The organism is Nocardioides jiangsuensis (genome assembly GCF_019679455.1).
Lineage (GTDB): Bacteria > Actinomycetota > Actinomycetes > Propionibacteriales > Nocardioidaceae > Nocardioides_C > Nocardioides_C jiangsuensis.
Genome location: NZ_JAIEZQ010000002.1, coordinates 1,355,367 through 1,557,987, shown reverse-complemented (window position 1 = coordinate 1,557,987; position 202,621 = coordinate 1,355,367). Strand labels below are relative to the sequence as shown.

196 protein-coding genes, 4 tRNA genes, 1 pseudogene and 1 riboswitch (1 of these 202 running past the window's edge) are annotated in these 202,621 nt (G+C 72.4%); of the genes and pseudogenes, 51 read left to right on the top strand and 150 right to left on the bottom strand.

The features are described 5' to 3' along the window. Positions 1-418: 418 nt before the first annotated feature. The 3 genes from tyrS to K1X13_RS15840 all read right to left on the bottom strand — a co-directional run bounded on the left by tyrS (position 419) and on the right by K1X13_RS15840 (position 3,823). Complete coding sequence (gene tyrS / locus K1X13_RS15850; protein WP_221025964.1) at positions 419-1,693, bottom strand: tyrosine--tRNA ligase; 1,275 nt, start codon at positions 1,691-1,693, stop codon at positions 419-421. A 144-nt stretch (positions 1,694-1,837) separates the two neighbouring features. Beyond that, a complete protein-coding gene (locus tag K1X13_RS15845) occupies positions 1,838-3,181 on the bottom strand; it encodes a serine hydrolase domain-containing protein (protein ID WP_221025963.1) in 1,344 nt (447 codons plus the stop codon). A gap of 9 nt (positions 3,182-3,190) precedes the next feature. Beyond that, positions 3,191-3,823: an FMN-binding negative transcriptional regulator gene (locus K1X13_RS15840; RefSeq protein WP_221025962.1), complete on the bottom strand. Its 633-nt coding sequence runs from the start codon at positions 3,821-3,823 to the stop codon at positions 3,191-3,193. Positions 3,824-3,890: 67 nt separating this feature from the next. Here K1X13_RS15840 and K1X13_RS15835 point away from each other — a divergent pair, with 67 nt between their 5' ends. Beyond that, complete coding sequence (locus K1X13_RS15835; RefSeq protein WP_221025961.1) at positions 3,891-5,228, top strand: acyltransferase family protein; 1,338 nt, start codon at positions 3,891-3,893, stop codon at positions 5,226-5,228. Here K1X13_RS15835 and K1X13_RS15830 read toward each other — a convergent pair. From K1X13_RS15830 to infC, 20 genes are all read right to left on the bottom strand, one after another. Further along, positions 5,209-5,994: a ribosome hibernation promotion factor gene (locus tag K1X13_RS15830; RefSeq protein ID WP_221025960.1), complete on the bottom strand. Its 786-nt coding sequence runs from the start codon at positions 5,992-5,994 to the stop codon at positions 5,209-5,211. The two genes, K1X13_RS15835 and K1X13_RS15830, sit on opposite strands and share 20 nt — an antisense overlap. Further along, positions 5,981-6,460, bottom strand: coding sequence for a DUF2267 domain-containing protein (locus K1X13_RS15825; RefSeq protein ID WP_221025959.1), 480 nt, complete (start codon positions 6,458-6,460; stop codon positions 5,981-5,983). The genes K1X13_RS15830 and K1X13_RS15825 overlap by 14 nt, the downstream gene beginning before the upstream one ends. A gap of 97 nt (positions 6,461-6,557) precedes the next feature. Beyond that, positions 6,558-7,664, bottom strand: coding sequence for a CapA family protein (locus K1X13_RS15820; RefSeq protein ID WP_221025958.1), 1,107 nt, complete (start codon positions 7,662-7,664; stop codon positions 6,558-6,560). 119 nt (positions 7,665-7,783) lie between these two features. Beyond that, positions 7,784-8,386, bottom strand: a complete 603-nt coding sequence (locus K1X13_RS15815; protein ID WP_308249586.1) for a DNA-3-methyladenine glycosylase — start codon at positions 8,384-8,386, stop codon at positions 7,784-7,786. Beyond that, the gene (argH, locus tag K1X13_RS15810) at positions 8,370-9,824 is read right to left on the bottom strand and encodes an argininosuccinate lyase (protein WP_308249585.1); all 1,455 of its coding nucleotides are present in this window, start codon (positions 9,822-9,824) and stop codon (positions 8,370-8,372) included. Before argH ends, K1X13_RS15815 begins: the two co-directional genes overlap by 17 nt. Positions 9,825-10,084: 260 nt before the next feature. Then, complete coding sequence (locus K1X13_RS15805; protein ID WP_221025957.1) at positions 10,085-11,290, bottom strand: argininosuccinate synthase; 1,206 nt, start codon at positions 11,288-11,290, stop codon at positions 10,085-10,087. Next, complete coding sequence (locus tag K1X13_RS15800; protein ID WP_221025956.1) at positions 11,287-11,853, bottom strand: arginine repressor; 567 nt, start codon at positions 11,851-11,853, stop codon at positions 11,287-11,289. Before K1X13_RS15800 ends, K1X13_RS15805 begins: the two co-directional genes overlap by 4 nt. Next, positions 11,850-12,785, bottom strand: coding sequence for an ornithine carbamoyltransferase (argF, locus tag K1X13_RS15795; protein ID WP_221025955.1), 936 nt, complete (start codon positions 12,783-12,785; stop codon positions 11,850-11,852). The genes K1X13_RS15800 and argF overlap by 4 nt, the downstream gene beginning before the upstream one ends. Next, a complete protein-coding gene (locus K1X13_RS15790; protein WP_221025954.1) occupies positions 12,782-13,996 on the bottom strand; it encodes an acetylornithine transaminase in 1,215 nt (404 codons plus the stop codon). Before K1X13_RS15790 ends, argF begins: the two co-directional genes overlap by 4 nt. Position 13,997: 1 nt before the next feature. After that, entirely contained in the window at positions 13,998-14,963 is a 966-nt protein-coding gene (gene argB / locus K1X13_RS15785) for an acetylglutamate kinase (RefSeq protein WP_221025953.1), read from the bottom strand. Positions 14,964-14,971: 8 nt separating this feature from the next. Next, positions 14,972-16,123 carry a bifunctional glutamate N-acetyltransferase/amino-acid acetyltransferase ArgJ gene (argJ, locus tag K1X13_RS15780; protein ID WP_221025952.1) on the bottom strand — a complete coding sequence of 384 codons (1,152 nt, stop codon included), beginning with the start codon at positions 16,121-16,123 and terminating at the stop codon, positions 14,972-14,974. Then, positions 16,120-16,542, bottom strand: coding sequence for an ACT domain-containing protein (locus tag K1X13_RS15775; RefSeq protein WP_221025951.1), 423 nt, complete (start codon positions 16,540-16,542; stop codon positions 16,120-16,122). The genes argJ and K1X13_RS15775 overlap by 4 nt, the downstream gene beginning before the upstream one ends. Continuing rightward, positions 16,539-17,582, bottom strand: coding sequence for an N-acetyl-gamma-glutamyl-phosphate reductase (argC, locus tag K1X13_RS15770; protein ID WP_372450702.1), 1,044 nt, complete (start codon positions 17,580-17,582; stop codon positions 16,539-16,541). Before argC ends, K1X13_RS15775 begins: the two co-directional genes overlap by 4 nt. A gap of 43 nt (positions 17,583-17,625) precedes the next feature. After that, the gene (gene pheT, locus K1X13_RS15765; protein ID WP_221025949.1) at positions 17,626-20,124 is read right to left on the bottom strand and encodes a phenylalanine--tRNA ligase subunit beta; all 2,499 of its coding nucleotides are present in this window, start codon (positions 20,122-20,124) and stop codon (positions 17,626-17,628) included. Then, on the bottom strand, positions 20,124-21,227 hold the full coding sequence (gene pheS, locus K1X13_RS15760) for a phenylalanine--tRNA ligase subunit alpha (protein ID WP_221025948.1): 1,104 nt from the start codon (positions 21,225-21,227) through the stop codon (positions 20,124-20,126). Before pheS ends, pheT begins: the two co-directional genes overlap by 1 nt. A 125-nt stretch (positions 21,228-21,352) precedes the next feature. Then, positions 21,353-22,411, bottom strand: a complete 1,059-nt coding sequence (locus K1X13_RS15755) for a sensor histidine kinase (RefSeq protein WP_308249584.1) — start codon at positions 22,409-22,411, stop codon at positions 21,353-21,355. Between the two features lie 122 nt (positions 22,412-22,533). After that, positions 22,534-23,304, bottom strand: coding sequence for a TrmH family RNA methyltransferase (locus K1X13_RS15750; RefSeq protein WP_308249583.1), 771 nt, complete (start codon positions 23,302-23,304; stop codon positions 22,534-22,536). An 80-nt stretch (positions 23,305-23,384) separates the two neighbouring features. After that, a complete protein-coding gene (gene rplT, locus K1X13_RS15745) occupies positions 23,385-23,783 on the bottom strand; it encodes a 50S ribosomal protein L20 (protein ID WP_221025946.1) in 399 nt (132 codons plus the stop codon). 52 nt (positions 23,784-23,835) lie between these two features. Further along, positions 23,836-24,030: a 50S ribosomal protein L35 gene (gene rpmI / locus K1X13_RS15740; RefSeq protein WP_221025945.1), complete on the bottom strand. Its 195-nt coding sequence runs from the start codon at positions 24,028-24,030 to the stop codon at positions 23,836-23,838. Between the two features lie 54 nt (positions 24,031-24,084). Continuing rightward, positions 24,085-24,759 carry a translation initiation factor IF-3 gene (infC, locus tag K1X13_RS15735; protein ID WP_221026116.1) on the bottom strand — a complete coding sequence of 225 codons (675 nt, stop codon included), beginning with the start codon at positions 24,757-24,759 and terminating at the stop codon, positions 24,085-24,087. A gap of 396 nt (positions 24,760-25,155) precedes the next feature. Between infC and K1X13_RS15730 the strand changes: the two genes are divergently transcribed. Beyond that, the gene (locus K1X13_RS15730; RefSeq protein ID WP_221025944.1) at positions 25,156-25,521 is read left to right on the top strand and encodes a DUF1844 domain-containing protein; all 366 of its coding nucleotides are present in this window, start codon (positions 25,156-25,158) and stop codon (positions 25,519-25,521) included. A 3-nt stretch (positions 25,522-25,524) separates the two neighbouring features. On the opposite strand, the gene K1X13_RS15725 is transcribed toward K1X13_RS15730, so the two are convergent. Then, positions 25,525-26,022: an SseB family protein gene (locus K1X13_RS15725; RefSeq protein ID WP_221025943.1), complete on the bottom strand. Its 498-nt coding sequence runs from the start codon at positions 26,020-26,022 to the stop codon at positions 25,525-25,527. A 99-nt stretch (positions 26,023-26,121) separates the two neighbouring features. On the opposite strand from K1X13_RS15725, the gene K1X13_RS15720 reads away from it, so the two are divergent. From K1X13_RS15720 to K1X13_RS15710, 3 genes are read left to right on the top strand one after another with little or no spacing between them, the layout of a single operon-like run. Continuing rightward, positions 26,122-26,589, top strand: a complete 468-nt coding sequence (locus K1X13_RS15720) for a hypothetical protein (RefSeq protein ID WP_221025942.1) — start codon at positions 26,122-26,124, stop codon at positions 26,587-26,589. Further along, positions 26,586-27,809, top strand: coding sequence for an amino acid deaminase/aldolase (locus K1X13_RS15715; RefSeq protein ID WP_221025941.1), 1,224 nt, complete (start codon positions 26,586-26,588; stop codon positions 27,807-27,809). Before K1X13_RS15720 ends, K1X13_RS15715 begins: the two co-directional genes overlap by 4 nt. Then, positions 27,806-28,426 (top strand): nucleoside/nucleotide kinase family protein, encoded by a 621-nt coding sequence (locus K1X13_RS15710; RefSeq protein WP_221025940.1) that lies wholly within the window; start codon positions 27,806-27,808, stop codon positions 28,424-28,426. Before K1X13_RS15715 ends, K1X13_RS15710 begins: the two co-directional genes overlap by 4 nt. Here K1X13_RS15710 and K1X13_RS15705 read toward each other — a convergent pair. The 5 genes from K1X13_RS15705 to K1X13_RS15685 all read right to left on the bottom strand — a co-directional run bounded on the left by K1X13_RS15705 (position 28,423) and on the right by K1X13_RS15685 (position 33,228). Then, positions 28,423-29,157, bottom strand: coding sequence for a class I SAM-dependent methyltransferase (locus K1X13_RS15705; RefSeq protein WP_221025939.1), 735 nt, complete (start codon positions 29,155-29,157; stop codon positions 28,423-28,425). The two genes, K1X13_RS15710 and K1X13_RS15705, sit on opposite strands and share 4 nt — an antisense overlap. A gap of 91 nt (positions 29,158-29,248) precedes the next feature. Further along, positions 29,249-30,406, bottom strand: a complete 1,158-nt coding sequence (rffA, locus tag K1X13_RS15700) for a dTDP-4-amino-4,6-dideoxygalactose transaminase (RefSeq protein ID WP_221025938.1) — start codon at positions 30,404-30,406, stop codon at positions 29,249-29,251. A 42-nt stretch (positions 30,407-30,448) separates the two neighbouring features. Further along, the gene (locus K1X13_RS15695) at positions 30,449-31,207 is read right to left on the bottom strand and encodes a sulfotransferase family protein (RefSeq protein WP_221025937.1); all 759 of its coding nucleotides are present in this window, start codon (positions 31,205-31,207) and stop codon (positions 30,449-30,451) included. Continuing rightward, entirely contained in the window at positions 31,204-32,139 is a 936-nt protein-coding gene (locus K1X13_RS15690) for a glycosyltransferase family 2 protein (protein ID WP_221025936.1), read from the bottom strand. Before K1X13_RS15690 ends, K1X13_RS15695 begins: the two co-directional genes overlap by 4 nt. 105 nt (positions 32,140-32,244) lie before the next feature. Beyond that, the gene (locus K1X13_RS15685; RefSeq protein WP_221025935.1) at positions 32,245-33,228 is read right to left on the bottom strand and encodes a GNAT family N-acetyltransferase; all 984 of its coding nucleotides are present in this window, start codon (positions 33,226-33,228) and stop codon (positions 32,245-32,247) included. A gap of 82 nt (positions 33,229-33,310) precedes the next feature. Here K1X13_RS15685 and K1X13_RS15680 point away from each other — a divergent pair, with 82 nt between their 5' ends. After that, positions 33,311-34,255 (top strand): aldose 1-epimerase family protein, encoded by a 945-nt coding sequence (locus K1X13_RS15680; RefSeq protein WP_221025934.1) that lies wholly within the window; start codon positions 33,311-33,313, stop codon positions 34,253-34,255. A gap of 36 nt (positions 34,256-34,291) precedes the next feature. On the opposite strand, the gene bar is transcribed toward K1X13_RS15680, so the two are convergent. The 12 genes from bar to K1X13_RS15620 form a co-directional block, all read right to left on the bottom strand. Then, complete coding sequence (gene bar, locus K1X13_RS15675; RefSeq protein ID WP_221025933.1) at positions 34,292-35,434, bottom strand: barbiturase; 1,143 nt, start codon at positions 35,432-35,434, stop codon at positions 34,292-34,294. 80 nt (positions 35,435-35,514) lie between these two features. Continuing rightward, the gene (locus K1X13_RS15670) at positions 35,515-36,450 is read right to left on the bottom strand and encodes a carbamate kinase (protein ID WP_221025932.1); all 936 of its coding nucleotides are present in this window, start codon (positions 36,448-36,450) and stop codon (positions 35,515-35,517) included. Next, entirely contained in the window at positions 36,447-37,169 is a 723-nt protein-coding gene (locus K1X13_RS15665; RefSeq protein WP_221025931.1) for an SDR family NAD(P)-dependent oxidoreductase, read from the bottom strand. The genes K1X13_RS15670 and K1X13_RS15665 overlap by 4 nt, the downstream gene beginning before the upstream one ends. Further along, positions 37,166-39,064 (bottom strand): hydantoinase B/oxoprolinase family protein, encoded by a 1,899-nt coding sequence (locus K1X13_RS15660; protein ID WP_221025930.1) that lies wholly within the window; start codon positions 39,062-39,064, stop codon positions 37,166-37,168. The genes K1X13_RS15665 and K1X13_RS15660 overlap by 4 nt, the downstream gene beginning before the upstream one ends. Then, positions 39,061-41,169, bottom strand: coding sequence for a hydantoinase/oxoprolinase family protein (locus K1X13_RS15655; protein WP_221025929.1), 2,109 nt, complete (start codon positions 41,167-41,169; stop codon positions 39,061-39,063). Before K1X13_RS15655 ends, K1X13_RS15660 begins: the two co-directional genes overlap by 4 nt. Then, positions 41,166-42,590 (bottom strand): amidase, encoded by a 1,425-nt coding sequence (locus tag K1X13_RS15650; RefSeq protein WP_221025928.1) that lies wholly within the window; start codon positions 42,588-42,590, stop codon positions 41,166-41,168. The genes K1X13_RS15655 and K1X13_RS15650 overlap by 4 nt, the downstream gene beginning before the upstream one ends. Next, positions 42,587-43,420 (bottom strand): SRPBCC family protein, encoded by an 834-nt coding sequence (locus K1X13_RS15645; protein ID WP_221025927.1) that lies wholly within the window; start codon positions 43,418-43,420, stop codon positions 42,587-42,589. Before K1X13_RS15645 ends, K1X13_RS15650 begins: the two co-directional genes overlap by 4 nt. Positions 43,421-43,553: 133 nt before the next feature. After that, a complete protein-coding gene (cutA, locus tag K1X13_RS15640; protein ID WP_221025926.1) occupies positions 43,554-45,929 on the bottom strand; it encodes an aerobic carbon-monoxide dehydrogenase large subunit in 2,376 nt (791 codons plus the stop codon). Continuing rightward, entirely contained in the window at positions 45,926-46,420 is a 495-nt protein-coding gene (locus K1X13_RS15635) for a (2Fe-2S)-binding protein (protein ID WP_221025925.1), read from the bottom strand. The genes cutA and K1X13_RS15635 overlap by 4 nt, the downstream gene beginning before the upstream one ends. Beyond that, positions 46,420-47,304 carry an FAD binding domain-containing protein gene (locus tag K1X13_RS19755; RefSeq protein ID WP_221025924.1) on the bottom strand — a complete coding sequence of 295 codons (885 nt, stop codon included), beginning with the start codon at positions 47,302-47,304 and terminating at the stop codon, positions 46,420-46,422. Before K1X13_RS19755 ends, K1X13_RS15635 begins: the two co-directional genes overlap by 1 nt. 22 nt (positions 47,305-47,326) lie before the next feature. Next, positions 47,327-48,790 carry a uracil-xanthine permease family protein gene (locus tag K1X13_RS15625; protein WP_221025923.1) on the bottom strand — a complete coding sequence of 488 codons (1,464 nt, stop codon included), beginning with the start codon at positions 48,788-48,790 and terminating at the stop codon, positions 47,327-47,329. A gap of 174 nt (positions 48,791-48,964) precedes the next feature. Further along, positions 48,965-50,650, bottom strand: a complete 1,686-nt coding sequence (locus K1X13_RS15620; RefSeq protein ID WP_221025922.1) for a PucR family transcriptional regulator — start codon at positions 50,648-50,650, stop codon at positions 48,965-48,967. A gap of 62 nt (positions 50,651-50,712) precedes the next feature. Here K1X13_RS15620 and K1X13_RS19750 point away from each other — a divergent pair, with 62 nt between their 5' ends. Genes K1X13_RS19750 through K1X13_RS15605 form a run of 3 tightly spaced genes read left to right on the top strand, consistent with a single transcriptional unit; the run spans position 50,713 to position 54,355 of the window. Then, positions 50,713-51,471: an oxamate carbamoyltransferase subunit AllH family protein gene (locus K1X13_RS19750; protein WP_221025921.1), complete on the top strand. Its 759-nt coding sequence runs from the start codon at positions 50,713-50,715 to the stop codon at positions 51,469-51,471. Continuing rightward, on the top strand, positions 51,468-52,949 hold the full coding sequence (locus K1X13_RS15610) for an AllF/FdrA family protein (protein WP_308249582.1): 1,482 nt from the start codon (positions 51,468-51,470) through the stop codon (positions 52,947-52,949). The genes K1X13_RS19750 and K1X13_RS15610 overlap by 4 nt, the downstream gene beginning before the upstream one ends. Continuing rightward, positions 52,946-54,355 carry a YlbE family protein gene (locus K1X13_RS15605; RefSeq protein ID WP_225914996.1) on the top strand — a complete coding sequence of 470 codons (1,410 nt, stop codon included), beginning with the start codon at positions 52,946-52,948 and terminating at the stop codon, positions 54,353-54,355. Before K1X13_RS15610 ends, K1X13_RS15605 begins: the two co-directional genes overlap by 4 nt. 26 nt (positions 54,356-54,381) lie before the next feature. Here the strand turns inward: K1X13_RS15605 and K1X13_RS15600 are convergent, their stop codons facing one another. From K1X13_RS15600 to K1X13_RS19740, 32 genes and pseudogenes are all read right to left on the bottom strand, one after another. Continuing rightward, the gene (locus K1X13_RS15600; RefSeq protein WP_221025920.1) at positions 54,382-54,849 is read right to left on the bottom strand and encodes a PH domain-containing protein; all 468 of its coding nucleotides are present in this window, start codon (positions 54,847-54,849) and stop codon (positions 54,382-54,384) included. After that, positions 54,833-55,690 carry an ATP phosphoribosyltransferase gene (gene hisG / locus K1X13_RS15595; RefSeq protein WP_221025919.1) on the bottom strand — a complete coding sequence of 286 codons (858 nt, stop codon included), beginning with the start codon at positions 55,688-55,690 and terminating at the stop codon, positions 54,833-54,835. Before hisG ends, K1X13_RS15600 begins: the two co-directional genes overlap by 17 nt. Before the next feature lie 20 nt (positions 55,691-55,710). Beyond that, the gene (locus K1X13_RS15590; RefSeq protein ID WP_221025918.1) at positions 55,711-55,974 is read right to left on the bottom strand and encodes a phosphoribosyl-ATP diphosphatase; all 264 of its coding nucleotides are present in this window, start codon (positions 55,972-55,974) and stop codon (positions 55,711-55,713) included. A gap of 143 nt (positions 55,975-56,117) precedes the next feature. Continuing rightward, positions 56,118-57,095: a hypothetical protein gene (locus K1X13_RS15585; RefSeq protein ID WP_221025917.1), complete on the bottom strand. Its 978-nt coding sequence runs from the start codon at positions 57,093-57,095 to the stop codon at positions 56,118-56,120. Between the two features lie 175 nt (positions 57,096-57,270). Beyond that, positions 57,271-57,759: a 6,7-dimethyl-8-ribityllumazine synthase gene (gene ribH, locus K1X13_RS15580; protein ID WP_221025916.1), complete on the bottom strand. Its 489-nt coding sequence runs from the start codon at positions 57,757-57,759 to the stop codon at positions 57,271-57,273. Continuing rightward, positions 57,756-59,024 carry a bifunctional 3,4-dihydroxy-2-butanone-4-phosphate synthase/GTP cyclohydrolase II gene (locus K1X13_RS15575; protein ID WP_221025915.1) on the bottom strand — a complete coding sequence of 423 codons (1,269 nt, stop codon included), beginning with the start codon at positions 59,022-59,024 and terminating at the stop codon, positions 57,756-57,758. The genes ribH and K1X13_RS15575 overlap by 4 nt, the downstream gene beginning before the upstream one ends. Beyond that, entirely contained in the window at positions 59,021-59,710 is a 690-nt protein-coding gene (gene pnuC / locus K1X13_RS15570; RefSeq protein WP_221025914.1) for a nicotinamide riboside transporter PnuC, read from the bottom strand. The genes K1X13_RS15575 and pnuC overlap by 4 nt, the downstream gene beginning before the upstream one ends. Then, positions 59,707-60,339, bottom strand: coding sequence for a riboflavin synthase (locus K1X13_RS15565; RefSeq protein WP_221025913.1), 633 nt, complete (start codon positions 60,337-60,339; stop codon positions 59,707-59,709). The genes pnuC and K1X13_RS15565 overlap by 4 nt, the downstream gene beginning before the upstream one ends. Further along, on the bottom strand, positions 60,340-61,404 hold the full coding sequence (gene ribD / locus K1X13_RS15560; RefSeq protein WP_225914995.1) for a bifunctional diaminohydroxyphosphoribosylaminopyrimidine deaminase/5-amino-6-(5-phosphoribosylamino)uracil reductase RibD: 1,065 nt from the start codon (positions 61,402-61,404) through the stop codon (positions 60,340-60,342). It abuts the gene before it with no gap. Between the two features lie 101 nt (positions 61,405-61,505). Further along, positions 61,506-61,635: riboswitch (FMN riboswitch) on the bottom strand. A 91-nt stretch (positions 61,636-61,726) separates the two neighbouring features. Then, positions 61,727-62,392, bottom strand: coding sequence for a ribulose-phosphate 3-epimerase (gene rpe / locus K1X13_RS15555; RefSeq protein ID WP_221025912.1), 666 nt, complete (start codon positions 62,390-62,392; stop codon positions 61,727-61,729). 26 nt (positions 62,393-62,418) lie between these two features. After that, complete coding sequence (locus K1X13_RS15550; RefSeq protein ID WP_308249592.1) at positions 62,419-63,819, bottom strand: RsmB/NOP family class I SAM-dependent RNA methyltransferase; 1,401 nt, start codon at positions 63,817-63,819, stop codon at positions 62,419-62,421. Between the two features lie 79 nt (positions 63,820-63,898). Beyond that, positions 63,899-64,828: a methionyl-tRNA formyltransferase gene (gene fmt, locus K1X13_RS15545; RefSeq protein WP_221025910.1), complete on the bottom strand. Its 930-nt coding sequence runs from the start codon at positions 64,826-64,828 to the stop codon at positions 63,899-63,901. Between the two features lie 122 nt (positions 64,829-64,950). After that, positions 64,951-65,337: pseudogene (locus tag K1X13_RS15540) on the bottom strand (peptide deformylase); the annotation flags it as partial. A gap of 123 nt (positions 65,338-65,460) precedes the next feature. After that, the gene (locus tag K1X13_RS15535) at positions 65,461-67,575 is read right to left on the bottom strand and encodes a primosomal protein N' (RefSeq protein ID WP_308249581.1); all 2,115 of its coding nucleotides are present in this window, start codon (positions 67,573-67,575) and stop codon (positions 65,461-65,463) included. Between the two features lie 93 nt (positions 67,576-67,668). Further along, a complete protein-coding gene (gene metK / locus K1X13_RS15530; protein ID WP_221025908.1) occupies positions 67,669-68,865 on the bottom strand; it encodes a methionine adenosyltransferase in 1,197 nt (398 codons plus the stop codon). A gap of 102 nt (positions 68,866-68,967) precedes the next feature. After that, positions 68,968-70,167 carry a bifunctional phosphopantothenoylcysteine decarboxylase/phosphopantothenate--cysteine ligase CoaBC gene (gene coaBC, locus K1X13_RS15525; protein WP_443678921.1) on the bottom strand — a complete coding sequence of 400 codons (1,200 nt, stop codon included), beginning with the start codon at positions 70,165-70,167 and terminating at the stop codon, positions 68,968-68,970. Positions 70,168-70,205: 38 nt separating this feature from the next. Then, positions 70,206-70,490 carry a DNA-directed RNA polymerase subunit omega gene (gene rpoZ, locus K1X13_RS15520; RefSeq protein ID WP_221025906.1) on the bottom strand — a complete coding sequence of 95 codons (285 nt, stop codon included), beginning with the start codon at positions 70,488-70,490 and terminating at the stop codon, positions 70,206-70,208. Positions 70,491-70,527: 37 nt separating this feature from the next. Further along, a complete protein-coding gene (gmk, locus tag K1X13_RS15515) occupies positions 70,528-71,130 on the bottom strand; it encodes a guanylate kinase (protein ID WP_221025905.1) in 603 nt (200 codons plus the stop codon). Further along, a complete protein-coding gene (gene mihF / locus K1X13_RS15510; protein ID WP_221025904.1) occupies positions 71,123-71,443 on the bottom strand; it encodes an integration host factor, actinobacterial type in 321 nt (106 codons plus the stop codon). The genes gmk and mihF overlap by 8 nt, the downstream gene beginning before the upstream one ends. Positions 71,444-71,571: 128 nt before the next feature. Then, the gene (locus K1X13_RS15505) at positions 71,572-72,027 is read right to left on the bottom strand and encodes a hypothetical protein (RefSeq protein ID WP_221025903.1); all 456 of its coding nucleotides are present in this window, start codon (positions 72,025-72,027) and stop codon (positions 71,572-71,574) included. Between the two features lie 4 nt (positions 72,028-72,031). Next, positions 72,032-72,589, bottom strand: coding sequence for a hypothetical protein (locus K1X13_RS15500; RefSeq protein WP_221025902.1), 558 nt, complete (start codon positions 72,587-72,589; stop codon positions 72,032-72,034). Between the two features lie 10 nt (positions 72,590-72,599). Further along, positions 72,600-73,427, bottom strand: coding sequence for an orotidine-5'-phosphate decarboxylase (gene pyrF, locus K1X13_RS15495; protein ID WP_221025901.1), 828 nt, complete (start codon positions 73,425-73,427; stop codon positions 72,600-72,602). Beyond that, on the bottom strand, positions 73,424-74,356 hold the full coding sequence (locus K1X13_RS15490; protein ID WP_221025900.1) for a dihydroorotate dehydrogenase: 933 nt from the start codon (positions 74,354-74,356) through the stop codon (positions 73,424-73,426). The genes pyrF and K1X13_RS15490 overlap by 4 nt, the downstream gene beginning before the upstream one ends. Beyond that, positions 74,353-75,240 carry an iron-sulfur cluster-binding protein gene (locus K1X13_RS19745; RefSeq protein ID WP_221025899.1) on the bottom strand — a complete coding sequence of 296 codons (888 nt, stop codon included), beginning with the start codon at positions 75,238-75,240 and terminating at the stop codon, positions 74,353-74,355. The genes K1X13_RS15490 and K1X13_RS19745 overlap by 4 nt, the downstream gene beginning before the upstream one ends. Then, the gene (locus K1X13_RS15480; protein ID WP_308249580.1) at positions 75,237-76,304 is read right to left on the bottom strand and encodes a quinone-dependent dihydroorotate dehydrogenase; all 1,068 of its coding nucleotides are present in this window, start codon (positions 76,302-76,304) and stop codon (positions 75,237-75,239) included. Before K1X13_RS15480 ends, K1X13_RS19745 begins: the two co-directional genes overlap by 4 nt. Further along, positions 76,301-79,591, bottom strand: a complete 3,291-nt coding sequence (carB, locus tag K1X13_RS15475) for a carbamoyl-phosphate synthase large subunit (protein ID WP_221025898.1) — start codon at positions 79,589-79,591, stop codon at positions 76,301-76,303. The genes K1X13_RS15480 and carB overlap by 4 nt, the downstream gene beginning before the upstream one ends. A 1-nt stretch (position 79,592) precedes the next feature. Continuing rightward, complete coding sequence (gene carA / locus K1X13_RS15470; RefSeq protein WP_221026110.1) at positions 79,593-80,741, bottom strand: glutamine-hydrolyzing carbamoyl-phosphate synthase small subunit; 1,149 nt, start codon at positions 80,739-80,741, stop codon at positions 79,593-79,595. A gap of 50 nt (positions 80,742-80,791) precedes the next feature. Then, the gene (locus K1X13_RS15465) at positions 80,792-81,346 is read right to left on the bottom strand and encodes a PH-like domain-containing protein (RefSeq protein ID WP_221025897.1); all 555 of its coding nucleotides are present in this window, start codon (positions 81,344-81,346) and stop codon (positions 80,792-80,794) included. A 40-nt stretch (positions 81,347-81,386) separates the two neighbouring features. Continuing rightward, positions 81,387-82,673 (bottom strand): dihydroorotase, encoded by a 1,287-nt coding sequence (locus K1X13_RS15460; protein WP_221025896.1) that lies wholly within the window; start codon positions 82,671-82,673, stop codon positions 81,387-81,389. Beyond that, positions 82,670-83,665, bottom strand: a complete 996-nt coding sequence (locus K1X13_RS15455; protein WP_221025895.1) for an aspartate carbamoyltransferase catalytic subunit — start codon at positions 83,663-83,665, stop codon at positions 82,670-82,672. The genes K1X13_RS15460 and K1X13_RS15455 overlap by 4 nt, the downstream gene beginning before the upstream one ends. Continuing rightward, positions 83,662-84,312 carry a bifunctional pyr operon transcriptional regulator/uracil phosphoribosyltransferase PyrR gene (gene pyrR / locus K1X13_RS15450; protein ID WP_221025894.1) on the bottom strand — a complete coding sequence of 217 codons (651 nt, stop codon included), beginning with the start codon at positions 84,310-84,312 and terminating at the stop codon, positions 83,662-83,664. Before pyrR ends, K1X13_RS15455 begins: the two co-directional genes overlap by 4 nt. 86 nt (positions 84,313-84,398) lie before the next feature. Beyond that, positions 84,399-85,748 carry a dihydrolipoyl dehydrogenase family protein gene (locus K1X13_RS19740; protein ID WP_308249579.1) on the bottom strand — a complete coding sequence of 450 codons (1,350 nt, stop codon included), beginning with the start codon at positions 85,746-85,748 and terminating at the stop codon, positions 84,399-84,401. Positions 85,749-85,802: 54 nt separating this feature from the next. Between K1X13_RS19740 and K1X13_RS15440 the strand changes: the two genes are divergently transcribed. The 3 genes from K1X13_RS15440 (at position 85,803) to K1X13_RS15430 (ending at position 89,610) form a co-directional block, all read left to right on the top strand. Then, positions 85,803-88,172: an ATP-binding protein gene (locus K1X13_RS15440; RefSeq protein WP_221025893.1), complete on the top strand. Its 2,370-nt coding sequence runs from the start codon at positions 85,803-85,805 to the stop codon at positions 88,170-88,172. Between the two features lie 138 nt (positions 88,173-88,310). Beyond that, complete coding sequence (locus K1X13_RS15435) at positions 88,311-88,994, top strand: hypothetical protein (RefSeq protein ID WP_221025892.1); 684 nt, start codon at positions 88,311-88,313, stop codon at positions 88,992-88,994. 76 nt (positions 88,995-89,070) lie between these two features. Then, a complete protein-coding gene (locus tag K1X13_RS15430; protein WP_225914994.1) occupies positions 89,071-89,610 on the top strand; it encodes a SigE family RNA polymerase sigma factor in 540 nt (179 codons plus the stop codon). A gap of 52 nt (positions 89,611-89,662) precedes the next feature. Here the strand turns inward: K1X13_RS15430 and nusB are convergent, their stop codons facing one another. The 22 genes from nusB to K1X13_RS15320 all read right to left on the bottom strand — a co-directional run bounded on the left by nusB (position 89,663) and on the right by K1X13_RS15320 (position 112,828). Beyond that, positions 89,663-90,073, bottom strand: coding sequence for a transcription antitermination factor NusB (nusB, locus tag K1X13_RS15425; protein ID WP_221025891.1), 411 nt, complete (start codon positions 90,071-90,073; stop codon positions 89,663-89,665). Further along, positions 90,073-90,636, bottom strand: a complete 564-nt coding sequence (gene efp / locus K1X13_RS15420) for an elongation factor P (protein WP_221025890.1) — start codon at positions 90,634-90,636, stop codon at positions 90,073-90,075. Before efp ends, nusB begins: the two co-directional genes overlap by 1 nt. A gap of 89 nt (positions 90,637-90,725) precedes the next feature. Next, positions 90,726-91,163 carry a type II 3-dehydroquinate dehydratase gene (aroQ, locus tag K1X13_RS15415; RefSeq protein ID WP_221025889.1) on the bottom strand — a complete coding sequence of 146 codons (438 nt, stop codon included), beginning with the start codon at positions 91,161-91,163 and terminating at the stop codon, positions 90,726-90,728. An 18-nt stretch (positions 91,164-91,181) separates the two neighbouring features. After that, entirely contained in the window at positions 91,182-92,279 is a 1,098-nt protein-coding gene (gene aroB, locus K1X13_RS15410; RefSeq protein ID WP_221025888.1) for a 3-dehydroquinate synthase, read from the bottom strand. Continuing rightward, positions 92,276-92,842 (bottom strand): shikimate kinase, encoded by a 567-nt coding sequence (locus tag K1X13_RS15405; RefSeq protein ID WP_308249578.1) that lies wholly within the window; start codon positions 92,840-92,842, stop codon positions 92,276-92,278. The genes aroB and K1X13_RS15405 overlap by 4 nt, the downstream gene beginning before the upstream one ends. Next, positions 92,839-94,017: a chorismate synthase gene (gene aroC / locus K1X13_RS15400; RefSeq protein ID WP_221025887.1), complete on the bottom strand. Its 1,179-nt coding sequence runs from the start codon at positions 94,015-94,017 to the stop codon at positions 92,839-92,841. The genes K1X13_RS15405 and aroC overlap by 4 nt, the downstream gene beginning before the upstream one ends. 35 nt (positions 94,018-94,052) lie before the next feature. After that, positions 94,053-94,865 carry a prepilin peptidase gene (locus K1X13_RS15395; RefSeq protein WP_221025886.1) on the bottom strand — a complete coding sequence of 271 codons (813 nt, stop codon included), beginning with the start codon at positions 94,863-94,865 and terminating at the stop codon, positions 94,053-94,055. Positions 94,866-94,962: 97 nt separating this feature from the next. Beyond that, positions 94,963-95,805 (bottom strand): shikimate dehydrogenase, encoded by an 843-nt coding sequence (locus K1X13_RS15390; protein ID WP_221025885.1) that lies wholly within the window; start codon positions 95,803-95,805, stop codon positions 94,963-94,965. A gap of 1 nt (position 95,806) precedes the next feature. Next, a complete protein-coding gene (gene mltG, locus K1X13_RS15385) occupies positions 95,807-96,940 on the bottom strand; it encodes an endolytic transglycosylase MltG (RefSeq protein WP_221025884.1) in 1,134 nt (377 codons plus the stop codon). Further along, positions 96,937-97,398 carry a Holliday junction resolvase RuvX gene (ruvX, locus tag K1X13_RS15380; RefSeq protein ID WP_221025883.1) on the bottom strand — a complete coding sequence of 154 codons (462 nt, stop codon included), beginning with the start codon at positions 97,396-97,398 and terminating at the stop codon, positions 96,937-96,939. Before ruvX ends, mltG begins: the two co-directional genes overlap by 4 nt. A 2-nt stretch (positions 97,399-97,400) precedes the next feature. Continuing rightward, a complete protein-coding gene (gene alaS / locus K1X13_RS15375; RefSeq protein WP_221025882.1) occupies positions 97,401-100,082 on the bottom strand; it encodes an alanine--tRNA ligase in 2,682 nt (893 codons plus the stop codon). Beyond that, positions 100,082-100,360: a DUF6167 family protein gene (locus K1X13_RS15370; protein ID WP_221025881.1), complete on the bottom strand. Its 279-nt coding sequence runs from the start codon at positions 100,358-100,360 to the stop codon at positions 100,082-100,084. The genes alaS and K1X13_RS15370 overlap by 1 nt, the downstream gene beginning before the upstream one ends. Continuing rightward, positions 100,357-100,869, bottom strand: a complete 513-nt coding sequence (locus K1X13_RS15365; RefSeq protein ID WP_221025880.1) for a hypothetical protein — start codon at positions 100,867-100,869, stop codon at positions 100,357-100,359. The genes K1X13_RS15370 and K1X13_RS15365 overlap by 4 nt, the downstream gene beginning before the upstream one ends. A gap of 11 nt (positions 100,870-100,880) precedes the next feature. Further along, positions 100,881-102,266: a replication-associated recombination protein A gene (locus tag K1X13_RS15360; RefSeq protein WP_308249577.1), complete on the bottom strand. Its 1,386-nt coding sequence runs from the start codon at positions 102,264-102,266 to the stop codon at positions 100,881-100,883. A gap of 10 nt (positions 102,267-102,276) precedes the next feature. Continuing rightward, on the bottom strand, positions 102,277-103,542 hold the full coding sequence (locus K1X13_RS15355) for an ABC transporter ATP-binding protein (RefSeq protein WP_221025879.1): 1,266 nt from the start codon (positions 103,540-103,542) through the stop codon (positions 102,277-102,279). A gap of 29 nt (positions 103,543-103,571) precedes the next feature. Further along, positions 103,572-104,726, bottom strand: a complete 1,155-nt coding sequence (locus K1X13_RS15350; protein WP_221025878.1) for an ABC transporter ATP-binding protein — start codon at positions 104,724-104,726, stop codon at positions 103,572-103,574. Continuing rightward, on the bottom strand, positions 104,723-105,718 hold the full coding sequence (locus K1X13_RS15345) for an ABC transporter permease (RefSeq protein ID WP_221025877.1): 996 nt from the start codon (positions 105,716-105,718) through the stop codon (positions 104,723-104,725). Before K1X13_RS15345 ends, K1X13_RS15350 begins: the two co-directional genes overlap by 4 nt. A 113-nt stretch (positions 105,719-105,831) precedes the next feature. Next, positions 105,832-107,448 carry an ABC transporter substrate-binding protein gene (locus K1X13_RS15340; protein ID WP_221025876.1) on the bottom strand — a complete coding sequence of 539 codons (1,617 nt, stop codon included), beginning with the start codon at positions 107,446-107,448 and terminating at the stop codon, positions 105,832-105,834. 196 nt (positions 107,449-107,644) lie between these two features. Continuing rightward, positions 107,645-108,655, bottom strand: coding sequence for an ABC transporter permease (locus K1X13_RS15335; RefSeq protein WP_221025875.1), 1,011 nt, complete (start codon positions 108,653-108,655; stop codon positions 107,645-107,647). Positions 108,656-108,915: 260 nt separating this feature from the next. Further along, positions 108,916-110,730, bottom strand: a complete 1,815-nt coding sequence (aspS, locus tag K1X13_RS15330) for an aspartate--tRNA ligase (RefSeq protein ID WP_221025874.1) — start codon at positions 110,728-110,730, stop codon at positions 108,916-108,918. Next, positions 110,727-112,106 (bottom strand): histidine--tRNA ligase, encoded by a 1,380-nt coding sequence (gene hisS, locus K1X13_RS15325; protein WP_221025873.1) that lies wholly within the window; start codon positions 112,104-112,106, stop codon positions 110,727-110,729. The genes aspS and hisS overlap by 4 nt, the downstream gene beginning before the upstream one ends. Positions 112,107-112,111: 5 nt before the next feature. Beyond that, positions 112,112-112,828 (bottom strand): MBL fold metallo-hydrolase, encoded by a 717-nt coding sequence (locus K1X13_RS15320; RefSeq protein ID WP_221025872.1) that lies wholly within the window; start codon positions 112,826-112,828, stop codon positions 112,112-112,114. Between the two features lie 293 nt (positions 112,829-113,121). Here K1X13_RS15320 and K1X13_RS15315 point away from each other — a divergent pair, with 293 nt between their 5' ends. Continuing rightward, positions 113,122-114,372, top strand: a complete 1,251-nt coding sequence (locus tag K1X13_RS15315; RefSeq protein WP_308249576.1) for a DUF349 domain-containing protein — start codon at positions 113,122-113,124, stop codon at positions 114,370-114,372. Between the two features lie 750 nt (positions 114,373-115,122). Here the strand turns inward: K1X13_RS15315 and K1X13_RS15310 are convergent. The 20 genes from K1X13_RS15310 to K1X13_RS15215 all read right to left on the bottom strand — a co-directional run bounded on the left by K1X13_RS15310 (position 115,123) and on the right by K1X13_RS15215 (position 133,847). Continuing rightward, positions 115,123-117,369: a RelA/SpoT family protein gene (locus K1X13_RS15310; RefSeq protein ID WP_221026104.1), complete on the bottom strand. Its 2,247-nt coding sequence runs from the start codon at positions 117,367-117,369 to the stop codon at positions 115,123-115,125. A 212-nt stretch (positions 117,370-117,581) separates the two neighbouring features. Next, entirely contained in the window at positions 117,582-118,148 is a 567-nt protein-coding gene (locus tag K1X13_RS15305) for an adenine phosphoribosyltransferase (protein ID WP_221025871.1), read from the bottom strand. Between the two features lie 8 nt (positions 118,149-118,156). Beyond that, positions 118,157-119,389: a protein translocase subunit SecF gene (gene secF, locus K1X13_RS15300; protein ID WP_221025870.1), complete on the bottom strand. Its 1,233-nt coding sequence runs from the start codon at positions 119,387-119,389 to the stop codon at positions 118,157-118,159. Beyond that, complete coding sequence (gene secD / locus K1X13_RS15295; RefSeq protein ID WP_221025869.1) at positions 119,389-121,104, bottom strand: protein translocase subunit SecD; 1,716 nt, start codon at positions 121,102-121,104, stop codon at positions 119,389-119,391. Before secD ends, secF begins: the two co-directional genes overlap by 1 nt. A gap of 93 nt (positions 121,105-121,197) precedes the next feature. Then, the gene (yajC, locus tag K1X13_RS15290) at positions 121,198-121,527 is read right to left on the bottom strand and encodes a preprotein translocase subunit YajC (RefSeq protein WP_308249575.1); all 330 of its coding nucleotides are present in this window, start codon (positions 121,525-121,527) and stop codon (positions 121,198-121,200) included. Positions 121,528-121,667: 140 nt separating this feature from the next. Next, entirely contained in the window at positions 121,668-122,717 is a 1,050-nt protein-coding gene (ruvB, locus tag K1X13_RS15285; RefSeq protein ID WP_225915284.1) for a Holliday junction branch migration DNA helicase RuvB, read from the bottom strand. A gap of 79 nt (positions 122,718-122,796) precedes the next feature. After that, complete coding sequence (ruvA, locus tag K1X13_RS15280) at positions 122,797-123,405, bottom strand: Holliday junction branch migration protein RuvA (protein ID WP_221025867.1); 609 nt, start codon at positions 123,403-123,405, stop codon at positions 122,797-122,799. Beyond that, on the bottom strand, positions 123,402-123,926 hold the full coding sequence (gene ruvC / locus K1X13_RS15275; RefSeq protein WP_221025866.1) for a crossover junction endodeoxyribonuclease RuvC: 525 nt from the start codon (positions 123,924-123,926) through the stop codon (positions 123,402-123,404). The genes ruvA and ruvC overlap by 4 nt, the downstream gene beginning before the upstream one ends. Before the next feature lie 129 nt (positions 123,927-124,055). Continuing rightward, a complete protein-coding gene (locus K1X13_RS15270; protein ID WP_221025865.1) occupies positions 124,056-124,820 on the bottom strand; it encodes a YebC/PmpR family DNA-binding transcriptional regulator in 765 nt (254 codons plus the stop codon). Between the two features lie 12 nt (positions 124,821-124,832). Then, the gene (gene pdxT, locus K1X13_RS15265; protein ID WP_221025864.1) at positions 124,833-125,480 is read right to left on the bottom strand and encodes a pyridoxal 5'-phosphate synthase glutaminase subunit PdxT; all 648 of its coding nucleotides are present in this window, start codon (positions 125,478-125,480) and stop codon (positions 124,833-124,835) included. Positions 125,481-125,638: 158 nt separating this feature from the next. Then, complete coding sequence (locus K1X13_RS15260) at positions 125,639-126,208, bottom strand: DUF6891 domain-containing protein (protein WP_221025863.1); 570 nt, start codon at positions 126,206-126,208, stop codon at positions 125,639-125,641. A 14-nt stretch (positions 126,209-126,222) separates the two neighbouring features. Then, positions 126,223-127,146, bottom strand: a complete 924-nt coding sequence (pdxS, locus tag K1X13_RS15255; protein WP_221026102.1) for a pyridoxal 5'-phosphate synthase lyase subunit PdxS — start codon at positions 127,144-127,146, stop codon at positions 126,223-126,225. 116 nt (positions 127,147-127,262) lie between these two features. Next, complete coding sequence (locus K1X13_RS15250) at positions 127,263-127,826, bottom strand: hypothetical protein (protein ID WP_308249573.1); 564 nt, start codon at positions 127,824-127,826, stop codon at positions 127,263-127,265. Further along, on the bottom strand, positions 127,802-128,923 hold the full coding sequence (locus tag K1X13_RS15245; protein WP_221025862.1) for a glycosyltransferase family 4 protein: 1,122 nt from the start codon (positions 128,921-128,923) through the stop codon (positions 127,802-127,804). Before K1X13_RS15245 ends, K1X13_RS15250 begins: the two co-directional genes overlap by 25 nt. A 4-nt stretch (positions 128,924-128,927) precedes the next feature. Next, the gene (locus K1X13_RS15240) at positions 128,928-129,863 is read right to left on the bottom strand and encodes a phosphatidylinositol mannoside acyltransferase (protein WP_221026100.1); all 936 of its coding nucleotides are present in this window, start codon (positions 129,861-129,863) and stop codon (positions 128,928-128,930) included. Continuing rightward, positions 129,863-130,471: a phosphatidylinositol phosphate synthase gene (gene pgsA / locus K1X13_RS15235; RefSeq protein WP_221025861.1), complete on the bottom strand. Its 609-nt coding sequence runs from the start codon at positions 130,469-130,471 to the stop codon at positions 129,863-129,865. The genes K1X13_RS15240 and pgsA overlap by 1 nt, the downstream gene beginning before the upstream one ends. An 86-nt stretch (positions 130,472-130,557) precedes the next feature. Further along, positions 130,558-131,130: an HIT family protein gene (locus K1X13_RS15230; RefSeq protein ID WP_221025860.1), complete on the bottom strand. Its 573-nt coding sequence runs from the start codon at positions 131,128-131,130 to the stop codon at positions 130,558-130,560. Beyond that, on the bottom strand, positions 131,127-133,106 hold the full coding sequence (thrS, locus tag K1X13_RS15225; protein WP_221025859.1) for a threonine--tRNA ligase: 1,980 nt from the start codon (positions 133,104-133,106) through the stop codon (positions 131,127-131,129). Before thrS ends, K1X13_RS15230 begins: the two co-directional genes overlap by 4 nt. Positions 133,107-133,245: 139 nt before the next feature. Then, positions 133,246-133,317: transfer RNA gene (locus K1X13_RS15220), tRNA-Val, on the bottom strand. Positions 133,318-133,355: 38 nt separating this feature from the next. Then, complete coding sequence (locus K1X13_RS15215) at positions 133,356-133,847, bottom strand: PGPGW domain-containing protein (protein WP_221025858.1); 492 nt, start codon at positions 133,845-133,847, stop codon at positions 133,356-133,358. A gap of 237 nt (positions 133,848-134,084) precedes the next feature. Between K1X13_RS15215 and K1X13_RS15210 the strand changes: the two genes are divergently transcribed. Both K1X13_RS15210 and K1X13_RS15205 read left to right on the top strand, forming a co-directional pair. Next, on the top strand, positions 134,085-134,498 hold the full coding sequence (locus tag K1X13_RS15210; protein ID WP_221025857.1) for an SsgA family sporulation/cell division regulator: 414 nt from the start codon (positions 134,085-134,087) through the stop codon (positions 134,496-134,498). A gap of 67 nt (positions 134,499-134,565) precedes the next feature. Beyond that, positions 134,566-135,126 carry a CGNR zinc finger domain-containing protein gene (locus K1X13_RS15205; protein WP_221025856.1) on the top strand — a complete coding sequence of 187 codons (561 nt, stop codon included), beginning with the start codon at positions 134,566-134,568 and terminating at the stop codon, positions 135,124-135,126. Between the two features lie 40 nt (positions 135,127-135,166). Here K1X13_RS15205 and K1X13_RS15200 read toward each other — a convergent pair whose 3' ends face one another. Continuing rightward, entirely contained in the window at positions 135,167-135,988 is an 822-nt protein-coding gene (locus K1X13_RS15200; protein WP_221025855.1) for an aminotransferase class IV, read from the bottom strand. A gap of 131 nt (positions 135,989-136,119) precedes the next feature. Between K1X13_RS15200 and K1X13_RS15195 the strand changes: the two genes are divergently transcribed. The 9 genes from K1X13_RS15195 (at position 136,120) to K1X13_RS15155 (ending at position 142,866) form a co-directional block, all read left to right on the top strand. Continuing rightward, positions 136,120-136,192: transfer RNA gene (locus K1X13_RS15195), tRNA-Gly, on the top strand. 31 nt (positions 136,193-136,223) lie between these two features. Beyond that, a tRNA-Cys gene (locus K1X13_RS15190) sits at positions 136,224-136,294 on the top strand. A gap of 42 nt (positions 136,295-136,336) precedes the next feature. After that, positions 136,337-136,411: transfer RNA gene (locus tag K1X13_RS15185), tRNA-Val, on the top strand. 214 nt (positions 136,412-136,625) lie between these two features. Next, the gene (locus K1X13_RS15180; protein ID WP_225914992.1) at positions 136,626-136,823 is read left to right on the top strand and encodes a DUF4177 domain-containing protein; all 198 of its coding nucleotides are present in this window, start codon (positions 136,626-136,628) and stop codon (positions 136,821-136,823) included. Between the two features lie 129 nt (positions 136,824-136,952). Beyond that, the gene (locus K1X13_RS15175; RefSeq protein ID WP_225914991.1) at positions 136,953-138,089 is read left to right on the top strand and encodes an aminopeptidase P family protein; all 1,137 of its coding nucleotides are present in this window, start codon (positions 136,953-136,955) and stop codon (positions 138,087-138,089) included. Positions 138,090-138,155: 66 nt separating this feature from the next. Further along, a complete protein-coding gene (locus K1X13_RS15170; RefSeq protein WP_221025853.1) occupies positions 138,156-139,421 on the top strand; it encodes an APC family permease in 1,266 nt (421 codons plus the stop codon). 192 nt (positions 139,422-139,613) lie between these two features. Beyond that, entirely contained in the window at positions 139,614-141,074 is a 1,461-nt protein-coding gene (gadC, locus tag K1X13_RS15165) for a glutamate/gamma-aminobutyrate antiporter GadC (RefSeq protein ID WP_225914990.1), read from the top strand. Next, a complete protein-coding gene (locus K1X13_RS15160; RefSeq protein WP_221025852.1) occupies positions 141,071-141,517 on the top strand; it encodes a hypothetical protein in 447 nt (148 codons plus the stop codon). The genes gadC and K1X13_RS15160 overlap by 4 nt, the downstream gene beginning before the upstream one ends. A gap of 2 nt (positions 141,518-141,519) precedes the next feature. Beyond that, positions 141,520-142,866 (top strand): dipeptidase, encoded by a 1,347-nt coding sequence (locus tag K1X13_RS15155; RefSeq protein WP_221025851.1) that lies wholly within the window; start codon positions 141,520-141,522, stop codon positions 142,864-142,866. A gap of 35 nt (positions 142,867-142,901) precedes the next feature. Here K1X13_RS15155 and K1X13_RS15150 read toward each other — a convergent pair whose 3' ends face one another. From K1X13_RS15150 to K1X13_RS15140, 3 genes are all read right to left on the bottom strand, one after another. Further along, entirely contained in the window at positions 142,902-143,219 is a 318-nt protein-coding gene (locus tag K1X13_RS15150; RefSeq protein ID WP_221025850.1) for a hypothetical protein, read from the bottom strand. Between the two features lie 186 nt (positions 143,220-143,405). After that, a complete protein-coding gene (locus tag K1X13_RS15145; protein WP_221025849.1) occupies positions 143,406-143,654 on the bottom strand; it encodes a hypothetical protein in 249 nt (82 codons plus the stop codon). A 269-nt stretch (positions 143,655-143,923) separates the two neighbouring features. Further along, complete coding sequence (locus K1X13_RS15140; protein ID WP_221025848.1) at positions 143,924-144,571, bottom strand: hypothetical protein; 648 nt, start codon at positions 144,569-144,571, stop codon at positions 143,924-143,926. A 577-nt stretch (positions 144,572-145,148) separates the two neighbouring features. Here K1X13_RS15140 and K1X13_RS15135 point away from each other — a divergent pair. Further along, positions 145,149-147,302: a SpoIIE family protein phosphatase gene (locus K1X13_RS15135; protein ID WP_221025847.1), complete on the top strand. Its 2,154-nt coding sequence runs from the start codon at positions 145,149-145,151 to the stop codon at positions 147,300-147,302. 33 nt (positions 147,303-147,335) lie between these two features. Here the strand turns inward: K1X13_RS15135 and K1X13_RS15130 are convergent, their stop codons facing one another. The 8 genes from K1X13_RS15130 to K1X13_RS15095 all read right to left on the bottom strand — a co-directional run bounded on the left by K1X13_RS15130 (position 147,336) and on the right by K1X13_RS15095 (position 154,766). Then, positions 147,336-147,983, bottom strand: coding sequence for a potassium channel family protein (locus K1X13_RS15130; RefSeq protein ID WP_308249572.1), 648 nt, complete (start codon positions 147,981-147,983; stop codon positions 147,336-147,338). A gap of 7 nt (positions 147,984-147,990) precedes the next feature. Next, positions 147,991-149,313 (bottom strand): TrkH family potassium uptake protein, encoded by a 1,323-nt coding sequence (locus K1X13_RS15125; RefSeq protein WP_225914989.1) that lies wholly within the window; start codon positions 149,311-149,313, stop codon positions 147,991-147,993. A 70-nt stretch (positions 149,314-149,383) separates the two neighbouring features. After that, entirely contained in the window at positions 149,384-150,379 is a 996-nt protein-coding gene (locus K1X13_RS15120) for a potassium channel family protein (RefSeq protein ID WP_372450705.1), read from the bottom strand. A 135-nt stretch (positions 150,380-150,514) separates the two neighbouring features. Further along, complete coding sequence (locus K1X13_RS15115; RefSeq protein WP_221025846.1) at positions 150,515-150,874, bottom strand: hypothetical protein; 360 nt, start codon at positions 150,872-150,874, stop codon at positions 150,515-150,517. Positions 150,875-150,959: 85 nt separating this feature from the next. Beyond that, positions 150,960-152,144 carry a monooxygenase gene (locus tag K1X13_RS15110; protein WP_221025845.1) on the bottom strand — a complete coding sequence of 395 codons (1,185 nt, stop codon included), beginning with the start codon at positions 152,142-152,144 and terminating at the stop codon, positions 150,960-150,962. Positions 152,145-152,183: 39 nt separating this feature from the next. Further along, complete coding sequence (locus K1X13_RS15105; protein ID WP_221025844.1) at positions 152,184-152,489, bottom strand: GNAT family N-acetyltransferase; 306 nt, start codon at positions 152,487-152,489, stop codon at positions 152,184-152,186. A 105-nt stretch (positions 152,490-152,594) separates the two neighbouring features. Further along, complete coding sequence (gene rsgA, locus K1X13_RS15100) at positions 152,595-153,632, bottom strand: ribosome small subunit-dependent GTPase A (RefSeq protein WP_308249570.1); 1,038 nt, start codon at positions 153,630-153,632, stop codon at positions 152,595-152,597. Between the two features lie 39 nt (positions 153,633-153,671). Continuing rightward, positions 153,672-154,766, bottom strand: a complete 1,095-nt coding sequence (locus K1X13_RS15095) for a YihY/virulence factor BrkB family protein (protein WP_221025843.1) — start codon at positions 154,764-154,766, stop codon at positions 153,672-153,674. Positions 154,767-154,783: 17 nt separating this feature from the next. Between K1X13_RS15095 and K1X13_RS15090 the strand changes: the two genes are divergently transcribed. Further along, the gene (locus K1X13_RS15090) at positions 154,784-156,421 is read left to right on the top strand and encodes an acyl-CoA dehydrogenase family protein (RefSeq protein WP_221025842.1); all 1,638 of its coding nucleotides are present in this window, start codon (positions 154,784-154,786) and stop codon (positions 156,419-156,421) included. A gap of 143 nt (positions 156,422-156,564) precedes the next feature. Here K1X13_RS15090 and K1X13_RS15085 read toward each other — a convergent pair whose 3' ends face one another. Then, on the bottom strand, positions 156,565-158,046 hold the full coding sequence (locus tag K1X13_RS15085) for a glycine hydroxymethyltransferase (protein WP_221025841.1): 1,482 nt from the start codon (positions 158,044-158,046) through the stop codon (positions 156,565-156,567). A gap of 352 nt (positions 158,047-158,398) precedes the next feature. Here K1X13_RS15085 and K1X13_RS15080 point away from each other — a divergent pair, with 352 nt between their 5' ends. The 5 genes from K1X13_RS15080 (at position 158,399) to lpdA (ending at position 163,343) form a co-directional block, all read left to right on the top strand. After that, on the top strand, positions 158,399-160,168 hold the full coding sequence (locus K1X13_RS15080; protein WP_221025840.1) for a nitrite/sulfite reductase: 1,770 nt from the start codon (positions 158,399-158,401) through the stop codon (positions 160,166-160,168). Next, positions 160,165-160,335, top strand: a complete 171-nt coding sequence (locus K1X13_RS15075) for a hypothetical protein (RefSeq protein WP_221025839.1) — start codon at positions 160,165-160,167, stop codon at positions 160,333-160,335. The genes K1X13_RS15080 and K1X13_RS15075 overlap by 4 nt, the downstream gene beginning before the upstream one ends. Then, complete coding sequence (locus K1X13_RS15070) at positions 160,332-161,078, top strand: phosphoadenylyl-sulfate reductase (protein ID WP_221025838.1); 747 nt, start codon at positions 160,332-160,334, stop codon at positions 161,076-161,078. The genes K1X13_RS15075 and K1X13_RS15070 overlap by 4 nt, the downstream gene beginning before the upstream one ends. Before the next feature lie 94 nt (positions 161,079-161,172). Beyond that, the gene (locus K1X13_RS15065; RefSeq protein WP_221025837.1) at positions 161,173-161,916 is read left to right on the top strand and encodes a sirohydrochlorin chelatase; all 744 of its coding nucleotides are present in this window, start codon (positions 161,173-161,175) and stop codon (positions 161,914-161,916) included. Positions 161,917-161,948: 32 nt separating this feature from the next. Beyond that, positions 161,949-163,343 (top strand): dihydrolipoyl dehydrogenase, encoded by a 1,395-nt coding sequence (gene lpdA / locus K1X13_RS15060; RefSeq protein ID WP_221025836.1) that lies wholly within the window; start codon positions 161,949-161,951, stop codon positions 163,341-163,343. A gap of 24 nt (positions 163,344-163,367) precedes the next feature. Here the strand turns inward: lpdA and K1X13_RS15055 are convergent, their stop codons facing one another. After that, the gene (locus K1X13_RS15055) at positions 163,368-164,126 is read right to left on the bottom strand and encodes a class I SAM-dependent methyltransferase (protein ID WP_221025835.1); all 759 of its coding nucleotides are present in this window, start codon (positions 164,124-164,126) and stop codon (positions 163,368-163,370) included. A 48-nt stretch (positions 164,127-164,174) separates the two neighbouring features. On the opposite strand from K1X13_RS15055, the gene K1X13_RS15050 reads away from it, so the two are divergent. Beyond that, a complete protein-coding gene (locus tag K1X13_RS15050; protein ID WP_221025834.1) occupies positions 164,175-164,399 on the top strand; it encodes a hypothetical protein in 225 nt (74 codons plus the stop codon). Between the two features lie 16 nt (positions 164,400-164,415). On the opposite strand, the gene K1X13_RS15045 is transcribed toward K1X13_RS15050, so the two are convergent. From K1X13_RS15045 to zapE, 4 genes are read right to left on the bottom strand one after another with little or no spacing between them, the layout of a single operon-like run. Continuing rightward, on the bottom strand, positions 164,416-164,799 hold the full coding sequence (locus K1X13_RS15045; protein WP_221025833.1) for a DUF3037 domain-containing protein: 384 nt from the start codon (positions 164,797-164,799) through the stop codon (positions 164,416-164,418). Next, entirely contained in the window at positions 164,796-165,566 is a 771-nt protein-coding gene (locus tag K1X13_RS15040; RefSeq protein ID WP_221025832.1) for a HipA family kinase, read from the bottom strand. The genes K1X13_RS15045 and K1X13_RS15040 overlap by 4 nt, the downstream gene beginning before the upstream one ends. Before the next feature lie 19 nt (positions 165,567-165,585). Continuing rightward, positions 165,586-166,461, bottom strand: a complete 876-nt coding sequence (locus K1X13_RS15035) for a PPK2 family polyphosphate kinase (RefSeq protein WP_221025831.1) — start codon at positions 166,459-166,461, stop codon at positions 165,586-165,588. Between the two features lie 20 nt (positions 166,462-166,481). Beyond that, positions 166,482-167,495, bottom strand: a complete 1,014-nt coding sequence (gene zapE, locus K1X13_RS15030; protein ID WP_221025830.1) for a cell division protein ZapE — start codon at positions 167,493-167,495, stop codon at positions 166,482-166,484. 36 nt (positions 167,496-167,531) lie between these two features. Here zapE and K1X13_RS15025 point away from each other — a divergent pair, with 36 nt between their 5' ends. Beyond that, complete coding sequence (locus K1X13_RS15025) at positions 167,532-168,644, top strand: ATP-dependent DNA ligase (RefSeq protein WP_221025829.1); 1,113 nt, start codon at positions 167,532-167,534, stop codon at positions 168,642-168,644. A 17-nt stretch (positions 168,645-168,661) separates the two neighbouring features. Next, positions 168,662-169,204: a hypothetical protein gene (locus K1X13_RS15020; RefSeq protein ID WP_221025828.1), complete on the top strand. Its 543-nt coding sequence runs from the start codon at positions 168,662-168,664 to the stop codon at positions 169,202-169,204. 9 nt (positions 169,205-169,213) lie between these two features. Here the strand turns inward: K1X13_RS15020 and K1X13_RS15015 are convergent, their stop codons facing one another. Next, positions 169,214-170,065 carry a glycoside hydrolase family 16 protein gene (locus K1X13_RS15015; RefSeq protein ID WP_221025827.1) on the bottom strand — a complete coding sequence of 284 codons (852 nt, stop codon included), beginning with the start codon at positions 170,063-170,065 and terminating at the stop codon, positions 169,214-169,216. A 161-nt stretch (positions 170,066-170,226) separates the two neighbouring features. After that, entirely contained in the window at positions 170,227-171,375 is a 1,149-nt protein-coding gene (locus tag K1X13_RS15010; protein ID WP_221025826.1) for a N(5)-(carboxyethyl)ornithine synthase, read from the bottom strand. Positions 171,376-171,561: 186 nt separating this feature from the next. On the opposite strand from K1X13_RS15010, the gene K1X13_RS15005 reads away from it, so the two are divergent. Next, positions 171,562-172,239: an SRPBCC family protein gene (locus tag K1X13_RS15005; protein ID WP_221025825.1), complete on the top strand. Its 678-nt coding sequence runs from the start codon at positions 171,562-171,564 to the stop codon at positions 172,237-172,239. A gap of 25 nt (positions 172,240-172,264) precedes the next feature. Continuing rightward, complete coding sequence (locus K1X13_RS15000; RefSeq protein ID WP_221025824.1) at positions 172,265-172,633, top strand: VOC family protein; 369 nt, start codon at positions 172,265-172,267, stop codon at positions 172,631-172,633. A 62-nt stretch (positions 172,634-172,695) separates the two neighbouring features. Here the strand turns inward: K1X13_RS15000 and K1X13_RS14995 are convergent, their stop codons facing one another. Next, a complete protein-coding gene (locus K1X13_RS14995; protein ID WP_308249569.1) occupies positions 172,696-172,908 on the bottom strand; it encodes an AIM24 family protein in 213 nt (70 codons plus the stop codon). Positions 172,909-173,151: 243 nt separating this feature from the next. Here K1X13_RS14995 and K1X13_RS14990 point away from each other — a divergent pair, with 243 nt between their 5' ends. Continuing rightward, the gene (locus K1X13_RS14990; RefSeq protein ID WP_221025822.1) at positions 173,152-173,637 is read left to right on the top strand and encodes a SixA phosphatase family protein; all 486 of its coding nucleotides are present in this window, start codon (positions 173,152-173,154) and stop codon (positions 173,635-173,637) included. Between the two features lie 27 nt (positions 173,638-173,664). Here K1X13_RS14990 and K1X13_RS14985 read toward each other — a convergent pair whose 3' ends face one another. From K1X13_RS14985 to K1X13_RS14975, 3 genes are all read right to left on the bottom strand, one after another. Further along, positions 173,665-174,051, bottom strand: coding sequence for a cupin domain-containing protein (locus tag K1X13_RS14985; protein ID WP_221025821.1), 387 nt, complete (start codon positions 174,049-174,051; stop codon positions 173,665-173,667). 127 nt (positions 174,052-174,178) lie between these two features. Further along, the gene (locus tag K1X13_RS19210) at positions 174,179-175,852 is read right to left on the bottom strand and encodes a LuxR family transcriptional regulator (RefSeq protein ID WP_225914988.1); all 1,674 of its coding nucleotides are present in this window, start codon (positions 175,850-175,852) and stop codon (positions 174,179-174,181) included. A 60-nt stretch (positions 175,853-175,912) separates the two neighbouring features. After that, a complete protein-coding gene (locus K1X13_RS14975; protein WP_221025820.1) occupies positions 175,913-177,232 on the bottom strand; it encodes a PP2C family protein-serine/threonine phosphatase in 1,320 nt (439 codons plus the stop codon). Between the two features lie 153 nt (positions 177,233-177,385). On the opposite strand from K1X13_RS14975, the gene K1X13_RS14970 reads away from it, so the two are divergent. Beyond that, entirely contained in the window at positions 177,386-177,793 is a 408-nt protein-coding gene (locus K1X13_RS14970) for a VOC family protein (RefSeq protein ID WP_221025819.1), read from the top strand. A gap of 83 nt (positions 177,794-177,876) precedes the next feature. On the opposite strand, the gene K1X13_RS14965 is transcribed toward K1X13_RS14970, so the two are convergent. Further along, positions 177,877-178,953 (bottom strand): DNA polymerase domain-containing protein, encoded by a 1,077-nt coding sequence (locus tag K1X13_RS14965; RefSeq protein WP_221025818.1) that lies wholly within the window; start codon positions 178,951-178,953, stop codon positions 177,877-177,879. Between the two features lie 157 nt (positions 178,954-179,110). Here K1X13_RS14965 and K1X13_RS14960 point away from each other — a divergent pair, with 157 nt between their 5' ends. Next, the gene (locus K1X13_RS14960; protein WP_221025817.1) at positions 179,111-181,501 is read left to right on the top strand and encodes a DUF8508 domain-containing protein; all 2,391 of its coding nucleotides are present in this window, start codon (positions 179,111-179,113) and stop codon (positions 181,499-181,501) included. Positions 181,502-181,591: 90 nt separating this feature from the next. Further along, positions 181,592-181,999, top strand: coding sequence for a peptide-methionine (R)-S-oxide reductase MsrB (gene msrB / locus K1X13_RS14955; protein WP_221025816.1), 408 nt, complete (start codon positions 181,592-181,594; stop codon positions 181,997-181,999). 132 nt (positions 182,000-182,131) lie between these two features. Here the strand turns inward: msrB and hemQ are convergent, their stop codons facing one another. Together hemQ and hemG are read right to left on the bottom strand one after the other, a co-directional pair. Then, positions 182,132-182,848 carry a hydrogen peroxide-dependent heme synthase gene (hemQ, locus tag K1X13_RS14950; RefSeq protein ID WP_221025815.1) on the bottom strand — a complete coding sequence of 239 codons (717 nt, stop codon included), beginning with the start codon at positions 182,846-182,848 and terminating at the stop codon, positions 182,132-182,134. Further along, positions 182,841-184,289: a protoporphyrinogen oxidase gene (gene hemG, locus K1X13_RS14945; RefSeq protein WP_221025814.1), complete on the bottom strand. Its 1,449-nt coding sequence runs from the start codon at positions 184,287-184,289 to the stop codon at positions 182,841-182,843. Before hemG ends, hemQ begins: the two co-directional genes overlap by 8 nt. A 117-nt stretch (positions 184,290-184,406) precedes the next feature. On the opposite strand from hemG, the gene K1X13_RS14940 reads away from it, so the two are divergent. Then, positions 184,407-185,360: a DUF4349 domain-containing protein gene (locus K1X13_RS14940; RefSeq protein WP_221025813.1), complete on the top strand. Its 954-nt coding sequence runs from the start codon at positions 184,407-184,409 to the stop codon at positions 185,358-185,360. Between the two features lie 19 nt (positions 185,361-185,379). Here the strand turns inward: K1X13_RS14940 and hemE are convergent, their stop codons facing one another. After that, entirely contained in the window at positions 185,380-186,432 is a 1,053-nt protein-coding gene (gene hemE / locus K1X13_RS14935) for a uroporphyrinogen decarboxylase (protein ID WP_308249568.1), read from the bottom strand. Between the two features lie 69 nt (positions 186,433-186,501). Between hemE and K1X13_RS14930 the strand changes: the two genes are divergently transcribed. Further along, positions 186,502-187,101, top strand: coding sequence for a DUF3000 domain-containing protein (locus K1X13_RS14930; RefSeq protein ID WP_221025811.1), 600 nt, complete (start codon positions 186,502-186,504; stop codon positions 187,099-187,101). Then, positions 187,101-188,468 carry an HRDC domain-containing protein gene (locus K1X13_RS14925; RefSeq protein WP_221025810.1) on the top strand — a complete coding sequence of 456 codons (1,368 nt, stop codon included), beginning with the start codon at positions 187,101-187,103 and terminating at the stop codon, positions 188,466-188,468. Before K1X13_RS14930 ends, K1X13_RS14925 begins: the two co-directional genes overlap by 1 nt. Positions 188,469-188,508: 40 nt before the next feature. On the opposite strand, the gene K1X13_RS14920 is transcribed toward K1X13_RS14925, so the two are convergent. Continuing rightward, positions 188,509-189,837: an ABC transporter substrate-binding protein gene (locus K1X13_RS14920; protein WP_221025809.1), complete on the bottom strand. Its 1,329-nt coding sequence runs from the start codon at positions 189,835-189,837 to the stop codon at positions 188,509-188,511. 203 nt (positions 189,838-190,040) lie between these two features. Here K1X13_RS14920 and K1X13_RS14915 point away from each other — a divergent pair, with 203 nt between their 5' ends. Continuing rightward, the gene (locus tag K1X13_RS14915; protein WP_221025808.1) at positions 190,041-190,925 is read left to right on the top strand and encodes a hypothetical protein; all 885 of its coding nucleotides are present in this window, start codon (positions 190,041-190,043) and stop codon (positions 190,923-190,925) included. Positions 190,926-190,976: 51 nt separating this feature from the next. On the opposite strand, the gene K1X13_RS14910 is transcribed toward K1X13_RS14915, so the two are convergent. Further along, positions 190,977-191,837 (bottom strand): aldo/keto reductase, encoded by an 861-nt coding sequence (locus K1X13_RS14910; RefSeq protein WP_221025807.1) that lies wholly within the window; start codon positions 191,835-191,837, stop codon positions 190,977-190,979. A gap of 38 nt (positions 191,838-191,875) precedes the next feature. On the opposite strand from K1X13_RS14910, the gene K1X13_RS14905 reads away from it, so the two are divergent. Together K1X13_RS14905 and K1X13_RS14900 are read left to right on the top strand one after the other, a co-directional pair. After that, a complete protein-coding gene (locus K1X13_RS14905; RefSeq protein WP_308249567.1) occupies positions 191,876-192,982 on the top strand; it encodes an FUSC family protein in 1,107 nt (368 codons plus the stop codon). A gap of 10 nt (positions 192,983-192,992) precedes the next feature. After that, positions 192,993-193,613 carry a hypothetical protein gene (locus tag K1X13_RS14900; RefSeq protein WP_221025806.1) on the top strand — a complete coding sequence of 207 codons (621 nt, stop codon included), beginning with the start codon at positions 192,993-192,995 and terminating at the stop codon, positions 193,611-193,613. 12 nt (positions 193,614-193,625) lie between these two features. Here K1X13_RS14900 and K1X13_RS14895 read toward each other — a convergent pair whose 3' ends face one another. Continuing rightward, a complete protein-coding gene (locus tag K1X13_RS14895; protein ID WP_221025805.1) occupies positions 193,626-194,012 on the bottom strand; it encodes a hypothetical protein in 387 nt (128 codons plus the stop codon). A 331-nt stretch (positions 194,013-194,343) separates the two neighbouring features. Next, the gene (locus K1X13_RS14890) at positions 194,344-195,252 is read right to left on the bottom strand and encodes a pseudouridine-5'-phosphate glycosidase (protein ID WP_221025804.1); all 909 of its coding nucleotides are present in this window, start codon (positions 195,250-195,252) and stop codon (positions 194,344-194,346) included. 36 nt (positions 195,253-195,288) lie between these two features. Here K1X13_RS14890 and K1X13_RS14885 point away from each other — a divergent pair, with 36 nt between their 5' ends. The 4 genes from K1X13_RS14885 to K1X13_RS14870 all read left to right on the top strand — a co-directional run bounded on the left by K1X13_RS14885 (position 195,289) and on the right by K1X13_RS14870 (position 199,034). Beyond that, positions 195,289-196,341, top strand: a complete 1,053-nt coding sequence (locus K1X13_RS14885; RefSeq protein ID WP_221025803.1) for a carbohydrate kinase family protein — start codon at positions 195,289-195,291, stop codon at positions 196,339-196,341. Positions 196,342-196,377: 36 nt separating this feature from the next. After that, entirely contained in the window at positions 196,378-196,800 is a 423-nt protein-coding gene (gene arfB, locus K1X13_RS14880) for an alternative ribosome rescue aminoacyl-tRNA hydrolase ArfB (protein WP_221025802.1), read from the top strand. Positions 196,801-197,208: 408 nt separating this feature from the next. Further along, a complete protein-coding gene (locus K1X13_RS19450; RefSeq protein ID WP_221025801.1) occupies positions 197,209-198,456 on the top strand; it encodes a hypothetical protein in 1,248 nt (415 codons plus the stop codon). Further along, positions 198,426-199,034, top strand: coding sequence for a hypothetical protein (locus K1X13_RS14870; protein WP_221025800.1), 609 nt, complete (start codon positions 198,426-198,428; stop codon positions 199,032-199,034). Before K1X13_RS19450 ends, K1X13_RS14870 begins: the two co-directional genes overlap by 31 nt. A gap of 242 nt (positions 199,035-199,276) precedes the next feature. Here K1X13_RS14870 and K1X13_RS14865 read toward each other — a convergent pair whose 3' ends face one another. Both K1X13_RS14865 and K1X13_RS14860 read right to left on the bottom strand, forming a co-directional pair. After that, positions 199,277-200,338, bottom strand: coding sequence for an endonuclease/exonuclease/phosphatase family protein (locus K1X13_RS14865; RefSeq protein ID WP_221025799.1), 1,062 nt, complete (start codon positions 200,336-200,338; stop codon positions 199,277-199,279). After that, complete coding sequence (locus tag K1X13_RS14860) at positions 200,335-201,972, bottom strand: nuclease-related domain-containing DEAD/DEAH box helicase (protein WP_221025798.1); 1,638 nt, start codon at positions 201,970-201,972, stop codon at positions 200,335-200,337. The genes K1X13_RS14865 and K1X13_RS14860 overlap by 4 nt, the downstream gene beginning before the upstream one ends. A 37-nt stretch (positions 201,973-202,009) precedes the next feature. On the opposite strand from K1X13_RS14860, the gene K1X13_RS14855 reads away from it, so the two are divergent. Further along, on the top strand, positions 202,010-202,480 hold the full coding sequence (locus K1X13_RS14855; RefSeq protein WP_221025797.1) for a type II toxin-antitoxin system PemK/MazF family toxin: 471 nt from the start codon (positions 202,010-202,012) through the stop codon (positions 202,478-202,480). A gap of 39 nt (positions 202,481-202,519) precedes the next feature. On the opposite strand, the gene hrpA is transcribed toward K1X13_RS14855, so the two are convergent. Beyond that, positions 202,520-202,621, bottom strand: the 3' end of a protein-coding gene (gene hrpA / locus K1X13_RS14850) for an ATP-dependent RNA helicase HrpA (protein ID WP_221025796.1). It continues 3,816 nt past the right edge of the window; the window shows 102 of its 3,918 coding nt (coding positions 3,817-3,918); its start codon lies beyond the right edge, outside the window — the gene reads right to left on this strand; its stop codon occupies positions 202,520-202,522.

The following is a 202,621-nucleotide window of genomic DNA, read 5'->3' as shown; positions in this document are numbered from 1 at the left end:
AGCCTGCCGACTGGCGTTACAAATTAATTCGTCGACTTTTAGCACACTGTTGAGTTCTCAAGGATCAAGCGCGCACCACCCTCAGCCTCCCGGCCTCGGTCTGGGGCAACCTGACAAAACTTACCGGATCGAGCTCGGCCGAGCAAGTCGGCCTCGGTTCTCACCGGCCCCGCCCATACAGACCGGACCGAACTGTTCCGACCGCCTGTTCAAGGGCGCTCGAACCATCCCGGTGCGAGATGTTTGAGTGGGTTTCGCTGGGGCCGGCCGCCCGGCCTCTCGGCCTTGCGTCCCGCCGCACCCGGCGACAAAGAGAACATTACGTAGACGTTTGGGGATGTGCAAATCGGGGGACGGTAACGGGCCTCACAGTGTCTAGAGCAGCGCTCCACAGGGGCCCGAAACCCCCACGAAACCCCTAGTCGACGACCTCGACGCCGGCCAGGTTCTTCTTCCCGCGGCGCAGGACCAGCCAGCTCCCGCCGATGAGGTCGCCCTCCGACGGAACGTGGTCGGGGCTCTCCACCCGGCGGTTGTTCAGGTAGGCGCCGCCCTCCCCCACCGTGCGGCGCGCGGCGCCCTTGCTCGCGGACAGGCCGGTCTCCACCAGCAGGTCCACCACGGTGGGCAGGCCGTCGGCCCGCTTCACCTGGACCGAGCCGGCCTCCCGCAACGCGGCGCCCAGCGTCTCCGAGCTCAGGTCGGTGAGGTCTCCCCCGCCGAACAGTGCCGCGGCGGCCGCCTTGATCCGCTCGGTCTCCTCGTGCCCGTGCACCAGCGTGGTGACGTCGTCGGCGAGGGCCCGCTGCGCCGCGCGCCGGAACGGCTCCTCCTCCGTCTGCCGCGCGAGCTCCTCGATCTCCTCGCGGGAGCGGAACGTGTAGTACTTCAGCAGGTCGACCACGTCGCGGTCGTCGCTGTTGAGCCAGAACTGGTAGAAGGCGTACGGCGAGGTCATCTCGGCGTCGAGCCAGACCGTGCCGGACTCGGTCTTGCCGAACTTCGTGCCGTCGGCCTTGGTCACGAGCGGGGTGGCGAGCGCGTTCACCCGTGCTCCGTCGACCCGGCGGATCAGCTCCGCGCCGGCGGTGATGTTGCCCCACTGGTCGCTGCCCCCGGTCTGCAGCGTGACGCCGAAGTCGCGGAACAGGTTCAGGTAGTCCATGGACTGCAGCAGCACGTAGCTGAACTCGGTGTAGCTGATCCCGCTCTCGAGACGTGACCTCACCACCTCCCGCGCCAGCATCCGGTTGATCGGGAAGTGCTTGCCGATGTCCCGCAGGAACTCGATCGTGGACAGCCCCGCGGTCCAGTCGTAGTTGTTCACGACCGTCGCGGCGTTGGAGCCCTCGAAGGACAGGAAGCGCTCCAGCTGGCTCTGCACGTTGGCGCTCCACTGCTTGACCGTGTCGAGGCTGTTCATCTGCCGCTCACCGGTCTCCTTGGGGTCACCGATCATGCCGGTGGCGCCGCCGACGAGGCCGTAGGGCTTGTGGCCTGCGTCCTGGAGCCGCTTGAGGGTCAGGATCTGGAGCAGGTTGCCCATGTGCAGGCTGGGCGCGGTCGGGTCGAAGCCGCAGTAGACCTTGACCATGCCCTCCGACAGCTCGGCGCGCAGGGCGTCGAGATCCGTCGAGTGCGCGATGAGCCCGCGCCACTCGAGCTCGTCGAGGACGTGCTGGTCAGTGGTCACCTCGGTACCTCTCCTCAGGTCTGCTCCGGCCGGAGCGGTACGGCGGGCGGGGTGCCCGTCGTACGTCGTTCTCGAGACCAAGCCTGCCTCATCACGCCGCGGCCGCCGCAACCGGATTGTGCGGCGGACACCCGCGCGGACGGGTCAGGGCTGCTCGCCGAAGGCCAGCGGCGCGCGGCTGACCAGGTAGGTGGCCCAGTTCATCTTCACGACCTGCCCCTGGTCGTCGCGGGTGACCCGGAGCAGCTCGCCGGCCTCGCGGCCGGAGACCGTGCGGTACCGGTCCTCGTCGAGCCTCTCGAACACCGCCGGCGGCTTGTGCGCCGGGGCGCCCACCGCGCGGGCCTCCAGCCGGCCCTGCCGGACGGTGAACTCGAACGGCGTGCCCTCGGAGAACCAGAGACCGACCAGGTCGGCGAGGTCGTCCGGCACGGCCGCGCCGGGCGTCCACGGCTCGGGCTCGACGGGGTCGTGCTCGATCACGTGGCAGGCGAGCTCGGCCGCGAACGCGGCCGGGTCGGGCGCCGTGGTCGAGTTCATCAGCGCCAGACCGCCGGTGGCGCTCTCCCGGTGCGTGAACAGGCCGGTGATGTGCCCGGGCATACCGCCGGTGTGCCCGACCAGCACCCGGTCGCCGGACCGCAGCAGCATGAACCCGAGTCCGAACGCCAGCGTCCAGCGCGACAGGTCGGCCATGATCTGCGGCTGGCACATCTCCTCGAGGGTGTCGGGGTGCAGCACCTCCGCGACCGGGTCGGCCACGAACGAGGACCAGGCGGCCAGGTCGGCGGCGGTGCTCGCCAGTCCGGCGCAGGCGGCCATCGCCTTGGAGTCCAGCGTCGGCTCCACGCGCGGCACGTCGGTGTACGGCGGCACGAAGTACCCGACGGTGGCGGGACCGGAGAGGCCGACCGTCGTACGGCGCATCTCGAGCGGGTCGAGGATCCGCGCCTTCACGCTGTCGTACCAGTCGCGACCGTCGACGCGGGCGACCACCTCGCCGAGGAGGGCGTACATCAGGTTCGAGTAGTGCCAGCGGTGGTGCGGCCGGAGCACCTTCTCGGCGTCGTCGAACCCGGTGACCAGCTCCTCCCGCGTGGGCTGCTCGAGGGTCTCCCACACGTCGCCGACGGGCTCGCGCTGCATGCCGGAGACGTGCGCGAGCATCTGCCGGACGGTGATCCCCCGGTGGCTGCTCTCCGGGATGAACTTCTCGAGCATGTCGTCGAGGTCGAGCCTGCCCTCGTCGCGCAGCGCCATCACCGCGACCGCGGTGAACGTCTTGGAGTTGCTGGCCACCAGGAACTGGGTGTCCGCGGTCGGCGGCTGGTCCGGCACGGCGACGTCGGCTGCCCCCACGCCCTCGCCCCAGAGCAGCCCGCCGCCGCGGACGACGCCGGCGAAGACGCCGGGCACGCGGTGCCGGCCCTGCCGCTCGAGGACGATGCGCCGCAGCGCCTGCCGGGTGCGGGGGCTGATCTCGCTCACGCGGCGACTCTAGCCAGCGGTCCCTCCGCGCCGGAGCAGGTGCTCCCGGGCCTGCGTGTCCAGGCCGCGGTCCCGCTCGGCGAGCCGCTCGGCGATCGCCGCCCGCTGCTCGGGCGTCTTGTTGCCGCCGTACTTCATCTTCGCGAGGACCTCGTCGATGGTCAGCCGCAGCCCGCGGATGCCGGGCAGCATCCGGCGGTCGCTCTCGATGTCGGTGGACGGCGGCTCGCGCCGTGAGCCGCCGGGCTCGAGCCGGCCGAGCTGCCGGCGCAGGATGGCGAGCTTGCCCTCCTCGTCGTCGACGACCTCCGCGGTGCACCGGAACTGGACGGCGGTGTAGTACGACGTCGGCACGCCGTGCTCGGGCGGCAGGCCGCCGTCGGCGTTCCAGGCGGCCTCGACGTAGGTGTAGTCCAGCACCAGCGCGAACAGGACCCGCGGGTTCGCCTCGACCGCGCGCCACACCGGGTTCGGCCGCGCCAGGTGCATCCAGATCTGGTCGCCGCCGTCGTGCACGAAGTGGCTCGGCACCACGAACGGGTAGCCGGCGTCGTCGGAGACGACGAGCTGCCCGAAGTCGACGCGGCGCAGGACGTCGAGCCACTCGTCCTTGCTCGCCCGGTCCCAGGGATGGATCAGCATGCCCCCATCGAACCAGGCCCGTGTCCGATACCCATACCCGCGGCGCCGCCCCGCGGGACAATCGGGCATGGGGTTCGTGGCGACCGTGCGGGAGGAGGCCGCGAACACGCCCGCGCGGCGCAACCGCGTGGTCGACCTGTGGCGCGCGGTCTCCATCCTCGTGGTGGTCCTCGGCCACTGGACGATGGCCGCGGTCACCGTCCGGGACGGTGGGCTGGTCCCCGGGCACCTGCTCGTCCTGGCCGGCTGGACGCACCCGCTGACCTGGGCCTTCCAGGTGATGCCGGTGTTCTTCCTCGTCGGCGGCTACGCGAACGGGCGGTCGTGGCGTTCCGCCCGGGAACGGGCGACGCCGTACGGCGCGTGGCTGCGCGGCCGCGCGCGACGGCTCACCCTGCCCGTCGTCCCGGTGCTGCTGTTCTGGCCGGCGGCCGGGTGGCTCGCGCTGCAGGCCGGAGTGGACTGGCGCACCCTGCGCCTGGCCACCTCGGTGGCGCTGGTGCCGACCTGGTTCCTCGCCGCCTACGTCCTCGTCGTCGCCCTCGCCCCGGCGACGGTGTGGCTGTGGGAGCGCTGGGGCTGGTGGTCGGTCGTCGCGGGCGGCCTGGCGGCGGGGACGGTCGACGTGGTCTCGCTGGGCTCGGGGAGCGTCGCCGTCGGCTTCGTGAACTACCTCCTGGTGTGGGGCACTCTGCACCAGCTGGGCTACGCCTGGCTGGACGGGAGGCTCGCATCAGTGGCGCGCCGGCTGTTGCTGGCCGGCACCGGGCTCGCCGCCGCGGTGCTGCTCGTGCAGGCCGGTCCCTATCCCGTGAGCATGGTCGGGCTGGACACCTCGGCGGTCGACAACACCTACCCGACGCGGGTGACGCTGCTGTTCCTCGGCATGGCGCAGGCGGGGCTGCTCCTGCTGCTCGACCCGCTCGCCGGGCGGCTGGTGCAGGGGCGCCGGGCGTGGACCCTCGTGGTCGCGGTGAACGCGCGGATCATGACGGTCTACCTGTGGCACGTCACCGCGATGGTGCTGGTGATCGCGGCCTCCCTGGTCGTCGGCGGCGTCGGTCTTCGCGCCCGGCCGCTGGGCGCGTCCTGGTGGTGGTCGCGACCGCTCTGGTTCCTGGTGCTCGCGGTGGTGACGACCGCCTTCGTCGCGGGGCTGGGCCGTCTGGAGACCGTCGGGCCGGACCCGCGTCCCGCGCCGCCGGCGTGGCGTCCGCTGCTGGCGGTGGCCGGTGTGTGCGCAGGGCTGGCCGCGCTGGCGGTGGTGGGCGCCGTGGACTCCGACGGGCTCAGCTGGGTGCTGTTCCTGGTGCCGGTCCTGGCGGTGGTCGCGGGCGGGCTCGTACGGCGCCCCGGGCTCACCCACGACGCACGGCGCGCCGGGATCACTCGCCCGCGGCGGTGATCAGCCCGTAGTGCCCGTCGTACCGGAGGTAGAGCACCTGGCCGCGTCCGGTGTCCGGGTCGAGGTAGAACACGAACGGCTCACCGCTCAGCTCCAGCCGGGCGCGTGCCTCCGCCTCGGTGAGCTGCGCGGGGGTCTCCCGCACCTCGACCATCCCCGCGCCCGCGGTGGTCTCGCCACCGGCCGCGAACCCGCCGTCGCCGTCGCGGCAGACCACGGCGTCCTTGCCGGTCGCCGCGTCGGTGAACAGGTAGAAGTCGTGGCCGAGCAGGTCCATCTCGAAGGCCGCCTCGTCGAGGGTCATCGGCGCCAGCGCGAACGTCTTGCGGCGCACCACCTCGCGGGTCTCCGGTGGGCGCGGGAAGAACGGCCCGCGTTCGGTCGGCAGGTCCCCGTGCCGCCACTCGCCCTCGGTGGCGACGCCGGTCCACCGGTGCCGGGTCCGCTCGCGGTCCTGGTGCTGGAGGAGGGTACGGCGGAGCCGGTCCTCGAGGGCGTCCACGGCGCGGGTCACGTCGGCGGCGCCGGCGTGCGCGCGCACGAGCGTGCCGCCGACGTCCACCGTGGCCTCCGCCCGCGCCGGCCAGGCCACCGCGGGGTCGGCGGACACGGTGAGCACGACGTGGGAGGCCAGGACGGGCTGGGCGGCGTAGCGGTCGAGGTGGGCGACCTTGGCCTCCGCGTAGCGCACCGCGTCGTCCGGTACGTCTCCGCGCACCGTCACCTGGACGGCTGCGTCGGGGGTGGTGGGCCTACTGCGGGACATGGCGCTCCTCGGGTTCGGTGGCGTTCTCGGTCTCGGTGTCGGAGAGCAGTGCGGCGATGCCGCGCGGCAGGACGGCGCGGACCTTGTGCAGCTCGCCGAGGTCGAGGTGCCGGCGCAGCACCCGGGCGACCGCCTCGGCGGCGTAGGCCGCCTCGGTGTCCCCGGCGAGCAGGGCGGTCCTCGCCAGCCGCTCGAGGAACGCGTCGAGGTCGTGGTACCGCTGCGGCGCGCTGGTCGGCCGCCAGCCCTCGTAGAACACGCCGCGCAGGAACTCCGGCAGCTGCGCGGACAGGTGCGCGGTCTCCGGGACGGGAAGCCGGTCGCGCAGGGTGTGCAGGAACCCGCGCAGGACCCGCAGCGCGTACTTCTGGTCGCCGGGCCGCCCGAGCTCCTGGGCGAGCTCGTCGAGCCAGAGCCGTGTCTTCTGGCTGCTCTGCTCGATCAGCGTGACTTCGGTTGTCGACACGACGGTCACCTCCTGGAGACGCCCCCGCACCTTCACGCTAGGCGTGGGCGTACGGCGAGGCACGGGCCGATGGTCCCGGGTCCGGGGCCCGAGCGGCTCAGCCGGCCCGGAGCACGAGCGCACCGTCCTCGGTGACGGCGACGCCGGTGCCGAGAGGTCTGCCGGCGCGTGTCAGCACACCCGCGAGCCAGGCGGCGTCCTCCCGTGCCGCGCGCCTGAGGCTGAGCCGGTGCGCCTGGAACGGCACCATGGTCAGGTCCACGAGCTCCCCAGAGCCGAGGTCGAGGCGTACGAGGTAGACCAGGCGGAGCTCGCCGCGGTACTCCTCGAAGCCGTCGATGCCCTCGTAGTCGTTGACCAGGTCTCCGCAGCCGTAGAGCACCGCCTTCCCGTCGTGGACCTCCACCGGCCGCGGGTGGTGGGACGAGTGGCCGTGGACCAGGTGGACGCCGCCGTCAAGCAGCCGGTGGGCGAAGCGCCGCTGGTCGCGCGGGACGTCGTACCCCCAGTTCCCGCCCCAGTGCACCGAGACCACGCGGAGGTCGCCGGGCCCGCCCGCCTGCCGGAGGCGCGCGGCGAGGGCGTCGGCGGTGGCCGTCGAGAGGTCGGGCAGGACCGCGACGCCGGGGCGGCCCGGGCCGGCCGCCCAACGCGACGGGACACCGCTCGAGGCGTGCCCGACGGAGCAGACCATCACCCGGTGCCCGGGAGGGCCCACCGCCGCCGGTTCCCACGCCCCGGGCCCGTCGAGCCCGGCACCGGCGTACCGCAGCCCCGCCGACCGCAGGGCCTCCAGGGTCTCCCGCAGGCCGGCGACGCCGTGGTCCAGGAGGTGGTTGTTCGCCAGCGTCCACACGTCCGCGCCGGCCACGGTCAGGCACGCCACGTTGTCCGGGCTCATCCGGTAGTGCACCGCCTTGCCCTCGGCGACCTCGTCGCACGTGGTCACGCTCGTCTCCAGGTTCATCACCCGCACCGCCGGACCGAAGGCGTCCATCACGGCCAGCGTCTCGCCCCACGGCCACCGCGGGTCGACCGGGCGGGGCACCGCGCCGTTGCGCTTCTCGGCGAGGTGGACGTACGTGCGGGCGTCGGCGACCCAGCGCTCGTGGAGCGTGGGGTCACCCGGGTGGGGCAGGACCTGGTCCACTCCCCTGCCCGTCATCACGTCCCCGGCCAGCACCAGCCGGGTCTCGCCGGCCACGCGCCCACCTCACCCCCGCGCGTCGAGCAGGGCCAGAGGCGAACGGCCCGTGTGGGACCGCCTGCTCGACGTGGACCGCCGACCTGCCGCCGGGCGGGCGGCTCCTTCGTGCGGCCGGCCTACTGCGCCCGCGGGCTTCGCTTGTACGCGCTCACGGTCGGGTCGCCCTCGACCCAGAACCTCCAGGGCACGTCGTGCGCGACGCTGACCCCGACCCGGTGCCCGGACGCGATCCGCGACGGGTCGACCCGGTCACCCGGCCGGAGCCGCAGGGTCCCGCCGGCGACCAGGTCCGCGCCGTTGTGCTCACGGTGCAGGCCGAGCGCCTGCCCGAGGCATCCCGGTCCGCGGGCGAGCGAGCGGTCCGTGGTCCGCTCTCCCCGGCGCTGCCGCGCGAGGTCGGCGCCCTCGACCACCCGCCCCGCCCGGAGGAGTACGGCGGACGCGTGCCCGTCCTCGCCGGTGACGACGTTGCAGCACCAGTGCATCCCGTACGACAGGTAGGTGTAGAGGTGCCCGGCCCGGCCGAACATCACGAGGTTCCGCGGGGTCGGTCCCCGGGAGGCGTGGCTCGCCGGGTCGTCCTCCCCCATGTACGCCTCGACCTCGGTGAGCACGACGCTCACCGTGCCCTCGTCGGTGGTGTGGCTCAGGGTCCAGCCGAGGAGGTCCGGCGCGACCTCGCGGGCGGGCCTCCGGAGCAGGTCAGCCCAGCCAGGCACGGTGCTCGGCGATGGCCTGGCGGACCTCGGCCAGCTGCTCGGTGACCCGGTCCGGAGCGGTTCCGCCGCGGCCGGACCGCGAGGCGATCGAGCCCTCCACGGTCAGCACCGAGCGGACCCCGGGGGTCAGGTGCGATGAGACCTCCGCGAACTGCGCGTCGGTCAGCTCGTCGAGCTCGACACCGAGCTGCTCGCAACGGCGTACGCACGCGCCGGCGACCTCGTGCGCCTCGCGGAAGGGCACGCCCTCACGCACCAGCCACTCGGCGATGTCGGTGGCCAGCGAGAACCCCTGCGGCGCCAGGCTCGCCATCCGCTCGGTCTGGAAGCGCAGCGTGGCGACCATCCCGGTGAACGCCGGCAGCAGCACCTCGAGGGTGTCGACGGAGTCGAAGACCGGCTCCTTGTCCTCCTGGAGGTCCCGGTTGTAGGCCAGCGGCAGCGCCTTGAGCGTGGCGAGCAGCCCGGCGAGGTTGCCGATGACCCGGCCGGCCTTCCCGCGGGCCAGCTCGGCGATGTCGGGGTTCTTCTTCTGCGGCATGATGCTCGACCCGGTCGAGTACGCGTCGTCGAGCTCGACGAAGCCGAACTCCTTCGTGGCCCAGAGGATGACCTCCTCGGCCTGCCGGGACACGTCCACGCCGACCATCGCCAGCACGAACGCGAGCTCCGCGACGAAGTCACGTGCCGCGGTTCCGTCGATGGAGTTGGGGCTCGAGCCGTCGAAGCCGAGCTCGCGTGCCACCTGCTCGGGGTCGAGCCCGAGCGAGGACCCGGCCAGGGCTCCGGCGCCGTACGGCGAGTCCACGGCGACGCGCGCGTCCCAGTCCCGGAGGCGGGACACGTCGCGGAGCAGCGGCCAGGCGTGCGCGAGCAGGTGGTGGGACAGGAGGACCGGCTGCGCGTGCTGGAGGTGGGTGCGCCCGGGCATCGGGTCGCCCAGGTGCTTCCGGGCCTGGTCGGCGAGCGCGTCGACGAGGTCGAGGACCTGGCCCGCGACCACCCGCGCGTGGTCGCGCAGGAACACCTTGAACAGCGTGGCGATCTGGTCGTTGCGGGAGCGACCGGCGCGCAGCCTGCCACCGACCTCCGGGCCGACCTCCTCGATCAGCAGCCGTTCGAGCGCCCCGTGGACGTCCTCGTCGGACTCCGCGGCCACAACCTCGCCGGAGGCGACCTTCGCCGCGAGCGACTCGATCCCGGCCAGTAGCCGGTCCAGGTCGCCGTCGGTGAGCAGCCCCGCCCCGTGCAGCACGCGCGCGTGCGCCGTCGACCCGGCCAGGTCGTACGGCGCCAGCCGCCAGTCGAAGTGCGTCGACTTCGACAGCGCCGCCAGCGCCGGGCTCGGCCCGCCCGCGAAACGGCCGCCCCACAGGGCACCCGTGTTGGTCCCGTGGGACGCAGCACCAGCAGTCGAGTCGTTCACAGATCCGGTCACGTCGTCCTTCGTATCAGGTCGTTGATGGATGAGCCGCCTCGAGGCACAGCAGCGCCTGCGAGAACGGGCCCGACGGAGAGCGGCGACGGAGACGGCGCCCGGCGGAGAGCATCAAGGGCAATCGCAGCGCGAGCCTGCGAGCGCGAGAATCTGCCCAGCTCCCGCCGGGTGCCGGCGCAGCCGCCGCCCCAGCCGACCCCGGGTGCCGGCGCAGCCGCCGCCCCGGCCACCCGGGTGCCGGCGCAGCCGCCGCCCCCGGGTCAGGAGCCCGAGGCCTGGTCCCGCTTTGCCGCGATCTTCGACGGCAGGCCCCACAGCTCGACGAAGCCCTTGGCCAGGGACTGGTCGAAGACGTCGCCCTCGTCGTAGGTGGCGAGGTTGAAGTCGTAGAGGCTCTTGTCGCTGCGACGACCGGTCACGGTGGCCTTGCCTCCGTGCAGGGTCATCCGCACCTCGCCCGTCACGTGCTCCTGCGCCTCGGCGATGAAGGCGTCGAGCGAGCGCTTCAGCGGGGAGAACCAGAGGCCGTCGTACGCCAGCTCGCCCCAGCGCTGGTCGACCGACCGCTTGAAGCGGGCCAGGTCGCGCTCGACGGTGACGTTCTCGAGCTCCATGTGCGCGGTGATCAGCGCGATCGCGCCGGGCGCCTCGTAGACCTCGCGGCTCTTGATGCCGACCAGGCGGTCCTCGACCATGTCGAGCCGGCCGATGCCCTGCGCGCCGGCGCGCACGTTGAGCTGCTGGATCGCCTCGAGCACGCTGACGGGTTTGCCGTCGATGCTCACCGGCACGCCCTTGTCGAAGCCGATCACGATCTCGTCGGCCTCGCGCGGGGTGGCGGGGTCGTCGGTGTAGGAGTAGAGGTCCTCGATCGGGCCGTTCCAGATGTCCTCGAGGAAGCCGGTCTCGACCGCGCGGCCCCAGACGTTCTGGTCGATGGAGTACGGCGACTTCTTGGTCACGTCGATCGGGAGGCTGTGCTCCTCGGCGTACACGATCGCCTTCTCGCGGGTCCAGGCGTAGTCACGCACCGGGGCGATGACGCGCAGGTCCGCGGCCAGGGCCCCGATCCCCACCTCGAAGCGCACCTGGTCGTTGCCCTTGCCGGTGCAGCCGTGGCTGACGACGTTGGCGCCGTGCTCCTTGGCGGCCTTCACCAGGTGCTTGACGATCAGCGGGCGGGACAGGGCGGAGACCAGCGGGTAGCGGTCCATGTACAGGGCGTTGGCCTGGACGGCGGGGAGGCAGTACTCCTCCGCGAACTCGTCCTTGCCGTCGATGACGATGGACTCCACGGCCCCGCAGGCGAGGGCACGCTCGCGGACCACCTCCATGTCCTCACCGCCCTGGCCCAGGTCCAGGGCGACGGCGACGATCTCGGCGCCCGTCTGGTCGGCGAGCCAGCCGATGGCCACGGAGGTGTCGAGTCCTCCGGAGTAGGCGAGTACGACGCGGTCGGTGCTCATGATGGTTCCTCGTGCTTCTTCTCAGGTTCTGCGTGGTCAGGGACAGTGGTCTTCTGGTGGTTGGCGAGGGCGACGAGCCGCTCCGCGAGGGCCGCTCCCCCGTCCGGTTCGCGGCTGATCACCAGCACGGTGTCGTCGCCGGCGATGGTGCCGAGGATGCTGCCGATCTCGGCCCGGTCGAACGCGGAGGCGAGGAACTGCGCGGCCCCCGGCGGGGTGCGCAGCAGCGCCATGTTGGCCGAGGCGTCCGCGGAGACCATCAGCTCGCCGAGCAGGCGGGCCAGGCGGGCCTCCGCGGCGACGCTCTCGCCCCCGGGTCGTGGGGTGCGGTCCCCGCCCTCGGCGGGCACGGCGTACACCAGCGCCCCGGACGGGATGCGCACCTTCACCGCGTCGAGCTCGACGAGGTCGCGGGAGAGGGTCGCCTGGGTGACGGAGACCCCCGACTGCGCGAGCAGCTCGGCCAGCTCGGTCTGCGAGCGGACCGGGTACCGGCCGAGCAGGTCGACGATCCGCTGCTGGCGCGCGCCCTTGGTCATCGGGATCTGGTTGCCCTGGGTCATCGCGGGACCTCCTGGTGGCCCAGCAGCCAGACCAGCAGCGCCTTCTGCGCGTGCAGCCGGTTCTCGGCCTCGTCCCACACCACGCTCTGCGGCCCGTCGATGACCTCGGCCGCGATCTCCTTGCCGCGGTAGGCCGGGAGGCAGTGCAGCACGACGGCGTCGTCCTCGGCCTGCGCGAGCAGCTCGGCGGTGAGCGCGTAGGGGCGGAACGGCTCGGTCCGCTGCTCGGCCTCGCCCTCCTTGCCCATGGACACCCAGGTGTCGGTGGCGACCACGCCGGCCCCGCGGACCGCCTCGACCGGGTCGGCGACGTACGACGCCGAGCCGCCCGTGGTCGCGGCGATCTTGCTCGCGGCCGCGAGGACGTCCGCGTCGGGCTCGTAGCCCGCGGGCCCGCAGACCCGGACGTGCATGCCTGCGGTGGTGCAGGCGAGCAGGTAGGAGTGGCCCATGTTGGAGGCCGCGTCGCCGAGGAAGGTCAGGGTCTGCCCCGCGAGCGCGCCGCGGCGCTCCTCGACGGTCTGCAGGTCGGCGAGCAGCTGGCAGGGGTGGAACTGGTCGGTGAGCGCGTTGACCACGGGCACACCGGCGTACGCCGCCATCTCCTCGATCCGTGACTGGTCGTAGGTGCGCCAGACGATCGCGGCGCTCTGCCGGCCGAGCACGCGGGCGGTGTCCGCGACCGACTCGCGCCGGCCGACCTGGGCGAGCTTGGCGTCGACGACCATCGGGAAGCCGCCGAGCTCGGCGATGCCCGAGGTGAACGACGCCTGCGTGCGCAGGGTCGGCTTGTCGAACAGGATCGTCACGGTCCTCGGGCCCTCGAGGGGACGCTCGGCGAACCGGTTGTGCTTCAGCCGTTTGGCCAGGGCGAGGATCTCGGCCTGCTCGGCGGGGCTGAGGTCGTCGTCACGCAGGAAATGCCGGGTCATGGCGCCGTCCCCGGGTCCGCCGCGTAGGCGTCGTCGAGGATCGCCGGCCAGGCGGCGAGGAACTCCCCGGCCTGCTCGGCGGTCAGCACCAGCGGCGGCGCGAGCCGGATCCGGTCCGGGGCGCAGTCGTTGATGATGAAGCCCTTGGCCAGGGCCGCGGCGGTGGCCTTGCCGGCCACGGGCTCGGTGAGGTCGAGCCCGATCAGCAGCCCCTCCCCGCGGATCTCGGTCACCCGGGGGTCGGCCAGGCCGTCCTGGAGCACCGCGCCGACCTCGGTGGCGTTGGCGAGCAGGCCCTCCTTCTCGATGGTGTCGATCACCGCGAGCGCGGCGGCCGCGGCCACCGGGTTCCCGCCGAAGGTGGTGCCGTGGTTGCCCGGCTGGAGCATCGCGCCGTGCTCCCCCACCGCGACGCAGGCGCCGATGGGGATGCCGCCGGCGAGTCCCTTGGCGAGGGTGACCAGGTCGGGGGTGACCCCGCTGCTGCTGTGCGCGAACCAGGCGCCGGTGCGGCCCATGCCGGTCTGCACCTCGTCGAACCAGAGCAGTGCGCCGTGCGCGGTGGTGATCTCCCGGGCCGCCTGCAGGTAGCCCTCGGGCGGGAGAACCACGCCGGCCTCCCCCTGGATCGGCTCCAGGACGACGGCGGCGGTCTCGTCGGTGACGGCGGCGGCGAGGGCGTCCGCGTCGCCGTACGGCACGAAGGTGACGCCGCCGGGCAGCGGCTCGAAGGGCTCGCGGTACTGCGCCTTGGAGGTCAGCGCCAGGGAGCCCATCGTGCGGCCGTGGAAGCTGCCCTCGGTGGAGACCACGTGGGTGCGGCCGGTGCGCCGGGTCAGCTTGAACGCCGCCTCGTTGGCCTCGGCGCCGGAGTTGGCGAAGAACACCCGGCCCTCGACGCCGAGCAGCGCGAGCAGCCGCTCGGCGAGGCCGACCTGCGGCTCGGTGGCGAAGAAGTTCGACACGTGGCCGAGCGTGGACAGCTGCTCACTGACCGCCGAGACCAGGGCCGGGTGGCCGTGGCCGAGCGCGTTGACCGCGATCCCGCCGAGCAGGTCGAGGTAGCGGTTGCCGTCGGCGTCCCAGACGTAGGGGCCCTCGCCCTTGGTGAGGACGAGCTTCGGCGGGCCGAAGGTGTTCATCAAGGCGTGCCCGTAGCGCTCCTTGACGGAGTCGCTCGAGCCGGTGGACCGCGTGGTGTGGTCGTTCATGTCACTCCCCCTTCCGGAGCGCGGAGCGCACCTTGGTCTCGACGCCGGGCAGCACCTGGGTGCCGACGCCCTCGTCGGTGAAGATCTCCAGCAGCACCGCGTGCGGCTCCCGCCCGTCCACCACGGTGGCCCGCGGCACCCCGCCGTCGACCGCGGTCAGGCAGGCCTGCATCTTCGGCACCATCCCGCTGGCCAGCGTCGGCATCAGCTCGGCGAGCGACTCCGGGCTGATCTGGCCGATCACGTCGTCGCTGTCGGGCCAGTCGCGGTAGAGCCCCTCGACGTCGGTGAGCACCAGCAGCTTCTCGGCGCCGAGGGCGACCGCGAGGGCCGCCGCAGCGGTGTCGGCGTTGACGTTGTGCACCACCCCGTTCTCGTCCGGGGCGACCGAGGAGATCACCGGGATCCGGCCGGCGTCGACGAGGTCGCGCACCGCCTCGGGGCGCACCTTGTCCACCTCGCCGACGAGGCCGAGGTCGATCTCCTCGCCGTCGACGACGGTGTTGGTCGGGCGCGCGGTGAACAGCCCGGCGTCCTCACCCGAGAGGCCGACCGCGAGCGGGCCGTGCTGGTTGAGGAGGCCGACGAGCTCGCGGCTCACCTGGCCGACGAGCACCATCCGTACGACGTCCATCGCCTCCGGCGTGGTCACCCGCAGCCCCCCGCGGAACTCCGACTCGATGTTGAGCCGGTCCAGCATCTTGGAGATCTGCGGGCCGCCGCCGTGCACGACGACCGGGCGGAACCCGGCGTAGCGCAGGAAGACGATGTCCTCGGCGAAGGCGCGCTTGAGGTTGTCGTCGGTCATCGCGTTGCCGCCGTATTTCACCACGATCGTCTTGCCGTGGTACTCCTTCAGCCACGGCAGCGCCTCGGCCAGGGTGGCGGCCTTCTGGGTCGCCTCCTTCCACTCATCGGGGCTCTTGCCCGCGGCGAGCGCGGCGGCGGTGGACTCGTTGATGGTCATCGGGTGCCTCAGCTCGAGTAGGCGGAGTTCTCGTGGACGTACGCGTGGGTCAGGTCGTTGGTCCACACCGTGGCGCGTTCCTGGCCGGCCTTGAGGTCGATGGTCACCGACACCTCGCGCGGGGACAGGTCGACCAGCTCCGGGGACTCGGCGGGCTCGGAGGCGCGGCAGACCCACACCCCGTTCATCGCCACGTCCAGGTCGGCCGGGTCGAACGCCGCCGATGTGGTGCCGATCGAGGCGAGGACGCGGCCCCAGTTCGGGTCCTTGCCGAAGACCGCGGCCTTGAACAGGTTGCTCCGGGCCACCGAGCGCCCGACCTCGACGGCCTCGTCCTCGGACGCGGCGTTGAGCACGGTGATCGCGATCTCGTGGTCGGCGCCCTCGGCGTCGGCGAGGAGCTGCATGGCGAGGTCGGTGCAGGCCCGGGTCAGCGCCTCGGTGAAGTCCGCCTCCGAAGGGGTGATCCCGGAGGCGCCGCTGGCCAGCAGCGTGACCGTGTCGTTGGTGGACATGCAGCCGTCGGAGTCGAGCCGGTCGAAGCTGACCCGGGTCGCCGCGCGCAGCGCCCGGTCGGCCTCGGCCGGGGTGACCTTGGCGTCGGTGGTGAGCACCACGAGCATGGTGGCCAGCTGCGGGGCGAGCATGCCGGCGCCCTTGGCCATCCCACCGATGCTCCAGCCGCTGCCTTCGACCACGACCTGCTTGCTGACCGAGTCGGTGGTCATGATCGCCTCGGCGGCGGCCTGTCCCCCGTCCTCCGCCAGCGCAGCGGCGCAGCCGTCGACCCCGGCGAGCAGGTCGTCACGGTCGTTCTTGAGCCCGATCAGCCCGGTGGAGCACACCACCACGTCGATCGCGCCGATGCCGAGGCCGGCCGCGGTGCGCTCGGCGACCGCGTGCGTGGTCTGGAAGCCCTCGGCGCCGGTGTAGCAGTTCGCGCCGCCGGAGTTCAGGACGACCGCGCGGACGATCCCGTCCTTGACGACCTCCTGGCTCCACAGGATCGGGTTGGCCTTGCAGCGGTTGGCGGTGAACACGGTGGCCGAGGCGTGCTCGGGGCCGTCGTTGACCACGAGCGCCATGTCCTTGGCGCCGGTGGACTTCAGGCCGGCCGCCACGCCGGAGGCGCGGAAGCCCTTGGGGGCGGTGATGCTCATGGGGTTCCTTCTCCTGAGGACGTGTCGGTGGGCTCGTGCACGGCGCGGACCGCGTGGCCGGCTCGTCGCCACTCCTGCGAGGCGTCCTCGGCCCGCGCGGCGGGCACGAGGATCCAGTCGGTGTCGAAGGTGGAGATCGTGAAGACCGGGATCTCGCTCGCCGCCAGCGGCGCCAGCAGGGTGCTGAGCACGCCGGTCAGGCTGAAGTCGAGCGGGCCCTCGACGGCGAAGGCTGTGAACGGTCCCTCCTGCCGGGCCTTGCGGGGCACACCGGCCCGGCCGCAGACCAGCGAGGTCTCGTCCGCCGTCGCGGTCACCGAGAAGAGCGAGCCGGACGACGCCCAGGCCGGGACCTCGGCGCCGGGGCCGAGGCGGACGACGACCAGGTCCTCGTCGTGCCGGACGAGGGTGTGGCTCACGGCGCCAGCCCGACGGTGCTGAGACCGGTGGTCTCGGGGAGCCCGAGCGCGAGGTTCATGCACTGCACCGCCGCGCCGGCGGTTCCCTTGGCCAGGTTGTCCACGGCGGCGACGGCGACCAGCCGCCCGGCGTCCTCGTCGAGGGTGACCTGCACGTGTACGGCGTTGGAGCCCACCACGGACTTGGTCTGCGGCCACTGGTCGCGCGGCAGCAGGTGGATGAAGGGCTCGGGCCCGAACGCCTCGGTGTACACCTCGTAGGCGCGCTCGGCGGTCAGCCCGTCACGGGCCGGGGCGGAGCAGGTGGCCAGGATGCCGCGCGGCATCGGCACGAGCACCGGGGTGAACGAGACCCGGACCGGTTCGTCGGTCAGCGTGGAGAGGTTCTGGGTGATCTCCGGGGTATGCCGGTGCGTGCCGCCGACGCCGTACGCGCCGGCCGAGCCCATCACCTCGGAGCCGAGCAGGTTCGGCTTGGGCGCCTTGCCGGCGCCCGAGGTGCCCGACGCGGCCACCACGACGACGCCGGAGGGGTCCACGATGCCGGCTGCGACGGCGGGCGCGAGCGCCAGGCTCGACACCGTCGGGTAACAGCCGGGGACCGCGATCCGGGTGGCGCCGCGCAGCTCGTCGCGCTGGCCGCCGAGCTCGGGCAGGCCGTAGGGCCAGGACCCGGCGTGGGTGCCTCCGTAGAAGCGCTCCCACTCCTCGGAGTCGGTGAGCCGGAAGTCCGCACCGCAGTCGATGACCACGCAGTCGTCGGGCAGCGCCTTGGCGATCTCGCCGGACTGCCCGTGCGGGAGCGCCAGGAAGACCACGTCGTGCCCGGAGAGCACCTCGACCGTGGTCTCCTCCAGCACGCGGTCGGCCAGCGGCACGAGGTGCGGCTGGAGGCGGGACAGCGGCTCACCGGCGTTGGAGCCGCCGGTGAGCGCGCCGATCTCGACAGAGGGGTGCGCGAGCAGCAGCCGTAGCACCTCGCCGCCGGCGTACCCACTGGCGCCGGCGACCGCGATCTTGACCTGGGACCCTGATGGCATGCGCATGACTATACATGCACATGTATGGTCATGCTATCTGGGGTCAGGTGCGCTGGACTGCTCCGTGCCGCTCGGCGGCCAGGGCGACGGCCGCGTCGCGCGCGGCGCCGGTCTCGGCCTCGGTGAGCGTCCGGTCACCGGCCCGGAAGCGGAGGGCGAACGCGAGGGACTTCTTCCCCGCGCCGATCTGCTCGCCGGTGTAGAGGTCGAAGAGCCGGATCGACTCCAGGAGCTCCCCTGCGCCTTCGCGGAGAGTGCCCGCGACCGCGGCCGCCGAAACGTCGGCGTCGACCACGAGGGCGACGTCCTCCTTGGCGACCGGGTAGGTGGAGAACTCCGGGGCCGGGACGATCGGCACGGCGCGGGCGAGGACCGCGTCGAGGTCGACCTCGGCGAAGGCGGTCCGGGGCGGGACGCCGTACGCCTTGCACACCGTCGGGTGCAGCTCGCCGGCGTGGCCGACGACCTCGCCGTCGACGAGCACCTCCGCGCAGCGGCCCGGGTGCCAGGGTGCGTATGTCGCGGCGCGCACCTCGACCTCCACGCCGACCGCTCGGGCGACCCGGCGGACCGCCTCGACGGCGTCGCTCCACGTCGCCGGGCGGCCCTTGCCCCACCAGCCCGCGTTCTCGCGGACGCCGGCGAGGGCGACGGCGAGGTGCAGCGGCTGGTCGGGGATGGCGGCCTGGAGCTCGGCCCACTCGTCCTCGGAGGGACGGCGGTCGACGCCCAGGATCGCGGCGGACCTCTGCTCCGCGCCGGGCAGGTAGACCGGCGCGGTCTCGAACAGCGCGACGTCGGACTGCCCGCGGCCCGCGTTGCGGGCGAGGGTGCGCAGCAGGCCGGGCACCAGCGTGGTGCGCAGCACCGGCTGCTCCTCCGACAGCGGGTTGGCCACCCGGACGGTGCGCCGCCGGTCGTCGTCCGCGCCGAGACCGAGGGCGTCCCAGTCGGACTCCCCCACGAACGGGTAGGTGAGCACCTCGACGTACCCGGCGCCCGCCAGGCTCAGCCCGACCCGGCGGCGCAGCCGCTGTGCCGTGGTCAGCCCGCGGCCCGCCGGCGCGGTGGGCAGGACGGACGGCACGCCGTCGTACCCGACGACGCGGGCGACCTCCTCGACGAGGTCGTACGGGTCGTTGAGGTCGGGGCGCCAGGTCGGCGGCACCGCGGTCAGCGTGTCGCCGTCCACGGTCACCGCGCAGCCGACCGCGCGCAGGTGGGCCACCACCGACTCCGCGTCGATGTCCATGCCGGTCACGCGGGCCGGCAGGTCCACGCCCGCGCTGACCGTGCGCCCCGCCGGGGGCTGTCCGACGTAGGTGACGCCGTCCTCGACCGTGCCGCCGCCGTACCGGACGAGCAGCTCGGCGACCCGGTCCGCGGCGTAAGACGGCAACAGCGGGTCCACGCCCCGCTCGAAGCGCTTGGAGGCCTCGGAGGGCAGCTTGTGCCGGCGGGCGGTGCGGAAGATCGACACCGGGGTGAAGTGCGCGGCCTCGATCACGACGTGGCTGGTGCTGTCCGAGAGCTCGGTGGTCCGGCCGCCCATCACGCCGGCGAGCCCGATCGGCCCGGTGTCGTCGGTGATGAGCAGGTCCTCGGCGCTCAGCGTCCGGGTGACGTCGTCGAGGGTGGTGAGCTTCTCGCCCTCCACGGCGCGGCGTACGACGATCGGGCCGGTGAGCCGGTCCCCGTCGTAGCCGTGGATCGGCTGGCCGAGCTCGAGCATCACGTAGTTGGTGACGTCGACGGCCAGCGAGATCGGGCGCATGCCGGCCAGCTGCACCCGGCGGGCCAGCCACCGCGGCGTCGGCGCGGACGGGTCGAAGCCGGTCACCGTGCGGGTGACGAAGACCGGGCAGCCGTCCTCGGCCTCGACGCGCACCGGGTAGCCGAGGTCGTTCGGCGTCGGCACGTCGCGCCGGGCCGGGTCGCGGAAGGGCACGTCGTAGGCCAGGGCCGCCTCGCGGGCGATCCCGCGCAGGGACAGCGCGTAGGCGCGGTCGGGGTTGATCTCGAACTCGATCACGTCGTCGCGCAGGTCGAGCAGCTCGATCGCGTCGTCGCCGGGCTTGGCGTCGCCGTCGAGACGCGGGTCGAGGACCAGGATCCCGTCGTGGCCCTCACCGAGCCCGAGCTCCTTGGTGGAGCAGATCATCCCGTCGGACACGTGGCCGTAGGTCTTGCGGGCCGCGATCGGGAACGGGCCGGGCAGCACGGCGCCGGGGAGCACCACCACGACCAGGTCGCCGACCGCGAAGTTGTGCGCGCCGCAGACGATCCCGCGGCCGCCGTCCTCGTCGTTGTGCTCGGGGCCGACGTCGACCCGGCACCAGCGGATGACCTTGCCGTTCTTCTGCGGCTCGTCGTCGTAGGAGAGCACCCGGCCCACCACGAGCGGGCCGGCGATGTCGGCGCCGGGGGCCTCGAGCGCCTCGAGCTTGAGCCCGAGGGCGGTCAGCCGATGGGCGAGGTCGGTGGGCGTGACGTCGTCCGGCAGGTCGACGTACTCACGCAGCCACGAGAGCGGGGCCCGCATCAGATCTCCGTTCCGAAGGGCAGGGTGAAGCGGACGTCGCCCTCGACGATGTCGCGCATGTCCTTGATGCCGTGGCGGAACATGAGCGTCCGCTCGAGGCCCATGCCGAAGGCGAAGCCCGAGTAGGTCTCGGCGTCGATGCCGCAGGCGGTCAGCACGCGCGGGTTCACCACGCCGCAGCCGCCCCACTCGATCCAGCCCTCGCCCTTGCAGGTGCGGCACTCCTCGACCGCCGGCGCCTGGCCGCGGCACACGAAGCAGACCAGGTCGACCTCGGCGCTCGGCTCGGTGAAGGGGAAGTACGACGGGCGGAAGCGGGTCGTGATGCCCTCGCCGAACATCGCCTCGGCGAAGTGGTCCAGCGTGCCCTTCAGGTGCGCCATCGAGATGCCCCGGTCGACCACGAGCCCCTCGACCTGGTGGAAGACCGGGGTGTGCGTGGCGTCGAGCTCGTCGGTCCGGTAGACCCGGCCGGGGCAGATCACGTAGATCGGCGGCGTGCGGGTCAGCATGGTGCGGGCCTGGACCGGCGAGGTGTGCGTGCGCAGCACCAGTCCGCCGTCCGCGGGCTCGAGCCAGAAGGTGTCCTGCATGGTGCGCGCGGGGTGGTCGGCGCCGAGGTTGAGCGCGTCGAAGTTCAGCCACTCGGCCTCGACCTCGGGCCCCTCGGCGACCTCCCAGCCCATCGCCACGAACACGTCGGAGACCAGCTCCTGGATCGTGGTGAGCGGGTGCCGCGCGCCCTGCGGCTCACGGTCCCAGGGCAGGGTGACGTCGACGGCCTCCTCGACGAGCATCCGGGCCTCGTGCTCGGCCTCGAGCACGCTCTGCCGGGCCGCGATCGCCTGGTTGACCGCGCCGCGGGCCTGGCCGACGCGCATGCCGGCCTCCTTGCGGGCCTGCGGCGGCAGGGCACCGATCTCCCGGTTGGCCAGGGCCAGCGGCGAGCGCTCCCCGGCGTGCTCGAGGCGCACCTGCTTGAGCTGCTCGAGGGTCGTCGCGCCGGCGACGGCCGTCAGCGCGGCCTCGCGCATCGCCTCGACCTCGTCCGCACGCAGCGGCGTGACCTCGACGGGATCGTAATCGGTGTTGGGTCCCGACATGACTGCCTTTCAACGGGAGTGGCTACAGGTGAAGTCTAGGAAGTGCTGCGAGCGCGCGGCGAACCGGTTTCACTCCGCGTCGCGGCGGGTGGGTCCGGGCGACCGGGACGGGCGCCGTGCCGTTCTCAGTCGAGCCGAGGGTCCCGCTCCGGCCAGCGCACGGTGATCCGGGCTCCCCCGCTCGGCGCGTCGCCGATCTCGACCGTACCGCCGTGCGCGGTGACGAGGCCGTGCACGATGTACATGCCCAGACCGGAGCCGCCGCGGGTGCCGTGCTTCCAGAACTTCGTGAACACCCGGTTGCGGATCTCCGGGCTGATCCCCTCGCCCTCGTCGTCCACGTCGAGGCGAACCCCGGTGAAGGCCGAGTCGCCGTTCAGGCGGGTGGCGGTCAGGTGCACCAGCCCCTCGCCGTGGCGTACGGCGTTCTCCACCAGGTTCGTCACTACCTGGACGAACTTGTCCGGGTCGGCGGTGACCTGGGGCAGGTCGGCGTCGGCGTCGAGCACCAGCTCCCGGCCGGTGCCCGCGCGGACGGAGGCCAGGACCCTCTCCACGGCGGACGCGAAGTCCATCGGGCGCGGGTAGAGCGAGAGCCGGCCGGTGTCGATCCGGGCAACGTCGAGCAGCTCCGCGATGAGCCGGGTCAGCCGGTCCGCGTCGGAGTTGACCGTGGTCAGCATGAGCTTCTTCTGGTCGTCGTTGAGCTTGTTCCACTTCGACAGCAGCGTCGCCACGAAGCCCTTGACGCCGGTCAGCGGCGAGCGGAGCTCGTGCGCCACGGTGGCGACCAGGTCGGAGCGCTCACGGTCCAGACGCTCCCGGGCCCGTGAGGTGCGCAGGCAGATGACCGCGCCCACGGCGGGCCCGTGCGGGACGTCGCGCAGGATCCGCGCGGTGACCAGGAGCTCCGTGCCGTCGGCGAGGAACCAGGACTGCTCCGTGAGTCGGGTGCGCAGCCGCGGCCCGTCGTACACGTTGGTGCAGGAGAACCAGTCGTTGCCGCCCTGGTCCTGCAGGGCCACGACGTCGGAGAGGTGCTTGCCGACCCCGTCCGCCGTCCGCAGCATCGACCGTGCCGCCGCGTTGATGTGGGTGACGGCCCCGGACTCGTCCGCGATCACGACACCGTCCGGCAGCGCGTCGAGGAGCAACGGCTCCGGAAGGTCGGTGGGTTGCGGCACCCGCTCAGGTTAGTCGTTTTTGCGGTGCCTGCGCGACGCGGGGCGCCGCTCTCTTCGATGTGGCCCCGCCCCGGTGGTCCGCGCGCCCCGGGAGGGGGACGCCGAACGGCGGGCTGCGGCGGTCAGCGCTGGGCGCGGGCCGAGGAGTAGAGGCAGACCGCCGCGGCGGTGGCCAGGTTCAGGCTCTCGGCGCGGCCGTGGATCGGGATCCGGACCCGGTGGTCGGCCAGGGCGGCGATCTCGTCGGGCAGGCCCCACGCCTCGTTGCCGAACAACCACGCGGTCGGCGCCGCCAGCAGCCCGGTGTCGAGGGCCTCGTCGAGGTCCAGCTCGCCGGCGCCGTCTGCGGCCAGCACCTGCAGCCCGCGGGCACGCAGGGCGGCCAGCGCGGCCGGGGTGTCCGGCTCGATCGCCAGCGCGACGTGGAACAGGCTGCCGACGCTGGCCCGCACGGCCTTGCCGTTGTACGGGTCCACCGAGCTGCCCGTGAGCACGACGGCGCCGGCCCCGGCGGCGTCGGAGCAGCGGATCACGGTGCCCGCGTTGCCGGGGTCGCGTACGTCGGCGCAGACCGCGACCAGGCGTGCGTCCTCGCGGGCCACGTCGTCGAGCGGCCGGTCGAGGAAGCGGCAGACGGCCACGACGCCCTGGGGGTGGACGGTCTCGGCCAGCGAGGCCAGCCCCGCGTCGTCGACCAGGTGCCACGGGATCTCCGCCGCCACGGCGGCGGAGAACAGCTCGGGGTGGTGCTCCCCCGCCTCCCGGACCGCGAACACCTCGGCCACGCAGCCGGGCAGGTCGAGCGCCTCGCGGACCGCCTGCGGCCCTTCGGCCAGGAACAGCCGCTGCTCGACCCTGGAGACACGTCGGGCGAGCCTCCGTGCTGTCTTCACGCGCCCGCTCTTCGCAGAGAGCACAGGGGCGTCAGCAGGGAGGCTCGCCATCGACGTACTTCGAGGTGACCGGGCGACGGTCAGGCGGACGCCTTCTCGGCGTCCTTCTCCGCGTTGACGTCGGCCGGCATGTTGGCCTTCGCCAGCTCCACCAGCGAGGTGAACGTGGCGGCGTCGTTGACGGCCATGTCGGCGAGGATCTTGCGGTCCACCTCGACACCGGCGGCCTTGAGACCCTGGATGAACCGGTTGTAGGTCATGCCGTTCGCACGGGCAGCGGCGTTGATCCGCTGGATCCAGAGCTTGCGGAACTCGCCCTTCTTGGCGCGGCGGTCACGGTAGCTGTAGACCAGCGAGTGGGTGACCTGCTCCTTCGCCTTGCGGTAGAGGCGCGACCGCTGACCGCGGTATCCGGAGGCGCGCTCGAGAGTTACCCGGCGCTTCTTCTGGGCGTTGACTGCCCGCTTGACGCGTGCCACTTCTTACTCCTTGATGCTTACAAAATCGGGGGAACTGCGAGGCGACCTGAGGTCACTTGCCGAGCAGCTTCTTGACCTTCTTGGTGTCGGCCTTCGAGACGGCCTCGGTGCCGGCGAGACGCCGCGTGAGGGTCGAAGACTTGTGCTCGAGCAGGTGGCGACGACCAGCCTTCTGGCGGCGCAGCTTGCCGGAGCCGGTGACCTTGAAGCGCTTGCTCGCACCGGAGTGCGACTTCATCTTCGGCATTCGTTGTCCTTCTTCTTCATCGGCAGGCCCGGCCGTGGCGACCGGGCCCTGTTGTCACATGTCGGGGTCGAGACTCTCCGACCGACGGCGTTCCTTCTTCTCGGGCTGCTCGGCGGTCGCGCCCGCGGACCGCTCCGCGTGCTCCGCCTCCCGCTCCGCTGCCCGCTCGGCGGCCTTCTCTGCCTTCTCCGCCTTCACCTCGGCCTTGGCCTCGGCCTTCTTCTTGTGCGGGCCGAGCACCATGATCATGTTGCGACCATCCTGCTTCGGCGCCGACTCGACGAAACCGAGGTCCGTGACGTCCTCTGCGAGACGCTGCAGGAGCCGGAAGCCGAGCTCGGGGCGGTGCTGCTCACGACCACGGAACATGATCGTGATCTTGACCTTGTCGCCCTGGCGGAGGAACCGCACGACGTGACCCTTCTTGGTCTCGTAGTCGTGCGCGTCGATCTTGGGACGAAGCTTCATCTCCTTGATGACGACGTTCGTCTGGTTCCGGCGCGCCTCACGAGCCTTCTGGGCGTTCTCGTACTTGAACTTGCCGTAGTCCATGAGCTTGCAGACAGGCGGGCGTGCGGTGGGCGCCACCTCGACCAGGTCGAGGTCCGCCTCCTGCGCGAGCCTCAGGGCGTCGTCGATGCGGACGATGCCGACTGTCTCGCCGTTGGGTCCAACGAGACGGACTTCGGGCACCCGAATCCGGTCGTTGATACGCAGCTCTGTGCTGATGGGTCCTCCTGGGGTGGGTCTTCAGTGGTCGACCTGTGCCACCTCGGCCGGACAAACAAAAAAGGCCTCCGCGTCACGACAGCGGAAGCCAGTCTCGGCACGTCGACCACCTCGGGCATCACCCGCTGCGGCGCTCGGCGCCTGGCGTGGACTCCTGGCGGACCCGTCGTACGACGGGAGCAGCCTGAGGCCCTCGCGACCGGACCCGACGACCTCGTGGTCGGTGCGGGTGGGAGATTGGACTCCGCTTGTCTGATCTCACCGGTTCAACCATCTGCGAGCACCGGAGTATTCCGCCGGGACACACAGACGGCCGATCGACGAGATCGGTCGAACCGATGGTAGCAAGAGACCACCCCTCGTCGCACATCGTCACGCGCGTGCGAGGCTTGACCCATGACTGACGCCGCGTCCCCCGCACCCGAGCCCACGTCGCGTGACATCGCGGAGGTGCCGGCCATCGAGATGGTCTCGACCGCCGCGCTGCACCTGATGAGCTCTGCCGCGGTGAACCTGGGCCTCGCGGAGGACCTCCCCGACCACGTGGACCTCGACGAGGCGCGCACCCTGATCGAGGCGCTGGCCGGCCTGGTCACCGCCGCCGCGCCGCGGATGGGCCACCACCACGCGGCGCCGCTGCGCGACGGGCTGCGCACCCTCCAGCTCGCGTTCCGGGAGGCCTCCGAGGTCGAGGACGCCCCGGGCGAGGGGCCGGGCGAGAAGCTCACCGGACCGGTCTACGCGCGCCCGTCCCGCTCCTGAGGCTCACTCGCCCGCCTTGGCCCAGGCGTACTCGCCGTTGAGGTCGACCAGCGTGTAGCCCTCGGCCAGCGAGCGCAGGTCGGCGCCCTCCACCACGAACAGCACCGGTCCGGCGACGTCGACGACCATCGCGGCCGCCTCGTCGTGGACCGCCGCCTGCGCCGCCTGGGCCGCGGTGACCGGCACCGGCCGGGCCTCGGGGTTCCAGGCCTGCAGCGCAGCACTGCTCGTGAACGCCAGCAGCGCCATCCGGCCGTCCCGCCCGCGCAGGAGCACGGTCGCCATGTCGGAGGTCTTGTCGTGCGCCAGGCCCTGCTCGTCGTGCTCGACCTCCCCCAGCACCGCCATCACCGGCACGAGCAGCCGGGCGTGCTGGAGCGCGGCGAGGGCGCGGGGGTGGCCGGCGTCGGGGTCCCGGCCGTAGGCGGCCAGGGCGGCCTGCACCTCCGGGTCGGGGGCACCGTCATCGCCGGCGAAGCCGGGGTCGGGGATCGTGCGCATCGGCCCATCATCGCAGCCGTCCGCTGCCCCGACGCGGGCACGTCGGGCAGCCCGCCGCTCGGCCTGCCGGAGCGCCGCCGTGCCCCGTAGGCTGGCCCCGTGGGCTCCATCGACGACAACACCTGGCTGCTGCTGAACGTGGCGGTGCTGACCGTGCTCGGTCTGGTGGTCAGCGGACTGCTGTGGCACTCCCGGGGTGCGGCGTCCGGCGTGCGCGGACTGGCCTGGTCCCTCGTTCCCGGCGCCGCCTACCTGACCGGAACCCTGGACCTGCTCGTCGACGTCGGCTCCGCGGTCTCCACGTGGGCGGTGCAGTTCGTGTTCAGCCCGGTCGTGTGGCTCGGCGTGGTCCTGGCCGGCGGCTCCGCGGCGCTCTTCGTCGCGTCGTCGCTGATGCGTCGCCGCGGGGTCGGCGCCGCACCGGCCGGCACCGCCCGCGTTGACAGGAAGGGGCTCGCCACGGGCACCGGCGCCCCACCGGCCCAGGCCCCGCGCCCGGCCGGTGACCCCGCCGACGACGACCTGGACGACATCGAGGCGATCCTGCGGAAGCACGGCATCACGTGAGCGCCGCCGACGGCGAGGTCGCCCGCTACCGCCTCGCCGCCCGCCTGGACCGTGCGGTGGCGGGACTGCCCGAGGAGCCCGCGTCCCCGACCGTCGTGGTCGACCTCGACGCCTTCGACGCCAACGCCGCCGACCTGGTCCGCCGTGCGGGCGGCAAGCCGGTCCGGGTCGCGTCGAAGTCCCTCCGCGTGCCCGCCCTGCTCCGCCGTGCCCTGTCCCGGCCCGGCTTCCACGGGGTGCTGGCCTACACGCTGCGCGAGGCGCTCTGGCTGTGCGAGCAGGGGGTCAGCGACGACCTGGTGCTGGGCTACCCGACCGTGGACCGGGCGGCGCTGGCGCGGCTCACCGCCGACGAACGGGCCGCCGGTGCGGTCACGCTGATGGTCGACGACCCCGTCCAGCTCGACCTCGTGGACGCCGTACGCCGCCGCGGCGGCCCCGACGTCCGGGTCGCCGTCGACATCGACGCCGGCCTGTGGATCGGCCGCGCGCACGTCGGGCCCAAGCGGTCCCCGCTGCACGACGTTGCCCAGGTCGCCGACCTCGCCCGCCAGGTCGCGACACGTCCCGGTTTCGTCCTGGTCGGCGCGATGACCTACGAGGGGCAGGTCGCGGGTGTCCCCGACCACGCCCCCGGCCACCGGGCCCGGTCCCTGGCGGTACGACGGGTCAAGTCCGCGTCCGTGCACCAGCTCGCCGTGCGGCGGCGTGACCTCGCCGCTGCGCTGCGCGAGGTCGCGGACCTCCGGTTCTGGAACGCCGGCGGCACCGGGAGCCTGGAGACCTCGTCGGCCGACCCGGTCGTGACCGAGGTGACCGCCGGCTCGGGCCTGCTCGGCCCGCACCTGTTCGACCACTACCGCGGCTCCACGCCGAGTCCGGCCGCCTTCTTCGGCCTTCCCGTGGTGCGCCGCCCGGCCCCGGACACCGTCACCGTCGCCGGCGGCGGGCTGGTCGCCTCCGGCGCCGCGGGCAAGGACCGGCTGCCGCTCCCCTGGGCCCCGCCCGGCCTGCACCTGACCGGGCTCGAGGGCGCCGGCGAGGTCCAGACCCCGCTCGTCGGCCCCGCCGCGGCGTCGCTCGGCATCGGCGACCGGGTCTGGTTCCGGCACGCGAAGTCCGGGGAGCTCGCCGAGCACACCGACGCCGTCCTGCTGCTCGCCGGCGACGAGGTCGTCGACCGGGCGCCGACGTACCGCGGCCTGGGGCAGGCGTGGTGAGCCGCACGGCGCCGGACGCGTGGGAGCGCCGGGTCGACGACATCGCCGAGCTGCTGGTCTGGAGCGCACTGGGCCAGGCGCCGACCCTGGGCGCCGGGCGGATGATCTGCGTGGACGGCCGGGCCGGGTCGGGCAAGACCACCCTGGGACACGCCCTACGGCGGGCCGGGCAGGAGGTGGGCACCGTGCGCCTGCTGCACATGGACGACATGTACGAGGGCTGGGGTGGTCTCGCCGAGGTCGGCGCCCGGGTCCGCCGCGACCTGGTCACGCCGCTGCGCGAGGGCCGCGCCGGCGGCTACCACCGTTACGACTGGTACCGCGGTGCGTTCGCCGAGTGGTGCCCGGTGGAGCCGGTGGACCTGCTGGTCGTCGAGGGCGTCGGATCGGCGGACTCGTCGTACGACGACGCGATCACCTCGCTCGTGTGGGTGGAGGCGCCCCGGGAGCTCCGGGTCGCCCGCGGCGTCGGCCGGGACGGCGAGGCCGTGCTGCCGCAGTGGCTGCGCTGGATGGAGGACGAGGACGCACTGTTCGCCCGCGAGCGCACCCGGGCCCGGGCCGACGCGGTCGTGGACGGCACCGGCGAGTCCGACCGGGCCGTGGTGTTCGTCTAGGCCGGTCCGCCGTGTCGGGTCCCGGGCTTGTGCGCGGCCAGGAACACCGAGGAGCCGAACGGCAGGTCGTGCCGTCGGAGCAGCCTGGCGTCGACCCGTGACAACCCGAGGAGCATCCGCTCGGTGGCGGTTCCGACCTCGTCGAGCTTCTGCGCGCGCGGCTCCCCCGGCGGGCGCAGCCTCCGCCGGATCCGGTCCGCCGCGAACAGCGGGAAGACGCCCATGAAGGCGTACGTCGACCGGTCCACCCGCAGGCCGGCGGCGTCCACCGCACGCTCCAGGCGGCGCAGCGTGTAGCGACGGAAGTGCCCGGCGCGCACGTCGTGGTCCGACCACGCCCACTGGTAGGCGGGGACCGAGAGCAGCAGGTGCCCGCCCGGCGCCAGGACCCGCGCCAGCTCACCCATCACCTCGACCTCCGACGGGCAGTGCTCGACCACGTCGAAGGCACCCACCAGGTCGAAGGCGCCGTCCTTGAACGGCAGCGCCGACGCGGAGCCGCAGACACCCCGGCCGCGCTCGAGGCCCCGGGGGTCGATGTCGAGGGTGAACCGGGGGTGGCCGCCGTGCATCCACCCCACCGAGGGCCCGTCGGCGCTGCCCACGTCGAGGGCCCGCGTCGGGGCGCCCATGTGCTCCTCCAGCACGGTCCGGAGCAGCTCCGAGCGCGCGCGGTACCACCAGTAGTCGGGCTGGTCCAGTGACGCGGACCCCGTGGCTGTGGTCGGCATGACGGCAGCCTACGCTCCACCCCGGACGCCGTCCCTCGTCCCGGTGACCCGCCGGTGACCGCCCGGGACGCAGGCGTCGCCGGGCCCGGCGTCAGCCGACGAGCGCCCCGGTGGTGCGCAGGAAGGTCTCCACGACGCGGTCGGAGTCGTCCGGCGTGATCGTGTTGTAGAACGGCAGCCGGATCAGCCGCCCGCTGATGTCGTCGGTCACCGGGCACTCGGTCGGCCGCGCCGAGAACATGCGCCCCGCCTCCGAGCTGTGCAGAGGCACGTAGTGGAACGTCGGCTGGACGTTCTCCTCCCGCATCCCGGTCAGCACCCCGTTGCGGACCCGGTTGTCCGACATCAGCAGGTAGAACATGTGGTAGGTCTGCTCGCGGTCCGCGGGCACGACGGCGAGCGTGTAGCCGAGCCGCTCCGCGTGCGGCGCCAGCGCCTGCGCGTACTTCTCCCAGAGCGCGCGGCGGCGCCCCTGGATGGAGTCGCGCTGCTCGAGCTGGGCGAGCAGGTAGGCGGCCAGCGTGTCCGAGAGGCCGAAGGACGAGCCGGTGTCCTTCCACGAGTACTTGTCCACCTGGCCCATCACGAACGCGCGACGGTTGGTGCCCTTGTCGTACAGGACCCGGGCCCGGTCGACGTCGCGGGGGTCGTTGAGCAGGAGCGCGCCACCCTCGCCGCAGACGAGGTTCTTGGTCTCGTGGAAGCTCTGCGTCGCGAACCGGCCGAGGCTGCCCAGCGGCTTGCCCTGGTAGGAGCCGAACAGGCCGTGGGCGTTGTCCTCGATGACGGCCACGTCGGGACGGTCGGCGAGCACCCGCTGGATGCCCTCCATGTCACAGGCCACCCCGGCGTAGTGGACGGGTACGACGGCCCGCACGCTGTCGTCGAGGAGGTCCGCGAGGTGCTCGGGGTCGAGACCGAGCGTCCGCGGCTCGATGTCGCAGAACAGCAGCCGGGCCCCCTGCCGGGCGAACGCGAGGGCGGTGGTGGTGAAGGTGAACGACGGCACCACGACGCTGTCGCCGGGCTTCAGGTCGAGCATCAGCGCGGTGAGCTCCAGCGCGGCGGTGCACGAGGTGGTGAGCATGACCTCCTCGGCGCCGGTGGCCTCCTGCAGGACCGCCCCGGCTCGCTTGGAGAAGCTGCCGCCCGAGGACGTGTGGCCGCTCCTCAGCGACTCGGCCATGTACTCGAGCTCATTGCCCTCGATCGCGGCGTGGTTGAACGGGATGACCGGCTGGTCACTCATCGTGGGAACTCCTGGGACGTGCAGGCGGGTGGCGGGTCGACTTTACGCGGTGGTGGGCCAGGGCAGGTCACGACCCACCAGCGCGGCCAGGGCGCGGTCGCTCCCTGCGTAGTAGTCGCGCAGGCGGGCCACCAGGCCGGGGTCGAGGTCCGGTGCGGGCTCGGCGCTCTGGTTGACCGGCTTCCCGACCCCCTCGGGCCGGAAGGCCGGGTCCACGTCGAGGCCGGCGTACACCCGGGTGAGCGCGGCGTCGTCCTCCAGCAGCTCCTGGAGGAAGTGCACCTGGACCCGGTCGGGGAATGCCTCGCGCCACGGCTGGAGGTACAGCGCGAACCGGCCGCGCTCGAGGTAGGCGAACGGCGAGACCGAGGTCCGGCCCGCGTCCCAGGCCGGGGAGTCGGCCAGGTTCGCCTCGAACGCCTCGGCCAGCGGGCGCGTCTCGAACCCGTTGTCGGTGCTGAACCGCCAGTTGGACACCGCCCGGACCACCGGGTCGCGCAGGAGCACGAGGATGTCGGCGTCCCCGAGCACCTCGGCGGCCCGGGAGGCGGCCGCGGCGCTCTCGATGTAGCTGGTGCTCTTCTCGCCCCAACGGGCCTCCCCCGCCGCGTGGGCGAAGTAGGTCTCGCGGTACCAGCCGAGACCGCGGGCGGACTTCCCGGCGTCGAGGAACACCTTGGGCTCGGGGCGCGCCGGCCGCGCCATGGTGATGTCGGGGTGGGCGTCGAGCATCGTGTGCAGGTACGTCGTACCGCACCGCTGGCCACCGATCACCAGGAAGTGCTGTCGGGGCTGGGTCACACCTTCACCCGGTCGAGCACGTGGTAGGTGTCGTGGGCGCTGACCGCGTTGAGCGTGCGGACGACGTACTCCCCGAGCATCGACAGCAGCGCGATGGTCACGCCGTTGAAGATCGAGAGCAGGACCACGATCGTGGTCCACCCCTCGACCGGGCTGTCCACGAACAGCGCGCGGATGAAGTAGGCCACGCCGAGCAGGAAGCTCACCCCCGCGATCGCGAACCCGGCCAGCGCGGCCAGCCGGAGCGGGAACAGCGAGTAGCTGAACAGGATGGTCAGCACCAGCTTGAGGATCTTGGCGATGTTGTAGGAGCTCTTGCCGACCTGCCGGGCCTCGTGCCGGACCAGCACGTTGGACCGGTTGGACGAGTACATCAGCGCCTGGCCGGTCATGTACGGGTAGGCGGTGCGCGAGGCGCAGATCCGGTCCACCACGTCGCGGCGCAGGATCCGGAAGTTGGAGACCACCAGGTCCGGCGGCTGCGCGAAGACCCGGCGGTTGATCATGCCGATCATCTTGCTGCCGAGCTGCCGGTAGCCGGCGTGCTGCTTGCGTTCGAAGCGCCCGAAGACGACGTCCTTGCCGGTCATCGCCTCGTCGATGAGCACCAGCGCCTGGTCGGCCGGGTTCTGCCCGTCGTCGTCCATGGTGATCACGTAGTCGCCGGTGGACTCGCGCAGGCCGGCCAGGTTCGCGTTGTGCTGGCCGTAGTTCTGGAGCAGGTTCAGCGCCACCACCCGGGGGTTGTTCCGGGCCTTCTGGGCGATCACCTCCCAGCTGCCGTCCTTGGAGCCGTCGTTGACGAGCACCAGCTCGTAGGAGAGGTTCGCCGCCTCGAAGGTCTCCACGATCCGGTCAACCGTGGTGCCGACGACCCCCACGCTGTTGTAGACCGGGACCACGATGGAGTACGTGAACGTATGAGGGTCCATGCGACCGTCGACACCGCGCTCGGCATCGGGTCGGACGAACTGGTCCGAGGTGTCCGCGTCCCTCTCCTTCCCTGCGCCGCCGCCCGTCCGGCGGCAGTTCGACGCTCAGCGTAGTCCACCCGGCTCGACGGTCAGCGCGTAGTCGGTCCTGCGCGTCTCCACCTCGAACCCCGCCCTCCGGTACACGCCCAGGGCACCCGTGGGGTTCTCCGAGTCCACGTCGAGGGAGGCCTCGTCGTACCCCGCGTCGCGGTAGGCGTGGAGGCCGTGGCCCAGCAGCGTGCTCGCGATCCCCCGCCCCCGGTACTCGCGCAGCGTGCCGACCTTGCCGACGTACGCCTCGCGTCGCCCGGTCGCGGTGAAGTACGCGTCGTACTCGTTGGTCTGGACGTACGCCACGATCCGGTCGTCCTGCTCCGGGTCGACCACCAGGTAGCTGAGCCCGGGCCGGAAGCTCCGGCTGTCGGTGACCCACTGCTTCCACATCGTGTCCGTCCACGGCGTGAAGTTGGGGTGGTCCAGGAAGGCGGTGTTGTGCGCCTCCTTCATGGCCTCGGCCCGCGAGTCGTCGTACCGCTCGATGCGCAGCCCGTCGGCGAGCGGCGCCACCTCGGGGACGGCGCCCAGGTCGGCGCGCATCACGAAGCTCCACCGCTCCGGCAGCAGGCCGATGCCGGCGAGGAGCGACTCCTGCGCGGTGTCGCTCGACAGCCCGCTCAGGATGAGCATGGCCGGCAGGTCGGGGTGCCGCTCGGCGTGCGCGGCGAGGGCCCGGTCCCTCATGGCGGTGGCCATCAGCGTGCCGATCCCTTGCCCCCGGCGGTCGGGCCGGGTGGCCGCGTCCAACGAGATCTTGTGGTACTCCTCGCCCGCGGAGCGCGGGTAGACGCAGAAGTAGGCGACCAGGTCGTCGCCGTCGAAGGCGCCCACGAGGTCCTTGCCGAGCTCGATGTCCGGGTTGGACATCTCCTCCTCGAGGTCGTCCTCGTTGTAGTGCTCCCCCGTGTGGTCGACGCTCTCGACCGCGGCGAGCAGCCGGTTCCAGGCGGGGATGTCGGAGCGGTCGAGGCCGCGCAGCGTCACGTTCACGGGCCGAGACTAGGGGCGCGGCCCGGCACGGCGCAGCCGATTTTCGTGGCAGGGTGTGCGCACGCGAGAGAGGGAGTGGACCATGGTCGCGCCGAGCGGCGAGCAGTTCGAGATCACCGGAGGTGGCTACCGCGCGGTGGTCACCGAGTGCGGCGCGGGCCTGCGCCTCCTCGAGTACGACGGGCGCCCCGTGGTCGCGGGCTACCCGGAGGACGAGCACGCCTCGGCCGGCCGCGGGCAGCTGCTGCTGCCGTGGCCCAACCGGATCGAGGACGGTCGCTACACGTTCGGCGGCCGCGAGCTCCAGCTGCCCCTGTCGGAGGTGCGCCGCAACAACGCCAGCCACGGGCTGACCCGGTGGGCGTCGTGGACGCCGGAGGAGCTCAGCCCGAACTCGGTGTCGCTGCTCTACCGGCTGATGGCCCAGCCCGGCTACCCCTGGACCGTGGATCTCCACGTGGTCTACGACCTGTCCGCCGACGGGCTGACGGTGACCGTCACCGCCTCGAACCTGAGCACCTCCCCCGCGCCGTACGCCCAGGGCGCGCACCCCTACCTCACCGTGGCGGACCCCGCCGCGGTCCCGGGGGACGGCGGGGTCATCGACGGGTGGGAGCTGACCGTGCCGGCGTCGACCCGGGAGCTCACCGACGAGAGGATGCTGCCGGCGGGCAGCGAGGACGTCGGCGGGACCGACTACGACTTCCGGGTCGCCCGCCCGCTGCGGAAGATCCGGCTCGACCACGCCTTCACCGACCTGACCCGCGACGGGGAGGGACGAGCCCAGGTCGAGCTGCGCGACCCCCGCGCCGGCCACGCGGTGGCGCTGTGGATGGACGAGGCGCACGGCTGGGTGCAGCTCTACTCCGGCGACGACCTGCCGGCCGGCGCCCGCACGTCGCTCGCGGTCGAGCCGATGACCGCCGGGCCCAACGCGTTCGCCAACGGCGAGGACCTGATCGTCCTCGCCCCGGCGGGCGAGGACGCGGACACCCACACGTCGTCGTGGGGCATCCGCGTCCTCTAGACCGGACCGGCGGGGCCGCGCGGCTGCGGCCGGGCCTCAGCCGCGCGCGGGGGGCACGTAGCCGGTCGGGTCCTCCCCGAGGTCGACGATCGCGGCCACCGGGCCGCCGCCGTCGGGGCCCTGGTGCGCCGCCGAGACCGAGACGAAGACCGCGGGGTCGCCGGTGACCGCGGCGGTCACCCCGCCCACGGCCGCCTTGATCTGCCGGTGCCAGTGCACGTCCGAGTCGTCGAGCATCGCGTTGCGCCGGCCGTGCACCTCGCCGTCCTGGCTGACCTCGCACTTGAGGAACACGTTGACCAGGCGGCCCTGCAGGTCGGTGTGGTGCGGACGCTCGGGCAGGTCGAGCCCGGCGTCCTTGACCGCCGCCCAGATGCCGTCCTGGTCGAGGGCGTCCTGCATCACCGAGTGACCGATCCGGTACCGGCCGCCGACGCCCCGGGCGTTGCCGACCACGACCACCTGGGCCTGGTCGAGCTCGACGCCGCTGGAGCAGGAGGCGACGCTGGAGTACAGCGACCGGTCGTGCATCACCTGCTCGTCGGTGGGCATGTCGATCTCGCCGAGCGCGACGGCGATGCCCAGCGCCGTGCACCCGTTGGAGAGGTCCATCGACTCGTGGGTGTGCTCGGTCCACACCGTCTTGCCGCGACTCTTGGCGTCACGGATCGTGTGGATCGTCAGCAGCGGCGTCTTGGTCTGCACGTAGTGGACGTCGGCGGTGTCGGTGATGCCCGCCTTCTCCATGGCCACGCGCACCGCGTCGGCGACCTTCTCCACCATCGCCACGCGGCCGATGTCCTCGGGCAGCAGCTTCTCGCTCATCGCGAAGCCGACCGTGAGCCGGGGCTCGTCGGTGGCCGGCGCGGCCCCTGCCGGGACGGTCGCGAAGATCGTCGCGTGCGGGCTGAGCACGCCGTCGGTGCCGCCCGACCACACGATCGGGACCTGGTTCACCTCCTCCGCGCTGCGGGTGCCCTTGGCGACCAGCACCTCGCGGAACGCCCGGTCGGCGATGATCCGGGTGTAGTCGTTGACGCCCCCGTTGCCCTCGGTCTTGCCGATCACCGCGACCACCCGGTCGGCGTCGAGGACGCCCCGGTCCACGAGGTCGGCGAGGCCGCTGGCGTCGGACACGTTCAGGATCGGGACCTTGCGGACCTCGACTGGCTCTGGCATCGCTTGCGCTCCTTCTCGGGTGGTGCTGCTCGGGTGGTGCTGCTCGGGTGGTGCTTCGGACGGGGGTGCGGTGCTCCGGCTCAGCCGGGAGTGACGACGGTCCCGGCGCGGCCGGCGACCGCGTCGACGATGTGGTCGAGGTTGCTGATCACGGCCCGGGTGCCGCCGGCCTCGACGAACCGGCAGACCGCGTCGACCTTGGGGGCCATCGAGCCGCTGGCGAAGTGCCCCTCGGCGGCGAGCGCCCGCAGCCGCGCGACGGTGACCCCGCCGAGCGGCTCCGCCTCGGGGGTCCCGAAGCGGAGCACGGCATGGGGTACGTCGGTGGCGACCACGAGCACGTCGGCGTGCACCGACCGGGCCAGCAGCGCCGCGCCGAGGTCCTTGTCGATCACCGCCTCGACACCGGCCAGGCCGCCGTCGGCGCCGCGCACCACGGGGATCCCGCCGCCGCCGTTGGCGACCACCACGAACCCGGCGCCGACCAGCGCGTCGATCGCGGTCGCGTCGACGATCTCGAGCGGCTCGGGCGAGGCGACGACCCGGCGCCAGCCGCGCTCCCCGCGGTCCTCCCAGGTCTCCCCGTGCTCGACCAGGACGACGGCCTCCTCCTTCGGCAGGTACCGCCCGATCGGCTTGGTGGGGCGCACGAACCCGGGGTCCTGGGGGTCCACCCGGGTGCGGGTGACCAGGGTGGCCGAGCGCCGGTCCACGCCGCGCGCCCGGAGCGCGGCGTCGAGGGCGTTCATCAGCACGAAGCCCAACGTGGCCTGGGTCTGGGCGCCGCACCAGTCGAGCGGCACCGGCGGCACCACGGCCGCGGCGATCTCGTTCTTGACCAGCAGGTTCCCCACCTGGGGGCCGTTGCCGTGGGTGACCACGACGTCCATCCCCCGGGCGACCAGGTCCGCGACGCCGCGCATCGCGACCTCGGCCGCGGCGATCTGGTCCTCGGGACGCGCCCGCCCGTCCGGGGAGGTCATCGCGTTCCCGCCCAGGGCGAGCAGCACCCTCATCGCGCACCTGCCACGCGCAGGGTCGCACCGATCGCGTAGGGGCAGGCGTCGGACACCAGCCAGGCCACCGCCTCGGCGACCTCCTCGGGCTCGCCGACCCGGCCGAGCGGCACCTGGGGGCCCAGCCGCTCCAGCCGGCCGGGGTCGCCGGCGTCGGCGTGGATGCCGGTGCGGACGATCCCGGGTGCGACGCCCACGACCCGGATGCCGCGGGGCGCGACCTCCTGGGCGAGGCCGTGCGTCAGCGCGTCCACGCCCGCCTTCGCGGCGGCGTAGTGGACGTACTCGTGTGGCGCGCCCCGCGTGGCGGCCGCGGAGGAGACGTTGACCAGCACGCCCCCACGGTCGAGCAGCTGGACGGCCCGGCGGGCGACCAGGATCGCCGCCGTCAGGTTGAGCTCGACGACCCGCCGGACCACGTCGACGGGGGTGTCCGCGAGGTCCCCGAGGTGGAGCGTGGCGCCCGCGTTCGAGACCACCCCGGTCAACCGGCCCTCGGCAGCGGCGAAGAGCGCGTCCACTCCGTCGGGGTCGGTGACGTCGGCGCGCACGGTACGGCAGGCGACGCCCTGGGCCCGGACCTTCGCGGCCGTCGTCTCGGCGGCCTCCGTGTCGCGGTGGTAGCCGAGCACCAGGTCGTGCCCGTCGGCGGCCAGCCGGAGCGCGACCGCGGCACCGATGCCGCGGGTTCCGCCCGTGACCAGCGACAGCCGCCTCACAGCCAGTCCACCTCGGCCGCGGTGGCGCCGGCGGCCAGGGTGGCGTAGCCGGGGCCCCGGTCGAAGAACGGCTCCGCTGGGCGGGACCGGCGCAGCTCCTCGCGCAGCGCGTCGCTCGCGGCTACGTCGACCCGCGGCTCGTCCGCTCCCCCGGCCACCACCACGCCGTAGTCGCGGCGGGCGCCGTCCACCGAGACCTTGCCCCAGAGCACGTCGCGCCGCACCTCGTCGTACGGCCGCGCGAGCGGGTCGCCCCAGCCGCCGCCGCCGGTGGTCCGGATCCGGATCACCTCGCCGGCGCGGACCGGCTCGGCGTCGGCGAGCGCGTCCACCTCCCGCTCGCGCGGGCCGCCGGGGTCCACGGTCACCGAGAACGGCTGACCGGCCTTGCCGCCCTTCACGCCCCAGCAGGCCAGGATGGACCGGTCCGCGATCGACATGAAGTGCGCGTCCTTGAGCATCCGGATCTGCTTCTCGTAGCCGAGACCGCCGCGGTGCCGGCCCGGGCCGCCGCTGTCGACGGCCAGGCCGAGGCGCTCGACGACGAAGGGGAACCGGGACTCGGAGAACTCGGAGGGCAGGTTCCGGGAGTCGGGCACCACGTGGATGGTGTCCTCGCCGTCGGCGTAGTAGCGGCCCCCGGAGCCACCGCCGAGCACCTCTCGCATCAGGTACGGCTCGCCGTCGAAGTCGTCGCCGTACACGCCGGTGTAGCGGATCGTCTCCTGGTCGGCCGGCATCCGGCCGTCCACCGCCTTCGCGACCACGCCGGCGAGCACCCCGAGCAGCCGCAGGATCACGAACGTGCGGGCGTTGGTGGGCGCGGGGAACTCCGGGGTGAGCAGCGTGCCCTTGGGCGGGAAGCGCATCTCGATCAGCGGGACCACGCCCTCGTTGACGTCGAGCTCGGCCATCCGCTCGGGGGTGTCGGCGAGGTTGCGCAGGATCGGCGCGAGCCACTTCTTGAGGAAGTTGCCGTCGGCGTAGTCGCCGCAGTGGTTGATCGGCCCCTTCGCCTGCGGCGCGGTGCCGTGGAAGTCGAGCACGATCCGCTCGCCGTCGGGATCGTCGGCGGAGGTCTTGGTCAGCGTGATCCGCTGGGTGTGCAGCTTCGGGTCCTCGACCCCGTCGTGCTCGGCGTAGTCCTCCCAGGTGTAGGTCCCCTCGGGGATCTTGGAGAGGATCTCGCGGCGGAAGGTCTCGGTGGTCTTGTCCAGCACCGCGTCGAAGCAGGCCTCGACCGTGTCGCGGCCGTACCGCTCGAACAGCTCGGCCATCCGCCGCGCGCCCATCAGGCATGCGGAGCACTCGGCGTCGAGGTCGGCGGCCAGCGAGTCGGGCATCCGCGAGTTGCGGGTCATGATCTTCAGCGCCTGCTCGCACGGCACGCCCTGGTCCCACAGCTTGATCGGCGGGACCATCAGCCCCTCCTCGAAGACGCTGGTGGCGTGGCTGGGCATCGACCCGGGTACGGCGCCGCCGATGTCGTCGTGGTGGCCGAACGCCTGGACGAAGCCGACAACCTCGGGGCCGTTGCCGCTGTCGTGGAAGACCGGGGCGGTCACGCACAGGTCCGGGAGGTGGCCGATCCCGCCCTCGGACAGGTACACGTCGTTGTGGAAGAACACGTCGCCGGGCTTCATGGTCTCGATCGGGTAGTCGCGCACCACCGGGTGCACCAGCGCGGAGTAGGACCGGCCGGTGAGCTTGCGCAGGTTCCGGTCGTGGATGCCGGCCCGGTAGTCGTGCGCGTCCCGGATCATCGGCGAGCGGCTGGTGCGCCCGATGGCGGTCTCGACCTCCATCTCCACCGAGGCGAGGTAGCCCTCGATGATCTCGACGAGGATCGGGTCCGGGGCGGTGCCCGCGTCGGTGAGGCGGTAGGGCTGGCTCATGACGCGGCTCCGTCCGTCGTACGGGTGATGACCAGGTTTCCGTAGCCGTCGACGCGGGCGGTGAAGCCCGGGTGCAGCGGGACGGTGGAGCTGAACTCCTCGAGCACGGCGGGCCCCTCGACCACGTCGCCGGCCCCGAGCCGGGCGCGGTCGTAGACCGGGGCGTCCACCCAGGCGTCGAAGTAGACCTGCCGCGAGCCACGGCGGGCCCGCTCGGCACCGGTGCCGGCGGCGACCGCGCGGACCTCGGGCTTGCGGATCGGGCCGACCCCGGTGACCCGGAGGTTGACCCACTCCACCTCCTGGCGGGGGTCGGTGCGGAAGTCGTAGCCGTACAGCACCGCGTGCTCGTCGTGGAAGGCCCGCGCGACCGCGGCGAACGTCTGCTCGTCCACCGGCCCCTCGGGCACGTCGACGCGCACCTCGTAGGCCTGGCCGTAGTAGCGGACGTCGACCGTGCGGTGGAACACCCGCTCCGCCGCGGGGAAGCCCTCGCGCGCCAGCGCCGCGTCGGCCTTGGCGGCGAGGTCGTCGAAGCCGGCCTGGACCTCGGCGGGCGCCAGCGCGGACGCCCGCGCGACCGCGGTCTGCACGTAGTCGTTGCGCACGTCCACGGTGAGCAGCCCGTAGGCCGACAGGTTGCCGGGGTTGAGCGGGACCAGCACACCGCGCAGGCCGAGCACGTCCACGAGCCGGCAGGCCAGCAGGGAGCCCGAGCCACCGAACGTGACCAGGGTGAAGTCCCGGACGTCGAGGCCGCGGTTGACGGTGATCTGGCGCAGCGCGTTGGCCTGGTTCCACGCGGAGATCTCCAGCACGCCGGTGGCGCACGCCTCCAGCGACAGGCCCAGGTCGAGGGCCAGCTTCTCCAGGCCCGAGCGGGCGGTGTCCCGGTCGAGGGGGACCTCGCCGCCGAGCAGGTGCGGCGGGATCCGGCCGAGCAGCAGGTGCGCGTCGGTGATCGTGGGCTCGACACCCCCGGTCCGGTAGCACATCGGACCCGGGTCCGCGCCGGCCGAGTGCGGGCCGACCTTGAGCGTCCCCTCCGGCGAGATCCAGGCGATGGAGCCACCGCCGGCGCCGACCGTGACCACGTCGATCATCGGGATCTTGCTCGGGTACGCCCCGACGTGGCCCTCCGTGGTGAGCGTCGGCCTGCCGTCCACCACGACGGTCACGTCGGTGGACGTACCGCCGCCGTCGCAGGTGACCACCTGAGGGAAGCCGGCCTTCTCGGCGACCACGGCGGCACCGAGGGCGCCGGCGGCGGGGCCGGAGAGGACGGTCGTGATCGGCTGGTGGACGACCTCCTCGGCGGAGAGGACGCCGCCGTTGGACTTCATCACGTAGAAGGGGATCGCCCGTTGCGCCGAGGCCGAGGTGGTGAACGCGTTCAGGTGGCGGGTGATGTTCTCGACGTAGCGGCGGATGTTGGGCTTCACGGCGGCGTCGACGAGGGTGGTCACGCTGCGCTCGTACTCGCGGTACTCGCGGAGCACCTCGCTGGAGACGGAGACGGTGGCCTCGGGGTGCTCGCGAGCGAGGATGTCGCGCATGGCGCGCTCGTGGGCGTCGTTGGCGTAGGAGTGCAGGAAGCAGACGCCGATCGTGGCGATGCCCTGGTCGCGGAACCAGCGGGCGGCGCGGACGGCGGACTCCTCGTCGAAGGGCCGGATCTCCGTCCCGTCGACGGCCAGGCGGCCGCCGACGGTCTTGACCCGGTGGGCGGGGACGATCCGGTCGGGCTTCACCCAGAAGTAGGAGTTGCCGTAGCCGTCGGGCACGGACTGCCGGGCGATCTCCAGCACGAACTCGTAGCCCTCGGTGGTGATGAAGCCGAGGTTCTGGACCTTGCCCTCGAGCAGCTTGTTCGTGGCGACGGTGGTGCCGTGGCTGACCGCGCTCACCGCCGACCCGTCGAGGCCCAGCGCGTCGAGCACCTTGTGCACCCCGGTCATGAAGCCGACCGCCGGGTCGTGCGGGGTGGACGGCGTCTTGGTGGTGGCCATCTCCCCCGTGTGCTCGTCCACCGCGACGACGTCGGTGAACGTTCCCCCGGTGTCGATCCCGATCCGGATGCGCCGGGGGGCCGGGCTGGTGGTCATGACTGCTCCTGCCTGATGCGGGGACGGCGGTCGCCGTACCGGGTGAGCTGCTCGTAGGCGTGCGCGACCTCCAGCAGCCGGCGCTCCTGGTTCGGGGCCGCGACGATCTGGATGCCGACCGGCCACCCCTCCGGGGTGAAGCCGGCCGGGACGGAGATGGCGGGGCAGCCGGTGACCGTGATCAGGTACGCGGAGCGCATCCAGTCCAGGTACGTCGCCTGCGGCCGGCCGTTGATCGCGGTGGGGTACTCGTCGTCGGCGCTGAACGGCGGCACCTGGCTCACCGGCATCACCAGCACGTCGTAGGACTCGAAGAAGGTGCGCACCCGCTCGGCGAGCCGGGTACGCCGTTCGTAGGCACGCGCCACGTCGGCCCCGGTGAGGTCCGCGCCCGCGCGGATGTTGTCGGCCAGGGACTGCTTGAACGCGTCGGGCCGCTTCGCGAGCAGCGTGCCGAACCGGTGCTGGAACAGCCAGGCGCGGAGGGTGCGGAACACCTCCTCGGCGCCGGCCAGGTCCGGGTGGGTCTGCTCCACGTGCGCGCCGGCGCCGGAGAACACGGCCTCCTGCGCCTGCACGATGCGCGCGACGCCGTGGTCGACGGCGATGACCCCGCCGAGGTCGACCGACATCGCCACCCGCAGGCCCTCGAGGCCTCCCGTGAGCGGTGGGGCGAAGGCGCTCCCCGGGGTCTCCAGCGACATCGGCGCCCGGGTGCTGGGGCCGGCGATCACCGAGAGGAGCAGGGCGAGGTCCTCGACGTTGCGGGCCATGGGGCCGCCCACCGAGGTCAGCTCCCACGCGTTGGTGGTCGGCCAGGTGGGCACGCGTCCGACGCTGGGCCGCAGCCCGACGACGTTGCAGAAGGACGCCGGGTTACGCAGCGACCCGCCCATGTCGCTGCCCTCGGCGAGCGGGACCATGCCGCTCGCCAGGGCGGCCGCGGCGCCGCCGCTGGACCCGCCGGCGGAGCGGCTGAGCGCGTAGGGGTTGCGCGTCGTGCCGAAGATCCGGTTGAAAGTGTGCGAGCCCGCCGCCCACTCCGGCACGTTGGTCTTGCCCACCACCACGACGCCCGCGGCCCGGATCCGCTCGACCACCAGGTCGTCGCGCCGGGACACGTGGTCCTCGCGCAGCGGCGACCCGAACGTGGTCGGCCAGCCGGCGACCTCGTGGGTGTCCTTGAACGCGAACGGCAGCCCGTGCAGCGCCCCGACCGGCTCGCCGCGGGCCAGCCGCTCGTCGGCGGCCAGCGCCTGCTCACGCGCGCGCCGCACGTCGAGGCTGACCACCGCGTTTACGGCCGGGTTGGTCTCCTCGAGCCGCTGCAGGTGCAGCTCGAGGAGCTCCCGCGCCGAGACCTCCTTGGCGGCGACCGCCGCCACCATCTCCCGCGCGGTGCTGTAGTGGTCCAGCGTCATCGCGCGTCATGCCTCCGCCCCGTCAGCCACCCGCCGACGACCGCGCCCGCGAGCGCCGCCACCGCCCCCACCACGACCCCCAACACGAACCCCGGCGCCCCCGCAGGACCCCCGGCCGGAGCCACACCGGCCGGCGGCGTGAACACGGTCCCCACCGGGGCGGAAACGCCGCCACCGAGCGACTGCCCAGACGGAGGAGCGGCCGCGGCGAACGCCGGGCCGGGCGTGGCGCCACCGCCGAGGGGCTGACCCGGCAGAGGCGGGGCTGCCGCGTGGGCCGGGCCAGGCGCGGGGGCGCCGACCGTGGATGGGCCTGGCGGCTGCCCGACGAAGGAGGGCAGCTGGATGGTCGGCGCCCCCGGGCCGGGCACGGCCAGCCCAGCAGCCACCCCCGCAGCCAGCAGGGCGTCGACGTTGTCGAAGAACTCCGCGGCCAGCTTCTTCGACACCCCGGTCAGCATCCGCTGCCCCACCCCGCCGATCATCCCGCCGACGGTGGCGTCGGCGTCGTAGGTCAGCTCGGTGCCGCCCTCGGCGCTCTCCACGAGGGTCACCTGCACGGCGGCGCCGATGGTGCCGGGGGCGCCGGCGCCCTGGGCGCGCATCAGGAAGGACCCGGGCTCCTGGTGCTCGGTCAGGTGCACCTCGCCGTCGTACACGCCCTTGATCGACCCGACGCCGGCGGAGACGGTCATCTTGTAGGAGTACTGGCCGAGCGCCTCGAGCCGCTGGCAGCCGGGGATGGTCTGCACCAGCACGCCGGGGTCGTTGAGCGCGCGCCACACCTCGTGGCGGGGTGCCTGCAGGGTGGTCGAACCCGAAACCTTCATGGTGCCTCCACAACTCCGCCGGCCACGCTCGTGATGGCCTGACACTAGGGACTCAGCGCGGTGCGCCTCAATGGCGAGAATGGCCCAACGGCGGCCGGTTCGTTGGCAACCCACGCCAGGACGGCGGGCCGCGTCAGACGGACCGCCGGGAGCGCAGGTCGAACAGCTCGCTCGGGGAGATCGGCATGCTCCGGATCGGGATCCCCTCGGCGTCCTCGATGGCCGAGGCGATCGCGGCCGAGCCGGGGATCACGCCCGCCTCCCCCGCGCCCTTGACCCCGAGCGGGTTCAGCGGCGACGGGGTCTCGAGGTGGTCGATCTCGATCTCGGGGACCTCGGAGGCGTAAGGCATCAGGAAGTCCATGAACGACGCGTTCAGCAGCTGTCCGTCGGGGCCGTACTCCATCCGCTCGTAGAGCGCGCCGCCGACGCCCTGGGCGACGCCGCCGTGCACCTGGCCCTCGACGATCATCGGGTTGATGATCGTGCCGCAGTCGTGGACCACGCAGTAGCGCAGGATCTTGATGTCCGCGGTGTCCGGGTCGGTCTCCACGACCACCGCGTGCATGCCGTTGGCGAAGGTCGACCGCGGCGGCGAGTAGAAGTCGGTCCCCTCCAGCCCCGGGGCCTCCCCCGGCGCCACAGGCGGCGTGTCCGGGTCGGCAGGCGTGGCGAACTGGGTGGCCCGGGCGGCGGCCTCGTCGAAGGCGTAGCGCAGCGGGTTGGACAGCACCGCGACCGCACCGAGGTCGATCGTCGCGCCGGGTGAGCCCTTGACCTCGACGTGGCCGTCGACGATGTCGAGGTCGTCCACCGACGCCTCGAGCGCCTGGGCGGCGATCCGCAGCGCCTTCTCGCGCACCTTGCGAGCGGTGAGCGCCACCGCACTGCCGCTCATCACCGCGGTGCGCGAGGCGAAGGTGCCCACCGCGTACTTGAACCGCCGGGTGTCCCCCGTGGTGACCCGGATCCGGTCGAAGGGCACGCCGAGCTCGTCGGCGACGATCTGCGCGAGCATGGTCTGGTGGCCCTGCCCCTGGGTGGTCAGGCCGGTGGAGACCACGACGGTGCCGTCGGTCTCGACCCGGACGTGGCCGCCCTCGTAGGGGCCGACCCCGGTGCCCTCGACGTAGCAGGCCAGGCCGATCCCGACCCGGCGCCCCTCGCTGCGGGCCTGCGCCCGGTAGGCCTCGAAGTCGTCCCAGCCGACCAGCTTCGTCAGCTTGTCCAGCGAGGCGGGGAAGTCGCCGGAGTCGTAGACCAGCGGGCGGCCGTCCTGGAAGATCAGCCCGTGGTCGTAGGGCATCTCGTCGGGACGGATGAAGTTCCGCAGCCGCACCTCGGCCCGGTCGAGCCCGAGCGCGTCGGCGATCGCGTCCATCGTGCGCTCCATGACGAAACAGCCCTGCGGGCGGCCGGCCCCGCGGTACGGCGTCACGATCACGGTGTTCGTGTAGAGGCTGGTGAACTCCACCCGGTAGGCGCCCGGCTTGTAGGGGCCGAGGAGCTGGGTGGAGGTGATGATCGGGACGATCAGGCCGTACGGGGTGTACGCCCCGTTGTCGTGCCAGAACCTCACGGACAGCCCGTGCAGCCGCCCCTCGTCGTCGTACCCGACCCGGACGTGGTGCTGCTGCGCGCGCTCGTGGGCGCTGGAGACGAAGTGCTCGCGCCGGTCCTCGGTCCACTTCACCGGGTGCCCGAGGCGTACGGCGGCCCACGGCACGAGCACTTCCTCCGGCCAGGGGTGCACGATCTTCACGCCGAACCCGCCGCCCACGTCGGGGGTGACCACCTCGACCCGGTCCACCGGGAGGCCGAGCTTGGCCGCCACCGCCTGCCGCACGCTGGTGGAGGTCTGCGTGGAGGTGTGCACGAGCAGGGACTCGTCGTCGGAGTCCCAGCGGGCCAGGACACCCTTGCCCTCCATCGGCATGGAGGCGCTGCGCTCGATGGACAGGTCGAGCTCGAGGACGTGGGGGGCGGCGTCGATCGCCGCCTCGGCGTCGCCGGACTCCTGCACCATCACCGCCGCCGCGTTGCCGGGGACGTCGGGGTGCACGAGGTCGGCGGCGGCGCGCGCGGCGTCGATCCCGACCACGGCGGGCAGCGGCTCGTAGTCGACCCGGACCCGGCCGACGACGTCCTCGGCGACGTACCGGTCGACGGCCACCACCATCACGACGGCCTCGCCGACGTAGTTGACCTCGTCGCGCGCCAGGGCGTGCTGGGTCCGGCCGTGGGTCAGCGTGGGGTGCGGGATCAGCAGCGGCAGCGGCTCGCCCATCCGGCCGTCGAGGTCCTGGTAGGTGTAGATCGCGACCAGGCCGTCCACCTCGACCCCCTCGGAGACGTCGATGTCGAGGATCCGGGCGTGGGCGTGCGGGCTGCGGACGAACGCCACCTCGTACGCGTCGTGGCCGAGGTCGTCGAGGTAGCGGCCGTTCCCGGTGACCAGCCGCGGGTCCTCGCTCCGCCTGATCCGGGCGCCGAACAGCTTGGTGGTCACGCTCCCTCCCCCCACTTGATCTCGGCGGCGCGCTGCACGGCGGCCACGATGTTCTGGTAGCCGGTGCACCGGCACAGGTTCCCCGAGATCGCCTCGCGAGCCTCCGCGGCGGTGGGGGCGGGATGGTCCTCGAGGTAGGCGGTGACCGTGGTGATGAACCCCGGGGTGCAGAACCCGCACTGCAGGGCGTGGCACTCCTGGAACGCCTGCTGCACCGGACCCATCCCGCCCTCGGCGTTCCGGCAGCCCTCGACGGTGGTGATCGCGGCGCCCTCCAGGCTGACCGCGAAGACCAGGCAGGAGCGGATGGGCGCGCCGTCGACGAGGACGGTGCAGGCGCCGCACACACCGTGCTCGCAGCCGACGTGGGTGCCGGTCAGCCGCAGGTCGTGGCGCAGCGCGTCGGAGAGCAGCCGCCGGGCGGGGACCTCGAGGTCGTACGGCGCCCCGTTCACCGTGAACGCGACGCGGACCAAGGCCTCGGTGGTCATCAGGATGCTCTCTCGTCTCGGGTGGGGCCGGCGTGCTCGTGCGCCTCGGTCAGGGCCCGTGCGGCCAGCACGTGGGCCAGGTGGCGGCGGTACTCGGCGGTGGCGTGGATGTCGGCCTCGGGGTCGATGGCGGCGTCGAGCAGCCCCGCGAGCCGCTCGGTGTCGAACGCCGTCCCGGTGCCGTGCACGGCGGCGCCGACGTCGACGACGACCGGGACCGGCCCGACGCTGATCAGCGCGACCCGGGCGGTGGTGACCGCGCCGTCGTGGTCGGTGGTGACGAGGGCGGCCACGCCGCACAGCGCGTAGTCGCCGTGCCGGCGTGCCAGCTCCACGAACGCGGACCCGCTGCGCGGCGGCGGGCGGTGGAAGGTGGCCGCGACGGCCAGCTCGCCGGGGCGGAGCGCCGACTCCATCGGCCCGACGAAGAAGTCCGCGGCCGCGACCTCGCGGCTGCCCGCGGTGCTGCGCAGCTCGACGGACCCGCCGAGCAGCGCGAGCACGGCCGGCATCTCCGCGGACGGGTCGGCGTGGACCAGGCTGCCGACCGTAGTACCCCGGTTGCGGATGGTGGGGTGCGCGACGTTGACCAGTCCCTGGCGCAGCAACGGCGCCGCGTCGTACGCCGCCGCGTCCTTCTCGACCCGCGCGTGGCGGGCCGTCGCGCCGACCCGGACCCCGGCCGCGGTGACCGCGACGGTGTCCAGCTCGGGGATGTGGTTGACGTCGACGAGGTGGGCGGGTGCGGCCAGCCTCATCGACATCAGCGGGACCAGGCTCTGCCCTCCCGCGAGGACCTTCCCCTCCTCCCCGAGCGCGCCGAGCAGCTCGACGGCCTCCTCGACGGTGCGAGGCCGGTGGTAGGAGAACGGGGAAGGCTTCACGGGCTTCTTTCTGCCGGGTCGGTCAGTGCTTGCGGTGGTCCTCGTGCGGCGGGATCTCTTCCTCCTCGTTCACCCCGGGACGGCCCACCACGGTCAGTGCCCCCTCGTCGAGGTCCTTCGGCGCGAAGGCGTTGGCGAGGTGGTAGCCGATGACCGCGACCAGCGTGCCGAGGGCGATGCCGCTCAGCGAGAACGAGTCGGTGATCGTCAGCTCCGCGTTGCCGATCGCGAGGATGATGCCCGCGGCGATCGGGACCAGGTTCACCGGCTTGGCGAAGTCGACGCCGTTCTCCATCCAGATCTTGGCGCCGAGCAGGCCGATCATGCCGTAGAGCACGAGCGTGATCCCACCGAGCACGCCGCCGGGGGTGGCGTTGACGATCTGGCCGAACTTGGGCACGAACCCGAGCAGGATCGCGACGACCGCGGCCACGTAGTAGGCGGCCGTGGAGTAGACCCGGGTGGCGGCCATGACGCCGATGTTCTCGGCGTACGTCGTGGTGGGCGAGCCGCCCACGGAGCTGGCGATCATCGTGCCGACTCCGTCGGCGGCGATCGCGCGGCCCATCATCGGATCGAGGTCGGCGCGGGTCATCTCCGCGACCGCCTTCACGTGGCCGACGTTCTCGGCGATCAGCGCGATGACAGCCGGCAGCACCAGGAGGCTGAAGGTGATGGAGAAGCTCGGCAGGTGCCAGCCGACCGCGGCCAGGTTGCCGGCCTCGAGCTGGTTGCCGACGAGCCCCTCGGCGGTCTTGCCCGGGAAGCCGAGCCACTCGGCGCCGGTGACGTTGGTCCAGTCGACGCGCCAGTGCTCGGTGGCCTCGGTGGCCCCGGGCAGCGGCGAGGTGATCTTGCCGAACAGCAGGTCGGCGAGGAACGAGACCACGTAGCCGAAGATCAGGCCGAGGAAGATCGCGATCCGGCCGAGGAAGCCGCGCAGGCCCACCGCCATCAGGATCACCGCGGCCATGGTCAGCAGCGCGACCCACGGGTCGGTGGGCATGTAGGTCTGGGTGGCGACCGGGGCCAGGTTGAAGCCGATCAGCATGACCACCGCGCCGGTGACCACCGGAGGCAGGACGGCGTTGACCACGTGCGAGCCGAGGAAGTGGATCACCACGCCGACGAGCGCGAGCACCGCGCCGGCGACCAGGATCGCGCCGGTGACGTCCTCGGGACCGCCGCCCTGGGCGTAGATGGCGGCGGCACCGCCGACGAACGACGCGGACGTGCCCAGGTAGCTGGGCACCTGGTTCTTGACGATCAGCAGGAAGCAGATCGTGGCGATGCCGCTCATCATGATCGCCAGGTTGGCGTTGAGGCCCATGATGATCGGGAACACGAAGGTCGCGCCGAACATGGCCACGACGTGCTGGGCTCCCAGGCCGGTGGTCCTCCCCCAGGACAGGCGCTCATCGGGGGCTACGGCGGCCCCGGGCGGCGGCGTCTTGCCGCCGTAGACGACTTTCCATCCAAATGACATGCAGGTCTCCTGCCCACACGCACCGGCCCGTTGCGAGGTCGGTGCACCCTTGGTCGGCTTGCACGCGCGAGCCTCAGCACACTGTGCACCAGCCCCGCTGTGACCTGCATCATGTGCGCCCGAAAACACGTGCCGAATCAGCGGGGGGGCCACTGTGACAATCTGCCAAGCGCCTCAGAGGTTCCGCATCGCCACCACCCTCAGCGCCAGCGCGAGGTCCAGGCGCAGGTTCGGGTCGGTCGTGAACGGTCCCACCAGCCGCTCCAGCTTGCTGATCCGGTAACGCAGCGTGTTGTAGTGGAAGTGCAGCCGGCGCGCGGTCTCGGCGACGTTGAGGTTGGTGTCGAGCAGCATCTGGAGCGTCTCCCGCAGGTCGGCCGCCTCGGTCGACGTACCGTCCGCCAGGTCGCCCAGCGTCTCGGTGACGAAGCTGCTGAGCTCCCGGGAGTCGTCGATCAGGCTGAGCAGCCGGAACACGCCGAGCTCGTCGAAGTGGGCGAGCGCGTGGGGGCCGTGCAGCTGGCGGCCGACGTGCAGCGCCTTGCGGGCCTGCTCGTACGCCGCGGGCAGCTGGTCCGGCGAGGTGACCACCCGGCTCACCCCGGTCGCGAACGGCCGTCGCCCGCCCCCGCCGTCGCCGGCGACGTGCGCGACCGTGGGGTCCACCACCGACGCCGGGGCGGAGCCGGCGGGCACCGGCAGCAGGGCCACCACCTCGGCGGCGAAGCCCTCGACCGGGACGGTGGCGTCCTGGCGGCCCACCACGCCCCGCCAGGCGGCGGTGAACCGCTCCACCTCCACCGGGCCGCGGTAGCCCAGCGACATCGCGGGCGCGCGCTCGGTGTCGAGCGCGGCGACCAGGACCACGACCGGGCGGTCGAGGTCCCAGCCGAGCGACCGGGCGTGGGCGACCACGTCGGCCGGCGCCCCGGCCCGCCCCGCGAGCACGTCCCGCAGGAAGTCGCCGCGGTACTTGCTCTCCACCGCGGTGATCGCGATCTCCTTGGTCAGCGAGACCGCGGCGACCGTGGCGGCCCGTTCGAGGATGGTCAGGTCCGCGGGGGTCATCACCCGGCCCGGGTCGAACAGGACGAGCCGGCCGTGGTCGATGCGGCCGGCCTTGATGTGGACCACCGCGTGCGACCCGGGCACGTCGTCGACCACGTGCACCCCGGCCGTCGCCACCTCCGTGCGGAAGCGGCCGCTGGGGTGGAAGACCGAGGACTCCCGCAGCGCGGCCCGCTGCTCGGGAGCGCCGACGTCGCTGATCACCCGGCCGTCCGCGGTGGTGACCATCGCCAGCCCACCGAAGAGCGCGCTCACGCTGGCGGTGACGTCGTCCACGCCGCCGCCGGTGAGCACGATGTCGACGAGCTGCTGCTGCACCTCCTCGCTGCGCTCGAGCAGGGAGGCGCGCTCGCTGACCACGCTGGTGTAGAGCTCGGTGAGCACCTCGTCGAAGCCGACCTCGTCGGGGACCAGCACGACCGGGAGGCCGCGCCGGTCGGCCTCGGCCAGCATCGGCTCCGGGAGGCGCTCGAGGTAGCGGTGCAGCTTGACCGCGAGCGCGGAGACGCCGCGCTCGTCGAGGGCCGCGACCAGGGCAGCGAGCCCGCCGGTCGCCTCGCGCAGCGGGTAGCCGGTGGTCAGCAGCAGCCCCTCGTCCCGGACCCAGGGGACGATGTCGGGAACCTCCATCACGTTGGCCCTCCGGACCACCCGGTCCAGCCCGGACCGGCCCGCGATCACCTCCGCGCCGGCGAACGCCGGCAGGGCCAGCATGGTGGCCACGGTCATCGAGCGGGGAGCTGCCCCGCCCTGCGGCGCACGGGTGCCCGCTGGCAAGTCGAGACCATCCATCGCCGGATCGTTGGCAACATTGACCATCCTCCGGACGCTACCCCAGTCCCTAGGGTCGTGGTGTGCCATCTCCCGACTTCCCGTCCGCGGCCTCGTGCCTGCTCGACGCGTTGCTCGACGGCCCGCCCGCCCCGCTCACCGAGGTCGCCCGGACCCGGCTCAGCGTGCACTACGCCACCGGCAGCGGACAGGTCCCGGTGCTGTGCGTGTGCACCCCGGACGCGGTGCGGCTGCCCCACAGCCTGGTCACCCCGGCCCTGCCCCCCGCCGGCTCCGCCACCGTCGGCGCCGGCGTGCTGCGCGTGGGTACGGCGGCGTGGCGGCCGGTCCGCTGGTGGCGCCCGGACCGCCCCCGGGGGATGCGTCCGCCGGTGCACGACCTGCGCCCCCTGCTCCGGGACGCGGCCGACCGCTGTGGCGACCCGGGGGTGACTCTGCCGGCCCCCCGGTACGACGGGCTCGACCCCGCCACGCTCCTCGGCGCCGGCCCCGGGCTCACCCCCTCCGGGGACGACGTCGTCGCTGGCGCCCTGGTCGCCGCACACGCCACCGGCGACCCCCGGCACGCGGGCTGGGCCGGCGCCACCCGGGCCGCGCTGACCGCGACCCGCACCACCCCGGTCTCCCGCGGCATGCTGCACCACGCCGCCGACGGTTACGCCACCCCGCAGCTCGCCGGCTTCGTCACCGCGGTCTGCACCGGCCGCGACGTCGACACGGCCACGCAGCGGCTGCTCGCCGTGGGCCACAGCTCGGGCGTCGCATTGCTGGCCGGCGTCGTGCACACCCTGACCACCTACCAGCTCGAGGGAGCAGCGTGACGAAGCAACTGCAGGTCCGCCGGGGGTCCTACGTCGACTCCGTCACCCTGATGCAGGTCAGCCGGCGCGTCGCGTCGCTGCCGGACGTCCGCGGCGCCCTGGTGGCGATGGCCACGGAGCTCAACCTCGACCTCGCGGCGTCGATGGGGTTCGAGGTCCCCACCGGGACCGCGCCGAGCGAGATGCTGGTCGGCATCGACGCGGAGAGCGAGGACGCCCTCGCCGCCGCGCTGACCGAGCTGGAGGCGGCGCTGAGCCAGGCCGCCGCGCCGTCCGCCACCGGCTTCGGGTCCGCGCCGGCCCCGGTCACGGTCGGCGCCGCCGCCCGTCGTGGCGAGGCCACCATCGCGCTGATCTCGACGCCGGGACCGTTCGCGTTCGCCGACGCCGTGGACGCGGTGGACGCGGGCCTGCACACGATGGTCTTCAGCGACAACGTCCCCGTCGAGCAGGAGGTCGCGCTGAAGCGGCGGGCGCAGGAGACCGGGGTGCTCGTGATGGGGCCCGACTGCGGGACCGCGGTGGTCGGCGGCGTGGGTCTCGGCTTCGCCAACGTCGTCCGCCCCGGCCCGGTCGGCATCGTCGCAGCCTCCGGCACCGGCGCGCAGCACCTGATGACGCTGCTCGACCAGGCCGAGGTCGGGGTGAGCCACTGCCTGGGCGTCGGCGGTCGGGACCTCTCCGCCGAGGTCGGCGGGCTGTCCACGCTGCGGGCGCTCGACCTGCTCGCCGACGACGAGGCCACCGAGGTGGTCGTCGTCCTCTCCAAGCCCCCCGCCGCGTCCGTCGCCGAGAAGGTGCGTGCGCACGCCGCGACACTGGGCAAGCCGGTCCTCTTCGCGCTGCTCGGGCCGGGCCAGCCCACGGTCACCGACGTCGCCGCGGAGGCGGTTTGGGCGGTCGGGTCCTCGTGGACGGATCCGGAGCCCGGACCGGGACCGGCCGGGGCGGCCGGACGGCCTGGCGGCTACCTGCGCGGGCTCTTCGCCGGGGGCACGCTGTGCGACGAGGCGATGGTGCTGGCGACGGGCCGGCTCGGCCCGGTGACCTCCAACATCCCGCTCGACGGCGGCCGGCGGATCGGCGACGACCTGGCCTCCGAGGGCCACACGATGATCGACTTCGGCGACGACCGGCTGACCCAGGGCCGGCCGCACCCGATGATCGACGGCGCGGCCCGGGTGGAACGGCTGCTGGCCGAGACCGACGACCCGGACACCGGGGTGCTCCTGCTCGACGTGGTGCTCGGCCTCGGCGCCGCCGACGACCCCGCCGGGGAGCTGGCCGAGGCCGTGGTCCGTGCCACCGCGGCGGGGGTGCCCGTCGTGGTCTCGCTGATCGGCACCCGCGACGACCCGCAGGGCCTCGACGCGCAGCGCGCGACGCTGGAGCGCGCCGGCGCCTGGGTCCACCTCTCCAACGCGGCCGCGACCACGGCCGCCCTCGACCTGCTCGCCACCCCGGAGGCCACCGCATGACCACCCCGCTGCGCCCCCTGACCACCCCGACCGCGGTGGTCACCGCCGGGGCGTCCCTGCTCGCCGACGCGCTCGACGTCCAGGGCGTCACCACGCTCCGGGTCGACTGGGCGCCCCCGGTCGACGACACCGGCGCGGCGGTCGCCGCCGTCATGGGCGACCTCCGCCGGCGGGCCGGGAACGCGCTGGCCCTGGAGCGGATGCTCGCGGCCGAGGCGGCCCTGGTCGACGTACGCCCCGCCGCGGAGGCGCTCGGTCTGGAGCGCGGCCAGTTCCTGCACGCGGGCCCGCCGGTGACCTGGGAGCGCGCGTCGGGTCCGATGCGCGGCGCCCTGGTCGGCGCGGTGCTGCTCGAGGGGCTGGCGGACACGCCGGAGGCCGCCGAGCGGCTGCTCGCGTCCGGTGACGGGGTCACCTGGGAGCCCTGCCACCACCGCGGCGCGGTCGGCCCGATGGCCGGCGTCGTCTCCCCGTCGATGTGGATGTTCGAGCTCCGCGACGAGGTGCACGGCACCACGTCGTGGTGCTCGCTCAACGAGGGACTCGGCAAGGTGCTGCGGTACGGCGCCTACGGCGCGGAGGTGATCGAGCGGCTGCGCTGGATGAACGCGGTGCTCGGCCCGCTGCTCCAGCACGCGGTCCGTGCCGGCGGGCCCGTCGACGTCAAGGCGATCGTCGCGCAGATGGTGCAGATGGGCGACGAGGGCCACAACCGGAACCGGGCAGGGACGCTGATGTTCCTGCGCGAGGTGCTCCCGGCGATGATCGACTCGGGCCGGCCCACGAAGGACGTCGCCGAGGCGGTCCGCTTCGTCTCCGGCAACGACCACTTCTTCCTCAACCTCGGCATGCCCGCCTGCAAGCTGCAGACCACCGCGGCCCGCGACATCCCCGGCTCGACGGTGGTCACCGTGATGGCGCGCAACGGCACCGACTTCGGCATCCAGACCGCGGGCACCGGCGACACCTGGTTCACCGCGCCGGCGAACACCCCCGAGGGGCTCTACCTCGGCAGCTACGGCCCCGACGACGCCAACCCGGACATCGGCGACTCCGCGATCACCGAGACCGCGGGCATCGGCGGGCTCGCCATGGCCACCGCCCCGGCGATCGTGCGCTTCGTGGGCGGCAGCGTGCCGGACGCGCTGGCCACGACGCAGCGGATGTACGACATCACCGTGGGCGAGAACCCGGCCTTCGCGATCCCGATCCTGGAGTTCCGCGGCGCCCCGACCGGGATCGACGTGACCTCGGTGGTGCGCAGCGGCGTGCTCCCCCAGATCAACACCGGGATGGCCGGCCGGGTGGCCGGGACCGGCCAGGTCGGAGCCGGCCTGGTGACCCCGCCGATGGCCTGCTTCACCCAGGCGGTCCGGGCGCTGGCCGACCGGGCTCCCGCGCTCTGACGGGCGGGCGGCGTACGGCGTGGCGGTCAGTCGTTCCGCTCGGTGCGGGTGCGCTCCTCCACGATCCCGCGCAGCTGCTTGACCTGCCTGACCGCCCGCGAGCCGTCGGAGCCCTGGATCCCCATCACCGACACCGTCGTACCGTCGGCGAGGTCCATCAGCGCCCACGGGCTGCCGGCGCGCAGGGTCACCGCGACGATCTCGTTCCAGTCCAGCCGGCGCGACCTGTAGCCGTTGACCACGGTCAGCCCGTCGGTCCGCGCGTCCACCCGGGACCGGGCCAGGGCGTAGCCGGCGGCGGCCGCGGCGAGCCCGAAGGCGATCACCGTGGCGCGCTGGAAGTAGGTGAACTGGTCCCGCACGTTCGCGGGGAACGCGAACCAGATCACCAGCGTCGAGCCGAACAGCAGCACGCCGAACACCGCCACAGCGACGCGGACGCCGAACGGGCGGAAGGTGTGCGGCAGCGCCGGCGGCTCAGAGGCGGCAGGCATGGATGTCCGTGACCAGGATGCCCCGGGCGCCGATCTCCCACAGCTCGTCCATCAGCTTCTGGGCGCCGTCGCGGGGGACCATCGAGCGCACCGCGACCCACCCCTCCCGATGCAACGGGGACACGGTCGGGCTCTCGATGCCCGGCGTCAGCGCGACGGCGTCCTCGACCCGCTCGTCGCGGATGTCGTAGTCCATCATCACGTAGGTGCGGGCCACCAGGACGCCCTCGAGCCGACGGCGGAACACCTCGAAGCCGGCCGGGAGGGCCGCGCCGGCGCGGGTGACCAGCACCGCCTCGGAGTCCAGGATCGGGTCGAGGACCACCTCGAGCCCGGCCTGGCGCAGCGTCGAGCCGGTCTCCACCACGTCGGCGATCACGTCGGCCACGCCGAGCTGGATGCTCGTCTCGACCGCGCCGTCGAGCCGGGTCACGGTCGCGTCGACGCCGCGCTCCTCGAGGAAGCGGCGCACCACCCCGTCGTACGACGTGGCGATCCGGCGGCCGTTGAGGTCCGCGAGGGTGCTCACCGTGCCGGGGCGGGTGGCGAACCGGAAGCGCGAGCGGCCGAAGCCGAGCTGGAGCACCTCCTCGGCCTTCGCGCCGGAGTCGAGCAGCAGGTCGCGGCCGGTGATGCCGATGTCGAGCGTGCCCTCGCCGACGTAGAGCGCGATGTCGCGGGGGCGCAGGTAGAAGAACTCGACCCCGTTCTCGGGGTCGGTCAGGGTGAGCTGCTTGGAGTCGCTGCGCTGGCTGTAGCCGGCCTCGCGCAGGATCTCGGAGGCGGACTGGGACAGCGAGCCCTTGTTCGGGATCGCGATCCGGAGGGTCTGGTTGGACACGGGTGACCTCTCTGCGGGGTTCACAGGTGGGCGTAGACGTCGTCGAGGCCGATGCCGCTGGCGATCATCAGCACCTGCGCGTGGTACAGCAGCTGGCTGATCTCCTCGGCGGCGCGCTCAGGGCCCTCGTGCTCGGCGGCCATCCACGACTCGGCGGCCTCCTCGACCAGCTTCTTGCCGATCGTGTGCACGCCGGCGTCGAGCGCCTGCACCGTCCCCGACCCCTCCGGGCGGGTCTGTGCCTTCTCGTTGAGCTCGGTCCAGAGCTCCTCGAACGTCTTCATCTCCGGTGCTTTCCGTCAGGGTCGTGCCCCTTCCCGCAGCTCGCGGAGGGCGGGACAAGCCTACGGCGTACGGCGCCGGGCCCGTCCGCGGCTCCTGCCGCACGAGACGTCGGTCACCGCGAGGTCGGTCCCCCGGTGCCGGCTCAGGCCGCTGCCCGCGTCACCGTGACGGCCTCACGCACACCCCGCCGCGACGGCAGCCAGCGCACGTGCGGGGCGGTCTCCGGGTCGGAGCCGTAGACCAGGAGCGCGAGGAACACGCCGTACACCGGCAGGTGGCCGACCAGCTCGGTCTGCCCGAACAGCGCCAGGGTGGCGTTGAACGGCACCATCGCGACGAGCACCGCCACCTGCGGCAGCGCCCCGGAGATGACGAGCAGCCCGAAGAGCAGCTCGACCGCCCCCGCGACCGCCACGAACGTCGCCGGCGCCACGTCCAGGCCGACCCAGGCGAAGACGTCGAGCGCGGGGTACTCCGCGAGCGTGTGGGTGGCCATGGCCGGGTTGGTGAACTTCTCCGAGAAGGCCAGCGACACCAGCGCCACGCCGACGCCGAGGCGGAGCACCAGCAGGGCGGTGCGCAGCCGTACCGGGTCGGACCCGACCCGGCCGTGGGCGTCCGGCCCCGGCGGGAGCACCACGAGGAAGGCGGCCACCGCGGCCAGGTTCGCGCACTCCAGGAGGGCCACCGGCCCGGCGAACACGGCGAGCGCCGGCCCCAGGGCCAGCGTGAGCGCGGCGGCCGGGCGGACCCGGAAGCCGCTGACCAGCCACACCCCCACCCCCGCCTCCGCGAGCAGGAGCACCGAGCCGACGGTGCCGTCGAGCGAGACCGAGGGGGTGACGAACGCACCCGTGGCCGCGAGGGCGAGCAAGGTGACGCCGAGGTGCACGCCCAGGATCCGGGGCACCCACGGCGTCAGCCCGCCCAGCGGTCGGAGGGCCGCCAGCTCGGGGGACGGCAGGCGCAGAGCCGCCCACCGCCAGGTCAGGGTGACGGCGACCATCGTCGCGGTCAGGGCCAGCGGGAGCGGCGAGAGGAAGAACGACCAGTCGTTGCCCGGTGTCTGCTCGACGAACCAACGCTCGTGCAGGAAGGGGCCGGTGTGGGGTGCGATCACGGGGTGCCTCGGTGGGGTGCGACGTCACGAAGGCGCCCGGTCGGGCGCCGGGCCCCAGCCTGCCCGCTCCGCCGGGCTCCGCGGACCTGCCGTCCGTCACCTCTCCCCCGGGACCAACGGCCCCTGGTCACCGGGGACGGGCGACGGCGGCGCGGACGTGAGCCGTCAGGAGGCGTCAGGTGGCGTAGCCGCGGCGGATCCGGCGCAGCAGCGACGCGGTGTGCAGCGCCGCCGAGGTGGCCTCGTAGCCCTTGTCCTCCGAGGACCCGTCGAGCCCGGCGCGGTCGAGCGCCTGCTCCTCGGTGTCGCACGTGAGCAGCCCGAACCCGACCGCGGCGCCGGTGTCGAGGGAGACCCGGTTCAGGCCGTCGGTGGCCGCCGAGCACACGTACTCGAAGTGCGGGGTCCCGCCGCGGATCACCACGCCCAGGGCCACCACCGCCTCGTAGCCCTTCTCGGCCAGTGCCGCCGCGACCACGGGCAGCTCGAACGAGCCGGGGACCCGGACGGTGGTCGGCGCCTCGACCTGGTAGTCGGCCAGCGCCCGCTGAGCGCCGGCGATCAGCCCGTCCATCACCGGCTCGTGCCAGCTGGCGGCCACCACCGCGACCCGCAGGTCGTGGCAGTCGATCGGCCCGGCGTCCGGGGAACCCTCACCACTCACGCTCGTTCTCCTTCGTTCACAGCGGTCGGCGCACCGGCGTCGTGCAGGTGCGGCATGTCGTGGCCCATCCGGTCCCGCTTGGTCAGCAGGTAGGCGAGGTTGTGGTCGTTGGGGTGCGGGGTGAGCCGGACCCGCTCGGTGACCGCGATCCCGTAGTCCTCGAGGTTGATGGCCTTCGCCGGGTTGTTCGTCAGCAGCCGGACCGAGGTCACCCCGAGGTCGCGCAGGATCTGCGTGGCGGCGCCGTAGTGACGGGCGTCCGCCGGCAGGCCCAGGTCGAGGTTGGCGTCGACGGTGTCGCGGCCGCCGTCCTGGAGCTGGTAGGCCTGCAGCTTCGCGACCAGGCCGATCCCGCGGCCCTCGTGGCCGCGCAGGTACACCACGACCCCGCGCCCCTCGGCGACCACGGTCTGGAGCGCCTCCTCGAGCTGCGGACCGCAGTCGCAGCGGCGCGACCCGAACACGTCGCCGGTCAGGCACTCCGAGTGCACGCGGGTGAGCACGTCGAGGCCGTCGCCGATGTCGCCGTACACCAGCGCGATGTGCTCCGAGCCGTCGATGGTGATCCGGTAGCCGTAGGCGGTGAAGTCGCCGTGCGCGGTGGGCAGCCGGGTCTCGGCGACCCGCTCGACGTGGTTCTCGTGCCGGCGACGGTAGTGGATCAGGTCCTCGATCGAGATCATCACCAGGCCGTGCTCGTCGGCGAAGTCGCGCAGCTGCTGGCCGCGCTTCATGCTCCCGTCGTCGTTGACGATCTCGGAGATCACGCCGGCGGGGCTCAGCCCGGCCATCCGCGCGAGGTCGACCGCGGCCTCGGTGTGCCCGGGCCGGACCAGCACACCGCCCTCGGCGTAACGGAGCGGGAAGACGTGGCCGGGCTGGGTCACCTCGAACGGCTCGGTCGCCGAGTCGTTGAGCACCCGCACGGTGTGCGAGCGGTCGGCGGCCGAGATGCCCGTGGTGACGCCGTCGCGGGCGTCCACGGAGACCGTGTACGCCGTACGGTGCCGGTCCCGGTTGTGCGGGGTCATCAGCGGGATGCCGAGCCGGTCCAGGGTGGACGCGGTCATCGGCGCGCAGATCACGCCCGAGGAGTAGCGGATCGTGAACGCCATCAGCTCCGGGGTGGACTTGCCGGCCGCGAAGACCAGGTCGCCCTCGTTCTCCCGGTCCTCGTCGTCGACCACGACGACGGCGCGGCCGGCCGCGATCGCGGCGACGGCGTCCTCGACCGGGTCCAGACGGACGTGGGGAGCGCCGCTCATGCGGCCACCTTCTCTCGTGTCGTGGGGTGGGTGCCGGACGTCCGGCGGTGCACGCGGACCCAGGTGACGAACCCGGCGACGCAGAAGCCGCCGTACACCAGGTAGAGGACCGCGGAAGGGTAGTACCCGGCCTGGAACAGCAGCGGGACGCCGACCACGTCGACGGCGATCCAGACCAGCCAGAACTCGATCCAGCCGCGGGCCATGCCGTACGTGGCCAGGATCGAGCCGGTCAGGATCCAGGCGTCGGGCAGCGGGCCCCAGGAGCCGAGCGCCCGGAGCACGAAGAAGAAGACCGTGGTCCCGAGGACGGCGAGGACCGCGAGCTCGGCCCAGCCGCGCGGCCCGGCCCAGGTCGGCACGATCGCGCCGCTGTCGGGGGACTCGCCCGCGCGGCGGCTGCGCAGCCAGCGCCACCAGCCGTAGAGCGACACGGCGAGGAAGAACACCTGGCGGCCGGCCTGGCCCCAGAGGTCCTCCACCTGCGGCTTGTCGAGGATGCCGCCGACGAAGACGGTGAACAGCACCAGGTTGCCGACGATGCCCACCGGCCACGCCCACACGCGGCGCCGCATGCCGCCGACCGCGCTGGCCAGGCCGAAGCCGTTGCCGACGACCTCGCGCACGAGGATCGCCGAGCCGCCGACCGTGAGGGTGCCCTCGAGCAGCCAGTCCAGCGGGCTCATCGGTCGCTCACCTCGGACCGGTGGCCGCCGAGCAGCCGCTCGACGTACTTGGCGATCACGTCGACCTCGAGGTTCACCGGGTCGCCGGGCTGCCGGGAGCCGAGGGTGGTGCGGGCGAGCGTCTCGGGGATCAGCGAGACGGTGAAGGTGGCGCCGTCGGGACCGGTGCCGGCGTCGTCCACGTCGACCACGGTCAGCGAGACCCCGTCGACGGTGATCGACCCCTTCGGCACCAGGTAGCGGGCCAGCCCGGCCGGCAGACCGACGCGGACCAGCTCCCAGTGCTCGGACGGCGTGCGGGCGACCACGGTGCCGGTGCCGTCGACGTGGCCCTGGACGATGTGCCCGCCGAGGCGGGTCGCGGCGGTGACCGCGCGCTCGAGGTTGACCCGCGAGCCGACCTCGAGCCCGCCGAGCGAGGTCTTGGCCAGCGTCTCGTGCATCACGTCGGCGGTGAAGGTCTCCTGGTCGCGCTCCGCGACGGTGAGGCAGCAGCCGTTGACGGAGATCGAGTCCCCGAGGCCGGCGTCGACCACGACGTGCGGCCCGCGCACCGTGAGGCGTACGGCGTCGCCCTGGTCGACGACCGCCTCGACGACGCCGAGCTCCTCGACGATTCCGGTGAACACTCAGTGCTCCTTCTGGGTCGGGTGGTGCGCGTGGTTCGGGCTGAGGGTGAGCCGGACGTTGGTCTCCGGCCCCTCCCCCAGGACGGTGATGTCGGCGACCGCGAGGTGCATCGCGTCGGCCAGGGTGGTGATCCCGAGGTCGCCGACCGCGCTCAGCCCGGCGCCGAGGAGCATCGGGGCGACGTAGCCGACCACCTCGTCCACGAGCCCGGCCCGGAGGAACGCCGCCGCCAGGGTGGGCCCGCCCTCGAGGAAGACGTGCTGGCGGTCCCGGGCGTACAGGGCGGCGAGGGCCTCGGCCGGGTCCCGGGTCGGGAGCACGACGGTCTCCGCGACGCCGTTGAGGACACGGCGGTCGGCCGGCACCGGGCGCAGGCCCATCACCGCGCGGAGCGGCTGCCACGGGAGCGGGGTCCCTTCCGCGTCGCGCACGGTGAGCTCGGGGTCGTCGACCAGCACGGTCCCGGTTCCGGCCAGGATCACGTCGCACAGCGCCCGGAGCCGGTGCGTGTCCTCGCGCGACGCCGGCGAGCTGACCCAGCGGCTGGTGCCGTCGGCGGCGGCGCTGCGCCCGTCGAGCGTGGCGGCGAACTTCCAGGTCACGAACGGGCGGCCGTGCTCGACGGCGAAGGTCCAGACCCGGTTCACCGCCCGTGCCTCGTCGGCCAGCAGGCCGTGCGCGACGTCGAGCCCGGCTCCGCGCAACGTGTCGGCGCCGCCGGCCGCGACCGGGTTCGGGTCCGCCTGCGCGAAGACCACGCGGGCGACCCCCGCGGCGACGAGGGCGTCGGCGCACGGTCCGGTGCGGCCCGAGTGGTTGCACGGCTCGAGGGTCACCACCGCCGTCGTACCCCGGGCCCGCTCCCCCGCCCGGGCCAGCGCGTCCGCCTCGGCGTGGGCTGTCCCGGCACCGCGGTGGAAGCCCTCCGCGACGGTGGCGCCGCCCGCGTCCAGCAGCACGCAGCCGACCCGCGGGTTCGGACCCGTGGGGACACCGGGGCTGGCGGCGAGGTCGAGCGCACGGTGCATCGCCTGCGTCTCGGCAGCGGTGAACGTCGCGGTCATCGCGGGTGCTGCCCCTCTCGTCCGTACGCGGACCCCGGGGCTGGAACGGTCACCGCCGACGCGGCATTCCACGGCTCGTGGAGGCCGACGTACGGCAACGACTGCGTGCGCTTCCCATCCGGACTTTCACCGTCGGTCCAGGAGTTCCACCTGGTCAACCGGCCGCTGGATGCGGACGGGTCGCGGACTGTCACCGCCGGCTCGGAATTGCACCGACCCCAGAGCACGCGAGTGTTGTACTCGTCGCGCCCAAGCCTGCCACATCTGCGGCGCCCGCTACATGTGAGCCCCGCTACACCCGCCCCCGGCCGGAGGCGGCGGGTCAGCGGCAGGCGGCGGCCTCGGCGCGGGCGCGGAGGTCGTCGATCATCACGTTCGGGTCGTCGGCCTTGTACACCGCCGAGCCGGCCACGAACACGTCGGCGCCGGCGTCCGCGCAGCGTTCGATCGTCTCCAGCGAGACGCCGCCGTCGACCTGGAGCCACATCTCGAGGCCGTGCCCCTCGATCAGCTCGCGGGTACGGCGGATCTTCGGCAGGCACAGGTCGAGGAACTTCTGCCCGCCGAAGCCCGGCTCCACGGTCATCACGAGCAGCATGTCGAGCTCGGGCAGCAGGTCCTCGTACGGCTCGATCGGCGTCGCCGGGCGCAGCGCCATCCCGGCCCGCGCGCCCTTCGCCCGCAGCTCGCGGGCCAGCCGCACCGGCGCGGCCGCGGCCTCGACGTGGAAGGTCACCGACCCGGCGCCGGCCTCGACGTACCCGGGGGCCCAGCGGTCCGGGTCCTCGATCATCAGGTGGCAGTCCAGCGGGGTGGACGCCGCCTTCGCCAGCGCCTCGACGACCGGCAGGCCGAGCGTGAGGTTGGGGACGAAGTGGTTGTCCATGACGTCGACGTGGAGCCAGTCGGCCCGGTTCACCCGCTCGGCCTCGGCGGCCAGGTTGGCGAAGTCGGACGCGAGCAGGCTCGGAGAGATCTGAATACCCATGGCGCGCCGATCCTAGTGGGCGGTCCTCAGCGCCTGCGCAGCAGCGCGAGGAACATGGCGTCGGTGCCGTGCCGGTGCGGCCACAGCTGGACCGTCCCGGGCAGCCGGGCGGCCCCGGGCCGCAGGTCGGGGACCCCGTCGAACAGCGGCGTCGCGTCCTCGAGCACCACGTCGTCGCGCCCCGCGACCACGTCGCGGACGACCTCCGACGTCTCGGCGACCACCGGCGAGCACGTGGCGTAGGCGACCACCCCGCCGCTGCGCACCGAGTCGAGCGCCGACCCGAGCAGCGCGCGCTGCAGCGGGACGAGGTCCCGCAGGTCCTGCGGGGTACGGCGCCAGCGTGACTCGGGCCGGCGGCGGAGCGCACCGAGCCCGGAGCAGGGCGCGTCGACGAGCACCCGGTCGAACGTCCCGGGCCTCCACGCGGGCACCGTGCCGTCGGCGGTCACCACGCCGAGCAGCCCCGTACGTGCGGCGGCCGTCGCGCGGCGGACCAGCACCGCGCGGTGGTGCTGCCGCTCCGACGCGAGGAGCCCGGCACCGCGCTCAGCGGCGAGGGCTGCCAGCAGCGCGGACTTGCCGCCGGGGCCGGCACACAGGTCGAGCCACCGCTCGTCCCGGCCGTCGACCGTCGCGCGCGACAGCGCGAGCGCGACCAGCTGGGACCCCTCGTCCTGCACCCCGGCCCGCCCCTCCGCGACAGCGGGGACGGTCCCGGGGTCTCCCCCGGACAGCTCCACGGCGTACGGCGACATGGACGAGGCGGTCCCGCCGGCGCCCACGAGCTCCTCGACGGACGCCAGCCCGGGTCGCGCGACCAGGGTCACCTTGGGCGCGGCGTTGTCCGCGGCGAGCAGCGCCTCGAGCTCCCCGTCGTCGCCGAGTGCGCGCTGCAGCTCCTCCACGACCCACTGCGGGTGGGAGTGCGCGACGGCGGCGAAGCCGACCGGGTCCGCGACCGGGTCGGGTGCCACCCGGCGCACCCAGCCGTCGAGGTCGTGGGCGGCCACCTTGCGGAGCACCGCGTTGACGAACCCGGTGGGACCGCGGCCGACGCGGCTCCTGACCAGGTCCACGGTCGTGCCGACCGCGGCGTGCGACGGCACCCGCATGGCGAGCAGCTGGTGCGTGCCCAGGCGCAGCGCGTCGAGCACGTCGGGGTCGACCTTGGCCAGCGGCCGGTCGACGTTCGCCGCGATCACCGCGTCGTAGGTGCCCTGCCGGCGGATCGTCCCCGAGACCAGCTCGGTGGCGAAGGCCGCGTCGCGTCCGGCGACACCGCGCGAGCGCAGCATCGCCGGGAGGACCAGGTTCGTGTAGGCGTCCTGCTCGCGGACCGCGGTCAGCACCTCGAACGCGACCGCGCGGGCCGGGTCGACGTCGCCCGCGGTCCCGGGACGCCGGGCCGCCGGGCGGCCTCCCACACGGCCCGAGCCCCCCGCGGCCCCACGACCGCCGCCCGAGCCCGCGCGGCGGCCGCCGTGCCGGCCCTTCGCGCGGGGGTCAGCCACCGAACGTCTCGCCCGAGGCGACGCGCACCCCGCGCGCCCAGTCCGCGGCCTGCATCTGCTTCTTGCCGAACGCCTTGACCTCACCGAGCCGCACGGGGGCGGTCGCGGTGCCGACGTACACGGCGTTCTTGGTCACCTCGAGCACGCCCGGCTCGAGGTGCTCGCGGTCGTCGGCCACGGAGACCGGGCCGATCTTGATCCGCTCGCCGGCGTACGTCGACCACGCCCCCGGTCCGGGGGTGCAGGCGCGGACCCGCCGGTCGACGGCGACGGCCGGCTCGGTCCAGTCGACCTCGGCGTCCTCGACCAGGATCTTGGGGGCGAAGCTGACGCCGTCGGCGGGCTGCTCCCGGGCCTCCAGCGAGCCGTCCTCGATCCCGTCGAGGGTGGCCACCAGCAGGCCGGCGCCGCTCTCGGCGAGCCGGCCGAGCAGGTCCCCGGCGGTGTCGGTCACCCGCACGGTCTCGGTGACCACGCCGAACGTCGGACCGGCGTCGAGCTCGCGGACGATCCGGAACGTGGTGGCCCCGGTGACCTCGTCACCGGCCCACAGCGCGTGCTGCACCGGGGCGGCCCCCCGCCAGGCGGGCAGGATCGAGAAGTGCAGGTTCACCCAGCCGTGCACGGGGATGTCGAGGGCGCTCTGCGGCAGGAGCGCGCCGTAGGCGACCACCGGGCAGCAGTCTGGCTCGAGGGCCTTGAGCTCCGCCTGGAACTCCGGGTCCTTGGGGTGTGCCGGCTTGAGCACCGGGACGCCGAGCTCCTCCGCACGCTGCGCGACCGGCGAGGCGACCAGCTTGCGGCCGCGGCCGGAGGGGGCGTCGGGGCGGGTGACCACGCCCACCAGCTGGTGCCCGCTCTCGGCGATCGCGTCGAGCGCCGGGACGGCCACCTCGGGGGTTCCTGCGAAGACGACGCGCATCAGAGTCCGAATCCGTTCGTGGCGTGGGGGGAGATCTTGACGGTGGGCGGCTGCTCGCCGAACCAGGAGGCCTCGCGGATCGCCTTCATCGCGAGCTTGCGGGTCTCCCGGTCGAGCCGGTCGATGAACAGGATCCCGTCGAGGTGGTCGGTCTCGTGCTGGATCGCCCGCGCGAGCAGCTCCGACCCCTCGATGGTCACCGGGTCGCCGTACATGTTCCAGCCCTTGGCCACCACCGAGAGCGCCCGCTTGGTGTCGAAGGTGAGGTCCGGCAGCGAGAGGCAGCCCTCCGGCCCGTCCTGCTCCTCGACCGAGAGGGCCAGGTCGGGGTTGACCAGGTGGCCGAGCTCGCCGTCGACGTACCAGGTGAACACCCGCAGCCCGACCCCGATCTGGGGCGCGGCGAGGCCGGCACCGGGCGCGTCGCGCATGGTGTCGGTGAGGTCCTCGACGAGCCTGCGCAGCTCCTTGTCGTAGTCGACGACCTCGGCCGCGGGGGTCCGCAGCACCGGGTCGCCGAAGAGGCGGATGGGCTGGACGGCCAAGACTGCTCCTCGCGTGCGGATGGGGGTCGGCCCGGCGTGGTGCGCGCACGGGCGGCTGCCAAGTCTACGGACTCCGCCGCGCTCCGGTCAGCCGAGCCCGATCGGGTCCACCTGCACCCGGACCGGGTCCATCTTGCGCGCGTCGCGCACGCCCTGCATCTGCACCAGTGCCCGGGACAGCTCGGCGCCCAGCGCCCGGGGCACGCGCACCACCGCGCGGACCTGCGGCTTGTCCGCGGCCCCCGCCGCGCCGGCCCCGCCGCGTGCCTCCCCGGCGCGGGGCTCGACGGGCACCGGCCCGAGCACCTCCGCGGCCTCGGGCAGGGTGAGCATGCCCAGCGCCGAGGAGACCACGGCCGAGGTGCCGGTCAGGGTGGCCAGCCGGGACGCGGGCGGCAGGTGCGCCGACTGCCGGTCGGCCAGCTCGCGCTGCGCGAAGCCGGCCGGGTCCCACCGGACGACGGCCTGCAGCACCGGCTCGGCGCTCTCCCCCACCACGACCACCCGGCCGCCGTCGTCGGCGGGCCGGGCCAGGGCGGCGGCATTCAGCCAGCGGCGCAGGGACTCCTCGGTGGTGCGCAGGTCGGGCCGCGCGAGCATCAGCCAGGTGTCGAGCAGCACCACGCAGGCGTAGCCGCCCTCGGCGACCGGCTCGGCCCCGGGTGTGGCCACCACGATGCCCGCCCTGCCCGGGACGGTGGCCAGGACCCGGTCGCCGGACGACGTGCGCACGCCCACCGACGGGAAGGCACGACCGATCTCCTCGGCGGTACGGCGGTCGCCGAGCACCGGCGCGCGCAGGCCTCGGCCACCGCACTCGCGGCACGCCCAGGCGCGCTCCTCGTGGCCGCACCAGCGGCAGGTGGGCGGCCGGTGCGCCGCCGTCACGGTCAGCGGCCCCGTGCACGCCGTGCAGCGCGCCGGGGTGCGGCAGCGCTCGCAGGCGAGGCTGGTGGCGTACCCGTGCCGGGGCGTCTGCAGCAGCACCGGGCCGCGCTCGAGGCCGGCCCGGATCGCGTCGAAGGCCACCTTGGGCAGCCGGGCGGTGCGGGCGAACGGGTCACGGGAGAGCTCGTGGTCGGTGGCGCCGGTGACCGCGACCTGGGCGCCGGACCGGCGGACGACGTCGCGGGGCGCGGCGATCTCCTGGGCCCAGCCGGTGCGGAGCAGGTACTCCGCCTCCACGGTGCGCGCGAAGCCGCCGACCAGCGCCGCGCAGGACTCCTCGTGGGCGCGGAGCAGCAGCACCTCACGGGTGTGCGGGTAGGGCGCGTGCTGGTCGGCGTACAGGTCGTCCCCGTCGTCCCAGAGCGCGACCAGGCCGAGGTCGTGGACCGGCGCGAAGGCCGCGGCGCGGGTGCCGACGACGATCCGCACCGCGCCGCGCGAGAGCGCCAGGAACGACCGGTAGCGCTGGGCCGGGCCGAGGTCGGCGGTGAGCACGACGTGGTGCCCCTCCCCCAGGACCGCGGTCAGCGCCGCGTCGACCCGGGCCACGTCACGGTGGTCGGGCACGCAGAGCAGGGCGCCGCGGCCGGAGGCGTACGTCGCGGCGGCGGCCCGGGCCAGCGCGGCCGGCCAGTCCTCGCTGGGCGCCGCCGCCCACACCGACCGGGGCTCGCCGCCGTCGGCCAGGTGCCGCACGAACGCCTCGCCGCCGGTGTACCGCGCCCAGGCGGCCGCGGCGGCGCCGACGTCGACGCTGGTGCGCGGCGCACGGGTTGAGGGCTCCTTCTCCACGGTGGCGTGCCGGGTCGGGACGGCCAGGCGCAGCACGTCGGACCGGGTGCCGGCGTACCGGGCGGCCACCGACGCGGAGAGGTGGGCGATCGCGGGCGAAAGCACGGGCTCGGGGCTCACCGCGCGGCGCAGCGGCGCGAGCCGGCCCTCGTGGCTGCTCTCCTCGACCCGCTCGAGCACGAAGCCGTCGACGTCCTGCCCGGCGAAGCGGACCTTCACCCGGGCCCCGGGGACGGCGTCGGAGGCCATCTTCTGCGGCACCAGGTAGTCGAAGGGGCGGTCGAGGTGGGCCAGCGGGACGTCGACCAGGACCCGGGCGACGGGGTTCTCCCCCGCGGGGTCGACCGGCTTGGGCCCGGCGGCCTTCTTCGCCGCGCTCTCCCGGGCCTTGCGCGCCCGGGCACGCGCGACCTCGGGCATCAGGGCCAGCTGCCCCGCCTCGTCGTACTCGCTCCGGTCCACGCGGCACAGTCTTCCAGCCGCCGCCGACGACCGGCAGCCGGTGGTCGCAGCCTGGGGACGAAGCCCCCGGGGACGACGAACCGACGGGTGGGGTCAGACGCCGGCGGCCTTCTTCAGCGCGTCGACGCGGTCGGTGCGCTCCCAGGTGAACTCGGGCAGCTCGCGGCCGAAGTGGCCGTACGCCGCGGTCTTGGCGTAGATCGGGCGCAGCAGGTCGAGGTCGCGGATGATCGCGGCCGGCCGCAGGTCGAACACCTCGAGCACGGCCTTCTGGATCGTGCCCACCGGGACGGTCTCGGTGCCGAAGCAGTCGACGTAGAAGCCCACCGGCTGCGCCTTGCCGATCGCGTAGGCGACCTGCACCTCGCAGCGGCGGGCCAGCCCCGCGGCCACCACGTTCTTGGCCACCCAGCGCATGGCGTACGCCGCGGACCGGTCCACCTTCGACGGGTCCTTGCCGGAGAACGCGCCGCCGCCGTGCCGGGCCATGCCGCCGTAGGTGTCGATGATGATCTTGCGGCCGGTGAGGCCGGCGTCGCCCATCGGGCCGCCCACCTCGAAGCGGCCGGTGGGGTTCACCAGCAGCCGGTAGCCCTCGGAGGGGATGTCGAAGCTGTCGAGCACCGGGTCCACGACGTGCTTGCGGATGTCGGGGGTGAGCATCTCGGCGATGTCGATGTCGGCCGCGTGCTGGGTGGAGACGACCACGGTGTCGACCCGGACGGGACGGTTCTCGTCGTCGTACTCGATGGTGACCTGGGTCTTGCCGTCGGGACGCAGGTAGGACATCGTCCCGTCCCGGCGGGCCGAGGACAGCTTCTGCGAGAGCCGGTGCGCGATCATGATCGGCAGCGGCATCAGCTCGGGGGTGTCGTCGCAGGCGTAGCCGAACATCAGGCCCTGGTCCCCGGCGCCCTGCTGGTCGAGCGGGTCGACCGAGCCCTCGGTGCGCGACTCGTGGCCGGAGTCGACGCCCTGGCCGATGTCGCCGGACTGGCCGCCGATGGCGACCTGCACGCCGCACGAGTGACCGTCGAAGCCCTTGAGCGACGAGTCGTAGCCGATCTCGAGGATCTTCTTGCGGACCAGCTCCGCGATCGGGGCGTACGCCGTCGTGGTGACCTCGCCCGCCACGACCACCAGGCCGGTGGTCAGCAGGGTCTCCACCGCGACCCGGCTCTGGATGTCGTCGGCGAGCAGGGCGTCGAGGATCGTGTCGCTGATCTGGTCGGCGATCTTGTCCGGGTGACCCTCGGTCACCGACTCGGAGGTGAAAAGTCGTCCAGCCACTGTGGTGTAACCCCTGTCCGCGCCGTTGGTTCCCGACGCCTTGCGTTCGCGTTCACCCCGGAGGGGGCTTGGCCGACACAATACCCGTGGGGCGAAGCCTGCTCAGGCCGTCTCGACCCGTGCCACGACCTGGTCCCAGATCACGTGGGCCAGGGCCGACTTGGAGCCGCGGGGCACGGCGGTGGCGCCTCCGTCACGGTCGAGGACGACCGCCTCGTTCTCCGGGCTCCCGAACACCTTCCCGCCACTGACGTCGTTGACGACGAGGAGGTCGCAGCCCTTGCGGGCCAGCTTGGCCCGGGCGTGGTCGAGGACGCTGCCGTGGTCGTCGCCGGTCTCCGCTGCGAACCCGACGACCACGGTCCCGGCCCGGACCCGCTCGCGGGCGAGCTCGGCGAGGATGTCGGGGTTCTGCTCCAGCGCGATCACCGGCGCCGAGCCGTCGTCGGCCTTCTTGATCTTGGCCTCGCTCACCGCACCGGGGCGGAAGTCGGCCGGCGCCGCGGCCATCACGACCGCGTCGGCGGTGGCCGCCGCGGAGACGACGGCCTCGCGCAGCTCGGCGGTGGTCTCGACCCGCACCACCTTGGCGCCCGCGGGGTCGGGCAGCGCGACGTTGGCGGCCACGAGCGTGACTTCCGCGCCGCGCGCGACCGCCGTACGGGCGAGGGCGTAGCCCTGGAGCCCCGAGGAGCGGTTGCCCAGGAAGCGGACCGGGTCGAGGTACTCGCGGGTGCCGCCGGCCGACACCACGACGTGGAGGCCGGCGAGGTCGGTCGGGTTGGCGGCGTCGCGGCGGTCGAGCACCTCGGTGGCGACCTCGAAGATCTCCGCGGGCTCGGGCAGCCGGCCCTTGCCGGTGTCGGCACCGGTCAGACGGCCCTCGGCGGGCTCGACGACCACCGCGCCGCGTCGGCGCAGCGTGGCGACGTTCTCCTGCGTGGCCGGGTGCTCCCACATCTCGGTGTGCATCGCCGGGGCGAACACCACCGGGCAGCGCGCGGTGAGCAGCGTGTTGGTCAACAGGTCGTCGGCGAGGCCGTGCGCGGCCTTCGCGAGCAGGTCCGCGGTGGCCGGGGCGACCACGACCAGGTCGGCAGTCTGCCCGATCCGGACGTGCGGCACCTCGTGCACGCCGCTCCACACGTCGGCGGCGACGGGCTTGCCGGACAGCGCGGCCCAGGTCGGCGCACCGACGAACTCGAGCGCCGAGACGGTCGGGACGACGGTGACGTCGTGCCCGGACTCGGTGAGCCGGCGGAGCAGCTCGCACGCCTTGTACGCAGCAATGCCGCCGCTCACACCGAGAACGACGTGAGGGCGGCCTTCCGCGCGCATGGTCAGGCTCCGGTGCCTTCGGCCTCGGGGTCGATGTCCTCGCAGGTGAGCAGGTCGGCGTTGATCTCGCGGAGCGCGATCGACAGCGGCTTCTCCTGGACGTGGGTGTCCACGAGCGGGCCGACGTACTCGAGCAGGCCCTCGCCGAGCTGCGAGTAGTACGCGTTGATCTGACGGGCGCGCTTGGCGCTGTAGAGGACCAGCTTGTACTTGGAGTCCGTCTTCGTCAGCAGTTCATCGATGGGGGGGTTGGTGATCCCCTCGGCAGCAGGCATGGAGCCAGACACGCGGTTACGCCTCACAGGAAGTTGGGGACGTTCGTGATCACGAACGCGGATTCGTCATCAAGGCTACCAACTCTTCGCTGGCGGCGTGAACTTCGGTGTTGACGACCGTCACGTCGAACTCCGACTCGGCCGCCAGCTCCTCCCGTGCGGTCTCCAGCCGGCGCTCCCGCTCCTCGGGCGTCTCGGTGCCGCGGCCGACGAGCCGGCGGACCAGCTCCTCCCACGACGGAGGGGCCAGGAACACGAAGAACGCCTCGGGCATCGACGCCCGGACCTGGCGTGCGCCCTGCAGGTCGATCTCGAGCAGCGCGGGCCGTCCTCCCTCGAGCGCCTCCACCACGGGCCGGCGGAGCGTGCCGTAGCGGGCGCCCTTGTGGACCACGGCCCACTCCAGCAGCTCGTGGCGCGCGATCAGGTCGTCGAACTCCTCCTCGGTGACGAACCAGTAGTGCCGACCGTGCACCTCGCCCGGGCGAGGCCGGCGGGTCGTGGCGGAGACCGAGATCCACACCTCGGGGTGGTTCTTGCGGATGTCGGCGGCGACGGTGCCCTTGCCGACCGCCGTGGGGCCGGCCAGGACGGTCAGCCGGGCCCGCTGCGCCGGTGTCGCCGGGACCGCGGGAGTGGCGGGGTCAGTCACGCGCGCCGAACTCGCGCTCGAGAGCGGCGATCTGGTTGGCGCCGAGGCCGCGCACGCGGCGGCTCTCGGAGATGTTGAGACGCTCCATCAGCTGGCGCGCCCGGACCTTGCCCAGGCCGGGCATCGACTGGAGCAGGTCGACCACGCGCATCTTGCCGATGACCTCGTTGTCCTGCCCCTGCTTGAGCACGTCGACGATCGAGGCGCCGGAGTGCTTCAGCCGGTTCTTGACCTCGGCCCGCTCCCGACGGGATGCGGCTGCCTTGTCGAGGGCGGCCTGGCGCTGTTCCGGGGTGAGCGGCGGAAGGGCCACTGTGGAGTCCTCATCGGGTCGTGGGTGGGGTGCGGCTCCGGGGGTGAGCCCGGACAGATGAGAAATCTAGTCATGGAACCGACGGCCCCGCAACGCGACCCGGGAACAGGCGCCTGTGACCGCCAAGATCACTGGCCGAGGTCGACCCCGCACACGTCCTTGGCGTGCTGCTCGATCCCGTCGCCGGCCGAGACGACCCGCGGGGAGCGCAGCTCGGCGGCCGCGTCGACGAGCCGGTCGACCTCCGCCTGGTCCAGGTCCGGGGGCGGGTCGGCCGGGTCGAACTCCGTGGGCGTCGTACCGGCGGCCTCGAACGCGTCGGCGAGACCCTGCCAGGCGAAGACCAGCGTGTCCCACTCGTCGACGACGTCCCCGGGGGCGGCGTCGCGGAGCGCTTCGAACACGTCGAGGCTCTCGGTGAACACGTCGGTGCCGGGCTGGTCGGCGCGGGAGGCCAGGTCGGTCAGCGTCTGCTCCTGCTCCTCCAGCTCCGCGCAGTAGCTCTCGGTGTCGCCGGTGCAGCCGGCCACCGGCAGGACGAGGAGCAGGCCGGCCAGGCCGCCGAGGGCGGCTCGCGGGCGCACCCGGCTACCCGAGGGTGACGCCGCAGTAGTCGGCGGCGTGCTTGGCCACGGTGTCACCGGCCTCGTTGTTCTGCGGGGTGTCGAGCGACTCCATGTCCTTCATCAGGTCCTGGGTCTTCCGCTGCAGCTCCTTCTGGGAGACCTTCCCGGAGGCGGCCTGCTGCTGCAGCTCGGCGGCCTTCCTGAGCGCCCCCTCCATGTCGTCGAGCGCACCGGACATGGTCTTCCACTCGTCGGCCACCTCCGGCGGGGCCTCGGCGACGATGTCCTCGATGACGTCGATGGCCCTGGTCACGTCGTCGGGGCCCTGGATGCTCGAGAACAGGGTGGCGAAGTCGGTGCTGAGCAGCTTGCAGTACTCGGTGTCGGCGCCCGGGGCGTTCGCGACGGCCGGGTCGGAGGCGCCGGCGGAGGGCGACTCCTCGGCGGGCTCACTCGGGGTCGGCGTGCTCTCCGCACCGGTCTCCTCGGCGGAGTCCGTGGACGAGCCCCCGCCGCTGCAGCCGGCCAGCAGCGCGAACGCGACGACGGGAGCGGTCAGGGCGGCGGGAAGACGCTTCATGCCAGGCAGCCTACGTGTCGGCCAAGGCGGCGAACGAACGCGCCGCCTCCAGGGCGGTCGCGTGCAGGACGCTCGGGTCCGGCCCGGCCGCGAGGATCTCCCGGGAGCTGCTGGCCAGGACGTTGCGCACGGCAGGCCCGAAGATCCGTCGTACGTCGTCCGCGGTGCCGCCCTGGGCGCCGATCCCGGGCACCAGCAGCGGACCGTTCACGTCCAGGTTCTCCCGGGTCTCGCCGATCGTCGCACCCACCACCGCGCCGAAGGAGCCGAATCCGTCCTCGTCGGCGTTCAGGGAGGCCACCGAGTCGAGAACCGTGCCCGCCACGGTGCGCCCGTCGGCGGTCCTCGCGTGCTGGACCTCGGGTCCCTCGGGGTTGGAGGTGAGCGCGAGCACGAACACCCCGGCCCCGTGGGCCCGGGCGGTCTCGATCATCGGGGCCAGCGAGCCGAAGCCGAGGAACGGGCTGGCGGTGATCGCGTCGACGGCCAGCGGCGAGGTGGGGTCGAGGTAGGCGTCGGCGTAGGCCTGCGCGGTCGAGCCGATGTCGCCGCGCTTGACGTCGAGGACCACCAGCGTGCCCAGGTCGCGGGCGGCGCCGATCACCTTCTCCAGCACCGCGATCCCCTTGGCGCCGTGCCGCTCGAAGAACGCCGACTGCGGCTTCACCGCGGCCGCGGCGCCGGCGAGCGCCTCCACCGCGGACATCGAGAACCGCTCGAGCCCCACGGCGCTGTCGGTCATCCCCCAGCTGTCCATCAGGGCGGGGTGCGGGTCGATCCCCACACACAGGGGCCCGCGGTTGTCCATCGCCTCGCGGAGCCGGGCACCGAACGTCATGACAGTTCCCCTTCGGGTCGGTGGGCGCGGCCGACGACGTCGGCGACCCGGGTGAGGTTGCGCTGGGAGAGCTCGGCCTCGAGCTCCGCCACGATCCGTGCCGGTGAGGACGGGTCGTGGAAGATCATGGTCCCGACCTGGACGGCGCTGGCACCGGCGAGCAGCAGCTCGAGGGCGTCGTACCCGGTGCGCACCCCGCCGACGCCGACGACGCAGACGTCCGGCAGGGCCTGGTGCACCTCCCACACGCAGCGGACCGCGAGCGCGTGCACCGCGGGGCCGCTGAGGCCGCCGGTGACCCCGCCGAGGGCGGGCCGGAGGGTACGGCGGTCGATGGCCATGCCGGGCACGGTGTGCGCGAGCACCACGCCGTCCGCGCCGGCCTTGACCACCGCGCGGGTCACGTCGACCACGCTGTGCACGACGGGGGCGAGCTTGGCGAGCACCGGGATCCCCCGCGGCACATCGCGGCGAACCACGTTGACCACCTTGGACGCCTGGTAGGGGTCGCGCCCGGTGGCGGCGTCCTCGGGCCAGCCGAGGTTGACCTCGACCGCGGTGACGCCGGGGCTGTTGCCGACCCGGCGGGCGAGCTCGGCGAACTCCGCCAGGCTCTCCCCGGCGATGGAGACGACCGCGCGGGCCTGCCGCTGCACGAGCCAGGGCAGCTCGGTGGCCAGGAACCCGCCGATCCCGGGCCCCTGCAGGCCGGTGCCGCTGAGCACGCCGCTGGCCGTCTCCACCATCCGCGGCGGCGGCCAGCCGGCCCGCGGGTCGAGCGTGACCGATCGGGTGACCACGCCGCCGAGCGCGGCGACGTCGAGGAACGGCTCGAGCTCGCGGCCCGCGGCGGCGCAGCCGGCCGCGGTCATCACCGGGTTGGGCAGGGTCACCCCGGCCAGCGAGGTGGACAAGTCGACGGCGGTCACCGGGCCGGCCCTCCGGTCGGCGCGGGCGGGGGTGCGCCCCAGGTGCCACTCGGGACGGTGCCGAGGTCGCGCCAGCGGACCCGGTCGCCGCGGAACACCGGTCCCTCGGTGCAGGCGCGCACCATCCGGGTCACGCCGTCCTCGCCGACCACGGGCAGCACGCAGGCCTGGCACACCCCGGTGCCGCACGGCATGTCCGTCTCGACCGCGGTCTGGCTCCAGGCGCCGTGCGCCTCCGCGGCCTCGGCGGCGGCGTGCAGCAGGCCGTGCGGGCCCGACGCGTAGACCACGTCGGTGGAGGTGCGGGCGAGCAGGTCGGGGAGCACGGCCGAGACGCTGCCGCGCATGCCGACCGAGCCGTCCTCGGTGGTGACGATCACCGTCTTCGCCGCGCGGCGCGCCTCGAGGGCGCCGAACAGCCGGGTCTCGGTGGCGGCGCCGAGCACCATGTGCACCGCGCAGCCGCGTTCCCGCAGCCGCTCGGCGAGGCCGAACAGCGGGGCGCTGGCGTGCCCGCCGCCGACGAGGGTGCAGGTCACCGGCTCCTTGGGCAGCGCGAACGGGCGGCCGAGCGGGCCGAGCACGTCGAGCCGGGCGCCGCCGCCCAGCCGGGAGAGCCAGTCGCTGCCGTCGTCCCCGGTCGCGAGCACCACCTCGACGGTCCCGCCGTAGGCGCCGGTGGGCCGGGCCCGGTAGATCGGGAAGGTCCGGCGCAGCAGCCGCTGCGAGAGGTCGCCGCCGACGGTGAGCGCGACGAAGGTGCCGGGCCGGAACCGCTCGGCGACCCCGGCGGCGACCAGGGTCAGGTGGTGGAAGGCTCCGGCGCGCTTGACGCCGAGCACCTCCCCCGTCACCTGGACCGGTCCCGTGGCCGCTCGCGTCACCGGGCCGCCCGGGCGGAGGTCGTGGCCAGCTCGCGCTGGACCCGGGAGGGCCACAGCGCCCCCTCGTAGACGAAGGCGGTGTAGCCCTGGAGCAGGGTCGCCCCGGCGTCGAGCCGCTCCCGGGCGTCCTCCGCGGTCGAGATCCCGCCGACCGCGACCAGGGTCAGGTCGGGGCCGACCCGTCCACGGAGCAGGCGGAGCACCTCGAGAGCGCGCTCCCGCAGCGGCGCCCCGGACAGCCCGCCGGCCCCCACCCGCGCGACCTCCTCGGCCGTGCTGGCCAGGCCGTCGCGGCTGATCGTGGTGTTGGTGGCCACGATCCCGTCGAGCCCGAGCTCGAGGGCCAGGTCGGCGACCGCGAGCACGTCGTCGTCGCCGAGGTCGGGGGCGATCTTCACCAGGAGCGGGACGCGCCGGTCGGTGACCGCGTCGGCCTGGCGCCGTACCGCCTCGAGCAGCGGCCGCAGCTTCTCCACCGCCTGCAGGTCACGCAGCCCGGGAGTGTTCGGCGAGGAGACGTTGACCACCAGGTAGTCGGCGTACGGCGCCAGCAGCCGGGTGCTCTTCTCGTAGTCGGCGACCGCGTCCTCCTCGGGGACGACCTTGGTCTTGCCGATGTTCACGCCGAGCACCACCGGGGCGGCGGACCGGTCGGTCCGCCGCGCGGCCAGCCGGCGCGCGACCACCGCGGCGCCGTCGTTGTTGAAGCCCATCCGGTTGACGATGGCGCGGTCCGCGGGCAGCCGGAACAGCCGCGGCCGCGGGTTCCCCGGCTGCGGCTCGCCGGTGACCGTGCCCACCTCGACGAAGGAGAACCCGAGCGCGGCGAGCGCGTCGATCCCCTCGGCGTTCTTGTCGAACCCCGCCGCCAGCCCCAGCGGCCCCGGGAAGGTGAGCCCCATCGCGTGCACCACGGGAGAGGCAGCGGCCCGGGCGCCGCGGGCGCGCAGCCCGGCCCGCAGCAGAGGCCGGCCGGCCCGCAGCGCCGCGAACGCCGCCCGGTGGGCGGTCTCCGCGTCGGTGCGGGTCAGGACGTGGTCGAAGAGCCAGCGGTACGGCGTCACCGGCGCGCCCAGTCCTGGAGCGACCGGACCCCGATGTCGCCGGCGCGCACCGCCTCGATGCCCTGCACCGCGGCGCCGAGGCCCTGCACGGTGGTGATGCACGGGACGTTCGTGAGGATCGCGGCGGTGCGGATCTCGTAGCCGTCGAGCCGCGGCGACCCGCCCGCGGTGGTGCCGTGCGGGGTGTTCAGGATCAGCTTCACCTCGCCGTCGAGGATCCGCTCGACGATCGTCGGCTCGCCGTCCGGCCCGGGCCCCTCGAAGTGCTTGCGCACCACGGTGGCGTCGACGCCGTTGCGGCGGAGCACCTCGGCGGTGCCCTGCGTCGCGAGGATCTCGTAGCCGAGGTCCGCGAGCCGCTTGATCGGGAAGACCATGTGCCGCTTGTCGACGTTGGCGACCGAGACGAACACCTTGCCCTCGGTGGGCAGCGGGCCGAACGCCGCGGTCTGCGCCTTGGCGAAGGCGGTGCCGAAGAAGGCGTCGAAGCCCATCACCTCGCCGGTGGACCGCATCTCCGGGCCGAGGATGGTGTCCACGGTGTGGCCGTCGGGCGTCTTGAACCGGTTGAACGGCATCACCGCCTCCTTGACCGCGATCGGCGCGTCCGGCGGCAGGTCGCCGCCGTCGCCCTCGGCCGGGAGCAGCCCCTCGGCCCGCAGGTTCGCGATCGACTCGCCGAGCATCACCCGCGCGGCGGCCTTGGCCAGCGGGGTCGCGGTCGCCTTCGACACGAACGGCACGGTGCGCGAGGCCCGTGGGTTCGCCTCGAGGACGTAGACCACGTCGGAGGCCATCGCGTACTGCACGTTGAGCAGCCCGCGGACCCCGACACCCTTGGCGATCCCCTCGGTCGACCTCCGGATCTTCTCGATCGTCTCGCGGCCCAGGGTGATCGGCGGCAGCGCGCAGCTCGAGTCGCCGGAGTGGATGCCGGCCTCCTCGATGTGCTCCATGACGCCGCCGAGGAACAGCTCCTCGCCGTCGTACAGCGCGTCGACGTCGATCTCGACGGCGTCGTCGAGGAAGCGGTCCACGAGCACCGGGTGCTCGGAGTCGATCAGGCCACCGCTGTACTTCTCCAGGTAGGCGCGCAGCGCGTCGTCGTCGTACACGATCTCCATGCCGCGGCCGCCGAGGACGTACGACGGGCGGACCAGCACCGGGTAGCCGATCTCCTCGGCGATCCGGCGGGCCTCGTCGTACGACGTGGCGGTGCCGTGCTTGGGAGCGGGGAGGCCCGCCGCGGCGAGCACCCGGCCGAAGGCGCCCCGCTCCTCGGCGAGGTGGATCGCCTCCGGCGTGGTCCCCACGATCGGCACCCCCGCGTCCTCCAGGCCCTGGGCGAGCCCGAGCGGGGTCTGCCCGCCGAGCTGGCAGATCACCCCGGCGACGGGGCCGGCCTTCTGCTCGGCGTGGACGATCTCCAGGACGTCCTCGAGGGTGAGCGGCTCGAAGTAGAGCCGGTCGCTGGTGTCGTAGTCGGTGGAGACGGTCTCGGGGTTGCAGTTGACCATGATCGTCTCGTAGCCGGCCTCGGACAGCGCCAGGGACGCGTGCACGCACGAGTAGTCGAACTCGATGCCCTGCCCGATCCGGTTGGGCCCGGAGCCGAGGATGATCACCGCCTCGCGCTCGCGCGGCGCGACCTCCGTCTCCTCGTCGTAGGAGGAGTAGTGGTACGGCGTCTTCGCGGCGAACTCCGCGGCGCAGGTGTCGACGGTCTTGAACACCGGGCGGAGGCCGAGCGCCCAGCGGACCCCGCGGACCACGTCCTCGTGCATCCGGCGGATCGCACCGATCTGCGCGTCGGAGAAGCCGTGCCGCTTGGCCAGCCGCAGCACCGGCGGGGTCAGCTCGTCGGACCCGGCGATCACCGTGGCGACCTCGTGGAGCAGGAACATCTGGTCGAGGAACCACGGGTCGATGCCGGTGACCTCGTGCAGCTGCTCGTTGCTCGCGCCGGCGCGGATCGCGTCCATCACCTCGCGCAGCCGGCCGTCGTGCGGCACCCGGACGCTGTCGAGCAGCGTGTCGAGCGAGCCGGGCTCGTCGGCCCAGTCGAAGATCGCGGACGTGTTCTCCAGGCTGCGCAGGGCCTTCTGCAGCGCCTCGGTGAAGTTCCGGCCGATCGCCATCGCCTCGCCGACCGACTTCATGTGCGTGGTCAGCGTCGGGTCGGCGGTCGGGAACTTCTCGAACGCGAACCGCGGCACCTTCACCACCACGTAGTCGAGGCTCGGCTCGAAGCTCGCCGGCGTCTCCTTGGTGATGTCGTTGGGGATCTCGTCGAGGGTGTAGCCGATGGCGACCTTCGCGGCGATCTTCGCGATCGGGAAGCCGGTAGCCTTGGACGCGAGCGCGCTGGACCGGGAGACCCGGGGGTTCATCTCGATCACGATCAGCCGGCCGTCGGCGGGGTCGACCGCGAACTGGATGTTGCAGCCGCCGGTGTCGACCCCGACCGAGCGGATGATGCCGATCGAGAGGTCGCGCATCTTCTGGTACTCGCGGTCGGTCAGGGTCATGGCCGGCGCCACCGTGATCGAGTCACCGGTGTGCACGCCCATCGGGTCGAGGTTCTCGATCGAGCAGATGATCACCACGTTGTCGGCGGTGTCCCGCATGACCTCGAGCTCGTACTCCTTCCAGCCGATGATCGACTCCTCGAGGAGCACCTCGGTGGTCGGGCTGGCGGCGAGGCCGGCACCGGCGATCCGGCGCAGGTCCCGCTCGTCGTAGGCCATCCCGGAGCCGGTGCCGCCCATCGTGAACGAGGGGCGGACCACCATCGGGTAGCCGAGCTCCTCGGCGGCGGCGAGGCAGTCGTCCATCGAGTGCGCGATGACCGACCGGGCCACCTCTCCCCCGAGCTCCTCGACGATCTTCTTGAACGACTCGCGGTTCTCCCCGCGCTCGATGGCGTCGATCGAGGCGCCGATCAGCTCGACGCCGTACCGGTCGAGCACGCCGGCCTTGTCGAGGGCCATCGCGGCGTTCAGCGCGGTCTGGCCGCCCAGGGTCGCGAGCAGCGCGTCGGGACGCTCCTTCTCGATCACCTTCTCCACGAACTCCGGGGTGATCGGCTCGACGTAGGTGGCGTCGGCGAACTCCGGGTCGGTCATGATCGTGGCCGGGTTGGAGTTCACCAGGATCACCCGGACCCCCTCGGCCTTGAGGACGCGGCAGGCCTGGGTGCCGGAGTAGTCGAACTCGCAGGCCTGGCCGATGATGATCGGCCCGGAGCCGATCACGAGCACGCTCGAGATGTCGGTGCGCTTGGGCATGTCAGGCGTCCTCTCCGTGGGTGTGTGCCTCGGCCGGCACGCCGTCCATCAGGTCGACGAAGCGGTCGAAGAGGTAGGCGGCGTCGTGGGGGCCGGCGGCGGCCTCCGGGTGGTACTGCACCGAGAACGCGGTCAGCGCGCCCCCGGCGTCACGGAGCTCGAGCCCCTCGACCACGTCGTCGTTGAGGCAGACGTGGCTGACGGTGGCCTCCCCGTACGGCGTCGTGGTGCCGGTCTCGCGGGGGGCGTCCACCGCGAACCCGTGGTTGTGCGCGGTGACCTCCACCTTGCCCGTCGTCCGGTCCATCACCGGCTGGTTGATGCCGCGGTGGCCGTACTTGAGCTTGTAGGTGCCGAACCCGAGCGCGCGGCCGAACAGCTGGTTGCCGAAGCAGATGCCGAAGTAGGGGATCTTGCGCTCGAGCACCCCGCGCAGCACCTCGATCTCGCCGGTCGCCGAGGCGGGGTCGCCGGGGCCGTTGGAGAAGAACACGCCGTCGGGCTGCACCGCGAGGACCTCGTCGAGCGTGGAGCCGGCGGGCATGACGTGCACCTCGATGCCGCGCTGGACCAGCATCGCCGGGGTCATCGCCTTGATCCCGAGGTCGAGGGCGGCCACCGTGAACCGCTTCTCGCCCCGGGCCGGCACGACGTACGTCGCCTCGGTGGTCACCTCGCCGGCGAGGTCCGCACCGGTCATCGGAGCAGCCTCCAGGACCCGCTCGCGCAGCCGGGCGGGGTCGGTCTCCGTGCTGGAGATGCCGACCCGCATCGCCCCGCGCTCGCGCAGGTGGCGGGTCAGGGCGCGGGTGTCGATGCCGGAGATGCCGACCACGCCCTGCTCGCGCAGCTCGTCGTCGAGGCTCCGGGCGGCGCGCCAGCTCGAGCTGACCCGGGCGGGGTCGCGGACGACGTACCCGCTGACCCAGATCCGGCGGGACTCGGGGTCCTCGTCGTTGATGCCGGTGTTGCCGACGTGCGGGGCGGTCATCACCACGACCTGGCGGCGGTACGACGGGTCGGTCAGCGTCTCCTGGTAGCCGGTCATCCCGGTGGAGAACACCGCCTCGCCGAAGGTCTCGCCCTCGGCCCCGAACGACTCGCCGTGGAAGGTGCGGCCGTCCTCGAGGACGAGGATCGCGGGCCTCATCCCGGGTCGCGGGTCGAGCCGGTCGAAGGCCGGGCTGGCCTGCGTCTGCGTCATGCTGAGTGCTCCTTGGCGATCTTGCTGATCGAGCGGATCCAGGTGTTGTGGGTCTCGGTGAGCCCACGGCCGGTCCTGTCGTCTCCGGTCGTGGCGGGTTCGGTGAGGCGGAAGCCGGTGTCGAGGAGGTGGTCGCCGTGCTGCCAGGTCACCACGAGCAGGCCGTGCGGCGGGACCACCTTGCCGGCGATGCCCTGGTCGTGGCGGGCGCCGCGGAGCGCGTCGGCGGGGATCCGGAAGGACCCCGCGAGCCGGATCACGTCGAGGCCCTCCGCTGACAGCGACAGCCGCGCGGTGCTGCGGGCGCCGAGGCCGCGCGCCACCACCCGGTCGAGCCAGTCGCCGCTGGTGGTGGTGCCGAAGTACCGGGCGCCGGACTGGAGCCTGGCCGGCGGCAGGTCGGCCACCGGCGGGGCCGGGACCAGGTCCGGCAGGTCGTGCCTGCCCGCCCGCCGGCGCCAGCCGCGCCACATGCCGAGGTAGGCCAGCAGCAGCACGCCGAACATGATCGCCACCGGCAGCCAGACGTCGCCGAGCCCGGAGTCGCTCATGCGGCGGCCCCGCGGAGGTGCGAGCGGTTCCGTGGGGTGCTCATGACAGCTTCCCGTCCAGGACGGTGGGCCTGCCGCGGAGGAACGTGGCGACCACGCGGCCCGGGAGGGTGAGGCCGGCGTACGGGTTGTTGCGGGACAGGGAGGCGGTCTCCGTGGGGTCCACGACGCGGCTGTAGGCGGGGTCGTACAGCACGACGTTGGCCGGCTCCCCCACCGCCAGCGGCCGCCCGTGGTCGCTGAGCCGGCCGATCTCGGCGGGCCTGGCGGACATCCGCTGCGCGACGCCGGCCCAGTCCAGCAGCCCGGTGTCGACCATGGTCTGCTGCACCACCGACAGCGCGGTCTCGAGGCCGAGCATGCCGAACGCGGCAGCCTGCCACTCGCAGTCCTTGTCCTCGTGCGGGTGCGGGGCATGGTCGGTGGCGACCACGTCGATCGTCCCGTCGGCGAGGCCCGCGCGCAGCGCCTCGACGTCCGTGGCCGACCGCAGCGGCGGGTTGACCTTGTAGATCGGGTCGTACGTCGCGGCCAGGTCGTCGGTCAGCAGCAGGTGGTGCGGGCACGCCTCGGCGGTGACGTTCCAGCCCTTGCTCTTGGCCCAGCGGACGATCTCCACCGAGCCCGCCGTGGAGACGTGGCAGACGTGCAGCCGGGACCCGACGTGCGCGGCGAGCAGGCAGTCGCGGGCGATGATCGCCTCCTCGGCCACCGCCGGCCAGCCGCGCAGGCCGAGGCGGCCGGAGAGCTCGCCCTCGTTCATCTGCGCCTCCTCGGTCAGGCGCGGCTCCTGGGCGTGCTGGGCGACGACCCCGTCGAACGCCTTGACGTACTCCAGGGCCCGCCGCATCAGCACTGCGTCGGAGACGCACTTGCCGTCGTCGGAGAAGACCCGGACCCGGGCCGCGGAGTCCGCCATCGCGCCGAGCTCGGCGAGCCGTTCGCCGCCCAGCCCGACGGTGACCGCGCCGACCGGGAACACGTCGCAGTGCCCGGCCTCGCGGCCGAGACGCCACACCTGCTCGACCACCCCGGCGGTGTCGGCGACCGGGTCGGTGTTGGCCATCGCGTGCACCGCGGTGAACCCGCCGAGCGCGGCGGCCCGGGTGCCGGTGTCGACGGTCTCGGCGTCCTCGCGGCCGGGCTCGCGCAGGTGGGTGTGCAGGTCGACCAGGCCGGGCAGCGCGACCAGCCCCTCGGCGTCGACCACCTCGGCGCCGGCGGCGTCGAGGTCGGTGCCGACCGCCGCGACCACCCCGTCCTGGAGCAGCAGGTCGGTCGGCTCGCCGCCGAGGATCCGGGCTCCTCTGATCAGGTAGCTGCTCATGCGTCGTCCCTCTCGGTGGGGTGCTCGGTGGGGTCGGCGGCCGGGGCGGCGGGCGCCGTACGGCCGAAGTCGGACTCGTTGCCGCTGAGCAGCAGGTAGAGCACCGCCATCCGGACCGCGACGCCGTTGGTGACCTGCTCGACGATCACGGAGCGGTCGGAGTCCGCGACGTCGGCGGTGATCTCCATGCCGCGGATCATCGGGCCGGGGTGCATGACCAGGGTGTGGTCCTGCAGCGTGCCCATCCGGCGGCCGTCGAGGCCGTAGCGGCGGCTGTACTCGCGGGCGCTGGGGAAGAACGCGGCGTTCATCCGCTCGCGCTGGACCCGCAGCATCATCACCGCGTCGGCCTTCGGCAGCACCGCGTCGATGTCGTACGACGTCTCGACGTCCCAGTTCTCGACGCCCACCGGCAGCAGGGTCGGCGGCGCCACCAGGGTGACCTCGGCGCCGAGCGTCTTGAGCAGCAGCGCGTTGGAGCGGGCCACCCGGCTGTGCAGCACGTCGCCGACGATCGCCACCCGGCGGCCGTCGAGGTTGCCCAGGTGCCGCCACAGCGTGAACGCGTCGAGCAGCGCCTGGGTGGGGTGCTCGTGGGTGCCGTCGCCGGCGTTGACCACGCTGGACCGGACCCAGCCCGAGTTGGCCAGCAGGTGCGGCGCGCCCGAGGCCCAGTGCCGGACGACGACCGCGTCGGCGCCCATCGCCTCGAGGGTGAGCGCGGTGTCCTTGAGGCTCTCCCCCTTGCTCAGGCTCGAGCCCTTGGCGGAGAAGTTGATGACGTCGGCGCTGAGCCGCTTGGCGGCCGCCTCGAAGGAGATCCGGGTGCGGGTGGAGTCCTCGAAGAACAGGTTCACGACCGTGCGTCCGCGCAGCGCGGGCAGCTTCTTGATCGGCCGGTCGGCCAGGGAGCGCAGCTCCTCGGCGGTCCGCAGGACCAGCTCGGCGTCGTCGCGGGTGAGGTCCCCGGCGCTCAGCAGGTGGCGTTTCACGGGAGGTCCTCCCCCTGGGTCGTCAGGGCGGGGTCCGGGGCCACGCCGGCGTCGCCGGAGATGGTGACCGCGTCCACGCCGTCGAACTCCTCCAGCCGGACCCGGACCGACTCGACGAGCGAGGTCGGCAGGTTCTTGCCGACGAAGTCGGCGCGGATCGGCAGCTCGCGGTGGCCGCGGTCCACGAGGACCGCGAGCCGGACGGTGCGGGGACGGCCGACGTCGTTCATCGCGTCGAGGGCTGCGCGGATGGTGCGCCCGGAGAACAGCACGTCGTCGACGAGCACCACGGTCTTGCCGTCGATGCCGCCGGGCGGGATCTCGGTGGGCAGCAGCGTCCGGGCCGGGCGCATCCGCAGGTCGTCGCGGTACATCGTCACGTCGAGGGAGCCGACCGGGATGTCGAGTCCCTCCACCGCGGCGATCTTCGCGGCGACCCGGGCAGCGAGCGGGACCCCGCGCGAGGGGATGCCGAGGAGGACAAGGTCGTGGGCGCCCTTGTTGCGCTCGAGGATCTCGTGCGCGATGCGGGTGAGTGCGCGGGAGATGTCACGCGCGTCGAGGACGGTGCGCCCCGTCCCGGGATCGGTCCCGGTGGGCGTCGTCGGGTCGGCCGCCCCGGAGGGCGCCGTCGTGTCGGCATGCATCAGCAGCCGGACCTCCTTCTCCGCCTCACGGGACGGCTCGTTAAAGGATGTCGAACGGCTCGAACCCTACCAGCCCGACCGGGCGGTCAGGACAGGTCGGCGAGCGCGCTCTCGATGGCGCGGTGGAAGGTCGGGTAGGCGTAGATCATCGACCCCAAGGTCGCGGTCGGGACCTCGGCGTGCACCGCGACCGCGAGCGCGGAGAGCACCTCTCCCCCGCTCGGCCCGACCGCGGTGGCGCCGACGAGAACACCCCGATCGGCGTCCTCGACGAGCTTGACCAGCCCCTCGCCGCGGTGGATCCAGCCGCGGGCGGACGCGCCCAGGTCGGTGGAGCCCACCCGCACTCTCAGCCCGGCGGCACGGGCCTGCCGCTCCGTCATCCCGACCGCGGCGATCTCGGGGTCGGAGAAGGTCACCCGCGGCACGGCGCGGTAGTCGGCCGTCGGACCGCCCAGCCCGCGGATGTCGCGGGCCGCGACGGAGGCCTGGTACATCGACACGTGCGTGAACGCGCCCTTGCCGGTGATGTCGCCGATCGCCCAGAGCCCGTCGCCGGCCCGCATCCGCTCGTCCACCCCAACGGCCCGTGCCCGCGGGTCGAGCCCGACGGTCTCGAGGCCGAGGTCGGCGAGGTTGGGGCGGCGGCCCGCGGCGACGAGCAGCCTGTCCGCGGTCACGGTCCGGCCGTCGAGGTCGACGGTGAACTGTCCGTCGTCGTACGCCACCTCCTTGACGGTGACGCCGGTGAGCACCCGGATCCCCTCACGGGTGAGCACCCGGGTCAGCAGCTGGCTGGACTCCGGCTCCTCGGGGGCCAGGATCCGGTCGGCGACCTCGACCACGGTGACCTGCACCCCGAACCGGGCGAACGCCTGCGCGAGCTCCACGCCGACGGCCCCGCCGCCGACGACCACCAGCGAGGCGGGCAGCTCGGTGGCCGCGATCGCCTCCCGGTTGGTCCAGTACGGCGTCCCGTCCAGGCCGTCCACGGGCGGCGCGGCGGGCTCGGTGCCGGTGTTGAGGACCACGCCGATCCGGGCGACGTACGTCTGGCCGGCGACCTCCACGGTCCGCGGCCCGGTGAGCCGGGCGTGCCCGCGCACGAAGCCGACCCCCGCGTCGACGAGCCGGTCCACGGCGACCTGGTCGTCCCAGTCGTCCGTGGCCTCGTTGGAGATCCGCTCCGCGACCGGCTGCCACGAGGCGGTCAGGTCCACGTCACCGGCCATGCCCTGCACCCGGGACGCCTCGGCGAGGAGGTCGGCGGCCCGGACGATCATCTTGCTCGGCACGCACCCGTAGTAGGGGCACTCGCCACCCACGAGCCGGCGGTCCACCCCGACCACGTCGAGCCCCGTCCCCGCCAGCTCCGTCGCCAGAGCCTCTCCCCCCGGTCCGAGACCGATGACCACCACGTCCACGTCGTTGCTCACGGATTCACCCTACGGCCGGACGGCAACGTCCTGACCGCCCTAGACTCCACGACCATGCGAGGGGGCGCGGGGACAGAGGCGGCGGAGCAGCCGACCTTCGCCGCGCGGCTGCGGGCACTGCGCGAGGCGGCCAGCCTGTCGCAGGAGGAGCTGGCCCGGCGGGCACACCTGACCACCCACGCGATCAGCGCCCTGGAGCGGGGCACCCGCACGCGGCCCTACCCGCACACGATCCGGGCGATCGCCGACGCGCTGGACGCCTCCGACGCCGACCGGGCGGCCCTGGTCGCGGCGGTGCCGAGCCGGCGCCGCGACACCACGCGGCCCACCGACGCCGCGACCACGCAGAGCCGCGGCCTGCCCCGGCCCGCCACGCCGCTGGTCGCCCGCGAGGCCGAGGTGGCCGCGGTCGCCGCCCTGCTCCGCGACCCGCAGCAGCGGATCGTCACGCTCACCGGGCCCGGCGGGGTCGGGAAGACCCGGCTGACCATCGCCGCCACGGAGGCCGCCGCCGCGGCCTTCCCGGACGGCGTCGTCTTCGTCGAGCTGGCACCCCTGGTCGACCCCACCCTGGTGCTGCCGACCATCGCCGACTGCGTCGCGTCCGGCCCGGCCGACCCCGGCGACGCGCGCGCGGTCGTCGTCGAGAGCATCGGCACGTCCACCGTGCTGCTGGTCCTGGACAACGTCGAGCACCTGCTGCCCGCGGCGAGCGACGTGGCCCGGCTCGTCGAGGCCTGCCCGGGGCTGACGGTGCTCGCCTCCAGCCGGGCCGCGCTCCGGGTGCGCGGCGAGACCGAGTTCGCCGTACCACCGCTGCCCCTGCCGCCCGCGGACGGCGACGCCCGCGCGGTCGGCGAGTCCCCGGCCGGAGCCCTCTTCCTGGACCGGGCCCGCCGGCTGGTGCCGGACCTCGACCTCACTCCGGACGACGCGGCGGCGGTCGCCGAGATCTGCACCCGGCTCGCCGGCATCCCCCTCGCCCTGGAGCTGGCAGCCGCGCACGTCCGGCTGCTGGAGCCGCGCACCCTGCTCGCCCGGCTCGACGACGTCGTCGCCGGGGACGGCGCCCGTGACCTCCCGGCCCGGCAGCGCACCATGCGTGCGGCGCTGGACTGGAGCCACGGTCTGCTCTCCGAGCCGGAGCGGACCCTGCTGCGCCTGCTGTCGGTCTTCTCCGGCGGCTTCACGCTCGAGGACGTCGAGTCCGTCGCCGAACGGTCCGGGCTGCTGCCCCGGAGCCGGGTCCTGCCCGCGCTCGGGGCGCTCGTCGAGCAGTCCCTGGTCGTGTCCACCACCGACCACGGGGTCAGGCGGCACCGGATGCTGGAGCCGGTCACCCAGTACGCCGGCGCCCTGCTCGCGGCCGCCGGGGAGTCCGACCTTGCCGGGACCGCGCACACCGGACACTTCCTCGCGCTCGCGGAGGAGGCGGCCCCGCACTACGAACGCGCCCAGCAGATCGAGTGGCTTGCCCGCATCGACGGCGCGCACGCGAACCTCGCCGCCGCGCTGGAGCGCGCGGTCGCCTCGGGCGACGGGGAGACCGCCGGGCGGCTCGGGTGGTCGCTGTGGCTGTACTGGTGGCTCCGCGGGCACGTCCGGCACGGGCGCCGGCAGATGGAGAGCGTGCTCCGGCACGAGATGTCCGACGAGGTCCGGGCCCGTGCCGAGCTCAGCCTCGCCACGATGGCGTTCGCCGGAGACGACGTCGTCGCCGCCAGGACCTCGTGGGAGCGGGCCCGGGCCAGCGCCGAGCGCTCCGGGGACACCTCGGCGCTCGCCAAGGCGGTGTCGGGCATCGGGCTCGCCGCGCTGTCCACCGGCGACGTCGCCCGGGCGCGGGAGCAGTTCGAGGCCGCCCTCCCGCTCGCGGCGGCGTCCGGGGCCGACGGTGAGTGGGTGGGCACGCTCACGCACGTGTGGCTCGGCACCGTCGCGCTGCTCGAGGGCGACCCCGACTCCGCGGTGCAACACATCGAGACCGGGCTGGTCTCGGCGCGGCGTCGTGGGGACCGGCTGTCGACGTACATCGCGCTCTACAACCTCTCCCAGGTCGCGGCGTCGCGCGGGGAGGGCCCGGTCGCCCGGCGCCACCTCGAGGAGGGGCTGCGGCTGTCGATGGAGACGCGGGACCTGGCGAACCTCGCCCACTTCCTCGAGGTGCTCGCGGTCGTGGAGGGCTCCGAGCGGGCGCACGACCGGGTGCCGGTGCTGCTCGGCGCGGCCCAGGGCATCCGCGAGATGATCGGCACCGTCGGCTACGGCTACTACCGTCCCGACCAGGAGCTCGCGCAGCGCGCCGAGGGCGAGGCCCGGGAGCGGCTCGGGGACGACACCTTCGACGACGCCCTCGACGCCGGCCGCACCCTCGAGGCGGGCCAGGCGGTCGCGTTCGCCCTCGGCGGCTCCCTCCCCTGCTGAGCCCGGGCCGGTTCCACCCGCACAGTTCCCGTACGGGACGAGGTGTACGACCGGTGTCGGTGGCCGGTGCCCGCCGCCGCGCCGAGGCTGGAGCCCAGCGCACCCGGCGCTGACCGCCTCGACGTACAGGAGCCACCCGTGAGCACCAGCACCCTTCGCACCCCCGCCCCCACCGCCACCGAGGCGCGAACACGCCGTGGCTGGGCCGCGGCCGGCGTCGGCGCCGGCGTCGCCGGGCTGGTCGGCATCGCCGGCAGCATGGGGATCGACGCCGTCTACCGGGACGACATCGCCGGCGACGCCGCCGCCATCCAGGCCCGGCTCGGCGACCTGGTCCCGCAGATCCTGGTCTTCCACACCGCGACGATGGTCTGCGCGCTGCTGCTGCTCGTGTTCGCCGCCGGGCTGCACCGCGAGCTGCGGCGCTGGGCCGGGCCGGACAGCCTGCTGCCCGCCGTGGCGGCCTCGGGACTGATGCTCGTCTCGGTCGCGGGCCTGGTCGGCACCGGCCTCACCACCGAGTTCGTGTTCGCGCCCGAGGGCAAGGCGGTGCCGGAGGTGTCCGCGATGTTCGGGCACTGGGTCGGCACCCTGCCCTTCCTCTGGGCCGGCGCCGGGGTCACCGCGCTCGCCGTGGCGCTCGTCTGCCTGCGCCACCACCCGGGCCTGCGCTGGCTCGGCTGGATGAGCCTGGTCGCGGGCGCGGTCACCGTCGGGTTCGGGATCAGCCCGCTGCAGTACATGGCCGGGATGGTGGGGCCGCTCTGGCTGACCCTCGCCGCCCTCGGTCTGCTCGCGTCGCGTGGAGACTCGACGCGCTGACCGGAGGGGCCCCCGGCACGGGGAGAGGGACGCCGGCGGGCCCCGGGGGAGCTGTGCAACAACGGGAGACGGCACCATGCCGATGACCACGGAGCCGCTGGCCGGCTCGGACTTCACCACCTACGTCGCGGCCCGGCGGAGGACCCTCCTGGGCTCCGCCCGCGCCATCACCGGCGACGACCACGCCGCCGAGGACCTGGTCCAGTGCGCGCTCACCAAGGTCTACCGCGCCTGGCCACAGATCCGGGACCCGCAGGCCGTCGACGCCTACGTACGGCGGGCGATGGTCAACCAGAACACCAGCTGGTGGCGGCAGGCCTGGCGGCGGGAGGAGCGCGCCACCGGGATCGTGCCCGAGCCGCGCGCACCCGGCCGCGCAATGGCGACGGCCGGCCCGGCCGCGGAGGTGGGGATCGAGGACCGGTCCCTGCTCTGGGACCTGGTGCAGCAGCTTCCGGCCCGGCAGCGGACCGCGGTCGTGCTGCGCTACTACGAGGACCTCCCCGAGGCCGAGGTCGCCGGGCTCATGCGGTGCTCGGTCGGGACGGTGAAGTCGAACACCAGCCGCGGCCTGGCCACGTTGCGACGGATGTACGTCGACGCGACCGCGGCCTGAGACGCGTCGGCGGCCCGACCCGTGATGGGCCGGGCCGCCGTCTCGGGTCCGCTCAGGCGGACAGCGCGGGCTTGTTGCGGAGGATGTTGCCGAGCACGCCGTTGACGTAGGCCGGGGACTCGTCGGTGGAGAGGTCGCGGACGAGGTTCATCGCCTCGCTGATCGCCACCGCGTCGGGCACGTCGTCGACGTACATGATCTCGTAGATGCCGATCCGCAGTGCGTTGCGGTCCACGGCCGGCATCCGGTCCAGCGACCAGCCCTGGGCGTAGGTGACGAGGAGCTCGTCGATGCGGCCGATGTGCTCGGTGATGCCGCGGACGAGCAGCACGGTGTACTCGTTCACCGGCGGGTCGGCCGCGACGATCCGCTCGTCGAGCAGGTCGGTGGGCATGAGGTCGCGGGCGTCGCACTCGAACAGGATGTCGAGCGCACGCTTACGGGCCTTCGAACGAGCGGCCATCAGGAGCTGACGCGGCCGAGGTAGCTGCTGTCGCGGGTGTCGACCTTGATCTTCTCGCCGGTCGTGATGAACAGCGGCACGCTGATCTCGTGGCCGGTCTCGAGGCGGGCCGGCTTGGTGCCGCCGGTGGAGCGGTCGCCCTGCAGGCCGGGCTCGGTGTACTCGACGAGCAGCTCGACCGAGGCGGGGAGCTCGATGTAGAGCACGCGGCCCTCGTTGGTGGCGACGATCGCCTCCTGGTTCTCGAGCAGGAAGTTCTGCGCGTCGCCGACGATCTCCGGGGAGACCTCGATCTGGTCGTAGGTGGAGACGTCCATGAACACGTACGACGTGCCGTCGTTGTAGAGGTACTGCATCGTCCGCTTGTCGACGTTGGCGACCTCGACCTTCACGTCGGCGTTGAAGGTCTTGTCGACGGTCTTGCCGGACTCGATGTTCTTGAGCTTGGTGCGCACGACGGCACCGCCCTTGCCGGGCTTGTGGTGCTGGAACCAGATGACGGACCAGAGCTGGCCGTCGAGGTTGAGCACCATGCCGTTCTTGAGGTCGTTGGTCGTCGCCATGCGCGTGAGGTCCCTGCTCTTTCGTCGTGGTGGGCAGCGGCCAAGTCTAGCGGCAGGCCGGCCGGGCCCTCACATCGCCGCGCACCCGGCTAGCGGCCGCCCGCCCGGCCGGCGACGGCGCGCAGCGCGAGGAGGTAGGAGTCCACGCCGAAGCCGGCGACCACCCCGGTGGCCACCCCGGAGATCACGCTGGTGTGCCGGAACTCCTCGCGGGTGTGCGGGTTGGTGATGTGCACCTCGACCAGGGGCGCGGCCAGCTGCGCGCAGGCGTCGCGGAGCGCGTAGCTGTAGTGCGTGAACGCGGCCGGGTTCAGCACCACCGGCGTGGCCCCGTCGGCGGCCTCGTGCAACCACCCGACGAGCTCGGCCTCGGAGTCGGTCTGGCGTACGTCGACCTCCAGGCCGAGCTCGGTCCCGGTCCTCTCGCAGGCCGCCACCAGGTCGCCGTACGTGGTGGAGCCGTAGACCTCGGGCTCGCGCGACCCGAGCCTGCCCAGGTTGGGTCCGTTGAGCACGAGCACCTTCATGGCGGGCGTCCCTTCGGGTCAGCGGGAGATCTCGGCGAACGCCGCGGTCAGCAGCGCCGGGTCGGGCCCCTGGAGCACCGCCGGCTTGGCGAGCCCCTCGAGCACCACGAAGCGCAGCTGGTCGCCGCGCGTCTTCTTGTCGACCTTCATCGCCTCGTGGAGCTGGCCCCAGGACCCGCCGCCGTACGTGGTCGGGAGCCCGACGCGGTCCAGGATGGACCGGTGCCGCTCGGCGGTCGCCTCGTCGAGCCGGCCGGCCAGCCGCGCGAGCTCGGCGACGAACGTCATGCCGATCGCCACCGCCGCGCCGTGGCGGAACTTGTAGCGCTCCACCCGCTCGATCGCGTGGCCGAGGGTGTGGCCGTAGTTCAGCGCCTCGCGGCCGGGGTGGCCGGCGGCGCCACCGGTCTCCTTGAGGTCGTCGACGACGACGCCGATCTTCACCGCGAGCGAGCGCTCGATGAGCTCGCGCAGCACGTCGGTGCCGGCCGTCGTGGCCGCCTCGGGGTACTGCTCGACGAGGTCGAGGATCAGCGGGTCGGCGATGAACCCGCACTTGATCACCTCGGCGAGGCCGCTGACCAGCTCGTTGCGCGGCAGCGTCTCCAGGGTCGCCAGGTCGCACAGGACGCCCGCCGGCTCGTGGAAGGCGCCGACCAGGTTCTTGCCCTCGGTGGTGTTCATCCCGGTCTTGCCGCCGACGGCCGCGTCGACCATGCCGAGCAGGGTCGTCGGCATGTGCACGACCCTGACCCCGCGCAGCCAGGTGGCCGCCACGAAGCCGCCCATGTCGGTGGTGGAGCCCCCGCCGACGGTCACCACCGCGTCGGAGCGGGTGAACCCGGTCTGGCCGAGGACCTGCCAGCAGAACGACGCGACCGGCGCGAGCTTGGCCTCCTCGCCGTCGGGGATCTCGATCCCGTGCGCGTCGTACCCCTGCTGGGCGAGGTCCTCGCGGATCGCCTCGCCGGTGGCGGCGAGCGCGCGCGGGTGGATCACCGCCACGCGCTGCACCCCGGCGCCGAGCATGGCGGGCAGCTCGCCGAGCAGGCCGGTGCCGACCTTGACGTCGTACGGCGCCGCGCCGCCGACGTGCAGCGTGGACAGGTCACTCATGCGTCCTCCTGGGCCTCGTGGTGCTGGTCGTGCTCGTCGCGCTCGAGTCGTTCGACCGCCTCGCGCACGTCGCGGGCGACGTCCTCCGCGGGCCGGCCGTCGGTGTCGACGGTGACCGTCGCGACCTCCCGGTACACCGGCAGCCGCTCGTCGAGCAGCGCCTTGACCCGGGCCCGGACGTTGCCGAGCAGCAGCGGGCGGGCCGAGCCGAGACCGACCCGCTTCACCGAGTCGGAGAGCCCGACGTGGAGGAAGACCACGCGGTGCCCGCCGAGCAGGTCCCGGGTCTCGGGGTCGAGCACGGCTCCCCCGCCCAGCGCGAGGACGCCGTCGTGGGCGGCGAGCGCGTCGGCGACGGCCTTCCGCTCCAGTGCCCGGAAGGCCTGCTCCCCGTCGTCGACGAAGATGTCGGAGATCGTGCGCCCCGCCGCGGCCTCGACGTCGTGGTCGGTGTCGCGCAGGCCCACGCCCCAGGCCTCGGCGAGGATCCGGCCGACCGTCGTCTTGCCCGAGCCCATCGGGCCGACGAGGACCACGCGCGGCCTGGTGGCCGCGCCGCTCACGCGAACCTCAGCGAGGACAGGTAGCCCTCCACGTTCCGCCGGGTCTCTTGCACCGAGTCGCCGCCGAACTTCTCGAGGACCACGTCGGCCAGCGTGAGCGCCACCATCGCCTCGGCCACGATCCCCGCCGCGGGGACGGCGCAGACGTCGGAGCGCTGGTGGTGCGCGACGGCCTCCTCGCCGGTGGCCACGTCGATGGTGCGCAGGGCGCGGGGAACCGTGGCGATCGGCTTCATCGCCGCGCGCACACGCAGGATCTCGCCGGTGGACATCCCGCCCTCGGTGCCGCCGGAGCGGCCCGTCGTACGCCGGATGCCGTCGGCGGTGTTCACGATCTCGTCGTGCGCCTTGGAGCCCGGGTCCGCGGCGAGGTCGAAGCCGTCGCCGACCTCGACGCCCTTGATCGCCTGGATGCCCATGAGCGCGCCGGCCAGGCGGGCGTCGAGGCGCCGGTCCCAGTGCACGTGCGACCCGAGGCCCGGCGGCAGGCCGTGCACGACGACCTCCACGACACCGCCGAGGGTGTCGCCGTCCTTGTGGGCCTGGTCGATCTCGGCGACCATCGCCTTGCTGGCGTCGGCGTCGAGGCAGCGGACCGGGTCCGCGTCGAGGCGCGCCACGTCGCCGGGCTCGGGGATCGAGCCGTACGGCGCCCGCGCGGTGCCGATGGCGACCACGTGCGACACGATCCGCGCGCCCACCGCCTGCTCGAGGAAGGCCGAGGCCACCGCGCCGAGCGCGACCCGGGCGGCGGTCTCCCGCGCGGAGGCGCGCTCGAGGATCGGGCGGGCCTCGTCGAAGTCGTACTTCTGCATGCCCACCAGGTCGGCGTGGCCGGGACGGGGGCGGGTCAGCGCGGCGTTGCGGGCCAGCGCCTCGAGCTCCGCCTCGTCGACCGGGTCGGCTGCCATGACCTTCTCCCACTTGGGCCACTCGGTGTTGCCGACCCGGATCGCGACCGGGCTGCCGAGGGTCTTCCCGTGCCGCAGGCCGCCGATGACGTCGACCTGGTCCTGCTCGAACTTCATCCGGGCCCCACGGCCGTACCCGAGGCGGCGCCGCGCCAGGGCGTCGCCGATGTCGGCGGACGTGACCTCGACATGGGCCGGGAGACCTTCGAGCAGAGCGACAAGGGCGGGTCCATGGGACTCGCCCGCAGTGAGCCAACGCAGCATGGGGCACAGTCTTTCACGGCCCCCTCGGCGTCAGGTCAGACGTACCACGCAGCGACATAGGGGCCGGCGAGCACACCCGCCAGCGCCCCGGCGAGCATGAACGGGCCGAACGGGTAGGCCTTGCGGTCCACCACCCGGAGGACCGCGAGCAGCAGGCCACCCACGCCACCGAGCACGAAGCCGGCGTAGACCCCGGTCAGCAGCTCGCTCCAGCCGAGGTAGCCGAGCGCGATCCCGAGCACGCCGGACAGCCGCACGTCGCCGTACCCCATGCCCCTCGGGTAGACGAACCACAGCACGAAGAACGTGCCTCCGGCGACCAGCCAGCCGAGGCCGGCGCGGACCACGTCGTCCCACTCCCCCGAGACCGCCCCGGAGAGCAGCACGAGGACGGCGACCACGGCGTACGACGGCGCGATCAGCTTCGTGGGCAGGAGCCGGGTGCGCCAGTCGATCACGGCGAGCGCGACCCCGACCGGCGCCAGGTAGAGCAGGAAGGTCAGCTCGGGGCCCCAGCCGACCCGTGCGCCGAGGAGCGCGGCGACGGCCGCGGACGCGACGGCCGCCTTCCACCGCAGGCCGGGCAGCGCCGCGATCGCGTCGTACCGCTCCTTGGGCTCCTCGATGGGGACGCCTTCGGGAGACTCGACCGTCTCCGGCCCGTGCGGTGCGGTGTCCTCCGCGGGCTCGCCGCCGACGGCGCCGGTCTCGCTGGAGCCGCCGGGTCCGTCCGGTGCGGGTTCCGGCTCGGGGACGCGCGCGATCAGGGCCGGGACGAACCAGCCCGCGAGCAGGCCCAGCACCGCCATGACGAGGGCGGTGTCGAGGTACCACGACTGCGGGCTCATGGGGTCAGAGCCTAGTGCGCGGACTGGACGGGATCAGCCGAACGAGTGACGTCTCGTCCCCGAACGACTGACTTCTCGACACCGCACGACTGACGCCTCAACGGGGGGTGAGGGCGCGCTCGCCGGCCAGGCGCATGGCTTCGAGCGGGGGTTCGGCCGCCCCGGTCATCAGGGTCACCTGCAGGGCCGCCTGGTGCACGAGCAGGTCCAGCCCGGACACCAGCGTGCGCCCGGAGGCCTGCGCGTGCGCCGCGAGCGGGGTGGGCCACGGGTCGTAGACCACCTCGAACACCACCGGGACCGGTCCGGTCAGCGCGACCAGCTCCTCGGTCTGCGCGGCGGCCGGGACCGTGGAGACCACGATGTCCGCGGCGAGCGGCTCCCCGGCGGCGACCACGTCGGCGAAGGTGCGCACCGAGACGTCGGGCGGGCTGGGGTGGCGGCGCGCGGCCTTCAGCGTCTCACCGGCGCGGGCCGGGTCGCGGACCACCAGGGTCACCGTGCGGCAGCCGAGGTCGGCGAGCGCCAGCAGCGTCGAGCTCGCGGTCGCCCCACCGCCGAGGATCACCGCCGAGGTGAGGGCGGCGTCGGTGCGCTCGCGGATCGCGGCGACCGCACCGGGGATGTCGGTGTTGTGCCCGACCCGCCGGCCGGCGTCGAGGACGACCGTGTTCGCCGCCCGCGCCTGGGCGGCCCGCGCCGACATCTCGTCGAGCAGCGGCACCACCGTGCGCTTGAGCGGCATCGTCAGCGACAGCCCGCGCCAGGACCCGTCGAGCCCGTCGAGGAAGCCGGGCAGCCCGTCCTCGGAGACCTCCACGGCGTCGTACGACCAGTCCAGGCCCAGCGCGTCGTACGCCGCCCGGTGAAGCACCGGGGACAGCGAGTGCGCGATCGGGCTGCCGAGAACCGCGCAGCGCCGGCGTCGGACGGGCTCCACCTCAGCAGTTGTCCGACTGGGTCGCGCAGTACTGCTTGTACTCCTCCTTGAACTGCAGGAACTCGTCGTAGCTGTCGGTGAACTTGGTCTCGCCGGTGCGCAGGTTCACCGTCACGTAGTAGACCCACGGCCCGTCCGTCGGGTTCGCCGCCGCCTCGATGGCCGCATCGCCCGGCGCCTCGATCGGCGTCGGCGGCAGCCCGGCGTTCTTGTAGGTGTTGTACGGCGAGTCGATCTCGAGGTCCTCGGTGGTCAGCGCCACCCCGAGGTCGCGGTCGTGGGCGTAGTTCACCGCGGCGTCGATCTGCAGCAGCCCGTTCGTGGCGTCGGTCTCGAGCCGGTTGTAGATCACCCGCGCGACCTTGCCCCGGTCGTCGTCGCGGTTGGACTCCGCCTCCACCAGGCTCGCCACCACCATCAGCTCCGCGGGGGTGTACCCCAGCCGCTGGGCGGCGGCCTCGAGGTCGGCGTCCTCCGCGGCCTGCTGCCACCGGTCGACCATCATCGTCAGGATCGACTTCGGCGTGGCGTTGGGCGGCAGCATGTAGGTCGCCGGGAACAGGTAGCCCTCCGCGTTCCCCCCGGCGTACGCCGGCAGCCCGATCGCCGCGGGCCGGCGGAGCACCGCCTCGAACTCCTTCTTCGAGAAGTCGGTGTCCTTGGCGAGCGTGCTGAGGACCTGCTCGACCGTGTAGCCCTCGGGGACCGTGACGGCGCTCTGCACCATGTTCGCGGGGTCGAGCAACCGGTCCAGCGCGGCCTCGGAGGACATCTGCTTCTTCATCTCGTAGAAGCCGACCTGGATGCCCACGGACTCCGGGTTCGCGGAAGCCTCGTCCACGAACGCCTCGGCACTCTTCACGACGTCCTCGGCGACCAGGGTGCCCGCGATGTCGGAGGCGGCGTCGCCCTCGGCGACCTCGATGACGACGGACCCGGTGCCGGACCCGCTGTAGTCCTCGGGCGGGCTGAACCGGTCCTGGAGCGCGGCCACGCCGCGGTCGTAGAGGAAGAAGGCGCCGCCCGCGAGCACGGCGAGGGCGACCAGGACTGCCAGGCAGCCGAGGCCGTTGCGGCTCCGGTGCTTCTTCCGGTGCTCGCGCGGGTGGTCGAGGTCGAGTCCGAGATCGCTCACGTGGTTCCTAGGTCGAGGGCCTCACCGGGCGCAGCTCCCGTGCTGCGTTCGGTGTCCAGCGCGTTCTGCAGGATCACCACGGCGGCCGCCTGGTCGACGACGGCACGCCGCTTCTGTCCCTTCTTGCCTTGCCCCCGAAGTACTGCTTCAGCCGATACCGTACTCAATCGCTCGTCGCAGAGCCGAACGGACACGGGCGCCACGGCCTGCGCGATCTCCCGTGCGAACTGCCGCACCCGCGCTGCCGCGGGCCCCTCGCCGCCCGAGAGCGAGCGCGGGAGCCCCACGACCACCTCCACCGCGGCGAACTCCTCGGCCAGCGCGTGGATCCGGGCGAGGTCGCCGGCGCCCCGGCGCACGGTCTCCACGGGGGTCGCCAGCATGCCGGAGGGGTCGGAGCGGGCGACGCCGATCCGGGCGTCGCCCACGTCCACGCCGAGCCGGACGCCGAACCGCAAGGTCAGGACCGTCCGGAGGTGACGGCCCGTCCGACCTCGTGCTCGACGTCACGCAGCGCCTGGTCGGCGTTGGTGACGTCGGCGCCGCCGCCCTGGGCGACGTCGTCCTTGCCGCCGCCGCTGCCGCCGAGAGCCGTCGCGGCGACCTTGACCAGCGCGTTCGCGGAGACGCCCCACGCCCGGGCCTCGTCGTTGACCGCGACGACCACGGCGGGCTTGCCGTTCGTGGAGCCGATGATCGCGACCACGCTCGGCTTGCCGGCGGGCATCCGGCCGCGGATGTCGAGCGCGAGCTTGCGCACGTCACCGGCCCCGGCGCCGTCCGCGCGGTGGCCGACGAAGTTCACGCCGAAGACGTCGGTCGGGTTCGCGGCGAGCTGGCCGGCCGCGGCGAGCAGCTGGGCCACCCGGACCCGCTCGATCTCCTTCTCCGCCGTGCGCAGCTTCTCCACGATGTCGTTGACCCGCTCGGGCAGCTGCTCGGGACGCACCTTGAGCGCCTCGCTGAGCTGGGCGACCAGGACGTGCTCGCGGGCCAGGAACCGGTAGGCGTCGCCGCCGACGAGCGCCTCCACCCGGCGCACGCCGGAGCCGATCGACGACTCGCCGAGCAGCTTGATCACGCCGAGCTGGCCGGAGCGGCCGGCGTGCGTGCCGCCACAGAGCTCGCGGGCCCAGTCGCCGACCGAGACCACGCGGACCTCGTCGCCGTACTTCTCGCCGAACAGCGCCATCGCCCCGGACCGGCGGGCCTCCTCCTGGGTCATCACCTCCGCGTGGACGGCGAGGTCGGCGAGGACCAGGTCGTTGACCCGCGCCTCGACGTCGGCCATCGCGGACGCGGGTACGGCGCCGGTGGCGGAGAAGTCGAAGCGGAACCGGCCGGGCGCGTTCTCCGAGCCGGCCTGGGTCGCGGTCTCCCCGAGCGCCTCGCGGAACGCCTTGTGCACCATGTGCGTCGCGGTATGCGCGCGGCTGATCGACTTGCGGCGCTCGATGTCGACCACCGCCTGGGCGTGCTCGCCCACCGTGACCTCGCCCGTCAGCACCTTCGCCTGGTGGACGATCAGCCCGCTGATCGGCGACTGCACGTCGAGGACCTGGACCGTGGCGCCGTTGGCGAGCTCGATCAGGCCGTGGTCGGCGAGCTGGCCGCCGCCCTCGGCGTAGAACGGGGTGCGGTCGAGCACCAGCTCGATCTCGTCGCCCTCACGCGCCGACCGGGCGATGCCGGTGCCGGCCAGGATGCCGCGGACCGTGCCCTCGGAGACGATCTCGTGATAGCCGGTGAACTGCACCGGCTCGCCGAGGCTGTCGGACACGTCACGGTACGCGCCGGCCTCGGTGTGCTTGCCCTTCTTCGCCTTCGCGTCGGCCTTGGCCCGGTCACGCTGCTCGGTCATCAGCCGGCGGAAGCCCTCCTCGTCCACGGAGAGCCCCTGCTCCGAGGCCATCTCGAGGGTGAGGTCGATCGGGAAGCCGTAGGTGTCGTGCAGGGCGAACGCCTTGCTGCCCGACAGCCGGGTCTGTCCCGACTGCTTCGCGTCGTTCGCGGCCAGGTCGAAGATCGTGGTGCCGGCCTTGAGGGTCGCGCGGAACGCGTCCTCCTCCGCGTAGGCCACCGTCGAGATCCGCTCCCACTGCGACTCGAGCTCGGGGTAGGACAGCTTCATCTTGTCGCGGCTGACCGGGAACAGCTCGGGCAGGACGCGGTCCTCGACGCCGAGCAGCCGCATCGACCGGACCGCGCGGCGCAGCAGCCGGCGCAGCACGTAGCCACGCGCCTCGTTGCCGGGGGTGACCCCGTCGGAGATCAGCATCATGCCGCTGCGGATGTGGTCGGCGACGACCCGGAACCGGACGTCGTCGTCGTGGTCGGCGCCGTACCGCCTGCCGGAGAGCGCGGAGGCCTTCTCGATGACCGGGAACATCTCGTCGATCTCGTACATGTTGTTCTTGCCCTGGAGCAGGAAGGCGACCCGCTCCAGGCCCATGCCGGTGTCGATGTTCTTGCGCGGCAGCGGCCCGCGGATGTCGAAGTCCTCCTTGCTCCGCACCGCGCTCAGGTCGTCCTGCATGAACACGAGGTTCCAGAACTCCAGGTACCGGTCGCCGGCCTCCCAATCGCCTTCGGCGCCGTACTCGGGACCGCGGTCGATGAGGATCTCACTGCACGGTCCACCGGGCCCGGGCACGCCCATGCTCCAGTAGTTGTCCTTCTTCCCGAGCCGGATGATGTGGCTGTCGGGCAGGCCCGCGACCTTCTTCCAGAAGCCGTAGGCCTCGTCGTCGTCCTCGTAGACCGACGCGTAGAGCTTGCTCTCGTCGAAGCCGTAGCCGCCCTCGCCGACGGGACCGGTGACCAGCTCCCAGGCGTGCTCGATGGCGCCTTCCTTGAAGTAGTCGCCGAAGGAGAAGTTGCCGTTCATCTGGAAGAACGTGCCGTGCCGGGTGGTCTTCCCGACCTCCTCGATGTCGAGGGTCCGCACGCACTTCTGCACGCTCACCGCGCGCGAGTACTTCGGGGTCTCCTGACCGAGGAAGTACGGCTTGAAGGGCACCATGCCGGCGTTCACGAACAGCAGGTTCGGGTCGTCGAGCAGCAACGAGGCTGAGGGGACCACCTGGTGACCGCGTTCTTCGAAGTGCGCGATAAACCGTCGGCGGATCTCCGCGGTGTCCATCAGTGGTTGCCCTCTCTCGTCATTTCCAGTGTGCCGCCGGCCTCCAGGGCCGGTGCCTGTCGTCCATCGAGCCCGAGGCCGACGCGGTGCCGCAACTCGTTTTCCTTCACGGCCATCTCGCTGCGCACCTCGTCGCTGACCAGGTGCAGGCCGAGCGTGAGACCGGCCAGCCGGTCGCGCAGTCCGTCGGGGGTGAGCGCCTCCTTGGCCCGGCGCGCCTTGACCATCGCGTAGAGGCTGCTCGCCGCGCCGGCGGCGAACCAGAGCGTGCGGCTCATGCGGCCTCGTCCTGCGGGTCGACCGTGCCGGCGGGACGGCGCGCGGCCCGACGGCGCTCCTTGCGGGCGCGCTTGACCTCGCGGCGCATCTCGAAGGCGATCCGGTTGCGGCTCTCCGGCGAGAGCGCCCGGCGGACGCCGTACCCGAAGGCCACCGCCTTGAGCAGCGGCTCCCCCAGCGTCACGCTCCACACCGCCCGGGCCGGGACCGGCTCGAGACCGGCGTCGCGCTCACCTTCCGCGGCGGCCCCGGCGGGCTGCCGGGCGGTGGTGATCAGGTACTCGGCGGGGAGTACGGCGGGCGTGGCGGCGTTCGCGGTCCGGGCCGTCTCGACCTCCTCGGTCAGCGCGTCGAGCCGGGCCCGGAGGTCGTCGACGTCGGTGCGCGCGGCGGCCAGGGCGCGCTCGGTCCGGCGACGGCCGGCGAGGACCACGGCCAGCAGCACGCACAGCAGCACCACCAGCGTCGCCGCGGCCCCGAGGAGGGCAGGCAACAGGGCTGGATTCATAGTGGATGACCCTACCTTGCAGCGGGCGGCCGCTTGCCCCTCACCAGGGTCCGGATGCGCTCCCACCGCTCCTTGAGCCCGGCCTCGGCCCCGAGGGTGGTGGGCCGGTAGTAGGCGGCGTCCTCGACCACGTCCGGGGCGTACTGCTGCTCGGCGATCGCGAAGGGCGCGTCGTGGGCGTACTGGTAGCCCTTGCCGTGCCCGAGCTTCTTCGACCCCGCGTAGTGGGCGTCGCGCAGGTGGCTCGGCACGGGACCGATCTTCCCGGCGCGCACGTCGGCGCTGGCGGCGTCCATCGCCTTGATCACGGCGTTGGACTTGGGGGCGAGCGCCAGCGCGATGGTGGCCTGGGCCAGGGTGAGCCTGCCCTCGGGGAGCCCGATCAGCTGGACCGCCTGCGCCGCCGCGACGGCGGTGGTCAGGGCGGTGGGGTCGGCCAGGCCGATGTCCTCGCTGGCCAGGATCACCAGTCGCCGGGCGATGAACCGGGGGTCCTCCCCCGCCTCGACCATCCGGGCCAGGTAGTGCAGCGCGGCGTCCGCGTCGGAGCCGCGGACGGACTTGATGAAGGCACTGGTCACGTCGTAGTGCTGGTCGCCCTGACGGTCGTACCTGACCGCGGCCCGGTCCACCGCGGTCTCGGTGGTGGCAAGGTCCACGGTCTCGCTGCCCTTGGAGACCGCGGCGCCGGCGGCGGCCTCGAGGTAGGTCAGCGCCCGCCGTGCGTCGCCGCCGGCCAGCCGCACGAGGTGGTCCTCGGCGTCCTGCTCCAGCTTCACCGCCGCGGCCAGACCCCGCTCGTCGGTGAGCGCGTGCGCGATCACCCCGCGGACGTCGTCGTCGGTCAGCGGCTCGAGCGTCAGCAGGAGCGACCGCGAGAGCAGCGGGGAGATGACGGAGAAGAAGGGGTTCTCGGTGGTGGCCGCCACGAGCGTCACCCAGCGGTTCTCCACGCCCGGCAGCAGCGCGTCCTGCTGGGCCTTGGTGAAGCGGTGCACCTCGTCGACGAAGAGCACCGTCTCCTGGCCGCCGCGGGCCAGCGAGGCGCGCGCCGAGTCGATCGCGGCGCGGACCTCCTTGACGCCGGCCGCCACCGCGGAGACCTCCACGAAGCGCCGGTTGGTCTGTTGGCTGACGATCGAGGCGACCGTGGTCTTGCCGGTGCCGGGCGGGCCCCACAGCAGCAGCGACATCGGCTGGTCGCCCTCGATCAGGCGGCGCAGCGGCGACCCGGCCGCCAGCAGGTGCTGCTGACCGACGAGCTCGTCGAGGGTGCGCGGACGCATCCGGACCGCCAGCGGCGCGCTCGCGTGCGTGTTGCCCGCGAGCGTGCCGCCGGAGTCGTTCGTGCCGCGGGTCTCCCCGCCGGCGGGTCCGTAGTCGAAGAGGCCGTCCACCGGACCCAGGTTAGCTGCGCGTGCCGCGGTCCTCGCTGCCGACCTCGCTCGCGGGGCGGCTGTCCGAGGGCAGGCTGGTCGCCATCGGTGCCGAGTTGCCCTTCAGCGTCTCCACGTCGGTCCAGGTGTCGGCGAACCCGGGCTCGTTCAGGTCCTCCGCGGACGGGGTGGCGCCCGCGACCGGGGTCCCCTCCTGGTCCACACCGAGCACGTTCAGCGTGATCGGGCTGGTCGGCATCGCGCCGTACTCGCCGGCGAAGTGGCAGGCGACCTTGTGCTTCGGGCCGATCTGCAGCAGCGGCGGCTCCTGCTTGGCGCAGATGTCCTTGGCCATCCAGCAACGGGTCCGGAACCGGCAGCCCGAGGGCGGGTTGACCGGGCTGGGGACGTCGCCCTCGAGCCGGATCCGCTCGCGACGACCGCCGACGGCGGCCTGCTTCACGTCCGGCACCGCCGAGAGCAGCGCCTGGGTGTACGGGTGGTGCGGCCGGTTGTAGAGCGTCTCCCGGTCGGCGATCTCGACGATCTTGCCGAGGTACATGACCGCCACCTCGGGGCAGAAGTGCCGGACGACGGCGAGGTCGTGCGCGATGAACAGGAACGCGACCCCGAACTCCTTCTGCAGGTCGGTCAGCAGGTTCACGACCTGGGCCTGGATCGAGACGTCGAGCGCGGAGACCGGCTCGTCGGCCACGAGCAGCTTCGGCTGGAGGGCCAGCGCGCGGGCGATCCCGATGCGCTGACGCTGGCCACCCGAGAACTCGCTGGGGTACCGGTTGTAGTGCTCGGGGTTGAGACCCACGACCTCGAGCAGCTCACGCACCCGGTTGAGCACCTGCTTCTCCGGGACCACCTTGTGCACCCGCAGCGGGGTGCCCACGATCGTGCCCACCGTGTGCCGCGGGTTCAGCGAGCTGTAGGGATCCTGGAAGATCATCTGGATCTCTTTGCGGTACGGCAGCATCTGCTTGGGCGACAGGTTGCCGATCTCGTGGCCCTCGAACTTCATCGAGCCCGAGGTGGGGTCGAGCAGCCGCGTGATGAGGCGCCCGGTCGTCGACTTGCCGCAGCCCGACTCGCCGACCAGGCCCAGCGACGTCCCCGCCGGCACCTGGAAGGAGACCCCGTCGACCGCCTGCACCTGCGCGATGGTGCGCCGGACCAGACCCGACGACTTCACCGGGAAGTACTTGCGCAGGTTGGTCACCTCGAGCAGCGGCTGCTCGGTCGGCGCCGCGGACACGGTGGTGGGGACAGCCTCGGATTGGGTCGTCATGGTGGTCCTCGTTCTGGTCAAAGCCGTCGTCACCGCTCGCCGTGCATACCGTCGCCGTGGGCGACGTCCGCGTTGTCGGCGAGGGTCAGTTCGACAAGGTCGGGCGCGATCTCGGGGAGCACCTCGGTGGCGTAGATGTCGTCCGGGTTCACCAGGTGGCAGCGCTTGAGGTGGTGGGTGCCGCGCTGACCCGGCAGGAACTCCGGCAGCTCGGTGCGGCACAGGTCGCCCGGCACCTTGTCGACGTGCGGGCAGCGCGGGTGGAAGGGGCAGCCGGTCGGCGGGTTCAGCAGGCTCGGCGGGTTGCCGGGGATCGGCACCAGCCGGGCGTCCGTGCTGGCCGTCACGTCGGGCATGCTCGAGAGCAGGCCCCACGTGTAGGGCATCTCGGGGTGCGTCAGCAGCTCCCGGGTCGGCCCCTGCTCCACGGCGCGGCCGGCGTACATCACCAGCACCTCGTCGGCCATCTCGGCCACGACGCCGAGGTCGTGGGTGATGATGATGATCGCGGACCGGAAGTCGCGCTGGAGCTCCTGGAGAAGGTCCAGGATCTGCGCCTGCACCGTCACGTCGAGCGCGGTGGTCGGCTCGTCGGCGATGATCAGCTTCGGGTCGTTGACCAGCGCCATCGCGATCATCGCGCGCTGGCGCATGCCGCCGGAGAACTGGTGCGGGTAGTCGTCCACGCGGCTCTTGGCCTGCGGGATGCCGACCCGGTCGAGCATCTCGATGGCCTTGGCGCGGGCCTTGGACTTCGAGACGTCGTGGTGGATCCGGTAGGCCTCACCGATCTGCGCGCCGACCGAGTAGAACGGGTGCAGCGCGGTCAGCGGGTCCTGGAAGATCATCGCGACCTCGTTGCCGCGGATCTTGCGCAGCGTCTGCTCCGAGGCGCCGATGATCTCCTTGCCGTCGACCCGGATCGAGCCGGTGAGCCGCGAGCGCTTGATGTCGTGCAGCCCGAGGACCGCCATCGACGAGACGCTCTTGCCGGAGCCGGACTCCCCCACGATGCCGAGGGTCTCGCCCATCTTCACCGAGTACGACAGGTCGTTGACCGCCTTGACCAGGCCGTCGTGCGTCGGGAACTGGACGGAGAGGTTCTCCACGACGAGGAAGTCCTCGCCACCCGGAGCGGGGGTCGGCTGGCCAGCGTGCTGCTGGTCGGTCAGAAAGTCCGTCATGACATCCTCACGCGCGGGTCAAGGAAACTGTAGATCACGTCGACGAGCAGGTTCGCGACGACCACCAGCACGGCGCTGACGAGCACCGTCGCGGTGATGACCGGGAAGTCCTGGGGCGACTGGATGGAGTTCAGCGCCCACCAGCCCACGCCGTTGATGTTGAAGATCCGCTCGGTGAACACGGTGCCGGCCAGCAGCGCGGCGAAGTCGAGACCGAAGATCGTGACGATGGGGACGATCGCCGCCCGCAGGCCGTGCTTGAACACGACCTTGTTGGACTTCACGCCCTTCGCGGTGGCGGTCCGGATGTAGTCCTCGCCCAGCGTCTCGACCATGGAGCCGCGCGTGAACCGGGCGTACTGCGTGGAGAACGTGACGCCGATGACGACCCACGGCAGCAGCAGCCCCGCGAACCACGCGCCGGGGTTCTCGGTGAGTGGCGTGTAGCCGGTCGCCGGGAAGATGCTCCACTGGAGCGTGAGGAAGATCCACGCCAGGAGCGCGAACAGGTAGTACGGGACCGAGGACACCAGCAGGCTGCCGCCCACGAGGAGCCGGTCGGCCGCGGTACCACGCCAGCGCGCCGCCAGCACGCCGAGGAGGACGCCGAGCGTCAGGTAGATCATCGCGCCGCCGATGGCGATCGACAGGGTGGCGGGGTACTTCTCGAGCAGCTCGTCGGTGACCTGTCCCCGGGTGCCGTACGAGATGCCCAGGCAGGGGGCGTCGCACTCGTACTCGCTGCCGATGGTGATGGTGCGGTCGACGAAGATGCCCTTGGCGAAGGCGCCGTACTGCGTGACGACACTCTCGTTGAGACCCATCTGCTCCTCGATGAGCGCGAGGCGCTCGGCCGTGCACTTGCCGCTGGCCTCACAGACCGGTCCCGCGGGGTTGCTGGGCCCGAGGAAGAACAACGCGAAAACGAACATCGACGTCAGGACGACGACGAGGAACGACGAGATGACTCGCCGGATGATGAAGCCCGCCATGTGGCGCTTACCTCTTCCACTCTCGGTTGTGGGGTGGGTCTCGCTTCGAGACCCACCCCACAACGTCATTGGGTCAACCGGTCAGGACGGTAGTCCCTCCCATGTTGGTGCTGCTAGCTGACCCAGATGTCCTTCCAGGTCGGCATACCGAAGGTCGCATCGATGTTGTGGCCGTTGATGGCCGAGCCGTGCGTCTGGGCGACGCCGCCGTAACCGATGACGAACAGCGGGAAGTACTTCTCCTGGATCATCTTGTCGAGCTCGTTCCACGCGGCCGGCTGGTCCTCGGTCGGCATGGTGAGGATCTCGTCGATCTTCTGGTCGACCTCGGGCTCGGAGAAGACCGCGTAGTTGGAACCGAGGCCCTCCTCGTCCAGGTTGGTCGACTGCATGACCGGCGGGAACCACGAGCCGCCCGACGGCCAGTCCGAGCACCAGCCGGCGCTACGGACGTTGATGTCGGCGTCGGGGTCGGCGCGGACGGTGGAGAGGTCAGCGATCGTGCTGGCGACGGGCTTCGGGCTGAAGCCGGCCTCCTTGAGCGCACGAACCTGGACGTCCTTGGCCTTGACCGACGACGGGTCGTCGTTCGCGAAGAGCCACTTGATCTCGTAACCGGTCTCGCCGGCCTCCTCGAGGAGAGCCTTGGCCTTCGCGGTGTCGGTCGTGCCGGGCTCGTGGTCCGGGAGGGGGTTGAACTCGGCGCGCTCGGGGATGCCCGGCGGCATGAGGTTGGTGCCCCAGATGCGGGTCACGTTCTCGATCAGGCCGGCCGCGAGAGCAGCGTCCTTGTACGGGTAGGCGTAGGCGAGAGCCTGGCGAACCTTGATGTCGGTGATCTTGCGGTAGTCCGGCGCCCAGTACGAGGTGCAGGGCTGGCCACCGAGCACCAGACGGTCCTCGTGGTCGTTCTGGAACGTGCGGAAGTTCTCAGCGAGAACGTCGTCGAACGTCAGGGTGGTCTGAGCCTCGCCCTGGTCGTTCAGCATGATCTGGTCGATCTTGGTGTTGTCCGTCTGGAAGTCCATGACGTACTTGTCCGGGTACGCGGTACGGCCCGGGTCGGTGGCCGGGTCCCAGTGCGGGTTGCGCACGAGGGTCAGCGACTTCTCGGGGGTGTACTCGTCGAACATGTACGGACCGGTCGCCATCGGGTGCAGACGGTACTTGTCCGGGTCGTCCTTGCCCTCGGGGATCGGGCCGATGGCCGGGAACGCGCCCCAGTACGGCATGTCCGGGAAGGGCTTGTTCATCTTGAGGGTGAGGGTGTTGCCCTCGACCTCGACACCGGCGTACTCCGTGCCCGACTTGTAGGGGCCCTTGTACTTGTCGCCGTCGAGGAAGTAGTCGTTGCTGTAGGCAGCGCCCTCGGGGAACGACGTACGGTCGAAGGACCGCAGGATGCCGTAGCGGACGTCCTCAGCGGTGACGTCGGTGCCGTCCTCCCACTTGATGCCCTCGCGCAGCGTGAACTTCCACTCGGTGAAGTCCTCGTTGGGCGTACCCAGGTCGGTGGCCAGGTCGGGGACCAGGACCATGTCGCCGGACTCTTCGTCGTAGACGTACTGCGTCAGCGAACGCGTCACCAGGCCGCTCAGGATCGAGGCGGTGTTGACGTAGTAGGCCTCCGTGGGGTCCATGGAGTTGAGGCCGCTGAAGCTGAGGACGGTGACGGTGCCACCCTCCTTCGCCCCCTCGATCTCGACCGGTCCCTTGGCGTCGGGGTTCATTCCTGAACCCGCGGAGCCCAGCGTCTCGGCGTCGATGCCGCTGGCCCCCTCGCCACTACCCCCGTTGGTGCTTCCAGAGCCGCCACACGCAGCCAGTGCAAGCATTCCGACGGCGGTGATGGCAATGATCGGTTTCTTGAACCGCATTCCTAACCCACCCTTTCCTGGTTGGTTGTGCAATCCCGCGGTGAGTTGGTCACCGGCGAGTCTTGGGGTCGAAGGCGTCCCGGATCGAGTCGCCTAGGAGGTTGAGCGCGAGGACCAGCACCATGACGGTCACTACGGGCGCCCAGAGGTAGAGCGGGTACTCGGCGTAGGAGTTCACCGCGTCGTTGATGGTCTGCCCCAGCGAGGGGACGCCGGTGAGGCCGATGCCCAGGTAGGACAGGCCCGCCTCGGCGGCGACGTACGCCGGCAGGGTCAACGACGTGGCGACCACGATCGGCGCGACGAGGTTCGGCAGCAGCTCCTTGAACAGGATGCGCCGGGTCGGGACCCCCATGACCTGCGCGGCCTGGACGAACTCACGCTCGCGCAGGGAGAGGACCTGGCCGCGGATCAGACGCGCCAGGGCCATCCAGCCGAACACCACCAGCACGCTCACCAGCGCGATCACCTGGGCCTTCGACAGCGCCTCGAGGTTGGTGGAGAAGCGGGAGATGATGATCGGCGCCAGCGCCAGCGCGCCGAGCAGGAACGGGAACGACAGGAACAGGTCGATCACGAACGAGATCAGCCGGTCGAGCCAGCCGCGGGCGAAGCCGGCCACCAGGCCGATGCTCACGCCGATGACGGTGGAGAGGATCGTCGCGGCGGCCGCCACGGAGAGCGACGTCCGGATTCCGTACAGCAGCCTGGCCAGGTTGTCGTACCCGGTGCGCGGGGCGAGGCCGAGCGGGTGCTCCCACGTGAATGGGTAGTACGGCGGTCCGATGGCCGGGAAGGTGTCGAAGGACAGCACCTCGCTCGGACGAGGCGACGCCGGGTCGGAGTTGTCCGGGTAGATCCCCCACAGGCTGCAGATGAGCGGAGCGAACAGGCCCATCAGGATCAGCAGCAGCACGACGGCCGAGGAGATGACGGCGACCTTGTCCTTGCGAAGGCGCTCGAACGCGATGCGCGTCGGGGACTTGCCGGCGATCTTCTTGTCGACCGGCTCGCCGGGCGGAAGCTCGTGCTCGAGCTGCTCCAGGTCCGCAGTAGTCATTGACACCTATTCCTCACGTGGTGGCCTGTTTCACAGCCGGAGTGGACTCTAATCCACCGGTTGTTTCAACCCGGCGCATGGCAGATAACGATCTGATACCGGCCGACCCCCCTTCGTTCGCTGAGCGAACAGGGGGCGCGGCACGCACGACAACGCGCCACGACTCACCGGTTCGGAGAGTCGTGGCGCGCCGTGCCGGGGCGGTCGCGGGGACCGGTTCCCGGCGTGTCGTGCCTTGTCGTGGCGGGGCGGAGTGGGCCTCAGCCCTGCTGCTTCTCCCCCACCTCGTCCTTCGTGGACCTCACGCCCTTGGCGTCCTTAGACATCGGCGCGTCGACGCCCGCCTCGGCCCGCTGGGCCGCGGTGATCGGCGCCGGGGCGGCGGTCAGCGGGTCGTAGCCCGCGCCCGTCTTCGGGAAGGCGATCACGTCGCGGATCGAGTCCGTGCCGGAGAGCAGGGCACAGATCCGGTCCCACCCGAACGCGATGCCGCCGTGCGGCGGGGCGCCGTACTTGAACGCCTCGAGCAGGAACCCGAACTTCTCCTCGGCCTCGGCCTCGCCGATGCCCATCGTCGCGAAGACCCGCTTCTGCACGTCCTCGCGGTGGATACGGATCGAACCGCCACCGATCTCGTTGCCGTTGCAGACGATGTCGTAGGCGTAGGCGAGCGCCTCGCTCGGGTCCACGTCGAAGGTGTCCAGGCACTCGGGCTTGGGCGCGGTGAAGGCGTGGTGGACCGCGGTCCAGGCGCCACTGCCGACCGCGACGTCACCCGCGGCGGTCGCCTCGTCGGTCGGCTCGAACAGCGGGGCGTCGACGATCCAGACGAACTTCCACGCCGACTCGTCGATCAGGCCGACGCGCCGGCCGATCTCGAGCCGCGCGGCGCCGAGCAGGCCGCGCGAGTGCTTGCCGGGGCCGGCGGCGAAGAACACCGCGTCGCCGGGCTTCGCGCCCACGTGGTCGGCGAGTCCGGCCCGTTCGGTCTCGCTGAGGTTCTTGGCGACCGGGCCGCCGAGCTCACCGTCCGCACCCACGAGCACGTAGGCCAGGCCCCGCGCCCCGCGCTGCTTGGCCCACTCCTGCCAGGCGTCGAGCTGCTTGCGCGGCTGGTCCGCGCCGCCGGGCATGACCACCGCGCCGACGTACGGCGCCTGGAACACGCGGAACGGGGTGTCCTTGAAGTAGTCGGTGCACTCGACGAGCTCGAGGCCCATCCGCAGGTCGGGCTTGTCGGTGCCGAAGCGGCGCATCGACTCCTCGTAGCTGATCCGCGGGATCGGCGTCTCGATCTCGACCCCGATCAGCGCCCACAGCGCGCGGAGGATCTCCTCGGACAGCGCGATCACGTCGTCCTGCTCGACGAAGCTCATCTCGAGGTCGAGCTGGGTGAACTCCGGCTGCCGGTCGGCGCGGAAGTCCTCGTCGCGGTAGCAGCGCGCGATCTGGTAGTAGCGCTCCATGCCGGCGACCATCAGCAGCTGCTTGAACAGCTGCGGGCTCTGCGGCAGGGCGTACCAGCTGCCCGGCTGCAGGCGCGCGGGGACCAGGAAGTCGCGGGCACCCTCGGGCGTGGAGCGGGTCAGGGTCGGAGTCTCGACCTCGACGAAACCTTGAGAGTCGAGCACCTCGCGGGCCGCGCGGTTGACCTGGCTGCGCAGCCGCAGCGCCGCCGCGGGACCCGAGCGCCGCAGGTCGAGGTACCGGTGCTTGAGGCGCACCTCCTCCCCCACCTGGACGTGCTCGTCGATCGGGAACGGCAGCGGCGCGGCCTCGCTGAGCACCTCCACGTCGGCGGCGATCACCTCGATGTCGCCGGTGGGCAGGTGCGGGTTGGCGTTGCCCTCGGGCCGCTTGGCGACCTCGCCGGTGATCTTGAGGCAGTACTCCGAACGCAGGTGGTGCGCCACCTCCTCGTCGCGGACGACGACCTGCACCACTCCGGAGCCCTCCCGGAGGTCGAGGAAGGCGACGCCTCCGTGGTCGCGCCGTCGGCCGACCCACCCGGCCAGGGTGACGGTCTCTCCGACGTGGTCGGCCCGGAGGCTTCCGGCGTCATGCGTGCGGATCACGAGTGCTGCTCCTTGTCTGGGGACTGCTGGGTGAGGACGGCGGGGACGAGGTCCTCGGCGGGAGGCTGCCAGGTGGCCGGGTCCGCGGGCGTCTGCTCGCCGCTGCGGATGTCCTTGACCTGGTGGTCGGTGGCGGCGCCGTTCTCGTCGGCACCGAAGAACCACACGAAGGGGATGCCCCGCCGCTCGGCGTAGCGGATCTGCTTGCCGAACTTCTGCGGCGCGGCGGCCACCTCGGCGGGCACGCCGCCCGCGCGCAGCTGCTGGGCGACCGCGTCGCTGAGCGGTCGGGACGCCTCGTCGGGGAGCGCCACGAGTACGGCGGAGGGGACCGCCCGGCTTCCGGCGAGCACACCGCGGCTGAGCAGCGGCACGAGCGTGCGAGAGATGCCGAACGAGATCCCGACGCCCGGGTAGGTGGTCTTGCCGTCCGAGGCGAGCGCGTCGTACCGGCCGCCGCCGCCCACGGACTTGAGGAACTCGAAGCCCTCCATGAAGATCTCGAAGACCGTGCCCGTGTAGTAGTCCAGGCCGCGCGCCAGGCTCAGGCTCGCCTCGACGCTGAACCGGTCCCCGTTCACCGAGGAGCACCCCTCGACCACGGCGGCGAGCTCCTCGAGCCCCCTCGTGAGCAGGTCGTGCTCCACGCCGAGCGCGCGCACCTGGTCCACGAACGAGGTGTCGCGGGCGCTGATCTCGGCCAGGGACAGGCACTGCTTGGCCTGCTCCTCGGAGAGACCGGCCTCCGCGACCAGCATCTCCGCGACCGTCGTGGACGGCAGCTTGTCGAGCTTGTCGACGATCCGGATCACCTCGGCCGGGTCCGACGCGCCGATCCCGCGGTAGAACCCCTCGATGAGCTTGCGGTTGTTCACCCGCAGCTTCATCGGCGGAAGGGGAAGCACGGAGAGCGCCTCGGCCATGACCCGCGCCACCTCGATGTCGAAGTGGAAGGGCAGCTCGTCCTTCATGACGACGTCGATGTCGGCTTGGGCGAACTCGCGGTAGCGCCCTTCCTGGGGCCGCTCCCCCCGCCAGGCCTTCTGGATCTGGTAGCGCCGGAAGGGGAACTCGAGCTTGCCGGCGTTCTCCAGCACGTAGCGCGCGAACGGCACGGTCAGGTCGAAGTGCAGGCCGATGCCCGCGTCGGTGTCAGCCTGCTCCGGGTCGGCCTGCAGCCGGCGCAGGACATAGACCTCCTTGGAGGTCTCGCCCTTGCGCAGCAGGTTGTCGAGGGGCTCGACCGCGCGGGTCTCGACGGGGGCGAAGCCGTGCAGCTCGAAGGTACGGCGCAGCGAGTCGGTGACGCGCTGCTCCACGAACTTCTGCTCGGGCAGCAGCTCGGGAAACCCGCTCAGGGGGGTGGGTTTGCTCATCGGTCCTAGAGGCCTCTGGTGGGGGAAGGTGTCGACTCGCCCGGGTCGCGGACGAGGTCGAGGAGGTAGGGGTTGGTGGCGCGCTCGCGCGCGATGCTGGTCTGCTCACCGTGGCCGGGCAGCACGACGATGTCGTCGCGCAGCGGCAGCACCTTGGTGGCCAGGCTCCGCAGCATCGTCGGATGGTCGCCGCCGGGGAGGTCGGTCCGGCCGATGGAGCCGGCGAAGAGCAGGTCCCCGGAGAACATGATCTCGGCGACGTCCTGCTCGTCGTACGGCGTCCGGAAGGTGACCGAGCCGGGGGTGTGCCCCGGGGTGTGGTCCACGAGGAACTCGAGGCCGGCGAGCTCGAGGGTCTGCCCGTCGCCGAGCTCGGACACCTCGTCGGGCTCCGCGAACTCGTACTTCCCGCCCAGCAGCATCCCGGCGGTCTCGCGCGACATCCCCGCCATCGGGTCGCTCAGCAGGTGCCGGTCGGCCGGGTGGATGTACGCCGTGGCGTCGTACGTGCCGGAGACCGGGGCCACGCACCACATGTGGTCGATGTGCCCGTGGGTCACCAGCACGGAGACGGGCTTCAGATTGTGCTCGCGCACCACCCCCGCCACGCCGTCGGCGGCGTCCTTCCCGGGGTCGACGACGACGCACTCCTGACCGGGACCGGTCGCGACGACGTAGCAGTTGGTCCCCCAGGGACCGGCCGGAAAGCCTGCAATCAGCACGCGTGCCTTCTCCTGCACATCTCGGGGTGCGTCGGGGACGCATGGGACCCCCGAAGCCTACCGAGGGGTCGTCCGGCCGCGTTAACCGTGTGGGTCGGGGCCGTTATGCGCTTGTAGCCGTAATCCCGTGCTTGGACCGGCTCCCCCGACCTAGACTCACCTGCCGTGGTCTCAACGAGGCGCGCCAGCGCGTGGACCGACCACGGGTCAGACGGTGTGGCCGCTTCGCGTGGGGGAACTGACTACGATGCTGTAGCAGTGGACCGCACCCTGACACTGATAGAGGTAACCCGGTGAACAGCTCCGACAGCGACCAGGCAACAGACCAGTGGGGTCGCGTGTCCGAGGACGGCTCGGTCTTCGTCCGCACGGCGGACGGTGAGCGCAAGGTCGGTCAGATGCCCGACGCCACGGGCGAGGAGGCGCTGGCGTTCTACACCAAGCGGTTCGACGACCTCGCCTTCGAGGTGGAGCTGCTCGAGCAGCGGGTGAAGAGCGGTGCGCTGGCTCCCGACGAGGCGACCGCCGCGGTCAAGCAGGTGCACGCCACGATCGTCGACGCCCAGGCCGTGGGCGACCTCGCCGGGCTCGACGCCCGGCTGCAGGCGCTGAACTCCACGATCGAGGAGCGCCGCGAGCAGCGGAAGGCCGAGCGGGCCAAGCGCGTCGAGGAGGCCCGGGTCGCCAAGGAGCGGATCGCCGGCGAGGCCGAGACGATCTCCGAGAGCAACGACTGGCGCAACGGGGCCAACCGGATGCGCGATCTGCTGGAGGAGTGGAAGGCGCTCCCCCGCCTGGACAAGAGCACCGACGACGCCCTGTGGCGCCGGTTCTCCACCGCCCGTACGACGTACACCCGCCGCCGCAAGTCGCACTTCTCCGAGCTGAACGAGAAGCGCGACTCCGCCCGCGTGATCAAGGAGCGGCTCGTCGTCGAGGCCGAGGCGCTCGCGGGTTCCACCGAGTGGGGCCCGACGTCGGGCAAGTACCGCGAGCTCATGCGGCAGTGGAAGGCGGCCGGTCCGGCGCCGAAGGGCGTCGACGACCAGCTGTGGAAGCGTTTCCGCGGCGCGCAGGACCAGTTCTTCGGCGCGCGCGACGCCGCCAACGCCGAGCTCGACCGCGAGTTCGCGGCGAACGCGGAGAAGAAGGAGGCCCTGCTCGTCGAGGCCGAGGCCCTCGTCCCGGTCACCGACCTGCGCGTGGCCAAGGAGGCCTTCCGCGACCTGGCCGAGCGCTGGGACGCTGCCGGCAAGGTTCCCCGCGACCGGATGAAGGACCTCGAGGGCCGGATGCGCAAGGTCGAGCAGGCCATCCGCGGAGTCGAGGACGACCAGTGGCGGCGCTCTAACCCCGAGGCCCGCGCCCGCGCCGCGGACACCGTCGCCCAGCTCGAGTCCTCCATCGCGGAGCTCGAGGCCAAGCGCGACAAGGCCGCCGCGGCCGGGAACACCCGCAAGGCCGACGAGCACGCGAGCGCCATCGAGGCCCGCCGCTCCTGGCTCACCGAGGCGCAGAAGGCGCTGGAGGAGTTCTCCGGCTGAGGCTGCCGAGCGCCGTACCGCACGCTGTGTCGAGCGGGCCGACCCCGTCGGGTCGGCCCGCTCGGTGTCTTCTGGCGTGGTGTGTGACGGAGGCGGGTGGCGGGGTACGACGCCGCGTGCGGTCGGCAACGGGGCCGGGTTACCGGCGCTGATGGCGGCGGGGTGGCGGGTACGGCGCCACGTGCGGTCGGCCCGCTCGAGTGCCGCTCCTGGTTCGCCCGGGCCAGAACAGCTCATGTGCGCCGTTGCGGCCCCGATCCGGTGCCGTTCGCGGGCCAGAACAGCGCACGTGCGCTCTTGCGGCCCCGGTCCGGCCGGGGCAGCTGTGTCGGGGCGCCGTGCATTGCTGCCCGACCCCAACGTCACATGTGTTCTGTTGTGACACGGTGCGGCGCGGAATCGGTGTCACGACGGCGCACGTGCGCTCGTGCGGCCCCGGACTGTCCGGGGCAACTGTGGCGCCGCGCCTCTGCTGCCCCGACCCGAACGGCACATGTTGTGCTGTTGTGACACGGTCGGCCGCGGAATCGGCGCCACAAAGGCGCACGTGCGCTGTTGTGACCCCGGTCTGGCCGGGGCTGCTGTGTCGGGGCGCCGCGCATTCTGCTCCCCCAACCCGAACGGCACATGTGTGCTGTTGTGACACGGTCGGCCGCGGAATCGGTGTCACAACGGCACACGTGTGCCGTTGTGTCGGTCCCCTGGCCCGGCGAGGCGGCCGCGAACGACCCAGCGGGTACGGCGCCGCGGCTACTGCGTCACGCGGTAGGCGTCGAACACGCCGTCGACCGACCGGACCGCCTTGAGGACGTGGCCGAGGTGCTTGGGGTCGCCCATCTCGAAGGTGAACCGGGACTTCGCGACACGGTCCCGGGTGGTCTGCAGCGACGCGGCCAGGATGTTCACGTGCACGTCGGAGAGCACCTTGGTGATGTCCGAGAGCAACCGGGCCCGGTCGAGCGCCTCGACCTGGATGTTCACCAGGAACATCGACTGCGCGGTCGGCGCCCACTCCACCTCGACGAGCCGCTCGGGCTGCGACTTGAGGCTGGAGGCGTTCGTGCAGTCGGCACGGTGCACGGAGACGCCCGCGCCGCGCGTGACGAAGCCGAGGATCGCATCGCCCGGCACCGGCGTGCAGCACTTGGCGAGCTTGACCCACACGTCGGAGATCCCGCGCACGATGACACCGGCGTCGCCGCCCGCGGACTGCTTGGCCCGGGCCCGTTCGCTGGTGATCCGGACACCCTCGGCGAGGTCCTCCGCGGCACCCTCCTCGCCGCCGTACAGGTCGATGACCCGGCGTACGACGGTCTGGGCGCCCAGGTTGCCCTCGCCGACCGCGGCGTAGAGCGCGGACACGTCGGAAAGCCGCATCTCGGTGGCCACGGTGCTCAACGTCTCGTGGGTGAGCACCCGCTTGAGCGGCTGCCCCTCCTTGCGCATCAGCCGGGCGATCTGCTCCTTGCCCTGCTCGATGGCCTCCTCGCGGCGCTCCTTGGTGAACCACTGGCGGATCTTGTTGCGGGCGCGCGGGGACTTCACGAACGCGAGCCAGTCGCGGGACGGTCCGGCGTTCGGCGCCTTGGAGGTGAACACCTCGACCACGTCGCCGTTGTCGAGCGTCGACTCCAGCGGCACCAGCCGGCCGTTGACGCGGGCACCGATGGTGCGGTGCCCGACCTCGGTGTGGATCGCGTAGGCGAAGTCGATCGGCGTGGACCCGGTCGGCAGCGCCATCACGTCGCCGCGCGGGGTGAACACGTACACCTCGGCGGAGTTGATCTCGAAGCGCAGCGACTCCAGGAACTCCCCCGGGTCCTCGGTCTCCTGCTGCCAGTCGAGCAGCTGGCGGACCCAGGCCATGTCGGAGCTGCTCGTCTCGCGGGTCACCAACGACCGGTCGGTGTCGGTGCCGGAGCGCACGTCCTCCTTGTACTTCCAGTGTGCGGCGACGCCGTACTCCGCGCGGCGGTGCATGGCGAAGGTGCGGATCTGCAGCTCGACGGGCTTGCCCTGGAGACCGATCACCGTGGTGTGCAGCGACTGGTACATGTTGAACTTCGGCATCGCGATGAAGTCCTTGAACCGCCCCGCGACCGGGTTCCACCGGGAGTGCAGGACGCCGAGCACCGCGTAGCAGTCGCGGTCGGACTCGACCAGGATCCGGATGCCCACCAGGTCGTAGATGTCGGAGAACTCGCGTCCTCGCACGATCATCTTCTGGTAGATCGAGTAGTAGTGCTTCGGCCGTCCGGTGACGACCGCCTTGATCTTCGCCTCGCGCAGGTCGTTCTCGACCTGGGAGATCACCTGGGCCAGGAACTGGTCACGCGACGGCGCCCGCTCGGCGACCAGCCGCACGATCTCGTCGTAGATCTTCGGGTGCAGGGTCGCGAACGCGAGGTCCTCGAGCTCCCACTTGATGGTGTTCATGCCCAGCCGGTGGGCCAGGGGCGCGAAGATCTCCAGGGTCTCGCGGGCGATCCGCTCCTGCTTGTCCTGCTTGAGGTAGCGCAGCGTGCGCATGTTGTGCAGGCGGTCGGCGAGCTTGATGACCAGGACCCGGATGTCCCGGCTCATCGCGACGATCATCTTGCGGATCGTCTCGGCCTGGGCGGAGTCGCCGTACTTGACCTTGTCCAGCTTGGTCACGCCGTCGACGAGCAGCGCGACCTCCTCGCCGAAGTCGTTGCGCAGCTCGGCCAGGGTGTACGACGTGTCCTCGACCGTGTCGTGGAGCAGCGCCGCGCAGATCGTCGACTCGGTCATGCCGATCTCGGCCAGGATCGTGGCGACGGCGAGCGGGTGGGTGATGTACGGGTCGCCGCTCTTGCGGGTCTGCGTGCCGTGCGCCTTCTCGGCGACCAGGTAGGCCCGCTCGATCAGCGCCAGGTCGGCCTTGGGGTGGTTCGCCCGCACCACCCGGAACAGCGGCTCGAGCACCGGGTTGCCGGCCGTGGACTTGGTCGCCATCCGGGCGAGCCGGGCGCGCATCCGGCGACCGGACGGCCCTCCCGGCGCGGGGGCGGGACGAGCCTCGGGCGTGCGGGCAGGCGTGTCCGGCGCGTCCACCTCGGGACTCGCGCCTCGCTCGTCAGCCACTGGCCACCCCTGCTCCCGTTCCGAACTCCCAGTCTATGCCTCGCCGCCTGAGCGGCAGGGCCCACGCGAGCCGACGCGGCGCAGGGTCGCGTCGTCCCCCGCGGTCAGACGGTCTTGACCGCCCGGAACGGCAGGTCCCCGACCGCCGCCCGGCCGGGCAGGAACGACAGCTCCATGAGTACGGCGACCCCGGCGACCCGACCGCCGCACTGCTCGATGAGCTTCGCGGTCGCGGCGACCGTGCCCCCGGTGGCCAGCACGTCGTCGACGATCAGGACGCGCTCGCCCTCGCGGATCGAGTCGCGGTGCAGCTCGAGCGTGGCGCTGCCGTACTCGAGGTCGTACTCGACGGCGTGCGTGGGACCTGGCAGCTTGCCCGCCTTGCGGACCGGGATGAACCCGGCGCCGAGCGCGAGCGCCACCGGGGCCGCGAGGATGAACCCGCGGGCCTCCATCCCGACCACCTTGTCCACGATCACGGCGCCGTCGGCGTCACGACCGGACCGGGCGAGCGTCTCGATCACCGCCGAGAACCCGTCGTGGTCCGCGAGCAGCGGGGTGATGTCCTTGAACACCACACCCGGCTCCGGGAAGTCCGGGATGTCGCGGATCAGCGTGTCGAGGTGCCCCTGGAGCCACGCGTCGTGCGCCTCGCGCTCCGTCTCGGTCATCTCCGGGCTCACTTCTTGCCGCGCTGCGAGCGGGGTTTGCGCGAGGGCTGCGCCCGCTTCGCCGACGCGGAGTTGCTGACCGCGCGCGACGCGGGCCGCTCCCCCGCGGTGTAGCGCGGGGCCCGGCCGGAGCCGACCGCACTCGGCGCGACGTCGTCCTCCACCTCGTCGCGGTCGTCACCCGTGGGCTCGTCGTGCACCGGCATGTCGTCGGTGAAGACCGGGACGGCGGCGTACCGGTCGACCTCGTGGTGGCGCGCCCGGGTGGTGGCCCGGGCGTCGCCGCGCTGGATCGCGGGCTCGCGCATCTTCAGCTGCACCAGCAGCGGAGTGGCGATGAAGATCGACGAGTAGGCACCCGCGGCCATGCCGACGAACAGCGCGAGCGCGAGGTCCTTCAACGCGCCCGAGCCCAGGGTCACCACGCCGGCGTAGAGCAGCGCGCCGACCGGCAGCAGCGCCACGATCGACGTGTTGATCGACCGGACCAGGGTCTGGTTGACCGCCAGGTTCGCGGCCTCGCGGTAGGTCTTCCGCGAGCGGGAGAGGTTCTTGGTGTTCTCCCGGACCTTGTCGAAGACCACGACCGTGTCGTAGAGCGAGAAGCCGAGGATCGTCAGCACACCGGTCACGGTGGCCGGGGTGACCTCGAAGCCGGAGATCGCGTAGACACCCACCGTGATCACCACGTCGTGGACGAGGGCGACCAGCGCGGCCACCGACATCTTCCACTCGCGGAAGTAGGCCCAGATGAAGAGCACGACGAGCACGGTGAAGACACCGAGGCCGATCAGCGCGCGGTCGGCGACCTGCTGGCCCCAGGTGGCGCCGATGGCGGCCTGGCTGATGTCGTCCTCGCCGACGCCGGCGGCCTCCTGGATCGCCTCCGACACCGCGGTCGCGTCGTCGTTGTCGGGCATCGGCTCGGTCTGCACCCGGATGGTGTCGGTGCCCGAGGTGTTCACGATCGGCGCCGAGGCCGCGTCGATGCCGGTGCCGACCACGGCGTCGCGGATGTCCTCCACGGCCTGCTGGTCGGCCTCACCGGGCGCCATCGCGACGCGGTACTCCACACCGCCCTCGAACTCGATGCCCATGTTCAGGCCCTTGAAGTACAGCCCGGCCACCGCGACCAGCACGATGATCCCGGAGATGGTGTACCAGAGCATCCGGCGGCCGACGAAGTCGATGGAGACGTCGCCCTCGTAGAGCGCGTTCCCGAGACGAGACATCTTGCCCATCAGGCGTTCCCTCCAGCCGTGCGAGGACGGCGGACTCCGGGGAGCCGGTCCAGCCCGAGGTTCTCCGCATCCAGCCCGGACAGCTTGTGCCCGTTGTAGAAGAAGGGGAACCGGGCCAGCCACGACACCATCGGCTTGGTGAAGAAGAAGAAGACCACGATGTCGATGATCGTGCTGATGCCCAGCGCGAACGCGAAGCCCTTCACGACACCGATGGCGAAGATGTAGAGCACCACGGCGGCGAGCAGCGAGACCGCGTCGGCGGCGAGGCAGGTGGCCCGGGCGCGGACCCAGCCCGCCTCGACGGCCACGCGCATCGACTTCCCGTCGCGCATCTCGTCACGTATCCGCTCGAAGTAGACGATGAACGAGTCCGCGGTGATACCCACCGCCACGATCAGGCCGGCGATGCCGGGCAGCGTGAGGGTGAACCCGACCGCCTCGCTCATCACCAGCACCGTGGCGTAGGTGACCGCGGCGGCCACCATCAACGAGGCGAAGACGACCAGGCCGAGGCCGCGGTAGTAGATCAGGCAGTAGACGAGCACCAGGGCGAGGCCGACGAGTCCGGCCCAGATGCCCGCGGCGAGCTGGTCGGAGGCCAGCGACGGCCCCTCCTCGGTGACGACGGGGGCGGTGAACTTCAGCGGCAGGGCGCCGTACTTGAGGCTGTTCGCCAGCGTCTGCGCCTCCTCCTGGGTGAAGTCGCCGCTGATCTGGGCGTTGCCGCCGGGGATCGGCTGGTTCACCTGCGGCGCGGAGATGACCTCGCCGTCGAGCACGATGGCGAACTGCTGACCGGTGCCCGCGAGCTGCTGGGTCACGTCGGCGAAGCTCTGCCGCGCGGTGCTGTCGAACGACAGGTCCACGACGTAGCCGACCTGGCCCTGCGGGATGCCGGAGCTGGCGTCCTTGAGCTGGGTGCCCTCGATCACCGCCGCCGACAGCAGGTACTTCGTGCCGTTCTCGTCGCAGGTGAGCAGCGGCTGGGCCTTCACGTCCTTGACGGGAGCAGCCACCTTGCCCTGCGCGGGGCAGGTGAAGGACTGGAACTTGGTGAGCCACTCGGAGCCGGGGTTGTTCATCCAGGCCAGGGGCTGGTCGACGGGCGCGCCCTTCGCGGGGGTCGCCTGGCCCGGGACCGGCTGGCCGGGCAGCGGCTGCGCGGAGGTCCCGGCACTGGGGCTGGCCGCGGCCGACGGCGAGGCGGCGGGAGCCGTCTTGTCGGCGCTCAGCAGCCCGCCGGAGAGCGCACGGCCTCTCGGCGAGGCGGACGCGGACGGCTTCGGGGTCGCCTTGCCCGACGGCTCGGCGGAGGGGGCGGCACTGCCCGAGGCGCTCGGCGACGCGGCACCGCTGGGGCCGGTGCTCGGCTGGGGCGCGGGGACACCGGGCGCCGCGGCGGCGACCAGGCGGAACCGCAGCTGCGCGGTCTGCTTGACCGTGTCGACGAGGTCCTTCCGGTTCTGCCCGGGGATCTCGACGATGATGTTGCGGTCTCCCTGCGTGGCGACCTCGGCCTCGGACACGCCGCTGCCGTTCACCCGGCTGTCGATGATGCCGGCGGCCTCCTCGAGCTTCTCCGGGGTGACCGCGTCACCGGTCTCGGTGCTCGCCTCGAGCGTGATCCGGGTACCGCCCTGGAGGTCCAGGCCGAGCTTCGGCTTCCAGCTGCCACCGAGCGCCACCGCGCCGAACAGGACGGCGATGACCATCCCGAAGACGATGAGCGTGCGCCCGGGGCGGGACGCTTTTGTCGCCACTGCTATGTGCTCCTCACATGCCGGACCGAGAGGTCCAGAAGTCTGTTACTGCTCGTCGGTGGCGCTGGGCGACTCGTCGGCGGCCGCGGGCGGCGGGGCCGGCGATACCGGCTCCTCGACGACCCGGACGACGGCCTGCCGGGCGACCTTCACCACGGTGCCGGGGGCAAGCTCGAGCCGCAGGGTGTCGTCGGCGACGTCCACCACGGTGCCGTAGATCCCCGAGCCCAGCATGACCTGGGATCCGGGGGCGACCTGCGACTGGATCGTCCTCATCTCCTGCTGGCGCTTGCGGGCCGGCCGGATCACGAGGAACCAGAAGGCGACGACGATGAGCAGGAGGGGAAAGATCCCGGCCAGATCCTCTGGCGACACGGTGACTCCTCAGGAGATGTTTGGGGGCATGCCACGAGGCCGGACCAAACGGCCGACGGTGAAGTCTAACTGCCGTTCCTGAGTGGTGTTGCGCACACAGCCGGGGCATACGTCACGAATGCGTATCGGGCGGGCGCCCGTCAGTCGTCGGTGAACAGGTCCGCCTCGGCGGCCGACACACCCTGCGCCCCGCTGAACGCCGCGGTGGACGGCACCGCGAGCCCGAGGTGCTGCCAGGCCGCGGGGGTGGCCACCCGGCCCCGAGGAGTACGGGCGAGCAGGCCGGAACGGACCAGGAACGGCTCGGCGACCTCCTCCACCGTCTCCCGCTCCTCCCCCACGGCCACCGCCAGGGTGCTGACCCCCACGGGACCCCCGCCGAATCGGCGGCAGAGCACGTCGAGCACGGCCCGGTCGAGCCGGTCGAGACCGGACTGGTCTACCTCGTAGAGGTCGAGCGCGCGGTGCGCGATCTCCAGGGTGACGGTGCCGTCGGCGCGGACCTGGGCGTAGTCGCGGACCCGGCGGAGCAGCCGGTTGGCGATCCGCGGGGTCCCGCGGGAGCGGGAGGCGATCTCGCCGGCACCGCCGTCGGTCAGCGTGACGCCGAGCAGCCCCGCGGAGCGGCGCACGATCAGGTCGAGGTCGGCGGGCTCGTAGAACTCGAGGTGGGCGGTGAACCCGAACCGGTCGCGCAGCGGGCTGGGCAGCAGGCCGGCACGCGTGGTGGCACCGACCAGGGTGAACGGCGGGATCTCCAGCGGGATGGCGGTGGCGCCGGGGCCCTTGCCGATGACGACGTCGACCCGGAAGTCCTCCATCGCCATGTAGAGCATCTCCTCGGCGGGCCGCGACATCCGGTGGATCTCGTCGACGAAGAGCACGTCGCCGTCGTTCATCCCCGACAGGATCGCGGCCAGGTCGCCGGCGTGGGTGATCGCCGGGCCGGAGGTCAGCCGCAGCGGGCTCGACATCTCCGCGGCGATGATCATCGCGAGCGTGGTCTTGCCCAGCCCGGGCGGACCGGAGAGCAGGACGTGGTCGGGGGCCCGGTTACGCCCGCGGGCGGCCTCGAGCACCAGGGAGAGCTGCTCGCGCACCCGCTCCTGGCCGATCACCTCGTCGAGGGAGCGGGGGCGCAGAGCCGCCTCGACCGCGCGCTCGTCGCCCTCGGCCTCGGCGGTCACCAGCGCCCGGCTCTCGACGTAGTCGGTCTCCGCGGCGTCGTAGTCCGCCTCGGTCGTCCTCCTGCTGCGCTCGGTCACCGGGTCAGGCCTTGCTCAGCGTCCGGAGCGCGGCGCGCAGCAGCGCGGCCACGTCGGGCGAGGGCGCGCTCCCGGCCTCGGGGGCGACCGCCTCGACGGCCTTCTCGGCCTCCTTGGCCGACCAGCCGAGGCCGACCAGCCCGGCGTGCACCTGGTCGCGCCACGGCTCCGCGGCCGCCGCCGGGGCGGTGCGCGCGGACGCGCTGCCGACGGGGGCGCCGATCCGGTCCTTGAGCTCGAGGATGATCCGCTGGGCGCCCTTCTGCCCGATGCCGGGCACCGTGGTGAGCGCCTTGACGTCCTCGGTGGTGACCGCGCGGCGGAGCTCGTCGGGCGAGTGCACCGCCAGCATCGCCTGGGCCAGCTTGGGGCCCACCCCGCTGGCGGTGAGCAGCATCTCGAAGACCGACTTCTCGTCCTCGTCGATGAACCCGAACAGGGTCAGCGACTCCTCGCGGACGATCATGCTCGTCGGGAGCGTCGCCTCGGCGCCGGTGCGCAGCTGGGCCAGCGTGCCCGGGGTGCAGTTCAGCTCGAGGCCGACTCCCCCGACCTCGAGCACCGCAGAGCTCAGGGTCAGCCCGGCGACGGTTCCTCTCACGAACGCGATCAACGTGCTCTCCTCCCGGCCGCGGCGACCGCGGCCTCGATCCTGCTCTGGGCGGCGCCGCGCCAGATGTGGCAGATGGCCAGCGCCAGGGCGTCCGCGGCGTCCGCGGGCTTGGGGGTCTGGGTGAGCCGGAGCAGCCGGGTGACCATGATCCCGATCTGCGCCTTGTCGGCGCGGCCGCTGCCGCTGACCGCGGCCTTGACCTCGCTCGGGGTGTGCAGGGCGACCGGGATCCCGCGCTTGGCGGCGGCCACCATGGCGATCCCGCTGGCCTGCGCGGTGCCCATCACCGTGCTCACGTTGTGCTGGCTGAACACCCGCTCCACGGCGACCGCGTCGGGCTCGTGCACGTCCAGCCAGTGCTCGACCTCGGCCTCGATCCGGCACAGCCGCAGCGGGACGGCCATGTCGGCGGGGGTCCGCACGACGCCGACGTCGAGCATGTGCAGCGGCCGTCCGACCGAGCCCTCGACGACGCCGAGACCGCAGCGGGTCAGCCCCGGGTCGATCCCGAGCACGCGCACGACGCTCCCCTTCCGGCCGGCCAGCAGTGTCCGAACATGTGTTCGGACAAACCTAACCGAGCCGCCCGCCCATCCTCGGCGCGACACTCCGCCGCACGGAGGAGTCGGCGGGGGGCGGGGAGACGGGAATCACGCGTCGAGGGCCGCCATGACGTCCTCGGGCACGTCGAAGTTGCCGAAGACGTTCTGCACGTCGTCGAGGTCCTCGAGCGCCTCGACGAGGCGGAACACCTTGCCGGCGCCGTCCTGGTCGACCTCGACGGTCATCGTCGGGACGAAGGACGCCTCCGCCGAGTCGTAGTCGACGCCGGCGGCCTGCAGCGCAGTGCGCACCGCGACCAGGTCGGTCGCCTCGCTGATCACCTCGAAGGAGTCCCCGATGTCGTTGACCTCCTCGGCACCGGCGTCGAGCGTCGCCTCGAGGACGTCGTCCTCGGAGACGTCCTTGCCGTCTTGGGACTTCGCGACGATCACGACGCCCTTGCGGTTGAACATGTAGGACACCGAGCCCGGGTCGGCCAGGTTGCCGCCGTTACGGCTGATGGCGGTGCGGACCTCCATCGCGGCCCGGTTCCGGTTGTCGGTGAGGCACTCGATCAGCAGCGCGACGCCGCTGGGGCCGTAGCCCTCGTACATGATCGTCTGGTAGTCCGCTCCGCCGGCCTCGGCGCCCGAGCCGCGCTTGACGGCGCGGTCGATGTTGTCGTTGGGGACCGACGACTTCTTGGCCTTCTGGATCGCGTCGTACAGCGTCGGGTTCCCGGCGGGGTCACCACCGCCCATCCGCGCCGCGACCTCGACGTTCTTGATCAGCTTCGCGAAGAGCTTGCCGCGCCGAGCGTCGATGACGGCCTTCTTGTGCTTCGTGGTCGCCCATTTGGAGTGGCCAGACATGAAGAGTTGCCCCTACTTCCGCTTCGCAGGTGAACCGTCCGCCGCGTCCAGCCTCGACTGGACCATCCCGACGAACAGAGCGTGCATTCTGTGGTCCCCGGTGATCTCGGGGTGGAACGACGTGGCGAGCAGGTTCGCCTGCCGAACGGCGACGATCCTACCCACCGCCTCCCCGCTGGCGATGCGGGCGACGACCTCCACCTCCTGCCCGACCTTCTCCACCCAGGGCGCCCGGATGAACAGCGCGTGGAACGGGACGGCAAGGTCCTCCACGTCGAGGTCGGCCTCGAAGGAGTCGACCTGGCGGCCGAACGCGTTGCGCCGGACGACGACGTCGAGCCCGCCGATCGTCTCCTGGCCGGGCACGCCACCCTCGATCTGGTCGGCGAGCATGATCATCCCCGCGCAGGTGCCGTACGCCGGCAGGCCGTTCCGGATCGCCTCGCGCAGCGGCTCGAACATGTCGAAGGTGCGGGCGAGCTTGTACATGGTCGTCGACTCGCCGCCGGGCAGGATGATGCCGTCGAGGTCGGCGAGCTCACGGGGACGTCGCACGGGTACGGCGCGGGCACCCGCGCGCTCGAGCATCGCGACGTGCTCGCGGACGTCGCCCTGCAGGGCCAGGACACCGATCTGGGGAAGGTCGCTCACGCGTCCCATGGTAGGTGGCCGTCCGGTCCCCCGGCTCCGGACGGCCACCCGAACATGGCCGAGATCCGAGGTCACGCAGTCTGCTGCCCGTCCGGACGGCGGCGCCACCCTTTGGGGGGACAACCACCCGTCCGGAGGGCGTCAGAGGCCCGAACGGACGAGGACGATCAGGACGATCCGTTCGGAAGCCGACGCCGCCAGCGGGCGGAGACCTCCACCCGGCCCTCGTCGAAGTGGGCCGCGAGACCGTGCCGCGCGAGCACGGCCAGCACGTCGTCCAGCAGGGCGTCGCCCGCGGCGACGTTGGCGGTGCTGCCGTGCCAGACGTTCACCTCGAGCATGCCCTCGTCGATCGCGTGCCAGACGTCCGGCGGCGTGAACCAGGCGACGCCGCGGGGCGGGTCGCCGGCCCGGGCGTCGAGGAGCGCCTTCGCCGCCCAGTGGTCCTCGCAGCCCTGCAGCACCTCGACGCCCAGACCGGCCAGGTCCGTGAACGCCGCCTGGAGGCGGTCGTAGTCGGTCTCGGCCGGCCAGGCCGCCTGGTCGGCGAGCAGCTCGGCGCGGAGCTCCGCCACCCACGACCGGGCCAGGCCCTCCGGGTCGTCCAGGTCGGGCAGGTCGGTGGTCACGGCGAGCAGCACCTCGTCGTACAGCTGCTGCTCGCCGAGCAGGCCCGCCCGCACGCACGACCGCGCGAACTCGCGGACGTGCTGCTCGGCCGGGACCCTCTCCGGCATCCGGTGGGCTCCGGCTACCAGCCGCGCTCGGCGAGCCGGTGCGGCTGCGGGATGTCGTCGACGTTGATGCCGACCATCGCCTCGCCCAGGCCGCGCGAGACCTTGGCGACCACGTCGGGGTCGTCGAAGAAGGTGGTCGCCTTGACGATCGCCTCGGCACGCTGCGCGGGGTTGCCGGCCTTGAAGATGCCGGAGCCGACGAAGACGCCCTCGGCGCCGAGCTGCATCATCATCGCCGCGTCGGCGGGGGTGGCGATGCCGCCGGCGGTGAAGAGCACGACCGGCAGCTTGCCGGCCTCGGCGACCTCGCGGACCAGCTCGTACGGCGCCTGGAGCTCCTTCGCCGCGACGTACAGCTCGTCCTTCGGGAGGCCCTCGAGCCGGCGGATCTCCGCACGGATGGTGCGCATGTGCGTCACCGCGTTCGAGACGTCACCGGTGCCGGCCTCGCCCTTGGAGCGGATCATCGCCGCGCCCTCGGTGATCCGGCGCAGCGCCTCGCCGAGGTTGGTCGCACCGCACACGAAGGGGACGGTGAACATCCACTTGTCGATGTGGTGGGCGTAGTCGGCCGGGGTCAGCACCTCGGACTCGTCGATGTAGTCGACGCCGAGGCTCTGGAGCACCTGCGCCTCGGCGAAGTGCCCGATCCGGGCCTTGGCCATGACCGGGATGGACACGGCCTCGATGATCCCGTCGATCATGTCGGGGTCGCTCATCCGGGAGACGCCGCCCTGGGCGCGGATGTCGGCGGGGACCCGCTCGAGGGCCATCACGGCGACCGCGCCGGCGTCCTCGGCGATCTTCGCCTGCTCGGCGTTGACGACGTCCATGATGACGCCGCCCTTGAGCATCTCCGCCATGCCGCGCTTCACTCCGGAGGTTCCCTTCGTGGGCGACACCGTGGCTCCGGCGTCGTTCTGGGTCCCCGTCCGGATCTGGTTCTGCGTGTCAGTCACGGTCAGCCTTCTTGCGTCAGGCGGGCATGCGTCGCCCGCCGCGAGATGTGGATGCGACCAGCCTACGGCGCGGCCGGGCGAAACCGGCAACCGGCTCAGGCCGCGACCAGGGCGGGCGGCGGGTCGTCGTCGAGGTCGACCGCCTCCGGCGCCGGCGCCCGGCCGGCCAGGCCCAGCCAGCGCACCCGGCGTCGCGACCGCAGCGCCCGGGCCGAGGCCACCACGTCGTTGTGGAACCGGCGGGCCAGCTCCACCTTGCGGCAGTCGTCGGCCAGCTCCTCCAGCAGCGGCCCGACGTCCGGGGACGTGACCAGGCCGGTCACCTCGGCGGCGTCGGCGAGCACCGCCCGCAGCGCCTCGGAGAGGTCGGACTCGGCGGACTCGAAGTCCTCCGGCGACGCGGCGCGTGCCTGGTGGGCGGTGTCCACGAGCAGGAGCGAGCGCGCGGGGTCGAGCGCACCGGAGGTGGCGAGCTCGAGCGCCGTCCCGGACCGGTGCAGCAGCTGCGTGTCGAGCGACGCCCGGGCGACGTCGATCCGGTGGTGGATCCGGTCGAGCCGGTTCGCGGTCCACGACAGCCACAGCCCGAGGGCCAGGAGTACGACGAGGGCGGGGACGAGCCACAGCCACTCCATCAGCGCACGCTCCTCGACGCGCACCCGATCACCGTCTCGTAGACCTGCACGATCCTGCCCGCGACGGACGACCAGTCGTAACGGCGTACCGCCGCGGTCGCGGCCTCGCGCAGCGGCCCGCGGGCCAGGTCGTCGCGGAGCAGCGTGACCACCTTCCGCTCCAGGTCGGCGGCGTCCTCGTTGCGGAACCCGGTGCCGTACGCGCCCTCGCCGAGGACCCGGCGGAAGGCGGGGATGTCGCTGGCCAGCACCGCGGTGCCCGCGGCCATCGCCTCGATCAGCACGATCCCGAAGCTCTCGCCGCCGGTGTTCGGCGCGACGTAGAGGTCCGCGGTGCGCAGCGCCGAAGCCTTCTCCGCGTCGGTGACCCGGCCCAGGAAGGTCACCTGGTCGCGCAGTCCGGCGGGGACCCTGTCGTGTGCCGCCGAGACGTCACCGCCGCCGACGACGAGCAGCCGCACCCCGGGCGAGGCCTCGGCGATCCCGGGGAAGGCGTCGAGGAGCAGGGGCAGGCCCTTGCGCGGCTCGTCGATGCGGCCCACGAAGCACAGCGTGCAGCCGGGGCCCTTCCAGTCCTCCCGGACCTGCGCGTCGGCGAACCGGTCGACGTACACCCCGTTCGGGATGACCACCGGCTCCCCGCCGATGTGCTGCACCAGGGTGTCGCGGGCGTACTCGGACACCGCGATCCGGGCGGTGATCTTCTCCAGGGAGGGGCGCAGGATCGACGCCGAGGCCGACATCGCCCGCGAGCGCACGTTGCTGGTGTGGAAGGTGGCCACCACCGGGCACTCCGCCGCCCACAGCGCGAGCAGCGAGAGGCTCGGCGAGGCGGGCTCGTGCAGGTGGATCACGTCGAAGTCGCCCTCGCGCAGCCACCGCCGCACCCGGGCCGCGACGACGGGGCCGAAGCTCACCCGGGCGACCGACCCGTTGTAGGGCACCGGGACCGCGCGGCCGGCGCGGACCACGTACGGCGGCAGCGACTCGTCGTCCTCGGTCGGCGCGAGCACGGACACGTCGTGCCCGAGCCCGAGGAGGGCCTCGGCGAGGTCCTTCACGTGGTTCTGCACCCCGCCGGGGATGTCGAGCGAGTAGGGGCAGACCAGGCCGATCCGCATCAGCTCACCCCCGGTTGCCGTAGCGGGCGGGGTCGAGGTCGGCGACGAACACCTTCTGCATCATGTGCCAGTCCGTCGGGTGCGCACGGAACTCCTCGGTGAACCGGTCCGCGACGGCCTGCATCATCGCGGAGACCCCGTCGTCTCCCTCGGCGTGCGGGACGGGCGCGTGGAAGGTGACCTCCAGGTCCTGGCCGACGTAGGCCAGCGTCGCGGGGAGCAGGGCCGCGCCGGTACGACGGGCGAGGACGGCGGGTCCGCGGGGCATCCGGGCGCGCTCGCCGCACAGCGTCACCTCGATCCCGGTGCGGCTCAGGTCGCGGTCGGAGAGCAGCGCCACGAGCCCACCGGCCCGAACCCACTCCTCCAGCCGCACCAGCGTGTCGCCGTTGCCGGTGAGGGGCAGGATCTCCATGCCGAGCGAGCGCCGGTAGGCGACGAACTCGTCGTAGAGCCGGGCGGGCTCGAGCCGCTCCGCCACGGTGAGCAACGGCATCCCGGTGGCGCAGGCCCAGGTCCCGGCCCAGTCCCAGTTGCCCATGTGCGGCAGCGCCACGACCACCCCGGTGCCGCTGGCGTACGCGTCGCGGATGTGGTGCTCGCCCACGATCCGGGTGCGGCGGACGAGGTCCTCGACCGGCCACGACGGCAGCCGGAACGACTCGCACCAGTAGCGCAGGTAGGAGCGGACCCCCTCGCGGGTCAGGTCGTCGAGCGCGGCGTCGTCCAGCCCGGGCCGGACCCGGGCCAGGTTCGCGCGGAGCCGGCGGACACTCGCCCCGTCGCGGCGGTAGACCTCGTCGGCGATGCGCGCGAAGACGGCGCGGGCGGCCGGCTCGGGGAGCCACCGCACGAGGCGCCAGCCGGCGACGTACCCCGCGGCGGTGGCGTGGTCCGCGGAGGCGGTGGCCGCGCGGCGCAGGCCCGGGAGCGCCACCATCACGCGGCCGCCCTGGCCTGGCTGCGCACCGAGAGCACGCGCTGCAGCACGGTGACCGTGCTCGCGGCGGCGAGCACCCACAGCGTCAGCGGGATCAGCACCGGGAGGTCGAAGATGTCGCTGAGGCCGGTCATCACGAGGATCGCCGCGAGCCGGTCCGCCCGCTCGGCGATCCCGCCCTTGGCCTCCATGCCCAGCGACTCGGCGCGGGCCCGGGCGTAGGAGGTGACCGACCCCATCACCAGGCAGTACAGCGCGAGCGCGGCCAGCGCGTCGGACCCGCCGGGGCCCACGTAGTAGAGCACCAGGCCGCCGAAGACCGCGGCGTCGCCGAGCCGGTCCAGCGTGGAGTCGAGGAACGCGCCCCACTTCGAGGAGGTGCCCGACATCCGGGCCATCGTCCCGTCGAGCAGGTCGGAGAACACGAACGCCGTGATCACCAAAACGCCGACGAGCAGCTGGCCGCGCGGGAAGAAGACCAGCGCACCGGCCACCACCCCCACCGTGCCGACCAGCGTGATCGCGTCGGGGCTCACTCCCAGGCGCAGGAAGAACCTGGCGATCGGGGTGAGCAGCTTGGTCCAGAAGGCACGGAATCGGTTCAGCATCGCGAGAGCAGGCTACCGGCTGAGCGCCCGCCGGGAGGGCGACCCACCGCGACCCGTGGTGACTGTCGCGACACAGTGTCCGCGGCTCAGTGCCAGGCGGCGGCGAGCAGCTCGCGGGTGTCGCTCATCAGCTGCGGCATGGTCCGGGTGCGGCCGATGATCGGCATGAAGTTCTGGTCCCCGGACCACCGGGGTACGACGTGCTGGTGCAGGTGCGCGGCGATCCCGGCACCGGCCACGCTCCCCTGGTTCATCCCGATGTTGAAGCCGTGGGCGCCGCTCACCGAGCGGATCGTGCGCATCCCGGCCTGGGTGAGTGCGGCGATCTCCGCGGTCTCCTCCGACGTGGCCTCGGTGTACTCCGGGATGTGCCGGTAGGGGCACACCAGCAGGTGGCCGGGGCTGTACGGGTAGAGGTTGAGCACCACGTAGCTGAGCTCGCCGCGGTGCACGACGAGGCCCTCGGCGTCGTCGAGCCTCGGGATCCGGCAGAACGGGCACTGGTGTCCCGCCTTGGCGTCGGCCGGCTTGTTCTCCCCGCGGATGTAGGCCATCCGGTGCGGGGTCCACAGCCGGTCGAGCTCGTCGGGGACGCCGACCCCCTGCTGGTGCAGGAGGTCGGGCTCCCCGTCGTACGTCGGCCCCTCGCCCTGGGTCATACCTGGATCCGGCGCTCCACCGCGTCGACCACGCGGGCGATGGCGTCGTCCACCGACACGCCGTTGTCCTGCTCGCCGTTGCGGTACCGGAAGGACACCGCGCCGTCCTCGACGTCACGGTCGCCGGCGATCACCATGAACGGCACCTTCTGCAGCTGCGCGTTGCGGATCTTCTTCTGCATCCGGTCGTCGGACTCGTCGACCTCGACCCGGATGCCGCGTTCACGGAGCTGCTCGGCCACCTTCTGCAGGTAGTCGTTGTGCCGCTCCGCGATCGGGATCGCGACGACCTGCACCGGCGCGAGCCAGGGCGGGAAGGCGCCGGCGTAGTGCTCCACGAGCACGCCGTAGAACCGCTCCAGGGAGCCGAACTTGGCCGAGTGGATCATCACCGGCTGCTGGCGCGAGCCGTCCGCGCCCTGGAACTCGAGCTCGAACCGCGCGGGCTGGTTGAAGTCGTACTGGATGGTCGACATCTGCCACGTGCGGCCGATCGCGTCGCGGCACTGCACGGAGATCTTCGGGCCGTAGAACGCGGCGCCACCCGGGTCCGGGACCAGGTCCAGGCCGGTCTCGGTGGCGGCGTCCTCGAGGATCTTGGTCGCCGCCGCCCACTCCTCGTCGCTGCCGATGAACTTGTCCGACTCCGGGTCCCGGGTCGACAGCTCGAGGTAGTAGTCGTCGAGCCCGAAGTCCTTCAGCAGGCCGAGCACGAAGCTCAGCAGGTGCTTGATCTCCCCCGGCGCCTGCTCCGGGGTGACGTAGGAGTGGGAGTCGTCCTGGGTCATGCCGCGCACCCGGGTGAGACCGTGCACGACGCCGGACTTCTCGAACCGGTACACCGACCCGAACTCGAAGAACCGCAGCGGCAGCTCGCGGTAGGACCGCCCGCGCGACCTGAAGATCAGGTTGTGCATCGGGCAGTTCATCGCCTTGAGGTAGTAGCTGCTCCCCTCCATCTCCATGGGCGGGAACATGGTGTCGGCGTAGTACGGCAGGTGGCCGGAGGTCTCGAACAGGCCCTGCTTCGAGATGTGCGGGGTGCCGACGTACTGGAACCCCTCCTCGATGTGCCGCTGGCGGACGTAGTCCTCCATCACCCGCTTGAGCACGCCGCCCTTGGGGTGGAACACGACCAGGCCGGAGCCGATCTCGTCGGGGAAGCTGAACAGGTCGAGCTCCCGGCCGAGCTTGCGGTGGTCGCGCCGCTCGGCCTCCTCGAGCCGGTGCAGGTGCTCCTCGAGCGCCTCCTTGGACTCCCAGGCGGTGCCGTAGATCCGCTGGAGCTGCTTGTTCTTCTCGTCGCCCCGCCAGTACGCCGCGGCGCTCCGCATCAGCCTGAACGCCGGGATCCGCTTGGTGGTGGGCAGGTGCGGGCCGCGGCAGAGGTCCTTCCACGCCAGCGAGCCGTCGCGCTTGAGGTTGTCGTAGATGGTCAGCTGGCCGCCACCGACCTCGACGTTCGCGCCCTCGGCCGCCTCCTCGGAGCCGCCCTTCAGGCCGATCAGCTCGAGCTTGTACGGCTCGCCGGCCAGCTCCTCGCGCGCCTCGTCGTCGGAGATCGCGCGTCGGGAGAACTTCTGGCCCTCCTTGACGATCTTCCGCATCCGGGACTCGATCTTCTCGATGTCGTCGGGGTGGAAGGGCTCGGGTACGTCGAAGTCGTAGTAGAAGCCGTCGGTGACCGGCGGGCCGATGCCGAGCTTCGCTTCGGGGTAGAGCTCCTGGACCGCCTGGGCCATCACGTGCGCGGTGGAGTGGCGCAGGATGTCGCGGCCGTCGGCGGAGTCGATGGCCACGCCCTCGACCACGTCGCCGTCGGCCAGCTCGTAGGCGAGGTCCCTGAGCTCGCCGTTCACGCGCGCGGCCACCACCGAGGAGTCCTCGGCGAACAGCTCCCAGGCCTTGGTGCCCGTCGTCACCGCTCGCTCAGCACGCTCTTCTGCGCTGACAACGGCGACCTTGGTCTCGGACACGGGGCTCTCCTCGGAAGACGGGAATCCTGACGGACGTGGCCGATCGTATCTGCCGCCGCCGCTCCCCCGCGCCCCGGTTTCCGCCCCGGACGCACGAGAGCCCCCGGCCTCGTGGAGGTCGGGGGCTCTGGTCTGCGGGTGGGCGATACTGGGTTCGAACCAGTGACCTCTTCGGTGTGAACGAAGCGCGCTACCACTGCGCCAATCGCCCGCTGCGCCGGAAAGAGTAGCGCATGCCGGGGGTGGTCTTCACATCCCGGGTAGCTCCGGCATCCAGCCCGCGACTCCCTGCAGCCAGTTCCAGCCGTCCACGGCGAGGACCGGCCAGTCGTAGGCCGTCACGTACGCCGCGACGGCGCCGACGACGAGCAGCAGCACGAGCCCGGCCAGGAGCAGCCGGCGGCGGCGGACCTTGGGGTCCATCTGCTCGGCCTTGACCCTCGCCTCGTGCGCCTTCTCGCGGGCCTTGACGAGCCAGCGGTCGGCCCAGGCGTACTCGGAGGCAAGGATCGCGAGGCCGAGCACGATCCCCACGATGCCGGGACCGGGGGTCACCATCATCACGATCCCGGTGCCCATCACGAGGACCCCGACGACCGTCACGACGATCTTGGTGGTCAGCGCCAGGGCCGGGTTGGCGTGCAGGCGGCGGTACAGCCTGCCGCGCTCACGCGTGCCGGCCGGCGGGTCGTCGTCGGTCGTCGCGGCGGTGCTGGTGTGGTTGGCGGGGTTGGTACTCACGTCACCTCGTCGGGCTGGTTCTAGACCACTGGAACGAGCCTAGCCTCGTCCGCCAACGCCGGCAGCCGGTCAGATCAGCCCAAACCGGACGCTTCGAGGGGCCGCGTCGTGTCCCCCGAAAAAAACTTTGACGATCGTGATTCGTTCGGCGTCATACGGACAACCTGAGTACGTCTCCTCCTCGAACCTGAAAGGGAAGGTGGCCAGGAAATGGACTACTCGATGGAAATGGCTCCCGTGGCTGTGACGCAGTGCGTGACGCTCGAGCTGATCGACGCCACCGGAGCCTCGACGCCGCTCGAGGCCGAGCTGCAGTACGACCCCAGCGACCCCTACGCGGTCACGACGGTCTTCATGACCGGCCGCAGCCAGGTGCGCTGGACCTTCGGACGTGACCTCCTCACCGAGGGGCTGTACGAGCCCTCGGGGGACGGCGACGTACACGTCTGGCCTTGTCTCGACGTCGACGGCCACGCGGTCGTGATCATCGAGCTGTGCTCCCCCGACGGCGAGGCGCTGGTCCAGGCCAGGACCGGGGACCTGTCGGCGTTCGTGGAGCGGATGAGCCGGGTCGTACGCCCCGGTGCGGAGTCCATGCACGTCGACGTCGACGCCACCATCGCCGCGATCCTTGAGGCCGAAGCCGCCTGAGCCCCGCGTTCGTTAGTCTGCTGGTCCGGTCATCTCGACCGGGCCAGCGCGACGCAGGGAGCCGACAGTGCTGTTCAGCCACGACACCGAGCACTCACTCGCCTGTGTCGTCGACCTGGTCAACTCGGAGCCGTCCACGGCCACCGACGAGCTCCTGGGCGACCTCGAGGCGCTGAGCAGGTTCGTGGAGCGGCACGCGGTCAGCGAGGTCGGCACGCTGACCGACGCGGACCTCCGGGCCGTCCACGACCTCCGTGCCCGGATCCGCCCCGTGTTCGGGGCCGCCACGGACGGCCGTGCCGCGGAGATCGTCAACGGGCTGGTCTCCGAGGCTCCGGTGACGCCCCGGCTCACCGCCCACGACGGCTACCCGTGGCACGTGCACTACTTCTCCCCCGGCGCCGGCCTCGCGGAGCACCTCGCGGTGGACTGCGGGATGGCGCTGGCGCACGTGATCTCACTCGGCGAGCGCGACCGCCTCCGCACCTGCGAGGCCCCCGACTGCGACCAGGTCCTCGTGGACCTCTCCCGCAACCGCTCCAAGCGCTACTGCGACGCGCGCACCTGCGGGAACCGGCTGCACGTCGCGGCCTACCGCGAGCGCCGCCGCGCGGAGACGCCGGGCTGACGCCCCGTCACCACTCACCAGAGCCCTGGGCGACGATCGGTCACGGGTCGAGGCTCTCGCGCTCCTTGCGCTGCCAGGTACGCGCGACCTCGCGGGTGACCGGTCCCGGCGCGGGCAGCTCGCGGCCGTCGCACGCCCGCACCGCCTGCACGTCACGCGTCGTGGAGACGAGGAACACCTCGCTCGCCTCTCCGAGTACGTCGACCGGCTCGTCGACCTCGCGGCCGCCGTACCACTCGAGCACCAGCGCGCGGCTGATCCCGGCCAGGCAGCCGGACGCCAGCGTCGGGGTACGCAGCTCGCCGTCGAGCACGTAGAAGACGTTGGAGCCGGTGCCCTCGCACAGGTTGCCGGCGATGTTGGCGAAGATCGCCTCGCTGGCGTGCCGGTCGGCGGCGTAGGCCAGGGCGACGACGTTCTCGCCGTACGACGTCGTCTTGAGTCCCGCGAGCGCGCCCCGCTCGTTGCGCGGCCACGGCACCGTGACCACCGACGTCGGCCCCTCCCAGGCCTCCATGGCGCCCGCGGCGACCACGAGCGTGGGCGGGTTGCTGCCGCGGCCGGAGCCGAGCGGGGCCTCTCCCCCGGTGTAGGTGATCCGGATGCGCCCCAGGGGCAGCTCCTGACCGTCGAGGACCGCCGCCACCCCGCGTCGTACCTCCGCCTCGTCGAAGGCGGGCAGGCCGAGGCCCTTCGCGGACCTGGCCAGCCGGACGAGGTGCCGGGTCAACGCGAACGGCTGCCCGTCGACCACCTTGACCGCCTCGAACACGCCGTCGCCGACGGTGAAGCCGTGGTCCGTCACCGCCACCGCCGGGGCGTTCGCGCGGTCGAGAAGCTGTCCGTTCACCCATGCACGCATGGGGCCGAGCCTAGGCGTGGCGGGGGTCGGAACACGCGAGGAGACCCCCCGATTTGTCATTCCCCCGGATTCATATAAAGTTCTGCACGCACCGCCGGTGAGGGCCGCAAGGTTCGAGCCGGAAGTCGCATGCGGACGTAGCTCAGTTGGTAGAGCGCAACCTTGCCAAGGTTGAGGTCGCGAGTTCGAGCCTCGTCGTCCGCTCGGAGAAGGGTCGCAGGTCCCCTCCTTTTTTGGTGGAGTGGCCGAGAGGCGAGGCAACGGACTGCAAATCCGTCTACACGGGTTCAAATCCCGTCTCCACCTCGATTGCCCGGAGCCCGCACATGTGGGACTTTGGGTCGTCACGGGCGATTGGCGCAGTGGTAGCGCGCTTCCTTGACACGGAAGAGGTCACTGGTTCAAACCCAGTATCGCCCACCAGAGAACATGCAGGTCAGAGGCCGTTTCCCGCAGGGAGGCGGCCTCTCGTGATTCATTCGTGTGGCCAGACCACGGACTGACGGGCCATTCGCGGAGCTTCTCGACGTACTCACGCGGGAACGTCGCGCGTCTTCCCCGGTCGTCTCCTCGGTCTCGCTCCGCCGCCGGGGGGCCGCCGGGGCTAGCCTGAGATTCCCTTGGTGGAAGGAGTGCGATGTACGCGTACAAGGTTGTCGAAATGCGCGAGAAGATGGTGGGCGGCAAGATGTCGGGCGACCGACTCGAGAAGGTCCTCAACGAGCACGCTCAACAGGGCTGGCAGCTCAAAGCCATCACGACTGCCGACGTGAAAGGCCGCATCGGTCCCAGCGGCACTGAGGGTCTGCTCGTCACTTTCGAGCGCAGTAGCTGAGACCCGGCTCCCCCATGGCAGCCGGGACACGGTGGCTGTTGCCGTCGGAGCACCACGGCCGTTCATCCTCACGGGATGACCTCCGGGACGTGCACCCTGACTACCGTGGAACCGCGAAGGGAGCCGCCCATGACCGCGACCACCCATCCCCGACCGGCGTCGTTCACCCGCGACGACTACGCGATCAGGATGGCTCGCGTCACCGAAGATGCACGAGAGGCAGGCCTCGACGGCATCATCGTCACACCTGGTCCTGACCTGGTGTGGCTGACCGGCTACCGGCCCACGGCGCTCACCGAGCGCCTCACCATGCTCGTGCTCACGCCCGGAAAGCGGCCGGCTCTCCTCGTCCCCGTCCTCGAGAGGCCGGACGCCGAGGCGGCTGAAGGTGCGCCGAGCCTCGAGATCATGGCCTGGTCCGACGCCTCGGATCCCTACCAGGTCGCCCGCGACCTGTTGCACCAGGAGGGACGCTTCGGCGTGTCCGACTCGACCTGGGCGATGCACCTGCTCGGGCTCCAGCACGTGTTGCCACGAACCAGCTACCAGGCTCTGACCCAGGGCATGCCCATGCTGCGTGCGGTCAAGGACGCGAACGAGCTTGCGCGGCTCGCCATGGCAGGTGAGGCCGCCGACGCGACGTGCCGGGAGATCATCCGTGTGCGGTTCGAGGGACGACGCGAGACCGAGGTCGCGGCCGATCTCGCCCGGCTGCTTCAGGAGTTCGGGCACGAGCAGGTCGATTTCACCGTGGTCGGGTCCGGGCCCAATGGCGCCAACCCCCACCACGAGGCCGGTGACCGGGTGATCCAGCCAGGAGACGCGGTCGTCCTGGACTTCGGCGGACTGATGTACGGCTACGGATCCGACACCACCCGAACGGTGTGCGTCGGCGAGCCGGGCCCCGAGATCCGTCAGGTGCACGAGATCGTGCGCCAGGCGCAGCAGGCGGCGTTCGAGGCGGTGCGGCCGGGCGTGACCTGCCAGCAGATCGACCGGGTCGCGCGAGGTGTGATCACCGACGCCGGGTTCGGCGAGCAGTTCATCCATCGCACCGGTCACGGAATCGGCGTGACGACGCACGAGCCGCCGTACATCGTCGAGGGCGAGGAGCAGCCGCTCCAGCCGGGCATGTGCTTCTCCATCGAGCCCGGCATCTACCTCGCCGGTCGCTTCGGCGTCCGGATCGAGGACATCGTCACCGTCACCGAGACCGGGGGCCAGCGCCTGAACAACACCGACCACGGTCTGTACGTCGTGGAGTAGGTGGGCTTGATGGCGACCTCGTCGCAAAGCGGCCATCAGAACGATCGCCACGCCGGCGGGGGTTCGATGACCGTTCGAGGTGCCGCGTTCCTCGGCGTGGGGTCGATGGTGGGGGCGGGTATCTTCGCGCTGCTCGGAGAGGCGGGCGCCGTCGCCGGATCCGCCGTGTGGCTCTCGTTCCTGTTTGCCGGAGTGGTGGCGTCCCTCCAGGGTTACGCCGTCGCCAAGCTGGGGGCGCGGTACCCGTCGTCGGGAGGGATCGTCACCTTCCTCCTGCAGGGGTACGGCGGCGGGCACATCACCGCGATCACGTCGTGGCTGCTCTACTTCGCCGCCCTGATCGTCACCGCGATGGTGTCGGTCTCGTTCGGGAGCTACGGCTCCGCCCTGTTCTTCGACGAGTCGGAGGCGTGGGCCACGGTGCTCACCACGGCCGTGATCATCGCGGTCGCGGCGGTCAACATCGCAGGAGCCAAGTCGATCGACCGGGTGCAGAGCGTGATCGTCGTGATCCTGCTCGCGGTCTTCGCGGTGTTCATCGTGGTCACGCTCGCCCAGCTGGACCCGGAGCTGCTGGCGCCGTCGACGTACCCCCGGGACGGCGCGATCATGTCGAGCGTCGCCCTGACCTTCTTCGCCTACCTCGGCTTCACCGTCATCAGCTTCACCGGCGGTGACCTGCCGAACCCCGCGAAGAACCTGCCGAAGGCGATGTACCTCGCCCTCGCGATCACCACCGCGTTGTACGTCCTGATCGCCCTGGGCGTCTTCGGCACGCTGACCGTCGACGAGGTCATCGCCAACGGCGACACCGCACTCGCGCAGGCGGCCAAGCCGGCGCTCGGTCAGGCGGGCTTCGCCATGATGGCGGTGGCCGCGCTCCTCGCCACCTCGTCGTCGGTGAACGCCAACATCTACGCAGCGATCGGGTCGACGGCGAAGCTCGCGGAGTCAGGAATGTTCCCACCGGTGTTCGGCCAGCGCGCCTACGTCGGGAGCACGCGCGGCCTGACCGTCTCGGTCCTCCTCGTGCTGCTCCTGGCCACGCTCGTCGACCTCACCGCCATCGCCTCTCTGGGCAGCGTCGTCGCCCTCGCGATCTTCCTCGTCGTGTCCGTTGCGGCGTTCAAGCTGAGGGCGGAGACGGGCTCGCGGGCGTGGGTGCTGATCGCCGCGATCGTGCTGACGCTGGTGGTCGTCGTGGTGTTCGTGGTGGAGACCCTCCGGACGGAGCCGGAAACCTTCGTCGCCATGGTCGGGATCCTCCTGCTCGCCACCGTCCTCGACCTGGTGTGGAGCCGGCTCCGTGCGCGTCGGGCTGCGGCGCGCTGAGGCCCGTCGCGAAATCATCTCCGGCGGATGAGCCGGTCCAGACCTCTCGATCCCTAGCCTGAAGGCACGTCGATCCATGGGTCGTGCCGAGGGGGGCGATGAGATGGACATGCGCTTGAGGAAGCCCGGATCTCTCGGGGGGCGTCCCGGACCAGCGATGCGTTCCAGCGACTGCTCGAGGCGGAGGTCGACATGAGCGCCATGGACGTGCCCGGCCAGCCTGCCGCCAAGGCGGTGGCTCGCGCGAAGGCACCCGCCGCTGCGTGGATCTCCTGGATCGCGCTGGCCATGATGACGACCAGCTCGGTGGCCAGCCTGCGAGCAGCACCCACCATGGCCGTCTACGGTCTCGCCTGTGTCTTCCTCTACCTGTTGCCCGCGATCGTCTTCCTGCTTCCGACGTCGCTCGTCTCGGCCGAGCTCGCCTCGGGGTGGGAAGGCGGCGTCTACAACTGGGTAGCCCTCGGGATCTCCAAGCCCATGGGCTTCCTTGCGGTGTGGTGCCAGTTCGCGATGACGATCTTCTACTACCCGAGCCTCCTCGGGTTCGTCGCGAGCACGCTCGCCTACGTCTTCAACCCGGAGCTCGCCAGCAGCGGCGTGTGGACGGCGGCGGTCATCATCGTCGTCTACTGGAGCGGTGTCTGGGTGTCCTCCCGCGGCACCAAGGGCGTCGCCGGTCTCGCGAGCGGCGGCCTCATCATCGGCACCCTGATCCCCGGGACCGTCCTGGTCCTCCTCGGTGTCGTCTTCCTCGGGCAGGGCAACGAGTCTGCGGCTCCGATGACGGCCGACAACATCTTCCCCGTGTGGGCGGGGCTCGCCAGCCTCGTGCTGATCGTGAACAACTTCCTCTCCTACTCCGGCATGGAGATGAACGCGGTGCACGTGTCGTCCCTGAGGAACCCGGCCAAGGAGTTCCCGAAGGCGATGTTCCTGGCCATGGGCATGGTCATGACGATCTTCATCCTGCCGGCGCTGGCCATCAGCTGGATCGTCCCCGCCGAGGAGCTGTCGCTCACCGCCGGCGTCATGCAGGCGTTCGACGCCGTGTTCGCCAACTTCGGGTGGCAGTGGCTCACCCCGATCGTCGGGATCATGCTGGTCGCCGCGTCCCTCGGTGGCATGCTCACCTGGCTCGCCGGACCCTCCAAGGGGCTGCTTCTCATCTCCCGCCAAGAGGGTTACCTGCCGCCGTTCCTGCAGCGGCTCAACAAGAACGGCGTCCAGCAGAACATCCTGGTCGTCCAGGGCGCCATCACGACCGTGATCGGCCTGATGTACGCGCTGATCCCGAACGTCTCGAGCGCTTACTGGATCTTCTCGGTGATCACCACGCAGGTCTACCTGATCATGTACCTGCTGATGTTCGTGGCAGCCGTCCAGCTGCGCCGCAAGTTCCCCGACCACCCACGCGGCTACCGGGCGCCCCTGCTCGTCTCGATGTGCGGCATCGGCTTCGCCGCCTCGCTCGCCGCGCTGCTCGTCGGGTTCATCCCCCCGTCGCAGTTCGGGTCGGGCAACGCCGGGCTGTACTTCCTGATCGTCGGCGGGGGCGCACTCGGCCTCGGCCTGCTCGTGCCGTTCCTGTTCTACAAGTTCCGCAAGCCCTCCTGGAAGCAGCCTGAGCCGCAGGAGGTGACTCCGTCATGAGCACGGCGACGGAGACACAGTCGAAGCGCGAAAGATCCACGCTCTACATCGCAGTCGCGATCGCGATCGGCGTGCTGATGGTCACCGGGCTGGTCTTCTACCGCTCTGCGGAGGCAACGCGCGAGGCCGAGCAGAAGGCCGACCAGCTCATCGCAGCGCTGGAGGACGCCGGCGCAAGGGCACCGGATCGCGACCAGATCGTGCGGGTGCTCGGCGACCACGGCGGAGCGGTCTGCCAGAACCCGAACGAGTCCCTGAGCAGGTCCATCCTGCTGGCACAGCTGGCGAACGGCGCCGCAGGCCCCGGCACCCGCCCCGTGATCGTGGACAGCCGAGTCCTGCAGGGACAGCTGTTGATCATCGAGATCTACTGCCCCGACGAGCTCGAGGAGTTCCGAGAGTTCGTCGACGGCCTCAAGACCGACGACGTGGCGGGTGGCTGAGCATGGACCTCCGCACCCGCATCACCGACCTCATGCCGCAGGTCCGCGAGGAGCTCGCCGAGCTGGTGGCCATCCGGTCGGTGGCCGACCCGCGGCAGTTCCCACCGGAGGAGTGCGAGCGCGCCGCTCAGTGGGTGCTCGACAAGTTCGCCGAGGTGGGCTTCCAGGACGCGCACCTGGAGGAGACCGCTGACGGCAGCAAGGCGGTGGTGGGGTCGCGGCCCTGCTCGGATCCGTCCGCGACCACCGTGCTGCTCTACGCGCACTACGACGTGCAGCCTCCGCTGGACGAGGCTGCATGGCGTACGCCGCCCTTCGAGCTGACCGAGGTGGACGGCCGCTGGTTCGGGCGCGGCACGGCCGACTGCAAGGGGAACATCGTCATGCACCTCGCCGCCCTGCGGGCGCTGGGGGAAGACCTGTCGGTGAACCTCAAGCTGGTGGTCGAGGGGTCCGAGGAGCAGGGGACCGGCGGCCTGGAGGCGTTCGTGCCCGAGCACGCCGACCTCCTTCGCGCCGACACGATTCTGGTCTGCGACACGGGCAACGCCGCAGTCGGACGCCCGGCCGCGACCGTGAGCCTGCGCGGCATGGTGAACGTGGTGGTGACGGTCGAGGCGCTCGGGTCCGAGCTGCACTCGGGAATGTTCGGCGGTGCGGCACCCGACGCGCTCGCGGCGCTCGTGTCGATGCTCGCGAGCCTCCGCGACGGCCACGGCAACACCACGGTCAAGGGACTCGACAACAGCCAGACGTGGCCGGGTGAGGCCTACCCACCCGACCAGTTCCGCGCGGACGCCACGGTGATGGAGGGCGTCTCCCTGCTCGGAGACGGCAGCGTGTCCGACATGCTCTGGGCACGGCCGGCGGTAACCATCCTCGGCATCGACTGTCCGCCGGTGGTGGGCTCGGCTTCAGCCATCGTCCCTCGCACTGCCGCCCGTCTGAACCTCCGCATCCCCCCGGGCATGACTCCCGGGGAGGCGCAGGCTGCTCTCGTCGACCACCTCCACGCCGTCGCGCCCTGGGGCGTCAAGGTCGAGGTGGAGGTCGAGGCCGCGGGGGCGCCCTTCAAGGCCGCGGTCGACGGCCCGGCGTACAAGGCCATGACGACGGCGATGCAGGAGGCATACGGCACCCCGATGACCAGCCTCGGGCAGGGTGGATCCATCCCGCTCTGCAACGTGTTCGCGGAGACCTACCCCGAGGCGGAGCTGATCCTGATGGGTGTGGAGGAGCCCCTCGCGCTCATCCACGCCCCCAACGAGAGCGTCGACCCCCACGAGATCGCGAACATGGCTCTGAGCGAGGCCATCTTCCTCCAGCGCTATGCCGGCAACGCCACGTGATCCGACAGCGGTGAGGTCACTGGTTCGAACCCAGTTCAGAAGACGCAGATCGACTCCGTGGAATCCCCACACAGGACGCGCATGAGGATCACCACGAAGGCGACCGAGGCGATCGGGTTCACGATCCCCAGGATCAGCCCGGCGATCGAGACGCCCCGGTTCGTGGCCGTACCGCGACGGACGTTGCCGTAGCCGACCGCGCTGAAGGTGAGCGCGAGGGGCCCGAGAAGAATGCCGAGCCCAGGCACCCAGACCAGCAGCAGGCCGGCAACGCCGATGACGAGACCGGTCGTGCCCATCCCGTTGCCGAAACGCGGAGGCGCGTACCGGACGTCGTTCTGTGGCGTCGGCATGCGAGTCATGGCGGTCCCCCGTCGTCGGCGAGCTGCTGACGCCGTGGATGTCTCACACCGGTGGCGATGTGCGACGTACCGACAACCTACGGCCTCATCTGCCGTCCGTCCCCGGAACGGCACCCCCGGCATGAGCCCCTCCCTGGGGTCGTTCCGCATGCGGCGACCTGCTGCCCACCCCGTGGGTCAGGTACGTCCGTTCGCCGACGCGGGGGTGGCCTGGTCGGCGCGGCGCAGGTACTGGCGACGAATGTGCGACCTGTTGGAGCTCAGCACCCGGGCGACCTTGCCCTTCTGGGAGCCTGCGAAGTAGCCGATGCACCAGTCCAGCTGCTGCAGGGCGTCCTCCGCGGCGCTGCGGTACCGCTCCACCTCCTCCATGAGGTGAGCGACGTCCTTCTCGAGCTCTTCGATCCGGTCCGACTCTGCTGTCATGGGGACTCCTCCTGCCTCTGGTCAGGCTGGACGCGGCCCCCGAGCCTCCATCCCGTCTGGGATCGACTCCCCGCCTGAACTCCTCCTCTGGCAGCGTATGGGCTGCACTACGACGCGGGAAAGTGTCCGTCGGTCAATGGTGCGGTTTGCACCGGCGTCAGGGGCTGCGTGACGTAAGGCGCCGGACCGCTGGTGTCCCAACGGCCCGGCGCCTGCCTCGAAGGAGCGGAGGGTCCCCACCGCCCCGCTCCACCGAAGATCGAGCGGGCTCAGTTCACGTCGGTCGCGTGCTCGTAGAAGCGCAACTGCGCGACCTTGAGGCCCTTGTTGTCGTAGTCCCAGAATTCGTCCTCGAGCTTGTCGCTGAACAGCGGGATCAGCTCGGCGGTGCCGTCCCCGTCGAGGTCGTAGTAGACGTAGAGCAGCTCGCGGCTGACGTTGTCGAACGTGCTCTTGCCGGTGTTGCGGACGAGCACCATCGACTCGGTCGAGCAGATCTCCTCCCCCGTCGCCACGTCCGTGGCGCAGGTGGTCGTGGTCGACGTACCGCCGGGGGTGCCGAGGGCGCGGGCGTAGACGGAGTACTCCGTCACGCCGTCGCCGTCGGGGTCGGGGCTGGGCAGCGAGAAGGTGGCGCCGTCGGCGTCCGTGCCGTTGGCGTCGAGCACCCCGAAGTCGCCCTCGGTCAGGTTGATCTTGGCCTTGCCCCACAGCGGGACGAAGATCCGGCTGCCGTTGTTGCCGTCCATCTCGGCGACCTTGTCCTTGGAGACGCCGATGACGTTGAGCTGGTAGTGCGACCCGCTGGGCGCGCCGTTGCCGGTGCTGGGGTTGCCCGCCGTGGCGGGGCCGACGGCGAGGCCGAGGGCGGCGGTGGCCAGGGCTGCTGCGGAGAGGGCGAGACGTGAGACGGACATGCGAAATCCTCCAGATGACGGGATTCGTACGACAGGGGAACCTGCCGCACCTGCTGGGGACCGCCGCTCGACGCCGGTCCGGGAGGGGAGCCGTTCCTGATCGAGCAACCGCGGTCGACGCTAACCACGCCGGCACCGGGGGCGGAATACCCGCAAACGCGAAGTACCCGCTGGTACTAGCCGAATGAGAAGAAATGACCAGATGCCCGAATACGACCGGCTGAGTGCCTTTGCCCCGGATGACCCAGGATGCCCCATCGTGCGGTCGGTTGCCGTCGGCGCACACAGCGCCCGCTGGCGCACAAAAAAGTGCCCCGCACCGGCCGCGAGGACGCGACTGCTGCGGGGCCGACGTTCCACCACCGGTACGGGGGAGCCGGGGAGATCGCCGCTGGGCCCATCCTGACGGCTGAGCGCCCCCCGCGCGACACGAATCCGGTTAAATCTGTAACCAATTCCACTCGAATCGGACGCCGGAGACCGCTGTGAGCACCGTCACCGCTGCCCCGACCGTCGACACGGCGGGATTTCGCCCGAAGAGCGGTACCGCGACCACCGCACTGGAATGATCAGGGCCATGGCACCGCTGGCGAAGCTCGACGACCCCCGGACCTGGCGCACCGACGCCTCGCACCTGGACGGTCTCAACACAGCCGCGGTGGTCACCGACGCGCACGGACGGATCGTCTACCTCAACGCGGCCGCGGACGCCCTGCTCGAGCGTCCGCGCGACCAGCTCGTCGGGGGTGACTTCGTCGCGCTGCTGCTCCCCGAGAGCCATGCAGGCGCCGGCCACGAGATCTTCGCCCAGGCCTTCGCCGGCGTCAGCTGGAGCGGTCAGCTCCCGTCGTCCGACCAGCGGGGAACCGAACGGGTCCTCGACGTCTCCGCGAGCCCGCTGCGCCGCGACGGGCAGCCCGTCGGCGTGCTGTTCGTGCTGGAGGACGCCTCGGGCCAGTCCCCGGCCCGGGGCCGCGCGCAGCGCGTCGCGGCCCGCCTCACCCGGCTCGCGCGGGTGACCGCGGAGCTGGTCTACGCCGACGACATCGAGACCGTCAGCAGGATCGTCATCTCGCACGCCGCCGACGCAGCCGGCGCGACCATCGCCTCGCTGATCCGCAAGGTCGACGACGACACGCTCGCGCTCATCGGGATCCGGGGCGCCTCCCAGGAGATCGCCACCAAGTACGCCACCTTTCCGCTGTCCCTCCCCACCCCGGCCGGCGAATGCGTCCGCACGGGGCAGCCGGTGCTGCTCACCGGTCGCGAGGCGATCGACCGGCGCTACCCCGATCTCGACGTCGCCTCCCCCGGCGAGCGCACCCTGGGCTGCTTCCCGCTCACCGCCGGAAACCGCACCGTCGGCGTCATCACGCTGTCCTTCCCCGGCCGCCGGACCTTCGACAGCACCGAGCAGGAGTTCCTCCGGCTGCTCGCCGACACGTGCGCCCAGGCGATGGTGCGCATCGAGGCGATGTCCGACGCCGCCGAACGGGCCCGCAAGCTCGCCTTCCTGGCCCAGGCGTCCGCCGAGCTCTCGACCAGCCTCGACTACGAGGCGACACTGCGGAAGGTCGCCTGGATCGGCGTCCCCGACTTCGCCGACTGGTGCTCCGTGTCCCTGCTCGAGGACGGCGTGCTGCGCACGCTCGAGGTAGCCCACGTCGACCCCGACAAGGTGGCCTTCGCGCGCGAGATCGAGCGCCGCTACCCCCCGAACCCCGACGCCCAGCATGGGTCCTGGCACGTGATTCGCACCGGCGAGAGCGAGCTGCTCCACGAGATCACCGACGAGCTGCTCGTCGCCGCGGCGCAGGACGAGGAGCACCTCCGGCTCGCGCGCGAGCTCAACCTGCGCAGCGCCGTCACCGCACCCCTCGTGGCCCACGGCCGGGTGCTCGGCGTGATGACCTGGGTCTCCTCGCACGAGCAGCGCCTGTTCACCACGGCCGACCTCGCGTTCGTCGAGAACGTCGCGCAGCGAGCCGCGATCGCCATCGACAACGCCCAGCTGCACAGCCAGACCCGGGAGGCCGCGGTCCGGCTGCAGCGGGCGGTGCTCCCCGAGCGGCTCGAGCCGATGGGCGGCTGGGAGTTCGCCGGCTACTACAGCCCGTCGGGGCGCACCGACGTCGGTGGTGACTTCTACGACGTGCTGTCGCTCGGGGACAAGGTCGCGTTCTTCGTCGGTGACGTGATGGGTCGCGGGGTCGAGGCGGCCGCGGCGATGGCGCAGATGCGGGCCACGGTCCGCTCGTACGTCGCCATCGACCCGACCCCGGAGAACGTGATGGGCAAGCTGGACACCATGTTCGCGATGTACGACTACGGCCAGCTGGTGACCCTGGTCTACGTGCTGGCCGACCCGGCCCGCGACGAGCTCCGCATCGTCAACGCCGGGCACCCCCCTCCGGTGCTGCTGCGCGCGACCGGGGAGACCGACGAGCTCTCCGACGCGGTCAGCGCACCCCTGGGCGCGGGACCCCAGGAGCGCACGGCGTTCACCGTGCCGATGCACGAGGGCGACACCCTCCTGATGTTCACCGACGGTCTCATCGAGCGCCGTGACGAGGACATCGACCTCGGCCAGGCGCGGCTCGCCGAGACCGCGGCGAAGCTCCGCGACGGAGACCTGTCGCTACGCCTTGAGCACCTCGTGGAGACCGTGCGCGACCACACCCGCGAGGACGACGTCGCCGCCCTCGCCGCGCGCCGGCTGCCGCTGATCTGACCGCCCGGAACCGGCAGGGGCCGACCGGTCGGGTCAGGCCAGCTCGCTGAACCGCTCCACGCCCTGGCGGGGCCCGGAGACGATCACCAGGTCGCCCGGCCGTACGACGGTCTCGGCGGTGGCGTGCGTGAAGTCCTCCCCCTCGCGCTTGATGCCGACGATCGTGACGCCGTACCGCGACCGCACCCCGGACTCCCCCAGCGGCTTGCCCTCGATGCTCACCGGCGGCCGGGTCTTCACGATCGCGTAGCCGTCGTCGAACTCGATGTAGTCGAGCATCCGGCCGCGGACGAGGTGCGCCACCCGCTTGCCCATGTCGTGCTCGGGCCGGACCACGTGGTGCACGCCGAGCTGGCCGAGGATCCGCGCGTGGGAGTGGCTGATCGCCTTGGCCCACACGTGGGGCACCCCGAGGGTGAGCAGCACCGACGCGGTGAGGATGCTGGCCTCGAGGTCGTTGCCGATACCGACCACGGCCCGGTCGAACTCGTGCACGGAGAGCTGGCGCAGCGCCTCCTCGTCGGTGGAGTCCGCCTCGACGACGTGGGTGAGCCGGCCGGCCATGGACTGCACGACCTTCGGGTCGGAGTCGATGCCGAGCACCTCCACCCCGTCCCCGACGAGCTCGAGCGCCAGCGACATACCGAACCGGCCGAGTCCGATGACGGCGACGCCGCCCACGTGTTTCCTAGCCAATGAGAGGCCGTCCTTCCGGGAGCTGGTAGAGGCGCTGGCGCTCGCGGAGGGCGAGCGCCGAGACGAGGGTGATGGGGCCGAGCCGGCCGAGAAACATCAAGAAGACCAGCACCAGCTGCCCGGAGCCGGGCAGGTCCGCGGTGATCCCGGTGGAGAGCCCGACGGTCGCGAACGCCGAGACGACCTCGAACAGGATGCGGTCGGTGGCGAAGTCGGTGATCTCCAGCAGCAGCAGGGCTGCGGAGACGATCGCGCCGACCGACAGCAGCGCCACCGTGAGCGCCTGGCGCTGGACGCGGTCGCCGATCCGCCGGTCGAAGGCGTGCACGGTCGGCTCGCCGCGCACCTCCGCGATGATCACGAAGAACAGCAGCACGAACGTGGTCACCTTGATCCCGCCCGCGGTGCCGGCCGACCCGCCGCCGATGAACATCAGCACGTTGGTGCCGAGCAGGGTGCCGCTGTTCATCGCCCCGTAGTCGAGGCTGTTGAAGCCCGCGGTCCGGGGCATCACCGACTGGAAGAACCCGGCCAGCAGCCGGCCCGGTGTGTCGAGCGGGCCGAGCGTGCCGGGGTTGGTCCACTCGCTCCACGAGACGAACAGCGTGCCGAGCAGGAGCAGCGCCGCGCTGGTCCACACGGTGAGCCGGGTGTGCAGGCTCCACCGGTCCGGCCGGGCCAGGTGCCGCCGCAGCTCGAAGAGCACCGGGAACCCGAGCCCGCCCACGATTACCGCGAACGCGATCGGCAGGCAGATCCACGGGTCGGTGACGAAGCCCATCAGGTTGTCGGTGTAGAGCGCGAACCCGGCGTTGTTGAAGGCGGAGACAGCGTGGAACAGCCCGAGGTACGCCGCCCGGCCGAACGGCTCGTCGTACCCGAGGAGGAACCGAAGGGTCAGCCCGACGGCCGTGACGGACTCGAAGAGCAGGCTCACCTTCGCGACCCCGAGCAGCACCGCCCGGACGTCGCCGATGCCGATGCTCTTGGTCTCCGCCGCCGCGGTGAGCCGCGTGCGCAGCCCCATCCGCCGCGAGACCAGCAGCCCCAGCAGGGACGCCAGCGTCATGATCCCGAAGCCGCCGACCTGGATCAGCCCCAGGATCACCGCCTGCCCGAAGCCGGACCAGTAGGTGGGGGTGTCGACGACCGCGAGCCCGGTCACGCACACCGCGCTCGTGGAGGTGAACAGCGCGACGAGGGCGGGCGCACCCCCGTCACCGGCGCGCGACAGCGGGAGCATGAGCAGCAGGGTGCCGACGAGGACCGCGCCTGCGAACCCGACGACGACGGCCTGGGCCGGGTGCCGCAGCAACGGCCTGCCCGCCCGCTCGCGTCGGTCGCGCGGTCCTGGGCGATCGCGATGGGTGAGGGAAGGGGCCACCTCAGTCCTCGTCGATCGTGGCGTCCTCGCCGTGCGTGCCCGGACGCGGCGCCCAGGGCAGCTCCTCGGCGGGGCGTACGACGACCAGCCTGTCCCCGCGCGCGAGCTGGGTCACCACCGGATCGAAGTAGCGGAAGACCTGGCCGTCGCGGATCACCGCGATCACCTGGTCGGGCAGGCTCTGCGGCTGCTTGCCGACCTCGGGGACCAGCAGGTCGCGCTCGGCCACCTCGAGGCCCTCCCCGTAGGTGAGCAGGTCCTCCATCACCGAGCCCAGGCTCGGGCTCAGCGACGACAGGCCGAGCAGCCGGCCGACCGCGTCGGAGGAGGTGATCACCGAGTCCGCACCGCTCTGCCGGACCAGCGGCACGTTGTCCTGCTCGCGGACCGCGGCCACGATGTAGGCGTTCGGGTTGAGCTGGCGCACGTTGAGGGTGGCCAGGACCGTCGAGTCGTCGCGGTCGGTCGTGATGATCACCTGGCGCGCGTTCGCGGTGCCCGCCCGGCGCAGCACCTCCCGCCGGGTGGCGTCGCCGGTGACGACCGCGATGCCGTCGGCGTGCGCCTCGCCGAGCGCGGTGCTGCTCGGGTCGACGATGATGATCGACTCCTTGCGGGTGCCGTTGTTGACGAGCGTCTCCACCGCGCTGCGGCCCTTGGTGCCGTAGCCGATCACGACGACGTGGTCTTCCATGTACTTCCTCCAGCGGGCGACCCGGAAGTTCTCACGTCCCTGGCTCGCCAGCACCTCGATGGTCGTCCCGATCAGCAGCACCAGGAACGCGATCCGCAGCGGCGTCACGACGAAGGCGTTGACCAGGCGGGCCTGCGTCGTCGCGGGCGCGATGTCGCCGTAGCCGGTCGTGCTGAGTGTGACGGTGGTGTAGTAGACCGCGTCGGCCAGGTCCACCGTGCCGGTGGGGTCGGAGTTGTCGACGTACCCGTCCCGGTCGAACCAGACCAGCGCCACCGTCGCCGTCAGGACCGCGGCCGCCATCAGCAACCGGCGCCCGAGCTCCCACCACGGGGAGCGGGTCATGGCGGGGAGCCGGACCCGCACGGGTGAGGTGTCCGGCTCGATCAGTTCAGGCACGGTGAGAATCTACGGGACGCGCGAAGGTGTACGGCGCACCTACCGCACGACATCGCCGTAGATCATCGTCGAGGGCTCGGCCCGGCCGGTGTCGTCGTCGGGACCGGGGTCGCCCGCGAGCGACACGAACCGGAACCGGTCGCCGGGCTCGGGACGGCTGTCGTTGCCCTCGGTGCGCCGCCAGATACCGCAGAGGGTGCCGTCGACGGCGCCCTCCTGGTCCTCCACCGAGTCACCGGTCAGGCAGAGCCGGCTCGTGCTGTCGTCGTAGCTCTCGACGAGCGCGGTCGTCCGGCTCGGGGTGTCCGGACCCGCCACGACCCCGAGCAGGTAGCCACCCAGGATGCAGATCGCTCCGCCGGCCAGGGCGACCGGCGTCGGCAGGTTGACGTTTCCCATCCCGTCCCTTTGCTCTCGGTTCGGCACCTGTCCCCGCGGCGCACAGCCTCTCACGGTGGGTCCGGTCGCGACCACGAGGGCGGGGTCAGGGCGCGGTGGCCATGACGATGCCCAGGCACATCTCGTCCGTGGTGCCCTCACCCCACACCACGTACCGCTCGGGCTGACCCTCGAAGGCGGGGAGCAGGTCGCGCAGCCCCTGGTCGTGGGTGCAGGTGACCTGGAGCCGGTCGCCGCGGCGCAGCCGGACCGGCTCGTCGAGCACCTGGGTGCCCTGGTCGTCGAAGTCCCACACCGGGATGTCGAGCAGGGTGCGGGCGTCCGCCTCGCCGGGGTTCACCTCGATCCGGATCGACCGGCCGAGCAGGTGCATGTGCCCGGCGACCGCCCGCACCGTGGTGGGTCGGTCCACGCCCCGCGCGCAGCTCTGGGTCGGACCGGGGTCGACACCGCCGAAGCCGCCGCAGACGAGCTGCAGGCCGGAGACCATCTGCCGGGCACCCTCCCCGAAGCGGGCGGCGACGTCGTCCACGGCCGCCTTCCGGTCGCACAGCGGCCCCGTTTCCCCGGTGCGGCAGGGCAGCTCGACCGGGGCGGGCAGGAGCACGGTCCGCAGCGGGGACACGTCCTCGGTGCCGTCGGCGAGCCGGAGCCGGGCGCTGCTCACGTCGGGGTCGCTGCCGGCCAGCAGGTTGTAGTGGACCTGCATGACGATCCGGGAACCGGCCTCGAGCGGGATGCCGATGTCGGGGTCGAGGAGCCGCTCACCGCCACCCGGCGCCCAGGCGCCGATCCAGGGCGCGTCGTCCAACCCGCCGACGGCACCGCCGACCTCGGAGCCGCCGAAGCAGGTCCACCCCTGCCCCGGGGTGCGGCGGTCGGTGCGCTCGGCCGCGGCCACCTGTGCCGGCGGGACCCGGAACAGGATCACGTGGTGCACCACGTCACGGTTCCCCGGCACCACGTCGACCCCGGTGACGAAGGCGTCCTCGTCGGTCCCGGGGTCGAGCAGGAAGCAGCGGTAGTCGTCGGTGCCGCCGCTCGGTGCGGACGGGGCGTACGGCGACGGCATGGCGAGCTCGAGGAACCTCTCGCCGGGCCGGAGCGCGACGGCTTCGGGGGTGGCGGTCCCGTCCTGGCCGGTTGAGTGCGACGCGGAGGGCTCCGAGCCGGCGCCGGGCCCCGGCGGGTCGTCCGGACCGACGGAGCACGCCGCGAGCACCAGCGCCGCGGCGGCCACGACACCCGTCCAGGCCCGGGTGGTCCTCATGGACCGAGTCTAGGTCGGGCCCCCTCGCCGTCGCCGCTCTCACGGAGCCCGACGCAGTCGTGGGCCCAGAACACGTCGGGGTAGACCAGGGGCGCCGGTCATCCACGGCCGGTACGGCGGGAGCGCCACGTACTGGAACGCGGGGCCCGGGATCCGCGTGGACGGGGCGGTGAACCCGCCCGCGGCGCCCGGCGCGAACCCGAACCGCGGGTAGTAGCGCGGCGAGCCCTCGAGGAACACCAGCGGCTCCGGGCGGTCCCGCACGACCTCCAGCGAGTGCCGTACCAGCGCACTCCCGACGCCGCCGGCCTGCGCGTCCGGGTGCACCGAGAGCGGGCTGAGCACGAGCACCTCGACCAGCCGCGTGGGGGCGTCGAGCCTGGACGACCTGGCGGGTCGTGGCCAGGTCGGCCGCCTGCTCGGCGCGGATGACGAGCCCCTCCGCTCCGGTCACCGGCCGGTCCCGTGCTCGCGCATCCGCCGCTTCCGTTCCCTGTTCTGCTCGCCCCGCAGCCGGGCGGTCTTGCGCGCGGCCATCGCGTCGGCCTCGCGGAGCAGCATCCGCCAGCTCTCGTAGCGGCGCCGCGACAGGGTGCCGTCCTCCAGTGCCGCGTTCACCGCGCAGCCCGGCTCCGACCGGTGCGTGCAGTCGCGGAACCGGCAGCCGGCCGCCAGCGCCACGACGTCGGCGAACGCTCCGGCGAGGCCGCCCTCGTCGATCAGCCCGATGCCCCGCAGCCCGGGGGTGTCGATCACCGCGCCGCCGCCCGGGAGCACGACGAGCTCGCGGCGCACCGACGTGTGCCGGCCGCGCCCGTCGTCGCGGATCGCCCGGGTGCCGAGCACGTCGGTCCCGACCAGCGCGTTGACCAGGGACGACTTCCCGTGGCCCGACGAGCCGAGCAGAGCGAGGGTGAGCCCGCCGGCGACCAGCGCGGCGAGCCGGTCGATGCCCAGCCCGGTGACCGTGCTCGTGCGGACCACCTCCACGTCGGGCAGCTCGACGGCCAGGTCCTCGGCCACCTGCTCACCGTCGGAGACCACGTCGTCCTTCGTGAGCACCACCAGCGGCCGCGCGCCGCTCCCCCAGGCCAGGGACAGGAGCCGGTCCACCCGGGCCGGCACCGGCAGCGGGTGCAGCGCGACGACGACCGCCGCGAGGTCGACGTTGGCGCAGAGCACCTGGCCGTGGGACTGCTCGCCGGCGGTCGCGCGGACCACCGCCGTACGGCGGGGCAGCACCTGCTCGACAGTCAGCCGGTGGTCGGGCCACTCCCTGACCACCACCCAGTCGCCCGTGCAGGGCGCGGCGGTGGCGTCCTTGGCGACCGCCGCGAGCAGGTTCCCCCCGAACCCGGCGCGGAGCGGCCCGTCCTCGGTGAGCACGTGCGCCACGCCCCGGTCCACGCGTACGACGCGCCCGACCGAGGTGTCCGCGTGAGCGGCCCACCTGGCCATCCGGGGGTCGTAGCCGATGGTCTCCAGCACACAGGGAATGTACGGCCGGGCCCACCGCCACGCACCCGATTAACCCTCGCGTGCCTCCTCGCGGGCCTCCTGCTCGCTCTCGAGCTCGGCGAGCACCTCGACCCGCTCGTCATGGGGCAGCGTCTCGTCGTACTCCTCGTCGACGCCGAGCGCCGCGCGCTCCTCCTGGTCGCGGCGCAGGCGCGGGAGCATCGCCCGCAGCCGCAGCCGCCGGACCAGCTCCATCCGCGCGCGGGCGGTCTCCGACTCCGGCCAGACCCGGTCGAACGCGGCGTTCAGGGCGGCGCCGATGAGGACCGCGATCGAGAGCAGGTAGAGCCACAGCAGCACCGCGATGGGCGCCGCGAGCGGACCGTAGATCGAGGTGGACTCCCCCGCGGTCGTGGTCAGGGCGAACCGCAGCAGGAACGACCCCAGGATCCACAGCAGCAGGGTCAGCGTGGCGCCGGGCAGGTTGTAGCGCCATGACGTCCGCACCGGCACCGAGGCGTGGTAGAGCGTGGCCAGGAAGCAGATCGAGAGCACCACGACCGCCGGCCAGTAGAGCCCGTTGAGGAAGTCGAGCCGGTCCGGGACCAGCCGTTCCACGAGGGTCGGGCCGGCCACGACGAGCGGGATGGTGACCACGCCGGTGACCAGTCCGAGCACGTAGAGCACGAACGACAGCACGCGGGTCTTCAGGATGCCGCGGTGGCCGCCGAGGCCGTACATGATCGTGATCGTGTCGACGAAGACGTTGAGCGCCCGGGAACCGGACCACAACGCGAGCACGAAGCCGATCGAGATGACGTCGTACCGGCCACCACGGAAGACGTCGTCGAGGGTCGGCGTGATCACCTTGTCGACGGTCTCGTCGGTCAGCGCCCGCGACGCGACCTCGATCACCGCCGCGCGGACCTCGGCGGCCCGCGCGTCGTCGAAGCTCTCGAAGACGTAGCCGATGGAGCCGGCCAGCGCGAAGATCAGCGGCGGTAGGGACAGCAGCGCGAAGAACGCCGCCTCGGCCGCGAGACCCGTGACCCGGTTCCGGTAGCAGGTGCCGACGGTGGACACGACCAGCCGCCAGGCGGTGTCGCGCGTCACCGACCAGCGGGAAGGGCCGGCCTGCTCCCGGCTCCCCCGCGTCTCTGGCATGGCTCTACGGTAACGACATGGCCATCGATAACCGGGTAGCGGCGAACCAGGCTCCACCACTTGTCGGTCACAACGTCGTGCTCTCCGACCTCGCGCTGAGCGAGGCCGTGACGCGGCACGGAGCCCCCGAGGTGCTCGACAGCCTCGCCGGGCTCGGCGCGGAGGCGGGCACGGCGGAGGCCCGCGAGCACGGCCTGCTGGCCAACCGGCACGAGCCCGAGCTGGTCGCGTTCGACCGGTACGGCAACCGGGTGGACGAGGTCCGCTTCCACCCGTCGTGGCACTGGCTGATGGAGCGCGGCGTGGGCCACGGTCTCCAGGCCGCGCCGTGGCAGTCTGACTCCCCGCACGCGCACCTGCGCCGCGCCGCCGGGTTCTTCGCCTGGTCGCAGACCGAGCCCGGCCACGGCTGCCCGATCTCGATGACGTACGCCGCGGTCCCCGCGCTGCGGGTGGACGACACGCTCGCCAAGGAGTGGACGCCGAAGCTGGCCGCCACCTCCTACGACTTCGGGCTCCGCCCCGTCGCGTCGAAGTCCGGCGCCCTGGCCGGCATGGGCATGACCGAGAAGCAGGGCGGCTCCGACGTCCGCGCGAACGTGACCGAGGCCCGGGCCACCGGCGTCGAGGGCGAGTACACCCTGCACGGCCACAAGTGGTTCACGTCCGCGCCGATGAACGACGTGTTCCTGGTCCTCGCGCAGGCCCCCGGCGGCGTGACCTGCTTCCTCGTGCCGCGGGTCCTCCCCGACGGCACGCGCAACCGGCTGGACGTCGTACGCCTCAAGGACAAGCTCGGCAACCGGTCCAACGCCTCCTCCGAGCTGGAGTTCCACGGCACCTGGGCGCAGCGGCTCGGCGACGAGGGTCGCGGCGTGCGCACGATCATCGAGATGGTCGCGGCGACTCGGCTGGACTGCGTGATCGGCTCCGCGTCGCTGATGCGCCGCGCGGTCGCCGAGGCGTCGTGGCACGTCGGGCACCGCTCCGCGTTCGGCGGGCTGCTCGTCGACAAGCCGCTGATGCAGAACGTGGTCGCCGACCTCGCGGTCGAGTCCGAGGCCGCCACCGCGCTGGCGATGCGCCTGGCCGCCGCCGTGGACGACGCCCAGGACCCGCACGAGGCCGCCTTCCGCCGGATCGCGCTGCCGCTCGCGAAGTTCTGGGTGTGCAAGCGCACCCCGATGATGGTCGCCGAGGCGCTCGAGTGCCTGGGCGGCAACGGGTACGTGGAGGAGTCGGCGATGCCGCTGCTGTTCCGCGAGTCCCCGCTGAACTCCCTCTGGGAGGGGTCGGGCAACGTCAACGCGCTCGACGTGCTCCGGGCGCTCTCCCGCGAGCCCGAGGCGCTGAACGCGTGGCTCGTCGAGGTGGGCATGGCCCGTGGCGAGGACACGCGGCTCGACCGGGCGATCGAGGCCGTGCTCGAGCAGCTCGCCGACGTGTCCGACCTCGAGCTGCGCGCCCGCCGGCTGGCCGGGCAGATGGCCGCGGTGCTGCAGGGCGCACTGCTCGTGCGGCACGCGCCGCCCGAGGTCGCGGACGCGTTCTGCGCGACCCGGCTCGGGCAGGAGTACGGTGGCACGCTCGGCACCCTGCCGCGCGGGATCGACCTGCGCGCGATCGTCGACCGGACCACGCCGACGCCCGCCTGAGGCCCGTCTCCAGCCCGCTCATCGGGTAGTTCGTGAGCAGATGGCTGTCCCGGGGCTCCAGAACAGCCATCTGCTCACGAACTAGATGCCCGCGGAGGGCGCGGACGCGTCGTGCGCGCCGCCGCGGGGCCGGGGCAGGATGCTCAGGTGAGCTCGAGACCCGGGTAGAGCGGGTGCTTGTCGAGCAGCTCCGCCGAGGCGGCCTTGGTCCGCTCGACGACACCGTCGGCCAGGGTGTAGCTGGCCTTGGAGGTCCTGCCGTCCTTCGTGAGGTTCGGCGTGGTGTTCGACAGGACGTCGACGACGAGCTCGGCGACCCGGTCGAACTCGTCGCGCCCGAAGCCGCGGGTGGTCAGCGCCGGCGTACCGAAGCGGATCCCCGAGGTGTACCAGGCACCGTTCGGGTCGGCGGGCACGGAGTTGCGGTTGGTCACCACGCCCGCGTCGAGCAGCGCGGACTCCGCCTGACGGCCGGTGAGCCCGAAGCCGGAGACGTCGAGCAGCACGAGGTGGTTGTCGGTGCCGCCGGTCACGAGCCTGGCGTCGCGCTGGAGGAAGCCCTCGGCGAGCGACTGGGCGTTGTCGGCGATGTTCTGGGCGTACGTCGCGAAGGCCGGCTGCCGCGCCTCGGCGAGGGCGACCGCCTTGGCCGCCATCACGTGCGAGAGCGGGCCGCCGAGCACCATCGGGCAGCCGCGGTCCACGGACGGGGCGTACTCCTCGGTGGCCAGCACCAGGCCGCCGCGCGGGCCGCGCAGCGACTTGTGCGTGGTGGTGGTGACGACGTGCGCGTAGGGCACCGGGTTCTCCTCGCCGGTGAACACCTTGCCGGCGACCAGGCCCGCGAAGTGCGCCATGTCGACCATGAGGGTGGCGCCCACCTCGTCGGCGATCTCGCGCATCTTGGCGAAGTTCACCCGGCGGGGGTAGGCGGAGTACCCGGCGATGAGCACGAGCGGCTTGAACTCGCGGGCGGCCGCGGCGACCCGGTCGTAGTCGAGCAGCCCGGTCTCCGGGTCGGTGCCATAGCTGCGCTGGTGGAACATCTTGCCGGAGATGTTGGGGCGGAAGCCGTGCGTGAGGTGGCCGCCGGCGTCCAGGGACATGCCGAGCATCCGCTGGTTGCCGAGCTCGTGGCGCAGCGTCTCCCAGTCCTCCTCGGAGAGCTCGTTGACGTTCTTGGCACCGAACCGCTCCAGCGCCGGCGACTCCACGCGGTGGGCCAGGATCGACCAGAACGCGACGAGGTTCGCGTCGATCCCCGAGTGCGGCTGCGCGTAGGCGTACTCGGCCCCGAACAGCTCGCGGGCGTGCTCCGCGGCGAGCGCCTCGACGGTGTCCACGTTCTGGCAGCCGGCGTAGAACCGGTGGCCGACCGTGCCCTCCGCGTACTTGTCGCTGAACCAGGTGCCCATGGTGAGCAGCACGGCGGGCGAGGCGTAGTTCTCGCTGGCGATCAGCTTCAGCGAGCTGCGCTGGTCGGCGAGCTCGTCGCGTGTGGCCTCCGCCACGCGAGGCTCGACCGAGGCGATCACCTCCAGGGCTGCGTTGTAGGCGGTGCTGGCCGTCGCGGCGACATCGTTCCCGCCCGAGACCTGCGTGTTCACTGTGGTCGACTCGGTCATGGGGAACAGCGTAGTGACGGCGTGGTGGCAGGCGCCTCCCCAGGTGCGCCGTACCAAATAATGGACTGGCGTCTCACATCATAAGATCTGCGTTTGTGGTGAGGCCGTCCGGAAGGTGAGACTTACGCCCATGATCTCTGCTGCAACGTCGACGTACCTCGTGGTTCGACGCCACGTGGACCTCGGTCGTACCCGCAGCATGATGTGTATGTCGGTCTGACCCCAGCACCGCTCCGGCGGTGCACGCCCTGCTCTGACCAGCCGGGCGCGCGGTCGCCGGCAACCCACATCACGACAATGGCGTCGGGTGGTCGTCGCGATTCGTGCGTCTCTCGAACCAGGAACGCATCTCATGACCTCGAACAGCACCACGCCGAACAAGCCCACGCCCACCGGCCCCGGCCGCAACCGGGAGGCCGCCGGTGCGCCCGCGCGCCGCCCCCGCCCGAAGCGCGGCGAGGGGCAGTGGGCGCTCGGCTACCGCGAGCCGCTCAACGCCAACGAGCAGTTCAAGAAGGACGACGACGCGCTCAACGTCCGGGCCCGGATCGAGAACATCTACGCGCTCCGCGGCTTCGACTCCATCGACCCCAGCGACCTGAGCGGCCGCTTCCGCTGGTGGGGCCTCTACACGCAGCGCAAGCCCGGGTACGACGGCGGCAAGACCGCCGCGCTCGAGCCGCACGAGCTCGACGACCGCTACTTCATGATGCGGGTCCGCACCGACGGCGCCCTGCTCGGCCCGGAGCAGCTGCGCGCGCTGGGCTCGGCCTCCACCGAGTTCGCCCGGGACACCGCCGACATCACCGACCGCCAGAACATCCAGTACCACTGGGTCGCGGTGGAGGACGTGCCCGCGATCTGGCAGCGCCTCGAGGCGGTCGGCCTGGAGACCCAGGAGGCCTGCGGCGACTCGCCCCGGCCGTTCCTCGGCTCGCCGGTCGCCGGGGTCGCCGCGGACGAGATCATCGACGGCTCCCCCGCGCTGCGCGAGATAAAGCAGCGCTTCATCGGCAACCCCGCCTTCTCGAACCTGCCCCGCAAGTTCAAGACCGCGCTGACCGGCCACCCGAGCCACGACGTGGCCCCGGAGGTCAACGACGTCTCGTTCGTCGGCACGGTCCACCCCGAGCACGGCCCCGGCTTCGACCTCTGGGTCGGCGGCGGGCTGTCCACCAACCCGATGCTCGCCCAGAAGCTCGGCGTGTGGATCCCGCTCGACGAGGTCGCCGACGCCTGGGAGGGCGTGGCCGGCATCTTCCGTGACTACGGCTACCGCCGCCTCCGCTCGCGAGCGCGGCTGAAGTTCCTGGTCGCCGACTGGGGCGTGGAGAAGTTCCGCTCGATCCTCGAGGACGAGTACCTCGACCGCCGGCTCGTGGACTGCCCCTCCCCCGCGTCGCCGCGGGTCGCCGGGGACCACGTCGGTGTGCACCGGCAGAAGGACGGCGCGTTCTACGTCGGCGCCGCCCCGACGGTCGGCCGCGTCTCCGGCACGCTGCTCAGCCGCCTCGGGGACCTGGTCGAGGAGTACGGCGCCCAGGGCGTCCGGCTCACGGCCTACCAGAAGCTCGTCGTCCTGGGCGTCGCGGAGGACAAGGTCGACGCGTTCGTGGCCGCGCTGGACGGGATCGGGCTCTCGGCCCGGCCGAGCAACTGGCGCAAGAACACCATGGCCTGCACCGGCATCGAGTTCTGCAAGCTCGCGATCGTCGACACGAAGAACCGCGCCGCGGCCCTGGTCGACGAGCTCGAGCGCCGGTTCCCGGACCTCGACACGCCGATCACCGTGAACGTCAACGGCTGCCCCAACGCCTGCGCCCGCACCCAGGTCGCCGACATCGGCCTCAAGGGCCAGCTCGTGCTCGACGAGGACGGCCGCCAGGTGGAGGGCTTCCAGGTGCACCTCGGCGGCGGGCTCGGCCTCGACCCGGTCTTCGGCAAGAAGCTCCGGGCGCACAAGGTCACCAGCGCCGGCCTCGACGACTACGTGACGGCCGTCGTGCACGCCTTCCTGGCCGACCGCGAGGGCGACGAGACGTTCCAGGACTGGGTGCTCCGCGCCGACGACGAACTGCTGCGCGGCGAGACCGACGTCCGCACCCTGGAGGGAGCCCGATGAGCGCCCGCGCCGTCCCCTTCCACTGCCCCTACTGCGGCGACGAGAACCTGCGCCCGCACGAGGACAGCCACGGCGCCTGGGAGTGCCGGGCGTGCCTGCGGGCGTTCAGCCTCAAGATGCTCGGCCTGATCGCGCCGCGCCCGGTCCCCGGGGAGGCGAGGTCATGAGCGCGCCGGCCACCACCGCCGCCCGCAACTTCCGTGGCACCACCACCCAGGGTCGTAGCGAGGCCGAGCTGCGGGACCTGGTGTCGCACGTCGGCGCCGAGCTCGAGCTGGCCCCGGCCGAGGTGATCATCGAGTGGGCGGTCGCCACGTTCGGCGACCGGTTCTGCATCACCTCGTCGATGGCCGACGCCGTCCTCGCGCACCTGGCCGCCAGGGTGGCGCCCGGGGTCGACGTGGTCTTCCTCGACACCGGCTACCACTTCGCCGAGACGATCGGGACCCGCGACGCCGTCGAGGCCACGCTGCCGGTGAACCTGCTCACGGTCACGCCGGAGCAGACCGTCGAGGAACAGGACGCGGCGTACGGCAAGGACCTCTACCAGCGCGACCCCGACCTGTGCTGCGCCCTCCGCAAGGTGGCGCCGCTGCAGGACGCGCTCGCCGGCTACGACGCCTGGGCCACCGGCCTGCGGCGGGCGGAGACCCACAACCGGGTGATCGCCCCCGTCGTCGGGTGGGACGAGCGCAAGCGCAAGGTCAAGGTCTCGCCGCTGGCCCGCTGGTCCGACGAGGACGTCGACCGGTACGTCGCCGAGAACGGCGTCCTGGTCAACCCGCTGCAGTACGACGGCTACCCGTCGATCGGCTGCTGGCCGTGCACGCGCCGGGTCGCCCCGGGCGAGGACCCGCGCAGCGGCCGCTGGGCGGACAGCAGCAAGACCGAGTGCGGGATCCACGCATGAGCGCCCGCCCGCAGGACAACACCGAAGGGTCCGCCGCCGTCGCCGGACCCGCACCGACCTCGACAGAGATCTCGACAGAAGGGAGGCCCTAGACATGACCGCTCCAGCACTCGTGGCTCTGGCCCACGGCAGCCGCGACCCACGTTCCGCGGAGACCATCCAGGCCCTGGTCGCGGAGGTGCGCGCCATGCGCCCCGACCTCCGCATCGAGACGGCCTTCCTCGAGCTCTCCAAGCCCACGTTCGGCTCCGTCGTGGACAAGCTGGTCAAGGCCGGGTACGACGAGATCGTCGTCGTACCGCTGCTGCTGACCGAGGCCTACCACGCCAAGGTGGACGTGCCGCGCGCGATCGCGGAGGCCACCTCCCGGCACGACGACCTGGAGATCCGCGCGACCGCCGTGCTCGGCCTCGAGAACGTCTTCCTCGAGGTCCTCGACCGCCGCCTGCGTACGGCGCTCAAGGAGGCCCGGGTCCGCGAGCTCGACGCCCTCGTGCTCGCCGCGGCCGGCTCGTCGGACCAGCTCGCCAACCAGGCCGTCGCCCGGCTGGCCCGGATGTGGAGCGCCAAGCACCGGCTGCCGACGGTGGCGGCCTACGCCTCCGCCGCTCCCCCGGCGACGGGCGAGGCGGTGCGCCAGTTCCGCGCCGAGGGACGCCGCCACATCGCGGTGGGCTCGCTGTTCCTGGCACCGGGCACGCTGCCCGACCGGGCCGCCGAGCTCGCGCTCGAGGCCGGCGCGGTGGCCGTCTCCGCACCGCTCGGCGCCGACCCCGAGGTGGCCCGGACGATCCTCGCCCGCTACGCCGTGGGCGCGGTCGAGCTCGTCCCCGTCTGAGGACGCCCGGTGAGGTCGGTAGGCTCTGCGGCATGAGCCAGCACTTCGACGTCATCGTTCTCGGCGCGGGCCCCGGTGGCTACGTCGCCGCCATCCGCGCCTCCCAGCTCGGCCTCAAGGTCGCCGTGGTGGAGAAGAAGTACTGGGGCGGTGTCTGCCTCAACGTCGGGTGCATCCCGTCCAAGGCGCTGCTGCGCAACGCCGAGCTCGCCCACATCCTGCAGCACGAGAAGGACGTGTTCGGGATCGAGGGCGACGCGACGATGAACTTCAAGTCGACGCACGCCCGCAGCCGCAGCGTCTCGGACGGCATCGTCAAGGGCGTGCACTTCCTGATGAAGAAGAACAAGATTCAGGAGATCGACGGCTGGGGCACGCTGACCGGCGACAAGTCCCTCGACGTCGAGGACGACAAGGGGAACGTCGAGAGCTACACCTGCGACAACCTCGTCATCGCCACCGGTGCGACGACCCGGCTCATCCCCGGGACGTCGCTGTCGGAGCGCGTGGTCACCTACGAGGAGCAGATCCTCACCGACGACCTGCCGGGCAGCATCGTGATCGCCGGCTCCGGTGCGATCGGTGTCGAGTTCGCCTACGTCATGAAGAACTTCGGCGTCGACGTCACCATCGTCGAGTTCCTCGACCGGATGGTGCCCACCGAGGACGAGGAGATCTCCAAGGAGCTCCTCAAGCACTACAAGAAGCTCGGCGTGAACGTGCTGCTCTCGACCAAGGTCGAGTCGATCGACGACTCCGGCGACAAGGTCAAGGTCACCGTGTCCAAGAACGGCGAGCAGCAGGTCATCGAGACCGACAAGGTGCTCCAGGCGATCGGTTTCGCCCCCCGGCTCGAGGGCTACGGCCTCGAGAACACCGGCGTGAAGACCACCGAGCGCGGCGCGATCGCGGTCGACGAGCGGGGCCGCACGAACATCGACGGCGTGTGGGCCATCGGTGACGTCACCGGGAAGCTGATGCTCGCGCACACCGCCGAGGCGATGGGCATCGTCGCCGCCGAGACGATGGCCGGTGCGGAGACGATGGAGATCGACTTCGACATGATCCCCCGGGCGACGTACTGCCAGCCGCAGGTCGCCTCCTTCGGCTACAGCGAGGAGCAGGCCAAGGAGAAGGGCTACGACGTCAAGGTCGCCAAGTTCCCGTTCTCGGCCAACGGCAAGGCCTCGGGCCTCGGCGACAAGCGCGGCTTCGTCAAGATCGTCGCGGACGCGAAGTACAACGAGATCATCGGCGCCCACATGATCGGCCCCGACGTGACCGAGCTGCTGCCGGCGCTGACCCTGGCGCAGCGCTGGGACCTCACCGCGGACGAGATGGCCCGCAACGTGTTCGCCCACCCCACGCTCAGCGAGGCCGTCAAGGAGGCCATCGAGGGCATCGCGGGGCACATGATCCACATGTGAGACCCGCCCTCGGACCGGCGCCGCTCAGACCGGGGCCCGCACGCACCACGCCGAGGCACGGACCGCGAACGGTGCCGGGGGAAGCCGTCGCTCGCACCGCGCCCGCAGCGCCTCGCGTCGCTCGTCGTCGAGCCGGGCCACGTAGGCACCCGCGGGCCCGACGCCGAGCGTGAACGGCTCCCACCACGCGGAGAACGTGGTGAACCGGACCGGCACCGTCAGGGTCGTCGCCTCGACGTGCCGCAGGCCCGCCGCCTCGCACAGCTCGGCCAGGTGCCCCTCCCGGGCGCCGGCCAGGGCCGCCTCGTCGGGCGCCGCGGGGTCGACGTCGTGCACGGCCGCCCAGAACGCGGTCAGCGGCCCGCTCCCGCCCGCGTGGTCCCAGACGCACGCCGCGACCAGACCGCCGGGTCGGGTCACCCGCGCCATCTCCGCGAGCCCCGCGACGGGGTCGGCCATGAAGTGCACGACGAGCTGGGCGACGGCGCGGTCGAAGGCGTCGTCGGGGAAGGGGAGCCGCTCCGCGCTCCCGAGACGCACGTCGACGCCGGGACAGCGTGCCCGGACGGCCTCGACGAACGAGGCGGACGGGTCCACCGCCGCCACCGCGGCCGCGCCGAGACGCTGCACCAGCCGGACGGTCAGGGCCCCGGGTCCGCACCCCACGTCGAGTGCGTCCTGGCCGGCGCGCACCTGGCCGTACTCCAGGAACGGCACGGCCAGCGGCTCGGAGAACCGCCCCATGAACCGGTCGTAGGCGTCGGCCGTGACGTCGAAGGTCACCGTCCGAACATACGCCGCTCCCCCCGCCGCACGGCTAGGGTGCCGAACATGGCAGGCATCGTGCTCCGGGTCCGGATGGTCAGTGGCGACAACCTCGACGTCAGCTTCGAGGATCCGAGCCTCGACAGCCAGGAGGAGGTCGTCGACCGGGTGGTGGCGACGCTCGCCGAGGACTGCGGCGTGCTGCGCTGCCGGCACGGCGGCAGGCTCCTGGTGCTCTACGCGCGGGGCGTGGCGGCGGTCGAGGTCGCACCCCGCGGCGCGGTCCTCTAGGCCGGGCTCCGGACGTCTAGCGCACCAGGGCGTCGAGCAGGTGCTCGATCTGGCGCCCCGGGTCGTCGGTGGTGCCGCCGTGGATCGGCCCGGGCTGGACGACCGTGCTGCGCGGCGCGCTGACGAAGCCGAACCGGGTGCCGAGCGGGGTGCGACCCGCCGCTCCCGCCGACTCGTCGCCGCGGCACACCGCCTCGAGCGTGGCCAGCGCCGAGGCCACCCCGTCGAGCTCGAGCTCGGGCGCGAACGCCGTGAGCCGCTCCGTGCTCACGTGGCAGCGCGCCTCGAGGAAGCCGGCGTTCTGGCAGTACAGCACCACGCCGACGTTCACGAACTCCTCCCGGTCCACGCGCGGCACGCATCGGAGGACGACGTACTGGTAGCCCATCCGCGCGCTCATGCGGCGCCCTCCGTCGGCAGCCACGCCCGTGCGCCCGACACCCGCGCGAAGAGGAAGTCCACGTAGGCGGCCCGCACGACCTCGTCGTGCTCGTGCCCGGGCAGCGGCTCGATCCAGTGGTGCGGCACCTGGGCGACCACGTCCTCGAGCAGCTCGCGGGTGACCTGCGGCGCGAGCTCGGCGTCGGCGTCGGCCACGCCGGGCAGGTAGGCCGCGAGCACGTGGTCGGAGACGTCGTACGGCTGCCGGGCGAACCGGTCCGCGTGGCCGATGGTCTGTGACCAGGCGTGGTGGAAGTACAGGCAGGCACCGTGGTCGATCGCCCACAGCTCCTTGTGCCAGACCAGCAGGTTCGGGTTCCGCCAGCTGCGGTCGACGTTCGCGGTGAGCGCGTCGAGCCAGATGATCCGGGCGGCGACGTCGGGGTCCGGCGTGCACCCGGAGTCGAAGCCGAACGAGCCCGGCAGGAAGTCCACGCCCAGGTTCAGCCCGATGCTCGCGTTGAGCAGGTCCTGCACCTCCTCGTCCGCCTCGTAGCGGGCGATCGCCGGGTCGAGCTCGACCGCGACCAGGTCGGGGGTGCGGATCCCGAGGCGGCGGGCCAGCTCGCCGACGATCACCTCGGCGACCAGTGCGCGCGGGCCCTGGCCGGCGCCGCGGAACTTGCAGACGTACGTGCCCAGGTCGTCGGCCTCGACGATGCCCGGGAGCGACCCGCCCTCGCGCAGCGGCGCGACGTAGCGTGTGGCGGCGACGGTGGGGATCACCGGACCAACCTACCCGCGCTCACGCGTCGAAGCCCTCGGCGGTCAGCCGCGCCCGCTGCTCCTCCACGTCGTAGTCCGGGTCCGGCCACCGCGGGTCGAGCGCCTCCAGGGTGGCCTTCAGTACGGCGCCCACGGCCCAGTTCCGGTACCACTTGCGGTCGCTCGGCACGATCAGCCACGGGGCCGCGGCCGTGTTGGTGCGCTCCACCGCGACCTCGTAGGCCTGCTGGTAGCGCGACCACAGCGACCGCTCGTCCACGTCGCCGGGGTTGAACTTCCAGTGCTTGGTGGGGTCGTCGAGCCGTGCCAGCAGCCGCTCCTTCTGGGTGTCGGGCGAGATGTGCAGCATGCACTTCACCACCGTCGTGCCCGCGTCGACGAGCTCGGCCTCGAAGGTGTTGATCGCGTCGTACCGCTCCTCGATCTCCGCCTCGGGTGCGAGCTCGCGCACCCGGGCGATGAGCACGTCCTCGTAGTGCGAGCGGTCGAAGATGCCGATGATCCCGGGGCCCGGCAGCTCGTTGCGGACCCGCCACAGGAAGTCACGCTCCAGCTCCTCCTCGGTCGGCGCCTTGAACGACTTGATGCGCAGTCCCTGCGGGTCGAACAGCGCCACCGTGTGCCGCAGCACCCCGCCCTTGCCGGAGGTGTCCATGCCCTGGAGCACCATCAGCACCCGGCGCTGCGAGCCGGTGCGGCCCTCGGCGAACAGCCGCTCCTGGAGGTCCGACAGCCTCCCGTCGAACGACTTGAGGGCGGCCTTGCCCTCGGCCTTGCCGCCGGTGAACCCGGGGGTGGCGCGCGGGTCGTACTCGATGAGGTTGACCGGCCCTGGCGGGACGGTCAGCGTCTCGACCACGGAGACCGGGCTGGAGGGTTCCTTCGACTTCGCCATGGACGGAGTATGCCCCGCGGCTACTCGCTCAGACCTGCGCCTTCGCGGGCGAGCGCGTCGAGGCGGCTGATCGCCCGGAAGTACTTCTTGCGGTAGCCGCCCTCGAGCAGCGGGGCGGCGAACATCTCGTCGAAGGTGACGCCGCTGGCGACCACGGGCAGGTCGCGGTCGTACATGCGGTCGGCGAGCACGACGAGCCGCAGCGCGACCGCCTGGTCCTCGACGGTGCGCACGTCCTCGAGGCAGACCACCTCCACGCCGTCGAGGAGGGCGCCGTACTTGGAGGGGTGCACGTCGGCGAGGTGGCGGGTGAGGTCGACGAAGTGGTCGAGGCTGGCGCCCGGCTTCCCGGCCCGCTCCCTCACCTCGTCGAGCGGCCACGCGTCGGGCGCCTTGGGCAGGCCCCGGTGCCGGTAGTCCTCGCCGTCGATGCGCACCGACTCGAAGCTCGCGGCCAGACCCTGGATCTCGCGCATGAAGTCGGCGGTCGCGAAGCGGCCCTCCCCCAGCTTTCCGGGGAGCGTGTTCGAGGTGGCCGCGAGGCGCACGCCCTCGTCGCGCAGGTTCCGCAGCAGCGTGGAGACCAGCACCGTGTCACCGGGGTCGTCGAGCTCGAACTCGTCCACGCAGACCAGCTGGTACGACGAGAGCGCGGCGACCGCGTCGTGGAAGCCGAGGGCGCCCACGAGGTGGGTCAGCTCCACGAACGTGGCGAACAGCTTGGGCCCGGGCGCGGCGTGGAACAGCGAGGCCAGCAGGTGCGTCTTGCCGACGCCGTACCCGCCGTCGAGGTAGACCCCGCCGGGGCCCGACGGCTCGCCCGCCTTGCGGAACAGCCCCTTCTTGCGCACCGGGCGGTTGAGGTGCCCGGCGAAGTCGCGCAGCACCTCCACCGCCTCGCCCTGCGAGGGCTGCGCGGGGTCGGGCCGGTAGGACTCGAAGCTGACGTCGGCGAAGCGCGGCGGCGGCACGAGCTCCGCGAGCAGCCGGTCCTTGGGCACACGGGGGTTGCGTTCAGCGAGTCGGATCGGCACCCCGCCAGCATACGAACGGCCCACTACGCTGCGAGCATGCGCCTACCCGTGATGCCACCGGTCCAGCCGATGCTGGCCAAGTCCGTCAAGGGGATCCCCGACCCCGCCAAGTTCGGGCACGACACCCACCCGGGCCTGTCCTTCGAGCCCAAGTGGGACGGGTTCCGCTGCATCGTCTTCCGGGACGGCGACGAGGTCGAGCTCGCGAGCCGCAACACCAAGCCGCTCACCCGCTACTTCCCCGAGGTCGTCGAGGCGGTCAAGGAGTCGCTGCCGGAGCGCTGCGTGGTCGACGGCGAGATCTTCGTGGCCGTCGGGGAGCGCCTGGAGTTCGAGCGGCTCCAGGAGCGGATCCACCCCGCGGACTCCCGGGTGCGGATGCTGGCCGAGGCCACCCCGGCGTCGTACGTCGCCTTCGACCTGCTCGCGGTCGACGACGAGTCGCTGATGGACGAGCCCTTCGCGGTCCGGCGCACCCGGCTCGAGGAGGCGCTGGCCCGGGCGACCCCGCCGGTGCACCTGACCCGGACCACCACCGACGTGGCCGAGGCGGAGGGCTGGTTCGGGCAGTTCGAGGGAGCCGGGCTCGACGGCGTGGTGGCCAAGCCCCTCGCGGCGCCGTACCAGCCGAACGTGCGCACCATGCTCAAGATCAAGCACGAGCGCACCGCCGACGTCGTGGTCGCCGGCTACCGGCTGCACAAGACCTCGAGCGAGGAGCAGCCGCTGCTGGGGTCCCTGCTGCTCGGGCTGTACGACGAGCACGGCAGCCTGCAGCACGTCGGGGTCTGCGCGGCCTTCACCGCCAAGCGGCGGGCCGAGCTCGTCGAGCAGCTCGCGCCGCTCGTCGTGCCCCCGTCCGAGCACCCCTGGGGAGCGTGGGCGGAGGCCGAGCACCACAGCGTCACCGGGGACCGGCTCCCGGGCGCGCAGAGCCGGTGGAGCGCGGGCAAGGACCTCTCGTTCGTCGCGCTCGACCCCCGGCTGGTGCTCGAGGTCGGCTACGACCACATGGAGGGGACCCGGTTCCGGCACACCGCCCAGTTCAAGCGCTGGCGCACCGATCGCGACCCCGAGTCGTGCGGTTACGAGCAGCTCGAGGAGCCGGTGAGCTACGACTTGGGTAATGTGCTGAGCACCAGATCCTGACGAGGAAAGAGGGGCCGATGACCGAGTCGACCTACGACGTGGTGCTCCTGATCGAGCAGCCACTGTCGGGCCAGGACGCGCGGCAGGTCCGCGGTCTGCACGAGGACTTCGAGGAGCACGTGCGCTACCACGTACTGCTGCCCGTCGAGGACGCCGCCGCCCGGGTCGAGTCGGCGATGGGCTCCCTCGCTGCGAGCGAGGTGCTCGCCTCCCCCGCCCTGGTGATGGACGAGGCCGACCTCGAGAACGTCCAGCACGAGCTCCTCGAGAACGCCCGCCGGGACCTGTCGGCCTGCCTCGGCCGGCTCAGCGAGCTCGGCGCCGACGCGGTCGGCGAGATCGTCAGCATCGACCCGATCGACGCGCTCGCCGCCAAGGTGGCCCAGGTCGACGGCCGCGAGGCGATCATCCTGACCCGCCCGCACGTCGTGTCCGAGTTCTTCCACATGGACTGGACCTCACGGGCCCGCCGCAAGATCGGCGTCCCGGTGCTGCACCTGCTCGAGCGGGAGACGTTCGACGAGCAGGCCGGCGGCGGCGAGGGCGTCACCGGCATGTGACCCGCGGCGTCACTTCCAGACGCGCACGTAGCCGACCTTGATCGTCTGCGGCACCTTGATCTCGTCCTCGCTGATGCCGAGGTTGAGGATCAGGTAGTGCGGCGAGCTGGTGACGCCGGTGGTGTGCCGGCCGACCCGCTTGCCGTCGTAGTAGAACGTCAGGGAGTCCCGCTGCCAGTTGACGCCGAAGGTGTGCCAGCCGCCCCCGCCGGGCATCGCGCCGTCCCACGCGTCGGGGTAGCCGCCGACCTGCTGGGGGTTGCTCTCGCTGCCCCAGTGGTAGTGCCAGGCGGCGTCGTCGTCGCTGAGACACTCCATCACGTCGATCTCGCCGTCCGCGGGCCACGACTCGCCGTTGAGCCAGAAGGCGGCCCAGTTCGGGCCGCAGCTGCCGACCGCACCGAGCGCGCGCTCGGTGTTCGCGGGCAGGTACATCCGCGCCTCGGCGTAGCCGTGGGTGAACTTGTAGTCGTGGTAGGACTCCACCAGCCCGGACACGTAGCGGTAGCGCCGGCCGTCGTTCGCGGTGACGGTGCGCCGCTCCGCGCGGAGCCGCAGCTTGCCGTTGGCGACGGAAACCTGGCTCGGCGCGTAGGCGGCGATCTCGGCACTGTTCACGGGCTTGGTGATCGTCCGGTCCGAGCCGGCCAGCCAGTTCGGCCGCCACTTGCTCAGGTTGAGCCGGTCACCGTTGAACTCGTCCCGGAAGACGAGCCGCCAGTCGCCGGCCACCCCGACGGGCTTGGGGTTGCGGGCGGCCGCGGCGGCCGCCGGGGCCGGCTGGCCGGTCGGCGGGACCAGGGACAGGGCCAGCGCGGCGACGAGCACCGCACCGAGGACGAGCATGAGACGACGTGACATGTAGGGCTCCCGAGACGATTTCGACATCACCCTCCCGTGATGCTCGAAAAACCCCAGAACCATACATAGCCGCCGTGCGGGGGCACAGCGGCCGGCAGAAATGGGCTAGGCCGGACTGAACCGGACAGATCGACCCGTGGACGCGGCGAGGCGGAAGGTGCCTAGGTCGCCAGGGGCCAGTGCGGGTGCTTCGGTGAACGGTCCTGGAAGGAGAGGATCGCGGGATTCTGGATCACGCCGTCACGGACCTCGATGGCCCGACGGATGGTCGGGTTCTGGTCCCAGGCGTCACTCCCGCCGAGCACGGTGCGGAGGAACGGGAGCAGCGCCTCGCTGTTCTCCCAGGTCGCGGAGTTCCACAGGTACGACGGGCTGTGGTCGACGGCGTAGTAGAGCACGTTGTCGCCGACCACGAAGACAGGGTCGGCGAACGACGTGGGACGCGCCCAGCTGAAACCCATGGCCTCGTCGCAGGAGACGTCGACGACCACCGTCCCCGGCGTCATGTTCACCAGGTCGGCGTCGGTCATGAACATGAGCGGCGCGTCGGTGTCCTGGAGCACGCAGTTGACGATGATGTCGTGCTCCGCGAGGAAGCCCGCGAGGGGCACCCTGCCGGTCTGCGTGACAGCGTGGCTCACCCCCGCGTCGGCGGCGTCGTCGTCGAAGTGGACGATCCGTGCGGAGTGGATCGGTGCGGCCACGGCCGCGACCTCACGGTGGGTGAGGACGTCGACGTCATGCACGCCCAGCGCGTTGAGCGCCGTCACCGCGCCTCGGGCGGTCGCGCCGAACCCGATGACGACTGCGCGGAGCCGACGCCCGTAGTCGCCCGTCGTTCCCGCGATCTGCAGCGCGTGGAGCACGGAGCAGTAGCCGGCGAGCTCGTTGTTCTTGTGGAACACGTGCAGGCTGAAGGAGCCGTCGCTGTTCCAGTGGTTCATCGCCTCGAACGCGATCAGCGTGAGCTTCTGGTCGATGGCGACCTGCGTGAGCGCCTCGTCCTGGACGCAGTGCGGCCAGCCCCACAGAACCTGCCCGACGCGCATCGCGGCGATGTCGCTGAGCAGCGGCTTGGGCTGCAGGATGACGTCGCACTCCGCGACCAGCTCCTCGCGCGTCCTGAAGCCGGCGACCCAGCCCTTCAGGTCGTCGTCGGACATGCCGAAGCGTTCCCCGTAGCCACGCTCGAGGTAGACGCTCTCGCGGAGGTCATCGGGGATCCGACCGAGGTGGTGGGGGTGCAGCGGAAGGCGTCGCTCGTTCTCCTTGAGCGACCGCGCCATGACACCGAGACTCAGGTAGCTCACGCGGTCCCCTTCCGCTCGGGCCATCCCGTGCTCCGACCGGTCGCGAGCCATCGGAGGTCCGGCGAAGGCCATCCCCGTCAGCGTACGCCCCGGACGAGCGGCCGCCCCGGACTTCAGCCGGCCCGGACGGGCCCGCCGCTCCTGTGCTCGATGGCGCGGTGGTGACAGCGGTGTGAGACTGGGGAGATGAGTGGACACCGACCGGGAGCCCGTCTGCTCCCCCTCGCGGCGGCCTCCGCCGTGCCGGCGCTCTACGTGCTCGGGGTCCGACCGCGGCTGCTGACCTGGGGCGCGACACCGCAGGAGGCCACGCGTTCCTACCCCGGCGACGACCTCGTCCCCGACGCCGGCAGCTCGTCGACGATGGCCACCACCCTCCCGGCACCGCCGGAGAGGGTCTGGCCCTGGCTGGTGCAGATGGGAGGCGACCGCGGAGGCTGGTACAGCTGGGACCGCCTGGACCACTTCGGGGAGCCGAGCGCCGAGCGCATCGTGCCCGAGTGGCAGACCCTCGAGGAGGGGCAGCGCCTGGAGGTGGCGCCCGACGGGCAGACCTGGTTCACGGTGGCCGTCGTCGAGCCGAACCGCACCCTGGTGCTGCGGTCGGACCTGAAGCTGCCCTCGGGCCACTCCGTCGAGTCGTGGTCCGGTCCCCTGCCGCGGGCCTACCTGGACGGGATCTGGGGCTTCCACCTGCGGCCGTCCCCCGGCGGCGGGACCCGCCTGGTGGTCCGCACGCGCGGCCGGGGCCGCCCGCGACCGCTCGTCAGGACGTTCGACCTGTTCGTGGGTGAACCCGCGCACTTCATCATGCAGACCCGCCAGTTCCAGAACCTCCGTCGCCGGGTCGGCGCGGCGGTCTGACAGCGCCCGCAGGGAGGAGCACACCATGGACTTCAGGATCGAGCTGATCCCGCTGGCCGTGCAGGACGTCGACCGGTCGGTCGAGTTCTACGGGAAGCAGCTGGGCTGGAGCGTCGACTTCGACCAGACCGTGAGCCCCGAGCTGCGGTTCGTGCAGGTCACCCCGCCCGGTTCGGCGTGCTCGATCTGCTTCGGGACCGGCCTCGACATGATGCCCCAGGGCTCCGCGCAGTTCATCCAGGTCGTCGTCGCCGACGCGGACGAGGCCTGCGCCCTCCTGCGTCGGCGCGGAGTGGAGTGCAGCGACGTGGACGAGCAGCCCTGGGGCCGCTTCGTGCGCTTCGACGACCCGGACGGCAACCGCTGGGCACTCCAGCAGATCGTCCGCCCCTGAGCCTCGAGAGGCGGACCCCGGTCTCGGCTGCCTCAGGCCGGGGGCGCGGAACAGCGGGGAGGTCAGCTGCCGCGCTGGGCCGGCATCTTCGAGATCATCCACTCGAGCAAGTCCGAGGTGTTGCGGGTCTGGTACCAGACCCTTCCCGGACCGGTGAAGTCGGTGACCAGACCCTCTCCGCCCAGGATCGAGGACTTCCAGCTGCCGGCCTTGCGGACGGCGTACTGCACCGACTCGTCGAACGCCACGACGTGACCGGTGTCCAGGGTCATCACCTCCCCGGCGGCAGCTCTCGCTGCCCAGCGAGCGGCGCAGCCCCTTCATGAAGCCGCCGCGGGTGGAGGTGGCCATCTCGACGTCACCGGCGGGTCATCGCCATCGCGCCCGCCTCGACGCGGACTGCTCGCCCCGGCGGCACACTGATCTCGCCGAGGGCGAAGGTGGGACCCGAGTGGATGTCGACCTGCGATTATTTTGGGTTTCCTCGACCTCGCCCGACTGTGAGGATGGCCGGCAGGATGACTGAGCACACGCTGATCCTGCTACGGCACGCGAAGTCGGACTGGTCGGGCGACGAGGCCGACGTGCTCCGACCGCTGGCCCGGCGCGGCCGGCGGCAGGCACCGGACGCCGGCCGGTGGCTCGCCGCGAACGTCGACAGCATCGACCTCGTCGTGGTCTCCCCCGCGACGCGTGCTCGGAGCACCTGGGACCTCGTCTCGGCGCAGCTCGACGTGTCCCCGGGGACGCGCATCGACGAGCGGGTGTACGCCGCGCCCGGCCGGGAGCTCCTCGGAGTCGTCCGGGAGCTGTCCGACGATCTCGACACCGTGGTCCTGGTCGGCCACAACCCGGGGATCGAGGAGCTGGTGTCGCTCCTCACCGGCGAGTGGCTGCCGATGCCCACCTCGGCACTCGCGGTGATCGCGGTGCCGGGCCCCTGGTCGAGCGCAGGTCACCGACCGTCGGTGCTTCAGGCGTCCGGCAGACCACCTGCACCGTGACGTCGGAGAGCCTGCCTCACCGGCGTCTCAACCGGTGGAAGACCTCGTCGATGCCAGGTTCGCCATGACGACTCCGATGGTCTCGCCCAAGGGTTCCGTCGGGCTGAACTCGACGATGCGCGCGCCCGCGTGGTGGATCGGGGTGTGGCCCGGCGGGACGTAGTACGCCTCGCCGGCCTGGTACCGCTCGTCGTGATCGCGGAGACGGAAGGTGATCTCCCCCGCGACGACGTACCCCCAGCGCGGGAACTGACAGCGGTCGTCGGGCAGGCCCCGGAACAGCGGCGCCAGGTCCGCGTCGGCGGTGTGGGACTCGAAGCACACGGTGTACCCGCCCTCGAAGTTCTCCAGATGGACCTCGAGGCCGTCCAACGCCATCGACTCCGATGCGGTTTCAAGCGACACACTGGGCATGGTGACCTCCTTGGTCGGTCGGGCTCCGCAGCCAGCGGATGACACGACCCTAGGAAGCCGACCCGCTCGGCGCATCGGCGAAGCCACCCACGACCTGGCAGGGGTCCACGTGGGTGGAACGGCCCACTCAGAGGAGGTCGGACTCGTAGGCGAGCGCGGTCGCCGCCGCACGCGAGGAGACGCCCAGCTTCGCGAAGATGTTGCTCACGTGCCGGTCGACCGTCCTCTCGCTGAGACCCAGCTCCACGCCGACCGAGCGGTTGGTCAGACCCCGCGCGACGAGCCGGAGCACCTGGAGCTCGCGGCCGGTCAGGAGGCGGTCTGCCGCGGCCTCTCGACCCCGGTCCGGGCCGTCCAGGGCCTTCACGTCGGCCCTCGCGCCGAGTCCCTCGAGAGCCGCGCGTGCCGCCTCGAGCTCGAACCTGGCCCCTTCCTCGTCCCCCAGCACACGCCGCGCGCGGGCGATCAGGACACCGGTCCGGGCCAGGTCGTAGGCCGCCTCGAGCGCGCGGAACCCGGAGCTCGCACGGCGCAGCGGCGCCAGCGCGGCGCGCGCGTCACCGTCGGCCAGCACCACGGCTCCGGTCGCCCGGTCGGAGACGGCGGCAAGCATCGGAGAGCCCAGCGCCCGTGCCGCCTCGACCAGCTCGGCGCAGGCCGCACGAGCCGCCGGTACGTCGCCGACAGCCAGCATGATCTCCACGCACGCCGCAAGCAGCTGAGGGCGGCTCACCAGGGCGTCCGCCTCGGCAAGAGCCCGGTCGATCCCATGCACCGCCGCATCGTGCCTGCCCTGGGCCAGCCGGAGCAGCGCGAGCCCGGGTTGCGGGTCCCTTCCGTGGTTGCTGGCCTCCCGGTAGTGCCGCTCCGCGTCGTCGAAGCGCCCACGGAGCCGGAGCAGCTCCCCCTGCTGGTAGATCGCGGCTCCGAGCGACGGCTGGACGGCCGGCGAGGACAGCCGCTTCCGGGCGAGCCCGGCCTGGGCCATCGCCTCGACCCAGGCACCCTTCAGCTGCAGGAACTCCGCGCGGTGGACCAGGCAGAGTCCGGCGTAGGGCACGAGGTCGGGCTGGGTGTCGCACCAGCGGCCGAACGCCGCGGTCCAGGCCTGGCCCCGGCGTACGTCGAGCACGTCGTGGCAGGCGTCGATGGCGGTGCAGAAGCTGTCGCCCACCACGACCGGCGACGTCTCCCCCGCGACGACCGCCACCATCGCCTCGTCGAGCAGGCGCACCCCCCGGGACACGTCTCCCCGGAAGATGAGCACGCGTCCCAGGGCGAGCCGGGCGAGCGCCGACAGGTCCGGGTCTCCGCACGCGTCGGCGATCCGCACCGACCGGCCGAGATCGTTCTCCGCCCTCGGGAGGTCCGCGGTGAAGACGGCCAGGAGCCCGGTCAGGTAGAAGAGACTCGCGTACTCGGTCGAGATGTCCGGCGCCTCACGCACCAGCCGCTCAAGCCGGGCGATCCAGCCGTCGGCGCTCGGCAGGTCGCCCGCGTTGAGCAGGCGGAACCCCAGCCAGAACGCACACCTCGCGGTCCCGCTGCGGTCCTTCGACGCCAGGTAGCGCTGATGGGCACGCCGCCAGGCGTCGTCGCTCGTCTCGTCCTCGCCGGACAGGAACGACGCGACCGCCAGCCTCTCCAGGTCCGCCACGTCCAGGGGCGTCGTGGCGTCGCACGCCGTCAGCAGGTCTCTGGCCTCGCGCCACGCGTGATGCTCGTAGCAACGGCGGCCCCGCTCCAGCCGCTCATCGCCCCCGTCGTGGAAGGGCGTGGGCATGCTCACGTCGCCGCCCATGCCCTCAAGATACGACGCCGGTCCGGCCGCGTCACCGGACGCACCCGGAGGCGGGCACGCTCAGGGGAGAGGCTGGCTCGCCCGCCCCGGCTCGGCGCCGTGGATGCTGCCGCGGTCGCGGCCGTGCCCGCCGTGCCAGTCCAGGCAGAGGACGGTGGCGTCGTCACTGAGGGCGTGGCCGGTCGCATCCAGCACGCGGTCCGCCAGCGCGCGAACCGCCTCTCGCGGGTGGAGCAGCCGTGTCTCGGTGATCGCTGCGGGAAGGTCGAGGTCGGCGGCGTTGCGCTCGAGCATCCCGTCCGTGACCAAGACGAACCGGTCGCCGGGCTCCAGGTGCACACGGCTGCCGCGATAGGTGCTGTCGAGGAACAGCCCGAGCGGGAAGTCGACGGGCAGCTCCACGGCGGAGACGCGTGAGCCGCGAGCGAGGTACGGGGCGACGTGCCCGGCATTGACCAGCTCCATGGCTCCGGTGCGCAGGTCGACGCGGCCGATCAGTCCCGTCACGTAGTCCTCGAGCATGCCGACGGCGGCATGCTCGGCCAGGGCCAGGTTGGCCGCGGTGACCTGGTCGAGCAGCGACAGGCCCTCGTTGCGGGTGTTGCGGAGACTCCCCACACACAGCGTGGCGTTCAGGGCAGCACCCACACCGTGACCCATCGCGTCGGTCAACGACAGGTGCAGCACGTCGCGCGCCAAGCTGAAGTCGAACGTGTCGCCGGCGATGCCCGCTGCCGGCTCCAGCCAGCCGGAGAGCGTGAAGGACCCGGCCTCACAGGTCTGGGGTCCGGCGAGCAGCCGGTGCTGGATCTCCGCCGACAGGCTGAGCGGTCGGGTGCGCTGCCCCCACTCGTACAGGTCGGTGTGGCGTCGGTTGGCGATCACCACGAACGCGAGCAGGTGCGCGAGCTGCGCGATCTCGCGCACCGTCTCGCCGTCGGGCTCCTCCGGAAGGCACAGCTCCAACAGGCCGATGGCCTCGCCGCGCGAGGTCACGGGCGCGAGCACCATCCACTGGTCCGGACGACCGGGGACCTCAGGCTGCTGGTCGGGTCCGAGAACGCGCACCTCCTGCGTGCGCACCGCCTGCTCCACCGCTCCGCCGTCGAACGCCATCACCGTCGCGGACTCCTCGACATCGCGCCGTTCGCCCTCTGCGAGGCGCCTGCTGTTGCGGGGGGCCCCCGCGGCCGGCAGCCGGACGTGCGCGAGACGGACCATGGCCCGCCCTGACAGGTCGGCGATGAGGAAGGACGCCGACGTGGCTCCCAACGCGCGACGGAGCTCGCTCGTCACCGCCTCGACCGCCTCGACCGGCGAGGCGGCCTCCGCAGCGTCCAGCACGCTCGCCACAGCTCTGAGCCCCCTTCCCCGCTCCATTGCCGGAGTCTAGGCGCGATCACGCCCCTCTCCCAGGGCCCTTGGACCCGCGTCGGACCGGCGTGGGCCACCACTCGGACGGACTCCCTCGTCCCTCTCGACGCGACACCGCGGGGGCCGATGAGTTTCGACTGCTCGGCAGGTCCATAGGTCATGACACACACGACGCACAGCCCGACAACCGTCTCGAACATCGGCGTGGCCATGTTCGCGGTGGCCGACCAGGACGCGGCCCTCGCCTTCTACACCGAGAAGCTCGGCTTCGAGGTGCGCAGTGACACCCGGTTCGGGGAGCACGACGAGATGCGCTGGTTGGAGGTGGCCCCGCCCGGGTCGCGGGCGCGGCTAGCGCTCAATCCGCCGATGGGTGGCGAGCCTGGCGGCGGCTCGATCGGTGTGGAGACCCCTGACGTGCTGTCCGAGCACGCGCGCCTGAGCGCCATCGGCGGCATCGACCTCGATCCGGAGCCGATGCGCACACCCGGGGCACCACTCATGTTCATGCTGCGAGACCCGGACGGCAACCACATCGCCGTGGTCGAGGAGCCACCGGCCTCGTAGCTGCCCCGGGACCCGTCCATGGCCGGTCGGCCAGCGGTCTTCCGCACCGCCGGCCGTCGGGCGTGCACGGCGCTCCTGGCCTCTCAGCCTCCGTCCGGGCTCTCCCAGTTCGCGGCGTTCTTGCGGCTCGGCTGGACCCTGGGCGGCTCGCCCGGCATCTTCGGGTAGTCGGGCGGGTACGGCATGTCCCCGAGCCCCGCCTCCTCGTCCCGGGCGTAGAGCTCGAGCAGCGGCTCGAGCGAGTGGTGCTCGTCGTCGATCGCCTCGTGCAGGTCGCCGACCTCGGCGAACCGCGCGGGCACCGTGTGCAGGTTGAACGCCTTCGGGTCGACGTCGGGGAGCTCCTCCCAGGTCACCGGCGTCGACACCGGCGCGCCCTCGATCGGCCGCAGGCTGTAGGCGCTCGCGATCGTGCGGTCGCGGGAGTTCTGGTTGTAGTCGACGAAGATGTTCTGCCCGCGCTCCTCCTTCCACCACTTCGTGGTGACCCTGGGGGTACGGCGCTCGAGCTCGCGCCCGAACGCGATCGCGGCGTGCCGGACGTCGGTGAAGGTCCACCGCGGCTCGATCCGCACGTAGACGTGCACACCCCGGTTGCCGCTCGTCTTCGGGAAACCGCGCATCCCGAGGTCCTCGAGCAGCTCGCGCGCCGCTCCCGCGACCCGCACCGCGTCCGCGAAGTCCGTCCCCGGCTGCGGGTCGAGGTCGATCCGCAGCTCGTCGGGGTGGTCGACGTCCGCGGCACGCACCGGCCACGGGTGGAAGGTCAGCGTGCCCATCTGCGCCGCCCACGCGACGACGGCCGGCTCGGTCGGGCAGACCTCGTCCGCGTGACGGCCCGACGGGAACATGATCCGGGCGGTGTCGACGTACGACGGGGCTCCCCGCGGGACGCGCTTCTGGTAGAACGCGTCGCCGTGCGGGTCCTCCCGGGTGGAGCGCACGATGCCCTCGTACACGCCCTTCGGCCAGCGCTCGAGCGTGGTGGGCCGGTGGTCGAGGGCGCGGAGGATGCCCGGCGCCACGGCGAGGTAGTACTCCACCACCTGCAGCTTCGTGACCTCCGCGGACCACGCGGTCGCCTGGTAGATCACCCGGTCGGGGTTGGAGACGCGCAGCGTGCGCCCGGCTGCGTCGATCTCGGTCGCGGGACTGGCCATGACCTCAAATCTAGGCGGGCCGTCCAGCCCCCGGAGACAAACCGGGGAGGCCGGGCGAAACTATGGCGAAAGCGTCGCCTCGGTCGGGGAGTTTACCTAAGGTGACCTGTGTCTCGGGAATCACTCCCGGACCACTCGCACCCACGGAGGAACCCTCGTGTCCCGTCCTACCCGGACAGCCCTCACCGGTGTCGCCTCGGCGCTGATCGCCGCGGGCACCATCGCCCTTCCGTCCGCCCCCGCCACCGCCGTCTCGGCCGACGTCGTCATCTCCGAGGTCTACGGAGGCGGCGGCAACAGCGGCGCCACCTACCGCAACGACTTCGTCGAGCTGCACAACACCGGCAGCGTCCCGGTCTCCGTCGACGGCTGGACGGTCCAGTACGCCAGCGCCACCGGCACCTCCTGGCAGCGGACCCCGCTCACCGGCACCATCGCGCCGGGCCAGCGCTACCTGGTCCAGGAGGCGAAGGGCTCCGGCGGTACGACGGACCTGCCCACGCCCGACGCCGTCGGCACGATCGCGATGTCCGGCAGCAACGGCAAGGTCGCGCTCGTCCAGAGCGGCACCGCCCTCTCCGGCTGCTACCCCGCCTGCGCCACCGCGTCGGGTGTGAAGGACTTCGTCGGCTACGGCACCGCCAACGAGTACGAGGGCCCCGGCGCCGCCCCCGGCCTCGACAACACGACCGCCGCCGCGCGACGGGGCACCGACACCGACGACAACCAGCTGAACTTCATCGCCCGTGACCCCTCACCGGTCAGCAGCACCGGCGGCGAGGAGCCGCCCCCGCCCCCGCCGCCGCTCGAAGGCCTCCAGATCCACGACGTCCAGGGGGCCGCGCACCTCTCCCCCGTCGCCGGCGCGACCGTCGCCCGGGTGCCGGGTGTCGTCACCGCCACCAAGTCCGACGGTTTCTGGATGCAGTCGGAGACCCCCGACGACGACGTCGCCACCAGTGAGGGCGTCTTCGTCTACCGACCCTCCAGCACGCCGGCCGTGGGCACCCGCGTGACGGTCACCGGCGACGTCACCGAGTTCCGGCCCGGCGGGGCGACCGGCACCAACCTGACCACCACCGAGATCGCCGGGTCCCCGCTGGTCACGGTCGTCGGCACCGCGCCGGCGCAGCCCGCGACCACGATCGTCGGCCCGGGCGGCCGCGTGCCCCCGACGGCGGTCATCGACGACGACGCGACCGGCTCGGTCGAGACCTCCGGCAGCTTCGACGCCACCACCGACGGCATCGACTTCTGGGAGTCGATGGAGGGCATGGTCGCCGGCATCGAGCAGGCCCGGGTCGTCGGCCCCACCTCCCGCTTCGGCGAGACCCCCGTGGTCCCCGCCGGCGCCACCCAGCACACCGCCCGCGGCGGCGTCTACGTCAGCGCCGGCGACTTCAACCCCGAGCGGATCCTCGTCGACGACCTCCTGTCGGCGCCCGCGACCGCGACCACCGGGGACGGCTTCGCCGGTACGACGGTCGGGGTGGTCGACTACGGCTTCGCGAACTTCAAGCTCCAGCCCTGGACCACGCCGACCGTCGTGCCGGGCGGCCTCCAGCGCGAGACCACCGCCGCCGCCGGCGCGAAGGAGTTCTCGCTGGCGTCGTACAACGTGGAGAACCTCGACGCGCTCGACCCGCAGGAGAAGTTCGACGCGCTCGCGGCGCAGATCGTCGGGAACCTGAAGGCCCCCGACGTGGTGGGTCTCGAGGAGGTCCAGGACAACGACGGACCGGTGATGTCCGGCTCGTCCGCGGCCGACCAGACCCTCGACCGGCTCGTCGCCGCGATCACCGCGGCCGGCGGCCCGACGTACGACTGGCGCCAGATCGACCCGGTCTACAACCGTGAGGGCGGCGAGCCGGGCGGCAACATCCGGGTGGCGTTCCTGTTCCGCACCGACCGCGGCGTGCAGTTCGTCGACCGCGGCGAGGCGACCTCGACGACGCCGGCGAGCGTGTACACCGACGCCGACGGCGACGCGCACCTGACCACGTCCCCGGCCCGGGTGGCCCCGGACTCCCCCGCCTGGGACGGCAGCCGCGTCCCGCTGGTCGGCGAGTTCGTCTGGAACGACAAGACGTTCTTCGTGGTCGCCAACCACTTCGGCTCCAAGGGCGGCGACGACCCGCTGTTCGGCCGGTGGCAGCCCGCCGAGCGCAGCTCCGAGGTCAAGCGGCACCAGCAGGCGCGGGAGGTCCGGGCGTTCGTCGACGAGCTGCTCGCGGCCAACAAGAACAGCCGCGTCGCGGTGCTCGGCGACATCAACGACTTCCAGTTCTCCGAGACCGTCGACATCCTCGTCGGCTCGGGCGAGGGAGCGCTGACCGACCTGCCGCGCACGCTGCCGGCCGACGAGCAGTACACCTACGTGTACGAGGGCAACAGCCAGGTGCTCGACCACATCCTGCTGTCGTCGCGGTTCGTCAGGGACACCTACGCCTACGACATCGTGCACGTGAACGCGGAGTTCAACGACCAGATCTCCGACCACGACCCGCAGGTGGTCCGGCTCGGGAACCCCAACCAGTTCAAGAAGTAGCGCGCGACGGGTAGCCGCCGTGCGGTGACCGGGGCCGGTCCCTCCTTCGCGGAGGGGCCGGCCCTTGTCGTTGCTCGGTAGCCTGGGCCCATGGGTTACCAGGTCTCCAAGAGCGACGAGGAGTGGCGCGAGCAGCTCTCCCCCGACGAGTACGCCGTGCTGCGCCAGGCCGGCACCGAGCGCCCCCACACCGGGGAGTACACCGACAGCAAGGAGGTCGGGGTCTACCGCTGCCGGGCCTGCCAGGCGGAGCTGTTCCGGTCGGAGACGAAGTTCGACTCCCACTGCGGCTGGCCGTCGTTCTACGCGCCGCTCGCCGAGGACCGGGTCGAGTACATCGAGGACGGCTCGCTCGGGATGAAGCGCGTCGAGGTGCGCTGCGCGAGCTGCGGCTCGCACCTGGGCCACGTCTTCGAGGGCGAGGGGTACGGCACGCCGACCGACCAGCGCTACTGCATCAACTCGATCAGCCTGACGCTGGAGCCCGGCGAGGCCTGAGCCCCTCCGGGCAGGCAGCCGGTCGGACGTGCAGTCGCCGCGCCGTACGCCGCCCGCCGAGCGGTGACCAGCCACGGAGCCGCCTCGAGTGCACGTCCGAGCGGCGCCCGGTCAGCGGTCGGACGCGACGGGTCAGGGCAGCTCGGTGAGCAGCTCGGTCGGGGTACGGCGGCGCCCGGTGTAGAACGGCACCTCCTCACGCACGTGACGCCGGGCGTCGGAGGCGCGCAGGTGCCGCATCAGGTCCACGATCCGGGAGAGGTCGTTGGCCTCGAACGCCAGCAGCCACTCGTAGTCGCCGAGCGCGAACGACGCCACCGTGTTCGCCCGCACGTCGGGGTAGCCGCGCGCCATCATGCCGTGCTCGGCGAGCATCCGGCGACGCTCCTCGTCCTCGAGCAGGTACCACTCGTAGGACCGCACGAACGGGTAGACGCAGACGTAGTCGCGGGGCTCCTCGTCGGCGAGGAACGCCGGGATGTGGCTCTTGTTGAACTCCGCGGGACGGTGCAGCGCCATCTGCGACCACACCGGGTCCAGCCGGGAGCCGAACGCCGTACGGCGGAACCGGTGGTAGGCGCGCTGGAGGTCGTCGGAGTCCTCGGCGTGCCACCACACCATGAGCTCGGCGTCGGCGCGCAGGCCCGAGACGTCGTACAGCCCGCGGACCGTCACGTCGGAGGCGGCGAGCTCCTCGAACAGCTTCTCGACCTCGTTGGCCTCGGCCGCGCGGTCGCCGTCCCCGATCACGTCACGCAGGTGGAACACCGACCACATCGTGTACCGGATCGTGTCGTTGAGGTCCTTGGCTGCCTTCCCCTGGTGGGGGCGCTTGACGGCTTCAGTCATGGGTCCATTCTCCCTGTTCGTCCAAGGCGTCGAGCACCTGGGTGGCGGCGAGCTCCGCCGACGCGACGCAGGCCGGGATGCCGAGCCCGTCGTACGCCGCGCCGCACACCGCGAGCCCCGGGACCTTCGCCACCGAGGCGCGCACGCGGCGGACGCGGTCGACGTGGCCGACGGCGTACTGGGGCAACCCGCCGCCCCACCGCTGCACGTGCCAGTCCACCGGCCGCACCGACAGCCCGACGGCGGCGCTGAGGTCCTCGAGCGCCAGCTGCACCAGCTCCTCGTCCTCGACCTGGAGCACGTGCTCCTCGCGGTGCCGGCCGATCGAGCAGCGCATCACGAGCAGGTCCTCGCCGCGGTCGGCGCCGCGCCCGGCCTCGGCGACCCACCCCCACTTGGCGAAGGAGTACGTCGCGGCCTTGATGTCGCGCTTGTCGACCGGCGGCACCAGGAAGCCCGAGCCCTCGGTGGCCGGGAAGTCGCGGCGCCGGAAGGCCATCGTGATCACGGCCATCGACGCGTACTCGACCCGCGCCAGCTCCAGGGTCGCGTCGGGCACCACGTCGCTGAGCAGCCGGGCGGTGGCGCGGGCGGGTGTGGCCAGGACGACGGCCTCGGCCTGCACGACCTCCGGGTCGTGCGCGGAGCCCACCACGAGGTTCCAGCCGCCGCCGCTGCGCCGGGCCAGGTCGCGCACGGTGGCGTCGGTGCGGACGTCGACGTCCGCGGAGGCGGCCACGGCGGCCGGCAGCTGGCCGAGCCCGCCGACGAGGCCGGCGAACACGGGAACGTCGGAGGTGGCGGCGGTGGCCTGGGCGGCCGCCTTGAGCATGGACTTGTCGCGGTCGAGCAGCGCGACGACCTGGGGCACGGCGGCCCGTGCCGAGATCTCGCGGGCATGGCCGGCGTACACGCCGCCGAGCAGCGGCTCGACGAGCCGGTCCACGACCTCCTTGCCGAAGCGCTCCTCGATCAGCCAGCCCACGCTGACGTCCTGCTCCCCGAGCCGGGTCGCGGGCATGACCGCGTCCAGGGCGGCGCGGGCCAGCCCGGAGCGGGAGATCACCCCGCTCTCCGCGAGGGCGCGGGCGTCGGTCGGCACGCCCATCAGGGTGGGCGGCATCGGCACCATCGCGCCGCGAGTCCACAGGTTCGCCTTGATCGTGTCGGGGTGCACGAGCCGGTCGGCCAGCCCGGCGGCGCGGGCCAGCGAGGTGGCCTCCGGGCGGCGGTTGAGCATCGACTCCGCCCCCACGTCGACGGTGATCCCGGCGACCTCGCCGAGCGCGAGCTTGCCGCCGATGGCCGGGGACGACTCGAGCACGGTGACCCGCAGGCCGGGCGCCCGTCGCTTCAGCGAGGCGGCCGCGGCGAGCCCGGAGATGCCACCGCCGACCACGACGACGTGCGGCGGCGCGGGAGCGGCGGGTCTGGGGGTCACGGTCACAGATTGGCAAACCCACGGACACAACTCCAACTCGGCGGAACCGCGGCGACATGGGGTGCGTCACAGTGCCAGAGAAGGGTCGGTCCCGGCCCCCCGACCGGAGGTGCTGCGATGAGACCCACCAGGCACGGTTCCACCACCCGACGGCTGCGCGCGGCGGCCGCGGTCCTGCTGCTCGGTGCACTCGTCGCCGGCTGCTCCGGCGGCAGCGAGTCGATGTCGGCGGACAGCGGCGGGGCCGTGGCCCAGGACGGCGTCGTCGGGCTCGGCCGGGAGTCGATGGGCACCGGCGCCGGCGGCTCCGACAGCGCGCGGACCCCCGCCGCCCGCACCGTGGCGCAGACCCGCGCGGTGATCAGGACCGGCCGTGTCTCGGTGGTCAGCCCGGACCTCGACGAGCTCCGCGGCCAGGTCGACGACCTGCTGCTCACCGTCGGCGGCACGATCGACAACGAGCAGACCTCGCACGACCGGAAGGGCGAGGTCGAGCGCTCGGTGCTCGTGCTCCGCGTGCCGGTCGACGAGTTCGCCGCGGTGATGACCGCGCTCGAGGACCTCGGCACCATGCGGTTCTCGGACTCCACGTCCAAGGACGTGACCACCGAGGTCATCGACGTCGAGGAGCGCGTGCAGACGCTGCAGAACAGCCTCGACCGGCTCCAGCGGTTCCAGAGGGCGGCGACGAACATCGACGACCTGATCGCCTTCGAGGACCAGATCACCGAGCGCGAGCAGGAGCTCAGCTCGCTCCAGGCGCAGCAGGCCTACCTGGCCGACAAGACCTCGATGGCGACGATCAGCCTGACCCTGACGCTCCCGGAGAAGGTCGTCGCTCCCCCCGGACCCCTCGACGACGCCGGCTTCCTGGCGGGGCTGCGTAACGGCTGGGAGGCCCTGGAGGACGCGGTCGTCGTGTCGCTCACCGTGGTCGGCGCGGTGCTGCCCTTCGCGGTGGTGCTGGCGCTGGTCGGCGTGCCGGTGTGGCTGCTGGTGCGCAGCACGGCGCGACGGCGTACGACGACGGCGGTGCCGGCCGGACCGGCGGAACCCGCCGACCGGGACTGAGCCGGCCGGAGCCGATCCGTCAGCGGGCCGAGTGCTCGTGGACGAAGTCGGTGAGCCGCGCGAGCTGGTCGGGGTCGGTGGAGGGCATCACGCCGTGCCCGAGGTTGAAGATGTGGCCCGGCGCGGAGCGGCCCCGCTCCAGCACGTCCGCGGCGCGCTCCAGCATCACCTCGGTGGGCGCGAACACCAGCGAGGGGTCCAGGTTGCCCTGCACGACGCGGCCGCCGACGCGGCGTACGCCCTCGTCGAGCGGCACCCGCCAGTCGACGCCGACCACGTCGGCCCCGGCCTCACCCATCAGCCCGAGCAGCTCGCCGGTGCCGACGCCGAAGTGGATCCGCGGGACGCCGAGCGTCCCGGCGTGCGCGAGGACCTCCGAGGAGTACGGCATCACGTAGCGCCGGTAGTCGGCGGGCGCCATCGCGCCGGCCCAGGAGTCGAAGAGCTGGACGGCGGAGGCGCCGGCGTCGACCTGGACCTGGAGGTACGCCGCGGAGATGCCGGCGATCTTGCGCATCAGCGCGTCCCACACGTCGGGGGCGCCGAACATCATCGCCTTGGTCTTGGCGTGCTCCTTGGACGGGCCGCCCTCGACGAGGTACGACGCCACGGTGAACGGCGCACCGGCGAAGCCGATCAGCGGGGTCGCGCCGAGCTCGCCGACGAGCCGCTGCACGGACTCGGTGACGAACGAGACGTGCCCGGGGGTGAGGTCAGGGATCGCGGCGACGTCCTCAAGGGTGGCCACCGGCTTCGCGACGACCGGGCCCACCCCGGGCACGATGTCGAGGTCCACACCGACCGCCTTGAGCGGCAGCACGATGTCGGAGAAGAAGATCGCGGCGTCGACGCCGTACCGGCGCACCGGCTGCATCGTGATCTCGACGACGAGGTCGGGCCGCATGCACGACTCGAGCATCGCGACGCCCTGGCGGACCTTGCGGTACTCCGGCAGCGAACGGCCTGCCTGGCGCATGAACCACACCGGGGTGTGCGGCACCTCCTCCCCACGGGCGGCGCGGAGGAAGGCGGAGTCGTGGACGGCCGGATCGGTCGTGGAGGCTGCAGGCACGGGTCGATCTTCCCAGGTCAGGCGGCGAGTCGAGGCACCGGTCCTGGGAAAGCGGCTTAGCATGAGCCCATGGCCGCACGACAAGAGCCCCGTGTGGAGGCACCGACCACCCCCGAAGCATTTCGGGTCGCCGTCGACCAGATGCGCACCGCACGCCTCCGACCGGAGATCTTCTGTGAGGAGATGCCGGCGCCGCAACGCATCGCGCCGTACGCCTCCGCGCTCTCGGCCGACGTCACCGTCGACGGCGACGACGTCGGGACCGGGCGCATCGTGCTGCTGCACGACCCCGCGGGCAACGACGCGTGGGAGGGCACCTTCCGCTGCGTCGCCTACGCCCGCGCCGAGATCGACCCGGAGATGGCCAACGACCCGCTGCTCGGCGAGGTCGGCTGGTCCTGGCTGACCGAGGCGCTGACCGCACACGGTGCCGAGTACGCCGCGTCGTCCGGGACCGTGACCAAGGTGGCCTCCGAGAGCTTCGGGAGCATGTCCGAGGAGGGGGCGACCGCGCAGCTGGAGATCCGCGCCTCGTGGACCCCGGTCGGCGACATCTCCGACCATGTCGAGGCCTGGGGCGAGCTGCTCTGCACCGCCGCGGGCCTCCCGCCGGTGCCGGAGGGCGTCGCGCCGCTGCCCAGCCGCCGAGGACAGCGCGGCCGCCCCTGATGCACCGCTCAGACAACGGCAGCACCCCGCCCACCGCCGAGGACGACCCGGCGACCGGGGCGTCCGGCGCATCCGAGTCCGCGCCCGAGGAGGTGCGCGCCCCGCTGCTCGAGCTGCGTGACGGCCTCCCTCCGGTGATCGACACCGAGCCCGCCCTCGCCGAGGCGGTCGGGCTGTTCGGCGCCGGATCCGGACCGGTCGCGATCGACGCCGAGCGCGCGTCCGGCTACCGCTACTCCGCCCGCGCCTACCTGATCCAGCTGCGCCGCGAGGGCGCCGGCTCCGCGCTGGTCGACCCGATCTCGTTCGCGGACATGACCGCGCTCAACGACGCGCTCGACGGCGTCGAGTGGATCCTCCACGCCGCCACCCAGGACCTGCCCTGCCTCACCGAGCTCGGTCTCCGTCCCGCGTCGCTGTTCGACACCGAGCTCGCCGGCCGGCTGCTCGGCTACCCGCGCGTCGGCCTGGCCACGCTGGTGGAGACGATCGTCGGGCGCCGCATGCGCAAGGAGCACTCCGCGGTCGACTGGTCCACCCGGCCGCTGCCCGCACCGTGGCTGGAGTACGCCGCGCTCGACGTCGAGGTGCTGATCGAGCTGCGCGACGCGCTCGCCACCGAGCTCGACGAGACCGGCAAGACCGAGTGGGCACGCCAGGAGTTCGAGCACCTCGTCAACGCCGCTCCGTCGGGTCCGCGGCAGGACCCGTGGCGGCGCACCTCCGGCATGCACCGGGCCCGTGGCCGCCGGTCGCTGGCCGCGGTCCGCGAGCTGTGGCAGGCGCGCGACGCGATCGCTTCGCAGCGTGACGTGACGCCGGGCCGGATCATCCCCGACGCCGCGATCGTCGAGGCCGCCAACGCGCTGCCCCGCGACCGCGCCTCGCTGCTCGGGCTCAAGGGCTTCAAGGGCCGGGGGGCCGAACGCTACGCCGCCCAGTGGGTCGACGCGATCCGCCGCGCCCGGGCCATGCCCGACGACGAGCTGCCGCCCGTGGCCGCGCGGTACGACGGGCCGCCGCCGCCCCGTGCCTGGGTCGACCGTGACCCGGTGGCGGCGGCGCGGCTGAGCACTGCCCGCACCGAGCTCAGCGCCCGTGCGCACGGGCTCAAGCTGCCCGTCGAGAACCTGGTGACCCCGGACTACGTGCGCCGGGTGATGTGGGAGCCGCCGGACGCCGACGAGCGCGACCTGTCCGACGCGGTGGCCGACCGGCTGCGTGCGCTCGGCGCGCGCGAGTGGCAGGTCGAGCTCGCCACGGACCTACTCGTGAAGGCGATCGTCACGGCCGAGGCGACCGTGGACGAGCAGGCGCGCGAGTCCGCGGAGCAGAAGGCCGACGAGCAGGCGGCCCAGCGGCGGTAGCCGTTCCAGGCGCCATGGCGTCACGCCTCCGGCGCCGGGCTCACTCCTCCTCGGGAGCCAGGACCGCCTGCGACGTGGTGTCGATGTCCTCGAGCAGCACGTCGAGGTCGACCACAGGCCAGTAGAACAGCCGGTTCAGCATCGGCTCGACCCGTGCGTTCAAGGCCGGCCACTCGGTCACGAACGGCGTGGGCTGCGTCCGCCGTACGCCCTCGTTGAAGATGAAGGAGCTCTCCGGCGGCTTGCCCGGCTGGGAGAAGGCCGGCGAGTTCGCCACGCTCACGTTGGACGGCACGACGTAGCCGGGCGTGGACGTGATCGTCGCCCCCTCACGCCCCACCGCGAAGGCCAGGAAGTCCGCCGCCTCCTGCACGTGGTCGGTGCCCGAGGAGATGCAGTAGCCCGTCATGTCCGAGACCGTGCGGAACCGCCCGAGGCTGGGCAGCGGCATCACGTCGAAGTCGAGGTCCTCCTGGGCGCGCAGCGTGGGGGTGAGCGCGCGGGTGCCGAGGATCATGCCGAGGCGGCCCTGCCGGAAGCGGCTGAGCGCGTCCTCCTCCGCGAGCTCCGCGCGGGTCGGCGTGACCAGCGGGTCGCGGACCAGGGCCAGCACCTCCTCCAGCGCCTCGCGGGTGTCGCCCTCGGAGAGGGTGAGCGTGGTGGGGTCCTGGACGTCGTCGACGATGTCGGCACCTGCCGACCACACGAACGGCGCGAGCGCCCGCAGGGTGGGCTCGATGTAGACGCCCTTGCCCTTGACCCGGGACGCCTGACGGGCGGCCAGGCTGAACTCCTCCCAGGTCCAGCCGTCCTCGGCGTTCGGCGGCGTCTCCCCCTCCTCCACGAGCCGGGTCAGGTCGACGAGGTCCTTGTTGTAGTAGACGACCGTCGGGGAGACGTCGTGCGGCATGCACTGGAGCGCGTCCGAGGCGGCGAACGACTCGAGGCCGTCGCGCTGGTAGCCGTCGCCGAAGTCGAGGTCACGCTCCTCGAGCAGGCCGTCGACCGGCTGCACCATGTCCTGCTCGACGAGGGCGGGCAGGTGGTCGTGGTCGACGAGGAACACGTCGGGCGGGTTCCCCTCGGCGTAGGCCCGCTCGTAGGAGGCCATCGCGTCGGTGACGTCGGGGGCGCGCTTGACCTCGACGGTGATGCGGGGGTTGTTCTTGGTGAAGGAGCGCGCGAGCTCGTCGTAGGCCGCGATGCTGCCCCGGGAGCCGTAGACGGCGAAGGTCAGCGTGACCGGCTCGGCCGGCGGGTCCGAGGGGGACGCCGAGGCCGGCGAGGTGCCGGGGCTGCTCCCGGGCGCCTCCGCCGCCGGGCCGGTGCATCCGGCCGCCAGCGTGCACAGCACCAGAGCGCTCGTCACGACGTGCCGCCTGCGTGCCGCAGCCACCCGCACCCCTCCCTGCTCGTACTTCTCTGCCAGACCTCTGCACACCGTACCGGGACACGCACGCCGTTCAGCGCTCCATTCATGTGGCGTTGCCCCCACCAGCCCTAGGGTTTCCTCCAGCACCCGGTACGCCGGACCGGGTCTCTCGCACCTGACTCGGGAAGTAGGACCACGCCATGCGCCTCCAGCGTCGCCGCCACCGCCTCGGCCTCGCCGTCTCCGCCCTCGCCGTGGCGGCCGTCGCCACCGGCTGCTCCCCGTCGGGGGAGCTCGAGGTGACCCGGTCCCGCCCGACGGTCACCGTGGAGCCCGGGGACGGCGGGTCGGCGTCGCCGAGCCCGTCGCCCTCGGCGTCCGTGTCCTCCGCCCCGAGCACGTCCGCGGCACCGACGCCCTCCCCCACGCCCGTGGAGCAGGTGAGCCAGGAGCCGAGCCCGACCCCGTCGCAGTCCCCCGCGGCGCAGCAGGCGCCCGCGGCGGTCACCGTCGTGGCCCCGGAGGCGTCGGCGCCGATGCGGGCACGGCTGCTCACCGCCGAGGAGCTGCCCGGGTTCGACGAGGACTTCACCTGGACCACCGCCACCACGCGCACCAGCGAGGGCCGCAAGCCGTTCGGCACCTGCCACAAGTTCGCGATGACCTCGATCGGTGCCGGCGAGGTCGCGGTGCGCACCTTCACCCCCGCGACGGCGGCGGAGAAGGTCACCGCGAGCCAGCTGGTCGCGGACTTCGGCGACGAGATGAACGCGAAGCGGGCCTTCGAGGTTCTCAAGTCCTGGCGCGCCCAGTGCGACGAGGAGCTGAAGGGCTACGACCGTCGTGACGTCGGCGGGCTGACCACGGTCGACGTGTCCACCGGGGTCGGCGGCTGGTACCTGCTCACCTACGGCCCGGTCGAGGGGACGTCCGAGGAGACGTACTTCGACGCGCAGGGCATCACCCGGGTCGGCTCCCGGATCTCGGTGCTGCAGATGCGGCTGGCCGCGCAGGACTATGACTACCCCGCTGGCGAGGAGCCGATGGTCGCCGCGGTGCAGCGAGCGGCGACGAAGGCCGGCTGAGGCCGGGCGCGTGCGCGTCGCCGGGCGCCGTACGACGCCCGGCGACGCGGCTCACGCGGTGGCGTCGAGCCTCTCGAGGTCCTCGGGGGCGAGCACCAGGTCGGCGGCCTGCGCCGAGGCGGTGACCGACTCGGGACGGCTCGCGCCGGGGATCGGGATGACCACCGGGGACTGCGCGAGCTCCCACGCCAGGGCGACCTGCTGCGCGGTCGCGTCGTAGGTGCGACCGACCTCGGCGAAGACCGAGAACCGGTCGCCGAGCTGGCCCGCCTCGCTCATCCCGCCGAGCGGGCTCCACGGCAGGAACGCGATGCCGTACTTGTCGCACAGGTCGAGCTCGGGCTGCGAGCTGCGGAACTTCGGGGAGTACTGGTTCTGCACCGCGACCAGGCCGTCGCCGAGGATCTCGCGGGCCAGCTCGATCTGCGCGGGGTCGGCGTTGGAGATGCCGGCCCCGACGATCAGGCCGTCGTCGATGAGCTCCTTCAGGCCGCCGATGGTGTCCGCGTAGTCGACCTCGGGGTCGGGGCGGTGGTGCTGGTAGAGGCCGATCGCCTCGACGCCGAGCCGGCGCAGCGACCCCTCGCACGCCTTGCGGAGGTAGTCCGGGCGGCCGTTGAGCGTCCACTCCGTGCCCTCACGGGTGTGGCCGCCCTTGGTGGCGACGAGCACGTGCTCGCTGCCGGCGCCGTACGACCGCAGCGCCCGGGCGATCAGCTCCTCGTTGTGCCCGAAGGCGGCCTCGTCGACGGAGTACGCGTCGGCGGTGTCGATCAGGCTGACGCCCTCGTCGAGCGCCCGGTGGATGGTCCGGACCGCCAGGTCCTCGTCGTTGGTCTCCCGCACCGACATCGGCATTGCGCCGAGACCGATCGCGCTCACGTTGATGTCACCGAGTCGTCGCTGCTGCATGGCTCAACCATAGGGGTGGGTCTGGCAGCATCAAGCCTGTGAGTGTGCAGAGCGGACCGTTGGACCGGGCGTGGGCGGTGGGACGTACCTCGGCGCGTGCGCGGGTCGCGCGGCTGCGGTCGAAGGCGTGGCACATCGGGCAGGCCGCGGTCGCCGCGGCCGTCGCCTGGGTCGTGGCCAAGGAGCTGCTCGGCCACGAGATCCCGTTCTTCGCGCCGATCGCCGCGGTGGTCAGCCTCGGCACGAGCTACGGGCAGCGGCTGCGGCGTGTGGCCGAGGTCACGATCGGGGTGACCGTGGGCGTGTTCACGGCCGACCTGCTCGTGATGGCACTCGGCACCGGGTGGTGGCAGCTCGCCCTGGTGGTGGCGCTGGCGATGTCCGCGGCGTTCCTGCTCGACTCCAGCGGCCTGTTCGTGACCCAGGCGGCGGTGCAGTCGATCATCGTGGTGACCCTGCTGCCGGACCCCGGACAGGCGATGACCCGGTGGACCGACGCGCTCGTCGGCGGCTCCGTCGCGCTGCTCGCCGCGGCCGTGGTGCCGCGGGCGCCGCTGCGCCGTCCGAGGGAGCGCGCCGCGGTGGTGGTGCGCAAGATCGCCTCGCTGCTGCGGGCCGCCTCGGAGAGCGCCGTGGACGGCGACGTGGACCGCGCGCTCGACATGCTCGCCAACGCACGGACCACCGACCCGCTCATCCGCGAGATGCAGGCCGCCGCCGACGAGGGGCTCTCAGTGGTGGCGTCGTCCCCGTTCCGGCGGCGGCACAAGGGGCAGGTCCGCCGGATGGCCGAGCTCGTCGAGCCGATGGACCGGGCCATGCGCAACACCCGCGTTCTCGTGCGCCGGGTCGCAGTCGCCAACTACCACCGGCAGCCGGTGCCCGGGTCGTACGCGCTGCTGCTCAGGGACCTTGCGGACACCACCGACGAGATGGCGGCGGCGCTCGAGCGCGAGGAGATGGCCACCGAGCTGCGGGCGCCGCTGCTGCGCATCGCCGAGGGCACCGCGCAGGTGGAGCGCACCAGCGACCTGTCCGCTGACGTGGTCCTCGCGCAGATCCGCTCGATCATCGTCGACCTGCTCCAGCTGACCGGGATGGACGTCCTCGAGGCAACCGACGCCATCCCGCCCGCGCGGTCGTAGTCTGGTCGAGATGTCCGACACGCCACGACACCACCGTCCCGCTCTTCCCGGCGCGCGTCACTTCGAGACGATGCCCGGCGAGGAGGACCCGGCCGTGCGCAGCGAGGCCGCCGACCGTGCCGCGACGCTGCTGGTGCGCGGCGCGCAGGGCAGCCAGGACGCCGAGGTCGTGGAGCGCGTGGTGTCCCTCGCGGAGGTCGAGGGGCTCGACACCCTCGCGGACCTCTGGTCGGGCTCCCCCGCCGACTCCCTCGCCGGCTGCCTGTGGCGGCTCTACCTGCTGCGTTCCTGGGTGTACGCCGACGCCACGTCCGCGGCCCGTGAGTTCGACGCCGGCCGCCGGCACACGCCGGTGCACGAGGTCGTCGCCGGCGTGGTCGACCCGCCGGGGCCCGAGGAGGTCCGCCAGCTCGCCGACCAGGTGCTGCGTGGCGTGGCCACGGGTGACTTCGCGGACACGCTCTCCCGTGCCGCGGCGTTCGCCCGCGTGTGCTCCGTCGGCCGGGCCCATCTGCCGCCGGACACGGCGGGGACGACGTACACCTCGGACCTCTCGGCGGCGCGGCTGCTCACCATGGCCGAGCAGCTCGAGCAGGCCGCCCGGCTGGAGCGGTCCGGCCGGCTCGGCTGAGCTGGCCGGGGGTCAGGTGCGGGTCATCTCCTTCGGAGGGGCGTGCCCCGGCACCAGGCCCGCGTGGTCCAGCAGCTCGAGACCCCACACGGCGAGCAGCACCACCACGTACGCCGCCAGCAGGTTCTCCGCGACGGTGCCCTCCGCCAGCACCATGGCGCCCATGCCGAACGCCAGGGCCACCACCGCGAGACCGGTCTCGAGCTGTCCGACCCGGTCGTACTTGTCGCCGTTCCTGACCACGACGAACGCGGTCACCCCCAGTGCTAACCCCATCGCCGCCATCCCCCGGGTGTCGTGGGCGAACGGCATGCGGCCGTGCCCCAGGTACCCCACGTAGAGGATGCCGATGGCTGCGACGAGGACCGTCGCCAGAAGGTCTCGGACGTCTAGTCTCATCGAGTCCCCACTCCCCTTGCCCTACCTACCAGCGTTGGGGCGTGGGCGGGTGTCGGAACAGGGCCGAACGGCACGTCGGGCGGCGCCGGTGGGCCGTTCGGCGGTGCCCTAGCGGTCTAGGTCCGCCTGACGCGTCGGGGCCGTTGCGGGGCGCGGACGGTGTCCGTGGTGCCCGTCTCGTCCGTTCGGGGTTGGCTCGGGGGCCATGGCTTGTAGACTCTGTGACGCGCCGGACCGCGGCAGCCCCGGGTCCCAAAATAAGCCGCTACGAGCGGCCACGCGCCGTGAGGCGCTCCCGGTCCGGCGCACCTACTCCGTTCAGGCCCCCTCGTCAGACGCGGCCGGCGACGGCGATCTGCGCAGCGAGGCGCGCGTTCGAGAGCACCAGCGCGACGTTGGCCCACAGGCTCGCGCCCTCCGTGCGCTCGTGGAACCACGCCAGCAGGAACGGCGTGACGTCCTTCCCGGTCACCCCGGCCCGCTGCGCCGCCTCGAGCCCCGCAACCAGGGTGCGCTCGTGCAGGTCGGGGTCGAGCTCGTGCTCCTCGGCGATCGGGTTCGCCACGACCAGCCCCTGGGTCAGCCCGAGCCGGTGACGCTGGCGCATCACCGCTGCGACCTCGCCTGGCTCGTCGACCCGCCACGGGACCGGCAGACCGGTGTCCCGGACGTAGAAGCCTGGGAACACGTCGGTGCGGTAGCCCAGCACGGTCACCGACAGCGACTCGAGCCGCTCCAGGGTCGCGGCCACGTCGAGGATCGACTTCACGCCGGCGCACACCACCGTCATCGGGACGCTGCCGAGGGCCGCGAGGTCCGCTGACTCGTCCCACGTCTCGCGGGCGCCGCGGTGCACTCCCCCGAGTCCGCCGGTCGCGAAGACCCGGATACCCGCGAGGTGGGCGAGGTACGACGTCGCCGCGACCGTGGTCGCGCCCATGCCGCCGCGTGCCATCACCACGCCGAGGTCGCGGATGCTCGCCTTCACGACGTCCTCGTCCTCCGCGACCCGGAGCAGCTCGTCGTCGGACAGGCCGACGTGCACGGTGCCGTCGACGACCGCGACGGTGGCGGGCACGGCGCCGGTCCGTCGTACCTCCTCCTCGATCTGCCGGGCGGTCTGCGCGCTGGTCTCGGTCGGCAGCCCGTGGCTGATGATCGTGGACTCCAACGCCACGACACCCTGGCCTGATGCAATAGCGTCGGATACCTCGGCGGAGAGCTCGAGAGGAACGGTCATCCGGGCATTGTGCCGGAGACGGAGGGAGGTGGCGCGGTGCTGGTCTCGTGTCTGGGCGACATCATGCTCGACGTCATCGTCGACGTGCCCGGTGGACTCGTCCCGGACGACGACACCCCCGCGCACATCACGTTCTCGGCCGGGGGTCAGGCCGCGAACGTCGCCGCGTGGGTGCAGGCGCTCGGCGGCCGTGCCCGGCTGTTCGGGCCACGCGCGGAGACCGGCCCGGGACGGCTCGTGGACGAGTCGCTCCAGGCCGCGGGGATCGAGGTGCACGGTCCGCTGACAGGCCTGGCCGGGACAGTGATGTCGCTGGTCGCGAGCGGGTACCGGTCCCTCGCCTCCGACCCCGGTTCCAGCGACTGGCTCGACGCGGTGGTGCCCGGTCCGTGGCTGGACGGCGCCGACTGGCTGTTCGTGTCGGGCTACGCGCTGCTGCGGGCACCGGACCCGAAGCCGATCCTCCAGGTCGCGGCCACGGCGCGGGAGGCCGGGACACGGGTGGCGGTGGACCTGTCGTCCGGAGCGATGATCACCGCGTACGGCGCCGCACGGTTCCGCGAGCTGTGGCAGGCGCTGCGCCCGTCGGTGGTGTTCGCGAACGAGCACGAGTGGGCGGCGACCAACGCCGTACCGACAGGCGCTGACGACGGCACCGGCGCCGGGGCGGCGGCGCGTCCGGGTGCGGCGGCGCCTCCGGGTGCTGCGGCGGGTCCGGGTGCGGCGGTGCCTCCGGGTGCTGTGGCGGGTCCGGGTGCTGCGGCGGGTCTGGCTGCTGCAGCGGGTCCGGGTGCTGCAGCGGGAGGGCTCGACGGCGTCGCCGGGGAGCGTGTTTCGGGGTTCGGCGCCGGAGGCACCGCGGTACTGGTGCTCAAGCAGGGGGCCGCCGGCTGCACGTTCGTGATCGACGGGGTCGGCGACCACCGTGCGCCGGTGCCGGGCCCGGTCCGCGACGTCACCGGCGCCGGCGACGCCCTGGCGGCGGGCTTCCTGATGGGCCGCGCCGACCTGGCGATGGAGTCCGCGGCGCGGTGCATCGCGGCAGTCGGCGCGCAGCCGCACACCGTCCTCCAGCAGGACACCCCGTGAGTCGCGGGGACGCCCGATGAGGGGCGGGGACGCCCGGTGAGGGGCGGGCTGCGCGCGGCCAGTGTCGAGATCCCGGAAGGCGAGCTGGCCTGGCGCTTCAGCCGGTCGAGCGGTCCCGGCGGGCAGTCGGTGAACACGGCCGACAGCCGGGTGGAGCTCACCTTCGACCTCGGTGGATCCCCGTCGGTTCCGGAGCACCTGCGGTCGCGTGCGCTGGCGCGTCTGAACCACCGCCTCTCCGAGGGTCGGGTGACCATCGCGGCGTCGGAGTACCGGTCGCAGCACCGCAACCGCGAGGCCGCTCGTGCCCGGCTGGCCGAGCTACTGACGGACGCGTTCCGGCCGCCCGCGCCGAAGCGCAGGCCGACGAAGCCGACCCGCGGCTCGAAGGAGCGAAGGCTGGCCGGCAAGAAGCGACGCAGTGACGTGAAGGCGATGCGCCGCCGTCCCGCCGACTGAGCAGCCGCGACTGCGTACCTGGCGACGATGACCCCCGGGGGGGCTCGCTCGCCGCGCTTACTGCGGATGCGACGCACGCACCCGGCGTCAGCCCGACCTGGTCGACGACGGTGAGTTGGTAGCCGGCATGGACCTCTCGCTGCGCTCGAGGCTGCACGCGACCATGGAAGGTGACCCGCCGTCAGCGTCACCGAATCAGGCTCGACCACCGCCGCCGCCTGGCCCACGTGCTGACCGCACCGTCCTGGCGAAGGCGCACGAGAACGCCGGCCTCGCCTGAGACGAGTGAGCAGCCTCATGGCCGAGCTGCGGGCCCATCCCTGCGTGCCGGACGCTCCTTGCACAGCCGGTGATCCGGCTGCTCTTCGGTGGCCGGAAAGTGTCGGTGGTCGGTCGTAGGTTGGGGTGATGGAGGCGGTGATCGAGGACCACGACGCGGCGGGGACGCTGGCGTCGCTGGCGCGGTTGCGTCGGGTCCGGGTGGAGGCGGAGCGGGACGTGTTCTTGCTGGTGGCGCACTTCGCGGACCTGTGCCACGCCGACTCGGTGCAGCGGACCCCAGCGAGTGCGGGCCGGGCAGGGCGGGTGTTCACCGGGATGGAGCGGGCGGTGTCCCTGGGTGGGGTGGGGACGCCGCTGGTGCGGGAGTTCGCCGCCTCCGAGGTGGCCGGGGAGCTGGAGATCTCCAGCTACGCCGCCCGGGCGTTGCTGGCCGACGTGCTCGACGTGCGGCACCGGCTGCCCCGGCTGTGGGCCCGGGTGATGGCGTGTGAGGTGGCGACGTGGGTGGCGCGGAAGGTCGCGGTGGCGACCCGGGACCTGACACCCGAGCAGGCGTTGTTCGTCGACGCCGGGGTGGCGGAGTACGCCGACGGCCGGCTGTCGTGGTCGAGGTTCGAGACGGTGCTCGAGGCCCGGGTCGTGGAGGCGGACCCGGAGGCGGCGGCGGCGCGGGAGGCCGCGGCCGCGGCGGAGCAGTTCGCGAAGGTCGGCCGGTCCAACGAGCACGGCCAGAAGACGCTGTACGTGAGGTCCACCGCGGCGGTGATCACGAGGATCGACGCCACCTTGGACTACCTGTGCCAGGCGCTGCGGGCGCTCGGGGAGACCGAGAACGCGGACGAGCTGCGGGTGAAGGCGATGTTGCTGCTCGCCAACCCGGTCCAGGCCGTCGAGCTGCTGACCGCCTACAAGCACGCCCACAGCAGACGTGAGACCACCCCCGCCGCGGGCACGAGCTCGGAACCGGCCTCCGCTGCGGGTGGTCCGCCTCCCCGTCCAGTCGGCCCGAGTCTCGGTGGTTCGCTCGGTGATCAGGACGAGCCACTGCCGTTCGACGACCCGGCGTCTGGTCCGACATCCAGCACCACCCCGGATTCAGGGTCGGACTCGACGTCTGGGCCGGATGCCGGGCCGCCGGGGCTGAGTGAGCACGACCTGCACCCGAGCGAGAACGACGCCGACGACCCACCCGAGCCCGGCCAGGGGAGAGCTCTGCCCTGCCCCACCTGCGGGACCGCCGCCTCACGGGCAGCCTCGGCGTCACCGCCAGGCGAGCGCGGGACGCCGCCGACAGGTGACCCGTCGCCGTTCACCCGGCCGCCGGGCGTGGGCACGCGGTGGGGGTGGACTGGGCCCGGCTGCTGCCCACGGTGACCCTGTACGTGCACCTGACCGACCACACCCTGGCCACCGGCCACGGGGTCGCCCGCTGGGAGGGCGAGGGACCGGTCTCCGCGCAGTACGTCCGGGACTTCCTCGGCCCCACCAGCCGGTTCACCATCAAGCCGGTGATCGACCTCGCCGGCCAGGCGGCCGTGGACGCCTACGAGGTCCCCGACCGGCTCCGCGAGGCGGTGCACCTGCGCACCCCGGCCGACGTGTTCCCGTACGCGTCGAACACCAGCCGCCGGATGGACCTCGACCACACCCGGCCCTACCGGCACACCGCCTCGGCAGGGCAGACCGGGATGGACAACCTCGGCCCGCTCGGCCGGTTCCACCACCGGGTCCGCACCCACGGCAACTGGGCCGTCGAACAGCCCTTCCCGGGCATCTACCTCTGGCGCGCACCCCACGGCAGATCTACCTGGTCGACCACACCGGCACCCGCAAGGTCACCGACCCCTGGACCAAGTCGGCCACCGGCCAGAACGACCACACCGACGGCGCGAGAGACGCCACCGAAGACGGCCTCGCCACGGTCACCCCGCTCGAGACCCACTTCGCCCTGATCATCAGCGAAGGCGCGGCCTAACCTCCGAGCTATCGGTCGCCGCGGAACGAACGCTTCATTCCTCTACCAGTCTGCTCGCCCGCCGGAGCCCGGAGACAGCGGCCGCCGACCGCCGGGGCCCGGAGACAGCGGCCGTCGCCCACCGGGGCCCGGCGACGACGGGCCAAGCCCCAGGCGTCAACCGGCACGCGCCACGCCGGCGCCGGTCCTGCCACCGCCGCGACGTCCCGCGTGGCCGCGTCAGAGCAGGACGTCCGCGATGACGCACGCGTGGTCCGACGGCCACAGTCGTACGCCGGTCCCCCGGTGCGTCGCGCGATCCTCGGGACGGTCACCGACCACCCAGCAGGCCTCGACAGAGGCGTCACGCACCCACAGGTAGTCGATGCGCACCCCCAGCGCGCTGTCGTCGTTCCCGAGCTCGGCCGACTGCCCACTGGTCATCCCCAGCCCCTCACCGTGCCCGACCACCCACGCGTCGACGTACGGCGTCGGCATCCCGATCCGCTCGGGTACGGCGTTGAAGTCACCGGCCACCACGACAGGGAAGCCCGGCTCCCCCACCGCGGCCACGAGCTCGTCGCGCTGGGCGTTGCGGGTCGGCTCGTCGTACGCCTCGGTGTGCGTGTTCACGAAACGCAACCGCGCCCCAACGCCGGCCCCACCGCCACCGCCGGCCCCACCGCCGGCCCCACCGCCAGCACCCGCACCTGCACCTGCACCAGCACCGGGCGAGCCCACCCGCAGGTCGACCCAACCCCAACCCCGGGCGACGTTGAACGTCAGCCCTTCCATCCCCGTGCTGATGTCCAGCGCCGAGACGAAGCCACCCGTCCGCGCGTCCTCGACCACGATCCCCCGGTCACGCCGCACCAGCACCACGTTGTGCCCGAGCACCGACATCACCTCGCTGCCCGAGACGGCCGCGCTCCCCCGGAAGTTCGCGTCGCACGCGTACGCGTCATACGGCGCCCCGACGCCCGCGAGCGCGGCCTCCAGCTCGCCGAGGAAGTCCAGCCACACCGCCGACTCCGCCGGCCCGTCCGCCCCCTCGGACATCACCGCCGACGACCACTGCGCCACCTCCTGCAGCCCGACCACGTCCACCTCCTCGCGGACCAGCAGCCGGGCGATCACCTCCGCGCGCGCCGGGAAGTCCGTCGCGGCGAGCTGGTCGCGTACGACACGCGCCTGGCGCAGCAGCCCCTCGGCGTCCACCACGCCGAACATCAGGCTGAGGTCCGCGCCGAGGTAGACGTTGTACGTCGCCACCCGCAGCCGCGGACGAGCACCGTCGCTCACGTGGCCGACTCGCGGAGCTTGCGCAGCGTGGCCTCCCCAGCCACCTCCCGGACGAAGTCCGGCTCTCCGCACACGACGAGCAGGTCGGTGGCGCGCGACATCCCGACGTACAGCCGCTCCCGCGACCGCTCCCGCGGCGACGACTCGTTCAACGCGAGCACGACGCACCGCCGCTCCAGTCCCTTGAACCCGAGCACGTGGCCGTAGAACACCTCGTCCTTGTCCCAGTAGGTGTCCCAGTACCCGTCCTGCCCCAGGCTCTCCTGCAGGTGCGCCTGGTACGGGTGCCGCGACCCCGTCGTCAGCAGCGCGACGTCCTCGTGCCGCCACGTGTCGAGCAGCCGGTCGACCTCCTCGTCGGCGGCGTCGCACGCCTCCTCCGCGCTGCACTCGACGAACCGCACCCGCGGCCCGTCGCCGCCCACGGCGCGCATCCGTGTCGTGCCGAGCGACTGGAACGTCTCGGCGATCTGCCGTGTGTTGCGCAGGTTCTGGTCCAGCAGCAGCGTCGGCATCGGCACGGGCGTGTCGCCGAACCGGGCGAACACCCGCTGCCCCTCGTCGGAGAACACGTAGATCCCGCCGGTGTCGGGGTCCTTGAGCGCCGCGAGCAACGCGTCCCACCATGTGTCGGCGAAGTCCTGCACCTCGTCGACGACCACCGCGTCGAACCGCTGCCCCTCGGGGAGCCCTGCCGCCAGGTCGACCATCCGCGCCGGCAGCACCTGCTCCCAGTAGTCGGTGTCCGACCCGACCTCCGCACCCCACGAGTGCCCGAGCCCGTGGAACGTGCCGATGTACGCCGGCCGCGACTTGTACGACAGCCCGTCACAGCGCCGTTGCAGGTACGACGCCAGGCCCCGCGAGTAGCACAGCAGCGCGACCCGCTGCCCGCTGCGCGTGAGCCGCCGCCCCTGCTCCATCGCCAGCCACGTCTTCCCGCTGCCCGGGCCACCGCGTACCTCCGCGCGCGGCAGCAGCCGGATCGCGTCGAGCAGCGCCCCCTGGTCCTGGGTCAGCCGCTCCGCCTCCGCCTCCCGGTCGTCCGCGAGCACAAGCAGGTCACGCTGCAGCGGCATCCGGCCGTAGCGCCACTCGTCGATGGTGTCGAGGTCGTCGAGGTCCGCCACGCGGTACGCGTTCTCCTGCCGCTCCAGCACGCCGCGCAGCGAGGCCACCAGGTCGGGCATCTGCCCGCGGTCCACGATCCGCCACCGCGGGCAGTGCGGCAGCTCGAAGTCCTCGCCCACCGAGTCGAACGGCAGCACCACCGCGTGCCCGAACCGGATCCGGGTGCGGTCGCCCCACCGGCGGTCGCGGTAGAGCGAGTCGCGAACGGCGTACATCCCGTTCCGCGCCTGGCCCACCGGGTCCACGTCGACCCGGCGGCCGCCACGCGGGATCGTCCACCGGTCCCCGTCGTACCGGATGCCGCGGCCCTTGACCTCCACCGCCACCACGCCGAGCCCGGCGAAGCAGACCAGCGCGTCGACCTCGTAATCCTCGCCGCGGTGGGTCACCCGGACGTCGGCCATCAGCAGGTCGTCGTCCCCCGCCTGCTCGCACAGCGCCCGCCACACGGCCCGCTCGCTGTCGTTGGGCAGGTGCGGCTCCTGGGCCGGGACTCGAGGCATGGCGCCCATCATGGCGGTCCCGGCTAGGGTCGCGGGCATGAACCGCCTGGCGAACAAGCTCCGCTCCTTCCTCCGTCCCACCACCGGTACGTCGACGCGGGCGGCCACCGCGCCGTCGACGGGCCCGGTGGTGGAGTACGCCCCCGAGGCCGACGGGCAGCCCGACCCGGGTGAGGTGGTGTGGGCCTGGGTCGCCTACGAGGACGACCCGTCCCAGGGCAAGGACCGGCCGGTGCTCGTGATCGGCCGCGACGGAGACACCCTGCTCGCGCTCCAGCTCAGCAGCCAGGACCACGACCTCGACGCCGAGGACGAGGCCCGCTACGGCCGCTACTGGATGGACGTGGGCACCGGTGGCTGGGACGCCGAGCGCCGCCCCAGCGAGGTCCGCCTCGACCGGTTGCTGCGGATGCGGCAGGACGAGGTACGCCGCGAGGGCGCGATCCTCGACCGCGCCATGTTCGACGCCGTCGTCCGTGAGGCCCGCGGCCACCACGACCTGCCCTGACGAACGGCCCCGGCGCGGAGGTCGGGGCAGAGCCGACCGTCAGGCCGCCTCGAGCGCCTTCCGGATCCGGGTGTCGGAGACGGAGTACGCCGTGCCGAGGTTCTGGGCCCACAGACTGACCCGGAACTCCTCGAGCATCCA

Excerpts from the sequence above, each read along its gene's own strand:
- K1X13_RS15065 (WP_221025837.1), top strand. The coding sequence starts at position 161,173 with ATGACCGCTCCAGCACTCGTGGCTCTGGCCCACGGCAGCCGCGACCCA.
- K1X13_RS14985 (WP_221025821.1), bottom strand. The coding sequence starts at position 174,051 with ATGCCCAGTGTGTCGCTTGAAACCGCATCGGAGTCGATGGCGTTGGAC.
- K1X13_RS15345 (WP_221025877.1), bottom strand. The coding sequence starts at position 105,718 with ATGGCGGGCTTCATCATCCGGCGAGTCATCTCGTCGTTCCTCGTCGTC.
- K1X13_RS14890 (WP_221025804.1), bottom strand. The coding sequence starts at position 195,252 with ATGACCGTTCCTCTCGAGCTCTCCGCCGAGGTATCCGACGCTATTGCA.
- K1X13_RS15090 (WP_221025842.1), top strand. The coding sequence starts at position 154,784 with ATGGCCATCGATAACCGGGTAGCGGCGAACCAGGCTCCACCACTTGTC.
- K1X13_RS14855 (WP_221025797.1), top strand. The coding sequence starts at position 202,010 with ATGAACCGCCTGGCGAACAAGCTCCGCTCCTTCCTCCGTCCCACCACC.
- rffA (WP_221025938.1), bottom strand. The coding sequence starts at position 30,406 with ATGAGTGACCAGCCGGTCATCCCGTTCAACCACGCCGCGATCGAGGGC.
- K1X13_RS15335 (WP_221025875.1), bottom strand. The coding sequence starts at position 108,655 with ATGACTACTGCGGACCTGGAGCAGCTCGAGCACGAGCTTCCGCCCGGC.
- K1X13_RS15145 (WP_221025849.1), bottom strand. The coding sequence starts at position 143,654 with ATGACAGCAGAGTCGGACCGGATCGAAGAGCTCGAGAAGGACGTCGCT.
- K1X13_RS15790 (WP_221025954.1), bottom strand. The coding sequence starts at position 13,996 with ATGAACGACCACACCACGCGGTCCACCGGCTCGAGCGACTCCGTCAAG.
- K1X13_RS15115 (WP_221025846.1), bottom strand. The coding sequence starts at position 150,874 with ATGGGAAACGTCAACCTGCCGACGCCGGTCGCCCTGGCCGGCGGAGCG.
- K1X13_RS15240 (WP_221026100.1), bottom strand. The coding sequence starts at position 129,863 with ATGGTGGCGCTCCCGGGCCTGCGCCGCGCGGCCACCGCCTCCGCGGAC.
- argF (WP_221025955.1), bottom strand. The coding sequence starts at position 12,785 with ATGACCCGGCATTTCCTGCGTGACGACGACCTCAGCCCCGCCGAGCAG.
- argB (WP_221025953.1), bottom strand. The coding sequence starts at position 14,963 with ATGACCATCAACGAGTCCACCGCCGCCGCGCTCGCCGCGGGCAAGAGC.
- K1X13_RS15260 (WP_221025863.1), bottom strand. The coding sequence starts at position 126,208 with ATGCCGGAGAGGGTCCCGGCCGAGCAGCACGTCCGCGAGTTCGCGCGG.
- K1X13_RS15270 (WP_221025865.1), bottom strand. The coding sequence starts at position 124,820 with ATGTCTGGCCACTCCAAATGGGCGACCACGAAGCACAAGAAGGCCGTC.
- K1X13_RS15590 (WP_221025918.1), bottom strand. The coding sequence starts at position 55,974 with ATGAAGACGTTCGAGGAGCTCTGGACCGAGCTCAACGAGAAGGCACAG.
- K1X13_RS15155 (WP_221025851.1), top strand. The coding sequence starts at position 141,520 with ATGGACCTCCGCACCCGCATCACCGACCTCATGCCGCAGGTCCGCGAG.
- K1X13_RS15705 (WP_221025939.1), bottom strand. The coding sequence starts at position 29,157 with ATGCCGACCACAGCCACGGGGTCCGCGTCACTGGACCAGCCCGACTAC.
- K1X13_RS14895 (WP_221025805.1), bottom strand. The coding sequence starts at position 194,012 with ATGAGACTAGACGTCCGAGACCTTCTGGCGACGGTCCTCGTCGCAGCC.
- K1X13_RS15620 (WP_221025922.1), bottom strand. The coding sequence starts at position 50,650 with ATGGATGGTCTCGACTTGCCAGCGGGCACCCGTGCGCCGCAGGGCGGG.
- K1X13_RS15660 (WP_221025930.1), bottom strand. The coding sequence starts at position 39,064 with ATGAGCCAGCCCTACCGCCTCACCGACGCGGGCACCGCCCCGGACCCG.
- K1X13_RS15230 (WP_221025860.1), bottom strand. The coding sequence starts at position 131,130 with ATGACCCAGGGCGAGGGGCCGACGTACGACGGGGAGCCCGACCTCCTG.
- pyrF (WP_221025901.1), bottom strand. The coding sequence starts at position 73,427 with ATGACGTTCGGTGCCCGGCTCCGCGAGGCGATGGACAACCGCGGGCCC.
- K1X13_RS19210 (WP_225914988.1), bottom strand. The coding sequence starts at position 175,852 with ATGGGCGGCGACGTGAGCATGCCCACGCCCTTCCACGACGGGGGCGAT.
- efp (WP_221025890.1), bottom strand. The coding sequence starts at position 90,636 with ATGGCGACGACCAACGACCTCAAGAACGGCATGGTGCTCAACCTCGAC.
- K1X13_RS15080 (WP_221025840.1), top strand. The coding sequence starts at position 158,399 with ATGACCTCGAACAGCACCACGCCGAACAAGCCCACGCCCACCGGCCCC.
- pgsA (WP_221025861.1), bottom strand. The coding sequence starts at position 130,471 with ATGCTGAACCGATTCCGTGCCTTCTGGACCAAGCTGCTCACCCCGATC.
- K1X13_RS15200 (WP_221025855.1), bottom strand. The coding sequence starts at position 135,988 with ATGCGTGCATGGGTGAACGGACAGCTTCTCGACCGCGCGAACGCCCCG.
- K1X13_RS15365 (WP_221025880.1), bottom strand. The coding sequence starts at position 100,869 with ATGAATCCAGCCCTGTTGCCTGCCCTCCTCGGGGCCGCGGCGACGCTG.
- K1X13_RS15645 (WP_221025927.1), bottom strand. The coding sequence starts at position 43,420 with ATGAAGGTTTCGGGTTCGACCACCCTGCAGGCACCCCGCCACGAGGTG.
- K1X13_RS15005 (WP_221025825.1), top strand. The coding sequence starts at position 171,562 with ATGAGTGGACACCGACCGGGAGCCCGTCTGCTCCCCCTCGCGGCGGCC.
- aroC (WP_221025887.1), bottom strand. The coding sequence starts at position 94,017 with ATGCTGCGTTGGCTCACTGCGGGCGAGTCCCATGGACCCGCCCTTGTC.
- carA (WP_221026110.1), bottom strand. The coding sequence starts at position 80,741 with ATGAGGCCCGCGATCCTCGTCCTCGAGGACGGCCGCACCTTCCACGGC.
- pdxT (WP_221025864.1), bottom strand. The coding sequence starts at position 125,480 with ATGGGACGCGTGAGCGACCTTCCCCAGATCGGTGTCCTGGCCCTGCAG.
- hisS (WP_221025873.1), bottom strand. The coding sequence starts at position 112,106 with ATGAGCAAACCCACCCCCCTGAGCGGGTTTCCCGAGCTGCTGCCCGAG.
- K1X13_RS19450 (WP_221025801.1), top strand. The coding sequence starts at position 197,209 with ATGGAGGCGGTGATCGAGGACCACGACGCGGCGGGGACGCTGGCGTCG.
- K1X13_RS15800 (WP_221025956.1), bottom strand. The coding sequence starts at position 11,853 with ATGACCCAGGGCAACCAGATCCCGATGACCAAGGGCGCGCGCCAGCAG.
- K1X13_RS15730 (WP_221025944.1), top strand. The coding sequence starts at position 25,156 with ATGACTGACGCCGCGTCCCCCGCACCCGAGCCCACGTCGCGTGACATC.
- K1X13_RS15655 (WP_221025929.1), bottom strand. The coding sequence starts at position 41,169 with ATGACCACCAGCCCGGCCCCCCGGCGCATCCGGATCGGGATCGACACC.
- K1X13_RS14970 (WP_221025819.1), top strand. The coding sequence starts at position 177,386 with ATGACACACACGACGCACAGCCCGACAACCGTCTCGAACATCGGCGTG.
- K1X13_RS15135 (WP_221025847.1), top strand. The coding sequence starts at position 145,149 with ATGGCACCGCTGGCGAAGCTCGACGACCCCCGGACCTGGCGCACCGAC.
- K1X13_RS15840 (WP_221025962.1), bottom strand. The coding sequence starts at position 3,823 with ATGCTGATCCATCCCTGGGACCGGGCGAGCAAGGACGAGTGGCTCGAC.
- K1X13_RS15370 (WP_221025881.1), bottom strand. The coding sequence starts at position 100,360 with ATGAGCCGCACGCTCTGGTTCGCCGCCGGCGCGGCGAGCAGCCTCTAC.
- K1X13_RS15350 (WP_221025878.1), bottom strand. The coding sequence starts at position 104,726 with ATGACGGACTTTCTGACCGACCAGCAGCACGCTGGCCAGCCGACCCCC.
- K1X13_RS14975 (WP_221025820.1), bottom strand. The coding sequence starts at position 177,232 with ATGGAGCGGGGAAGGGGGCTCAGAGCTGTGGCGAGCGTGCTGGACGCT.
- K1X13_RS14925 (WP_221025810.1), top strand. The coding sequence starts at position 187,101 with ATGCACCGCTCAGACAACGGCAGCACCCCGCCCACCGCCGAGGACGAC.
- K1X13_RS15835 (WP_221025961.1), top strand. The coding sequence starts at position 3,891 with ATGGGGTTCGTGGCGACCGTGCGGGAGGAGGCCGCGAACACGCCCGCG.
- K1X13_RS15245 (WP_221025862.1), bottom strand. The coding sequence starts at position 128,923 with ATGCGGATCGGCCTGGTCTGCCCCTACTCGCTCGACATCCCCGGCGGG.
- K1X13_RS15025 (WP_221025829.1), top strand. The coding sequence starts at position 167,532 with ATGCGCCTACCCGTGATGCCACCGGTCCAGCCGATGCTGGCCAAGTCC.
- K1X13_RS15440 (WP_221025893.1), top strand. The coding sequence starts at position 85,803 with ATGCGAGGGGGCGCGGGGACAGAGGCGGCGGAGCAGCCGACCTTCGCC.
- K1X13_RS15305 (WP_221025871.1), bottom strand. The coding sequence starts at position 118,148 with ATGACCGAGACGGAGCGCGAGGCGCACGACGCGTGGCTCCAGGGGCAC.
- K1X13_RS15460 (WP_221025896.1), bottom strand. The coding sequence starts at position 82,673 with ATGAGCAGCTACCTGATCAGAGGAGCCCGGATCCTCGGCGGCGAGCCG.
- K1X13_RS15020 (WP_221025828.1), top strand. The coding sequence starts at position 168,662 with ATGACCGAGTCGACCTACGACGTGGTGCTCCTGATCGAGCAGCCACTG.
- fmt (WP_221025910.1), bottom strand. The coding sequence starts at position 64,828 with ATGCGCGTCGTCTTCGCAGGAACCCCCGAGGTGGCCGTCCCGGCGCTC.
- K1X13_RS14860 (WP_221025798.1), bottom strand. The coding sequence starts at position 201,972 with ATGCCTCGAGTCCCGGCCCAGGAGCCGCACCTGCCCAACGACAGCGAG.
- K1X13_RS15045 (WP_221025833.1), bottom strand. The coding sequence starts at position 164,799 with ATGAGCGCGCGGATGGGCTACCAGTACGTCGTCCTCCGATGCGTGCCG.
- K1X13_RS15015 (WP_221025827.1), bottom strand. The coding sequence starts at position 170,065 with ATGTCACGTCGTCTCATGCTCGTCCTCGGTGCGGTGCTCGTCGCCGCG.
- K1X13_RS15170 (WP_221025853.1), top strand. The coding sequence starts at position 138,156 with ATGACCGTTCGAGGTGCCGCGTTCCTCGGCGTGGGGTCGATGGTGGGG.
- K1X13_RS15050 (WP_221025834.1), top strand. The coding sequence starts at position 164,175 with ATGGCAGGCATCGTGCTCCGGGTCCGGATGGTCAGTGGCGACAACCTC.
- K1X13_RS15095 (WP_221025843.1), bottom strand. The coding sequence starts at position 154,766 with ATGCCAGAGACGCGGGGGAGCCGGGAGCAGGCCGGCCCTTCCCGCTGG.
- K1X13_RS15175 (WP_225914991.1), top strand. The coding sequence starts at position 136,953 with ATGACCGCGACCACCCATCCCCGACCGGCGTCGTTCACCCGCGACGAC.
- K1X13_RS15160 (WP_221025852.1), top strand. The coding sequence starts at position 141,071 with ATGAGCACGGCGACGGAGACACAGTCGAAGCGCGAAAGATCCACGCTC.
- K1X13_RS15310 (WP_221026104.1), bottom strand. The coding sequence starts at position 117,369 with ATGCGCGCCCGGCTCGCCCGGATGGCGACCAAGTCCACGGCCGGCAAC.
- aroB (WP_221025888.1), bottom strand. The coding sequence starts at position 92,279 with ATGAGTGACCTGTCCACGCTGCACGTCGGCGGCGCGGCGCCGTACGAC.
- K1X13_RS14900 (WP_221025806.1), top strand. The coding sequence starts at position 192,993 with ATGTCCGACACGCCACGACACCACCGTCCCGCTCTTCCCGGCGCGCGT.
- K1X13_RS15120 (WP_372450705.1), bottom strand. The coding sequence starts at position 150,379 with ATGGCGGCCGCGGTCCTGACGGCGACGGTGGCGCTGGTCTGGTTCGAC.
- K1X13_RS15600 (WP_221025920.1), bottom strand. The coding sequence starts at position 54,849 with ATGCCTGCCGCCTCTGAGCCGCCGGCGCTGCCGCACACCTTCCGCCCG.
- K1X13_RS15690 (WP_221025936.1), bottom strand. The coding sequence starts at position 32,139 with ATGGACCCTCATACGTTCACGTACTCCATCGTGGTCCCGGTCTACAAC.
- K1X13_RS15725 (WP_221025943.1), bottom strand. The coding sequence starts at position 26,022 with ATGCGCACGATCCCCGACCCCGGCTTCGCCGGCGATGACGGTGCCCCC.
- K1X13_RS14915 (WP_221025808.1), top strand. The coding sequence starts at position 190,041 with ATGCGCCTCCAGCGTCGCCGCCACCGCCTCGGCCTCGCCGTCTCCGCC.
- ribD (WP_225914995.1), bottom strand. The coding sequence starts at position 61,404 with ATGACCGCGACGTTCACCGCTGCCGAGACGCAGGCGATGCACCGTGCG.
- K1X13_RS14930 (WP_221025811.1), top strand. The coding sequence starts at position 186,502 with ATGGCCGCACGACAAGAGCCCCGTGTGGAGGCACCGACCACCCCCGAA.
- hemQ (WP_221025815.1), bottom strand. The coding sequence starts at position 182,848 with ATGACTGAAGCCGTCAAGCGCCCCCACCAGGGGAAGGCAGCCAAGGAC.
- K1X13_RS14965 (WP_221025818.1), bottom strand. The coding sequence starts at position 178,953 with ATGGCCAGTCCCGCGACCGAGATCGACGCAGCCGGGCGCACGCTGCGC.
- K1X13_RS15635 (WP_221025925.1), bottom strand. The coding sequence starts at position 46,420 with ATGACCACCGAGGCCTTGGTCCGCGTCGCGTTCACGGTGAACGGGGCG.
- K1X13_RS15680 (WP_221025934.1), top strand. The coding sequence starts at position 33,311 with ATGGTCGCGCCGAGCGGCGAGCAGTTCGAGATCACCGGAGGTGGCTAC.
- K1X13_RS14910 (WP_221025807.1), bottom strand. The coding sequence starts at position 191,837 with ATGCAGCAGCGACGACTCGGTGACATCAACGTGAGCGCGATCGGTCTC.
- K1X13_RS15395 (WP_221025886.1), bottom strand. The coding sequence starts at position 94,865 with ATGAGCCCGCAGTCGTGGTACCTCGACACCGCCCTCGTCATGGCGGTG.
- secF (WP_221025870.1), bottom strand. The coding sequence starts at position 119,389 with ATGGGCAAGATGTCTCGTCTCGGGAACGCGCTCTACGAGGGCGACGTC.
- K1X13_RS15085 (WP_221025841.1), bottom strand. The coding sequence starts at position 158,046 with ATGACCGAGTCGACCACAGTGAACACGCAGGTCTCGGGCGGGAACGAT.
- argC (WP_372450702.1), bottom strand. The coding sequence starts at position 17,582 with ATGCCATCAGGGTCCCAGGTCAAGATCGCGGTCGCCGGCGCCAGTGGG.
- alaS (WP_221025882.1), bottom strand. The coding sequence starts at position 100,082 with ATGGACACCGCGGAGATCCGCCGACGGTTTATCGCGCACTTCGAAGAA.
- K1X13_RS15355 (WP_221025879.1), bottom strand. The coding sequence starts at position 103,542 with ATGACGACCCAATCCGAGGCTGTCCCCACCACCGTGTCCGCGGCGCCG.
- pheT (WP_221025949.1), bottom strand. The coding sequence starts at position 20,124 with ATGCGGGCCCCGCTCTCGTGGCTGCGTGAGTACGTCGACCTGCCGGAC.
- K1X13_RS15150 (WP_221025850.1), bottom strand. The coding sequence starts at position 143,219 with ATGCCGACGCCACAGAACGACGTCCGGTACGCGCCTCCGCGTTTCGGC.
- K1X13_RS15830 (WP_221025960.1), bottom strand. The coding sequence starts at position 5,994 with ATGTCCCGCAGTAGGCCCACCACCCCCGACGCAGCCGTCCAGGTGACG.
- K1X13_RS15625 (WP_221025923.1), bottom strand. The coding sequence starts at position 48,790 with ATGTCATTTGGATGGAAAGTCGTCTACGGCGGCAAGACGCCGCCGCCC.
- K1X13_RS15500 (WP_221025902.1), bottom strand. The coding sequence starts at position 72,589 with ATGAAGCGTCTTCCCGCCGCCCTGACCGCTCCCGTCGTCGCGTTCGCG.
- K1X13_RS15340 (WP_221025876.1), bottom strand. The coding sequence starts at position 107,448 with ATGAACCCCGACGCCAAGGGACCGGTCGAGATCGAGGGGGCGAAGGAG.
- pheS (WP_221025948.1), bottom strand. The coding sequence starts at position 21,227 with ATGTCGGGACCCAACACCGATTACGATCCCGTCGAGGTCACGCCGCTG.
- K1X13_RS15605 (WP_225914996.1), top strand. The coding sequence starts at position 52,946 with ATGACCACCCCGCTGCGCCCCCTGACCACCCCGACCGCGGTGGTCACC.
- K1X13_RS15180 (WP_225914992.1), top strand. The coding sequence starts at position 136,626 with ATGTACGCGTACAAGGTTGTCGAAATGCGCGAGAAGATGGTGGGCGGC.
- gadC (WP_225914990.1), top strand. The coding sequence starts at position 139,614 with ATGAGCGCCATGGACGTGCCCGGCCAGCCTGCCGCCAAGGCGGTGGCT.
- aroQ (WP_221025889.1), bottom strand. The coding sequence starts at position 91,163 with ATGAAGGTGCTCGTGCTCAACGGACCCAACCTGGGCAGGCTCGGGTCG.
- K1X13_RS15035 (WP_221025831.1), bottom strand. The coding sequence starts at position 166,461 with ATGGCGAAGTCGAAGGAACCCTCCAGCCCGGTCTCCGTGGTCGAGACG.
- K1X13_RS15805 (WP_221025957.1), bottom strand. The coding sequence starts at position 11,290 with ATGAGCACCGACCGCGTCGTACTCGCCTACTCCGGAGGACTCGACACC.
- lpdA (WP_221025836.1), top strand. The coding sequence starts at position 161,949 with ATGAGCCAGCACTTCGACGTCATCGTTCTCGGCGCGGGCCCCGGTGGC.
- K1X13_RS15110 (WP_221025845.1), bottom strand. The coding sequence starts at position 152,144 with ATGAGGACCACCCGGGCCTGGACGGGTGTCGTGGCCGCCGCGGCGCTG.
- K1X13_RS15575 (WP_221025915.1), bottom strand. The coding sequence starts at position 59,024 with ATGAGCGGCGCTCCCCACGTCCGTCTGGACCCGGTCGAGGACGCCGTC.
- rpe (WP_221025912.1), bottom strand. The coding sequence starts at position 62,392 with ATGGGTATTCAGATCTCTCCGAGCCTGCTCGCGTCCGACTTCGCCAAC.
- K1X13_RS15075 (WP_221025839.1), top strand. The coding sequence starts at position 160,165 with ATGAGCGCCCGCGCCGTCCCCTTCCACTGCCCCTACTGCGGCGACGAG.
- carB (WP_221025898.1), bottom strand. The coding sequence starts at position 79,591 with ATGCCCAAGCGCACCGACATCTCGAGCGTGCTCGTGATCGGCTCCGGG.
- nusB (WP_221025891.1), bottom strand. The coding sequence starts at position 90,073 with ATGGCCGCTCGTTCGAAGGCCCGTAAGCGTGCGCTCGACATCCTGTTC.
- K1X13_RS15670 (WP_221025932.1), bottom strand. The coding sequence starts at position 36,450 with ATGAGGGTGCTGCTCGCCCTGGGCGGGAACGCGATGACCTCCCCGGAC.
- K1X13_RS15000 (WP_221025824.1), top strand. The coding sequence starts at position 172,265 with ATGGACTTCAGGATCGAGCTGATCCCGCTGGCCGTGCAGGACGTCGAC.
- K1X13_RS14990 (WP_221025822.1), top strand. The coding sequence starts at position 173,152 with ATGACTGAGCACACGCTGATCCTGCTACGGCACGCGAAGTCGGACTGG.
- bar (WP_221025933.1), bottom strand. The coding sequence starts at position 35,434 with ATGCCAGAGCCAGTCGAGGTCCGCAAGGTCCCGATCCTGAACGTGTCC.
- msrB (WP_221025816.1), top strand. The coding sequence starts at position 181,592 with ATGGGTTACCAGGTCTCCAAGAGCGACGAGGAGTGGCGCGAGCAGCTC.
- pyrR (WP_221025894.1), bottom strand. The coding sequence starts at position 84,312 with ATGCATGCCGACACGACGGCGCCCTCCGGGGCGGCCGACCCGACGACG.
- K1X13_RS15140 (WP_221025848.1), bottom strand. The coding sequence starts at position 144,571 with ATGTCCGTCTCACGTCTCGCCCTCTCCGCAGCAGCCCTGGCCACCGCC.
- K1X13_RS15465 (WP_221025897.1), bottom strand. The coding sequence starts at position 81,346 with ATGAGCGACTCCGGGCTCGGCGACGTCTGGCTGCCGGTGGCGATCATG.
- K1X13_RS15430 (WP_225914994.1), top strand. The coding sequence starts at position 89,071 with ATGCCGATGACCACGGAGCCGCTGGCCGGCTCGGACTTCACCACCTAC.
- secD (WP_221025869.1), bottom strand. The coding sequence starts at position 121,104 with ATGGTCATCGCCGTCCTGTTCGGCGCGGTGGCGCTCGGTGGCAGCTGG.
- argJ (WP_221025952.1), bottom strand. The coding sequence starts at position 16,123 with ATGAGCATCACCGCCCCCAAGGGCTTCCGCGCCTCCGGCGTGGCGGCC.
- K1X13_RS15650 (WP_221025928.1), bottom strand. The coding sequence starts at position 42,590 with ATGACGCTGGACCACTACAGCACCGCGCGGGAGATGGTGGCGGCGGTC.
- K1X13_RS14940 (WP_221025813.1), top strand. The coding sequence starts at position 184,407 with ATGAGACCCACCAGGCACGGTTCCACCACCCGACGGCTGCGCGCGGCG.
- pnuC (WP_221025914.1), bottom strand. The coding sequence starts at position 59,710 with ATGAGCCCGCTGGACTGGCTGCTCGAGGGCACCCTCACGGTCGGCGGC.
- rpmI (WP_221025945.1), bottom strand. The coding sequence starts at position 24,030 with ATGCCGAAGATGAAGTCGCACTCCGGTGCGAGCAAGCGCTTCAAGGTC.
- K1X13_RS15070 (WP_221025838.1), top strand. The coding sequence starts at position 160,332 with ATGAGCGCGCCGGCCACCACCGCCGCCCGCAACTTCCGTGGCACCACC.